Origin of the sequence: Planococcus donghaensis (assembly GCF_001687665.2) — a bacterium.
GTDB lineage: Bacteria > Bacillota > Bacilli > Bacillales_A > Planococcaceae > Planococcus > Planococcus donghaensis.
Genome location: NZ_CP016543.2, coordinates 749,202 through 979,887 on the forward strand (window position 1 = coordinate 749,202; position 230,686 = coordinate 979,887).

The 230,686-nt window shown below is 40.6% G+C and carries 199 protein-coding genes, 19 tRNA genes, 6 rRNA genes and 5 riboswitches (2 of these 229 only partly in view); of the genes, 159 read left to right on the forward strand and 65 right to left on the reverse strand.

The genetic code is table 11. The features are described 5' to 3' along the window. The 5 genes from BCM40_RS03750 to BCM40_RS03770 all read right to left on the reverse strand — a co-directional run. Positions 1–531: the start of a DUF2812 domain-containing protein gene (locus BCM40_RS03750; protein ID WP_065527085.1), read on the reverse strand. The gene continues 648 nt to the left of window position 1, outside the view; 531 of the gene's 1,179 nt are visible here — the first part of the coding sequence; the start codon lies at positions 529–531; its stop codon lies off the left edge, out of view. Further along, positions 528–857 carry a PadR family transcriptional regulator gene (locus BCM40_RS03755; RefSeq protein WP_065527084.1) on the reverse strand — a complete coding sequence of 110 codons (330 nt, stop codon included), beginning with the start codon at positions 855–857 and terminating at the stop codon, positions 528–530. The genes BCM40_RS03750 and BCM40_RS03755 overlap by 4 nt, the downstream gene beginning before the upstream one ends. A 456-nt stretch (positions 858–1,313) precedes the next feature. After that, the gene (locus tag BCM40_RS03760) at positions 1,314–2,678 is read right to left on the reverse strand and encodes a YjiH family protein (RefSeq protein WP_065527083.1); all 1,365 of its coding nucleotides are present in this window, start codon (positions 2,676–2,678) and stop codon (positions 1,314–1,316) included. After that, positions 2,675–4,006: a sigma 54-interacting transcriptional regulator gene (locus BCM40_RS03765; protein ID WP_065527082.1), complete on the reverse strand. Its 1,332-nt coding sequence runs from the start codon at positions 4,004–4,006 to the stop codon at positions 2,675–2,677. Before BCM40_RS03765 ends, BCM40_RS03760 begins: the two co-directional genes overlap by 4 nt. Before the next feature lie 315 nt (positions 4,007–4,321). Then, complete coding sequence (locus tag BCM40_RS03770; RefSeq protein WP_238323752.1) at positions 4,322–5,401, reverse strand: S-layer homology domain-containing protein; 1,080 nt, start codon at positions 5,399–5,401, stop codon at positions 4,322–4,324. 228 nt (positions 5,402–5,629) lie between these two features. Here BCM40_RS03770 and BCM40_RS03775 point away from each other — a divergent pair, with 228 nt between their 5' ends. Both BCM40_RS03775 and BCM40_RS03780 read left to right on the forward strand, forming a co-directional pair. Further along, entirely contained in the window at positions 5,630–6,589 is a 960-nt protein-coding gene (locus tag BCM40_RS03775; RefSeq protein WP_238323753.1) for an Abi family protein, read from the forward strand. Between the two features lie 33 nt (positions 6,590–6,622). Next, a complete protein-coding gene (locus BCM40_RS03780; protein WP_065527079.1) occupies positions 6,623–7,162 on the forward strand; it encodes a DUF1697 domain-containing protein in 540 nt (179 codons plus the stop codon). 37 nt (positions 7,163–7,199) lie between these two features. Here the strand turns inward: BCM40_RS03780 and mug are convergent, their stop codons facing one another. Next, on the reverse strand, positions 7,200–7,706 hold the full coding sequence (mug, locus tag BCM40_RS03785; RefSeq protein WP_065527078.1) for a G/U mismatch-specific DNA glycosylase: 507 nt from the start codon (positions 7,704–7,706) through the stop codon (positions 7,200–7,202). A gap of 15 nt (positions 7,707–7,721) precedes the next feature. Then, complete coding sequence (locus BCM40_RS03790) at positions 7,722–7,928, reverse strand: TM2 domain-containing protein (protein WP_008429331.1); 207 nt, start codon at positions 7,926–7,928, stop codon at positions 7,722–7,724. 496 nt (positions 7,929–8,424) lie between these two features. On the opposite strand from BCM40_RS03790, the gene BCM40_RS03795 reads away from it, so the two are divergent. Together BCM40_RS03795 and BCM40_RS03800 are read left to right on the forward strand one after the other, a co-directional pair. Next, positions 8,425–10,038 (forward strand): glycoside hydrolase family 13 protein, encoded by a 1,614-nt coding sequence (locus BCM40_RS03795; RefSeq protein WP_065527077.1) that lies wholly within the window; start codon positions 8,425–8,427, stop codon positions 10,036–10,038. Between the two features lie 606 nt (positions 10,039–10,644). Further along, a riboswitch (purine riboswitch) is annotated at positions 10,645–10,747 on the forward strand. 108 nt (positions 10,748–10,855) lie between these two features. Next, the gene (locus BCM40_RS03800) at positions 10,856–11,755 is read left to right on the forward strand and encodes a 5'-methylthioadenosine/S-adenosylhomocysteine nucleosidase (RefSeq protein ID WP_156851253.1); all 900 of its coding nucleotides are present in this window, start codon (positions 10,856–10,858) and stop codon (positions 11,753–11,755) included. Between the two features lie 42 nt (positions 11,756–11,797). Here the strand turns inward: BCM40_RS03800 and BCM40_RS03805 are convergent, their stop codons facing one another. Beyond that, positions 11,798–12,283, reverse strand: coding sequence for a BsuPI-related putative proteinase inhibitor (locus BCM40_RS03805; protein WP_065527076.1), 486 nt, complete (start codon positions 12,281–12,283; stop codon positions 11,798–11,800). Between the two features lie 200 nt (positions 12,284–12,483). Between BCM40_RS03805 and BCM40_RS03810 the strand changes: the two genes are divergently transcribed. Further along, the gene (locus tag BCM40_RS03810; protein ID WP_065527075.1) at positions 12,484–13,698 is read left to right on the forward strand and encodes an aminotransferase-like domain-containing protein; all 1,215 of its coding nucleotides are present in this window, start codon (positions 12,484–12,486) and stop codon (positions 13,696–13,698) included. Positions 13,699–13,953: 255 nt separating this feature from the next. Then, on the forward strand, positions 13,954–15,510 hold the full coding sequence (locus tag BCM40_RS03815) for a class I adenylate-forming enzyme family protein (RefSeq protein WP_065527074.1): 1,557 nt from the start codon (positions 13,954–13,956) through the stop codon (positions 15,508–15,510). Positions 15,511–15,573: 63 nt separating this feature from the next. Here BCM40_RS03815 and BCM40_RS03820 read toward each other — a convergent pair whose 3' ends face one another. Together BCM40_RS03820 and BCM40_RS03825 are read right to left on the reverse strand one after the other, a co-directional pair. Next, positions 15,574–16,461 (reverse strand): fructose bisphosphate aldolase, encoded by an 888-nt coding sequence (locus BCM40_RS03820; RefSeq protein WP_065527073.1) that lies wholly within the window; start codon positions 16,459–16,461, stop codon positions 15,574–15,576. 176 nt (positions 16,462–16,637) lie between these two features. Further along, the gene (locus BCM40_RS03825; RefSeq protein WP_065527072.1) at positions 16,638–18,110 is read right to left on the reverse strand and encodes a protein adenylyltransferase SelO; all 1,473 of its coding nucleotides are present in this window, start codon (positions 18,108–18,110) and stop codon (positions 16,638–16,640) included. 143 nt (positions 18,111–18,253) lie between these two features. On the opposite strand from BCM40_RS03825, the gene BCM40_RS03830 reads away from it, so the two are divergent. Both BCM40_RS03830 and BCM40_RS03835 read left to right on the forward strand, forming a co-directional pair. After that, positions 18,254–18,850, forward strand: a complete 597-nt coding sequence (locus BCM40_RS03830) for a type 1 glutamine amidotransferase family protein (protein ID WP_156851255.1) — start codon at positions 18,254–18,256, stop codon at positions 18,848–18,850. A gap of 154 nt (positions 18,851–19,004) precedes the next feature. After that, entirely contained in the window at positions 19,005–20,126 is a 1,122-nt protein-coding gene (locus BCM40_RS03835; protein WP_065527071.1) for an NADH-dependent flavin oxidoreductase, read from the forward strand. 49 nt (positions 20,127–20,175) lie between these two features. Here BCM40_RS03835 and BCM40_RS03840 read toward each other — a convergent pair whose 3' ends face one another. Both BCM40_RS03840 and BCM40_RS03845 read right to left on the reverse strand, forming a co-directional pair. After that, positions 20,176–21,087 (reverse strand): DMT family transporter, encoded by a 912-nt coding sequence (locus BCM40_RS03840; protein WP_065527070.1) that lies wholly within the window; start codon positions 21,085–21,087, stop codon positions 20,176–20,178. 130 nt (positions 21,088–21,217) lie between these two features. Continuing rightward, positions 21,218–22,105: an oxidoreductase gene (locus BCM40_RS03845; protein WP_065527069.1), complete on the reverse strand. Its 888-nt coding sequence runs from the start codon at positions 22,103–22,105 to the stop codon at positions 21,218–21,220. A 168-nt stretch (positions 22,106–22,273) separates the two neighbouring features. Between BCM40_RS03845 and BCM40_RS03850 the strand changes: the two genes are divergently transcribed. The 3 genes from BCM40_RS03850 to BCM40_RS03860 are packed head-to-tail and all read left to right on the forward strand — an operon-like array spanning position 22,274 to position 24,246. Continuing rightward, positions 22,274–22,999, forward strand: a complete 726-nt coding sequence (locus tag BCM40_RS03850; protein WP_065527068.1) for an ABC transporter ATP-binding protein — start codon at positions 22,274–22,276, stop codon at positions 22,997–22,999. Then, entirely contained in the window at positions 22,996–23,724 is a 729-nt protein-coding gene (locus BCM40_RS03855) for an ABC transporter permease (RefSeq protein WP_065527067.1), read from the forward strand. Before BCM40_RS03850 ends, BCM40_RS03855 begins: the two co-directional genes overlap by 4 nt. Before the next feature lie 48 nt (positions 23,725–23,772). Next, positions 23,773–24,246, forward strand: coding sequence for an NUDIX hydrolase (locus BCM40_RS03860; protein ID WP_065527066.1), 474 nt, complete (start codon positions 23,773–23,775; stop codon positions 24,244–24,246). Between the two features lie 64 nt (positions 24,247–24,310). Here the strand turns inward: BCM40_RS03860 and BCM40_RS03865 are convergent, their stop codons facing one another. Continuing rightward, the gene (locus BCM40_RS03865; RefSeq protein ID WP_083394470.1) at positions 24,311–25,201 is read right to left on the reverse strand and encodes an oxidoreductase; all 891 of its coding nucleotides are present in this window, start codon (positions 25,199–25,201) and stop codon (positions 24,311–24,313) included. A gap of 155 nt (positions 25,202–25,356) precedes the next feature. On the opposite strand from BCM40_RS03865, the gene BCM40_RS03870 reads away from it, so the two are divergent. Next, positions 25,357–26,106: a phosphatase PAP2 family protein gene (locus tag BCM40_RS03870; RefSeq protein ID WP_065527064.1), complete on the forward strand. Its 750-nt coding sequence runs from the start codon at positions 25,357–25,359 to the stop codon at positions 26,104–26,106. A gap of 69 nt (positions 26,107–26,175) precedes the next feature. Here BCM40_RS03870 and BCM40_RS03875 read toward each other — a convergent pair whose 3' ends face one another. Further along, on the reverse strand, positions 26,176–26,679 hold the full coding sequence (locus BCM40_RS03875) for a TlpA family protein disulfide reductase (protein WP_065527063.1): 504 nt from the start codon (positions 26,677–26,679) through the stop codon (positions 26,176–26,178). Positions 26,680–27,317: 638 nt separating this feature from the next. Continuing rightward, positions 27,318–29,147 (reverse strand): LTA synthase family protein, encoded by a 1,830-nt coding sequence (locus tag BCM40_RS03880; RefSeq protein ID WP_065527062.1) that lies wholly within the window; start codon positions 29,145–29,147, stop codon positions 27,318–27,320. Between the two features lie 207 nt (positions 29,148–29,354). On the opposite strand from BCM40_RS03880, the gene BCM40_RS03885 reads away from it, so the two are divergent. Continuing rightward, positions 29,355–29,627 (forward strand): hypothetical protein, encoded by a 273-nt coding sequence (locus BCM40_RS03885; RefSeq protein WP_065527061.1) that lies wholly within the window; start codon positions 29,355–29,357, stop codon positions 29,625–29,627. 171 nt (positions 29,628–29,798) lie between these two features. Beyond that, a complete protein-coding gene (gene nhaC / locus BCM40_RS03890) occupies positions 29,799–31,256 on the forward strand; it encodes a Na+/H+ antiporter NhaC (RefSeq protein ID WP_065527060.1) in 1,458 nt (485 codons plus the stop codon). A gap of 68 nt (positions 31,257–31,324) precedes the next feature. On the opposite strand, the gene BCM40_RS03895 is transcribed toward nhaC, so the two are convergent. Beyond that, on the reverse strand, positions 31,325–32,185 hold the full coding sequence (locus BCM40_RS03895; RefSeq protein ID WP_065527059.1) for a GNAT family N-acetyltransferase: 861 nt from the start codon (positions 32,183–32,185) through the stop codon (positions 31,325–31,327). A 283-nt stretch (positions 32,186–32,468) separates the two neighbouring features. On the opposite strand from BCM40_RS03895, the gene BCM40_RS03900 reads away from it, so the two are divergent. The 3 genes from BCM40_RS03900 to BCM40_RS03910 all read left to right on the forward strand — a co-directional run bounded on the left by BCM40_RS03900 (position 32,469) and on the right by BCM40_RS03910 (position 35,454). Then, positions 32,469–33,812 carry an aldehyde dehydrogenase family protein gene (locus BCM40_RS03900; protein ID WP_065527058.1) on the forward strand — a complete coding sequence of 448 codons (1,344 nt, stop codon included), beginning with the start codon at positions 32,469–32,471 and terminating at the stop codon, positions 33,810–33,812. 46 nt (positions 33,813–33,858) lie between these two features. Next, positions 33,859–34,299, forward strand: coding sequence for a VOC family protein (locus BCM40_RS03905; RefSeq protein ID WP_065527057.1), 441 nt, complete (start codon positions 33,859–33,861; stop codon positions 34,297–34,299). 291 nt (positions 34,300–34,590) lie between these two features. Beyond that, on the forward strand, positions 34,591–35,454 hold the full coding sequence (locus BCM40_RS03910; protein WP_065527056.1) for a YitT family protein: 864 nt from the start codon (positions 34,591–34,593) through the stop codon (positions 35,452–35,454). A gap of 33 nt (positions 35,455–35,487) precedes the next feature. Here the strand turns inward: BCM40_RS03910 and BCM40_RS03915 are convergent, their stop codons facing one another. Together BCM40_RS03915 and BCM40_RS03920 are read right to left on the reverse strand one after the other, a co-directional pair. Then, positions 35,488–36,705: an EAL domain-containing protein gene (locus BCM40_RS03915; RefSeq protein WP_065527055.1), complete on the reverse strand. Its 1,218-nt coding sequence runs from the start codon at positions 36,703–36,705 to the stop codon at positions 35,488–35,490. A 43-nt stretch (positions 36,706–36,748) separates the two neighbouring features. Next, on the reverse strand, positions 36,749–37,126 hold the full coding sequence (locus tag BCM40_RS03920) for a YidH family protein (protein ID WP_065527054.1): 378 nt from the start codon (positions 37,124–37,126) through the stop codon (positions 36,749–36,751). Positions 37,127–37,459: 333 nt separating this feature from the next. Between BCM40_RS03920 and BCM40_RS03925 the strand changes: the two genes are divergently transcribed. Next, on the forward strand, positions 37,460–38,287 hold the full coding sequence (locus BCM40_RS03925) for a glycerophosphodiester phosphodiesterase (RefSeq protein ID WP_065527744.1): 828 nt from the start codon (positions 37,460–37,462) through the stop codon (positions 38,285–38,287). Positions 38,288–38,479: 192 nt separating this feature from the next. On the opposite strand, the gene BCM40_RS03930 is transcribed toward BCM40_RS03925, so the two are convergent. The 5 genes from BCM40_RS03930 to BCM40_RS03950 all read right to left on the reverse strand — a co-directional run bounded on the left by BCM40_RS03930 (position 38,480) and on the right by BCM40_RS03950 (position 43,610). Beyond that, complete coding sequence (locus BCM40_RS03930) at positions 38,480–39,619, reverse strand: CapA family protein (protein ID WP_065527053.1); 1,140 nt, start codon at positions 39,617–39,619, stop codon at positions 38,480–38,482. Between the two features lie 330 nt (positions 39,620–39,949). Continuing rightward, on the reverse strand, positions 39,950–40,405 hold the full coding sequence (locus BCM40_RS03935) for a GtrA family protein (protein WP_065527052.1): 456 nt from the start codon (positions 40,403–40,405) through the stop codon (positions 39,950–39,952). 33 nt (positions 40,406–40,438) lie between these two features. After that, complete coding sequence (locus tag BCM40_RS03940; RefSeq protein ID WP_065527051.1) at positions 40,439–41,578, reverse strand: glycosyltransferase family 4 protein; 1,140 nt, start codon at positions 41,576–41,578, stop codon at positions 40,439–40,441. Between the two features lie 43 nt (positions 41,579–41,621). Then, positions 41,622–42,770 (reverse strand): NAD-dependent epimerase/dehydratase family protein, encoded by a 1,149-nt coding sequence (locus BCM40_RS03945; RefSeq protein ID WP_065527050.1) that lies wholly within the window; start codon positions 42,768–42,770, stop codon positions 41,622–41,624. Positions 42,771–42,872: 102 nt separating this feature from the next. Next, positions 42,873–43,610, reverse strand: coding sequence for a hypothetical protein (locus BCM40_RS03950; protein ID WP_065527049.1), 738 nt, complete (start codon positions 43,608–43,610; stop codon positions 42,873–42,875). A 165-nt stretch (positions 43,611–43,775) separates the two neighbouring features. Between BCM40_RS03950 and BCM40_RS03955 the strand changes: the two genes are divergently transcribed. Then, complete coding sequence (locus tag BCM40_RS03955) at positions 43,776–45,809, forward strand: Na+/H+ antiporter (protein WP_065527048.1); 2,034 nt, start codon at positions 43,776–43,778, stop codon at positions 45,807–45,809. An 85-nt stretch (positions 45,810–45,894) separates the two neighbouring features. On the opposite strand, the gene BCM40_RS03960 is transcribed toward BCM40_RS03955, so the two are convergent. Next, positions 45,895–46,509, reverse strand: a complete 615-nt coding sequence (locus BCM40_RS03960; RefSeq protein ID WP_238323754.1) for a hypothetical protein — start codon at positions 46,507–46,509, stop codon at positions 45,895–45,897. Positions 46,510–46,628: 119 nt separating this feature from the next. Here BCM40_RS03960 and BCM40_RS03965 point away from each other — a divergent pair, with 119 nt between their 5' ends. Further along, the gene (locus tag BCM40_RS03965; RefSeq protein WP_065527047.1) at positions 46,629–47,912 is read left to right on the forward strand and encodes an MFS transporter; all 1,284 of its coding nucleotides are present in this window, start codon (positions 46,629–46,631) and stop codon (positions 47,910–47,912) included. Between the two features lie 51 nt (positions 47,913–47,963). Here BCM40_RS03965 and BCM40_RS03970 read toward each other — a convergent pair whose 3' ends face one another. From BCM40_RS03970 to BCM40_RS04000, 7 genes are all read right to left on the reverse strand, one after another. Beyond that, on the reverse strand, positions 47,964–48,680 hold the full coding sequence (locus BCM40_RS03970) for a 3-ketoacyl-ACP reductase (protein WP_065527046.1): 717 nt from the start codon (positions 48,678–48,680) through the stop codon (positions 47,964–47,966). Positions 48,681–48,850: 170 nt separating this feature from the next. Then, entirely contained in the window at positions 48,851–49,837 is a 987-nt protein-coding gene (locus BCM40_RS03975; protein WP_065527045.1) for an ABC transporter substrate-binding protein, read from the reverse strand. A gap of 119 nt (positions 49,838–49,956) precedes the next feature. Continuing rightward, positions 49,957–50,712: an ABC transporter permease gene (locus tag BCM40_RS03980; RefSeq protein ID WP_065527044.1), complete on the reverse strand. Its 756-nt coding sequence runs from the start codon at positions 50,710–50,712 to the stop codon at positions 49,957–49,959. Continuing rightward, complete coding sequence (locus BCM40_RS03985; RefSeq protein WP_065527043.1) at positions 50,696–51,484, reverse strand: ABC transporter ATP-binding protein; 789 nt, start codon at positions 51,482–51,484, stop codon at positions 50,696–50,698. The genes BCM40_RS03980 and BCM40_RS03985 overlap by 17 nt, the downstream gene beginning before the upstream one ends. A gap of 260 nt (positions 51,485–51,744) precedes the next feature. After that, a complete protein-coding gene (cysK, locus tag BCM40_RS03990) occupies positions 51,745–52,665 on the reverse strand; it encodes a cysteine synthase A (protein WP_065527042.1) in 921 nt (306 codons plus the stop codon). Between the two features lie 424 nt (positions 52,666–53,089). Then, positions 53,090–54,814: an adenine deaminase gene (gene ade, locus BCM40_RS03995; protein WP_065527041.1), complete on the reverse strand. Its 1,725-nt coding sequence runs from the start codon at positions 54,812–54,814 to the stop codon at positions 53,090–53,092. Positions 54,815–55,064: 250 nt separating this feature from the next. Then, a complete protein-coding gene (locus BCM40_RS04000) occupies positions 55,065–55,985 on the reverse strand; it encodes a PhzF family phenazine biosynthesis protein (protein WP_065527040.1) in 921 nt (306 codons plus the stop codon). Positions 55,986–56,129: 144 nt separating this feature from the next. Between BCM40_RS04000 and BCM40_RS04005 the strand changes: the two genes are divergently transcribed. The 4 genes from BCM40_RS04005 (at position 56,130) to BCM40_RS04020 (ending at position 59,216) form a co-directional block, all read left to right on the forward strand. Further along, a complete protein-coding gene (locus tag BCM40_RS04005; protein ID WP_065527039.1) occupies positions 56,130–56,786 on the forward strand; it encodes a potassium channel family protein in 657 nt (218 codons plus the stop codon). A 136-nt stretch (positions 56,787–56,922) separates the two neighbouring features. Next, a complete protein-coding gene (locus tag BCM40_RS04010) occupies positions 56,923–57,582 on the forward strand; it encodes a reverse transcriptase-like protein (protein ID WP_065527038.1) in 660 nt (219 codons plus the stop codon). Between the two features lie 223 nt (positions 57,583–57,805). Then, on the forward strand, positions 57,806–58,606 hold the full coding sequence (locus BCM40_RS04015) for a DUF4397 domain-containing protein (protein WP_065527037.1): 801 nt from the start codon (positions 57,806–57,808) through the stop codon (positions 58,604–58,606). A gap of 22 nt (positions 58,607–58,628) precedes the next feature. Continuing rightward, positions 58,629–59,216: a class F sortase gene (locus tag BCM40_RS04020; protein ID WP_065527036.1), complete on the forward strand. Its 588-nt coding sequence runs from the start codon at positions 58,629–58,631 to the stop codon at positions 59,214–59,216. 140 nt (positions 59,217–59,356) lie between these two features. On the opposite strand, the gene BCM40_RS04025 is transcribed toward BCM40_RS04020, so the two are convergent. After that, positions 59,357–60,238, reverse strand: a complete 882-nt coding sequence (locus BCM40_RS04025; RefSeq protein ID WP_065527035.1) for a LysR family transcriptional regulator — start codon at positions 60,236–60,238, stop codon at positions 59,357–59,359. A 193-nt stretch (positions 60,239–60,431) separates the two neighbouring features. Here BCM40_RS04025 and BCM40_RS04030 point away from each other — a divergent pair, with 193 nt between their 5' ends. Together BCM40_RS04030 and BCM40_RS04035 are read left to right on the forward strand one after the other, a co-directional pair. Beyond that, on the forward strand, positions 60,432–61,751 hold the full coding sequence (locus BCM40_RS04030; RefSeq protein WP_065527034.1) for a GntP family permease: 1,320 nt from the start codon (positions 60,432–60,434) through the stop codon (positions 61,749–61,751). A 22-nt stretch (positions 61,752–61,773) separates the two neighbouring features. Then, on the forward strand, positions 61,774–62,550 hold the full coding sequence (locus tag BCM40_RS04035) for a 3-hydroxybutyrate dehydrogenase (RefSeq protein WP_065527033.1): 777 nt from the start codon (positions 61,774–61,776) through the stop codon (positions 62,548–62,550). Positions 62,551–62,606: 56 nt separating this feature from the next. On the opposite strand, the gene BCM40_RS04040 is transcribed toward BCM40_RS04035, so the two are convergent. Beyond that, positions 62,607–63,380 carry an alpha/beta fold hydrolase gene (locus tag BCM40_RS04040; protein WP_065527032.1) on the reverse strand — a complete coding sequence of 258 codons (774 nt, stop codon included), beginning with the start codon at positions 63,378–63,380 and terminating at the stop codon, positions 62,607–62,609. A 110-nt stretch (positions 63,381–63,490) separates the two neighbouring features. After that, positions 63,491–64,045: a TVP38/TMEM64 family protein gene (locus tag BCM40_RS04045; protein WP_065527031.1), complete on the reverse strand. Its 555-nt coding sequence runs from the start codon at positions 64,043–64,045 to the stop codon at positions 63,491–63,493. Positions 64,046–64,252: 207 nt separating this feature from the next. Here BCM40_RS04045 and BCM40_RS04050 point away from each other — a divergent pair, with 207 nt between their 5' ends. The 4 genes from BCM40_RS04050 (at position 64,253) to BCM40_RS04065 (ending at position 68,245) form a co-directional block, all read left to right on the forward strand. Beyond that, positions 64,253–65,185 carry a ketopantoate reductase family protein gene (locus BCM40_RS04050; protein ID WP_065527030.1) on the forward strand — a complete coding sequence of 311 codons (933 nt, stop codon included), beginning with the start codon at positions 64,253–64,255 and terminating at the stop codon, positions 65,183–65,185. A 69-nt stretch (positions 65,186–65,254) separates the two neighbouring features. Then, the gene (locus tag BCM40_RS04055) at positions 65,255–66,217 is read left to right on the forward strand and encodes a TRM11 family SAM-dependent methyltransferase (RefSeq protein WP_065527029.1); all 963 of its coding nucleotides are present in this window, start codon (positions 65,255–65,257) and stop codon (positions 66,215–66,217) included. Between the two features lie 198 nt (positions 66,218–66,415). Then, a complete protein-coding gene (locus BCM40_RS04060; protein ID WP_065527028.1) occupies positions 66,416–67,654 on the forward strand; it encodes a cysteine desulfurase-like protein in 1,239 nt (412 codons plus the stop codon). Between the two features lie 117 nt (positions 67,655–67,771). Next, on the forward strand, positions 67,772–68,245 hold the full coding sequence (locus tag BCM40_RS04065) for a HEAT repeat domain-containing protein (protein WP_008429441.1): 474 nt from the start codon (positions 67,772–67,774) through the stop codon (positions 68,243–68,245). Between the two features lie 59 nt (positions 68,246–68,304). On the opposite strand, the gene BCM40_RS04070 is transcribed toward BCM40_RS04065, so the two are convergent. Both BCM40_RS04070 and BCM40_RS04075 read right to left on the reverse strand, forming a co-directional pair. Beyond that, positions 68,305–68,889: a biotin transporter BioY gene (locus BCM40_RS04070; protein WP_065527027.1), complete on the reverse strand. Its 585-nt coding sequence runs from the start codon at positions 68,887–68,889 to the stop codon at positions 68,305–68,307. 139 nt (positions 68,890–69,028) lie between these two features. Next, positions 69,029–70,306 (reverse strand): glucose-6-phosphate isomerase, encoded by a 1,278-nt coding sequence (locus BCM40_RS04075; protein WP_065527026.1) that lies wholly within the window; start codon positions 70,304–70,306, stop codon positions 69,029–69,031. Positions 70,307–70,530: 224 nt separating this feature from the next. On the opposite strand from BCM40_RS04075, the gene BCM40_RS04080 reads away from it, so the two are divergent. The 14 genes from BCM40_RS04080 to BCM40_RS04145 all read left to right on the forward strand — a co-directional run bounded on the left by BCM40_RS04080 (position 70,531) and on the right by BCM40_RS04145 (position 90,629). Continuing rightward, entirely contained in the window at positions 70,531–72,552 is a 2,022-nt protein-coding gene (locus BCM40_RS04080; protein WP_065527025.1) for a penicillin-binding transpeptidase domain-containing protein, read from the forward strand. 139 nt (positions 72,553–72,691) lie between these two features. Continuing rightward, entirely contained in the window at positions 72,692–74,329 is a 1,638-nt protein-coding gene (locus tag BCM40_RS04085) for a glycoside hydrolase family 13 protein (RefSeq protein ID WP_083394471.1), read from the forward strand. Positions 74,330–74,474: 145 nt separating this feature from the next. Next, positions 74,475–75,512, forward strand: a complete 1,038-nt coding sequence (gene eutB, locus BCM40_RS04090; RefSeq protein ID WP_065527024.1) for a hydroxyectoine utilization dehydratase EutB — start codon at positions 74,475–74,477, stop codon at positions 75,510–75,512. Positions 75,513–75,675: 163 nt separating this feature from the next. After that, entirely contained in the window at positions 75,676–77,382 is a 1,707-nt protein-coding gene (locus tag BCM40_RS04095) for a PucR family transcriptional regulator (RefSeq protein ID WP_065527023.1), read from the forward strand. A gap of 216 nt (positions 77,383–77,598) precedes the next feature. Beyond that, positions 77,599–78,783 (forward strand): M24 family metallopeptidase, encoded by a 1,185-nt coding sequence (locus tag BCM40_RS04100; protein ID WP_065527022.1) that lies wholly within the window; start codon positions 77,599–77,601, stop codon positions 78,781–78,783. 21 nt (positions 78,784–78,804) lie between these two features. After that, the gene (locus BCM40_RS04105; protein WP_065527021.1) at positions 78,805–79,809 is read left to right on the forward strand and encodes a cyclodeaminase; all 1,005 of its coding nucleotides are present in this window, start codon (positions 78,805–78,807) and stop codon (positions 79,807–79,809) included. 13 nt (positions 79,810–79,822) lie between these two features. Continuing rightward, positions 79,823–81,022: a cystathionine gamma-synthase family protein gene (locus BCM40_RS04110; protein ID WP_008430474.1), complete on the forward strand. Its 1,200-nt coding sequence runs from the start codon at positions 79,823–79,825 to the stop codon at positions 81,020–81,022. Positions 81,023–81,047: 25 nt separating this feature from the next. Beyond that, positions 81,048–82,298, forward strand: coding sequence for a M20 metallopeptidase family protein (locus tag BCM40_RS04115; protein ID WP_065527020.1), 1,251 nt, complete (start codon positions 81,048–81,050; stop codon positions 82,296–82,298). A gap of 4 nt (positions 82,299–82,302) precedes the next feature. Continuing rightward, on the forward strand, positions 82,303–83,358 hold the full coding sequence (locus BCM40_RS04120; protein WP_065527019.1) for a homoserine dehydrogenase: 1,056 nt from the start codon (positions 82,303–82,305) through the stop codon (positions 83,356–83,358). 20 nt (positions 83,359–83,378) lie between these two features. Beyond that, positions 83,379–84,821 carry an aldehyde dehydrogenase family protein gene (locus BCM40_RS04125; protein ID WP_065527018.1) on the forward strand — a complete coding sequence of 481 codons (1,443 nt, stop codon included), beginning with the start codon at positions 83,379–83,381 and terminating at the stop codon, positions 84,819–84,821. Positions 84,822–84,855: 34 nt separating this feature from the next. Next, positions 84,856–86,475: a BCCT family transporter gene (locus tag BCM40_RS04130; RefSeq protein WP_065527017.1), complete on the forward strand. Its 1,620-nt coding sequence runs from the start codon at positions 84,856–84,858 to the stop codon at positions 86,473–86,475. A gap of 241 nt (positions 86,476–86,716) precedes the next feature. Then, positions 86,717–87,976, forward strand: coding sequence for a S8 family peptidase (locus tag BCM40_RS04135; RefSeq protein ID WP_065527016.1), 1,260 nt, complete (start codon positions 86,717–86,719; stop codon positions 87,974–87,976). Positions 87,977–88,037: 61 nt separating this feature from the next. Beyond that, positions 88,038–89,315 (forward strand): helix-turn-helix domain-containing protein, encoded by a 1,278-nt coding sequence (locus BCM40_RS04140; RefSeq protein WP_065527015.1) that lies wholly within the window; start codon positions 88,038–88,040, stop codon positions 89,313–89,315. Between the two features lie 642 nt (positions 89,316–89,957). Then, positions 89,958–90,629, forward strand: a complete 672-nt coding sequence (locus tag BCM40_RS04145; protein ID WP_065527014.1) for a GNAT family N-acetyltransferase — start codon at positions 89,958–89,960, stop codon at positions 90,627–90,629. A 50-nt stretch (positions 90,630–90,679) separates the two neighbouring features. Here BCM40_RS04145 and BCM40_RS04150 read toward each other — a convergent pair whose 3' ends face one another. Continuing rightward, positions 90,680–91,180: a GNAT family N-acetyltransferase gene (locus BCM40_RS04150; RefSeq protein WP_065527013.1), complete on the reverse strand. Its 501-nt coding sequence runs from the start codon at positions 91,178–91,180 to the stop codon at positions 90,680–90,682. Positions 91,181–91,507: 327 nt separating this feature from the next. Here BCM40_RS04150 and ilvD point away from each other — a divergent pair, with 327 nt between their 5' ends. From ilvD to BCM40_RS04370, 44 genes are all read left to right on the forward strand, one after another. Then, positions 91,508–93,196: a dihydroxy-acid dehydratase gene (ilvD, locus tag BCM40_RS04155; protein ID WP_065527012.1), complete on the forward strand. Its 1,689-nt coding sequence runs from the start codon at positions 91,508–91,510 to the stop codon at positions 93,194–93,196. Between the two features lie 90 nt (positions 93,197–93,286). Continuing rightward, a complete protein-coding gene (locus BCM40_RS04160; RefSeq protein WP_065527011.1) occupies positions 93,287–94,303 on the forward strand; it encodes a TRAP transporter substrate-binding protein in 1,017 nt (338 codons plus the stop codon). A 63-nt stretch (positions 94,304–94,366) separates the two neighbouring features. Then, positions 94,367–94,837: a TRAP transporter small permease gene (locus tag BCM40_RS04165; protein ID WP_065527010.1), complete on the forward strand. Its 471-nt coding sequence runs from the start codon at positions 94,367–94,369 to the stop codon at positions 94,835–94,837. Positions 94,838–94,839: 2 nt separating this feature from the next. Then, complete coding sequence (locus tag BCM40_RS04170; RefSeq protein WP_065527009.1) at positions 94,840–96,108, forward strand: TRAP transporter large permease; 1,269 nt, start codon at positions 94,840–94,842, stop codon at positions 96,106–96,108. Positions 96,109–96,126: 18 nt separating this feature from the next. Beyond that, complete coding sequence (locus tag BCM40_RS04175) at positions 96,127–97,200, forward strand: tartrate dehydrogenase (RefSeq protein WP_065527008.1); 1,074 nt, start codon at positions 96,127–96,129, stop codon at positions 97,198–97,200. 11 nt (positions 97,201–97,211) lie between these two features. Then, positions 97,212–97,967, forward strand: a complete 756-nt coding sequence (locus tag BCM40_RS04180; protein WP_065527007.1) for an SDR family NAD(P)-dependent oxidoreductase — start codon at positions 97,212–97,214, stop codon at positions 97,965–97,967. A 20-nt stretch (positions 97,968–97,987) separates the two neighbouring features. After that, positions 97,988–99,430: an aldehyde dehydrogenase family protein gene (locus BCM40_RS04185; protein ID WP_065527006.1), complete on the forward strand. Its 1,443-nt coding sequence runs from the start codon at positions 97,988–97,990 to the stop codon at positions 99,428–99,430. Positions 99,431–99,911: 481 nt separating this feature from the next. Next, positions 99,912–101,381, forward strand: a complete 1,470-nt coding sequence (locus tag BCM40_RS04190) for a nicotinate phosphoribosyltransferase (RefSeq protein WP_065527005.1) — start codon at positions 99,912–99,914, stop codon at positions 101,379–101,381. 11 nt (positions 101,382–101,392) lie between these two features. Beyond that, positions 101,393–102,220, forward strand: a complete 828-nt coding sequence (gene nadE, locus BCM40_RS04195) for an ammonia-dependent NAD(+) synthetase (protein WP_065527004.1) — start codon at positions 101,393–101,395, stop codon at positions 102,218–102,220. 165 nt (positions 102,221–102,385) lie between these two features. After that, the gene (locus tag BCM40_RS04200) at positions 102,386–103,336 is read left to right on the forward strand and encodes an AAA family ATPase (RefSeq protein ID WP_065527003.1); all 951 of its coding nucleotides are present in this window, start codon (positions 102,386–102,388) and stop codon (positions 103,334–103,336) included. Continuing rightward, a complete protein-coding gene (locus BCM40_RS04205; RefSeq protein WP_065527002.1) occupies positions 103,333–104,544 on the forward strand; it encodes a DUF58 domain-containing protein in 1,212 nt (403 codons plus the stop codon). Before BCM40_RS04200 ends, BCM40_RS04205 begins: the two co-directional genes overlap by 4 nt. Continuing rightward, positions 104,544–106,724, forward strand: a complete 2,181-nt coding sequence (locus BCM40_RS04210) for a DUF4129 domain-containing transglutaminase family protein (RefSeq protein ID WP_065527001.1) — start codon at positions 104,544–104,546, stop codon at positions 106,722–106,724. Before BCM40_RS04205 ends, BCM40_RS04210 begins: the two co-directional genes overlap by 1 nt. Before the next feature lie 32 nt (positions 106,725–106,756). Next, positions 106,757–106,858: riboswitch (purine riboswitch) on the forward strand. A 125-nt stretch (positions 106,859–106,983) separates the two neighbouring features. Then, positions 106,984–108,522 (forward strand): glutamine-hydrolyzing GMP synthase, encoded by a 1,539-nt coding sequence (gene guaA, locus BCM40_RS04215; RefSeq protein ID WP_065527741.1) that lies wholly within the window; start codon positions 106,984–106,986, stop codon positions 108,520–108,522. 117 nt (positions 108,523–108,639) lie between these two features. Further along, a riboswitch (purine riboswitch) is annotated at positions 108,640–108,741 on the forward strand. A gap of 117 nt (positions 108,742–108,858) precedes the next feature. After that, the gene (locus BCM40_RS04220) at positions 108,859–110,196 is read left to right on the forward strand and encodes an NCS2 family permease (RefSeq protein WP_065527000.1); all 1,338 of its coding nucleotides are present in this window, start codon (positions 108,859–108,861) and stop codon (positions 110,194–110,196) included. Positions 110,197–110,741: 545 nt separating this feature from the next. Then, positions 110,742–112,292 (forward strand): 16S ribosomal RNA (locus tag BCM40_RS04225). A gap of 205 nt (positions 112,293–112,497) precedes the next feature. Then, positions 112,498–115,430, forward strand: a 23S ribosomal RNA gene (locus BCM40_RS04230). A 75-nt stretch (positions 115,431–115,505) separates the two neighbouring features. After that, a 5S ribosomal RNA gene (rrf, locus tag BCM40_RS04235) occupies positions 115,506–115,621 on the forward strand. Together the 16S, 23S and 5S rRNA genes form the textbook arrangement of a ribosomal RNA operon. Before the next feature lie 522 nt (positions 115,622–116,143). Next, a complete protein-coding gene (locus BCM40_RS04240; protein ID WP_065527740.1) occupies positions 116,144–116,665 on the forward strand; it encodes a DUF2179 domain-containing protein in 522 nt (173 codons plus the stop codon). Next, complete coding sequence (locus BCM40_RS04245; RefSeq protein ID WP_065526999.1) at positions 116,662–116,850, forward strand: NETI motif-containing protein; 189 nt, start codon at positions 116,662–116,664, stop codon at positions 116,848–116,850. The genes BCM40_RS04240 and BCM40_RS04245 overlap by 4 nt, the downstream gene beginning before the upstream one ends. Before the next feature lie 85 nt (positions 116,851–116,935). Then, positions 116,936–117,036: riboswitch (purine riboswitch) on the forward strand. Positions 117,037–117,175: 139 nt separating this feature from the next. After that, positions 117,176–117,664, forward strand: a complete 489-nt coding sequence (gene purE, locus BCM40_RS04250; RefSeq protein ID WP_065526998.1) for a 5-(carboxyamino)imidazole ribonucleotide mutase — start codon at positions 117,176–117,178, stop codon at positions 117,662–117,664. Next, positions 117,661–118,785: a 5-(carboxyamino)imidazole ribonucleotide synthase gene (purK, locus tag BCM40_RS04255; protein WP_065526997.1), complete on the forward strand. Its 1,125-nt coding sequence runs from the start codon at positions 117,661–117,663 to the stop codon at positions 118,783–118,785. The genes purE and purK overlap by 4 nt, the downstream gene beginning before the upstream one ends. Positions 118,786–118,801: 16 nt before the next feature. Beyond that, complete coding sequence (gene purB / locus BCM40_RS04260) at positions 118,802–120,097, forward strand: adenylosuccinate lyase (RefSeq protein WP_008432195.1); 1,296 nt, start codon at positions 118,802–118,804, stop codon at positions 120,095–120,097. Positions 120,098–120,113: 16 nt separating this feature from the next. Beyond that, the gene (gene purC, locus BCM40_RS04265) at positions 120,114–120,830 is read left to right on the forward strand and encodes a phosphoribosylaminoimidazolesuccinocarboxamide synthase (RefSeq protein ID WP_065526996.1); all 717 of its coding nucleotides are present in this window, start codon (positions 120,114–120,116) and stop codon (positions 120,828–120,830) included. Then, on the forward strand, positions 120,827–121,081 hold the full coding sequence (gene purS / locus BCM40_RS04270; RefSeq protein ID WP_065526995.1) for a phosphoribosylformylglycinamidine synthase subunit PurS: 255 nt from the start codon (positions 120,827–120,829) through the stop codon (positions 121,079–121,081). Before purC ends, purS begins: the two co-directional genes overlap by 4 nt. After that, positions 121,078–121,761: a phosphoribosylformylglycinamidine synthase subunit PurQ gene (gene purQ / locus BCM40_RS04275; protein ID WP_065526994.1), complete on the forward strand. Its 684-nt coding sequence runs from the start codon at positions 121,078–121,080 to the stop codon at positions 121,759–121,761. The genes purS and purQ overlap by 4 nt, the downstream gene beginning before the upstream one ends. Continuing rightward, entirely contained in the window at positions 121,745–123,970 is a 2,226-nt protein-coding gene (gene purL, locus BCM40_RS04280) for a phosphoribosylformylglycinamidine synthase subunit PurL (protein WP_065526993.1), read from the forward strand. The genes purQ and purL overlap by 17 nt, the downstream gene beginning before the upstream one ends. Continuing rightward, entirely contained in the window at positions 123,946–125,367 is a 1,422-nt protein-coding gene (gene purF / locus BCM40_RS04285) for an amidophosphoribosyltransferase (protein ID WP_065526992.1), read from the forward strand. The genes purL and purF overlap by 25 nt, the downstream gene beginning before the upstream one ends. 12 nt (positions 125,368–125,379) lie before the next feature. Continuing rightward, the gene (gene purM, locus BCM40_RS04290) at positions 125,380–126,441 is read left to right on the forward strand and encodes a phosphoribosylformylglycinamidine cyclo-ligase (protein WP_065526991.1); all 1,062 of its coding nucleotides are present in this window, start codon (positions 125,380–125,382) and stop codon (positions 126,439–126,441) included. Continuing rightward, positions 126,431–127,003, forward strand: coding sequence for a phosphoribosylglycinamide formyltransferase (gene purN / locus BCM40_RS04295; RefSeq protein ID WP_065526990.1), 573 nt, complete (start codon positions 126,431–126,433; stop codon positions 127,001–127,003). The genes purM and purN overlap by 11 nt, the downstream gene beginning before the upstream one ends. 32 nt (positions 127,004–127,035) lie before the next feature. Continuing rightward, positions 127,036–128,571: a bifunctional phosphoribosylaminoimidazolecarboxamide formyltransferase/IMP cyclohydrolase gene (gene purH, locus BCM40_RS04300; protein ID WP_065526989.1), complete on the forward strand. Its 1,536-nt coding sequence runs from the start codon at positions 127,036–127,038 to the stop codon at positions 128,569–128,571. A gap of 16 nt (positions 128,572–128,587) precedes the next feature. Continuing rightward, a complete protein-coding gene (purD, locus tag BCM40_RS04305; RefSeq protein ID WP_065526988.1) occupies positions 128,588–129,838 on the forward strand; it encodes a phosphoribosylamine--glycine ligase in 1,251 nt (416 codons plus the stop codon). Positions 129,839–130,033: 195 nt separating this feature from the next. Continuing rightward, the gene (locus tag BCM40_RS04310) at positions 130,034–130,627 is read left to right on the forward strand and encodes a GNAT family N-acetyltransferase (protein WP_008432178.1); all 594 of its coding nucleotides are present in this window, start codon (positions 130,034–130,036) and stop codon (positions 130,625–130,627) included. A gap of 338 nt (positions 130,628–130,965) precedes the next feature. Continuing rightward, the gene (locus BCM40_RS04315) at positions 130,966–132,696 is read left to right on the forward strand and encodes an adenine deaminase C-terminal domain-containing protein (RefSeq protein WP_065526987.1); all 1,731 of its coding nucleotides are present in this window, start codon (positions 130,966–130,968) and stop codon (positions 132,694–132,696) included. A 5-nt stretch (positions 132,697–132,701) separates the two neighbouring features. Beyond that, positions 132,702–133,745 (forward strand): DUF3048 domain-containing protein, encoded by a 1,044-nt coding sequence (locus tag BCM40_RS04320; RefSeq protein WP_065526986.1) that lies wholly within the window; start codon positions 132,702–132,704, stop codon positions 133,743–133,745. 32 nt (positions 133,746–133,777) lie between these two features. Next, positions 133,778–134,098, forward strand: coding sequence for a YerC/YecD family TrpR-related protein (locus tag BCM40_RS04325; RefSeq protein WP_065526985.1), 321 nt, complete (start codon positions 133,778–133,780; stop codon positions 134,096–134,098). Positions 134,099–134,173: 75 nt separating this feature from the next. Then, positions 134,174–134,866: a heptaprenylglyceryl phosphate synthase gene (gene pcrB / locus BCM40_RS04330; protein ID WP_065526984.1), complete on the forward strand. Its 693-nt coding sequence runs from the start codon at positions 134,174–134,176 to the stop codon at positions 134,864–134,866. A gap of 40 nt (positions 134,867–134,906) precedes the next feature. Then, positions 134,907–137,120: a DNA helicase PcrA gene (gene pcrA, locus BCM40_RS04335; RefSeq protein WP_065526983.1), complete on the forward strand. Its 2,214-nt coding sequence runs from the start codon at positions 134,907–134,909 to the stop codon at positions 137,118–137,120. 15 nt (positions 137,121–137,135) lie between these two features. Then, a complete protein-coding gene (gene ligA / locus BCM40_RS04340; protein ID WP_065526982.1) occupies positions 137,136–139,142 on the forward strand; it encodes an NAD-dependent DNA ligase LigA in 2,007 nt (668 codons plus the stop codon). Between the two features lie 12 nt (positions 139,143–139,154). Continuing rightward, complete coding sequence (locus BCM40_RS04345; protein WP_065526981.1) at positions 139,155–140,285, forward strand: CamS family sex pheromone protein; 1,131 nt, start codon at positions 139,155–139,157, stop codon at positions 140,283–140,285. Positions 140,286–140,387: 102 nt separating this feature from the next. Next, positions 140,388–140,678: an Asp-tRNA(Asn)/Glu-tRNA(Gln) amidotransferase subunit GatC gene (gatC, locus tag BCM40_RS04350; RefSeq protein ID WP_008432168.1), complete on the forward strand. Its 291-nt coding sequence runs from the start codon at positions 140,388–140,390 to the stop codon at positions 140,676–140,678. Positions 140,679–140,697: 19 nt separating this feature from the next. Further along, positions 140,698–142,167 carry an Asp-tRNA(Asn)/Glu-tRNA(Gln) amidotransferase subunit GatA gene (gatA, locus tag BCM40_RS04355; RefSeq protein WP_065526980.1) on the forward strand — a complete coding sequence of 490 codons (1,470 nt, stop codon included), beginning with the start codon at positions 140,698–140,700 and terminating at the stop codon, positions 142,165–142,167. Further along, positions 142,164–143,594, forward strand: coding sequence for an Asp-tRNA(Asn)/Glu-tRNA(Gln) amidotransferase subunit GatB (gatB, locus tag BCM40_RS04360; protein ID WP_065526979.1), 1,431 nt, complete (start codon positions 142,164–142,166; stop codon positions 143,592–143,594). Before gatA ends, gatB begins: the two co-directional genes overlap by 4 nt. 867 nt (positions 143,595–144,461) lie before the next feature. Then, positions 144,462–145,031 (forward strand): thioredoxin family protein, encoded by a 570-nt coding sequence (locus BCM40_RS04365; RefSeq protein ID WP_065526978.1) that lies wholly within the window; start codon positions 144,462–144,464, stop codon positions 145,029–145,031. A gap of 85 nt (positions 145,032–145,116) precedes the next feature. After that, positions 145,117–146,031, forward strand: a complete 915-nt coding sequence (locus BCM40_RS04370) for a diacylglycerol kinase (protein WP_065526977.1) — start codon at positions 145,117–145,119, stop codon at positions 146,029–146,031. 46 nt (positions 146,032–146,077) lie between these two features. Here the strand turns inward: BCM40_RS04370 and BCM40_RS04375 are convergent, their stop codons facing one another. After that, a complete protein-coding gene (locus BCM40_RS04375; protein WP_065526976.1) occupies positions 146,078–146,506 on the reverse strand; it encodes an NUDIX hydrolase in 429 nt (142 codons plus the stop codon). Positions 146,507–146,712: 206 nt separating this feature from the next. Between BCM40_RS04375 and BCM40_RS04380 the strand changes: the two genes are divergently transcribed. The 4 genes from BCM40_RS04380 (at position 146,713) to rlmD (BCM40_RS04390) (ending at position 150,643) form a co-directional block, all read left to right on the forward strand. Then, on the forward strand, positions 146,713–148,059 hold the full coding sequence (locus BCM40_RS04380; RefSeq protein ID WP_065526975.1) for a cytochrome ubiquinol oxidase subunit I: 1,347 nt from the start codon (positions 146,713–146,715) through the stop codon (positions 148,057–148,059). Continuing rightward, on the forward strand, positions 148,056–149,084 hold the full coding sequence (locus BCM40_RS04385; protein ID WP_065526974.1) for a cytochrome d ubiquinol oxidase subunit II: 1,029 nt from the start codon (positions 148,056–148,058) through the stop codon (positions 149,082–149,084). The genes BCM40_RS04380 and BCM40_RS04385 overlap by 4 nt, the downstream gene beginning before the upstream one ends. Positions 149,085–149,098: 14 nt before the next feature. Continuing rightward, the gene (gene cydS / locus BCM40_RS16630) at positions 149,099–149,209 is read left to right on the forward strand and encodes a cytochrome bd oxidase small subunit CydS family protein (RefSeq protein WP_008431151.1); all 111 of its coding nucleotides are present in this window, start codon (positions 149,099–149,101) and stop codon (positions 149,207–149,209) included. A gap of 72 nt (positions 149,210–149,281) precedes the next feature. Then, a complete protein-coding gene (gene rlmD / locus BCM40_RS04390; RefSeq protein WP_065526973.1) occupies positions 149,282–150,643 on the forward strand; it encodes a 23S rRNA (uracil(1939)-C(5))-methyltransferase RlmD in 1,362 nt (453 codons plus the stop codon). A gap of 59 nt (positions 150,644–150,702) precedes the next feature. Here rlmD (BCM40_RS04390) and BCM40_RS04395 read toward each other — a convergent pair whose 3' ends face one another. Continuing rightward, a complete protein-coding gene (locus BCM40_RS04395; RefSeq protein ID WP_065526972.1) occupies positions 150,703–151,155 on the reverse strand; it encodes an SRPBCC family protein in 453 nt (150 codons plus the stop codon). 216 nt (positions 151,156–151,371) lie between these two features. Here BCM40_RS04395 and BCM40_RS16370 point away from each other — a divergent pair, with 216 nt between their 5' ends. Together BCM40_RS16370 and BCM40_RS04400 are read left to right on the forward strand one after the other, a co-directional pair. Further along, positions 151,372–151,536 (forward strand): Fur-regulated basic protein FbpA, encoded by a 165-nt coding sequence (locus tag BCM40_RS16370; RefSeq protein WP_008431154.1) that lies wholly within the window; start codon positions 151,372–151,374, stop codon positions 151,534–151,536. Between the two features lie 46 nt (positions 151,537–151,582). Then, positions 151,583–153,034 (forward strand): amidase family protein, encoded by a 1,452-nt coding sequence (locus BCM40_RS04400; RefSeq protein WP_065526971.1) that lies wholly within the window; start codon positions 151,583–151,585, stop codon positions 153,032–153,034. Between the two features lie 67 nt (positions 153,035–153,101). Here the strand turns inward: BCM40_RS04400 and BCM40_RS04405 are convergent, their stop codons facing one another. Beyond that, on the reverse strand, positions 153,102–153,962 hold the full coding sequence (locus BCM40_RS04405) for a TetR/AcrR family transcriptional regulator (protein ID WP_065526970.1): 861 nt from the start codon (positions 153,960–153,962) through the stop codon (positions 153,102–153,104). 167 nt (positions 153,963–154,129) lie between these two features. Here BCM40_RS04405 and BCM40_RS04410 point away from each other — a divergent pair, with 167 nt between their 5' ends. The 4 genes from BCM40_RS04410 (at position 154,130) to BCM40_RS04425 (ending at position 159,078) form a co-directional block, all read left to right on the forward strand. Further along, entirely contained in the window at positions 154,130–155,599 is a 1,470-nt protein-coding gene (locus BCM40_RS04410) for an MDR family MFS transporter (RefSeq protein ID WP_065526969.1), read from the forward strand. 171 nt (positions 155,600–155,770) lie between these two features. Next, positions 155,771–156,931 carry a DEAD/DEAH box helicase gene (locus BCM40_RS04415; RefSeq protein ID WP_065526968.1) on the forward strand — a complete coding sequence of 387 codons (1,161 nt, stop codon included), beginning with the start codon at positions 155,771–155,773 and terminating at the stop codon, positions 156,929–156,931. Further along, a complete protein-coding gene (locus BCM40_RS04420) occupies positions 156,928–158,157 on the forward strand; it encodes an aminopeptidase (protein ID WP_065526967.1) in 1,230 nt (409 codons plus the stop codon). Before BCM40_RS04415 ends, BCM40_RS04420 begins: the two co-directional genes overlap by 4 nt. Positions 158,158–158,169: 12 nt before the next feature. Beyond that, positions 158,170–159,078 (forward strand): SGNH/GDSL hydrolase family protein, encoded by a 909-nt coding sequence (locus BCM40_RS04425; protein ID WP_065526966.1) that lies wholly within the window; start codon positions 158,170–158,172, stop codon positions 159,076–159,078. A 60-nt stretch (positions 159,079–159,138) separates the two neighbouring features. Here the strand turns inward: BCM40_RS04425 and BCM40_RS16450 are convergent, their stop codons facing one another. Together BCM40_RS16450 and BCM40_RS04430 are read right to left on the reverse strand one after the other, a co-directional pair. Then, positions 159,139–159,285: a hypothetical protein gene (locus BCM40_RS16450; protein WP_169818714.1), complete on the reverse strand. Its 147-nt coding sequence runs from the start codon at positions 159,283–159,285 to the stop codon at positions 159,139–159,141. A 65-nt stretch (positions 159,286–159,350) separates the two neighbouring features. Then, the gene (locus tag BCM40_RS04430) at positions 159,351–160,424 is read right to left on the reverse strand and encodes a M20 family metallopeptidase (RefSeq protein ID WP_065526965.1); all 1,074 of its coding nucleotides are present in this window, start codon (positions 160,422–160,424) and stop codon (positions 159,351–159,353) included. Between the two features lie 145 nt (positions 160,425–160,569). After that, a riboswitch (TPP riboswitch) is annotated at positions 160,570–160,667 on the forward strand. 96 nt (positions 160,668–160,763) lie between these two features. On the opposite strand from BCM40_RS04430, the gene thiT reads away from it, so the two are divergent. Both thiT and map read left to right on the forward strand, forming a co-directional pair. Beyond that, the gene (gene thiT, locus BCM40_RS04435; protein ID WP_065526964.1) at positions 160,764–161,342 is read left to right on the forward strand and encodes an energy-coupled thiamine transporter ThiT; all 579 of its coding nucleotides are present in this window, start codon (positions 160,764–160,766) and stop codon (positions 161,340–161,342) included. Positions 161,343–161,469: 127 nt separating this feature from the next. After that, positions 161,470–162,222 carry a type I methionyl aminopeptidase gene (gene map, locus BCM40_RS04440; protein WP_065526963.1) on the forward strand — a complete coding sequence of 251 codons (753 nt, stop codon included), beginning with the start codon at positions 161,470–161,472 and terminating at the stop codon, positions 162,220–162,222. Positions 162,223–162,289: 67 nt separating this feature from the next. Here map and BCM40_RS04445 read toward each other — a convergent pair whose 3' ends face one another. Then, positions 162,290–163,018 (reverse strand): tryptophan-rich sensory protein, encoded by a 729-nt coding sequence (locus BCM40_RS04445; RefSeq protein WP_065526962.1) that lies wholly within the window; start codon positions 163,016–163,018, stop codon positions 162,290–162,292. Between the two features lie 193 nt (positions 163,019–163,211). Here BCM40_RS04445 and BCM40_RS04450 point away from each other — a divergent pair, with 193 nt between their 5' ends. The 3 genes from BCM40_RS04450 (at position 163,212) to BCM40_RS04460 (ending at position 166,129) form a co-directional block, all read left to right on the forward strand. Next, positions 163,212–165,011, forward strand: a complete 1,800-nt coding sequence (locus BCM40_RS04450) for a M3 family oligoendopeptidase (RefSeq protein ID WP_065526961.1) — start codon at positions 163,212–163,214, stop codon at positions 165,009–165,011. A gap of 1 nt (position 165,012) precedes the next feature. Further along, positions 165,013–165,561, forward strand: coding sequence for a GNAT family N-acetyltransferase (locus BCM40_RS04455; RefSeq protein WP_065526960.1), 549 nt, complete (start codon positions 165,013–165,015; stop codon positions 165,559–165,561). 85 nt (positions 165,562–165,646) lie between these two features. After that, entirely contained in the window at positions 165,647–166,129 is a 483-nt protein-coding gene (locus tag BCM40_RS04460; protein ID WP_065526959.1) for a DinB family protein, read from the forward strand. A gap of 7 nt (positions 166,130–166,136) precedes the next feature. Here BCM40_RS04460 and BCM40_RS04465 read toward each other — a convergent pair whose 3' ends face one another. The 4 genes from BCM40_RS04465 to BCM40_RS04475 all read right to left on the reverse strand — a co-directional run bounded on the left by BCM40_RS04465 (position 166,137) and on the right by BCM40_RS04475 (position 169,572). After that, a complete protein-coding gene (locus BCM40_RS04465; RefSeq protein ID WP_065526958.1) occupies positions 166,137–166,703 on the reverse strand; it encodes a beta-class carbonic anhydrase in 567 nt (188 codons plus the stop codon). A 227-nt stretch (positions 166,704–166,930) separates the two neighbouring features. Further along, the gene (gene mreBH / locus BCM40_RS04470; RefSeq protein ID WP_065526957.1) at positions 166,931–167,938 is read right to left on the reverse strand and encodes a rod-share determining protein MreBH; all 1,008 of its coding nucleotides are present in this window, start codon (positions 167,936–167,938) and stop codon (positions 166,931–166,933) included. Positions 167,939–168,113: 175 nt separating this feature from the next. Beyond that, positions 168,114–168,254 (reverse strand): hypothetical protein, encoded by a 141-nt coding sequence (locus BCM40_RS16455; RefSeq protein WP_169818715.1) that lies wholly within the window; start codon positions 168,252–168,254, stop codon positions 168,114–168,116. Positions 168,255–168,339: 85 nt separating this feature from the next. Continuing rightward, on the reverse strand, positions 168,340–169,572 hold the full coding sequence (locus tag BCM40_RS04475) for an aminopeptidase (RefSeq protein ID WP_065526956.1): 1,233 nt from the start codon (positions 169,570–169,572) through the stop codon (positions 168,340–168,342). Between the two features lie 150 nt (positions 169,573–169,722). On the opposite strand from BCM40_RS04475, the gene BCM40_RS04480 reads away from it, so the two are divergent. From BCM40_RS04480 to BCM40_RS04495, 4 genes are all read left to right on the forward strand, one after another. Next, positions 169,723–170,817 carry a carbohydrate kinase gene (locus BCM40_RS04480; RefSeq protein WP_065526955.1) on the forward strand — a complete coding sequence of 365 codons (1,095 nt, stop codon included), beginning with the start codon at positions 169,723–169,725 and terminating at the stop codon, positions 170,815–170,817. Beyond that, positions 170,814–171,725 carry a pseudouridine-5'-phosphate glycosidase gene (locus tag BCM40_RS04485; protein ID WP_065526954.1) on the forward strand — a complete coding sequence of 304 codons (912 nt, stop codon included), beginning with the start codon at positions 170,814–170,816 and terminating at the stop codon, positions 171,723–171,725. Before BCM40_RS04480 ends, BCM40_RS04485 begins: the two co-directional genes overlap by 4 nt. A 111-nt stretch (positions 171,726–171,836) precedes the next feature. Further along, on the forward strand, positions 171,837–173,144 hold the full coding sequence (locus BCM40_RS04490) for an FAD-dependent oxidoreductase (RefSeq protein ID WP_065526953.1): 1,308 nt from the start codon (positions 171,837–171,839) through the stop codon (positions 173,142–173,144). After that, on the forward strand, positions 173,141–174,127 hold the full coding sequence (locus tag BCM40_RS04495; protein ID WP_065526952.1) for a class I SAM-dependent methyltransferase: 987 nt from the start codon (positions 173,141–173,143) through the stop codon (positions 174,125–174,127). Before BCM40_RS04490 ends, BCM40_RS04495 begins: the two co-directional genes overlap by 4 nt. A gap of 79 nt (positions 174,128–174,206) precedes the next feature. Here BCM40_RS04495 and BCM40_RS04500 read toward each other — a convergent pair whose 3' ends face one another. Further along, the gene (locus tag BCM40_RS04500) at positions 174,207–174,428 is read right to left on the reverse strand and encodes a DUF1128 domain-containing protein (protein ID WP_008431183.1); all 222 of its coding nucleotides are present in this window, start codon (positions 174,426–174,428) and stop codon (positions 174,207–174,209) included. A 58-nt stretch (positions 174,429–174,486) separates the two neighbouring features. Continuing rightward, positions 174,487–175,848 carry an alanine/glycine:cation symporter family protein gene (locus tag BCM40_RS04505; RefSeq protein ID WP_065526951.1) on the reverse strand — a complete coding sequence of 454 codons (1,362 nt, stop codon included), beginning with the start codon at positions 175,846–175,848 and terminating at the stop codon, positions 174,487–174,489. A 177-nt stretch (positions 175,849–176,025) separates the two neighbouring features. On the opposite strand from BCM40_RS04505, the gene BCM40_RS04510 reads away from it, so the two are divergent. Beyond that, positions 176,026–176,487, forward strand: a complete 462-nt coding sequence (locus BCM40_RS04510) for a YtxH domain-containing protein (RefSeq protein ID WP_065526950.1) — start codon at positions 176,026–176,028, stop codon at positions 176,485–176,487. A 13-nt stretch (positions 176,488–176,500) separates the two neighbouring features. Then, positions 176,501–177,400 (forward strand): YihY/virulence factor BrkB family protein, encoded by a 900-nt coding sequence (locus BCM40_RS04515; RefSeq protein ID WP_065526949.1) that lies wholly within the window; start codon positions 176,501–176,503, stop codon positions 177,398–177,400. Between the two features lie 27 nt (positions 177,401–177,427). Here the strand turns inward: BCM40_RS04515 and BCM40_RS04520 are convergent, their stop codons facing one another. From BCM40_RS04520 to BCM40_RS04530, 3 genes are all read right to left on the reverse strand, one after another. Continuing rightward, complete coding sequence (locus BCM40_RS04520; RefSeq protein ID WP_065526948.1) at positions 177,428–179,296, reverse strand: heavy metal translocating P-type ATPase; 1,869 nt, start codon at positions 179,294–179,296, stop codon at positions 177,428–177,430. A gap of 195 nt (positions 179,297–179,491) precedes the next feature. Further along, the gene (locus tag BCM40_RS04525) at positions 179,492–179,686 is read right to left on the reverse strand and encodes an SE1561 family protein (protein WP_065526947.1); all 195 of its coding nucleotides are present in this window, start codon (positions 179,684–179,686) and stop codon (positions 179,492–179,494) included. Positions 179,687–180,020: 334 nt separating this feature from the next. After that, the gene (locus BCM40_RS04530; protein WP_065526946.1) at positions 180,021–180,401 is read right to left on the reverse strand and encodes an OsmC family protein; all 381 of its coding nucleotides are present in this window, start codon (positions 180,399–180,401) and stop codon (positions 180,021–180,023) included. Between the two features lie 77 nt (positions 180,402–180,478). Between BCM40_RS04530 and BCM40_RS04535 the strand changes: the two genes are divergently transcribed. Further along, positions 180,479–181,654: an MFS transporter gene (locus BCM40_RS04535; RefSeq protein WP_065526945.1), complete on the forward strand. Its 1,176-nt coding sequence runs from the start codon at positions 180,479–180,481 to the stop codon at positions 181,652–181,654. 98 nt (positions 181,655–181,752) lie between these two features. On the opposite strand, the gene rlmD (BCM40_RS04540) is transcribed toward BCM40_RS04535, so the two are convergent. Together rlmD (BCM40_RS04540) and BCM40_RS04545 are read right to left on the reverse strand one after the other, a co-directional pair. After that, positions 181,753–183,117: a 23S rRNA (uracil(1939)-C(5))-methyltransferase RlmD gene (gene rlmD / locus BCM40_RS04540; protein WP_065526944.1), complete on the reverse strand. Its 1,365-nt coding sequence runs from the start codon at positions 183,115–183,117 to the stop codon at positions 181,753–181,755. A 41-nt stretch (positions 183,118–183,158) separates the two neighbouring features. Continuing rightward, the gene (locus tag BCM40_RS04545) at positions 183,159–184,061 is read right to left on the reverse strand and encodes a TIGR01777 family oxidoreductase (RefSeq protein WP_065526943.1); all 903 of its coding nucleotides are present in this window, start codon (positions 184,059–184,061) and stop codon (positions 183,159–183,161) included. Between the two features lie 104 nt (positions 184,062–184,165). Here BCM40_RS04545 and recX point away from each other — a divergent pair, with 104 nt between their 5' ends. From recX to BCM40_RS04560, 3 genes are read left to right on the forward strand one after another with little or no spacing between them, the layout of a single operon-like run. Continuing rightward, entirely contained in the window at positions 184,166–184,972 is an 807-nt protein-coding gene (gene recX / locus BCM40_RS04550) for a recombination regulator RecX (protein WP_065526942.1), read from the forward strand. Then, positions 184,965–185,297 (forward strand): YfhH family protein, encoded by a 333-nt coding sequence (locus BCM40_RS04555; RefSeq protein WP_065526941.1) that lies wholly within the window; start codon positions 184,965–184,967, stop codon positions 185,295–185,297. The genes recX and BCM40_RS04555 overlap by 8 nt, the downstream gene beginning before the upstream one ends. A 4-nt stretch (positions 185,298–185,301) precedes the next feature. Then, on the forward strand, positions 185,302–185,553 hold the full coding sequence (locus tag BCM40_RS04560; protein WP_008431203.1) for a YfhJ family protein: 252 nt from the start codon (positions 185,302–185,304) through the stop codon (positions 185,551–185,553). Positions 185,554–185,616: 63 nt separating this feature from the next. On the opposite strand, the gene BCM40_RS04565 is transcribed toward BCM40_RS04560, so the two are convergent. Further along, on the reverse strand, positions 185,617–186,597 hold the full coding sequence (locus tag BCM40_RS04565; RefSeq protein ID WP_065526940.1) for a metal-dependent hydrolase: 981 nt from the start codon (positions 186,595–186,597) through the stop codon (positions 185,617–185,619). Between the two features lie 130 nt (positions 186,598–186,727). Between BCM40_RS04565 and mutY the strand changes: the two genes are divergently transcribed. The 9 genes from mutY (at position 186,728) to nikC (ending at position 196,759) form a co-directional block, all read left to right on the forward strand. After that, positions 186,728–187,792: an A/G-specific adenine glycosylase gene (gene mutY / locus BCM40_RS04570; RefSeq protein WP_083394472.1), complete on the forward strand. Its 1,065-nt coding sequence runs from the start codon at positions 186,728–186,730 to the stop codon at positions 187,790–187,792. A gap of 2 nt (positions 187,793–187,794) precedes the next feature. Further along, entirely contained in the window at positions 187,795–188,541 is a 747-nt protein-coding gene (fabL, locus tag BCM40_RS04575) for an enoyl-[acyl-carrier-protein] reductase FabL (protein WP_065526938.1), read from the forward strand. Between the two features lie 103 nt (positions 188,542–188,644). After that, positions 188,645–189,190 carry a nucleoside tri-diphosphate phosphatase gene (gene ntdP / locus BCM40_RS04580; RefSeq protein WP_008431210.1) on the forward strand — a complete coding sequence of 182 codons (546 nt, stop codon included), beginning with the start codon at positions 188,645–188,647 and terminating at the stop codon, positions 189,188–189,190. A gap of 59 nt (positions 189,191–189,249) precedes the next feature. Next, a complete protein-coding gene (locus BCM40_RS04585) occupies positions 189,250–190,995 on the forward strand; it encodes an ABC transporter ATP-binding protein (RefSeq protein ID WP_065526937.1) in 1,746 nt (581 codons plus the stop codon). Positions 190,996–191,146: 151 nt separating this feature from the next. After that, the gene (locus BCM40_RS04590; protein ID WP_065526936.1) at positions 191,147–192,166 is read left to right on the forward strand and encodes an ABC transporter ATP-binding protein; all 1,020 of its coding nucleotides are present in this window, start codon (positions 191,147–191,149) and stop codon (positions 192,164–192,166) included. Further along, positions 192,141–193,124 (forward strand): ABC transporter ATP-binding protein, encoded by a 984-nt coding sequence (locus BCM40_RS04595; protein ID WP_065526935.1) that lies wholly within the window; start codon positions 192,141–192,143, stop codon positions 193,122–193,124. The genes BCM40_RS04590 and BCM40_RS04595 overlap by 26 nt, the downstream gene beginning before the upstream one ends. Positions 193,125–193,153: 29 nt before the next feature. Then, positions 193,154–194,764 carry an ABC transporter substrate-binding protein gene (locus BCM40_RS04600; protein ID WP_065526934.1) on the forward strand — a complete coding sequence of 537 codons (1,611 nt, stop codon included), beginning with the start codon at positions 193,154–193,156 and terminating at the stop codon, positions 194,762–194,764. An 85-nt stretch (positions 194,765–194,849) separates the two neighbouring features. Next, the gene (locus BCM40_RS04605; protein WP_065526933.1) at positions 194,850–195,854 is read left to right on the forward strand and encodes an ABC transporter permease; all 1,005 of its coding nucleotides are present in this window, start codon (positions 194,850–194,852) and stop codon (positions 195,852–195,854) included. 17 nt (positions 195,855–195,871) lie between these two features. Further along, complete coding sequence (nikC, locus tag BCM40_RS04610) at positions 195,872–196,759, forward strand: nickel transporter permease (RefSeq protein WP_065526932.1); 888 nt, start codon at positions 195,872–195,874, stop codon at positions 196,757–196,759. Between the two features lie 33 nt (positions 196,760–196,792). Here the strand turns inward: nikC and BCM40_RS04615 are convergent, their stop codons facing one another. Further along, positions 196,793–197,878, reverse strand: coding sequence for an FUSC family protein (locus BCM40_RS04615; RefSeq protein ID WP_065526931.1), 1,086 nt, complete (start codon positions 197,876–197,878; stop codon positions 196,793–196,795). A 39-nt stretch (positions 197,879–197,917) separates the two neighbouring features. Continuing rightward, positions 197,918–199,204, reverse strand: coding sequence for a glutamate-1-semialdehyde 2,1-aminomutase (locus BCM40_RS04620; protein ID WP_065526930.1), 1,287 nt, complete (start codon positions 199,202–199,204; stop codon positions 197,918–197,920). Between the two features lie 123 nt (positions 199,205–199,327). Between BCM40_RS04620 and bcp the strand changes: the two genes are divergently transcribed. From bcp to perR, 4 genes are all read left to right on the forward strand, one after another. Beyond that, positions 199,328–199,804 carry a thioredoxin-dependent thiol peroxidase gene (bcp, locus tag BCM40_RS04625; RefSeq protein ID WP_065526929.1) on the forward strand — a complete coding sequence of 159 codons (477 nt, stop codon included), beginning with the start codon at positions 199,328–199,330 and terminating at the stop codon, positions 199,802–199,804. 14 nt (positions 199,805–199,818) lie between these two features. Then, a complete protein-coding gene (locus BCM40_RS04630) occupies positions 199,819–200,760 on the forward strand; it encodes a D-2-hydroxyacid dehydrogenase (protein ID WP_065526928.1) in 942 nt (313 codons plus the stop codon). Between the two features lie 2 nt (positions 200,761–200,762). Next, positions 200,763–201,314 carry a cob(I)yrinic acid a,c-diamide adenosyltransferase gene (locus BCM40_RS04635; protein WP_065526927.1) on the forward strand — a complete coding sequence of 184 codons (552 nt, stop codon included), beginning with the start codon at positions 200,763–200,765 and terminating at the stop codon, positions 201,312–201,314. 120 nt (positions 201,315–201,434) lie between these two features. Next, positions 201,435–201,878, forward strand: a complete 444-nt coding sequence (gene perR, locus BCM40_RS04640; RefSeq protein WP_065526926.1) for a peroxide-responsive transcriptional repressor PerR — start codon at positions 201,435–201,437, stop codon at positions 201,876–201,878. 45 nt (positions 201,879–201,923) lie between these two features. Here the strand turns inward: perR and BCM40_RS04645 are convergent, their stop codons facing one another. After that, on the reverse strand, positions 201,924–202,277 hold the full coding sequence (locus BCM40_RS04645) for a YgzB family protein (protein ID WP_008432143.1): 354 nt from the start codon (positions 202,275–202,277) through the stop codon (positions 201,924–201,926). A 258-nt stretch (positions 202,278–202,535) separates the two neighbouring features. On the opposite strand from BCM40_RS04645, the gene BCM40_RS04650 reads away from it, so the two are divergent. The 23 genes from BCM40_RS04650 to BCM40_RS04760 all read left to right on the forward strand — a co-directional run bounded on the left by BCM40_RS04650 (position 202,536) and on the right by BCM40_RS04760 (position 211,194). Next, positions 202,536–203,405, forward strand: coding sequence for a nucleotidyltransferase-like protein (locus BCM40_RS04650; protein WP_065526925.1), 870 nt, complete (start codon positions 202,536–202,538; stop codon positions 203,403–203,405). Positions 203,406–204,090: 685 nt separating this feature from the next. Next, a 16S ribosomal RNA gene (locus BCM40_RS04655) occupies positions 204,091–205,641 on the forward strand. Positions 205,642–205,762: 121 nt separating this feature from the next. Then, positions 205,763–205,839 (forward strand) — tRNA-Ile (locus tag BCM40_RS04660). A gap of 8 nt (positions 205,840–205,847) precedes the next feature. After that, positions 205,848–205,923, forward strand: a tRNA-Ala gene (locus tag BCM40_RS04665). Between the two features lie 120 nt (positions 205,924–206,043). Beyond that, positions 206,044–208,976, forward strand: a 23S ribosomal RNA gene (locus BCM40_RS04670). 139 nt (positions 208,977–209,115) lie between these two features. Next, positions 209,116–209,231 (forward strand): 5S ribosomal RNA (rrf, locus tag BCM40_RS04675). A gap of 11 nt (positions 209,232–209,242) precedes the next feature. Continuing rightward, positions 209,243–209,317 (forward strand) — tRNA-Asn (locus BCM40_RS04680). Between the two features lie 5 nt (positions 209,318–209,322). Then, a tRNA-Ser gene (locus BCM40_RS04685) sits at positions 209,323–209,412 on the forward strand. Between the two features lie 28 nt (positions 209,413–209,440). Continuing rightward, positions 209,441–209,515 (forward strand) — tRNA-Glu (locus BCM40_RS04690). A 7-nt stretch (positions 209,516–209,522) separates the two neighbouring features. Next, a tRNA-Val gene (locus tag BCM40_RS04695) sits at positions 209,523–209,598 on the forward strand. A 41-nt stretch (positions 209,599–209,639) separates the two neighbouring features. Then, positions 209,640–209,716, forward strand: a tRNA-Met gene (locus tag BCM40_RS04700). A gap of 3 nt (positions 209,717–209,719) precedes the next feature. Beyond that, a tRNA-Asp gene (locus tag BCM40_RS04705) sits at positions 209,720–209,795 on the forward strand. A 17-nt stretch (positions 209,796–209,812) separates the two neighbouring features. Next, positions 209,813–209,888 (forward strand) — tRNA-Phe (locus tag BCM40_RS04710). A 24-nt stretch (positions 209,889–209,912) separates the two neighbouring features. Continuing rightward, positions 209,913–209,988: transfer RNA gene (locus BCM40_RS04715), tRNA-Thr, on the forward strand. Between the two features lie 7 nt (positions 209,989–209,995). Beyond that, positions 209,996–210,079: transfer RNA gene (locus tag BCM40_RS04720), tRNA-Tyr, on the forward strand. Between the two features lie 6 nt (positions 210,080–210,085). Then, a tRNA-Trp gene (locus tag BCM40_RS04725) sits at positions 210,086–210,159 on the forward strand. Between the two features lie 20 nt (positions 210,160–210,179). Continuing rightward, positions 210,180–210,255, forward strand: a tRNA-His gene (locus BCM40_RS04730). 41 nt (positions 210,256–210,296) lie between these two features. Then, positions 210,297–210,372, forward strand: a tRNA-His gene (locus BCM40_RS04735). Positions 210,373–210,383: 11 nt separating this feature from the next. Continuing rightward, positions 210,384–210,455: transfer RNA gene (locus BCM40_RS04740), tRNA-Gln, on the forward strand. A 7-nt stretch (positions 210,456–210,462) separates the two neighbouring features. Continuing rightward, positions 210,463–210,537 (forward strand) — tRNA-Gly (locus BCM40_RS04745). 6 nt (positions 210,538–210,543) lie between these two features. Continuing rightward, positions 210,544–210,617: transfer RNA gene (locus BCM40_RS04750), tRNA-Cys, on the forward strand. Positions 210,618–210,626: 9 nt separating this feature from the next. Then, positions 210,627–210,710 (forward strand) — tRNA-Leu (locus BCM40_RS04755). Positions 210,711–211,110: 400 nt separating this feature from the next. Beyond that, a tRNA-Leu gene (locus BCM40_RS04760) sits at positions 211,111–211,194 on the forward strand. Between the two features lie 235 nt (positions 211,195–211,429). On the opposite strand, the gene BCM40_RS04765 is transcribed toward BCM40_RS04760, so the two are convergent. After that, positions 211,430–211,957, reverse strand: coding sequence for a hypothetical protein (locus BCM40_RS04765; RefSeq protein WP_065526924.1), 528 nt, complete (start codon positions 211,955–211,957; stop codon positions 211,430–211,432). A gap of 563 nt (positions 211,958–212,520) precedes the next feature. Here BCM40_RS04765 and BCM40_RS04770 point away from each other — a divergent pair. The 3 genes from BCM40_RS04770 (at position 212,521) to BCM40_RS04780 (ending at position 216,952) form a co-directional block, all read left to right on the forward strand. Beyond that, the gene (locus tag BCM40_RS04770) at positions 212,521–215,190 is read left to right on the forward strand and encodes an HAD-IC family P-type ATPase (protein ID WP_065526923.1); all 2,670 of its coding nucleotides are present in this window, start codon (positions 212,521–212,523) and stop codon (positions 215,188–215,190) included. Between the two features lie 48 nt (positions 215,191–215,238). After that, entirely contained in the window at positions 215,239–215,739 is a 501-nt protein-coding gene (locus BCM40_RS04775) for a VOC family protein (protein ID WP_065526922.1), read from the forward strand. A gap of 160 nt (positions 215,740–215,899) precedes the next feature. Continuing rightward, complete coding sequence (locus BCM40_RS04780) at positions 215,900–216,952, forward strand: C45 family autoproteolytic acyltransferase/hydrolase (protein ID WP_065526921.1); 1,053 nt, start codon at positions 215,900–215,902, stop codon at positions 216,950–216,952. A gap of 40 nt (positions 216,953–216,992) precedes the next feature. On the opposite strand, the gene BCM40_RS04785 is transcribed toward BCM40_RS04780, so the two are convergent. Then, positions 216,993–218,036 (reverse strand): C45 family autoproteolytic acyltransferase/hydrolase, encoded by a 1,044-nt coding sequence (locus BCM40_RS04785; protein WP_065526920.1) that lies wholly within the window; start codon positions 218,034–218,036, stop codon positions 216,993–216,995. A 174-nt stretch (positions 218,037–218,210) separates the two neighbouring features. Beyond that, positions 218,211–218,873: a B3/B4 domain-containing protein gene (locus tag BCM40_RS04790; protein WP_065526919.1), complete on the reverse strand. Its 663-nt coding sequence runs from the start codon at positions 218,871–218,873 to the stop codon at positions 218,211–218,213. Positions 218,874–218,937: 64 nt separating this feature from the next. Here BCM40_RS04790 and queG point away from each other — a divergent pair, with 64 nt between their 5' ends. The 3 genes from queG to BCM40_RS04805 all read left to right on the forward strand — a co-directional run bounded on the left by queG (position 218,938) and on the right by BCM40_RS04805 (position 221,178). Continuing rightward, positions 218,938–220,083, forward strand: coding sequence for a tRNA epoxyqueuosine(34) reductase QueG (queG, locus tag BCM40_RS04795; RefSeq protein WP_065526918.1), 1,146 nt, complete (start codon positions 218,938–218,940; stop codon positions 220,081–220,083). A gap of 9 nt (positions 220,084–220,092) precedes the next feature. After that, positions 220,093–220,566: a tRNA (uridine(34)/cytosine(34)/5-carboxymethylaminomethyluridine(34)-2'-O)-methyltransferase TrmL gene (gene trmL, locus BCM40_RS04800; RefSeq protein ID WP_008430675.1), complete on the forward strand. Its 474-nt coding sequence runs from the start codon at positions 220,093–220,095 to the stop codon at positions 220,564–220,566. 309 nt (positions 220,567–220,875) lie between these two features. Beyond that, positions 220,876–221,178 (forward strand): hypothetical protein, encoded by a 303-nt coding sequence (locus BCM40_RS04805; protein ID WP_008430671.1) that lies wholly within the window; start codon positions 220,876–220,878, stop codon positions 221,176–221,178. Positions 221,179–221,219: 41 nt separating this feature from the next. Here the strand turns inward: BCM40_RS04805 and BCM40_RS04810 are convergent, their stop codons facing one another. Continuing rightward, positions 221,220–222,521 (reverse strand): NCS2 family permease, encoded by a 1,302-nt coding sequence (locus BCM40_RS04810; protein ID WP_065526917.1) that lies wholly within the window; start codon positions 222,519–222,521, stop codon positions 221,220–221,222. A gap of 151 nt (positions 222,522–222,672) precedes the next feature. Between BCM40_RS04810 and BCM40_RS04815 the strand changes: the two genes are divergently transcribed. Next, complete coding sequence (locus BCM40_RS04815) at positions 222,673–223,503, forward strand: aldo/keto reductase (protein ID WP_065526916.1); 831 nt, start codon at positions 222,673–222,675, stop codon at positions 223,501–223,503. A gap of 143 nt (positions 223,504–223,646) precedes the next feature. Here BCM40_RS04815 and BCM40_RS04820 read toward each other — a convergent pair whose 3' ends face one another. The 3 genes from BCM40_RS04820 to BCM40_RS04830 are packed head-to-tail and all read right to left on the reverse strand — an operon-like array spanning position 223,647 to position 225,444. Continuing rightward, entirely contained in the window at positions 223,647–224,492 is an 846-nt protein-coding gene (locus tag BCM40_RS04820) for an RluA family pseudouridine synthase (protein ID WP_065526915.1), read from the reverse strand. Positions 224,493–224,546: 54 nt separating this feature from the next. Beyond that, positions 224,547–225,017 (reverse strand): thioredoxin family protein, encoded by a 471-nt coding sequence (locus BCM40_RS04825; protein ID WP_065526914.1) that lies wholly within the window; start codon positions 225,015–225,017, stop codon positions 224,547–224,549. Between the two features lies 1 nt (position 225,018). After that, a complete protein-coding gene (locus BCM40_RS04830) occupies positions 225,019–225,444 on the reverse strand; it encodes a disulfide oxidoreductase (RefSeq protein ID WP_065526913.1) in 426 nt (141 codons plus the stop codon). 132 nt (positions 225,445–225,576) lie between these two features. Here BCM40_RS04830 and BCM40_RS04835 point away from each other — a divergent pair, with 132 nt between their 5' ends. The 3 genes from BCM40_RS04835 to BCM40_RS04845 all read left to right on the forward strand — a co-directional run. Continuing rightward, the gene (locus tag BCM40_RS04835; RefSeq protein WP_008430664.1) at positions 225,577–227,121 is read left to right on the forward strand and encodes a carbon-nitrogen hydrolase family protein; all 1,545 of its coding nucleotides are present in this window, start codon (positions 225,577–225,579) and stop codon (positions 227,119–227,121) included. Between the two features lie 200 nt (positions 227,122–227,321). Beyond that, positions 227,322–229,022 (forward strand): phospho-sugar mutase, encoded by a 1,701-nt coding sequence (locus tag BCM40_RS04840; RefSeq protein WP_065526912.1) that lies wholly within the window; start codon positions 227,322–227,324, stop codon positions 229,020–229,022. A 1,071-nt stretch (positions 229,023–230,093) separates the two neighbouring features. Beyond that, positions 230,094–230,686, forward strand: partial view of a GAF domain-containing sensor histidine kinase gene (locus tag BCM40_RS04845; protein ID WP_238323771.1) — the 5' portion only. Its footprint extends 460 nt past the window's final position; the window shows 593 of its 1,053 coding nt (coding positions 1–593); its start codon is at positions 230,094–230,096; its stop codon lies off the right edge, out of view.

A 230,686-nucleotide genomic window follows, 5' to 3' on the forward strand; every position in this document is an offset into this window, starting at 1 on the left:
TGTTTTTGTGATTTTGACAATCGAATAAATGCCTACTACAACTAAACCAATGACTAATGCAAAAAATAAAAACGTCAAAATCCAATAAGGACTTTCTTTTACAACAACCGCTTCCCCCATGAATAGATAGGAATAAGCAAAAGAAATAGGGGCAATTAGTACAGCTAGTAAATAAAATAAAAGTCTATAAAACATATATGTGATTGTTTGATTGTGTTTGATCACGCCATCTCTAGTTGGTGAGGTTTTAATGATCTCTTTAAGTTGGCGATTCGTCGAAATTTGCCATTTTCCAGCTCGTGAAGCTACGTCCCACCCCTCTTTTTGCAAAGTGGGAGCAAGTGTAGACGATTTAAATTTGTCATGAGCAATTCGATAAATTCGCGATTCAGGATCAGCTTCCTTAAAATAAAAGCAGCATGTCCACCGATTCAGCTTTTCAAAGACATGACCATCGTTCTCCATTTGTGACAACCATTCTTCGGTTTTTTCAACATCATAGCTCCAAAAAGGTCTATACATTTTCTTCATTGAAAATCCTCCTCGAAAGTCAGTGCGTTTTGATGTAACTCTTTTAGTCTCTGTATTTCTTTCGTCATTAATTGTTTGCCAGTGTCGGTAATTTCGTATACCGTTTTTCGTTGTTCATCTGCGAATACGACAATCACACCATCTTTTTGCATTTTTGTTAAGGTGCCATATACAGTGCCTGATCCAAGGACGAGACGACCAGCTGTAAGATTTTCAACGTGTTTAATAATCCCATAACCATGGCGAGGTGTGGTTAACGACAACAAGATGTAAAAAGCAGTTTCCGTCATCGGTACATACTTTTTCAACAGTTTTTGTATATTCATTTAATGTCCCTCTTTCCTATATGTCACATCTTGACTATATCACAACGTGACATATTAGGGGTATTTTTTTTACCACTTTAAATCGAACAAGGCTTTTATTTGAAGAGGGATTAGCGTGCGATAAAAAAGTCATGTTCATAAAGATGTTACTAGCTTTAAATCTTTATCTTGATATATTTAAAATGAAAGAATATTCAGATTAATATTTTGACATTTGATCGAAAGAGAGTATGATGAAGGTAAAAGAAGGAGGAATTACTATGGAAACCACCTTTGGTTTTGTGCCTATGCTTGTCATCTCGGCCATCATGATCGTGCTCATCATGTCCTATTTCTTCTTCCATCGTTGGGCAAAATGAGTACAAACAGTAAATCCGCATGCTGGCATGCGGATTTTTTCATGAGTGAAAACGTAAAAAAATCCACATCCGGTTTAATGGATGTGGATTTTCTTATTTATACAAATAGGTGAGCAAATAACACAAGAATTGGCAATGTGATAACTGTACGCAATACAAAGATTACAGCCAGTTCCCAGAACTTCACAGGAATGTTTGAACGCAAGATCAAAATACCGATTTCAGACATATAAATAATTTGCGTCAATGATACCCCAGCTAGAACAAAGCGAGTCAATTCGCTTTCAATGCCACCGCCCAGTACGGCTGGCAAGAACATATCTGCAAAACCGACTAGGAAAGTAGGTGCTGCTTCAGCTGCTTCCGGTAATCCGAACATTGTGAGCACTGGAATTAATGGGTAAGAAATAATTTTGAAAAGTGGTGTGTATTCTGCCACGATCAAAGCAACTGTACCAAGTGCAAAAACGAGCGGGATTAGTGCCAACCAAATATCAAGAACCGTTTCGATTCCCATTTTCGCCAGTTTTTTCGGGCTTGCCGCACTGCTTGCTTTGCGACGAGCTTCGTCAAATCCCCATTGGAATAGTGACGCGTCTTCAGGAATCGTATCGTCAACTTGTTTACCAACTGGCGCATAGTAGTCATCTTTTTTACGAGACAATGGTGGAATGCGTGGCATAATAATTGCTGCCACTAAACAAGCAACTGATACGGCCACATAGAAGGGAAGGAACAAATGACCAATACCGACGACATTTGCTACAACTAAACTAAACGCAACAGAGGCAATCGAAAACGTCGTTGCAATAACAGAAGCTTCACGTCCAGAGTAGTTTCCTTCATCGTATTGTTTCATCGTAACTAAAACACCAACAGGTGCAGCACCCATCCATGATGCCATTGCATCGATAGAAGAACGACCAGGTAAAGTAAAGACAGGACGCATGAACTTATTGAGTAAAGTTCCGACAAATTCCATTAAGCCGAATTCAACAAGCAGTGGCAATAAAATTCCTGCAAACAAGAACCAAGTTAGTAGGACAGGAGCCAAATCATAAAGAACAACGCCTCCAGTATTGCGTGAAGCAATTGCTTCAGGTCCAATTTCATAAAAAGCCATGATGCCAAATGCAAAAGCTAGAATCCGGACGATTAAACCGAAAGGTCCGTTAATGAATGTAGCGCGTAAAAATGTGGAATTCTGGACAAAAGCTGGCTTTAGAGCTGTTGCGGTGATGCTCGCAATGGCTGAGAAACCAAGCAAGATAATGATAAATGCAGGAATCGCGTCACCGAACGTTGTTAACAAGAAAGATGCCAAAATGCCGACACCGATTGTTATTTGTCCGTTATAAGGAATCGGACATAAGAAGAGCAGTGCGCCAATAATGGAAGGTATTAAAAACTTCCACGTATCAATGGATTCGATCGTCTTTTTTTCGCTTTGTAACAAAGTCATATAATTTCCCCCCCGATAGGTGTGTGTGTATATTTTTTTAATTTGCGGACAACGGATGGTTGACTAATACCTAGAATATGCGCCATTTCAGTTGTTGTCCGGTAGCGCTTTTGTGCGTTCAGTACGACTTTCTTTTCAACTGACTCCAAAATATGAGGAAGTGTTTGACCATGAAGTTCAAAGCCAATGCGTTCGTCTTGATCAGGTTGATAAGCGATCGGCAGGTCATCGAGTGTGATGAGTTCAGATTCACTTTCGATAAAGCTACGTTCTAACACGTTGCCCAACTCTCGGAAATTCCCTTTCCACGGCAACTGCAATAAATGAAAATACAAATCGTCGGAAATTGATTTTTGTTGGGTGTACTTTTGATTTAGTTCTTCTACTCCGCGGCTAATGGTTTGATCTAAATCGTCGGGTCTTTCTCTTAACGGAAATAATTTAATTGAAGCCAAATGTAGGTAGTAAAACAAATCTTCACGGAAATTCCCGTCAGTAACAGCTTGTTCAAGCGATGTAGTGCTAATAGCGATTACACGTGCAGTGTGTGGTTGTTGCAAAATTTTGAGCAGGGAGATTTGTGAAGCAGGTGATAGGTGGTCAATTTCATTTAGTACGAGCGTGCCGTTAGCGGCTAGGTTCATATAGCCTTCGGCGTTTAACCCTGTAAAGCTGATTTCAAAGACTGATTCGGGAATTGCACTGCAATTGACCTCGATAAAAGCGGCATGTTGTCGACTACTTTGTGAGTGAATAAACTTTGCTAAGGCCGTTTTACCAGTGCCTGGTTCGCCGCATATGACTACAGGAACTTCGAGTTGAGCCATCTTGATGGCTGTTTGAAGTGCGCGACTAGATGAAGGACTTTCCATTACGCATCCTTCAATGTGAAGTTGTTGATTGCGAAGATGGGCAAGTTCTCCTTTAACTTTAGACATTTCCGACTCTAAATTTACTAAGTAGTCTTTCATGACCATTAACTGGGACATGTCATAAGAGTAACTAACGACAAAATCTACTTCACCGCTATCGTTGAAAAGAGGGATGCCCGTGATCAACGCTTTTTTTCCAGAGGGCGTGTTTTGTCTGATGACCACTTTTTTCTTTTGTTTCAATACGAGAGGAGTGATGGCAGGAGAAAAAATTCCTGCTGCTTCTAAGTCGTAAACAGATTTACCAAGTAAATCTTCAGCCGCCACACCGTAAGCGTCTCCACTGCACGGAGAGGCTTTAATAATGCGACCTTCTTTAGTAGTTACAATAATGTCTTCATCGTACGTTTCAATAATTTCCTCATTAGTATTGGGAAGCAGAAATAATGTATTCATTACTGACCTCCTTTATTCATTCTTGTATAGACTATACATTATTGAATAATCAAATTACAAGGTTTATTTATATTATTTTTAAATAACTTTAATAAGTAATTGGATTTAAAGCGGATGCTTAAGTGGAAAAAAAGTCGCTGAATTAAGAGAGGGTCTAATTCTTATAAGTTAATAAGTATTTTTATAAATATTAAGCTGAGTTTTGTGAATTGAAAAGAGAGAGGAGACTGCTGGTTTTATAGGGGAATAAAAATAAACTACCACCCGAAATCAGATGAGCTGATTTCGGAGTGATAGCTTATTATAAAGAGAATTTCATTCAACAGCTTTCAATTCTTTTGCGATAGTTCCGTCCAATTCTACCGATTTTACTTCTCCGTAGCCTTCAACCATATAATAAACATGTCCTTTTTCTGAAAAACTTGGGTTGGCGGGCACAGTAACTTCTACGGCATTTGTAAATGTTTGATAGGGTGTTTGAACAGTTACTTTCGTTTTTGTAATGACACGAGGAGCCGAATACTCAGTATCCGTATACCAGGATTGTCCGACTTTCACTGGATAAATCAATTCCATATATGCCTCTGAATAAGGCATGCCAAATGTATATGCTTCATGCGTTTCGAATTCCAAAGTGTCTGTTACTAATGAGCCATCCTCTTGATAGATACTCCAAACAAAACCCATTTCTAATCCGTAGCGTGTAGGCACGTAATTGTAGACATGGCGTTCTGTTCCGTATTCTGTATTGTAAATATAAGATTTAGTTTTGTCTCGTAAATAAGAATGTGAAATGGTTGCATCGTTCTTAAATTTGGCTTCCAGGCCACGTGCTAAAAATGCAGAAAACTGTCCACGGGTTACCTTTTCGGTGGGACGAAACGTTTTGTCCGGATAACCAATGGTGATATTTGCTGCTAGAATTTGTTGGATCGGTTCATAGACAGGCATATTCGGCGAGATATCTGTAAAGCTGACACCTGCACGAAACGGTACAATAAACAGACGCGACAAGATAAATGCCATTTCTGCTCTCGTAATCGTATTGTTTGGACGGTAAGTGCCGTCTGGATAACCAGTGATTAACTTTGCTGTTGCAGCGGCTGCGATATATCCACTTGCTTGATGAGAAGCGGGAACATCTGAAAAATTTGTCGCGCGCTGTTTACTATCAAATCCTTTTAAACGGCCAATCATGATAACTGCTTCTGCACGAGTAACGCCTACATCAGGGCGCATCGTGCCATCGGGGTATCCTCTCACTACATCGCGGTTAATGAGATAATTGATTTCGTCGTAAAACGGATGAGCTTTTGGTAAATCTGAAGCTGCGGCAATAGGAAATGCTAATGACAAAGTTAAGAGAAAACAGATGGTGATTAAAAAAGTTTTCAACATGCTCACTCCTTCAAGTGCGATTCACCGTCTTTAGCAACGAAGGTTGTTTTTCACTAGAGTGGCAGCAGCGACTTTTCTTTACTGCACACATACCCATTTTTTTAGGGAACTAACAAGGAAGGTTAAAGAAAGAAGCATTCAAAAATCATAACTTTTATCTAGAGATAAGTATTTATAAAAAACGCTGCTTCACTTACAGTTAGTAATAAGAAGAATTTGCAAAGGATGAGAGATGTGAAGGATTTTGTTACTCACGAGGAGCAGCTAGAAATACTCGAAAAGCGCGGTTTGAAAATAGCGGATAAAGCTGCCGCAAAACGGATTTTGTCGCGTGAGAATTATTACGCTTTGATCGATGGCTATAAAGAACCTTTTCTTGAGCATGATATAGAACTTAACCCGTACGGTTTAGAACGTTATCAAGAAGAAACCGACTTTAGTCACATCTATGCATTGCATCGTTTTGATCGAAATTTACGGATGTTAGTATTGAATGAACTGCTAAAATTCGAAAAAAACATTAAGTCAAAATTAGCTTACCGCTTTTCTGAGAAATTCAAGGAGGCTGGGAGCTTTTTAGAGCCTCATAATTACAGTGAAGACAAGCAGCATCATCATGAACGAGATCGTATCATCTCAACGCTCGCCAACTTAATCAAAAGCCATAAAAAACGTGACAAAGTGAGATATCCAGCCATTCGAGAATTTTACGATAAGCATAAAGATGTTCCCCTTTGGGTCTTGGTCAACTTTTTATCGCTTGGGCAGATTACTCATTTTTATGCTGTGATCGATGAAAAACTCCGTGAACGAATTGCCAGTGATTTTGCTGAGGAATACAGCGAACAATACGAGATGATGACTTTAAAGACGAGTGAGTTAGATGCTATTTTGCGTATCGTTTTCCCGTATCGCAATAAATCGGCGCATGAAGAAGTGCTTTATCGTTATCACCTGACACATCCAGTAGACCTAGATGCGTTAGAGACGCGATTAGAAATAGACAAAGGGAGCTTGAGTGGGGCAACGATTTTTTCTCTCCTTTCTTTAGTGAAACTGACATCGACAAAAACAGATTATGACCGATTTTCATTAGAATTAGAACGGTTGATTAAGGAACTTGAAGAAACCATTCAAAAACAGCCATTTACAAAAATTATGAAAGATGCTGGTTTTAAAAGATGACGAGAAAATCGGCTAGTCAGGAAGGTGACGTAAATGAAGTATGTGGCATTGTTGCGAGGGATCAACGTAGGTGGAAAAAACAAAGTAGAAATGAAAAAATTAAAACAAGTTTTTGAAGAAGCAGGCATGACGCAAGTTACTACGTATATCAATTCTGGAAATGTCGTTTTTGTTTCAACAATCGATTCTAAAGAAGCTGTAGCGAGTATAGTAGAAAAAGCAATTCTTAGTTATTTTGATTTGCAGATTCATGTACTGATCTATAGTTCAGCGGAGTTTCTAGAAATTGCTCAATCAGTTCCGGAGCATTGGACAAACGATCAAAACATGAAAAGCGATGTATTGTTTTTATGGCAAGATGTTGACGATGCATCGGTAGTAAATCAACTATCCATTAAACCTGACATTGACGGTGTCCTATACGTAGCTGGCGCAATTCTTTGGTCAGTTGATAAAGACCTGGTGACAAAGAGTGGGTTAAGCAAAATCGTAGGAACGGCTCTTTACCGGCGCATAACGGTCCGTAATGTAAATACGGTGAGAAAACTTGCGGCGTTATTAGAACATATATAAAAATCCCGAACTCTTTTTAAATAGAGGTCGGGATTTTTTAACGATAGTTATTCAAGCCGCTGTAAATTTCAACAATGTCATAAAATTTCATACGTACTAAACCGCTCGAGGAAGGGGCGACGTATTCGATAACACCTGGAATAACGGGTTCTTGTTGGATGCCCCATGATACGGATTTTCTTTTACTAAATTGCTGATACACACCTTTGCCCACAAAACAAACAGTTTTTGGACGATACTGCCTGATTTTTTCTTTCAACATCTCAGCACCTTTTACGTATTCGTCTTTGGAAATTTCCGCTGCTTCTTTAGTTGGGCGTGCCACGATATTTGTTAAACCAAACCCCAGCTTTAGCAGTTCACGATTTTCTTCAGGTCGGTATTTTCGTGGAGTTAATCCAGCTTCATAGAGAATTTTCCAAAACCGGTTGTTTGGATTAGCGTAATGAAAACCGGTTTCAGAAGAACGGATGCTCGGATTAAATCCAACAAACAAGATGTTCAAGTCTTTTTGCAAATGATCAGGAATCGGCTCTAGTTGCAAAGTAAAAAGCCTCCTTTAGCGTCTGCCGTGTTTTTCTTGAAAGCTTTCTTCAGATTGCAGAAGATATAAAATTCCTTCTATCAATCCGATAACTGCAGGGATCCCTGTCCAAAAGAATAGTAAGTAGAGAATACCCATCCCCGGTTTACCTAAATAAAATTTATGTGCCCCAAAGTCACCAAGGAAAATACCCAATAGCCCAGCTGCTAATTTGCTTTTCATTCTTCATCATCCTTTCGCTTCTATTCTAGTCTATTCCCTCTTTTGCAAAATTTAATGTTAAAAATCGATAATGTTTCACCGCTTCCAAAACACCCATTATTATTTAAGTATCACTAATAATTAACAATGGGAATTATTAGGGAGGGTAATTAGTCATAATTCATGCTTTTAAAAAATGAAACCGTTATCATTTATAAAACTTTAAAATATTAAGAGAATTTAGGTTTTATTGTTGTTATAGCGGTTATACTGGAAGATATTCAAACGGAAGAAGGTGGTCACATCATCTAAAGTCCATAAAATTTTCGGTTTATTGTCTTGGTAATTTTTTGCGATTTCTGCTACACTATCAACTTGAAATTAATTTTCTAAAAAAATGTTGCTGGATGTTGGAATAGATAAAAGTTGAAATAGACACTCGAAGGTTTTCGGATTTAATTTGCTGGTAAGGCGGTTTAATCGGAAGGGTGCCTGGGGTCTTTGTGAGGGATGAGTTATGAGTAGAAAATGGTGGAAAGAAGCAGTTGCCTACCAAGTGTATCCAAGAAGTTTTAAGGATTCGAATAATGATGGTGTGGGCGATATAAATGGTGTGACGAGTAAGTTGGATTATTTGAAAGATCTCGGGATTGACGTAATTTGGATTTGCCCAATGTACAAATCGCCGAATGACGATAATGGTTACGACATCAGTGATTATCAAGATATTATGAATGAGTTTGGAACAATGGAAGATTTTGATCGTTTGCTTGAAGAAGTTCATGCCCGTGGGATGAAGTTGATCATCGACTTGGTAATCAATCATACAAGTGATGAACACCCGTGGTTTATGGAGTCACGCGCTTCAAAAGACAACGACAAACGCGATTGGTATATTTGGAGCGATGAGCCAACCAATTGGGAAAGTATTTTTGGTGGTTCAGCATGGGAGTACGATCAAGAAACCAAACAATATTATTTGCATTTATTTTCTAAAAAGCAACCAGACTTAAATTGGGAAAATCCAGAAGTGCGAAAAGCGTTATACGATATGGTCAATTGGTGGCTCGATAAAGGCATCGATGGATTCCGTGTTGATGCCATTAGCCACATTAAAAAAGAGTTGAGCGATGTGGTGGACCCTGAACAAAACCTATATGTTCCCGCTTGGGAAAAAATGATGAATGTTAAAGGCATTCAGCCATTGCTTGCGGAACTACGCGACGAGACGTTTGCGAAACATGACATCATGACAGTTGGCGAAGCAAATGGCGTTCAAGCAACTGACATTGACGAGTGGATTTCAGAGGACAATGGGAAATTCAATATGGTGTTTCAGTTTGAAAGTATGAGCTTATGGGATACAGATTCGACAACTGGGATCGATGTTCCGAAGTTAAAAGAAGTATTGACCAAATGGCAAAAAGCTGTCGAAGGTCACGGCTGGAACGCGTTATTTGTTGAAAATCATGACAAACCACGTATTGTTTCTTCGTGGGGGAACGATCAACAATATTGGCGGGAAAGCGCGACCGCGATTGCCTGCATGTACTTTTTCATGCAGGGAACACCGTTTATTTATCAAGGACAAGAAATCGGTATGACCAATGCACCGTTTGATGAACTTGAGCATTACAATGATATCCAAACCCATAGCCTTTACCACTTTAATCGTTCAGAAGGCATGGAACATGATGATGTAATGACCATCATCAAAGCGCAAAGTCGTGACCACTCACGAACGCCGATGCAATGGGACGCCAGCCCGAACGCTGGGTTCTCGGATGCGGAACCGTGGATACGCACTAACCCGAATTACGAAGAAATCAATGTAGCAGCGCAACTTCGCGATCCGCATTCGATTCTGTGGTTTTACCGCAAGATGATTTGGCTACGCAAGCAACATGATGTTCTTATTTATGGTAACTATGAACTCCAAGACGTGGGGCACGAATCAATTTATGCTTATACGCGTACGAACGAAGAAAAAACAGTATTGGTTATCACCAATTTGACAGAGTATCCATGTTATTGGGATGAACCGGAATCTGCAAACTGCATATTACAAAATTACCAGCAACTTGATCCGAAACAGCTGCTTCCTTTTGAAGCACGCGTATACGAATTGTGAAAAAAAATCTCCTTGTGCTCTTGAGCACGAGGAGATTTTTTGTGTAAAACGGGCTTAATTTTGTCATTTGCAAACAAACCTCGCTATTGTGCAAACAAACCCTTAGATAGCGCAAATAAAATCTGGTATCCCGCATACAAATGTCATGATTCCGCAAATAAACCCCATCATCTTGCAAACAAACGAAAATCTTGCTTAATAAGTCCTTATGTAATCAAAAAAATCGCATCAAAAAGACAGAAAAAACCCACCTTGCCCGAGGGCAAGATGGGTTTCGATAGTTTGCGGCGTTCCAAGCCACGCTCCACAACGTGTTCCTAAAAGGAGTGCTTGTCCGTCTTATGCAAACGAGCTCATCGCGTAGTTAACAATAGAGCATTTGCTGCGATAAGTCAACTTGTGGAATTCGAGGAGTGACTAACTGTCAATAATTACTCAGAAGAAAAAGCTAGAAAAACAAATGAATTACATGAATAGGGTGAAATTCATTGAAGAAAAGATGTAATAAGAGAATTTTAGGTTTGAAAAACGAACTATTTTATATAGTATATAAATAATTGTTCGTAAATAGGTTGACCGACATTTATCGTTTTGTTATAGTTGCCAAGTGATAAACATTATATCGCTCGTATATATTCGGTAATATGGTCCGAATGTTTCTACCAGGTTCCCTTTAAAGAACCGGACTACGAGCTAGAGTTTTAATGGCTTGGCGTGTGTAGACTCTCCGACTCAATTTATGCTTTGGCTCCAAAGGTCCGACCGGTAGAAGCGGTTCCCATTGCCGAATCGAGCATACATCTAGGAGGAAATTCACATGACAAAAATGAAGACCGCTATTAGTAAGCAACTGCTAGTATCCATCATGGCCATGCTGGTATTGCTCGTATTGGCAGGATGCAGTTCTGCAACTGAGTCGAGCGAAACAGAAAAAGACAAAGAAGAAACAAAGCGCCCGATTCTTATTCAAGGTCCAATGCCGATTGAAGCTGAAAAGTTCGCGGAGCGTTTGGAAAATGTTGAAATAGAAGAATCAGGATCGACATATGAATTTTACATTGGAACAGTAGACGATTATCCTGTTATTGTTTCAAAAACAGGTAAAGGTATGGAAAACACAGCAGCTGCAACAGCAATCGCGATTGAAAAATACAATCCTGCTGCCATCATCAACCAAGGTACGTCTGGCGGACATGACCCAGCATTGAATGTGTTTGATATCGTCATCGGTGAACGCACAGTTAATATCGGTTCGATGAAAACAGGAGACCGTGCGGAAGGTGAAGGCATTGAAGCAACAGAGTGGAAGCCAATGGACGTTATGGCTTCTGAAGGAAGTGCTGGCGAAGATCCAAATGCTGAAAAAGCGCGTTATTATGATGCAGATCCTGAGCTATTAGCAGCAGCCATTCATGTAAAAGATAGCTATACACAAGGCAAAGTAGTTGAAGGAACAATCGGTTCAGCTGACGTTTGGAATAACGAAGTCGACCGCATTAATTGGTTCCATGAAAACTTTGAAACTTCTGTTGAAGAAATGGAATCAGCGTCATCTGCAATGATTTCAAAAGCATACGATGTGCCGTTTTTAGCAATTCGTATTCTGTCCAACAACAAAACAAACGACGGCGCCTATAATCCCGATACTGCTGCTGCCAATCAAGAATATGTATATGAAGTTGTAAAAGAATATATTGCTGCATTAGAAAGTAAATAAAAAAGCATTCTTACTCTTGGCATAGAGTAAGAATGCTTTTTCCTATTTCACAATATGTTCTGTTGTCACTTTGTACAGATTGCCTTGTCTTGGTGTTAACCACGCAGCCAGTTCATAAGTTCCAGGTTCAAGATCTAGTGGTGGAATTTCCAAGTCGTAACTTAATTGATCTCCGGCACTAACCGTTTCTTCACCTAAGGCTTGTGCATACGTACTAACAGAAGAGAAAAGAAAAGCAACTTCACCACTGTCGTTTGTTAAAGAAAAATCAAAACGTTGACTACTTGTGAATTCGAACGTTTGTGCTTCGTCAGATTCGTTCATTAAACTATAGCGATACGTGTTGTCATTAATTTGTTCAATCATAGGTTGCATGTCAACAACTTCCTCGCCATTTGTTTCGGTTTCTTCAGTCACAGGTGGTTCAGCGTCTTTATCAATTTCATCACTATTTTCAGTTCCACAAGCGGCTAAAAATAAGACAGCCAATAAAACCAAAACAGCTCCGAGCCAGGTTAATTTTTTCATGTGAATTCCTCCTAATGGGTTTAGAAACTAGAAACTTTCTTTCTCATAAGAACGTTAAAGTGCTTGAAAAGTTACAGTGTGCATCCTAGATTCGACTGAATATTTTAAAGACAAACTACACATTGTTAGTTTCACACTGTAGAATAAGACTTATTAGCTTTTGCATTATTCTATCAGTTGGATGAAAGGGGACAATATACATGAAAACAGATTTTCATTTCTCAAAAGAAATTGAAAGAGCTTTTAAAAACGATCCTCCTGGCCAGTGGATGTCGCCACTACCAGCAGGATGCTTGCGTCTAAGTTCGGGCTATCCCGCCCCATCACTTGTTCCTTCTGAGGAAATAAAACTTGCGGTTGCTCGGTTGCTAGATGAAGAGCAAGATTTACCGCTTCATTACATAGGCAGTCCAAGAGTTCCACAGTTAAAAAAATTCCTTCAAGAGCGAATGGCACAACGAGATGTGAAAACTACAACAAATGAGTTACTTATCACGTCTGGTGCTTGTCAGGCGATTGATTTAATCGCGCGTATTCTTTTAGATGAGGAAGCAGTCGTCGCAGTTGAATCACCAACTTATATGGAAGCGCTAGAAATTTTCCGAAACTATACGGATTATTACATGACCATTCCAATTGATGAAAATGGATTGCAAACGGATGTATTAGCTGAAATGTTAGCTGATCGCAGCGCACAAGGGTTACCAATCCCGCGTTTGCTTTATACCATTCCAACTTATCAAAACCCGACTGGGACAACCTTATCACTCGAGCGTCGACAACACGTAATGGAACTTGCTGAACAATATGATTTTTTAGTTTTAGAAGATGATGCATACGGAGAGCTCGGCTTTGAAGAGAGACCACGTCTGCTAAAAGCAATGGATACTCAAAACCGTGTAATTTATGTAGGATCGTTATCAAAAGTTGTAGCACCCGGCATGCGTATTGGCTGGGTGGTGGCAGATAAACGAATTATTGACCCGTTAAGTTGGTTTAAAAAGGACCTGGACCATCCGTTTGATCAGGCAACCATGGCCTCATTTTTGGAAGCGATTGATTTTGATGAGCACCTAACCCGCTTAACTACTACATATAAATCCAAGTGTGCAATGATGTTAGCAGCATTAGAGAAGTTTTTGCCCCCTACAGTTTCATGGTTCGTGCCAAAAGGTGGTTATTTTGTGTGGATCAAAATTCCGGACGTTGATACTTCCCAACTGTTGCAAGCGGCATTTGATACAGGAGTAGCTTTTGTTCCAGGAAAACACTTTTTCTTGAACCAGCAAAAAGGACTTGAGTACTTAAGACTGTCATTTAGTTATGCGAGTGAGGAAGAAATTGTTAAAGGTGTGGAACTGTTAGGACAAGTAGTAGGGGCGTATATTGCACCCACAACTGAAAATATAGAGTGAAAAAATGGATAGGTTGAAGCATTTTAAACCAACGAGACTCGTCAGTGTGTTGATGAGTCTCGTTGGTTTTTTTGTTTTTTCAGTATAAGAATTATATATAATAAGAATTGACTATATTTTCAGAATACTGTAAAGTTAATACTACTATTTGAGAAAATCCGGAGATTTCTAACGGGCGCTCAAGTGCTAGAAGTTTCCAAGACAGGAGGAACCGCTATAGGAGGAACGAAACGATTAGAGAAGGAGGAGCTGAATATGAATATAACAGCAGCACTGAGACAAAATGCGAAACGTTTTCCTGATAAGGTTGCGATCACTTGTGAGGGAAGAGACTATTCCTATCAAGTACTAAACGAAGAAGTAAACCGAATGGCAAATGGATTACTAGAAACAGGTTTACAAAAAGGCGATAAGGTTTCACTGTTTATGAAAAACTCGGACTATAGCGTCTTGGCTTTTTTTGCAGTGTTGAAAGCTGGCGGTGTTGCCGTACCGGTAAATTATCGGTTGAGTGCCGATGAAAGTGGCTATATTTTTGGACAATCGGAAAGTCGATTTATTTTTTGTGATGCAGAATTTGAAAGTGTTATTGCAGAAGGAAAAAGACAAGCAACTTCACTACAACAAGTGATTGTTCATCCTACACCTGAAAATAACGATTATTTGAGTTGGGAAAGTATATTGAGTGAAAGTGCATTAGAGCCATCGGTCAATGTATTAAATACGGATGATGCTGAAATTTTGTATACATCCGGAACGACGGGCAAACCAAAAGGTGCATTGTTTGATCATCAACGTCTTGTCAATGTTAGTGCGTCATTTGTTTTTGGGGTCGGAATTGATGCGGAGGACCGTATTCTACATGCAGTTCCATTGTTTCATTCGGTTCAGTTAAACTTGTATTTACTAACCGGTATCCTGCTTGGAACATCCAATGTCATTTTATCTGAATTTGATCCTGAACAGGTAGTTAAAGCGATTGAGGAATTTCAAGTGTCTGTGTTCTTTGGATTGCCGGATATGTATGAAGCTTTACTTCAAGTACCAAATGCGGAATCGGCTAATTTATCTTCTGTCACTAAATGCATGTATGGGGCAGATCCCATCGATCCAGAACTTGTTAAAAAAGCGATGGTCTTTTTCGGTCATCAGCAATTTTATAACTTGTGCTTATTGACTGAAGGGGGACCAGGAGGCGTCTTTTTACTACCAGAACAACATGAAGCGAAATTGGGGTCAGGTGGTAAACCAATGTACTTCATGGAAGTACGAGTAGTAGACGATGAATTCAAAGATGTCCAACCAGGGCTAATTGGTGAATTTATTATAAAAGGCAATACCGTGATGAAGGAATATTTCAACAAACCGCAAGAAACAGAAGACTCTTTCCGTGATGGATGGCTATTAACTGGAGATTTAGCAACAATCGATGAAGATGGATTTATCTCGCTTGTTGATCGGAAAGCAGATCGCATCATTTCCGCTGGAGAAAATATTTTTTCGATTGAAGTCGAACAAGTTACTACAAATCATCCACAAATAGCGGAAGCGGCCACTGTTGGATTGCCGGAAGAAGAGTGGGGAGAAATTGTTGGCGTCATTATTGTGCCAAAAGAAGGTGAAACTATCGAAGAAGAACAATTGATGGATTATTACTTGGAGCACCTTCCTGGATATAAAATTCCGAGGAAGTATAAAATCGTTGATTCGTTACCGAGAAACGCCTCTGGTAAAATCATGAAATACAAACTACGGGAGCTGCATATTAGTGAATTCGAATGGTTCCGAAAAGTCCCAGAGAGTCGATATTAACTTTGCCTCTCTATTAAAATAGCCCCGAAGCCAAAACAGGCTACGGGGCATTTTAATGGTTTTTTACGTAATAGAAGCTTCGTAAATGCTTTTAATCGAGTTTTCTAGCGTCGCGTTAAATTCTTCATCTGTTTGATTGGCGCTGACGCCTTCAGATAATGCACGCGAGAAACTAGCAATCAGCCCATTATTTGCGGCTAATTTTTCATTGGCATCATCGCGTTTGTAACCGCCAGAAAGGGCGACTACGCGAACAACACGAGGATGCTCAATCAGTTCTTTGAAATAATTATTTTCTGTTGGAATGGTAATTTTGATCATGACGTTTTGATCTTCATCCAATGAGTCCAAATGCTTTAGCATTTCCTCTTTAAGAATTTTTTCGCTTTGTTCTTTGTCTGTGCTGTTAATGTCCACTTCCGGTTCAAGAATGGGCACTAAACCAGCGGCAAGAATTTGTTTGCCGACTTCAAATTGTTGCTCTACGACTTTTTTAATCCCTTCAGCATTTGCTTCTTTAATAACAGAGCGCATTTTTGTACCGAAAATATTGCGTTCGTTGGCACGCTTTAATAAGTCGTCTAGGTTTGGCATTGGTTTCATCAGTTGGACGCCGTTTTCTTCATCTGCAAGTCCTTTGTCGACTTTTAAGAACGGTGCCACCCCTTTTTTCTGCCATAAATAATCAGGTGTATAGTGACCTTCTACTTTGCGATCCATTGTCTGTTCAAAAAGAATAGCGCCAATAATTGAATCGGAATTAAAAGAAGGTGCAGTCATTACACGTGTCCGCATTTCGTGGATCAAGTCATACATTTCCTCTTCGGAAGAGTACTGATCTTCCGATACGCCATAAAGTGCTAACGCTTTTGGTGTACTTCCGCCACTTTGATCAAGTGCCGCAATAAAGCCTTTTCCGTTCTTCACAAAATCCATTTGTTCCTGATTCATCATCCCAGCCCCTTAAATAAATTTTTGAAAGTCAATCGGTTCATTAAAAAATTTACTGTAAAGAAACTCTTTCACTGAATATTATAACAATATCTAGAAGAAACTACAAAAAAATTATTAATCTAACCTTAGTTAAGGTTTTCCCTGACTAAATGTGAGTAAACGTATTTTCTTCATCAAGTCCCGCAGAATGTTTGGTAAGGACCACTCATGGGCTCTGGAGGTTCCGTATAAGCCTCTTGTTCAGATGAATGAGCATACGGGTTAGCTAATACGGCAAGTAGCTTATGCAGCACGCTATAGTCTCCTCTGAATTCAGCAGCTTCTAATGCCTCTTCAACTCGGTGGTTACGAGGAATTATTGCCGGGTTATTGTCTCGCATTAATTGGTGACTTTGTTCTAAGGTCTCGTCTTGCCGGTCGAGACGTGCTTGCCAAGAGCTGTGCCAAGCTTTAAACTCGTTTGCGTTAACTAACTCGCTTTCTTCTAGCTTGTTAAATGTTAACGCACGGAATGTATTCGTATAGTCGGCCTCATACTGGTGCATTAGATTTAGCAATTCCTCTACTAACGCTGAATCTTCCTCTTCTGAATTAAAAATACCCAGTTTCTGACGCATGCCAGCAAGCCAATTGTGCTCAAATAATCCAATGTATTTACTTAGCTCAGCTTGAGCGATACTAACAGCTTCTTCAGGTGTGTCGTGAAGTAGCGGTAAGAGACTTTCACCGAATCGCGCTAAATTCCAACCAGCAATCATTGGTTGATTGCCGTATGCATAACGACCTTGGGTATCAATTGAACTGAAAACGGTCTTTGGATCAAAACTGTTCATAAATGCGCAAGGACCATAGTCAATCGTTTCGCCGCTAATGGCCATGTTGTCGGTATTCATTACGCCATGAACAAAACCAACCAATTGCCATTTAGCAATCAATGCAGCTTGACGCTGAATCACTTCACGGAAAAAAGTCAAATAGCGATTTTCGCCGTTTAGAATATGTGGGAAATGTCGTTCTATGGTGTAATCTGCCAGTGTTTTTAACTCTTCTTTTTCAGCAAAACGAGCGGCGTATTGAAACGTGCCTACGCGCAAGTGACTATCGGCAATACGTGTCATAATGGCACCTGGTAGTGGAGTCTCCCGACGCACCATTTCACCGGTTTCAACTACAGCTAAACTGCGTGTTGTCGGAATACCAAGCCCATGCATAGCTTCACTGATCAAGTATTCGCGGAGCATCGGTCTTAGCGCAGCACGACCATCGCCACCTCTCGAATAAGCTGTTCTCCCAGAACCTTTTAACTGAATATCGACGCGCTTGCCAGCAGGGGTTAGTTGCTCACCAAGCAATAATGCGCGACCATCACCAAGCATGGTGAAATTGCCAAATTGATGTCCCGCATAAGCTTGAGCAAGTGGGGTACTCCCAACGGGAACGGCATTTCCTGCAAGAATGGCAATGCCTTCTTCACTCGTTAATTGAGTGGGGTTTAAGCCGAGTTGAGCGGCCAAAGCCTTATTGAACAGAACCAGTTTCGGAGCCGGTACAGGGTTAACTGAAAACGTGCTATAAAAAATTTCAGGCAGGCGTGAATAACTATTATCGAGCTGCCATCCAATATGAGTTTGTTCTTTTTTATTCATTATAAATTCTCCTTTTTTAGTAGGATGTGTTTCTATTATACCCTCTTGTATCAGCAAACATGTATGTGCTGTTTGAGTGATTTGTGTGTGTTATAATTCAATTAATTGGAAGTTGAATTTTCGAACAATAAGGAGGGGTGGTAGTGAGTAATGAAAAAGTTCTTTTTGTATTGCTAGATGAGTATGCAGATTGGGAAGCGGCTTCATTGGCAGCTGCCTTAAACGAAGAACCTGAAGGTCAAGGACAACAATTTGACGTGAAGACCGTTTCGTTGACGAAAGATCCCATTAAATCTATTGGCGGTTTCACGGTACTCCCAGATTACGATATAAGGGATGTGCCAGAAGATTTTGCAGGGTTAATCTTAATTGGCGGAAATTCATGGAGAAAAGAAGAAAGCAAGCAAGTCATGGAATTGGTAAACAAAGCCATTGAGAAAGAAGTCGTGGTAGGGGCAATTTGTGATGCGACCGTGTTTTTAGGTAGAAATGGTTTATTTAACACCATTCCACATACTAGCAACTATTTAGAAAGCTTGAAAAAAGTGGCAGGAGAAAACTATAACAACGAAAGTGGCTATCTAGAACAGCAGGCGGTACGCAGCGGAAAAATAATTACGGCAAACGGCTCTGCATTTTTAGAGTTTGGAAAAGAAGTACTTGAGGCATTAAATTCTGCGCCTCAAAAGGAAATTGATGAATGGTACGTTTTTTTAAACAGGGCTATTATGAGTTTATGAAAACGAACCAATAAGAGAAACTTAAAAACCACTTCCGATTGTGAGATAGAGTCTACAATCGGAAGTGGTTTTTTGGTTAGCAGTTGAATTTCTCCAAAAGTTAAGCATGCTCATGCCTTTGGATGGGTAAAGAACTAAATAAGGAGGAATCGATATGACGATAACAACACAATATATATTTGAACCATTTACTTTCACATCTGGAGTAACTGTCAAAAACCGTATTTTGATGGCACCAATGACGACTTCCTCTTCAGATGCAAATGGAGACGTTACAGATGAAGAATTGCTGTATTACAAGCGACGCGCTGAGAGTGGTCTTGGGGCAGTTATTACAGCCTGCGCACATGTTGAACCGCTAGGCATCGGCTTTCCGGGACCTTTTGGTGCAGATAGTGACGAAAGAGTTGAAAGTCTGAGGCGATTGGCAACCACCATTCAAGAAGCAGGGTCTAAAGCGATTCTTCAACTTTACCATGCTGGACGTATGTCGAATGAGAAACTATTAAATGGTGAACAGCCGGTTTCGGCAAGTGCTGTTCCAGCGCTGCGTCCCAATGCAGAAACACCACGTGAAATGAGCCATGAAGAAATTGAAAGAACGGTAAAAGCATTTGGAGAAGCAACAAGACGTGCCATTCAGGCTGGTTTTGATGGAGTGGAAATTCACGGAGCTAATACGTATTTAGTTCAGCAATTTTTCTCTCCACATTCCAATACTCGTACCGATCAATGGGGCGGCGATGTCTACAAACGCATGGCATTTCCTCTCGCTGTGATTGAGTCGATTCAAGAAGCGGTAGCAGAACACGCCGATAAACCGTTTGTTGTGGGTTATCGCATTAGTCCAGAAGAGCGGGAAGAGCCGGGAATCACAATGGATGATACGCTAAAGTTTTTGACTGCCATTGCGGACCAAGGGATCGATTATGTCCATGTCTCTGTCGGTCGATTTTTTGGTGGATCTATTCGCGAAGAAGATAACCGGTCACGTGTAGAAATCATTCAACAACATATTGGCAAACGCGTTCCCGTCATCGGCGTAGGTGGATTGCAGACCTTAAGTGATGTGAAAGAAGCGTTAGAAGTTACGCCGTTAGTATCACTTGGTCACGCGTTAATTATGGATCCGGACTGGCTTTCAAAAGTTCAAAAAAGCCGTGATGAAGAAATACATCAAGCCATTTATTTAAGTAAAAAAGAACAGCTGGATATTCCTGAAAATCTTTGGAATATGGTAACTAATGCACCAGGCTGGTTTCGAGTGGAAGAGTAAAAGTGAAAAACAGCGATTCCTGAGTTTATTCTAGGAATCGCTGTTTTGATTAAATAGAAGACGCTGCTGATTTTCTTGAAAATATAGTACGTCTTTTTCCCATTATGTTGACAAGCATAACGCCGGTGATAGCAATAATGCCGCCAATAAGTGACAGTGGAGTCGGCAATTCATGCAACCACACCCAAGCAACAATAATTGCCACTGCGGGTTCTAAGTAAATGAGACTTGAAACAGAGCTAGCGTTAGCAAGTGATAACGCAGTTGCCCACGTCACATAGGCAATCGCAGCAGGGAAAATGCCGACATAGAGGGTGGCCAAATGAGCTTCTAACGTAGCACTTTGCATAGCATTTAAAAGACCAGGCGAAAAGATGAGAAATGGAATCGTACCAGCCCAAGTAAAGTAAGCAGTCAATTCGATGGCTGTATAACGAGTTAACAGCGACTTTTGAAACACGAAGAATATAGCCGATGCAAAAGCAGCGATTAATACGAGTAAAGCTCCATTTGTCAAAGTTAGAGATGTACCGGTAGAACCAAATGCAATAATCGATATGCCGATAAAACCAATAGCAAGCCCAATCCAACCTAAGCGAGTCAAACGTTCTTTCAAAATAAAAGTCGCAATTAATGCCGTGAAAATCGGCCCAGCCCCCACAAGCATACCAGCCGTTCCAGCAGAAATGGTTTCCATTCCAAACGTCACAAAAATATGATAGATACTAATCCCGATCCATCCGAGTATCAAAATGCGGACGATATCGCTTTTTTGAGGAAGACGAAATTTTGTTCGGGGCCCCAATGCATATACTAAAAAAAGAGAAGAAGCGATTAAGAAACGAATCAGTACATTTTGCCCTGCGTCATATCCGCCTTGCAGCCCAATTCGAATTGCTGCGAAAGAAGAACCCCATATTAAAACTGAAAATAAGGCTAATGAAAAAGCTTTTGCGTTCAAGAAATCTCCCCCAGTAACCAATGATTGTTCACTGATTATTTTGTCTGAAACAATAAAAACAGACAGCTCTTAGTATATTCTTTTCAAGAGGCAATGTCTCTACTGAAAACAGCATTAGGCAGTCTTTCTTTCAAGGGTTAAAATCAAAAGAAGTGTGGGTTAGTTTTTCGGATAGTTCCCATAGCCTGCAAGAGAGTTCAGAGTTTGTTGCTTTAATATGCGGAGTTCCAATAGCGGGATAACCTTTTCGTTGGAATTGTCCAAGTGGCCCAACGTATTCGCCACCTGTTAAACCGGGTTCGGTCGCAGCATAAATAGTGGCCAAGGCACCCATATGGGGGGGCTGCAGAAACAAATTAGCGATTTTTTTGAAAATCGCTGGAATTTCTCGATTGCCAAGTTTTAAAATGTTGGTAGCAGAAACTCCAGGGTGACAGGCGATACTAATCGTTTGGAAATCATGTTCTTTTAAACGTTTATCCAACTCAAGCGCAAAATACAAATTGGCTAGTTTGCTTTGATTATAAAACTTTTTGGCATGATAGCTTTTCGCGCCGTCTAGATTATCAAAGTCAATGGCTCCCCGGCTATGGGCACGGCTACTGACAGTTACAATTCGGGAGTTAGGAGTTTTTTCGAGCAAAGGTAAAAGTAACGCAGTTAGCGCAAAATGGCCAAGATGATTGCTGCCAAACTGCAATTCAAAACCATCTGCAGTTTTTCCAAAAGGCGGTGCCATAATGCCTGCATTATTAATCAATAAGTCGAGTGTATCAAATGATGTCTTCACCTGTTCTACGAATGACCGTATACTATCTAGACTTGCCAGGTCGAGGGGCATGACAATGATTCGGGCTGAGGTGTACAGTTTCTGTAATTCTTTACGTGCGGAATGCCCTTTTTCGATATTCCGTACAGCGAGAATGACTGTTGCACCTTTTGTGATAAGTCCTTTCGCCGTTTCGAAACCAAGCCCGCTATTGCCACCTGTTATAATCGCTGTTTTTCCTGTAAGCAAAAGATCACGTCCTTTATTTCCGTTTTCCCGAAAAGCAGGAATTGCTGTCTTTCATTTTATCGGTTACATACCACTTTTGGAAATCTTATTTGCTAGATAATGTGGTTATTGGACTGGTCGCATGCAAAAGTTAGCGGTAACATATACCAAAGGAGGCGGGATGAATCCATGGAGATCTCGATTAATGAGTTGACTAAAACTTTTAAAGATCGGCTAGCCGTAGATCATCTATCGCTAACAATTAGGCAAGGTGAGTTTTTTGCGCTTTTGGGGGAAAATGGAGCTGGAAAAACCACCACCATTAAATTACTCAGTTGTTTATTGAAACCAACAAGTGGTGATGCGATTATGCTAGGTGATAGCATTTCGAGAAATCCGCAAGCAGTCAAAGAAAAGTTGAATATTTCTCCGCAAGAAACAGCAATTGCACGTAACTTAACTGTCAAAGAAAATTTGGAGTTTATTGCTAAAATATATGGCAGTGATAAAGAAACAGCAGAACAAAAAGCAAATAGCCTAATGGAGAAGTTAGGAATTACGGACCGGGCACAAAGTAAAGGCAGAACTTTATCTGGAGGATTAGAACGTCGAGTGAGTATTGCTATGGCCCTAATCTCAGAGCCGCAAATTCTTTTTCTAGACGAACCAACAGTAGGACTGGATGTTCGCGCGAGATTGGATTTATGGGAAATGCTACTGGAGTTAAAAGGGCACATTACGATTATTTTAACAACACATTACTTAGAGGAAGTCGAAGCACTGGCGGACCGTATCGGTATTATGCATAAAGGGAAATTATGTGCCCTTGGAACACTAGATGAATTAAAGAGACAAACAAGGCAGAACAAATTGCAAGATGTCTTTTTGCAATTGACGGCGGAGGTCGAAAAATGAAGAAAGCATGGGTGTTTGCAGAACGCAATCGCAAAGAAATTTTACGCGATCCAATGACTTTACTTTTCGGTATAATCTTGCCATTGATCATGCTTTGGCTATTTTCATTGATGGCTGATAATATGCCTTTTGACCTTTTTCAGCTGGATCAGCTAGCACCTGCTATTATTGTTTTTAGCTTTTCGTTTATTTCCTTGTTTAGTGGCATGCTCATTGGGAGAGATAAAAGTAGCTCGTTTTTAATGAGAATTTTCGCATCACCACTGACTGCGACTGAATATTTACTCGGCTATGCTTTACCACTAGTGCCAGTCGCGCTAATTCAAATATGTGCCTGCTATATTACCGCACTTTTGTTAGGGATGCCTATGACGTTTTCTGCGATTCCTGCATTCGGTGTAGTAGCAGTCATTTCGTTTCTGTATATTGGGTTTGGGCTATTATTTGGTACTTTTTTTACCGATCGACAAGTGGGAGCCTTGTTTGCGATTTTCGTCAATCTCACATCATGGTTGAGTGGAACTTGGTTTGAATTGGATTTAATCGGAGGGAGCTTTCAAAAAATTGCTTATTACCTTCCATTTGCCCATGCGGTAGAGGCTTCAAGAGCTGCTTTTGCTGGTGATTATGCTGCTGTTTTAGTCCCCATGATTTGGGTGGTGACGTATACAGTCGCATTATTTGGAATTACTGTATGGGGGTTTAGAAAGAAGATGCGTGGATAAAACAAGCGTCCTACGGGCATTTTTAATGAAAAGAGGGGGGATGCATAAGTGGGCTATGTAGAAGAATTACGAAATATTGTGGGGCACAGGCCGCTTATATTAGTAGGTGCAGTTGTCGTCCTTGTTGACCCAAATGGGCGTTTATTGCTTGAGGAAAGGAAGTTCCCAGAAGGTTTGTGGGGACTTCCTGGGGGCTTGATGGAACTAGGCGAATCTACAGAAGATACAGCAAAACGAGAGGTTTTGGAGGAAACTGGAATTAGTGTAGAAGAGTTAAAGTTGATTAATGTGTACTCAGGGCCCAGTCAGTTTGTAGTCGCTAAAAATGGGGATGAATATTACGTCGTAACAACTGCATACTATTCGGATATGTATAGTGGTGAGTTAACGGTCGATCAAGAAGAATCTATTAGTTTTAAATTCTTTTCTCCAGAAGAGTTGCCTGACAGACTGGTTGGCAGTCACAGAAGAGTAATTAAAGAATTTCTTAAACATTACTATTCGTCAGTATTAGCCAAATAACTAAAAATCATTCAATAAATAGAAAACGGCATTTTCATTGATTTAGATGAAAATGCCGTTTTTATTAAGTGAAATTATATTCTACACCAGTAAGTTTTTCTGAAACATCCCATAGTTTTAGCGAAACGGCTTTATCACGGGCAGATGCATGAGGCGTATCAAGTGCTGGATAACCTTTACGTCGCCCTCTACCATCGGGTCCGATATACTCTCCGCCTTTAAGTTCGGAGTCGGTTGCAGCATAAACAGCAGGTAAAGCACCTAATGCAGGCGGTTGTAAAATGTTGTGCATGAGTGATTTTAAAAATTGAGGTGCATCTCGGTTACCTAGCTTAAAAATATTGGTCGCAGAAATCCCGGGATGACAAGCAATACTCAAAGTTTGTATATTGTGCTCTTTAAAGCGTGTATCCAATTCTTGTGCAAATAATAGATTGGCGAGCTTGCTTTGCCCGTAAAACTTCATCGCTTTATAACCTTTGGAACCGTCAAGATTATCAAAGTCAATGCGAGCCCCTTTATGAGCAAGGCTGCTAAGAGACACAACCCGCGAATGGGGTGTTTTTTTCAGTAAAGGCAGCAGTAACCCTGTCAAAGCAAAATGCCCGAGATGGTTACTACCAAATTGGAGTTCAAATCCATCCGTCGTTTTAGAATAAGGCGGTGCCAAAACGCCGGCATTATTGACTAGTAGGTCAAGAGAGTCATATTGCTTTTGAAAATTTTCTACAAATAAACGAACACTTGCAAGATCTGCTAAATCCAGTTTCATCACAGATACACGGGCTTCTCGGTTGTGTTGGAGAATCGAGTCCCGTGCCTGTTGACCTTTTTCTATATTACGGACAGCCATCACGATGTGTGCACCACAATCGACAAAGACTTTAGCGGCTTCTAAGCCAATGCCACTGTTAGCGCCTGTAATGATCGCAGTCTTTCCAGTTAATTGTTTCAAACGATCAGCTCCTGAGTAATGGACTTTGTACTTACTTAAAAATACCATGCTCTACGTAATGTAACAAATAGTAAAATTCAGAAAATAGTTTTCTTTACATATTTCTGTCGTAGAAGGGTAAAGAAAAACTATCAATTAAAATCGGGAGCGATAAGATGGACAAAAATGAAAAACTAGCAGGACTGGCTTTTTTGTTATTACTTGGCGGCTTAGGCCTTGCTTCACTGTTTATTGTGTTGTTTGCAGAACTAGCAGAGGAAGTCATGGACCAAGAAGTAAGTTTATTCGATGATTTTATTATCAATGGGATACAAGCAATTTCAAGTACGACTATGGATACGATTATGTTCGTTTTTACTGAAATGGGCTCTGTCTGGTTTTTAACCTTATCATCCATCATCATTTTACTTGTGTTAGGAGTAAAAATGAAAGATAAATGGGGCGTATTGTTTTTTATTATCGCCGTAGGGGGAGGCTCTCTTTTAACCTTATTGTTGAAGAATTTGTACCTCCGAGACCGGCCGAGTATTAACGAGGAAATTGATGCAATCGGTTATAGTTTTCCTAGCGGTCACTCAATGGGCTCGTTGATTTTTTATGGCTTTGTGATATACCTCGTTATTCGAACACACCAACGACCGTGGATTCAATGGACAGTGGTTACTGTATTGAGTTTACTTATTATTACAATTGGCACAAGTCGAATTTATTTGGGTGCTCATTTTCCAAGCGATGTATTGGCAGGATATATAGCGGGTCTGATTTGGTTAATGCTTAACCTTATTGCATTAGAATGGATTCAATGGCACAGCAAAAGCCCGGTGCCAGCCGTTCATGCACTTCGTCAATTGCTCGGGCCTTTGTACAAAAAACTTCTTACGAAAGTACCTTTTTTCTCTAAATAAAGTAGAAAATTGTTTAGGAAAACCGCATGTGCAAGCCAAATGGCCAAGCACATGCGGTTTTCTGTGTACTTATTGAATTTCTTCAAATGTATTTTTTATGACGTCGTTGCTAACGTGGCCCGTCTGACTTTTAACTAATGTCCCGTCAGAACCGATATAAACGGATGTGGGATAGCCGATAACGCCATACTCATCAAAAAAAGTACCACCTTCATCTAACAACACCGTAATATTTTCTGCGTTTGGAAAGCCTTCAAACCATTTTGTAAATGATTCACTGCTTTTTTCAGCATTCGAGCTAGGTGATACGATTGTCAACACAGCAAAATCGTTTTCTTCACCAGCTAACGTATTCAATTCCTCCATGCCACTTAAACAAATTGAACACCAAGAAGCCCAGAACTTCACATACACTTTCTGTCCAGCATAATCAGCAAGATTTTGCTGATTGTCTTCTAAATCCACTAACTCAAAAGACGGCGCAAGCTTTGTAGCATTTTTTTCAGTTGGAGCGCATCCACCCACTACGAATAATAAAGCTAGCAGTAAACTGATTTTTACCCACACTTTCATCGCAATCATCCTTTACTGTGAACGAGCTTAGCAAATCTTTGTACCTCTATCATATAGTGAACACACGATAAAAGACATTAGGGGAACTCGACAAACCCCTCTTCGGTAGAAGAGGGGTTTCAGCTTGTAGACAAAAGAGTTATTATGTTATTTAACGAATAAATATTCGTCTTATCCTATATACTGGATCCTTCGCTCCATGCGGACGCTTTCCGCGGACGAAGCGCTGAGCCTCCTCGTCGCAAGCTCCTGCGGGGTCTCATCACTCCGTTTTTCCGCAGGAGTCGCCGCATTGCGCTTCGGATCCTTGTGCGATTACTCGTTACTCCTCTTGAAAATAAATTCGCTGGTTACTCTCTCTAATTAGGGCAATATGCTAACAACCGTTCTGGCCACGAAGACTCCTATGGGACAGCGAAAGCTGAAGACCCCGCAGGAACGCAAGTGACGAGGAGGCTGAAGCTGAGCCCATGGAAAGCGTAGTGGCCAGAACGGTTGTGGTTATACAAAACTATACATTTTCAATAGACTTTGTCTACAGTCTGAACCCCCTCTTCGGTAGAAGAGGGGGTTGCTTATTGACCATGTCTTATTAAAGCGTATAGTAGTGTGAACTTCCAATTGGACTCGGCTTTAGTCTATTCGCTTGCTTTAATTTGTTGCCAAGCATTTTTTCGAATGATCAAATCAGATACGTGAAGTTCTTCAGTAGCCGTCTCAATAAATTCGCTACATCGTTCAATCGCTACTTCTTGGCCTGAATCAATTTCATAACAACTCCCACTTCCGGCTGGTGAAGTTAAATCAGGTTCGAAATAAAGCTCTTCGTATCGAAACGCACCGTCGCGAAATACCGTCAAATTACTGCTTTCATCTAGTAAAGACTCTCCCAACATGTGGGATGGAGTAATCCCAACGATATCAAGAATCGTCGGTGCAATATCAATTTGTCCGCCTACACGATCAACTGTTCCAGCCTCTTTTGAATTAGGAAGTTTGATAAAGAGCGGGACTTGACGATCAAGTTCGAATAATGCCATTTCTGTTTCGGCATTCAGTTCTTGTGCCATTTCACTTTCTTCTTGAGTAAGTCCGCTGTCATGATCGCCATAAAAAACGATTAAAGAATCGTCCCACATCTCTTTTTGTTTTAATTGGTCGATTATAGTACCGACAGCGCCATCTACATAATGAACGGTTTCATAATACCCTTTTAACAAGGGATCTTCATAACCGGTCAAATTCAGTTCTTCGAAATTATCAGGAATGGTATACGGTGTATGGCTTGATAAGGCCACCATAAATGCAAAGTAAGGTTCTTTTAATTGTTCCGCAAGCTCTACAGAAGTAGTTAAGAAATCTTCATCGTTTACAGCCATCCCAATATCTTGTGCGTCAGGAAAATCCGGGCGGCTAAAAAATTGATTAAAGCCAATATTTTTGTATACTTCGTCCCGGTTCCAGAAATCTTTTTTAAATGCATGCATAGCGGCTGTATCGTAGCCTGCATTTTTTAGTAGTTCTGGTAACGCATCAAATTCATTTTCTGCAGCGTAACGTGTATAAACAGATCCTGACTTTAATGAATAAAGCGAAGTCAACGTAATGAATTCTGCGTCCGAAGTACGACCTTCATGCGTTTGGTGATAAAACGAAGGAAAAAATAACGCTTCTTTTCTTAAGGCATTTAAATGAGGTGTTAGTTCTTGTCCGTTAACTTGATGATCAATTACAGAAGTTTGAAACGATTCTAATTGGACTACAATGATATTCGGTTTTTCTGAGTCAGATACAGTTGAGGGTGTATCGGGTACAACTTTACGAATTCGTTGTTCTTCTTCTTTAGTTAACGTGCTCTCATCGAAGAGAAAAGAGCCGATACCTTGAGCAAAATCTAATCCGTGATACCCCCAAAATCCAAGCTGGTAATATTCACGCATATTCGAAATCGACTCCCCAACAAGCCACTCTTCTTCATTGCTGTAACTCATGACTAACGGGATTACAACCAATGCAAGTCCTACTACAAATCCAGTACCCGCATAAATTCGTTTAGTTTTTTTAGTCACCACGTCTTCTTTCTTACGAGTAGCAAAAAGGAATAACGAGAAGAAAAGCAAATCGGCAAAAAAGAGGAAGTCTTTCGCTTCAATTAATGTTAAGAATCCACCACCAACATCACTCATTTGCGTAATATCGGCAATGAGTACGATAGATAGTAAATCAGTGAAATAACGATAATACCATAAGTCAGAAACTAGTAAGGTACTATGCAAAAACAGCAACACAAGCAAAATCCAGTTTCGCTTTTTTCTAGTTAATAATAAAGTCCAGCTAGATAAGACCACTATAGAAGCGAGATTAAGAACAAAAAAACTAAATGAAAACTGAGTACCAGCATACAGGCTGAATAAGAATATTTTTGAAATGGATAGGATTAAGTAAATCCAATACTCCAGAAACTTCATTAGGCACCTCCGAATAAAATTTTTCTGTCTTATAAAATAAAACAAAGTTGTACTTCTTAATTACCACTCGAGAGAAGTGTAGAAACATCGAGTGAAAGAGAGAAGTACACGTTTGGTCGTTTAAACAGAAGACAGAAAAGGGTATTTACTAGTAGAGAAGAGATAAGAGTAAGTTTTGAGGAGTAATGTTAGAAAGGAGAATTAGCTATGAAGTTATCAAAAAAGAAATCAACTGCTAATATAGTAGAAAATACCGGATGCAAATATCCAGTTTTATCTGTTGGACAAAAGTTCACAGTAGATTATGGTAAACAGAAATCGCTATATGGGAAATGGCAAGTGATAGAAAATGACAAAGCACCGTTCTATTTATGTAGTCGGATTTTAGAAAATGGCCAAGTTTCTAAACGAAGATCGGCGGATCACCGCCGGCAATTTTTTGAAGCGGAAATTTATTATGCATTGACTAAAAAAGAGTGAAAAAAATAAGAGGAAAGTAAAACCACTGCTTAGTTACAAAAAAAGCAGTGGTTTTTAGTAAGAATAAATAAGTTATAGTAAAAAAGAGACAGTTTTTTAAAAATAAATAGATTATTTTGAATTTTGATGTAATATAAAAGTATTACATAAGAGAGCTTGGTGATACATAGGATGAAATCGAAACAACAAGACATTGAAGTACCATTTGGATTAGCACTTATTCCATTAGTCGTCATGATTGCCGTTATGGCACTCACCATTATTGTGTTCGAAGGAAGTCCGCACTTACCTTTAGCCATAGGAGCCATCGTTGCTGGAGTTATTGCTTGGCGAATGGGGTATAAATGGGAAACAATCGAAGAAGGAGCTTATAAAGGAATCCGTCTTGCGCTTCCTGCAATCGTTATTATAATCGTCGTGGGTATGATTATTGCTTCTTGGATTGGCGGCGGTATTATAGCAACCATGATTTTTTATGGTTTACAAATCATTACGCCTTCTTTATTTTTACTAACCATCTGCATTATTTGTGCAATTGTTTCTCTCGCAATCGGGAGTTCTTGGTCGACAATGGGCACAATTGGTGTTGCGGGAATGGGAATCGGAATGAGCATGGGAATTCCAGCTGCGATGGTAGCAGGAGCCGTTATATCAGGATCTTATTTTGGTGATAAAATGTCACCCTTATCAGATACGACAAATTTAGCATCGGGTATTACCAATACCAATTTATTTGAACATATTAAGCATATGATGTATACGACTGTACCAGGACTAGTGATTGCTTTAGTCGTTTACTTTTTCTTAGGTCGCCAATTTGTTGGATCAACAATTGATGAAGGAAATATCCAAGCGATTTTGTCCTCATTAGATAGCAACTTCTTAATTTCACCTTGGTTATTATTAGTACCTGCAATGATTATCGTTTTAGTGGCTTTGAAAGTGCCAGCTTTACCATCATTATTAATTGGAGTCTTTTTAGGTTTTATCTGTCAGGTTTTTGTACAAGGCGGAGATATTGGACCTGCATTTAATGCCCTTCACGATGGCTATGCCATTACATCTGGCAATGAAATGGTCGATGATTTGTTTAACCGTGGGGGCATAACTTCCATGATGTTTACCGTTTCTTTGACTATTTTCGCAATGGTTTTTGGGGGGATATTAGAGCACACGGGTATGTTAAGAGCGATTGTTAACCAGATTTTGAAAGTGGCCAAATCAGCAGGAAGTTTAATCGCTGCGACAATTGCATCTGCTTTTTTCACAAATGTGACTGCTTCAGAGCAATACATTTCTATACTAGTGCCGGGAAGAATGTATGCAAGAGCATACCAAGATAAAGAACTGCATTCGAAGAATCTTTCACGGGCTCTAGAAGATGGAGGCACGTTAACATCACCGTTTATCCCGTGGAATACATGTGGTGTGTTTATCTTGGCGACTCTAGCTGTGCATCCATTTGCGTATGCTCCTTATGCAGTATTAAATTACACAGTTCCGGTTATTGGCATTGTTATGGGGCTGATTGGTTACAAAGTTCAATTTCTAACAAAAGACGAAGTTGAAGAATTAAAAGTAAAAGAACAGAGAGTAGCTCGTGAAAATGAGTTGACCGAAGGCGTATAAGTTTCCCTGTTCTCATCCCAATAAAAAACGAGGCACGTCTTTTGAAATTTCAAAGACGTGCCTCGTTTTTAGATTTTTTTTGATTTTCCATATAAAAGCCAAGGCGAAGGCAAATCAAACGGATGATTTTTTGGTAAGGACTGTTTTTGTGAAGGCGTTAAGTCCATCCAGACTAAAGGAGTTGCTTTTAATTGTGTGCTTAATTGATGCTGTGCCGTAGTGATGGTTTCCCAAAAACCTGGCTGTTCGAAAAAGTCGTTCCAAGGGTAAATAACATGTAAATAATGGTTTCGTTTGTAATCTTGCTTTGTAATTAACACGCGGTCTTTCGAGCGGTTTTCAAAAAAGGACCATCGTGCAAGGTCTGTTTCGATAAACAGGCTTTCCGAAGCAGGAAACATGTAATAGCATTCGTAAGGAAAAACTTCACTCGTTTGTAAATAAAGTTGGTCAACCCATATTTTCTTTATAGCGAGATCAGTTACTTCCGTCCAATTCTCTCCACCAGTCTTTAGTTGAGAAATATCAGTTGCAGTCGCGCTATATAACGTAGAAGTTTCTTTAAGTCCCAATTTATCCATAACGCGTCGAGCCGATACATTATTCTGCTGCGTATTTGCACCAACCCACTGAATGGTTGGGAATGTTGAAGCTTGTTCCATAATATAAGTCATCAATTGGGTAGAAAGGTTATTTCCACGGTAACGCAAATCACTACGCATTCTGCCGAGCATGGCATATTGTTCTGCAAAAATCGTGTAACCTCCGATGCTTGCAAGCTGTTCATCCAAGAACAACCCGTACATACGACTAGAGCCGCTAGATATTCTTTCATATATATTAAGAACGTAATCGTCTGTAATGCCTGTATCCATTTTTTCTATATAATGAAGATCGCCTAGTTGTAATTGGCGAATCGTCTGCTTCATAAAAAACACTCCTTGTTCATGGTGAAATAACTATAAGTATTATAATATAAGAAAAGCAAATAGGGCACGCTAAATATGAATAGATTAAATAAAATAAAGCTTTTCTACGTAACGAGAGGACAGACTTTTTATACTTAGTAGTCAAAATCGCATAAGTCGACTTTTAGTTTTTTGAATATTGACAATTCTTTATAAAAGCCTACTATGTTAAGTAACAGCATAAAACGTATTAGTGATTTTAAAACGGTATTAAAATTGCCTTTTAAAAGGAGGAGAGACCGAGATGAGTAAAATGAAAAATTATCATTTCGGCTCAATAATCGAGGGGAAAGAACTAGAAAAAGGTGAGCGTCCCGAAGTTGAAATCCGCAATCCATATAATGCTGAAGTAATTGGAAAGGTTTTTTACGCTACTCCACAAGATGTGGAGAACGCAGTTACTAGTGCACATCGTATTTATTTAAAAACAATGAGGAAGATGCCAACACATAAACGTGCTGAAATTTTGCGGAAAACAGCTGACTTACTGGAAAGTGAAAAAGACCAATTTGCACACCTGTTAACTGTAGAAAGTGGAAAACCAATCAAAGCGAGTCGCCTAGAAGTAGCTTATGCGGCTCAAGTATTGCGTTTTGCTTCACAAGCTACCAAGTCAATTTACGAAGAACCGATGTCATTAAATCACGTGGTTGGAAAAAGGCATTTAGGAATAGTTAAAAGAGTATCGCTAGGCGTCATCGCAATCAGTTTGCCTATTAATTATCCGTTCACTTTGTTGTTATATAAAATGGCTCCCGCAATTGCGGCAGGTAACACCATTGTCTTGAATCCTACTGCGACCGCCGCCTATTCAACGGGCCTACTTTATCGGTTGTTTGAAAAAGCAGGTATGCCAAGAGGAGCTATCAATATTGTTACCGGACCCCAACAAAGTTTAATAGAAAATTTGAGGAATCACCCGAAAGTGAAGCGTTTGATTTGCACTAAAAGCAGTGCTGCCACTTGGAAAGAAAAAGACAACAACGTAAAGAACAAAATTTTGCTAGATTTCAAAACGAAGAATCCTACAATTGTCTTTGATAAAGCTGATTTGGATTTTGCGATCACCACCATTGTGACGGAAGGGTTACTGTATACAGATCGGTCAATTATGTCTGCTCAGCATGTCTTCGTGCAAAAAGGAGTGTATGAAAAATTTATAGAAGCGCTCATGAAAAAAGTACAAACCCTTAAAGTTGGAGATCCTCTAGATGACACAGTAGACATTGGTCCTATGGCGACTTTAACAGCTGCAGAAAAAGCAGAAACGTGGGTTAAAAAGATGGTTGAAAGAGGGGTGACGGTATTGATTGGCGGCAGTCGAAACCATACCATGATGGAACCTACGATTATTAGTGGGGTCAAAGCAGACAAGTCAGTAGGTCATGTGATTTCCCATGCCCCCATTATTAGTATTATGCCTTTTTACAAAAAAGAAGAAGTAATGGCTTATATGAACGACGCCGGGGCTGTTTTACATTCAGGTGTATTTACTAGAAATAACAAAGGAGCAACTCGAAAAGAAGAAGTCAATCTCGCTATTGAAGAAATGACAGCGGTAAAACTGATTGGCCATAACTTGTTATGAGATTTTGAGACTACTTTTAAAATCTATTTGTAAAAGGAGAATAATTATGATTAAAAAACTGTTTCCTTATTTGAACTTTGATGGGAATGGAAGAGAAGCGGCATATTTTTACACTGAAGTGTTAGGCGGCGAGTTAGTAAGCCTAATGACGTTTGGTGATGCAAATGAAGAAGATGTGGAGGGTATGCCGGATGAAGCTAAAAACTTAGTGATGAATGCTCAAATTGATTTGAAAAACGGAGATATGTTAATGATTTCAGATGTAGTACCTAGCCTCGGAATGTCAGAATTTAAACAAGGGAACAATATATCTGTTACCTTGTTTTTAGATGATATCGAAGAAGCTCGAGCTGTTTTCAATAAATTGGCTGAAGGCGGAAACATTGTCATGAAATTGCAGGAAACTTTTTGGACGCCCTTGTATGGCAGTTTGACCGATAAGTTTGGAATCGACTGGCAAATTTCAGTTGAACCCAAAACAAATTAAAACGGCCGGTCAAATGGAAAAGCTAGTACTGGTAAGATTCTTTTAAGCTGAATTTCAAACAGTCTAAGAACATAAGAAGAAAGACTTGCATTCTGGTCTCTAAAGCACCTATAATGTAAAACATTGATTCACTATAAAAAGAACAATTTATTCACTTTTTCTTAGTTTTTATTGAAGAGAAAAATTACATGATGATAAATAGTCTAAAGGTGACGTGCAGCTGCACGCCCTTTTTTTGTGGGATGAACAAAATAGTTTGGCTGGGGCTTGCCTCAGGATTGGAGTTTGGTTATGAATAAATGGATGAGATTGTTAATTATTTTTATTTCCTCAATCGTTCTTGGTGTTGCGTTTAATATGTTTTTACTGCCACATGAAATATTAGCAGGTGGGGTCACAGGGATTGCCATGATGCTCGGTTTGATCACCCCTTTAAATGCGGGACTGTGGATGATTATCTTAAATATCCCGATTTTGGTTGTTGGATGGATGAAGCTTGGCAAAAACTTTATCGCCAATAGCTTGTTTTCAGTTGTTGTGACATCGATCTCTATGTTGTATATTCCCGTTGTTCAAATAACAGAAGATGCTCTACTTTCGACTGTATTTGGTGGCGTTATTGCCGGAGCTTCTATGGGTGTTATTATTCGTTATTATAGTTCAACAGGTGGATTTGACGTTATTGGTTTGTTGTTATCGATGAAGCGAGACATTCCTTTAGGCGCACTTGTATTTGTTCTTAATAGTGCAGTTGTTTTTGTTTCTGGATTTGTGTTCTCGTGGGAACTAGCGATGTATACGATGGCTTCGATTTACATTTCTGGACTGGTTATTGACCGTGTCCATACACGTCACATCAAACTCAGCTTGATGGTTGTCACAAGTCAAGGAGACGTGGTTAAAAAAGAGTTGCTTGATAATTTATATAGAGGCATTACTGTAGTAGACGGTGAAGGTGCTTATTCATCTGCTAAAGTAAAAGTTCTTTATAGTGTGATTGGCCGTCATGAGTTAGCATTCGTCCGTCCACTCATTAAAAACATTGATCCCAATGCATTTGTTAGCATTAGCGAGACAATGGAAGTTATGGGGAATTTCCGGAAAGACGATAATTTTATGAAAAATCCAATGTTAAAAAGCTCTTCAGTTTCCTAAACTGAAGAGCTTTTTTTCAACGAGATGAACCTATTATTGAAACAGTAAGTAATCAGCTTCTAAAATGAAATCGTTGCTAATGTCGATAAACAAATAGCAATCGTCAGATAACGGAAAGCTGAATGTCCGAATCATTTTAGTTGTTTCGATATCAGAATATACGTCGGATAAAATGCCTTTATGCAAGGTTTTCATTTGCATTGTGTTTTCTAGAAAATAAGGGCGGAATGCCCAGTGGGAGCCAATATGATCTGATTCAAAAACCCATTGACCTTGTCGCTTTTGAAAGTTAGAAGACACTTGCCGACCATCACTATTGCATATATACACTCGGAAGCTTTCTTTATCAAATGATTCTGCTATAGCTTCGATAAACTGATCCGCTGCGTTGGAACCATGCCATTTCGATAGGAGTTTCTTCACTTTTTCTTCTAAGCTGACTGTAAATACGTGACGTTGTTGAATCAACGATTTTTCTCGTTGCACAAAGGTGGTGATTTTTTCGTCAACAGCGCATGTGTCAAAGTTCTCGACTGGAAGTTCAAAAGCAGGTTTTGCCAAATAAAAACCTTGGTAATAATGGCCGCCATTTTTCCATGCGAAGTATAATTGGTAACCATCTTCAATATTTTCATAAGAAAGTTTTGCGCCAATTCGCCGAGCTAATACGGTTAGTGTTTGAACAACGTCTTGAAATGCCTCAGGATTAGCATTACGAACAAGACTTGTATCTACTTTTAATATATGGGGACGAAGTTGACGGATTCTATCAATATTAGAGCTTTTGGCTCCTGCATGATCTACCGCAATTTGAATGCCGTAGGTTTTGTAATACATTAGTAAATGATGAAGTGTATCAAAATCCTCATCAAAATCATGTTCGGTAATTTCTAATACTATGCGGTTCATCGAGAATCCTTTTTTTTCAAATGCTTGTAGCGTTTCTAAAAAATCTTCCCCGCTATTGATCAATAATTGTTGGGCATTTCGATTGATAAACAATAGTCTATCGTTATTTGAATCGAGCATTTGATGAATCGCGAGCTCTAATAGATGCTGATCGACTACCACTTTGTATTCATCGGGTACGTCGGTATCGTGAAAAAAATCACCTAAACTAATCCACTCGTTTTCAAAATAGAAACGCCCTAAAACTTCATAACCAATTACGGTATGTTTAACCGCACTAACGATGGGTTGATAAGCAGGCTTTACATCAGATAAATTTTCAAGAATGTCTAGCGGGTCCATAGTAATTGCTCCTTTACTGCAAATCTATCGTCTATATAAAAAATTACATAATCATGAAAAAGTAAACAACGACCATCATAATCATGATCGCCAGCATAGAGGAAATCAAAGTGATATGCATATTCGACGGTGTGAATGTTTCATTTATAAGTTGTTGACGCTTTTTTTTGTAATTTTGAGTTGCTGAAAAAATAACAACGAGACCGAAAATACAGGCGAAAATTCCAAGTGCAATCGTGAAAGTATCTACAAAAGAATTACGCGTGACACCCATCGTAAAGTGCAAACTAGTCGCCAGAAAACCAACGCCAACGATTGAAATAACAGTTCGAATCCACGCTAAGTATGTACGTTCATTAGCAAGATGCTGTTGTGTATAAGTTAACTGGTTTTTTTCTTTTTTATAAGACTGACGGGACATTCCATTCTCTCCTTACCGTAATTATCGACTTTTAAAATCTTTAACGAGTTGGATTCGAGAAAAATCATGTGGTTCTAGTATAAATGAATCGACAATAAAAAGGAATTTAGAAAGATGTGCAGAAAGGCTAGGTTAATGCATAAACGTTTGCAATTGTATTGAAGAAAGATCGTGTAAAAGATTTATTAAGTTCTTGTCAATTTCACCAATTACTAAGTTTCAAAGGATATAGTTAAGGGGAAATTTAACTTAGCTTTGAAAAGGGGGTTGAACTAGTTGGGAAAAAAACCGTTTAGTTTATTGGTTTTACTGATTATCAGTCTAGTTGTTTCAATGAATTCAAAAGTGGCATGGGGAAAATCGAGAGAAGTAGAAGTTAACCCCAATCGGTTTTTGAATATTGCTCATCGTGGAGCATCGGGGCATGCGCCTGAACACACAATGTTTGCGTATCAATTGGGCAAAGAAATGCACGGTGATTACATCGAAGTGGATTTGCAAATGACAAAAGATGGTGTGTTGATTGCGATGCATGATGAAAAAGTGGATCGAACGACTAACGGATCAGGTTACGTAAAAGACATGACACTTGCTGACATCAAAAAATTAGATGCGGGTTCGTGGTTTAACGCAGCTTACCCTGAAAAATCCCAGTCGCAATACGAAGGAGTAAAAGTGCCAACTCTCGAAGAAGTGATTGAAACTTTCGGAAAAAACTCTCGCTATTACATTGAAACAAAAGCACCAGAGGTTTACCCAGGGATGGAAAAGGAATTAGTAAGGGTTTTAAAAAAGCATAAGTTGAATGGTCAAAATACACAATCTAGTAAAGTAATCGTACAGTCTTTTAGCCAGGAAAGCTTACTCGAAATGAATAGCCTTGCTCCAGAAATTCCTTTAGTTCAACTGATTTCGTACTCGAAACCAGCATTGATTTCAGATGCAGAACTAACGATTATCAAAGAATATGCGATTGGTGTAGGCATGAACCATAAGAGAATAGATAGAGCTTATGTAGAGCAAGTACGACATCATGGCTTATTAATCCACCCATATACCGTTAACAAGCGTGCGGATATGGAACGCTTAATGGAGTGGGGTGTAACGGGGATGTTCACCAATTATCCAGATGTTTTAGAAGCTGTATTGAAAAATAAGTAAGAGTAGACATATGTTCGAATTTTAAAAAATTAATAAATTTAATAAAATCGTCAAGACAATTGTAAGAATGATTGAAATAAGTAAGCTGCCGATACAAGAGATTCGCATATGGATTCCACCTTTTTTATGATAGTATCAATTACCCTACACGCTAAACAAATAAAACGCCCAAAGCAATTTGCTTTGGGCGTTTTATTCGATAAATTCAAGATCTTTGATCCAAGTAGATAAGTGGACTTTAGTAGCATCATTTAAATTTTCATCAATATTTTTTAATAAATCCATTTCGTAATTTTTCTCATTAGAGCTTTTAACAAAAGTGGTTGTAAAAGCAGGGTTTTCTAAAGTGATGGAACTTGAATTTGCTGTTACCTTTTTGACGATATCCAGATGCAAAATCGCACCAATTTGGCGATCTAGTCCGTCTTGACCCGATAAAAAATTGCCAAGTGAGTAGATAACAAAAGCTCTTCGACCGTCTGCTGTGTCTATCCATTCGGGTGGCTGTAGCACGTGAGGGTGGTGACCCAAAATGATATCGGCACCATTAGTAGCAGAAAAATGAGCCAATTCGATCTGCTCAGCATTTGGCATACTTTGATATTCTTGTCCAAAATGCAGGCTTAAAACGACGATATCAGATACTTCTCTGGCACGTTTTATATCTTGTTGGATGACTAAAGGATCAATTCGGTTAACCAAGTAATCCATTCCGCCAGGGGTAGGAATTCCGTTTGTTCCATACGTATAGGCCAAGAAAGAAAAAGTGATATTGTTTCGTGTCACTAATGTCACTTTCGCTCGCTCTTCGTCCGATAAAGCAGAGCCCGTATGCACCATTCCAATTTGATCCCAGTAACGAATGGCATTTTCGATAGCCGGGAGCCCTCGATCTAGGGTATGGTTATTTGCCAGTGTGACAACATCTACGCCAGAATTTTTCAAAGCAGCGCCTATCTCATAAGGGCTATTAAAGGCAGGGTAAGTCGATAGTCCAATTTCGCTGCCGCCAACTATACTCTCAGAATTGGCGATGGTGAGATCAGCTTGTTGGAGATAAGGTGTTACTTTTTCAAGCATTGGATTAAAGTCAAAGCGGTTCTCACTTTTAGCATCTAAGTATACTCGTTCATGAATGAGTATATCTCCAATAGCAGATAGCGAAGCAGCGTATTCTAAGTTCAGCTCTGAAGGGCTAGTAGCAACTGGGAAATTTCGGTCTTTAAAAACAGTTGGCTTGCTTTCGTCGGCGTTAGTAGAGGCTGAACATCCAATCAGAAGGAAGGTTGCAGCAATTACTAATAGAAAAAAAGAGACTTTGCTGAAGTTCACTTTTCTCACTCCATAAATTTAGTAAGATCTTGAGCACTTCCTATATGTAAAAGTCGCTTTGGTTTCATGCATCCACTTGAACGGAACTAAAAGATACAGAATCCATGGGCGGAGTTTCTATTTTACGGCAATTGGAATAAGAGTTGGTCATCAGTTGGATCTTCCTCTATAGATTACTACTTTTAACAAGGTTTAACTAGATAGGAAAGCGGAAAAAAGAATTATATTTCTTATCATAAGAAAGGCGGAGGAGGAGGTTGTGAGTTTGAATGTCAACTTATTCTCAAATTTAAAAAACCCATCTCTTGAAAGGATGAGTTTTGATGAGAGTTATGGTTCTTTGTGTCGTTGTTGTTTGTCTTTAAAAACAAAGTATTTAATCATGAAAAAACTAGCTACAAAAGATGCAAACATCGCAAGTCCTTTTGAAAAGTTTAAACGAATCCAACTAGGCATATCAATAAATTGAAGCAATAGATTAAATGCTAAAAAAACGCCGTTATTGATCAGTAAGCTAAAGAGGCCTTGCAGGACAAAGAAGAATATTTGCTTTCGATTGCCTCTAGCAGAGCGGCGGAAAGTAATTCTAGAATTCCAAAAGTAACTATTACTGATCGCTAAACAATAGGCAATTGTATTAAATAACGTTAATATTCCGCTGTGATCAGTAGGATATAACAGCAATAACAAGTTGAGTGAGCCAATATCGACAGCTGCATTGGAAATGCCAATAATGGTGAATTGCAGTGTCTGGATAGGTGCCTTGTGTTTGCGGCTGTTCTCCATTTCAACACCCTATTCCGCGAAACTTTAGTATTCTCAATCCATCGCCTGATAAGAATCTACTGTTTTGGCTTCTGCCACTTGTTTGTATAAATCACGAATTTGTTCTGCCACAGCAGTCCATCCGAGATCTGCTACGTCAAGTAAAGCTTGTTGCGCGAGCTGTTGACGAAAATTTTTGTCTTCAAGTTGAAGAATGGTTTGTTTAAAACTTTCTGGATTTTTCGAGTCGTAGAGTAAGCCGTTTTTGCGATCTGTCACTTGTTCTTTTGTTGGGCCACTCTCAGCAGCAACTACCGGCAATCCTGAAGCCATTGCTTCCATAATCACTAATCCTAATGTTTCTGTCGTGGAAGGGAAGACAAATACATCTGCAGAAGCAAAAGCTGAAGCCAATTCATTGCCATGGAGAAACCCAGTAAACACAGTGTGAGTATCTTGAAAATAAATTTCGAGTTCTTTTCTATGAGGACCATCACCGACGATGGCCAAACAAAACTGATCTGAAATTAGTAAAACGTCTCGAATTTTTTCAATTTCTTTTTCTGCAGCTAGTCGTCCAACATAAATCAGCAAAATTTTATGGTCTTGCCCATTAGTTAAACGACAGCGCATCTCTGCCGTAGCTTGTTTCGGATGAAATGTCTCAGTGTCAACGCCACGTTTCCAAACATGCAATCGCTCAAACCCCTTTTCTTCCAATTCATTTAATACAGTTCGAGACGTGCATAAATTTAAGTCGGCAGCATTGTGCATTTTTTTCATAAACCACCACATAATCCAATCTAGTTTTCCGAGATTATAATAGGCCATGTATTGAGGAATATTCGTGTGATAAGACGCAACCATAGGAATCGCTAACTTTTTAGCATACGTAACACCTGAATAGCCGACCACAGCAGGATTAACGACATGTACGACATCCGGATCAAATTCCATCATGTATTTTTTAACGCGACGATTTGGAAAAGCGAACTTTTTTGAACGATAAAAAGGGAATGCGAATGCGGGAATTCCTTTTACTGGAGCTCCATCAAATTCCTTTACCCCTAAATCAGGTGCGATAATTTGGATTTCGTGACCGTCTCTATGCAACCAACGAATGCAAGCTGTTAATCTCGTAACAATGCCATCTGTTGAAGGTAGGAAAGTTTCAGTAACAATTAGGATTTTCATAGAAACAGCTCCTTTCTATGAACAAGAACTTAGCAACCGTCATTTACTTCCACTTAACGGTTGGCAAGACATTATTTTTGATAACGCGATCTTTGTGAACTAGGACTGTTTTTAATATTTCTCGAATAACCTCTTCAGTCAGTAAATGAGGTTTTAACCCCAAATCCAATAAATTTGTGTTAACCGCTTCATAAAAATGTTCTTCTTTTTCAATACGTGGATTTTCCAGATGGCTAATACCTACAGTTAATCCTTCTGCTGCTGCGACCTTTTGTACCATTTGTGCCAATTCCATTACGGAAAAATCCTCTGTAAATTGGTTAAATACACGAAATTCACCAGGTTCAGCTGGGTTCTCCGCAGCAATTTCAATACAGCGCACTGTATCTTCGATATTTAAAAATCCGCGTGTTTGCCCGCCTGTGCCATATACAGTCAGGTCATGCTCTGTCGCCGCTTGAATAATGAATCGATTTAAAGCGGTGCCAAAAACCGAGTCATAGTCAAGACGATTTGTCAGAATGGGGTCTAATCTGGTTTCTTTTGTAGAAAGTCCGTAGACGATTCCTTGGTTTAAATCCGTTGCTCGTATTCCCCACACTCTACAGGCGAACATAATGTTATGACTATCATGCACTTTAGATAGATGGTAATAAGAACCCGGTTGTTTAGGAAAGGGTAAACGATCTTTTCGACCTTTATGTTCGATTTCTATATATCCTTCTTCAATGGGAATATTGGGAGTTCCATATTCACCCATGGTTCCGAGTTTGATCAAATGACAGTCTGGAACAATGTCTTTTATGCCATACAGCACATTGAGCGTACCGACGACATTGTTTACTTGGGTGAATACAGCATGTTCGCGATCAATCATAGAGTAGGGGGCAGATCGCTGTTCAGCAAAATGAACAAAGGCTTCGGGTTGTTCTTGTTCTAGCACCCTTTTTAAAAACTCGAAATCCTGTAAATCGCCCTCGTATGTACGCATCACTTGGCCAGTCAGTTCTTGCCATTTGTTTATGCGCTCTTCAAGAGATGCAATGGGCGTAAGCGAATTGGAAGCCAGTTCTTCATCCATTTTTCTTCTGACCATATTATCGATGATGGAAACATCATGTCCTTGTTGAGATAAATGCAAAGCAGTTGGCCAGCCACAAAATCCATCTCCTCCAGCAACAATAATCTTCATCAAAATACCCCCGTTCTTTTTTCTGAATATTGTATATATATCTTTTGTACCACTTTGCTAATCGATATAAACCTGAAGCCTGAGAGAGCTCAAACAACGAATTTAAAGAATAAATTGAAGTAATACGGTGATAAAGACAATACCAGCGATAAAAGAGGGATAGCTACTATTTTTTTCTGCCGGCAATTCATCATTTAAAATATTTAAGATAATGCCTCCTGTTAGAAAGGCAGAGAAAAAGGCGATGTTCAAATCGGTAGTATCTGTTAAATGATAAAGTAACCAACCGATTAATACAGAAACAGCCAATACCCAACGGCCAATATTGGTATACAAATCTTCGTGTGTTAAATGCAATACGCGATTGTTGGCTACAAAATGAAATGAAAAAACCACAAAATAAATAATGTAATCGGGAATTTTATCTCCGCTCAAATCAACGAGTAAATAACCAATCAGTATGTTATACAAAGCAAATCCAAAAATTTCAAGAGCAAAAACATATGTGCTTGGTTGGGAGATGTTTTCTTCTCTTTCATTTTTGGCTCTTGATTTTTCATTTAATTGATTAATTCCATAGAAAAAAGCGATACCTGCAAGTGTCAATAAATAGGTGGAATACTCTAATTTCTCAATCCATGAAGGCAATTGGGCTATTTCAGCTACTTTCTGGTAATGTGTTAGCTCCGGAACTAAATGAAGAAAGACGTAAGCAATAGACCCTCCAGAAACAAACGACATCAATCTATCCTTTGGCTTTCGATCTAAAAATTTTATATAGTTCGTAAAAATATGAACAAACATAAATGCGATAATAATTGCCAAACTAAAATAAAACAAGAGCCACACCCCCTTCTACCAATTAGAAAGTGTATACCCTAATTTTTATTGCGCATTCGTCATGCTAAAAAAATCTTTAAACATTCATTGGATAGCGAGCGTAGTCTATGCTGGATTATGGGTATACATAAATAATTCATCTTTAAAGCAGAATGGAGATCCACTATGGACTTATTGCTAACAATTTTCTTATTGTTGATTTGTTTATTGATTTCAAATGTCGTCAGTCATTATACATCCTATATTCCAACTGCTTTAATCCAAGTAGCGTTAGGTGTAATTTTGGTTCTTCTATATGAAGACATTACATTTGATATTGATACCGAATGGTTTTTATTGCTATTTATCGCACCGCTATTGTTTAACGACGGCAGTCGTTTTCCAAGAGAAGAGCTATGGCGGATGAAAGGGCCTATTTTAGGCAACGCAATCATACTTGTGCTACTGACAACCGTAGTTGGTGGCTACTTTATCCATTGGTTAATAGAAGAAATACCGCTAGCAGCTGCATTTGCATTAGCAGCGATTTTGTCTCCGACAGACCCAGTAGCGGTTAATGGCATTGCCCAGCGAATTCGGATTCCTCAAACCGTATTGAGCCTTGTTAGAGGGGAGTCGCTAATCAATGATGCCTCAGGACTTGTTGCTTTCAACTATGCAGTGGCTGCTGTCGTCACGGGATACTTTTCATTGTCGGAAGCTGTCTTCGATTTTTCGTATAAATTTTTAATAGGTGGAATTTTAGGACTAACGCTAGCTTTACTGGTTATTAGCATTCGTTTAGTTTTACGCAAGCAAGGTATTAATGATGTTACTTTTCATACCTTATTGCAAATTATGACTCCCTTTATAATTTTCATCGTAACAGAAGAAATTTTACACGCATCGGGAGTTATTGCAGTAGTGGTCGCGGGCATTGTCCATTCCTTGGTAAGAGAACAAACAGAAACTTTGATCGCTGAAGAACAAGTATTAACTGAAAATATTTGGACGATTATTTTATTTATTTTAAATGGTGTGGTTTTCTTGCTATTAGGTTTGAGTATCCCGACTTCGATGAGTGGTGTGCTCGAAAATCCTAATATATCCTTATGGTTGCTTTTACTTTATGTATTAGCAGTTGGAATAATGATTCTTGGGATTCGTTTTGTTTGGGCTTATTTATTTTCTTTATATGAATATCATTTAGGGAAAATGAAACAAGTAACTAAACCAAGTTTTAAACTAACCTTGTATATCAGCTTAACGGGCGTACGGGGAACCGTTACGATGGTTGGGGTATTGTCTTTACCATTTTTAATGGACAACGGAGAGGCATTTCCAAACCGGGCGCTCCTCTTGTTTTTAGCAGCGGGAACAATTCTTTTCACGTTAATTGTTGCGACGATTGTTTTGCCACTCCTTAGTAAAGGACAAATAACAGAGAGTGGAAGCATGGAGAAAATGGATTTGAACGAAGCGCAACGTCGTATTTTATTGGCATCGATTCGAAAGATAAAAGCTGAAATTACTGAAGAAAACGAAGCTGCCGCTTATGAGTTAATCGAGGAATATGAATTGCAGTTTCGCCATATTCAAACGGATGAAAAGACAAAAGCTCAAGCGACTAAAAAATATTTGCGGAAAATACGCGAACTTCGTTTAAAAGCTTTAAAAATTGAACGGAAATATGTGGAAAAACAATACCGCAATAAAAAGATGAAAGAAGAAGTATATGATGCCTTTGAAAAGTCATTAAATCGACGAGAAGAAGTGGTCGCTGATAATGCGCGTTCGACCATGCTTTATTTGCAAGGCAAGCTTATCCGAGCATGGAGGCGCTTTAGAGGTCAAAACTCTCGCGAAGAAGAAACGCGACTGGTCGAATTCCAAGAAGGTCGTCAACTTCAATTAGAAGCGTTACAAGTTGCACTTTCTGGACTAGAAGAAATTGCTAAAAAGTATGAGCCAAAAGAAATTATCGACTCTGTCATCTCAGATTACAAACAAATGACCAGTCGTTTAAAAAAACCGGAAGCTTTATATGATGAAAAGTACGAATTGCAAAAAGAAGAGTTACGCGTAATTGTGATGGACATGGGCCGCTCGGTCATCTATAAAATGTATGTAGCAGGAGAAATTACGCGGGAGCAAGCAAAAGAATTGAGACGCTATATTCATAATGTTGAAAGTGTCACGCTTTATGAGACTAATGAGTAAAAGTGTAAATGGAAAATATGGAGGCTTTTAAAAACCAGCGCAGATGTTCTGCGCTGGTTTTGTTTTTAATCGCGGGTCCTCGTCCTCACTCATTTAAGAGAGAATGTTCAACATAATCGTAAACGAGGTCAGGTAAAACAGACGGTTCGAGATTTTCCCAAACAATTTGATCCCGTGTGGCTTGATCAATAGTGAAAGACATAACGCTTTTATCTTCTATATTTTTTTGTTCATTTAAAACGGGATAAATCCATGAAAGCGATATGTTATGGAGCTGATTGATTTCTGAAGCACTTTCTAGAACTTTGATGGCATTTTCCCACATCAGTTGTTTTGTGGAAATCATAGTAAACCCTTTATCCGCGTTTAAAGAAAGTTCAACATCCCATCCGCCCGAAGTTTTGGAAACGACTATGCTAGATACACGAGTTTTATCCATATTACTGATTGCGCCGACGCTCTCATTGACGATAATGTTGAGTTCATTTTTCAAATTTTTAGCTTCTTGCGATTCTGGTGTTAATAGCCAACCGCCGATTGCAATGAAAATAACAGCTATTGCGACAGACCAAAATGATAGTAAAATTTTTTTGTGTGCGATAGCTATGATTAGTATCACTCCTTTTCGTCTATCTTTGTTATTAGTATAAAGTATATAGGATTTTAGTTTTTCTAAAAGAGGATACTGAGTTTTTGTCATTGGGTCTATCTAGCAGAAAGAAAAACGTTATACTGGAAAAAGAGTCGGGATTATTTGCTTGTTGAAGGATTTTAATTGGTCCATGTGTTGAATGGAAATCTCGAATAATGGGGGAGCTTATGAAGCGAAATGCAAGACAAGAAGCAATGGTGAAAAGTTATGCTGATTCACCTGAAAAATTTAAACGTTTGTATCGTCGAACTTTATGGATTGTCGCATTGGCTCAGATTTTTGCTGGGGTTGGGTTAACAGCTGGCGTAACAGTCGCTGCGCTTCTTGCTTCAGATATGCTTGGAACAGATCGGTATGCTGGGGTACCAGTGGTTTTTTTCACGATAGGTTCCGCAGGTGCGGCACTTATCATTGGCAGACTATCTCAACGTTTTAGTCGGCGGGTAGGTTTAGCATCAGGATTTCTAGCAGGTGCAATTGGTGCGCTAGGCGTTGTTGTTGCTGCGTTATCAACTAATATCTTTTTACTATTTCTATCTTTAGTGATTTACGGGGCAGGAATGGCTACAAATTTACAAGCGCGCTATGCAGGTACAGACTTAGCTACAGTGAAGCAACGTGGTACTGCGATTAGCGTAGCACTGGTATCACTAACCTTAGGTGCGTTTGCGGGACCTAATTTAGTTGGCGTAATGGGCACTTTTGCGGAAGCTATTAATATTCCATCTTTAGCGGGTCCGTTTATTTTAGCTGCTGTCGCATTTGGGATAGCTGGACTCGTTATTTTAATCTTATTAAGACCAGATCCATTGCAAGTTTCTAAAGCTTTAGCAGTACATGTACAGACGGTCGAAGAAAGTTCAGAAGTGGTGAAAAAAGACGACCCTGCTATCGATAGAAAAGGCGTTATCCTAGGTGCCACTGTAATGGTATTAACCCAGTTAATTATGGTAGCCATTATGACCATGACACCGATTCATATGGGGCATTATGGTCACGACCTTGGAGATATCGGATTAGTTATCAGCATACATGTAGTTGCTATGTATTTACCTTCAATTGTCACAGGAATACTTGTGGATAAGCTAGGTCGAATTTTCATGACCGTAGCAGCCGGAATTACATTTATGGCGGCAGGTTTAGTTGCTGCATTTGGACCGAGTGAATCGATTATCGGCTTGATGTTCGCGCTCGGTTTACTTGGTCTCGGCTGGAATTTCGGGTTTATTAGCGGTACCACATTAGTCGTGGATTCAACCGATCCTACAATGCGCGCAAAAACACAAGGAACGGTCGATGTATTAATCGCTTTAGCTGGCGCTACAGGCGGGGGACTCTCGGGCATGATCATGGCGCAATCTAGTTTTGCTGCTATGTCATTAGGCGGCGGCATTCTAGCACTTGCCTTGATTCCAGCTGTTTTATGGTCGACTAAAAAGCCGCTTACTTAGGTAAATAAAAAAGTGCGCAGTTCAATATTGAACTGCGCACTTTTTAGGTTACTACGGGTTTGTTGACCAAAGTCCAGCTGATTTCACTAAAACACGTGGATGAAGTTTTAACTGAGCCACCATCATTTCAGCTAAATCTTCTGGCTGCATTACTTTGTCCGGATTGCCATCTGTTAAGTTTTCACCAATCGCTAAGTCAGTTGCAACAGTACTTGGGGTTAAAGCACTAACTCGGATATTGTGTTTTCTTACTTCGAGCATTAACGATTCTGTTAATCCCATTAATCCGAATTTTGAAGCGCTATATGCACTTGTTACCGGTGCACCTTTTTGGCCAGCTGTTGAAGAGATATTAATAATATCACCTGATTGGCGCTCAATCATTTGCGGCAATACAGCGCGTGTTACGTAATAAACACCCATCAAGTTGGTATCGATAATGGCTTTGAATTCTTCGGGTGATAAATCAAGGAAGTTGCCGAATTTACCAATACCTGCATTATTGATCAATATATCAATCGAACCAAGTTCAGACAAAACATGTTCGACTGCGGCATTTACCGAATTTTGGTCTGCAACATCAGCTACTGCAAAAACAGTTTTCACACCATATTGCTCAAGTTCAGCTACTACTTTTTCCAAGTTTTCAGCAGTACGTCCAACAAGTCCAACGTTTATGCCTTCTGCTGCAAAAGCGATAGCTGTAGAACGACCAATTCCTCTACCAGCACCTGTAATTAATGCGTTTTTACCTGTTAAGTTTTGCATATAAATAGCTCCTTTTTTCGTAAATTGATTTCCTTCATTAGTGTAGCAAAGTATTGATAGAAATTCTAAATAGAGAACTCGAGAATCACTTATCTTCGGCCTACGTTTTTCTTCATAGGAAAACTTTCGACAAAAAAACAGCAGAATAATTTCTGCTGTTAAAGTCATCGCTATTCGAGAAATTGCGTATCAGTTAATAGTGCGAAATCAGGTTGCTCTTTTAGGAATTTTAAATCGAAAGAGGAATCTCCGAATGCTTGGATTTCTTCAGAAGCAAGAGCCGTATCGAAAATCATGTTCTCCCAAGCGCCATCTATTATGGAAGCTTCCAATTTTTGTCCAGTGATGTCATCGATTGTGGCAATGGTTATTTCTTTAGCTTGGTCCGGGTTTTCAGCGATAAATTCAGTAGCTTCTTTATGAGCATTGACAATCCCTTGAACCATTTCCGGGTTTTCTTTAATCAATTCACTAGAAGTTACCAAGACAGAAGCAGGCAATGTCGTACCGAATGAAATTTCATCTGGTTCGATAATAACTTTTGCGCCAGTATTTTGTTTTAGTACAGATGCCCAAGGTTCAGGAGCAACTGCAACGTCCACTTTTTCAGTAGCAAATAAAGCTTCGTATTGAGCCGGATTGCCTGTTTGATGCAACATTTCTCCACCGATGCGGTTTGAAGTAATGCCTTGTTCTTTCATGAATGTTTCGAATTGCACATCATGAGTGCACCCGACACGAGGCGTGATAAATGTCTTGCCAGCGAAATCATCAACAGAATCGATGCCGCTACCATTTCTAGCCATGACTACGGTCCCGCCTGAAGCACCACCAGCAATCATCGTTACATCTGCACCGTTTGTATAATTGTTCATTGCCGGACCTGGTCCAACAAGACCAGCATCAATATCACCAGTTTTTAAGGCAGTCATAAAATCCGCACCATCAGCAAACGTAACATAATCGACAGTTGTGCCATCTGCCAAGTTTTTTTCATACAATTTCTGGTCTTTGGCAATCATAGCAGGTACATGATCTAGGTTTGGAAAATAACCGATAGTCACGGATGATGAATCTTCGCTCGCATCTGGTGAACCACAAGCCGTCAAAGTGCCTGCTAGTGTAAGGGGTACAATAAGTGAGATAAATCGTTTCATAAGATAGATTCCTCCTGTAATTTAAATGTAGTGTAAGTAGTTAATCCATATAATTCAAACCCGAATCTTGAAGGGGAGTACAGAAGTAAAAGGATTTATAGTGTTGTTATTGATAAATTTTATGTTTCCAATCCCCAGCGCTTAAGAACATTCTTTTCAATTCGTTGGAATATCATCAAGTCAACAACCGCCCCAACGACTCCTATAATGATCATCACTCCGATAACCAATGACATATTACCAAAATCAGAAGCGTATCGTAATGTATAGCCGAGACCGGGACCAGAGCTAAGCAGTTCCCCAGCCATCAAGGCTCGCCAAGCAAACGCCCATGCTAAACGTGCACCTGTCACAAAATAGGGAACAGAGGCAGGAATAATTACTTTGATGAATAAATCCAAGCCGTTCGATCCCATGGTACGAGCAGCTTTGATAAATAAAGGATCAACATTTTTGATGCCTGTTCTGACATTCAAGATCATAACGAAAGTTCCACCCAGAATGACAACGAAAATGATAGAGCCTTCACCAAGTCCAAACCACATCATGGCTAAAGGAAGCCAGACAATGCTGGGTACACTTTGCAAAGCAAGTACTAAGGTGCCAAGTGTTTCATCTGCGGTATTAGAGCGTGCCAGTAAAATACCGATACTTGTTCCGATTAAAATAGCGGCAACCAAACCAATAAGCAATCTACGAAAGCTAGCCATCAAGTCATAGACTAGTGTCATATCCGAAAATCCAGCCATTAAAGAATCATAGACGCTGAAAGGAGAAGGAAGTATGGTTTCGTGCCAGAGTTCAAAGCGGGACCCTAGCTCCCAAAAGACAATAAGTACGGCGAAGAAGATTAGTCGTTTAACTGTCGGCTTCATATGACTGCTCCTCTTCGATGACTTTGTCAATTTCTGTTTTCAATAAAGCCATAATTTGTTCTTCTAATGCACCGATTTGTTGTCGATGTTGTTCACGGGGCCTAGGGATATCAACTGTAATATCAGTCAATATTGTTCCGGGTCTCGTACCCATCACAATAATTCGATCAGACAGTTTGATCGACTCTGAAATACTGTGAGTTACAAATACAATGGTTTTTTGGGTATCTATCCAAATTTCCTCCAGCTGTCTGTGCAGGCGACTTCTCGTTTGTTCATCTAGTGCACCGAACGGCTCGTCCATCAATAAAACAGCAGGATCCATTGCTAGGGACCTTGCAATTGATACACGCTGTTGCATGCCACCGGATAGTTCATGAGGATAATGAGTAGGGTAATTACTGAGTTGCACCATTTTCAAAAAGTGTTGTGCACGCTTCAATCCTTCACTTTTAGATAATTCTTTGCGTAATGGAAACATGACATTTTCAGCAACGTTCATCCAAGGAAACAGGGCAGCTTGCTGAAATACCATTCCTCTATCTTTTCCTGGTTTCACAACTTTTTTCCCATTTACGATAATTTCTCCTGATGTTGAGCTAGTGAGTCCGGCAATCATTGATAAAAAAGTGGATTTTCCACAGCCAGAAGGGCCTAGAATAGAAATAAACTGTCCTTTTGGAATCGAGAGGTTGATATCATTTAAGACAGTAATGGGTTTGTTATTTTTATCAAAATAAACTTTGTTGATATTCTTTGCTTCAATAAACATCGTCAATCACCTATGTAAAACCTACCTTTCCTATCGGATATTATATTAAAGTATAGTAAAGTGGTAGGTATTGTCAACATTATAATGAAAATATTTCGATAACAAACATAAAAAGTATGCGGGCAACTGGATAGAAATACTTTATCCACAAAAAAACAAGCAGATCCGAAATTTCCGGTCTGCCTGTATTAGTGGTGAAAATTATATAAGCTGAAGTTAAAAACTAGCTGTTGTAAATTTGTAATGTATATAGATAGAGTCTATTCTTCGAAAAGATTCATGCTCAAATAACGTTCTCCCGTATCAGGAGCGATGCACAAAACTTTTTTGCCGCTGCCAAGACGTTTTGCAAGTTCGATTGCTGCATAAATGGTGGCACCTGCAGACGGTCCGACAAAAATACCTTCTTCACGAGCAACTCGTTTGAAGATTTCAATCGCATCTTCATCTTGAATCGCCATAATTTCATCGTATATTTTCGTATTTAGGATATTTGGTATAAATCCAGGGCTCGTTCCTACTAATTTGTGTTTACCAGGCTTCCCACCAGACAACACAGGCGATCCTTTTGGTTCTACAACTGCGATATAAAGCTCCGGCAAATGTTCTTTTAACGTTTCACCGGTGCCTGTAATGGTACCGCCAGTTCCAGCTGATGCTACAAATGCATCTAATTGGCCGTTCATTTGCTCTAAAATTTCTAGCGCAGTTGTTGTTCGGTGAATATCTGGATTGGCTTTGTTTTCGAATTGTTGTGGGATGAAACTGTTTGGGATTTCCTTCTGTAACTCAAGTGCTTTGCTAATTGCGCCAGGCATTTTTGCATCACTTGGCGTTAAAACGACTTCAGAACCAAATGCTTTCAATAAGTTGATTCGCTCTTTTGTTGCGTTATCTGGTAACACTAGAATAGAGCGGTATCCTTTTGCAGCAGCAACCATAGCGAGACCAATTCCCGTATTGCCACTCGTTGGTTCGATGATGGTAGCCCCTTCTTTGAGCAAGCCATCTTCTTCAGCCATCTTAATCATATTATATGCAGCACGGTCTTTAACACTTTTAGAAGGATTAAACATTTCGAGTTTTACATAAACATCGGCAGCCCCTTCTGGAACAATGCGATTCAATTTGACAACGGGTGTGTCACCAATCAATTCAGTAATATTATTATATGGTTTCATGGAGAAAACAACCTTTCTTAAGTAGCGGTATTTGTCATCTGCTTGTTTGTATGTTCTTTTTAACTAGTCCGTCAGTGAATGTATTCTAATGGACGGGCTGGAGTCTAAACTTTATTGTACTAGTATAGCGCATATTTGTTAATCATATTGGTTTTGTCGGCTTAAAATAGATGAGCTTAAAATGATATAAATTCCTGTAGTTGTCATGACGGTGAGGCTTGAACAACGATTAAATGACCCGGAATTATGTATCATTACTCCTATATGGACTGCTTTAATGCTCAATAAGCTTGGCCAAAAAATGTGGCTATATAAGATGGTTCGCTAAACGAGTGGGGAGAGATCCAACTTGTCCACTTGGAACCGAAAAAGAAAAACCGCAATGCCTCAAATGAACTGACCCAAAAGGCATTGCGGTTTTTTATTACTCTTTAACAGCTACTTGAATATGTTGGAAAGTTGCAACGTCAAACAAACCGCAGTCGGTTAATTTTAAATGAGGAATCACAGGTAAAGATAAAAAAGACAATGTTAAAAAGGCATTAAAATGAGTAGGTGCTCCTATTTGCAAAAGACTATCATCAAGAACTTTTAGTTGTTCGTAAACTGTTTCAAATGGTTCTTCTGACATTAATCCGGCAATTGCTAAAGATACACTTGTTAATAGTTCTCCATCTTGAACAACGACCAGTCCACCGTTAATTTGTTGCACAGCTTCAACTGCAGCTTTAATGTCTCTGTCCGTTGTGCCAACAGCGATAATATTATGTGAATCGTGTGCAACTGTAGTGGCAATCGCTCCATTTTTTAAACCAAGCCCTTGAACAATGCCTAAACCAATATTACCAGTAGCCCGGTGACGTTCAACTACAGCCATTTTTAAAAGATCTTTGTCTGTATTTGAAACAAAGACCCCACCCAGTTGTGGCACTTCTAAAACTAAATGCTCGGTGATGAGATTATTCGGATTAATGCCGATCACATGAGCTTTTGTACTGTCTCCCATAGGAATCTGGAAGCTAGCAAGAGACAATTCTGCAATACGAACAGTATCCTGAACGGCTAGTGAGTCACTTTTACTTTTCGAGGGGCCAACATACTTGCCGTTTTGTGCTGCTGCTTGACCGCCCTTATAAACCGCTGAAATGGTGAATTCATCGAGGCTATCAAGCAACAGAAAGTCGGCATCATAACCTGGCGCAATGGCGCCTTTTTGTCGCAACCCAAAGCATTGCGCCGCATTAAAGCTAGCCATGGAAATAGCGGTAATCGGTGCAATGCCTTGTTTAATAGCTGTTCGAACATTAAAGTCGATACTGCCTTCTTCTATTAAATCATCTAAATGTTTGTCGTCTGTACAGAACAAACAACGATGAGCATTTTGTTCAGTTACACCTTCAAGTAAAGTCTCCAAATTTTTAGCGACAGAACCTTCACGAAGCATGACGTACATGCCGCGCTCAAGGCGTATAAGCATTTCTTCTTTTGTTACGCACTCGTGATCAGTTAAGATTCCTGCAGTGCCGTAAACATTAATGTCAAGTGCAGTGAGACCTGCAGCATGCCCATCAATTTGCTCGCTCAGCAGCAACTTATCAAGCATTGCTTCATCTGCCCGCATAACGGCTGGGAAGTCCATCACTTCTGCTAATCCCAGAACATGATCGCGTTGTAAAAAAGGTGCTAAATCTTCAGCTGTTAGTCGGGCCCCTGCATTTTCAAAAGAAGTAGAAGGGACACATGACGGCAACATAAACTTAATATCGAGTAGGGTTGTTTCCGCATCTTTCAACATAAATTCGAGACCTGCTGTTCCGCTAACATTGGCAATTTCATGTGGGTCTGTAACAACGGTCGTTACCCCATGAGGCAAGACAACTTGTGAAAATTGTTGCGGTGTGACCATAGACGACTCGATATGAACATGAGCATCAATCAAGCCCGGAGCAATATATTTTCCAGATGCATCAATTTCTTCGTAGCCTTCATAATGACCAATGCCAACAATCATACCATCACTGATTGCTACATCCCCTGTAGTTAAGGTTTTTGTAAAAACATTGACGATTGAAGCGTTGCGTATTATCAAATCGGCTTTTCTTTTTTTATTGGCAGCATCGATTCGATTTTTTAGCTGAGTTTTATTCATATGGCTAGGACTCCTTTAGGATAAATTTAAAGTGTTTAATTTGGACAAACTGGAGATACGACTTTATTTAAGAACTAAGCTTTGGCTTATTCTACAGGAGATGGATAATTTGCTCTAGTATAATTGAGGAATTATGAAATAAGAAGTAAACTGTGGCAAATAGGGGTGTGAAGAAAACTTAACAAAAATAACCACTAGCAGCTTTAAAGAGCGAAAGCAAAGTTGCTAGTGGCATATAAATTCATACTATTTATGGAACATAAAGCTCTCCTTGCCCGACAACAATTGCGGTGCCTCCAATTTTAACTTCTTCAAATTGTTGGTTGTTTTTGTGAATCATAATATCGATGAAACTAGGTCTTCCCATTTCAAAACCTTGTTCGCTCCTTATTACATAATTGCCATCGGCTTTTTCATCAATTGCCCCATGTTCTACTAAAAATGCTCCTAAAGGGCCGCTAGCAGCGCCGGTTGCTGGATCTTCAGAAATACCCATGGCAGGAGCAAACATGCGACAATGAACAGTAGAGTCGTCGTATTCGGTTTCTGTTGTAAAGGCGAATATGTGCTGGCGATCGAGATTGCGACTAAAGTGGCGCTCCCAGACATCCGTTCTAAAATTGATTTCTCTCATCGCAGCAATTGAGCGGAGGGGAACAAATAAGAATGGCAATCCAGAAGAAACAGTTTGTATTGGGAGATGGGGATCCAATTCTCCCTTTGCCAATGATAGTAAATCTGCAACCAAAGCCTGTCTGGTTAATATTTCACCGAAAACAGGAATCGGTTGAATCATTTCAACTTTGGTAATTTTTTCTTTGTTTAAAGAAACGGCTACAGAGATGTCTCCATGCTCTTCTTCAAAAACCCACTTATTAACCCCATCTTGGGTAGGTAGCATTTTCAAATAAGCCATCACAAAAGCTGTGCCAATTGTAGGATGACCTGCAATTGGTAATTCGACTTGAGGCGTGAAAATCCGGAGATTGATTTGATTTTGTGGCTTGGTAGGCGGGCAAATAAACGCAGTTTCTGATAAGTTTAACTCGTTAGCAATCTGTTGCATGGTTTTTGTCGTTAATCCAGAACCATCATGAAAAACTGCGAGTTGGTTACCGCCAAAAGATTGCGTCGTAAAAACATCAACTAACGTATATTTTAACGTCTTCATCTTAATCCTCCTTTATCTGAAAATTTAGTTTTCTTAGTTTCTTTGTATCAGTTAGCCCGTTAAAAGTCCACTACCTTCCATTGCAATCAATCTAATATGAGAATAAAGTAGGGATAGAAAATCAAATTGAAAAGAGGGAAGCATGTGAAAAAACAAATTGTGGTCATTGGGTTAGGACGTTTTGGTAGCAGTGTTTGTAAGGAACTGCATAGCCTAGGTCACGAAATTATGGCTATCGATGCAAATCCAGATAAAGTCGACGCTTTGAGAGACTATGCTTCTTTTACAGTGAATGCGGATGCGACAGATGAAAATCAGTTGAAATCTTTAGGTGTCCGAAATTTTGAACATGCCATCGTAGCTATCGGAGATGATCTTCAGGCAAGTGTGTTGTGTACATTAATGTTAAAAGAGCTTGGCCTACCTAAAGTATGGGTAAAAGCACGCGACCTTCAACATGAAAAAATCCTTCATAAAGTAGGAGCGGATCGTGTGATTCAACCAGAAAAAGAAATGGGCATTCGCGTTGCCCATCATGTAGACTCTGATAAAATCGTCGATTATATCGATTTATCGCATGACTACAGCATTATCGAGTTGGTTGTTTCTGGCAAAATGGCAAATAAAACATTGATCGACATGAATATTCGAAAAGAATTTAATTGTGTTGTCTTAGCCATCAAAAAGCAGGAAGAAGTTAATATTGCCCCTGCTATTGATGATATGGTTGTTCAAGATGATGTGTTAATCGTAATGGGCCATAAAGATGACTTGAAACGATTAGAAGAAAAAAGCTTATAGAAGAAGGTCAGTCAACTCTTGAGTTGACTGACCTTCTTGGTTGGAGCTATCGTTTAGCTAAATTAATAATCGGGAATAATAGAAAAAAGAACGTTCTGAAGAGACTGATGTTTTGTAAGAGATGGGGGGACTATAGATGAAGTTCCGAATCGAATGGACGTATAGAGTTCCTAAAGGAAAAGAAGTTGTGTTCTTTTCAGATGAAATGCCAGTAGAAGTAGCTATCGAAATTGCTGAAGACTTAGAGCGCACAGGGAGAGTCAAAAAACTTCGCTTTGAAGACCAATTTGATAGCAGTTGGACATTAAAAGAGGTAAAAGCATATTTGAAAGAGATTGAAACAGAACCTCATCATTTGAGTGTTTATTTTGATGGTGGTTATGAGCGTACTTCAGGAGATGCAGGGTTGGGATGTGTGGTCTACTATAAGCAGAATGGGAAACTATTCCGTCGTAGAACAAATACAAAGTTAGACGGACTGATTTCAAACAATGAGGCGGAATATGCCGCCCTCTACTTTTGCCTACAAGAGCTAGAAGTTATGGAAGTACGTCGACAACTAGTTACTTTTATCGGTGACTCACGAATTGTTATAAATGGAATGGAAGGCGAGTGGCCATTAGAGGAAGATAAGTTAGGTTCATGGGTAAAGCGAATAAGAGAAAAAATGAATAGTATGGGTATTCAAGATGAATATCAGTTAACACCCCGCAAATCAAATGCAGAGGCCGATAAATTAGCGACCCAAGCGTTAAAGGGAATATCAATTGCTTCAACGAGTGAAATACTCGATTAAAATGAATTTATATATGCAAGGTTAATCAGGCGGAAACAAGTATTCCGTCTGATTTTTATATATAGAATAATTGTTAAATTCCTGTTTTTATATACGCTTTTTTAGTACTTATTAATCAAATTCACAATAATCTGATATTTTACTTGCTTAGAGATAAGAAATAGGTTATAAATAGATTATTCAATAGTTATGCAAAAACTATACAAGTGAAGGAGAGGAAGAAATGAAGAAAATCTGGTTTTCATTCTCTGTCGCAATGGTCCTTGTATTTTCCCTACTAGCTTCTGGAGTTTTGGCTGATGGACATACCGCTAAAGTAAGAGTATTACATGCTTCGCCTGATGCTCCTGCTGTCGATGTTTATGTCAATGGAGACTTAACACTTGAAAATGTCCCTTTTAAAGCAGACTCAGGTTATATGGATGTGCCTGCCGGAACACATGATGTAGAAGTTTTTGCAAATGGAACAGAATATGCTGCAGGTGAAGGTGTACTGCAGGCAGATCTTGCTGTAGAAGCTGGAAAAGCTTATACAGTTGCTGCAGCAAACTCATTAGATTCAATTGAATTTGTAGTTGCCGAAGATTCAATGGAAGTAACAGACGGAAAAGCAAAAGTTCGTGTCGGACATTTATCTCCGGATGCACCAGCCGTTGATGTTGGCGTAATTGATGGAGACGCATTGTTTAGTGGAGCGGAATTCCCAGGAATCACAGACTATGCAGAGCTAGATCCAGGAACATATGATTTAGAAATACGTTTACCAGATGGCACGCAAGTCTTGCCATTAGAAAACACTGAACTAGCTGCTAATACAGTTTATAGTGTATTTGCGGTAAACACAGTCGACTCGTTAGAAATCATTGCGCTTGTCGATTACGAAGCTGCGGAATCACCAGATGGTATGCCGACTACTGGTCTTGGCACTCCTAGTCAATCTCAAGCAATCTGGTTATTGCTAGGGGGAGCAGTAGTTCTTATCGGAGTTAGTAGTCTAGTGTGGAGAAAACGATTTCAACAGTAACCTATGGTTTTTCCTTTCAATCTTGTTGTTAGCAGGCTGTCATCAATCAGTCGATAAAGTAAGTGTTCGGTCAGAAGACGTGGGATTTGCACGAGATGAGCCTGTCTCAATTCGAGTCCCACAAACAGTACCGGCGGAAAATCCCATTAATGGATTGAAACGAACAGGCATTAAACCGAGCTTGTTAAAGATCCCAGCGATTGATGTGGAAGCGCAAGTTCAACATCTTGGTGTTACAGAAAACGGTGAAATGGCAGTTCCGAATAACATTGAAGACGTTAGTTGGTTTTCACCAGGATATGAACCAGGAGCAAATGGCCGTTCAGTTATAGCTGGTCACGTAGATGGTGTTGACGGCCCAGCTATTTTCTGGGATCTTGCAAAGCTCCAACCGGGTGACGACGTGGTCATACAAGGAGCAGAAAAAACATTGACTTTCAAAATCCACACGATGGAATCTGTTCCTCTCGACTTGGCAGATGTAACCGAAATATTCGGCTATACATCCTCTCCAGAACTAGTACTGATTACGTGCTCTGGAACATATGACTTTGACAGGGGGACACGGGAAGAACGGTTAATTGTTTATGCAAGCTTAATAGAAGAGTAATAGAAAAAACGTTGCAATGTGCCTACAAGCACATTGCAACGTTTTTTCTTATTCAAGAGAATCGTCATTGGTCTACCTGAAGAGCTCAGAGAAGTTTAAAAAGGGAAAAAGAGCTTTCCAAAGAAGCTACTTTCTGTCCGTCATACTTTCGGTAGTTTCTCTACTAAAGAAATGAATTCACGTGAAACATATGGCACGTATCGATTTTTGGCCATAATTATTCCTAGTCTCCATGGAAAGGTATGGGTCAACGAAATCATTTTAAACGGCCCATCTTTCACACGGTCACAAATCAATTTCGGCATCAAGGTAACGCCTAAGTTTTTTTCCACCATCCCAACGATAAAATCCCATTGCGAACTTTCATAAGCAATTTTCGGCGTGAACCCTTCACTTATACAAAATTCGATCGTTCGGCTGTTTAATGTAAATTCTTTGCTAAGAAGCAAGAACGGATCGTTTTTAAACTCGATCAAGTCTATTGTGTCATGATGTGAAAGAGGGTGTGATTCGTGAACCAGTAATTTGATTTCTTGATCGACAAACGGCACTACATCAAATTTCTCTTTATCAACAGGAAGCATTACAAAGCCTAAGTCAACATCACCATCATACACTTTTCGTTCCACAGTTTTGGCACCGTCTTCTGCTAATACGATAGAGACTTCTGGATAAGCGCGTTGAAATTCAGCGATGATCGTTGGAAAAAACAAGGTACTAATGACCGGTGGAAGTCCAATTTTTATTTTGCCCTTTTTTAAATTCATCACGTCATATAGAGACATCGATAAATCATCCACACTATGGATAATTTTTTGTGCCTGTTCATAAACAACTGCCCCCGCATCGGTGAGTCCGATTTGGCGAGAAGACCGATCAAACAATACGACTTCCATTTCTTCTTCCAAATTCCTCACCATTTTGCTTAAGGTCGGTTGTGTCACGTGAAGTGCAAGTGCAGCTTTTGTAAAACTTTTGTGTTTCGCTACTGCAACAAAATAAGTTAATTGTCGGATATCCATACAGCCCTCTTTTCTTCCTATAACTAATTGTTATAGAACTCATAGTTATTATTCATTTTACCTATTCTTTTCGTGGTTGTACAATAATGAAAGCAAACAGGACTAAATATTTAGAAAATTGGACGGCTCTTTTTTAGAAAATAAGTAAGCGTTTTCAAAGGATTGCTGTTACAAGAAAAAAGGGGGATTTTAGATGTTGAGTATGATTGGAATGGTTGGAGGACTTGTTCTCTTAATCGTTTTTACAATGAGAGGCATGAACTTATTAATCGCGGGTCCAATATCTGCATTATTTGTAGCACTTTTCAGTGGTCTGCCATTATTTCCACAATTAGTTGGAGAAGGCGAAGCGAACTTATTAACAAATTATATGACAAGTTTTTCTGGATTTATAACTGCATGGTTCCCGATGTTCTTACTTGGAGCAATTTTTGGGAAAGTAATGGAAGATAGTGGGGCGGCGGATAGCGTCTCGAGATGGTTAGTTGGAAAGTTTGGTTTGTCGAAAGCTGTACTTGCGATTGTTATCGCCTGTGCGGTATTAACTTACGGCGGAGTTAGCTTGTTCGTTGTAGCATTCTCAGTTTTCCCGATGGCACTTAGCTTGTTCAAACAAGCCGATTTGCCGCGTCGCTTTATCCCAGCTGCTTTAGCGTTAGGATCAGTAACATTTACGATGACATCTGCTGGTTCACCTGAAATCCAAAACTGGATTCCGATTGAATACTTGCAAACTAGTCCGTATGCAGGATGGGAAGTAAGTATTTTTGTAGCTGTCTTTATGGCTGTATTTGGTTACTGGTGGTTAAAACGCATGATTCAAAAAGCCGTTAACAAAGGCGAACGTTTTGAAGCACGTTCAACAGATCCGGTTATAGAAGATCGTAAACTTCCAAACCCAATCATGGGCTTAATCCCGTTAGTTGTTGTTCTTGGAATTTCGTTTGTTTTCCATGATTCATTGAAAACATCTGCGTTGATCATCGCCTTATTAGGCGGGGTTCTTACAACGTATTTCTTAAACCGTCAATACTTCTCGAATTTGGGTAAAGCTTTATCTGATGGAACAATTGGTGCTTTAATCGCAATCGGTAACACGGCTGCTGTAGTTGGCTTTGGTGGCGTTGCAAAATCCGTACCAGCATTCCAAGTAGCTGTAGATGCAATGACTAGCATTCCGGGTAGCCCATTAATCGGTGGCGCTATCGCTGTCAGCGTTATTGCAGGATTAACTGGTTCGGCTTCAGGTGGACAAGTTATTGCCTTGCCACTTCTAGCGCCCCATTATATCGACATGGGCGTTAACACAGAAGCGCTTCACCGTACAATTGCCATTTCTTCAGGGGCATTGGATTCATTGCCACATAATGGTTATGTCGTAACGACAATTCGTGGAATTTGTGGAGAAACACATAAAGCTGCCTATGGTGCTGTCGGTGCTGTAACCGTCATTGTTCCTTTACTTGGGCTAGCAATCGCCATCATCCTATTTTCTTTAGGACTTGGAATTTAACAAAAGCGTTGGAGGGAATACAATGGTAGACAATAAAGTCGTTTTAATAACAGGAGCTGCTAGCGGAATTGGTTATGAAATTAGTAGTGATTTTGCAAAAGCAGGAGCGAAAATTGTGTTATCAGACATTAATGAAGAAGCTGTCGTAAAAGCTGCTGAAACATTAAAGTCACAAGGGTTAGATTGCATTGGCATTAAATGTGATGTAACTAACGAAGAAGAAATAAAAAACGTCATTGAACAAACAGTTGCTCATTATGGTTCGCTTGACGTACTCATCAACAATGCGGGGATGCAATACATTTCACCGATTGAAGAGTTTCCGACAGAGAAATACGAGCTATTGATACGTATTATGTTAGTAGCACCGTTTATCGCGAGCAAACATGCATTTCCGATTATGAAAAAACAAGGATCCGGACGAATTATCAATATGGCGTCAATCAATGGACTTGTCGGATTTGCTGGAAAAGCTGCATACAATAGTGCAAAACATGGTGTGATTGGTTTAACAAAAGTGGCTGCATTAGAAGGCGCTGAACATGGCATTACTGTTAATGCGATGTGCCCTGGTTACGTGGATACGCCACTCGTTCGAAACCAAATGAATGATTTGGCAAAAACACGTAATGTACCACTTGAAAAAGTATTTGAAGAAGTGCTTTATCCGTTAATTCCTCAAAAACGTTTATTGGCTGTAAAAGAAATCTCGGATTATACAATGTTTTTAGCAAGTGATAAAGCTGCAGGTGTTACTGGCCAAGCCGTCGTTTTAGATGGTGGTTACACCGCTCAATAAAAACAAACCCGTCTAGCGTATGCGCTAGACGGGTTTGTTTTTATCATTTTATAAAACTAATCAAGAAAATTTTCTGTCACACCAAGAAATAGTCGATCTTGTTCGACATTGGGAGCATGACCAGAACGTTTAAATTCCATAAATGTTGCACCTGGAATGGCGACTGCGGTTTCGCGTCCTTTTTCAGGAGGATTCAAGCTATCATGCTTTCCACTAATCACTAATGTCTCTGCTGTAATGTTAGACAGCTGTGGGCGGAAGTCGAATTCTTTGATAGCGTCTCCAGCGATTCCTTGCTCTTTATTTGTGAGTAAACGACTGTTTTGTGCCGTTTTTTTATTCCATTCTTTCACTTTTTCTTGGTCATGATAAATATAACGAGTCGCTTTACTGATTTTCTCAGGGATGCTCAAGCCATCAAACTTTTCAGGGTATCGATTAAAGAGTTCAGTTAATGATGCCTGTTCGCTATGAGATTTGGTGGCAACTAAAAGGAGCTTGTTTACTTTTTGTGGTGCTTGTATAGCAATGCCTTGTGCGATATAACTGCCCATTGAAACACCAATCACATCAACAGTAGTTAAATTTAGATGGTCAATAAGCGCAAGTGCATCTTCTATATGGTCCTGTAATGTATATTGTTCTAAGCGACTTGAGTTGCCATGACCTCTAGCGTCTATAGCAATCACACGGCGAGTTTGTTTAAAGAAATCCATTTCGCGATAAAACATCGCAGAATTACTAGTTAATGCGTGAAGCAAAAGAAGCGGTTGCCCTTCTCCGTTATCTTCATAAAATAATTCTACATCATTGCGTGTAAATACAGGCATAGTCATTCTCCTTTACAAATAAGCTCTTTTAATAGGTATACCCTAAGCTTAAGTGAAAATAGCTTTTAGGCAAAATTAAAAGCACAACCAAAAGTTGTGCGTCCTAAATTTTATAAATTAGAGTCGGGGCGAGAGTTTTGCCATTTCTCGATAAAGCTGAATACGACGACGAGCAATATAAACATGCTTAATGTGAGATACCAAGGGAATTGGGAAATAGCACGGCCAAATGCTGTATAAATAATTGCCGGAGCAATCAAACCCAATGCAGAAATAATCATGTATTCTTTTAGTGATTTCGTCATTTCGATTAAATACAACGATAGTAAATGGAAGTGCACAAAAGGCATTATGCGCAAAATCATCACCTGAGGAACCGACAATGTACGGTCTGGAAATATTTTGTCTTTTAATCGTGCCATTCTTTTTTGAAACTTCGGAAATTTATTCACTAATATGTAGGATATCCAACTCATTAATGTTAAACCAATAAACGATAAAAACGCGCCTTCAAAAAATCCGAAAAGATATCCGCCAGCAATGCAAACAGCAATCACTGGTATGAACAACAAAGGGCGTACCAAATGCAATAAAACAAAAAGAAAGGGTGCTAACCAGCCAACGTTGTTCATAAATACTTCGAGGGATTGATCGAATTGCTCCATACGATCCCAACCTCTCTATATATGCTTACTAATAAGGAAGGATAAGCTAAAAAGAGTGGAAAAGCAAGAAATTTTTCTATGTGGTATATTCAGTCGAGAAGAGTCCGATAAGTTTATTTCTTCTCCAAAATATTCATTGTATAAAATTCTCAATCAAATAATTAGTAAGGCTAGAATGAGTTCAAGTTAATTGGAAAGAGGGGTTTTATGAAAATACTAATTGTCGGTGCAGGTGCCATGGGAAGTTTATTTGCAGGGCGTTTAAAAACACAAACGTCGGAAGTCTTTCTATATAATAGAAAAAATCCACACATAGACAAGATCAATCAATGTGGATTGACCATTATTGAGCAGGATAACAAAAAAACTGTGATTCCATTAACGGTAGTACAAGAAGTTTCTAAAGACTATGATCTTGTATTGGTTATGTTAAAAACTCACGCAACTAGGACCGTATTAACTCAATTAAAAGATTCTTTTTCTTCACAAACCTTGATTGTAACAATGCAAAATGGGCTTGGGAATTTAGAAATACTTGAGGAGATCTTTCCAAACAATTCTGCAGTCGCGGGAACGATGGGCAGCGGAGCTAGTGTAGAAAGCGATGGAAAGATTCTTCACCGCGGCTTTGGTACAAATTTTGTTGGTCAGCCTACTGACAAAAGAGCACAAGAAAAATTGGTGGAATTTGTTGAACTGTTAAATCAATCTGGATTGGAAACCAAATTAGCGGATGATGTTCAAACCGTTATCTGGAATAAATTATTCGTTAACCTTGCATATAATTCATTAACGGCTCTGACTCGCTTACGGAATGGCGATATTTTAAATACAGAAGATGGTCAACATTTATTGAGAAGCATTGTAACAGAAGCGATAAAAATCGCTGAAGCAGAAGGTGTCCATGTTGATCCAGAAACAATAATCGCTAAGTGCATCAAAATGGGGAAAGAACAGTTTCCTGCCAACAAGTCATCAATGCTAATGGATGTTTTGAATAAACGCAAAACCGAAATTGACGCCATTAATGGCGCTGTAGCGCACCTTGGAAAAAAGCACGGAATCTCAACGCCATATAATGACATGATTACCGGGATCATCAAAGTCATCGAAGCAAATTATAGTAAGCAAGTCGACTAACAGAGAGTTAAATCTGCTATACTTATTGGATATTGTCTTGATTGATGGGGCAAATAAGGACGGGATGAATTGAATCGATTAACTGCAACAGGTGACTATATTTATACATATGCTTATACAAATGATGAAAAAGCATTGTGCCAAATGGAAATGCGCTCTTTTTTTGGTAACGATACGAACGAGAAAATTATAAAAAGCAGAGTTGAAATTGACGCAAGTCGCAGTCCGTTTATGAAAGAGCGAATTGAAGTGTTGATTGAAGGCGAGACCTTGCAAGACATCATCGAACAAGCTGCTGAAGTGGATATGGCTGATACTACGTTCAAAGTTATTTTTCTAAAAATCAATGGGTTGGCTGAAGAAGACTATGTTGGTTATTCAGGCAAACGCGATGTGGAACGACAAATCGGTTTAGCGATAACCGGAGAAGCAGATGTTCATCATCCAGGCGTTATATTTGGGTTAATGCCTTTTGCAGGACGTTGGTATATGGGGCGATATACACAAAGTGAACCAATTTGGTTTCATCATATGAAAAAGCCCCGTGAATATTCAACGGCACTTAGTACACGTGTAGCACGTGCGGTCGCAAATATTGCGGTGCCAAATCCAATGGGTGTAAAAGCCGTTGATCCGTGCTGTGGTATTGGTACTGTATTAGTCGAAGCTCTATCTATGGGCATTGATATTGTCGGCCGTGACATTAATCCGCTCGTTGTTGAAGGATCACGTGAGAACATTGCGCATTTTGGGTTAACTGGACGAGTGGAAATGGGATCAATCGCAGAAGTTGAAATGGCTTACGATGTGGCCATTATCGATATGCCTTATAATTTGTACACCCATGCTACACCAGCAGATCAATTGGGGATTTTAAAAGCGGCATATCCGATGACTGAAAAGTTATTGGTCGTCACGATCGAGACAATGGACCACATGATTGAAGAAGCTGGATTTGTCATCACAGATCGTTGCATCGCTAAAAAAGGATTGTTCTTACGTGAAATAGTCATCTGTCAAAAAGCTGTTTAAACGTCGCCTTGAGCGGCGTTTTTTTGTTTGAAATGGGGTTTGGCAAGTATTTGGTGTGAATTGGACAGTATTTCGGATAAATCGGACAGTATTTTAGCCGATTCGGACAGTATTTTCAAAATCTCTAAATAATGAAGGAGATTCCATCAAAAAATTGAATACGGTAACAGTACCCTACTCAAAAAGGAGCTGCAAACGATGAAATTTACTGAAACGACATTTCCAATTACACAAGTTCGGGAGCAATTTCCAGCTTTAACTAGAACATATAAAGACAAGACAGTCGCATACTTTGATGGACCAGGAGGGTCGCAAGTTGTAGGTACAGCGATAGAAGCTATTGCAGACTACATGAGAAGAGGTGGTGCAAATCTTCACGGCGCTTTCCCATCTAGTTGGGAGACGGAAGAAGTCATTTCAGAAGCTAGATTATCCGTCGCTGATTTTTTAAACGTCCAACCGAATGAAGTGGCATTCGGTGCCAACATGACTACATTAACAATTGCCATCGCCAATGCACTTGGGAAGAAATTTGAGCCAGGTGATGAAATTGTCGTGACAGAAATGGACCACCGTGCCAATGTAGATCCGTGGATTATGATGGCAGAAGACCGTGGCTTGAAAATACGCTGGGTGAAAGTAGATACAAAAACAAAAACATTGGATGTAACGGAACTAGATCAACAGATCAATGAAAATACAAAAATCGTCGCTGTTGGTATGGCATCTAACGCAATCGGCACAATTGTCGATTTGAAACCATTCGCAGAACGAGCAAAAAAAGTGGGTGCGCTACTTGTAGCTGATGCTGTTCACGCTGCAGCGCATGTGCTACTAGATCGTGACCAAATGCAAATTGATATTTTATTGTGCTCTGCTTACAAATTTTTTGGTCCACATATCGGCATCGCCGCAATTAAAGAAGGAATTTTTAAAGAGTTGGAACCTTACAAATTGACCACTTCACCAAGCTATTATCCGGACAAGTTGGAAACCGGCACGCAAAATCATGAAGGCATTGCAGGAATTCTTCCGGCAGTTGAATTTTTTGCGCAATTTGGCGAAGGGGAAACGAGAAGAGAACGCATTGTGAGCGGTATCAAACAAATTGAAAAACATGAAAATTACTTAGCGAATCGGCTTCGTGACGGATTGTCAGCAGTTGATGGAGTAACCGTTACACAAGCTGCTGTAAATGTTCCGAAAACACCAACGATCGCTTTTCGAGTAAACGGAATCGAACCAGGACAGATTTGCCAGAAGCTTGCGGAAGAACATAGCATATTTGTAGCGGCTGGACATTTCTATGCTTCAACACTAGGTGATGTGTTGGGCGTTAACGACAGTGGCGGCTGGGTTCGCGCAGGTCTTGCACCTTATAGTACAGAAGAAGAAGTCGACCGGTTGCTTAATGCAATAAAATCACTTGTAGTATGAATAATCGACTTTTTTCCTTTTGCCCGAGTTGATGTTATACTAAAAGGAACTTGTTCCGCCAACGGAGAGCATCACGTTATTTCCCGCAAAGGGACATAAACAAAGGAGAATGAAATTTTGACACAAACGAACAGTAACTCTGATAACAAACCGACGAACTTACCACCAAATTACGACGAATTGAAAAAAGCTGCAAACCGACAGGCTAACTGGAAAGAGCGTTTAGCTGCGGTTGAAGAGCTTGGGAAATGGAAAAGCGAACCGACAATTGATCTTTTGACGCATCGCATGAACCACGATTCGGTTTATCAAGTGCAAGAAGCTGCCTATAAACAACTTAAAAACTTTGGCGAAAATGTTCACATGCCAGAGCGTAAAAAATATGATTTGATCAAGGACACTTCTAAAGTACTTGTGCGCATCAAAAAAAGTTTGCCAGCTGGGCACACTTACGAAGACTTTAAAGAAAAACTACAAAAAATGCGTAGCGATATTTACGATACGTACAAAGGCGACAAAGGCGAAGATTTCGAAAGCTGGTTGGAAGAACAGTGGAAAGCTGCTCCTTTTAAGCAACCACGTCGTAGATAATTCGAGTTTTTAACTCAGTCACTAAAAATCCCGAATGCCACTAAGGCATTCGGGATTTTTTATAGGTATTTTTGAATGATGGGTTTTAGACGGTAACCAAACAAACCAGCAAGAACGGCTAAGATCAAGTCTTTTGGAAGCGGTACAGCCATCCACGCCCAAGCCATTTTATACGTAAAGCCTTCAGGTGCTGCAAACCACAATTTGTAAGCTGCATACATCCAGTTTGTCCCGAACAAGTAATTGACAGTCATACCAACAAGTGCTGCAATAACAAATCCTTTTTTAGTCGACCATTTTTCAGCAATAAGTCCGGCTAAATAAGCGGTAAAAACATAAGACACAATAAATCCGAAGGTTGGACTTAGCAATGTATCCATACCACCAGAGAATTTTGCGAAAACAGGAACGCCTGCAAGACCAATAAATGCGTAAACAATCATAGCTATGGCGCCTTTACGGCTACCAAGTAGCAGACCTGCTAATATAGCAAAAAACGTTTGGAGAGTGATAGGTACTCCTCCCACCACTAAATACGAAGCGATGTTGGCACCAATTGCCATCAAAGCAGCAAATAAAGCGATGTGTACTAATTTCAATGTGCGAGAGTGATTTGCCGATCTGGTAGTAGTCGTTGTTGTCATTCTATTTCCCCCTATTGTTCTCTATAAAATAAGTATAAGGAGAGAAAATATTTAAGTCAACTTAAATTTTATTTAGGTTAACACAAAGAACGAGAAGAAAAAAGCTGACCTTTTGCCAAGGTCAGCTTTTTTAATAAAGTTAAAATCCAGGTTTGTTTAACAACTTGAAGACATTGTTTTTGTAATCTTCAACGCCGGGTTGGTCAAATGGGTTGATGTCTAACATATAAGCGCTGTATGCACATGAAAGCATGTAGAAATACAGCAAATGACCTAATTGGAATTCATCGATTTTTGGAATCGTCAAGCTTAGTTGAGGAACACCGCCATCTAAGTGAGCACTTGATGTGCCTTTGTAAGCAACATGGTTAAATTCTTGTAACGAAAGTCCAGCCAAATAATTAAGTTCATCGCCATCGTTTTCAGCTTCAAAAACTGTTAAATCTTCGTTTGCTTCTTGGACCAATAAGAACGTTTCAAACAAATTGCGTTTGCCGTCTTGAATATATTGACCCATTGAATGCAAGTCTGTTGTGAACGAAACAGATGCTGGGAAAATCCCTTTGCCTTCTTTTCCTTCACTTTCGCCAAACAATTGCTTCCACCATTCTTGAACAAATGATAGTTTTGGTTCGAAAATTGCCATAACTTCCGTTGTATAACCTTCTACATACAATTGATGGCGAATAGCTGCATATTGAACAGCGGTATTTTCATCAAAATCTGTATTGTTATAAAGTTTTTCAGCATCTGTAGCACCTGCCAGTAAATCGCTAATCGAATAACCAGCGGCTGCAATTGGGACCAATCCAACTGCTGTAAATACTGAGTAACGTCCACCCACATCTTCAGGAACAACAAAACGCTCGTAGCCATTTTCTTCAGCTAATGTAAGTAAAGCGCCTTTTTCAGCGTCAGTTGTTACGATAATTCGTTCAGCGGCTTCTTGACCATAACGTTTTTCCATATAGTCTTTTAAGAAACGGAAAGCGAGTGCGGGTTCTGTTGTCTTACCAGATTTTGAAATAACATTGACCATAACGCGTTTTCCATCAAGGTGAGCAAGCAATTGTTTTAAGTACTCTCCACTCACTTGATGACCTGCGAAAACAACTTCTAATCCAGAATCTTTTTTGAAATACGGATCAAGTGCAGATAACACAGCTTTAGCGCCTAAATAAGAGCCGCCAATACCAATAACGACCAATACATCTGCCTTGTCACGGATTTGCGTTGCTGTTTTTTCAACTTTCTCGATAAATGCTGAATCGAGCGTGCTTGGCCAATCCAACCAGCCGAGAAAATCTGAACCTTTGCCTTTTTTACTGTAAAGATCTTCGTGTATTTTCTTTAATTGTGCTCTTTTTTCGAGCGTTAAAACAGAACCAATTGATTGCGAGAATGTAATTTCAACCATAGTTACCCTCCTGTCGTTTAGTATTCAGTTTACCATATAAAAACTGGTAATTGCGTATATTTTGCGAGAGAAACCTATAGAGAGAGTCAACTTTAGCAATAATATCGAAGCAAAATTAACCACCACTTGTCTATATGACAAATAGTTTTTTGGGGAAAAGGGATTACTCTTTCAACTTTTAGCTTTTTGTTGGTAAAATAAAGAAAACAATGGGGGGTAATGTGTTGGTTAAAAAAATAACAATTATTCTAGCTTTGGTTTTCGTGGTCGTATTGGCAGGTTGTCAACCAAGTCCAACGCCTGAAGATCGGCTTAAAGCATACATAGATCACTGGAACAACGGGGAATTTTCGGAAATGTATAGCGATTATTTAAATAAAGGAACAAAAGAAGCCTATGAACCAGAAGATTTTGTTGAGCGCCAACAAAAATTTTACGAAGACTTAGCGATTCAAAATGTCGAAGTGAGCTACACAGAGCCGGCAGAAGATATAGAATGGGATCCTGAAAATCCAGCTGATTTTCCGGTTCAAATACAAATGGACACACTCGCAGGACCAGTGGCGTTTGAGAAAACAATGACTTTACTATTTGAATCACAAGATGATATAGAAGACTGGTTTGTTGAATGGGATCCATCTTTTATATTTGAACAATTGGAAAAAGGCGATGAAGTTCGCGTATCAACAACTACTGCAGAACGTGGTGAAATTTATGATCGAAACCAGAAGCCGATAGCTATTAACGGAACAGGCTACAACATTGGTGTAGTACCTGAAAGCTTCACCGATAAAGACAATAAAGAAGAACTTGCAGATGTTCTTGGGGTATCGGTTGATTTTATTGATGAAAAAATGAAGCAAAGTTGGGTTCAAGAGGATCAATTTGTACCGATTTCTAAAGCCGCTAAAAATGATGAGGAATTACTGGAGAAAGTAAAAGCGATACCAGGTGCGACTTATCAAGAAACTGCTATGCGCGAGTACCCTTATGAAGAAGCACTTGGACATTTAAGCGGTTATATTGGTCCAATTACTGCTGAAAAGCTAGAAGAACTTAAAGATCAAGGGTATAAGTCGACCGATTTTATCGGCCGAAGAGGACTTGAGTTAACATTAGAAGAACGTCTACATGGTCAGAATGGCATAAAGCTGTTTATCCAGAAACAAGGTGACAATGGAGAACAAATCACAATTACTGAAACACCTGCCGAAAATGGCGAAACAGTTGTGTTAACAATCGATGCAGAACTGCAAAAATCTACTTATGACGCGATGGATGGCGAAGCAGGAACAAGTGCTGCAGTCGATCCGAAAACAGGAGAAACATTCGTATTAGTTAGTTCACCAGCCTATAATCCAAACGAATACATGTTGGGAATTAGCGAAGAGCGTTTTGCCGAACTAAGCGAAGACCCACTCAATCCATTATTTAATCGCTTTGGAGCAGCCTATGCTCCGGGATCAACGATCAAGCCAGTCACAGCAGCAATTGGATTAGAAGCTGGGACGTTAAATCCAACAGAAGGTCTCCAAATTGATGGAGAGACATGGCAAAAAGACAGTTCGTGGGGAGATTACCGCGTTAGCCGGCTACATCCAGAAGCACCAAACCCAATAGATTTGAATAAAGCCTTGGTTTATTCAGACAATATTTATTTTGCGCAGCAAGCCCTTAAGATGGGCAATGAAACAGTTGTTTCAGGATTAAAAAACTTTGGTTTTGGAGAAGCTATTCCATTTGCTTTAGAGCTGCAATCTTCACAAATTTCCAATGAAGGGACGATTGGATCTGAAGGGCAGTTGGCAGACTCTTCTTTTGGACAAGGACAGATGCTGACCAATATTCTTCATTTGGCCACAATGTATGAGCCATTCATAACGGATGGCACAATGTACAAGCCATTATTGTTTGTCGATGAAGAAAAAAGCCAAGTTTGGAAAGAAGGATTGCTAAGTGCAGAAAACGCAAAAGTTTTACGTGAAGGAATGCGCAACGTTGTCGTAGATGGTTATGCGCAGTCAGCCAACAGCAAGAACGTTAAAATTGCTGGGAAAACCGGCACAGCTGAATTGAAAGGGAAAATAGATGAAGAAGGACAAGAAAATGGCTTTTTTGTCGCTTATGATTCAGAAAGTCCAGATTTTATTTTAGCAATGATGATTGAATCGATCGAAGACAATGGCGGCAGCGATTACGTCGCTGGATTTGCGGCCAAAGTGTTTGAAGAGTATAAAGCTCGATAAAAAGTTAAGAAAACCATCCGCAAATTTTTTTTGCGGGTGGTTTTTTGTTGCAGGAATTTCCTAAGAAATATGGAATAAGAACAGTAATAAACAAAAAGTTTGTCCGATACTAGTGAATTTCGTTAAAAGGAAGAAGGCGATGGATTTGAAAGAAACCTGGTGGAAAGAAGCAGTGGTTTATCAAATTTACCCAAGAAGTTTTAATGATTCAAACGATGACGGCATTGGCGACTTAAACGGCATAACTGAGAAACTAGATTATTTGGATGAACTTGGCGTGACAATTATCTGGGTTTGTCCAATGTATAAATCACCGAATATCGATAACGGCTATGATGTTAGTGATTATCAAGAAATCATGGAAGAAATGGGCACGATGGCGGATTTTGATCGACTTTTAGAAGAATTGCATAAAAGAGGCATGAGGCTGATCATTGATCTTGTCTTGAATCATACGAGTGACCAACATCCTTGGTTTTTGGAATCCAAGTCTTCTAAAGACAACCCAAAACGGGACTGGTATGTTTGGCGTGACCACCAAACGAATTGGGAAAGTATTTTTGGTGGGCCAGCCTGGACATTTGATCCAAAAACCCAACAATATTATTTGCACATCTACACCAAAAATCAAGTCGATTTAAATTGGGAAAACAAAGAGATGCGAGAATCCATCTACGAAATGATTCGGTGGTGGATAGCTAAAGGTGTGGACGGTTTTCGAGTGGATGCCATTAACCACTTAAAGAAAGATTACAGTGATATGCCGAATCCGCAAAATTTGCCTTATGTTCCTGCATGGGAAAAATTTACGGAAGTGGAAGGGTTACAAGACATGTTGACGGAGCTAAGAGATCAAGTGTTTAAGGATAGCGATATAGTTACCATTGGGGAAGCTAATAGTGTGAAATCACATAATATGGAAAAGTGGATTAGTGAACATGATGGAAAATTCAATATGATCTTTCACTTAGAAGCGCATAAACCGGTGGATACTAACAATGTAGAAAATGATTTGGATGTCGAAGATTTAAAAGAAGTTTTAAATCGTTGGCAACAAGCGACACATGGCATTGCTTGGAATTCACTTTACATTGAAAACCATGATCGACCAAGAACAGTCTCCATTTGGGGGAATGATCAAAAATATTGGTATGAAAGCGCAACGGCATTAGGGTGTATGTATTTCTTCATGCAAGGAACTCCTTTTATATACCAAGGTCAAGAAATTGGAATGACAAATGCACCTTTTGATGATATTGACATGTATCACGATATTGAAACCAAAAATATCTATCGTTATAAATGCAAACAAGGTGTACCACACGACGAAGTAATGCATGTGATCAAAAAAATTAGTCGTGACCATGCTCGCACACCCATGCAGTGGAACAACCAGGACTTTGCTGGGTTTTCCAAAGCTACACCATGGCTTGGAGTAAACCCGAACTATCAATGGCTAAATGTCGAAGCTCAAAAAAACGATCCGAATTCGATTTGGTCATTTTACAAAAAAATGATTCACTTGCGGCATAACTGGAAAGTGTTGGTTTATGGAACCACCGAACTGACCGACTCGGGGTGTCCCTATGTATATGCCTATATACGCGAAGATCAATATACAAAAATGCTCATTGCTTCGAATTTAAGTGAAAAAACGTGTGAGTGGAATAGCCCCTATGACGCTGAACTGTTTCTGAGTAATTACGAAAAGCGAGCAAAAGGTATATTGCAACCATATGAAACTTGTGTGTATTTCCTCAAAAAAGAAATTTATTAACGCGAATCAGCCACAAAACCATTCTTAATGACTGGTTTTGTGGCTGATTTTTTTATCGATAATTGTTTGACGATAAAATGTATGAAAACAAAAGTGAATTACCTACTATTTTGACCAATAGATATCCTCAACAGCGAAGGATAAGATGGGACTAATTACTAAAGAGAAAGGAGCATGTAACTTGAGCAAAAAAGTGGAGATAAAAGAAGTTGAAAAAGCACAAAATCGAATAGCTTCTTTAGTGAACAAAACACCATTAATCGAGTCTTTCGTTCTATCAGAAAAAATGGGGCGACCTGTATATTTGAAACTAGAAAATACGCATGATATTGGGGCTTTTAAAATAAGAGGAGCAGCCAATAAAATATTAAGTTTAAGTACAGAAGAAAAGTCGAGAGGTGTTACTACATATTCCACTGGAAACCACGGATTGGCAGTCGCATTTGTCGCAAAAAAATTAGGGATTCAAGCTGTCGTATGTATCTCAAGTCGTGTACCAAAAGCAAAGGTAGATTCATTGAAAAGATTAGGCGCGAAAATAGAGGTGGTAGGGAGAAGTCAAGATGCTGCAGGAGTAAGGTGCTACGAACTTGCAAAAGAAAAAGGCTATACCGTAATTGAACCCTTTGACGATCCATTCATCATTGCAGGACAAGGAACGATTGGTTTAGAACTGTTAGAAGATCTACCGGATTTAAAAGATGTAGTGGTGCCATTATCTGGAGGCGGATTGCTTTCAGGAATTGGCTTAGCTTTAAAATCCAATCGTTCCGATATACGAATTACAGGGGTTTCAATGGAGCAATCTGCTGTCATGTATGAAAGCATAAAGGCGGGGAAACCAGTTGAAATGGAAGAAAGTGAAACATTAGCGGACAGCCTGCTTGGAGGAATAGGACTCGACAACCACTATACATTTAAAATGATTCAAAGTTACATGGATCAAACGGTATTAATCCCAGAAGAAGAGATTGGATACGCAATGGCTTATATGATGGACAAGCAACGAATTATTATGGAAGGAGCAGCAGCGACTGGAATTGCTGCGGTGTTGGGGAATACGATTCCTCACCAAGATGGAGCGTTAGCTGTAATTGTCACCGGCCAAAATGTGGATATGTCTATTTTGTTGCAGGTAATAGAAAACTACACACCCAAAAAAGCAGAGGTTGATTTTGCATAGACCAGAGTGTTTAGTGATCTGGCTTTTCATCAGAAAGAAAATTGAGTATACAGATAATTGTTCCCCTCTATTTTTTGCGGTGCTATAATCAGAACTAATCATATCACTAATGTTTTGTTTTGCTTGTGGCAATGGAATTTGTTTAAACGTAAAGGAGGATACAATGCAATCATCGGTAGAAAGTGTTTTAAACTATGAAATTTTAGAAAATGCACGCCTGTTAACTGCAAAAGATTCTGTCGCTGATCGCCCTGTTCAGTGGATATCTGTAATGGAGATGCCAGTCGAGAACTTTGTCCGTCAAAATGAAGTTATTTTGACGACAGCCATTGGATGCCACAACGACGTCGAGAAGTTTAAAGGATTTGTTCAAGATATTATTGACTCCAATGCTTCGGCATTAATGATTGCCACTGGTCGACATGTGTTTGATATTCCGGTAGAAGTCATTGAATTAGCAGAACAACACAATTTCGTTATGATTGAACTGCCGTGGGAAGTGAGATTTTCGGCTATTATCGAAGAAGTAATGAAAAACATTAATGATAAACAACACAAAGATCGTGAGAAGTCAGAGAAAGCACAGCAAGAATTGTTAAAAATGATTCTTGGTGATACGGATTTGAATCGTATCTCAAAATACATTCAACGACAACTTGGTTACCAGCTGTTGATCACTGATCGAAATGGATTTATACAAACTGAAAGCGGACATACTCAAGAATTTATTGAGAAATGGAAAAATGCAGTGATTCGAGAAACTTTTCCGATTTGCAAAAAAGTGAACTTGCTTAACAATGATCCGATGTTACAGAAGTTTAGCATGGCAAACTTGGATGACCACATTATTTTGCAGATTCCGGTTTTGCAAATTTCAGAAGACCCTCAAGGATATATTTTTGTGGTACTTCCAAATGACCTGCAAATTGGTTCTTATTTAACACCTTTTCGTGTAGCGGTTCTTGAACATGCGGCTACAACCATCTCGTTGTGGCTTTCGCGGAAAAATGCCATTGAAGAAACAAAGTTAAGTTTGAGAAGTGATTTTGTTCAAGAAGTAGCTACAGGAGAATTTGTTTCTGCGGAGCAAGCACTTTCAAGAGCCAAACTATTGGGTTATGACTTAGACTTACCCTATTTATGTCTCGTTGGATTTCCTGAAAATTTTAAGGAACTATTTGAAAAGCGGAAACAAGAAAATGTCTCTATCACGCAATGGACAGAAAGTATGATCCGGTATATTGAAGAAGAAATTTACTTTGCTGCCCAGTCGTTGAAGAGAGAAGTAATGATGACTTATCAAGGACATCAATTGCTGATTTATCTAGAAAAGCCAGCTGAAGCAGAATATGATAATGTTGTTAATTTTTTAGATTTGATCGAACGTCGATTAAAAAACCTGTTGCCGGAAGTCTCGATCTCATGGGGAATTGGGGATTTCAATAAAGGTTTTCAAGGATTAGCCGAAAGTTTTCAACAGGCTAATCTTGCCGTAGATATTGGACGGCGAAAAAAGGGCAAAGGGCAACGTACTTTCTACAGAGATACGCGCATTGATCGCGTGTTGTTAACGCTGGCGCAAAATGAAGAAATGAAAAAAGTGATTATGACGACAATCGAACCTCTTGTCGAATATGATAAACAACGAAATATGGATTTGATTGGTACATTAAAATGCTATAATCAGAACCACGGAAATGTCAGTCAAGCAGCAAGAGCGTTAAATTTACATCGTCAATCTTTGCTTTACCGACTAAGAAAAATCGAATCATTAACAGGACATTCTTTGATCGATCCTGATGATTTATTTTTGTTGGATTTAAGTATTAAAACATGGGAAATTGGCGTTGTAGAACATACAAATAAGTAAACCATCAACCGCACTTTCAGTAGAAAGCGCGGTTGATGGTTTTTTTTATGCGTCATTAAAGACGGAATAATTAGAAATTTTGACTACAATCTAGATTAATTTTCATACATTATGACAGATGATAGTTAAACCGAAGAGTCGCTATACTACATTTACGGATATCATATTCCGAAAATTTAAAAAGTAAACGATCTTACTAAGGAGGGGATAGTTCCTATGTTAGTTGGAACTGCAGAGTATCAAACAAGAATTCGGAAGACAAAAGAACGGATGGCAACGAAAGGGATAGAAGTGTTGCTTATTACAGATCCGGCAAATATGAACTACCTCTCCGGATATGATGGCTGGTCGTTTTATGTCCATCAAATGCTAATTGTTATTGACGACGAAGATCAGCCAATCTGGGTAGGACGCACAATGGATGCGAATGCCGCAAAAATTACCACGTGGCTATATCACGATAACATCATTTCATATCCCGATACGTATGTTCAATCAGAGACAAAGCATCCAATGGATTTTGTAGCCGATATTTTAAAGCAAATTGGACAAGATAAACGTCGTATAGGAGTCGAAATGGAAAATTACTATTTCACTGCAAAATGCTTTGAACAATTGAAAACAGGTTTGCCAAATGCAACTTTTCAAGATGCGACTTTATTAGTGAATTGGGTGCGTATCGTCAAGTCTGATCAAGAAATCGAATACATGAAAAAAGCAGCTGTACTCGCTGAATTGGCGATGAATGCTGGAATCGAAATGATTAATGAAGGCGTAAGGGAATGTGATGTCGCAGCAAAAATTCTTTATGCGCAAGTAACCGGAACAGAGGAATTTGGTGGAGATTATCCGGCCATTATGCCATTGATGCCGTCAGGAGAAAAGACTTCAACTCCTCATTTAACTTGGACCGATGCTCGCTATAAAAATAACGAATCAGTCATTTTGGAGTTGGCTGGTTGTTACAAACGGTATCATTCGCCGTTAGCACGAACAATTCATATTGGAAATCCAAGCGAGGAATTGAAAAAACTTGCGCAAGTAACAGTAGAAGGAATTGAGGAATGTCTTGCTATGATCAAACCCGGAATTGCTTTGGAAGAAGTTTGCGAAACTTGGACCAAGTCAATTGCTAAATACGGCTATACGAAAGAATCACGAATTGGGTACTCAATGGGCTTAAACTATCCGCCTGACTGGGGTGAACATACAGCCAGTATTCGTAAAGGTGATAAAACCATTTTACAGCCGAACATGACTTTCCATATGATTCCCGGTATGTGGTATGACAAATCTGGTTTTGAAGTAAGTGAATCTTTTCGAATAACTGAAAATGGGTGCGAAACTTTCGCTAATTTGCCTAGAGGGCTTTATGTCAAAAACGAAGCATTAATTAGATAGGAATTCGGGAGTGATGCAAAATTGATTATTTTTACAGAGCAAGAGTTGAGACAGCAAATCATTTTGAATCACGATACGCTGTCTGTCATCGAAGATTGCTTTACGAAACTGGCACAGCAACAAGTGGTAATGCCGCCTATTATGCGTCTAGATATTCATGACTTTAACGGTGAAGTAGATGTGAAAACGGCGTATATAAAAGAAAAAGAAATGTTTGCCATTAAAGTTTCATCTGGTTATTTTGATAACCCAAAACAAGGCTTACCAAGTGGCAGTGGATTTATGATGTTGATGGATACAAAAACGGGCATCCCGCAAGCTCTATTTCTAGATAATGGGTACTTAACCGAAGTTCGAACTGCAGCAGCAGGTGCCATTGCTGCAAATTATTCTTCCCCAAAAACGGTCGAGACAGTCGGCATTATTGGCTCTGGAAGCCAAGCACGGTTTCAGTTGACTGCTTTAACGTTGGTCCGAGATTTTAAAAAAGTACTGGTCTATTCAAGGTCATCCAAATCTGCTAGTCAATTTGCAGAAGAAATGGGCTCAGCACTTAACCTAACAGTTCAAGTTGCAGAAAGTGTTGAAGAAGTAGTTAAAGAGAGTCAGTTGGTTGTGACAACAACACCAGCAACTGAACCATTCGTAAAAGCAGAATGGTTACATTCCGGTTTGCATATTACGGCGATGGGTTCAGATGCTGAGCATAAGCAAGAACTAGAAGCAGAAGTTTTAGCTTCTGCAGATAAAGTAATTTGTGATACGACAGCACAATGCATGCGTCTCGGTGAACTGCATCATGCTTTGGCCAGTGGAATATTCACAGATTCTTCTAATGTAATAGAACTGGGGCAATTAACTTCTAAAGAAAAAAAGGGTCGAGATCATGACGACCAAATTACAGTTTGTGATTTAACGGGTACGGGAGCACAAGACACAGCAATAGCATTGTTTGCTTATCAAGAACTAACCAAGCACTCAAAAGGTGTGGAAATTAATAGCCAACACCAACTACAAAAAAACTAAGAGGAGTGGTCGTATGACACAAAAAGATATTCAGATGGGAACAAAAGCAGTATGGGCAGGAGAAAAAGAATATTTGGTACACGGAGCAACTCAAGTACCTGTTGTATTGAGCGTAGCTTATACGTATGACGACATGGACGAATGGTATGACGTAGCAATCGGAAAGAAAAAAGGTCACATTTATGGACGCAACACAAATCCAACCGTACAGGCATTTGAAGATAAAGTGAAAATACTAGAAGGTGGAGAAGCTGCAACAAGCTTTTCTACAGGGATGGCTGCAATTAGCAACACACTAGCAACATTTTTACTGCCGGGTGATCGCATTGTCTCGGTAAAAGACACGTACGGTGGGACCAACAAAATTTTTACTGAATTTCTTCCACGACAAAATATTGAAGTGGCTTTAGCGGAAACTGGTAACCACGAGTCGATTGAAGCTGAAGTGGCAAAAGGTTGCAAAATCCTTTACTTAGAAACACCAACAAATCCGACAGTCAAAATTACGGATATTGAGCGAATGGCGAAAGCCGGACATGAAGTGGGTGCAATTGTCATTATTGACAATACATTTGGCACACCGATTAACCAAAATCCTCTGGAGTTGGGCGTCGATTTGGTCATTCATAGCGCAACCAAGTTTCTTGGAGGACATGCGGATGCACTAGGAGGCGTATTGGTCGGTTCTCATGAACTTGTTGAGCAAGTTTATCATTACCGCGAAATCAACGGAGCGACAATGGATCCAATGGCAGCTTACTTGACTTTACGTGGGATGAAGACACTTCACATTCGTGTGCGTGAGCAATGCAAAAACGCAATGGCACTTGCAAAATACTTACAAACAAAAGAATTGGTCGAAGATGTATTTTACCCAGGACTTGAAACACATCCAAACCATGACATTGCAAAAAAACAAATGAAAGATTTTGGCGGCATGCTCAGCTTTGCAGTAAAAGGCGGCGTGGATACGGTAAGAGATCTTCTTCCGAAATTGCAATATGCACATCGTGCAGCAAATCTTGGGGCCGTAGAAACTACGGTTGGTCCTGCGCGGACAACAAGTCACGTGGAATGTACGCCTGAAGAACGTGCAGCAATGGGCATTCCTGAAGGCTTGATCCGAGTTTCTTGCGGAATCGAAAATATTGAAGACATCATTGCCGACTTCGAACAAGCGTTCAAACATGTTGAAAGTGCTGTGAAAATTTAATTATACGATCCGAGGTGCAAAAAGAATGGTGGGACATCCCCTGATTGTTGAACGAGCCAACGCGATAGCAGACCAACTAATCGAATGGCGACGTAAGTTTCATCAGTTTCCTGAACTTAGTTTTCAAGAGTTCGAGACTAGTCGGTATATTGCAGACCATTTACAGAAAATAGATGGGATGAACATTGAAGTTGGTTTAGGACTAGAAACAAGTGTCGTCGGGACATTGACTTCAGGTGAAGGCCCGACGATTGCCATTCGAGCAGACATTGATGCACTGCCAATAGACGAACTAAATAATTGTGATTATCGCTCACAAAACCTAGGTGTTATGCACGCTTGTGGACATGATGCACATGCAGCAATTTTGTTGGGAGTGGCAGAAATTTTAGCAGAACAATTTAAAGAAACGGATATTCAAGGAACTGTGAAATTTATTTTTCAACCAGCAGAAGAAAGTATAGATGCAGAAGGAATGTCCGGGTCTCCATATCTTTTACAGGCTGGAGTATATGAAGGTGTAGATGCGGCGATTGCGCTACATATGTGCCCGTGGCTACCGGTTGGAGAAGTGCAAATTAACGATGGGTGTAGCATGGCAAATGTCGATGTTTTCCAAGCAGAAATTTATGGAACTGGCGGCCATGGCGCGTATCCGGAACTTGGAACCGATCCGACTTGGATGTTAGGTCCAGTATTACAAGCATTGCACGGAATTGTTTCCAGAAAAGTTCCTGCATTGGAAGCGGCCGTAATTAGCATCGGTCAAATTCATGCCGGGACAGCAAGCAACATTATTCCAACTGAAGTGAAAATTGAAGGAACCATTCGCAGTTATTCTTCTGAAATTCGTGACTTGCTATCTAACGAAATACAAAAAGCATTTTCAGTTGTGAATCGTTTAGATGGCGAGTATGCGTTAGATATTCAACGAGGAGAGCCAGCATTAGTGAATCATTCAGGCATTAATGCCATATTTCTTAAAACAATTTCCGGAATCTACCCTGACCTTGGCATCACAAAAAAACCATTTGGTATGGGGGGAGAAGATTTTGGGTACGTTACGCAAATACTGCCTGGTTCGATGTTCTTTTTAGGATGTGCTGTTGCAGATGGGGTGCAACGAGATCTTCATACACCAATTTTTGATATCGATGAAAAGTGTCTGCCAATAGGTGCTGCCATTTTAGCTCAAACAGCACTTAACCTTTTAGGTGGAGCGATTTCTTTAGAAAGCGTTCCGAAAAAGCAAGTAACACAAAAAAATGAGGTGTGAAATCATGGTTCATAAATTAGCATTTATCGGATTTGGGGTAGTGGGACAAGGATTAGCTGAGATTCTGCACCATAAAAAAGAAGCATTAAAACGCGACGAAAATTTTGAAGCACAAATTGTAGCGATTTCTGATTTTATGAAAGGCTCTATTTACCAGCCAGATGGTCTTGATATTGAGTTGGTTTTAAAAACCTTGAAAGAAACAGGCAACCTAGAAGATTATCCTAAAACCACAGGGTTGATCAAAGGCTGGGATAGTATAACAACCATTTGCGAATCCAATGCAGATACGATTATTGAAGTATCTTATACGGATGTGAAAACAGGTCAACCGGCAATCAATCATTGCAAAACTGCATTTGAACATGGCAAAAACGTAGTGATGACGAACAAAGGACCTGTCGCTTTAGCGTATAAAGAGCTCTCGGAAATTGCTGAGCAACACGGCGTATCTTGGGGATTTGAAGGCACTGTGATGAGCGGGACCCCAGCACTTCGTATGCCCATCTCAACACTTGCTGGAAATGACATTACTGAAATACGAGGGATTTTGAACGGGACAACAAATTATATTTTGACAAAAATGGAGAACGAAGGGGTTACATATGAAGAAGCGTTAGCAGAAGCTCAAGCTTTAGGTTATGCAGAAGCAGATCCTACAAGTGATGTAGAAGGTTATGATGCACGTTACAAAATCGTTATTCTTTCGAATTATGTAATGAAGGCCCCGTTGACCGTGGAAGAAGTTTCGTGCACAGGAATTTCGAGTATTACAGCTCAAGATATTGAAAAAGCGAAAAAAGAAAGTAAGCGCTGGAAGCTTATTGCCACAGCACGAAAACAACAAACAGGAGTCGTCGCTTGGATTGCTTTAGAAAAAGTAGATTTAGACGATCCGTTAGCAGCGATTAGTGGTGCGACAAATGCTATTACTTATGAGACAGATTTACTGGGGGCGGTAACCTTAAGTGGAGCAGGGGCTGGAAAAGTAGAAACGGGCTTCTCGTTATTGATTGATTTAATAACGATTGCTCGCCAAAAGCAAACAGTAAAACTATAACGAGAGGAGGCGGTAAACTGATGACTACTCATCTTAAAGGTCAAAAAATGTTTATTGCAGGGGAATGGGTAAGCAGTGAGCAAACGATTGAAGTGCGTAATCCACAAGATAATACCATCATCGATTTAGTTCCTGCAGCTTCGGTTGAAGATATGCTGAATTGTTTAGAACAAGCAAAACATGGAGCGGAAATTGCAGCCGCAATGCCGGTTCATCAACGGATAAAAGTAATCAATGGTGCTGCAGATTATATAGAAGAACATCATAAAAAATATGCTCAAACCATCGCAATGGAAAGCAGCAAAACCATTCGTGAAGCAACTAAAGAAGTAGGCCGTGCGATTCAAACATTGCGTATTAGTGCAGAAGAAGCAAGACGAATCAACGGAGAAACCATTCCTTTTGATCAATCACCAGGAAGTGAAAGTCGAATCGGTTATTTCTACCGTTTTCCAATTGGTGTTATCGCAGCAATTACACCGTTCAACGATCCACTCAATTTAGTAGCACATAAAATTGGCCCAGCAATTGCTTCGGGAAATGCCATTGTCGTCAAACCAGCGACGGTTACGCCGCTTAGTGCACTGCTCTTGGCAGAAGCTTTTTCGTTTGCCGGCTTGCCAGCAAAAGTCTTGTCTGTTATTACAGGTCATGGCAGGGAAATCGGAGATGCACTTGTCACACATCCAGCCGTTCGAATGGTTACTTTCACAGGTGGACTTGAAGCGGGTGAACAAATAGTAAGCAAAGCTGGATTAAAGAAAATCAGTATGGAACTGGGTTCTAATTCCCCGGTCATCGTATTGGGGGATGCGGACATCGAGGATGCCGTGGAATCTTGTGTTTCAGGAGCTTTTTGGGCGGCAGGACAAAATTGCTTAGGCGTTCAGCGAATTTATATTGAAAAAAGTATTTTCCAATCTTTCCAAAGTCAATTTGTCGAGCAGACAAATGGGTATATTGTCGGCGATAAACAATCTGAGCTTACTGATATGGGCCCTCTAATCTCTGAAAAAGAAGCGATTCGTGTGGAAAAGTTAGTCGACGAAGCAGTGGGAAAAGGGGCAGTCATTTTAACCGGTGGAAAACGTAACGGAGCTTATTATTTGCCGACGGTGCTAACGGATGTTCCATCAACTTGCAAACTGGCCGAAGAAGAAATTTTTGGTCCCGTTGTTTTACTTTATTCAGTAGCGAATCTTGATGAAGCAATTGCGTTGTCGAATAGCGTCAACTATGGGTTGCAGGCAGGAATTTTCACGAAAAATATCGATATGGCCTATAAAGCGATTGCCAAACTGGATGTCGGGGGCGTAATGGTTAATGACAGCAGTGATTATCGTATTGATGCCATGCCATTTGGTGGAGTTAAAAACTCTGGATTAGGGCGTGAAGGGATTAAGTTTTCGATACAAGAAATGACAGAAACAAAAGTGGTTTGTTTTAAACTGCCCGGCCAATAAAAAAATCATCGACAAAGGTGAAGGGGGAAAATTTATGACAAAGAAAAACTTAGAACGTGCTTCTTTTAACAATCCCATCTTTAAAATATCAGCTACCATTGTCACATTATTTGCTTTGTGGGGAATGTTGTCCCCGCAAAGTATGACGAAAAATGCAGCTGCTGTCGCAAACTACATTGGCAATTCATTTGGTTGGTTTTATATGAGTTCAGTCGCTTTCTTCGTAGCATTTTGTTTATTTCTTGCTTTCAGTAAATACGGGAAAATAAAACTCGGACAAGAAAACGAGAAACCGGAATTTTCTTTTTTTGCATGGATCAGCATGTTATTCGCTGCTGGGTTTGGAGCAGGAATTGTTTTCTGGGGTGTAGCAGAACCGATGACTCATTTTGCGAATCCTCCTACAGGTAATATTGAACCTCAATCTGCCGAAGCCGCTCGAGTTGCCATGAATTACTCTTTCTTTAATTGGGGATTGCATCAATGGGCAATTTTCACGCTCGTCGGTTTGGCTCTTGCTTACTTTCAATTCCGCAAAAAAAGCAAACTGCTAATCAGTGAAACACTTGATGGAGTTTCTAAGAAAAAAATGAACAAAACCTTAAAAAGATCGATCAACATTTTAGCGGTAGTTGCCACAGTAACTGGTGTTGCGACATCTTTAGGGATGGGTGTACTGCAAATAAATGCCGGACTTAGCCATGTGTTTTCTTTGCCTAATACGGGTAGGATGCAAATTGGGATCATCGGGCTAATGTTTGTGTTATTTACCTTATCTGCCATTACTGGTGTTAACAAAGGGATTAAAATCTTAAGTAACCTCAATATGGTGTTAGTTGTTGGGTTTATGTTGTTCTTTTTGTTTAATGGTCCTACTGTTTTCATCCTTGAAACTTTTGTTCTTGGAATCGGTGATTACTTAACGAACTTTGTTGGAATGAGCTTTCAAATGTCTCCATATTCAGGAGAAACATGGGTAAAAGAATGGACAGTATTTTATTGGGCATGGGTAATTACATGGTCTCCATTTGTTGGGTCGTTTGTTGCACGCATATCAAGAGGAAGAACCATTCGTCAATTTGTGTCAGGTGTCATGATTGTTCCTCCTTTAATCGCTTTTGTGTGGATGTCCATTTTTGGCGGGACAGGGATTTACATGGACTTGTTCCAAAATACGGCGCTTTCTACCGCTGTGTCTGAAAACGTTGCTACTGCTATTTTCGTTTTCTTAGAACAGTTCCCACTTTACGGTTTGCTATCTGCATTAATGTTAGCACTCATCATGATTTTCTTAGTTACATCTGCCGATTCTACGGTTTATGTACTGGGAATTATGACTTCTGATGGCAATGAAAATCCATCGAACGTAGTAAAAGGCATATGGGCAGTATTGATTGCAGTCATTACAGGAGTATTAATTGTTAGTAGTGGATTGCAAGGGCTTCAATCAGTAGCATTAATAGCGGCCTTGCCATTTACGGTTATTATGTTGCTAATTAGTGTGTCATTAATGAAATCATTATCTCAAGAAAAATTTGAAGTCCAAAATGAAGAACAAGCAGTAGAATTACAACCGGCTCAAACTTCATTAAAGACATCTACAAAAGAAGGAGAGCGATTGAAAAATCCTAAAGAAAGCTCCGTCGAAATTTGACGGAGCTTTTTTTTGTACTCAACTTACATGGAGAGGAAGAGTAGGTATATATAGTTAGGTAAATAGATTCATATACCATGTTTAGGTTTAATCCATAAGAAAATTTCCCAATTACGAAAACCGGCAACTTCTGCTAACTTTAAATGTGTGGCAGCGTCCTTGAGTTGGACAAATGTGAAAGCACGGGACGCCGTGGCTAGAGCAAGTTGCCATAAAACATATTGGAAAAGGGGATTGAACGATGAAGAAATCGGCAAAATTCATTACAACAGCAATGTTGACAGCTACTATGCTAATACCGGCAATGGGCGTCAGCGCAAACGGGGATTCCGTTGAAAAAGCGAATGGCAATGAGAAGTTTCGTGTATTGGTAGACTCAGCAAATCAAAAAGAATTAAAAAATGCTAAAAACCAATACGGTGTTCATTGGGATTTTGAAGACGAAGGATTCACCACCAATATGAACGAAAAGCAATTTGAAGCGCTCCAAAAAAACAAAAACATAACAGTCGAAAAAGTTCCGGAATATAGCATAGATAAAACTTCAGCTGAGCCACTAGCTCAATACTCGACGATGGCTGCTTCTCAATCAACGCCATGGGGGATCAAGGCCATCTACAACAATTCAAATCTTACACAAACTTCTGGTGGATCCGGCATTAACGTTGCGGTCCTCGATACAGGAGCCAATGTAAATCATGCGGATTTAGCAAACAATGTAGAACAATGTAAAGACTTTACACTAACTAGCAGCATTGAAAATGGCACGTGTACAGATCGTCATGGTCACGGAACGCACGTTGCCGGTTCGGCATTAGCAAATGGTGACGGAGGCTTGTACGGAGTAGCTCCACAAGCGGACCTTTGGGCTTACAAAGTATTAGGGGACGATGGGTCAGGTTCTTCTGATGATATTGCAACAGCAATCCGCCACGTTGCAGATCAAGCGAGCGCATTAAATACAAAAGTCGTTCTCAATATGTCATTGGGTTCTCCTACAGAAAGTAGCTTAATCACAAGCGCTGTGGACTACGCTTATAACAAAGGTGTATTAGTAATCGCGGCAGCAGGTAACACAGGTCCTTTCCAAGGCACTATCGGCTTCCCAGGTGCTTTGAAAAATGCAGTTGCAGTGGCAGCACTTGAAAATGTGATTCAAAACGGTACACACCGTGTAGCTGACTTTTCTTCCCGTGGCTATAGTTTTTACGATGGTGATTATTCTATTGGTAAATACGATGTTGAAATTTCAGCACCAGGTGCAGCAGTTTATTCTTCGTGGTATACAGGTGGCTATGCAACACTTAGCGGAACATCAATGGCTTCACCACATGCAGCCGGGCTTGCTGCTAAAGTTTGGGCAACAAATCCAAGTGCAACAAATGTACAAGTCAGAACAGATTTGCAAAATCGTGCAAAATCATATGATATTCTTTCAGGATATGGTGCAGGGTATGGCGATGATTATGCATCAGGTTTCGGTTTCGCACGCGTTCAATAACAACAGACATTACAGCTAGTACAAGCGGCAACCCTGTCAGAAATGTCAGGGTTGTTTTTTTATGATATATTTTATTTATTCTGTTAAAAAGGGTGAAATTATGAATGTCGGTTCAATCATCAAGTATTATCGGACAAAAAACGGTCTGACGCAGTCACAATTGGCGGAAGGCATTTGTTCAATTTCACATTTAAGCAAAACCGAATCGAATGCTTACAGTCCTCACGAATCAACCATTAAAGCTTTATTGTTAAAGATGGGGGTTCAATTAAACAAAGAGATGGAAAAGCATAAACAACTTGAGCGGACGATTGGGAAGTTCATCGACTGTTCTCTTCATTACGATTTAGAAACGATGAGAAAAATTTACAAGCAATTAGAACGAGAAAATGATTATATCCAATCAACCGATTTGGTCAATCAATACGAACTTTATAAATTCCGATTTTATATTTATGATCATAATCTGAACAAAGCAGAACAACAAAAAAAATTATTAGAACGGATGAAAGCTTCGTTTTTAGCTCCGGAACATTGGGTTCATCAATTTTTTCAATCACTGTACTTTGCGATGATAGGTAACAACATCAAATCTTTTGAATTTCTAAACAAAATGGATATAGGAATTCAAAGCATTCCCCAGAAGTTTGAAGGGGAGTTTTATTATCAAAAGGCGCGAATGTTGGTACTTGCAGATCGTTACGAACTATCGGCCCATTTTGCGGAGTTGGCAGTTCAATCGTTTCAACTTCATCACAATTACATTCGGTTACTTCACGCGCAAATGCTTTTAGCTATCAACTACACCCGCAGAAACTTGCTAGTTCAGGCAGAAAGTCTCTATGAAGTATTAATTCGCAACACCCATTTAACCAATCAAACAGCGTTACATAAACAAACGCTTTATAATTACACAGAATTACTAAGAACAAAAAACGCACATGAAGAAGCTTTAGAGATTCTTCAGTCTTTAAAAGAAAACATAGAACAAAACACGTATTTCTATAAAGCAGTCTTAACGAGTTTATTAGAATCGATGATGGAAACAGGGCATGATCCCTCTCAACACATTGAAGAGCTAAAAGCGATTAGTAACAAGCCAGAAGATAAATTTTTTCATATTTATGCCAGTTATTTTGAGAAAAGGAATTTTTCCCAACCAGACCTTATGGCCTATTGTGAAGATATAATGTTCCAATTTTTCAGAAAGAATGGTTATATAAAAGAAACAAGAAATGTTGCCGCAGAACTTGCGCGTCATTACAGCAAGTTGCAAAAATGGGAAAAAGCTTATTTTTATCAATCTTTCTTAAATGAGAATGGCGGTGAATTGAATTGAAAAATAAGAAATTACTAGCTTTATCTATGATGTGCACGGGCTTATTATCTGCCGTTGTACTTGGTGGTCCAAACGTTTTACCTCCACTTTAATAAAGCGAAAAAAGCTGCTTACTTGTGTAAGCAGCTTTTCAGCTTGTAGACAAAAGAATTATTATGTTAGTTAACGAATGTATTATTCATCTCATCCTATATACTGGATCCTTCGCTCCATGCGGACGCTTTCCGCGGACGAAGCGCTGAGCCTCCTCGTCGCAAGCTCCTGCGGGGTCTCATCACTCCGTTTTTCCGCAGGAGTCGCCGCATTGCGCTTCGGATCCTTGTGTGATTACTCATTAATCCTCTTGAAAACAAATTCGCTGGTTACTCTCTCTAATTAGAGCTATATGCTAACAACCGTTCTGGCCACGAAGACTCCTATGGGACAGCGAAAGCTGAAGACCCCGCAGGAACGCAAGTGACGAGGAGGCTGAAGCTGAGCCCATGGAAAGCGTAGTGGCCAGAACGGTTGTGGTTATACACAACTATACATTTTCAATAGACTTTGTCTACAGTCTGAGCGAAAAAAGCTGCTTACTTGTGTAAGCAGCTTTTTTCGTTATCGACTATCACGTATGATTGAGAAAAAGAGAGGGAGTGACATATGTATAAGAAAAAACAATATGTTTTTAGTGACCATAAGCCCATCTTAGTGGAAATCCGTCATTATAAAAAATCAGACTTTCCGGCATTGATAGCAATTCAGCAAGAGAGTTTTCCTCCTCCATTTCCATCAGAACTTTGGTGGAATGAGGAGCAGCTAACAAATCACATAAAGTTGTATCCTGAAGGTGCTGTATGTATTGAAGTTGAGGGGGAAATGGCGGGTTCGATTACAGCGTTGCTGACAGATTTTAATCCAGCGTCCCCGGCACATACTTGGCAAGAGGCGACAGACAATGGGTATATTCGCAATCACAATCCAGAGGGTAAAACTTTGTATATTGTCGACATCTGTATTCGACCTAAATACCGCTCGTTAAAATTGGGGCAGTTATTAATGCAAGCGATGTATGAACGCGTCGTATGCGACGACTTAGACCGAGTACTTGGTGGAGGAAGGATGCCTAAATTCCATAATTTTTCGGATAAGTTGACTGCAGAACAATACGCAGAGCAAGTGGTAGAAGGTAAAATCAAAGACCCCGTCATCTCCTTTTTACTTCGCTGCGGGAGAACGCCAGTGTGCGTGGTGGAAAATTATTTAGAAGATGAAGAGTCTGAAGGTCATGCCTTATTAATGGAGTGGAAAAATCCTTTTCAAAACGATCATTAATATAGTGCTAAAAAAACAAGTCGCACCTGTGAGTGCGACTTGTTTTTTATTTATATATCAAAACGAAAAGCTTTAATCGTAATGTCGTCATTTAACGGTTTGAAGTCGAGCGAAGAAATATGTTTAAACCCCATTTTTTCATACAAGTCGATGGCGTTCTTCATATAACACCCCGTTTGTAACTTAATTGATTGTTGTTTGCGGATTTTGGAAATGTCGATGCAATGTTCAACAAGTGCTTTGCCGACTCCACGTGAACGGAACTCAGGTGTCACAGCTAACAAACGAATTTCAGGAGATGTAAGTATTTCTGAGTCTGCCGCATATGTATTGGGGTTAGCATGGTACAGTGCCACACTCCCTACAATGTCCCAACCAATTTCGGCTACAAATACTTCTACACCAGGCTGTAAGTTATGGGCAGAAACCAAACTGGATTTCAGTCGATCCCAATGAGTTGGTGATAGCTCTTCTTTAAAAGTTTTGTAGGCGATAAAACGCTGTTCTTTTAGTAAATGAACTTCATACCTCTTAGCTTCCCGAATCAACAAATTTTCAGCCCCTTTAATTCAAATTGCTAATGTTTGTAAAATAGTATAGGAAAAATGCTGAAATAGAAGAGAATACAAGTCCAGCCATTCCTCAAGTATGTAAAGAGACAATTGTTGAGTAACTCAATTTAAATGTTATTCTAGACAAGCTAATTATAAAGAAATATATTGCATATATCAATAGTCATAATTGATATGATAGAATGTAAACGCATACATATGTAAATTATTTGACGATTAAAAAAATAATGAAATATTATTCTTTTATTCGTTGAATTCTGATAAATGTGCTCTATAATAAATAGAAAAGAAAGGATAGGATAAATTATGAAAAAAGATTTGCGTATTAATAGTAAAGTTTTTAGTGAAGGAGCAATGAGAGCTCCTAACAGAGCAATGCTCCGTTCAGTAGGCGTGACAGATGAAGATTTTAAAAAACCAATGATTGGTGTCGCTAGCACATGGAGTGAAGTGACCCCTTGTAATATACATATTGATGACTTAGCGATTAGTGCCAAAAAAGGGGCTAGAGCAGCTGGAGGCGTCCCATTTATCTTTAATACAATTACTGTGTCTGACGGAATTTCAATGGGAACAGCAGGCATGAAATATTCACTTTCAAGCCGCGATGTGATTGCAGATTCAATTGAAACAGTGGTAGGAGCAGAAAGTTTGGATGGTTTAGTCGCAATTGGTGGTTGTGATAAAAATATCCCAGGTTGCTTAATCGCTATTGCCAATTCTGAAGTTCCCGCTGTTTTTGTTTACGGAGGAACAATCGCACCAGGTCGTCACAATAACAGAGATATTGACATTGTTTCTGTATTTGAAGGTGTAGGTCAGCATAATAACGGTGACATGGACGATAGTACATTGCGCAATATCGAGTGCGGGGCATGTCCAGGTGCTGGTTCATGTGGCGGAATGTATACAGCAAATACAATGGCATCTGCTGCTGAAGCGATGGGAATGAGTTTGCCAGGAAGTTCTTCAAATCCAGCGGTATCAGCTGAAAAACTAGCAGATTGCGAAAAAGCAGGAGCAGCTGTACATAATTTACTGGAATTAGATATTTATCCAAAAGACATTATGACAAAAGAAGCATTTGAAAATGCGATTACGGTCGTAATGGCATTGGGTGGATCGACAAATGCCATTCTACATTTATTGGCGATTGCTCACGCTGCAGAAGTGGACTTAACGATCGACGACTTTAACCGCTTGCAAAAAACAGTGCCACATTTGGCTGATTTAAAACCAAGTGGCAAATACGTTATGCAAGATTTACACCGAGTTGGTGGGGTTCAAGCGGTTATGAAAATGTTGCTAGAAGCAGGTTATCTGCATGGGGACTGTATGACGGTTACAGGTAAAACAGTGGCAGAAAACCTAAACGAAGCTCCGGCCTTGCAAGAAGGCCAACAAGTTATTATGCCTTTTGATAATCCGAAACGTAAAGATGGACCACTGATTGTCTTAAAAGGAAACTTATCTCCAAACGGCGCAGTAGCAAAAGTATCCGGTGTGAAAGTCAAACGTCATACAGGTCCAGCTCGCGTTTACAACAATGAAAAAGAAGCAACAGATGCTGTTATGGCTAACGAAATTAACGAAGGCGATGTGTTAGTTATTCGTTATGTAGGGCCAAAAGGTGGTCCAGGGATGCCAGAAATGTTATCGGTTTCTGCAATTCTTGTTGGGAAAGGGATGGATGCTTCGGTTGCATTGCTGACAGACGGACGTTTTTCTGGCGGAACTCACGGTTTAGTAGTAGGCCATATCGCACCAGAAGCTCAAGTTGGCGGACCGATTGCGTTGCTTGAAGAAGGAGATATCGTGACGATCGATTCGGATCTGCAAGAAATTTCAATGGATGTATCGGAAGAGGAGTTAGAAGAACGCCGTAAACGTTGGGTGGCTCCGCCACTTTATAAAAAAGGCGTGCTTGGTAAATATGCGCATAATGTTTCGTGTTCATCAAAAGGAGCCGTTACGGATTACTTGAATCGTTCATAAATGGGATCGACGAAGACAGACTTTGGCAGTCAGGTGACTTTTAGTAAAATGAAAGTCATCTGAAATGTTGAGGCACATTAAAAGGGGGAAATGACATTGGTAAATAAAAAGTTCGGGTTTGTTTCAATTATGGTGGCAAGTGCATTGGCATTAACAGCTTGCGGAAGTTCTGATAGTGAATCATCAGGAGGAGACTCGGATGAAAAGTTTGTGCTTCAAGCAGGACATTCATTACCTGACGATCACCCATACCATTTAGCCTTACAAGAAATGGCAGATGCTGTCGATGAACGAACAGATGGACAAGTAACAATTGAAATTTTTGCGAACAGTGAAATTGGCGCTGAGCGTGAATTGACAGAAGGGATGGGACTTGGCACTGTCGATTTAGTTGTCTCTTCAACTGCTCCAGTGACGAACTTTGTACCAGAATTGGGCGTTTTGGATGTTCCATTCTTATTCCAAGACCGTGAATCTGCTGTAGAAGTTTTAGAAGGTGATATTGGAGATGAGTTATTCGCTAAGATGGAAGAAAACGGCATCATCGGCTTGTCTTGGGGAGAGAATGGCTATCGTCATATTACCAATGCGATCCGCCCAATCGAAACACCTGAAGATTTAAAAGGCTTGAAAATCAGAACGCAAGAAAACGAAATTCATTTAGCTGCTTTTGAAGCATTAGGTGCGCAACCAACACCAATGGCTTGGACTGAAGCCATTACTGCTTTGCAACAAGGTGTAGTAGATGCACAGGAAAACCCAGCGATTGTTGCTGACCAATTTAGTTTATATGATGCAAATCAAAAATATATGAGTTTAACTGGCCATGTTTATTCTGTAGCTATTTATATGTTGAGCCAAAAAACATATGATGAATTGCCGGAGGAATTACGCGATATCGTTGTAGAAGAAGGTCAAAAAGCAGGTGCAAAAGAACGTGAGTTAATCGTTGAAATGGAGAAAGAATCTCTTCAAACATTAAAAGATCAAGGAATGGAAATTATTGAAGATATCGATACTGCTCCTTTCCAAGAAGCGGTTCTTCCTGTTTATGACACAATCGAGCACCAGGACCTATTAAACGAAATTTTAGACGCACAGAAATAAAATAATACGTTAATTCAAAAAAGAGAGAATCCATTCTCTCTTTTTTATATCGGGGGCAACAACATGAATAAATGGATCGGCTATATGAATTTAGGCATTAAGCATGTATTAAACCTTATTATGGCATTGCTGGTTACCGTAGTATTTCTTCAAGTGATTTTCCGGTTTGTTTTGAATTCACCATTAGCTTGGACAGAAGAGTTGGCGAGGTATAGTTTAATTTGGCTAACATTTTTAGGAGCTGCTTATGCGATGTCTTCAAAAGCCCATATCGGAATGGAGTTTTTTGTGAAATTATTTGCAGTTCCTGTCCGCAAAGTGCTTTATAGCATTGCGACATTTGCAAGTCTACTTTTTTTCTTGTTAATGGTAGTAGAAGGATATGATCTTGCAATGCAAGGGATGTCTCAAACTTCTCCCGTTTTACGAATTCCGATGGGCGTCATTTACATGGTAATTCCCGTGAGTGGGGCAATTTTAATTATTAATATGGCCTCGCAATTTTCCAAAGACTTTAAAAGCGGGGGTGTCTAAAGATGGCATTGGTATTGTTTCTTTTATTAATGGCTTTATTTTTAATTAATGTCCCGATTGCTGTTGGCCTTGGGCTTGCTTCAACGCTCGTTTTCTTTATCGATGGCAATGTGTCATTGATCGTTATAATTCAGCGAATGTTCAATTCGGTAGACTCGTTTCCCCTTATGGCGATTCCTTTTTTCATCTTGGCAGGCAAGCTAATGGAAAGTGGTGGGATTTCCCGCCGACTCATTCATTTAGCAAATGTTATTTTTGGACGTGTTAAAGGTGGACTCGGAATTGTATCAATTGTTGCCTGTGCTTTTTTTGCAGCAATTTCAGGTTCTGCAGCCGCAACAACAGCTGCGGTAGGTGCACTAATGATTCCCGCTATGGTTAACAAAGGCTACGATAAAAGTTTTGCGACAGCTATTCAAGCTGCTGGTGGAACCATCGGAATTATGATCCCACCTAGCGTTCCTCTCGTGCTTTACGGAGTGGCAGCAGGCGTTTCAGTCAGTGAATTGTTTATCGCAGGCATTGTTCCAGGATTGTTTGTTATGGTTTCGCTTATTTTACTTGTTTACTTGATTTCCTTAAAAGAAGGTTACGGGGGTGGCGAAAAGTTTGGTTTGAAAGATTTCTTTAAAGCGTTTCTCGACGCATTCCTTGCTTTAATGATGCCAGTAATTATTTTAGGAGGAATTTATGGTGGGATTTTCACACCAACAGAAGCTGCGGTTGTTGCAGTGGTATACGGATTGTTCGTCGGGATTTTCGTTTACCGCGAAATCAAGTTGACCGATTTAGCTAGAATTTTCTCTTCTTCTGTAATTGTCACTTCGGTAATTATGTTTATTATTGCCGGTGCTTCGGTGTTTGGTTATTATTTAACGCGTCAGCGAATTCCTGCCGAACTGACAGAATTAATGCTTAGTGTGACAGATAATTGGATTATTGCTTTGTTGATATTAAACTTGTTATTGCTAATTTGTGGTGTCTTTCTTGAAACTTCAGCAGCCATCATTATTTTAACGCCGATTCTTGTACCAATTGCCAATGCACTTGGAATTGATTTGGTGCATTTCGGGATTATTATGATTGTCAACTTAGGAATTGGGTTTATCACTCCTCCAGTTGGCGTCAATTTATTTGTTGCAGCAAATATTGCTGGAACCAAATTTGAAAGTTTGTTAAAAGCGATTGTGCCATTTATTTTGGTAATGATTGTCGATGTTTTGATCATTTCGTTTATTCCAGCAATCACGTTGTTCCTTATTGGTGACTAAACTATTGGAGGAGAATTTATGAGAGCATATAAAATAGCAGTACTACCTGGAGATGGAATAGGTCCCGACGTTACGAAAGAAGCAGTCAAGGTTTTGGAAGCGCTAAAGAAGCAAGATCCAACATTCGACATTGCGTTTGAACAATTTGAATGGGGCAGCGAATATTATTTAGCCAACGGACATATTATGCCTGAGGATGGCTTGGATCAATTGAAAAATTTTGATGCCATTTTATTTGGAGCTGTAGGCGATAAACGTGTACCCGATGAAATAACCATTTGGGAACTGATTATGCCAATTCGTAAAAACTTTCAACAATACGTCAATATGCGACCAATCAAACGATTGGCTGGGATTGAGTCTCCATTAAAAAACGAGCAACCAATTGATTTTATGGTATTCCGTGAAAATGCAGAAGGCGAGTATTCAAATATCGGTGGTCGCCTGTACCAGCAACATTCGCAAGAAATGGCGATTCAAAATACAGTGATTACAAAACAAGGTGTCGAACGAATTGCCAAATACGCATTTGAGTATGCGCAAAAAAACAACAAATCAAAAGTGACGAGTGCCACAAAATCCAATGCGATTATTCATTCGATGAAGCTATGGGACGAAGTTGTTGAATTGGTCGCAAAAGATTACGGAGATATTGAACTAGAAAGTAATTTCATCGATGCTTTGGCTGCCTATTTCGTTTTGCGTCCAGAATCGTTTGAAGTCGTAATCGCTTCTAATTTATTCGGAGATATTTTAACGGATCTAGGAGCCGCATTAGTAGGTGGGTTAGGCGTTTCACCATCAGGAAATATCAACCCCGAAGGCAATTTCCCTTCTATGTTTGAAGCGATTCATGGTTCAGCGCCGGACATTGCAGGAAAAGGAATTGCTAACCCAATCGCTCAAATTTGGTCAGCTGCATTAATGTTGAATCATTTAGGTCGTGAAGATCTTTCGACTGCTATTGTGGAGGCGATCGAACAAGTAATTCAAGACGGAAAAGTATTGACGCCAGATTTAGGCGGTACTTCCACGACACAAGAAGTAGGTTCAGCTATTGCTGAGAAAGTCCTGATGTTAGTGAAAAACTAGGAGGGAAATTAATGGCGGTAGACAATAAAGTAGCGATTGTGACAGGTGCAAGCGGCGGAATGGGTAAAGAGGTTGTTGAGCGATTTTTGAAACAAGGATCGAAAGTTGCGGCTATCGATCTTCATGTGGATGGTCTACAGGAGTTAGAAGCGCAATACCCAGAGCAATTACTCGTTCTGCAAGGCAATTTAACAGAAGAACAAAGTGTAGCAGCGGCTATTCAGAAAACGGCAGACAAGTTTGGTCGCATTGATGTATTAGCAAATGTTGCTGGAATTGCACAAGCAGCAACAGATATTGAAAATGTGACACTCAAAGACTGGGAGCGTATTATGGCGATCAACTCAACAGCTGTATTTTTAACGTCTCGTGCAGTAGTTCCACATATGAAGAAACAAAATTGTGGGTCGATTATCAATATTGCTTCTGTTTCTGTTGACCGCCCACGACCGGGATTAAATGCGTACGTGGCGTCAAAAGGAGCAACGATTTCATTGACGAAAGCTTTAGCCATTGAATTAGCTCCTTACAATATACGAGTAAATGCGATAAATCCAGGTCCTGCGGATACCAAAATGTTAGGTGAATTTACCGCATCTGGTGTTGATGAAGGGGAAACGAAAGAAAATATATTCCGTAAAAGTGTGCCATTAGGTGAACTGATTACACCAGATGCAATTGCTAACTGTGTCTTATACCTCAGCTCAGACTTAGCAAAAATGATGACAGGTAGCATTGTAAATGTTGATGGAGGACGCGGAATTTAATTGGGGAGTGAACCGAATCAGTGAAAAAACAGCAAATGTATATTAATGGAGAATGGATAAATAGCATCGGCAACGAAAAACTTGAAACCAAAAATCCAGCAACCGGAGAGGTATTGGCAGAAGTTCCAAGAGGGAAAAAAGAGGACGTTGATGCTGCAGTTCAATCGGCCCGCAGAACATTTGAGTCAGAAGAATGGCAGTCTTTTCCGCCGATTGAACGAGGGAGAATCTTACATAAAGTAGCCGTAGCACTACGGGAAGATGCAGAAGAAATTGCATTGTTAGAAACCCTTGATACCGGAAAACCGTTGACGCAAGCCCGTAAAGATGTGGAAGCATCGGCCTTGTACTTTGAATATTACGCGGGAATGGCTGATAAAATATTTGGCGAAACGATACCTGTTCAACCAGGAATTCTCGATTACACGTTGCGTGAACCAGTTGGCGTAACAGCTCATATTGTGCCTTGGAATTATCCGTTGCAAATTATCTCACGTTCAACAGCAGCGGCAATTGCGACAGGGAATACAGTTGTTGCAAAACCTGCAGAAGATACACCTCTAACGGCAATTAAATTAGCAGAGATATTTGATGCGACCCACTTGCCAAAAGGTGTCTTTAACTTGGTGACGGGTTATGGTTTTGAAGCGGGTGCTGCAATCTCTGAACATCCAGATGTTGATCATATTACTTTTACAGGTTCGGTTCAAACAGGTTCTGCTGTTATGATGGGTGCTGCGAAAAACGTTAAGCCGGTAACGCTTGAGCTTGGTGGAAAGTCACCCAACATCGTCTTTGAAGATTGTGATCAAGAAGAAGCGGTTGAGTGGGTGGTGCGTTCGATTATTCAAAATGCCGGACAAACGTGTTCGGCAGGATCTCGCTTATTGGTGCAGCAGTCTATTAAAGAAGAATTTCTAAAAAAAGTTGTTGTAAAAATGGAAGAGATCCAAATTGGTAAAGGTATAGATGATTTGGATTTGGGGCCGATTTTAAATGAAAAACAATTTTCGCGCATTCTTGAATTCATGAACGTTGCCCGAAACGAAGGAGCAAAATTTCTAACAGGTGGCGAACGTCAAGAAACAGCAGGGCTCGAAAACGGCTACTTTTTCAAACCGACTGTTATTGACGGACTTGCCCCAGATAGTTACGTGTCTCAAGAAGAAATCTTTGCGCCAGTTGTTGCGGCATTTGCATTTGAAACCGAGCAACAAGCGATTGAATTGGCTAATGGTACAGAGTATGGGTTAGTGGCAGGTATTTGGACAAAAGACGGGGCTCGTGCACATCGAGTGGCTAGTAAAATTCGTGCCGGTCAAATTTTCATTAATAACTATGGTGCCGGTGGTGGTGTGCAAATGCCATTTGGTGGATTTAAGAAAAGTGGCTTTGGACGTGAAAAAGGTCTTGAAGCATTGCGTAATTATACAGCTTTAAAAAACGTTGCGTTAAAATACTAACGTTAAAAAATTGGAAAAGGGATGCCCTCGATTTGAGGACATCCCTTTGTTTGTTTAAGGTAACTATAATTTGTTTTGACTCAATTTTTCAACCCATATTACTGGGGAATCATTTCCATTGAAAGTATTACTTTCAGTACCGCGGTCATTGTTCCACTGGGTGCTTTCTAACCTAAGCAACGTAAACCCTACCTTCTTTTACGTCCTTGCGATCCTTAAATCGCGCCAGTGTGAATAAGTATTCTCAAAAACATTATCGTAGAATGCCAGATTATCAAAATTTACCAGTTACCTTTGTGTTAACTAATCAATCATCTCACGTTCTCTTCTAAAAGTCAACCTTTAAAGTTGAGAGGGAAATAGAGGCTTTTATAAAGAGAGGAGACAGCCAGTACAGGTTGAAATTGTCTTTTATTTTGGTCTTACCAATATTGGTGTATAATTAGTGGCATTACTGATAGTGGAAGAAGGAGACTCTTTTATGGATAAGCATTATGCGGATGACAGTTTGGCACTACATACAGATTTATATCAAATCAATATGTCGGAGGCTTATTGGGCAGATGGGATGCACGAACGGAAAGCGATTTTTGAGTTGTTTTTCCGTAAACTACCTTTTGGCAATGGTTATGCTTTGTTTGCGGGGTTAGAACGCATTTTAGACTACTTGAGAAACTTCAAATTTACGGACAGTGATTTAGCTTATCTTCAAGAAGAACTTGGCTATAAGCAAGATTTCATTGATTACTTACGAACGGTTCGGTTTACAGGTGATGTTTACTCAGTAGCAGAAGGTGAGCTTGTTTTTCAAAATGAAGCGTTAATCCGTGTCGAAGCTCCGCTTGTCGAAGCCCAATTGATCGAAACTGCACTTTTAAACATTGTAAATTATCAAACCTTAATCGCGACTAAAGCTAGTCGGATCAAGCAAATTGTTAAAGACGAACGCGTCATGGAATTCGGGACAAGACGTGCTCAAGAAATGGATGCGGCCATTTGGGGGTCGCGCGCAGCTTATATTGGAGGACTTGAAGCCACAAGCAATGCACGTGCTGGCAAAAAATTTGGAATTCCTGTAGCAGGAACGCACGCACATTCAATGGTTCAAGCTTATAAAAATGAATACGATGCATTTCATGCTTATGCAAAACGCCATAAAAACTGTGTCTTTTTGGTTGATACATACGATACATTAAAATCCGGAGTGCCGATTGCGATTCAAGTTGCCAAAGAACTAGGCGACAAAATCAATTTCCAAGGCATTCGTCTAGATAGTGGAGATATTGCCTTCTTATCTAAAGAAGCACGAAAAATGTTGGATGCTGCAGGTTTCAAAGATGTGGAAATCGTCGTTTCCAACGATTTGGACGAATACACAATTTTAAACTTAAAAGCTCAAGGAGCCCGAGTAGATGCATGGGGTATTGGAACAAAATTAATTACGGCTTACGATCAACCGGCATTAGGAGCGGTTTATAAATTGGTAGCTATCGAAAATGAAAAAGGTGAATTAGAAGATACCATTAAAATTTCGGGAAATGCTGAAAAAGTTACGACTCCCGGGCTAAAAAATGTTTATCGTATTATAGATAAGGAAAATGGAAAGTCAGAAGGCGATTATATTGCAATGCACGATGAAGACCCTGCTTCACAAGAACGTTTAAAAATGTTTCACCCAGTTCATACCTTCGTATCGAAATTTGTTACGAATTTTGAAGCCGTAAATATTCATCGTAAAGTAGTTGAACAAGGTCAAATTATTTATAAAAACCCGAGTGTTCAAGAAATGCAGAGTTATGCGATTCAAAATATGGAGTTATTGTGGGAGGAATACAAACGCTCACTAAACCCAGAAGAATACCCAGTAGATTTAAGTCAAAAATGCTGGGATAATAAAATGCGCAACATCCAAGAAGTACGAGATGCCATTCACGAGTTTACTGGAGAATAAGGAGGATTTTAATGTCTACTCTACAACAGCAAATTATTGAAGAACTGAAAGTGCAGCCTACTATTGAACCCAAAAAAGAAATTGAACGAACAATCCAGTTTTTAAAAGATTACTTGAAACGCCATACGTTTCTTAAAGGGTATGTCCTTGGAATTTCAGGTGGTCAAGATTCGACATTGCTTGGCAAGTTAACGCAGATGGCAATTGATCAATTAAATGAAGAGTCGGGAAGTAATGAATATGCATTTTATGCAGTTCGCTTACCTTACGGTGTTCAACTTGATGAGCATGATGCTAAAGATGCAATAGACTTTATCCAACCAACTAAACTTTATACGGTAAATATTAAAGGTGCGGTTGATGCTAGTGAGCAAGCATTAAAAGAAGCGGGCATCGAATTAACCGATTTTGCAAAAGGTAACGAAAAAGCGCGTGAACGGATGAAAGCTCAATACTCGATTGCAGCCATGCATAGTGCGGCTGTGCTGGGAACCGATCATGCGGCAGAAGCTATTACCGGTTTTTATACCAAATTCGGTGATGGCGCAGCTGATTTGACGCCATTATTCCGTTTAAACAAGCGTCAAGGAAAAGCGATGCTACAAGAACTTGGGAGTCCGGAGCATCTCTACTTGAAAGTTCCAACTGCAGATTTAGAAGAAGACAAGCCAGCGCTTCCTGATGAAGTGGCATTAGGAGTCACTTATAAGTTAATCGATGACTATTTAGAAGGTAAGAAAATACCGGCAGATGCACAAGAAAAGCTAGAAGGCCATTATTTAAGAACGCAGCATAAGCGTCATTTACCTATTACGGTATTTGATGATTTTTGGAAATAGATCTTTAAAAAGCAGGAAATCTTAGTAGATTCCTGCTTTTTTATTTTGGGAATTGACTGGAAGAAATTTCATGTAGAGTTGAGTTATGAGCGGCTTTTCGTTATGATTACGATAAGATTGTGATAATTCAAAACATTTTCTGCAGTACATTGGAGGAACTTATAGATGAATGCAAAAGAACGGTTGGAAAAAGTAATCAACAATATTGAAAAAGTCATTATTGGCAAACGTGATATTGCAGAGCTTAGTATAGTTGCAATGTTATCTCACGGTCATGTATTGCTAGAGGATGTGCCAGGTGTTGGGAAAACGATGTTGGTTCGAGCTTTAGCAAAGTCAGTAGGAGCAGACTTTAAGCGCATTCAATTTACACCTGACTTATTGCCATCAGATGTTATTGGTGTTTCGATTTATAACCCGAAAGATATGGAGTTCCATTTTCGCCCTGGGCCAATTATGGGGAATATTATTTTAGCAGATGAAATTAACCGAACCTCTCCCAAAACACAATCTTCTCTTTTAGAAGCGATGGAAGAAGCGTCGGTTACGATTGATGGGGTAACTATGCAAATTCCAAAACCGTTTTTTGTCATGGCTACACAAAATCCAATTGAATATGAAGGAACATACCCTTTGCCTGAAGCACAACTTGATCGTTTTTTATTGAAGATTAAAATGGGATACCCTACTCCGAAAGAAGAAATGGAAGTTTTGAACCGTGCACAAGTTGCTGCGCCGATTGAAGAATTGACTTCTGTAATATCGCTAGAAGAGTTATTAAAATTACAAGATCAAGTGAGAATGATAAGAGTAGATGAAACGATTCGAAGTTATATTGTGGACTTGGCTCGACAAACTCGTCAAGATGCTTATGTTTATTTAGGAGTCAGTCCGCGAGGGTCGATTGCATTGATGAAGGCTTCACAAGCATATGCTCTATTAAAAGGGCGTGATTATGTAACGCCAGATGATGTTCAATATTTAGCGAAATTTGTTTTCGGTCATCGCATTATGTTGCGCTCAGAGGCTCGTTACGATGGCATAACGGTTGAAGAAATTACAGAACGCATCTTAGCGAAAACCCATGTACCTGTTCAAAGGTTTGTTGGTAAATGAACCAATTGAAAAATAACACCGCTTTATGGGGGCGCATCCTAATCGTGCTTTTTCTTCTGTTTTTAACTTTTTCTTTTGCCATGTTTCAAGGAGGATTTGTTAGTTGGTTTATTTTTTATATGTCTTTACCGTTTATCGGGTATTCCGTGCTATTAGCGTTGTATCCATTACAGAAAATTAAAGTCTCCCGAGAAATTCATACAGCTCAAGTTCGTAAAGGTGGAGACTTTTCCGCGACTGTCACCGTTTATCGGGAAAATCCTTTTCCACTCCTTTACACCGTATTAAGTGAACAAACTCATTCACCGTCTTTAAATAAAATTATCGTAAATCAACCTCCTAAAATGATTGTGCCAGGGTTTCGAAAATCTTATTCTTGGACGTATACACTCGAGAACATGCCTCGAGGAGAACATGTGTTAGAAGGCGTTCGCTTAGAAATTTCGGATTTTTTTGGGTGGGTAAAAAAAACTCGGTTATTGCCAATTCAACAAACAATTTTGGTTTATCCAAATACAGTGGAAATTGCTTATCGCCCCATAGAATCACGCTACGATCATGGCTCAATGGCTGCTCCTTTTACTTTAGTGAAAGATACGACAATGGCAAGTGGCGTACGTGATTACCAGCCCGGTGACCGAGTGTCATGGATTCATTGGAAATCTTATGCACGTACACAAACATTGCGCACGAAAGAATTTGAAGATCGTCAGTCTCAAGACCTTTTTTTACTAGACGATCGAAGAGCATCAGAGAAATTTGAATTACAAGTAGAGTTAGTCGCTTCTATATTGAGGTCGGTTGTACACGCGAACTCAAGCTTAGCTTATTTATCCATTGGTCAAAAACGCAATTATTTTCCGGTCGTTCAAACAGAAGAGCATTTGCAACGGCTGATGTATCATTTAGCGAAAGTGCAAAGTGACTTGGATAAACCGGTAGATCAAGCGGTTGGACGCGAACTTCAACAAATGAATACTTCGAGTTTATTGTATGTAACGAGTTGTCTTTCAGTAGAGATGGTTCACTCTATTCAAAGGAACGCTAAAAATTTAAGTAATTGCATGTGTTTAGTGGTAGTGAGTAAGGGTGAAACCTTACGCGAAGAAGATGAACAAGTGCATCAATTTGCCCGCTCAAAAGGATTTGTTGTGAAACGTGTGAGTCCTGAAAACTTTGCAACGGTGTTTACGGAGGTGAGCCGGTAATGACTTCTATTAGAAAAAATAAATTTTTCATGGCCATCTTATATATATTAGTTTTCTTTATGTTAGCCGAATGGTTAACGCCAGTTATAGTATTGACCGAAACGGGTCATCAAACCTTGTTTTTGATTTTTATCGCAGGTGGATTATTGATGGCATTTCTGAGAGTTCCTTGGTGGTTTTCGGGACCTATAAAAATTTTGTATATGTTATGGTTTATTGTTTATGTCTATACTGGCAATGTATTTTTTACAGGCGAAGCCATACAATTTCTCCAATCTAACATTCGTATGAATCTTTCAGCTTTGTTTAGCCAAAACTGGGAACAAACAACTGACGTTTTCCGAACCATTTTGTTTTTTGTATTGTTGTGGATGGCCATTTATTTGATTCACTACTGGGTGAGTTTCAGGTCCAGCATTTTTTTGTTCTATATATTGACTGTGGTGTTTATCGCTGTATTAGATACCTTTAGTCCATATTCTGGAGAAACTGCAATTGTACGAATCATGATTATCGGTCTTTTGCTAGCGGGTCTTTTGTATTTGGTTCGGTGGATGGAAAGTCACCAAATTTCAGAGCATGCTGATAAAGTAGCTTTGTTCGCAGTCCCTCTCGTTTTAGGAATCGCCGTTTCGACGGCGTTTGCATTGTATTTACCAAAAGCAGATCCGATTTGGCCGGATCCAGTGCCGTTTTTAACTTCTTTTTCTGGACAAGGAGGTCTTGGGAGCGGCAATGTCGGTAGAATTGGATACGGCGTCGACGACTCACGTTTAGGTGGTTCATTTATTGGAGATGATACGCCAGTCTTCCGAGCAGAAGTATCAGAAGGTCAATATTGGAAAGTTGAATCGAAAGATACTTATACCACAAAAGGTTGGGAACTGACAGAAAATGTAGGGGAGTCGTTTATCTATTCAAACGACGAACCAGTAGATACTGAATTTGATGCAGGGGAAGAAGAGTTAGAATCGGTAGCTGTATCAATGGAGCAGAAATTCCCATTTGTTTTATACCCATATGGGACTGAGTCATTTTCGATGGAAGCATCACCAAGTTATCAATATACTACAGCGGATCAGCGTTTTGAAACTTATCAAAATGGAGAAGGGCTAATACCCGAAGAGTATGAAGTCTCTTTTGCTGAACCTAGCTATAGTTTGAAAAATTTGCGTGAAACAAGAGAAGAGGATTTAGCAGAGCTGCCTATTGAGTTTGATCGCTATGTACAATTGCCGGCTGAGCTCCCTGAAAGAGTTCGCGACTTAGCGATTGAAATTACTGCTAACAGTGAATCGTTATATGATCAAGCATTAGCTATAGAGAGCTATTTTAAAACATCTGGATTTACTTATAGTCAAACAGATATTCCAGTTCCTGAAGCAGATCAAGATTATGTGGATCAGTTTCTATTTGATACAAAAAGAGGGTATTGTGATAATTTTTCAACCTCTATGGTTGTGTTGTTACGGTCGCTTGATATACCCGCTCGGTGGGTGAAAGGTTTTAATGAAGGTGAACAAATAGATGCGCAAGGTGAGACGGATATTTATGAAATCACCAATAATAATGCGCATTCTTGGGTAGAAGCTTATATGCCAGGCGTGGGATGGATGTTATTTGAACCAACGATTGGTTTTACAGGTTCATCATCTATTGATTTTGATTTGGAACTAGATCCAACGGACCCGGAACAACCCGATCCTCAGGAGCGTCCAGAGACACAAGAACCTGAAAATGCAGAAGATGAAGAAGTTGTGGTCTCTTCACAAAATGCTTTTTGGAATCGTCTTACAGATTTCATTTCAACTAACCGTTGGAAACTGATTTGGACAATTGTTGCATTGGGTGTTGTAGGAGCTATTCTTTTCAAAATTCGTCACAGGTGGATGCCTAAATTTCTTATTTCTTATTACCGGATGCGTGGGCAAGAACCGGTTCAATTTGAAAAAGCCTACTTAAGATTATTGAAACAACTCGAATTATACGGCATCCATCGGAAGTCAGGCCAAACCTTAAAATCATATGCAGCTTACATTGATTCATTTTTTGGGACACGAGAAATGTCTGAATTGACCGCCGCGTATGAACGGATGATTTATGGGGGAGATGTTGAATCCGTTGACTGGCATGAGTTAAAGGAAAGTTGGGAAAATTTAATCAATCGGACAAGCGGTTGATTTTACAACCTTTAAAATGTACAATTGATTAAATTATAAATTACAGGTGCCCTCATATATGTCCGATAATATGGATCGGATGTCTCTACCAAGTCCCCGGAAATGACTTGACTATGAAGGTGGATGACGCACGCTTTTTGACGTGTGCATTCGCCTTTTTGATGTAGAGCAGAAGAACGCGAGGTCCATTTTTCGCGTTCTTTTGTTATTTTGAGACCTGAATCGAATAGAAGAGGTGAAGGTTTTGCCAGTTAGTCCTATGTTGAAAGAACAGAAAAAAATCGTCGTTTTGGATTTCGGAAGTCAATACAATCAGTTGATTACTCGCCGCATCCGTGAAATTGGGGTTTATAGCGAGCTTCACCCGCACACAATCACTGCTGAAGAAATCAAAGAGATGAACGCTACGGGAATTATTTTCTCTGGTGGTCCAAATTCTGTTTATGATGAAAATGCATTTTCAATTGATGATGCCATTTTTGAAATGGGCTTGCCGATTTTAGGGATTTGCTACGGTATGCAATTAATGGCTCTCCATTTAGAAGGAAAAGTAGAAAAAGCACAAAACCGTGAGTACGGCAAAGCGGAATTAAAGCTGACGAAAGAAAGCAAAATTTTTAAAGACCTTCCGGAAGAACAAATCGTATGGATGAGCCACGGTGATTTAGTTACAGCTGCGCCTCCAGGGTTTGATGTGATCGGAACAAGTGCAAGCTGTCCGATTGCTTCAATGGCCGATGAAAACCGCGGATTCTACGGCGTTCAATTCCATCCAGAAGTACGTCATTCGATTTATGGCAATGATTTATTGCGCAAATTTGTTTATGACGTTTGTGGAATGCAAGACGACTGGTCGATGGAAAATTACATTGAATTAGAAATCGAAAAAATCCGTGAAGAAGTTGGTGACAAAAAAGTACTTTGCGCACTTAGTGGTGGAGTAGATTCTTCAGTCGTTGCTGTCTTGATCCATAAAGCAATTGGTGATCAATTAACATGCATGTTTGTAGATCACGGTCTTCTTCGTAAAGGAGAGGCAGAAAGCGTGATGAAAACTTTTGCTGACGGATTCAACATGAACGTTATCAAAATCGATGCACGCGATCGTTTCATGAGTAAACTTGAAGGTGTTACTGATCCAGAGAAAAAACGTAAAATTATCGGGAACGAATTTATCTATGTATTCGATGATGAAGCTTCGAAACTTGAGGGTATGGACTTTCTTGCACAAGGAACGCTGTACACTGACATTATCGAAAGTGGAACAACAACTGCCCAAACGATTAAATCCCACCATAATGTTGGGGGATTACCGGATGACATGCAGTTTAAATTGATCGAACCGTTAAATACGTTATTCAAAGATGAAGTACGTGTTCTTGGTACTGAGCTTGGTATGCCAGAAGAAATCGTTTGGCGTCAGCCGTTCCCAGGTCCAGGACTAGGTATTCGCATTATGGGAGCCGTAACTGAAGAGAAACTTAAAATTGTTCGTGAGTCTGACTGGATTTTACGCGATGAAATCAAAAAAGCAGGCCTCGACCGCGACATCTGGCAATACTTCACTGTGTTACCGGATTTGCGCAGTGTCGGAGTAATGGGAGATGCTCGTACTTACGATTACGCAATCGGTATTCGTGCAGTAACGTCAATTGACGGCATGACTTCTGATTGGGCTCGCATTCCTTGGGAAGTTTTAGAGAAAATCAGTGTTCGTTTAGTCAATGAAGTAGATCACATTAACCGTGTACTTTATGATATTACAAGCAAGCCACCAGCAACAATCGAGTGGGAATAAAGATAGCATGCCGACTAATTTAGTCGGCATTTTTATTTTTCACGAACTTTTTTGTGTTATGTATTAAAAATGTTCGTGTTTGGTATTGTTAATTCGTTTTATACATGATATATTACGATAGAAATTAAATAAGCTTGTCGTATAATGTCGGGGATATGGCCCGAAAGTTTCTACCGAGTTACCGTAAATAACTCGACTACGATTTTAATCCTGTTCACTATTGAGCGGGATGCCTTTCATTTTTTATATGAAGGGATAAATCGAACGCATACGGCAATCTGCTGTGTGCGTTTTTCTTTTGTAGGATTTATACGCAGGCAAGTCGGAGGAATCAGCATGAAAAAGTATTTTCAGTTTGAAGAACTAGGAACGAATTACCGCCGTGAATTTATTGGCGGTTTAACAACGTTTCTTGCGATGGCATATATTCTTGTCGTCAACCCGTTAACTTTAACGTTACAGTCAGTACCCGATCTTCCAGATTCAATGCGGATGGATTATGGAGCCGTATTTATGGCTACAGCATTAGCTGCTGCAATCGGTTGTTTAATAATGGGGATTCTCGCGAAATATCCAATTGCGCTTGCTCCAGGTATGGGCTTAAACGCATTTTTTGCTTACACGGTTATTTTAACTTACGGGATTCCTTGGCAAACTGCATTAACAGGCGTTTTATTTTCAGGACTTATTTTTATTCTTCTTACGTTAACAGGTCTTCGTGAACTAATCATCAACTCGATTCCTGCTGAATTAAAATATGCAGTAGGAGCAGGGATTGGCTTATTCATTACGTTCATCGGATTGCAAAATGCAAATATCATTGTAGACAACCCAGCTACTTTAGTTGGACTAGGAGATCTTTCAAACAGTTCAGCGTTGTTAGCAATCTTTGGGTTAATCGTAACTGTAATCTTTATGGCTCGCGGTATCCAAGGTGGAATTTTCTTTGGGATTTTAATCGCAGCAGTAGTTGGAATGATCTTTGGTGTTGTGAACTGGCCTAGTGCAATTATCGACTTGAATGTTCCAAGCATGGCTCCAACTTTCGGTGTAGCGCTTGAACCAATCTTCAACGATTTTGGGTCATTGATAAATATTCAGTTTCTTGTTGTGGTGTTAACTTTCTTATTCGTTGATTTCTTCGACACTGCTGGAACTTTAGTGGCTGTGGCCAATCAAGCAGGCTTGATGAAAGACAATAAACTTCCAAGAGCAGGCAAAGCATTACTAGCAGATTCTATTGCGACAGTTAGCGGAGCAATCTTCGGAACATCAACAACTACTTCTTATATTGAATCATCTGCAGGAGTTGCAGCGGGTGCACGATCTGGCTTTGCAGCTGTAGTAACAGGTATGCTGTTCCTCATCTCAATTTTCTTTTATCCAGTCCTTGAAGTAATCACTAGCGCCGTGACAGCTCCGGCTTTAATCATCGTAGGTGTCTTGATGGTTTCAGCGCTCGGGAAAATAGATTGGACAAAATTTGAAGTCGCAGTTCCTGCTTTCCTAACGATGATCGCTATGCCACTTGGCTATAGTATCGCAACAGGTATTGCCATTGGATTTATCTTCTATCCAATTACAATGCTTGTTGCAGGAAAGGGGAAACAGATTCATCCGATTATGTATGGATTGTTTGTCATCTTCGTTCTTTACTTTATTTTCTTAGCGTAAGATAGGAAGTCCGCCAATTTACTTGGCGGACTTTTTTCTTTGAGCTAGCAAAAAATGAAAACTGTATCTTATAGAAGAAACTCGAATAGTACCATAAGCAAATGCAGTGGTTGAAAAGAAGTTGTACTTTATAAAATAGAGGAGTGAGAAAGGAACCATGACTTTAATATTGAGAAATTTCAATTCCTAAACAACATAGGAAAGGTTAGAAATATAAGGGGAACTCTTCAATGTAAAGGGTAAACTTCCTTACTTATTTGTAACGTAATTGTAATCTGAATAGTTAGATAAATCTGTTATAATAAGTTTACGAAAAAAATTCATTAAAGTGTTGACTCTATAATATGAGCGTGGTATATTAATTGAGTCGCCAATGAGCGCGACAAACTGAACCTTGAAAACTGAACAGCAAAACGTCAACAAACAGCAACGGCCGCGCAAAACGGCCCGCGCAAAACTTACTGATCAGCAGTATGCAGATCAAAGCGAATCGTGCGTCTTCGGACGGCGATACGCCAGCAGTATTGAGCAATCAACACTACTCTATAATGGAGAGTTTGATCCTGGCTCAGGACGAACGCTGGCGGCGTGCCTAATACATGCAAGTCGAGCGGAACCAGAGGAGCTTGCTCCTTCTGGTTTAGCGGCGGACGGGTGAGTAACACGTGGGCAACCTGCCCTGCAGATCGGGATAACTCCGGGAAACCGGTGCTAATACCGAATAGTTTGCGGCCTCTCCTGAGGCTGCACGGAAAGACGGTTTCGGCTGTCACTGCAGGATGGGCCCGCGGCGCATTAGCTAGTTGGTGGGGTAATGGCCTACCAAGGCGACGATGCGTAGCCGACCTGAGAGGGTGATCGGCCACACTGGGACTGAGACACGGCCCAGACTCCTACGGGAGGCAGCAGTAGGGAATCTTCCGCAATGGACGAAAGTCTGACGGAGCAACGCCGCGTGAGTGACGAAGGTTTTCGGATCGTAAAACTCTGTTGTGAGGGAAGAATAAGTACCAATTAACTACTGGTACCTTGACGGTACCTCACCAGAAAGCCACGGCTAACTACGTGCCAGCAGCCGCGGTAATACGTAGGTGGCAAGCGTTGTCCGGAATTATTGGGCGTAAAGCGCGCGCAGGCGGTCCTTTAAGTCTGATGTGAAAGCCCACGGCTCAACCGTGGAGGGTCATTGGAAACTGGAGGACTTGAGTGCAGAAGAGGAAAGTGGAATTCCATGTGTAGCGGTGAAATGCGTAGAGATGTGGAGGAACACCAGTGGCGAAGGCGACTTTCTGGTCTGTAACTGACGCTGAGGCGCGAAAGCGTGGGGAGCAAACAGGATTAGATACCCTGGTAGTCCACGCCGTAAACGATGAGTGCTAAGTGTTAGGGGGTTTCCGCCCCTTAGTGCTGCAGCTAACGCATTAAGCACTCCGCCTGGGGAGTACGGCCGCAAGGCTGAAACTCAAAGGAATTGACGGGGGCCCGCACAAGCGGTGGAGCATGTGGTTTAATTCGAAGCAACGCGAAGAACCTTACCAGGTCTTGACATCCCACTGCCCGGTGTAGAGATACGCTTTTCCCTTCGGGGACAGTGGTGACAGGTGGTGCATGGTTGTCGTCAGCTCGTGTCGTGAGATGTTGGGTTAAGTCCCGCAACGAGCGCAACCCTTGATCTTAGTTGCCAGCATTTAGTTGGGCACTCTAAGGTGACTGCCGGTGACAAACCGGAGGAAGGTGGGGATGACGTCAAATCATCATGCCCCTTATGACCTGGGCTACACACGTGCTACAATGGACGGTACAAAGGGTTGCCAACCCGCGAGGGGGAGCCAATCCCATAAAACCGTTCTCAGTTCGGATTGTAGGCTGCAACTCGCCTGCATGAAGCCGGAATCGCTAGTAATCGTGGATCAGCATGCCACGGTGAATACGTTCCCGGGCCTTGTACACACCGCCCGTCACACCACGAGAGTTTGTAACACCCGAAGTCGGTGAGGTAACCCTTGTGGAGCCAGCCGCCGAAGGTGGGACAGATGATTGGGGTGAAGTCGTAACAAGGTAGCCGTATCGGAAGGTGCGGCTGGATCACCTCCTTTCTAAGGATAAATTCGGAACCGGGCGCCTAGCGCTCCGGGGTTGACGTTTTGCGTTCAGTTTTGAAGGTTCACCTTCAGGCGGCAACGCCTTTTTTTGTGACTTTCAACAACTTGTTCTTTGAAAACTGGATAAAACGACATTGAAACATAATGCAAGAAATTCAAGTACGCGTGACTTTTAGTCACAACTTTTTAATTAACCATTGGTTAAGTTAGAAAGGGCGCACGGTGGATGCCTTGGCACTAGGAGCCGAAGAAGGACGGCACTAACACCGATATGCTTCGGGGAGCTGTAAGTGAGCTGTGATCCGGAGATTTCCGAATGGGGGAACCCACTACTTTTAATCGAGTAGTATCCATGTGTGAATCTATAGCACATGAGAAGGCAGACCCAGGGAACTGAAACATCTAAGTACCTGGAGGAAGAGAAAGCAAATGCGATTCCCTGAGTAGCGGCGAGCGAAACGGGATCAGCCCAAACCAAGAGGCTTGCCTCTTGGGGTTGTAGGACACTCTATACGGAGTTACAAAAGGTAGGATTAGGCGAAGCGACCTGGAACGGTCCGCCGCAGTGGGTAACAGCCCCGTAGCCGAAAACCTTGCCCCTCCAGAGTGGATCCTGAGTACGGCGGAACACGTGAAATTCCGTCGGAATCTGGGAGGACCATCTCCCAAGGCTAAATACTTCCTAGTGACCGATAGTGAACCAGTACCGTGAGGGAAAGGTGAAAAGCACCCCGGAAGGGGAGTGAAATAGATCCTGAAACCGTGTGCCTACAAGTAGTCAAAGCCCGTTAATGGGTGATGGCGTGCCTTTTGTAGAATGAACCGGCGAGTTACGATTGCATGCAAGGTTAAGCTGAGAAGGCGGAGCCGCAGCGAAAGCGAGTCTGAATAGGGCGACAGAGTATGCAGTTGTAGACCCGAAACCAGGTGATCTACCCATGTCCAGGGTGAAGGTAAGGTAACACTTACTGGAGGCCCGAACCCACGCACGTTGAAAAGTGCGGGGATGAGGTGTGGGTAGCGGAGAAATTCCAATCGAACCTGGAGATAGCTGGTTCTCTCCGAAATAGCTTTAGGGCTAGCCTCAAGATAGAGAATCCTGGAGGTAGAGCACTGTTTGGACTAGGGGCCCATCCCGGGTTACCGAATTCAGACAAACTCCGAATGCCAGTGATTTATGCTTGGGAGTCAGACTGCGAGTGATAAGATCCGTAGTCAAGAGGGAAACAGCCCAGACCACCAGCTAAGGTCCCCAAATATCCGTTAAGTGGAAAAGGATGTGGCGTTGCTTAGACAACCAGGATGTTGGCTTAGAAGCAGCCATCATTTAAAGAGTGCGTAATAGCTCACTGGTCGAGTGACACTGCGCCGAAAATGTACCGGGGCTAAACGGATTACCGAAGCTGTGGATGGATCTCGTAAGAGATCCGTGGTAGGAGAGCGTTCTAAGGGCGTTGAAGTCAGACCGGAAGGACTGGTGGAGCGCTTAGAAGTGAGAATGCCGGTATGAGTAACGAAAGACGGGTGAGAATCCCGTCCACCGAATGCCTAAGGTTTCCTGAGGAAGGCTCGTCCGCTCAGGGTTAGTCGGGACCTAAGTCGAGGCCGATAGGCGTAGACGATGGACAACAGGTTGATATTCCTGTACCACCTCCCCGCCGTTTGAGCAATGGGGGGACGCAGAAGGATAAGGTGAGCGTGCCGTTGGTTGTGCACGTCCAAGCAGTGAGGCGTGGAATGAGGCAAATCCCATTCCTGATACGTTGAGCTGTGATGGCAAGAGACTGAGTCTCAGAGTCCCTGATTTCACACTGCCAAGAAAAGCCTCTAGCGAGGCGGGAGGTGCCCGTACCGCAAACCGACACAGGTAGGCGAGAAGAGAATTCTAAGGTGAGCGAGTGAACTCTCGTTAAGGAACTCGGCAAAATGACCCCGTAACTTCGGGAGAAGGGGTGCTCTGGTAGGGTGTATAGCCCGAGAGAGCCGCAGTGAATAGGCCCAGGCGACTGTTTAGCAAAAACACAGGTCTCTGCAAAACCGTAAGGTGACGTATAGGGGCTGACGCCTGCCCGGTGCTGGAAGGTTAAGAGGAGTGCTTAGCGCAAGCGAAGGTGCGAATTGAAGCCCCAGTAAACGGCGGCCGTAACTATAACGGTCCTAAGGTAGCGAAATTCCTTGTCGGGTAAGTTCCGACCCGCACGAAAGGCGTAACGATCTGGGCACTGTCTCAACGAGAGACTCGGTGAAATTATAGTACCTGTGAAGATGCAGGTTACCCGCGACAGGACGGAAAGACCCCGTGGAGCTTTACTGTAGCCTGATATTGAATTTTGGTGCAACTTGTACAGGATAGGTAGGAGCCTTAGAGCCCGGAGCGCCAGCTTCGGAGGAGGCGTCGGTGGGATACTACCCTGGTTGTATTGAAATTCTAACCCACAAGCCTGATCGGCTTGGGAGACAGTGTCAGGCGGGCAGTTTGACTGGGGCGGTCGCCTCCTAAAGAGTAACGGAGGCGCCCAAAGGTTCCCTCAGAATGGTTGGAAATCATTCGCAGAGTGTAAAGGCAGAAGGGAGCTTGACTGCGAGACGTACATGTCGAGCAGGGTCGAAAGACGGGCTTAGTGATCCGGTGGTTCCGCATGGAAGGGCCATCGCTCAACGGATAAAAGCTACCCCGGGGATAACAGGCTTATCTCCCCCAAGAGTCCACATCGACGGGGAGGTTTGGCACCTCGATGTCGGCTCATCGCATCCTGGGGCTGTAGTCGGTCCCAAGGGTTGGGCTGTTCGCCCATTAAAGCGGTACGCGAGCTGGGTTCAGAACGTCGTGAGACAGTTCGGTCCCTATCCGTCGCGGGCGCAGGAAATTTGAGAGGAGCTGTCCTTAGTACGAGAGGACCGGGATGGACACACCGCTGGTGTACCAGTTGTTCTGCCAAGGGCATCGCTGGGTAGCTATGTGTGGCCGGGATAAGTGCTGAAAGCATCTAAGCACGAAGCCCCCCTCAAGATGAGATTTCCCATTGCGCAAGCAAGTAAGATCCCTCAAAGACGATGAGGTAGATAGGTTCGAGGTGGAAGCGTGGCGACATGTGCAGCTGACGAATACTAATCGATCGAGGACTTAACCAAAACCATGTACACGAAAACTTGCCCGTTTCAATGTCGTTTATCCAGTTTTGAGTGAACAAGCACTCAACCAAATAGTCCAGTGATGATGGCAAAGAGGCCACACCCGTTCCCATCCCGAACACGGCAGTTAAGCTCTTTTGCGCCGATGGTAGTTGGGGGTTTCCCCCTGTGAGAGTAGGACGTCGCTGGGCCATAAAAAGAAAGTCGTTACCGATTCCGGTAACGGCTTTTTTTGTGTTTATTTGAATATTGTTGAGCAATACTCGAACCAATAGTTGAAAAGTCCACAAAAATAGAAGGCGTGGAAAGAATTTTAAAATATGTTTTGGTTAAATAATCTCACATAGTTAGTTAACAGACTGAACTTTCACACAGCAAAAGCTAACTACTGGTCTACCAAAAAACTGTTAAAATTGAGTAGCTAGTGGAAGAGGTAATGAAATATCTATAAAACTTAAATAGCTCCTTTTAGCATAAATAGAAAGAATGGTATTTTGATTGTTTCTAATCGTGAGCAGGAATCTACCGTGTGCACATAATCAAAAAGTAGTTGTTCTATTGCTAGTTGAAACAAGATTTTAAGTAAAACCTATATATACTAAGGCTTTCTTGGACTTTTCTCTCTTGCATTCTTAGTGATTTTCCCCTAGTATGAAAATTAATTCTTAATAGATATTGAAGAGGTGTAGAAATTGGATGTAAACCCGTGGGTTATGGTAATAATAATTTTTTCGATCAATATCGTATATGTAACTTTTTTTACGATACGGATGATCATGACCCTAAAAGGGTACCGTTACTTGGCGGCTGGGGTCAGTATGATCGAAGTCGTTATCTATATAGTAGGACTTGGATTGGTTCTTGATAACCTTGATCAGCTTCAAAATTTAATTGCTTATGCATTAGGTTACGGATCTGGTGTTGTCATTGGTTCGAAAATTGAAGAAAAAATGGCGCTTGGCTATATTACGGTCAATGTGATCACGAGTGAAGCTGGGGAATACCTTCCTAAAATGCTTCGCGAAAAAGGCTATGGTGTGACAGATTGGAATGCGAACGGCCGTGATGGCGGACGGCAGTCAATGCAGATTTTAACACCGCGCAAAATGGAGTTAAAACTGTACAAAGCTATTCAAGAAATTGATCCGAAAGCTTTTATCATTGCCTATGAAGCAAAAACCATTCATGGTGGGTTCTGGGTGAAAACAGTGAAAAGGGGCAATTTGTATAAATGAGTAAAAATACAGTATGGTTTGAAGTTGAAGAACACGAAACGATTACAGAATGTCTAGATAGAATGAAAGCTGAAGGCTATGCCGTAGTAGGCAGAAGAGAAGAACCTTTATTTAAAGAGGTGGATGGACAACCTGTACCTATAAGGCAAATCGTCCAGTTTAAAGGAGATAAACTAAAGGAATAACAAAATATCCCTTTTAAAAGCGAACAATTAAATAATTGTATAACTTAATGTTCGACTTTATCATTGACGTAGTTTCGTCTGCTTGTTATGATAAATGAGGATACCCCATATATGCAGAAGAATTGGCTTCTGCGTCTCTACCAGGACACCGTAAATGTCCGGACTATGCGGGAAAGCAACTTATTGGTCGTAAAGCGAAGGATGTGCTTTTTTATGCCATCATTTAAAATTTCGTATTATTTACAGTCCTTAAGTAAACTGCTTTTCACGTAATGTGAGCAGTTTATTTAAGGGCTTTTTATTTTTTAAAGGGAGAGTGTAATCAATGAATCCGCGAATTGGCGTCATTATGGGAAGTACGAGTGATTGGGAAACGATGAAGCATGCGTGTGACATATTAGATGAACTAGGGATAGCTTATGAGAAGAAAGTAGTTTCAGCTCATCGTACACCGGATTTAATGTTCACTTATGCAGAAGAAGCGCGCGAACGTGGATTGCATGTGATTATTGCCGGAGCAGGCGGAGCCGCACACTTGCCAGGAATGGTAGCAGCAAAGACCACTTTGCCGGTAATTGGCGTTCCTGTTCAGTCTAAAGCGTTAAATGGCTTGGATTCCTTATTATCAATCGTCCAGATGCCTGGGGGCGTTCCAGTGGCGACTGTGGCTATTGGCAAAGCTGGAGCTGTAAATGCGGGGTTATTAGCAGCTCAAATTTTGGGAACAGTAGATGAACATGTCGCACAAGCCTTACAAGACAGAAGAAATTGTACAACAGCGGCAGTATTAGAGAGTTCGGAGGACTTAATATGACAAATACGATTTTGCCGGGTCAAACAATTGGCATTATTGGCGGTGGTCAATTAGGACGTATGATGGCTCTTGCAGCGAAAGAAGCTGGCTTCAAAATTGCAGTTCTCGATCCAGCTATGGATTCGCCAACAGGTCAAGTAGCCGATATACAAATTGTTGCACCATTTGATGATCAGCATGCTTTAGAAGAATTAGCTGAAGCGAGTGATGTGATCACATATGAGTTTGAAAATATAGATGTTGAAGGACTTTCAAAACTAGCTGAAATTGCGTATGTGCCACAAGGTTCTGAACTGATTCGTGTAACTCAAAATCGGGTTTTTGAAAAACAAGCTATTTCTGAAGCAGGTGTGGTGGTTGCCGATTATATTACGGCTTCTTCTTTTGGAGAGTTAAAAGAAAAAAGTAGTAAATTGTCCTTTCCATTCGTTGTTAAAACAGCGCGCGGGGGATACGACGGCAAAGGGCAACAAACTGTTTCTTCTATAGAAGAGCTTCCTTTAGCAGAAGGGCTGTTCGCAAACGGCGAATGTGTGGCTGAAGCTTTCGTAGAATTCACAAAAGAAATTTCGGTTATTATTCAACGTAACGTATACGGAGAAACAGCTATCTTACCGATTGGTGAAAATATTCATAAAGATCATATTTTGCATGAAACGATTGTACCGGCAAGAATCGATAAAAAGACAATCGACGAAGCAAAAAGAGCGGCTGAGCAAATTGCAGCTCACCTCGATATGGTAGGCACATTAGCAGTTGAAATGTTCGTCTTAGAAGACGGTGGGATTATCGTCAATGAATTGGCGCCACGTCCTCATAATTCTGGGCATTATTCGATTGAAGCGACAAACATCTCTCAGTTTCATCAACATATCCGTGCAATTTGTGGGTGGCCACTAAGACAGCCGATTTTATGGTCTCAAGCGGTAATGGTTAACGTTTTAGGAGAACATGTAGCTCCACTTACTTCGAAAATCGCACAATTTCCAAATTGGTCGATTCATTTATACGGAAAAGACGAAGCGAAGCAGAAACGGAAGATGGGACATGTTACGATATTAACGGAAGACTTAGAGGCAACTTTGAGTGAAATAGATGCATCTGGCATTTGGCCAGAATAATTGGAGGAACATAAAAATGATCGCACGTTACACAAGACCCGAAATGGGCGCAATTTGGACAGAAGAAAACAAATACAATGCATGGCTAGAAGTTGAAATTTTAGCATGTGAAGCTTGGGCTGAAATCGGAGATATTCCGAAAGAAGATGTAGCAAAAATTCGTAAAGGCGCATCTTTCTCAGTTGATCGTATTTTAGAAATTGAAGAAGAAACACGCCACGATGTAGTTGCTTTTACACGAGCGGTATCTGAAACACTTGGTGAAGAACGCAAATGGGTTCATTACGGTTTAACTTCAACGGATGTTGTGGATACGGCTTTATCTTACTTGTTAAAACAAGCAAACGAAATCATCCGTAAAGACTTAACAAACTTTATCGAAATTCTTGCAAATAAAGCAAAAGAACATAAAATGACGGTCATGATGGGTCGTACGCACGGTGTGCATGCAGAACCAACGACTTTCGGTTTGAAACTTGCATTATGGCACGAAGAAATGAAACGCAACTTAGAACGTTTCGAAGCAGCAGCAGCTTCTATTGAAACAGGCAAAATGTCTGGTGCAGTTGGAACGTACGCTAATATTGATCCGTTTGTTGAAGCATATGTGTGCAAAGAGTTAGGTCTTGCAGCTTCCCCAATTTCAACACAAACATTGCAACGTGACCGTCATGCGCAGTATTTAAGCGTTTTAGCATTGATCGGTTCGTCTATCGAGAAATTCGCCACAGAAATTCGTGGATTGCAAAAATCAGAAACACGTGAAGTAGAAGAATTTTTTGCGAAAGGTCAAAAAGGTTCTTCTGCTATGCCTCATAAACGCAACCCAATCGGTTCCGAAAACATGACAGGTCTTGCGCGTTTAATCCGTGGTTACATGCTAACAGCTTATGAGAACGTCTCTTTATGGCATGAACGCGACATTTCGCATTCATCAGCAGAGCGCGTCATTTTACCGGATGCAACGATTGCACTTAATTATATGTTAAATCGTTTCGGTAATATCGTGAAAAACTTAACGGTATTCCCTGAAAACATGAAACGCAATATGGATTCAACGTTAGGTTTAATTTATTCACAACGTGTGTTGCTTGCCTTGATCGATAAAGGAATGGCTCGTGAAGCAGCTTATGATACGGTTCAGCCATGTGCGATGGAAGCTTGGGAAAACCAAACACATTTCCGCAAAATTGTGGAAGCAAATGACACGATTACAGCTAAACTTTCTAAAGAAGAATTGGATGATTGCTTTGATTACAATCACCATTTACAACAAGTAGACATGATTTTCAACCGACTTGGACTAAACTAAACGGGGGCTTCTGAAAATGGAAAAAGGTCAGCTATTGTACGAAGGAAAAGCAAAACGCTTATATGCAACGGACGAACAGGAAATTTTGTGGGTGGAATATAAAGATTCAGCAACGGCTTTCAACGGTGAGAAAAAAGAAGAAATTACCGGAAAAGGCATTTTGAACAATAAAATCACGTCACTGATTTTCACGAAATTGCAGGAAGCAGGCATTGCGTCTCATTTCGTTAAGCAATTGTCTGATCACGAACAATTGGTGCAAAGTGTAAGCATCATTCCATTGGAAGTTGTGGTCCGGAACATCACAGCGGGCAGCATGGCCAAACGCCTTGGCATTGAAGAAGGCGTGGCCATTAGCCGCCCGGTTGTGGAGTTCTATTTGAAAGATGATGAATTAGGCGATCCGTTAATTACAGATGATCATGTTGATATGCTAAAGCTGGCAACTGCAGAAGAAGTGGCAGTGCTCAAGCAAAAGGCACGTGAAATTAATGAAGTGTTAATTGGCTTTTTTAAAGAAATTGGCGTAGATCTTGTTGATTTTAAAATTGAATTTGGCCGTGATAAAAATGGTCAAATTTTATTGGCAGATGAAATTTCGCCGGACACTTGCCGGCTTTGGGATATGGAAACAAAACAAAAGCTTGATAAAGACGTATTCCGCCGCAATCTTGGGAATTTGACAGAAGCGTACGAACTCATTTTAACTCGTCTAGGAGGACAACACTCATGAAAAAAGTAAAAGTATACGTAACATTACGTGAAAGTGTATTGGACCCACAAGGTTCTGCAGTTATGGGCTCTCTTCATAAAATGGGCTATGGTGAAGTGGCAGATGTACGAATTGGCAAATACCTAGAATTGGTTATTGAAGACAGCGAACGAGATGTAGATGCGTTAGTTAACGAATTGTGTCATCGACTATTAGCAAATACTGTAATTGAAGATTATCGTTATGAAATTGAGGAGGTTGTCTCGCAATGAAATTCGCAGTAATTGTTTTCCCAGGTTCGAATTGTGATTTGGATATGTATCATGCGGTCAAGGATGAACTAGGTGAAGAAGCAGAATACGTATGGCATGACTCAAAAGACTTGAGCAGCTATGACGGGATTTTACTTCCAGGCGGATTTTCATATGGCGATTACTTGCGTTGCGGCGCAATCGCTCAATTCTCTGGAGTCATGGACGAAGTAAGAAAAGCAGCTGAAGCAGGAAAACCGGTTCTTGGAATCTGTAACGGTTTCCAAATCTTAACGGAAGCAGGTTTGTTGCCAGGCGTGCTTTTACGAAACAAAAACTTAAAGTTCATGTGCCGTACAGTTGGATTGAAAGTAGAAAACAACAACACCTTGTTCACCAATGAATACAAACAAGGCGAAGAAATCCAAATTCCAATCGCTCATGGAGAAGGTAATTATTATTGTGATGATGCGACATACGATCACCTCAAAGAAAACAACCAAATCGTCTTTACGTATGCAGATGATTTTAACGGCAGTCGAAACAACATTGCAGGAATCATTAACGAACGCGGAAACGTGCTAGGCATGATGCCGCATCCTGAACGTGCAGTATCAGAGTTAATCGGCGGCAAAGATGGCTTGGCCTTATTTAGATCAATCGTTAAACAGTGGAGGGAATCACATGTCAGTCATGCTTGAACCAAATGCTGCTCAAATAAAAGAACAAAAAGTATATCAACAAATGGGCTTATCGGACGCGGAATTTGAAATGGTTGAAAAGATTTTAGGGAGATTGCCAAACTATACGGAAACGGGCTTGTTTTCGGTCATGTGGTCTGAGCACTGTTCATATAAAAACTCGAAACCCGTTCTTGCGAAGTTCCCAACTAAAGGTGAACGTGTTCTTCAAGGTCCTGGTGAAGGTGCAGGGATTGTAGACATTGGTGACGGACAAGCAGTCGTTTTCAAAATGGAGTCGCATAACCACCCATCAGCAATCGAACCATATCAAGGAGCGGCTACTGGAGTTGGTGGAATTATTCGTGACGTCTTTTCAATGGGCGCACGTCCAATTGCCTTGTTGAACTCATTGCGTTTCGGTGAATTAACAACACCACGCGTGAAATACTTGTTTGAAGAAGTTGTTGCGGGAATTGCTGGATACGGAAACTGTATTGGGATTCCAACAGTGGGTGGAGAAATTCAATTTGACGATTGTTATGACGGCAACCCGTTAGTTAACGCAATGTGTGTCGGATTGATCAATCATGAAGATATTCAAAAAGGGATTGCAAAAGGGACAGGTAACCCGGTAATGTACGTTGGTGCTAAAACAGGACGCGATGGCATTCATGGAGCTACCTTTGCTTCTGAAGAATTAACAGATGGCTCTGATAAAAACCGTCCTGCCGTTCAAGTAGGGGATCCATTTATGGAAAAACTGCTACTTGAAGCTTGTTTAGAGTTGATCAAGTCAGATGCATTGATCGGTATTCAAGATATGGGTGCTGCTGGACTGACTTCTTCTTCAGCCGAAATGGCTTCTAAAGCAGGTTCTGGGATTGAAATGGACCTGGATCACATTCCACAACGTGAAACAGGTATGACAGCTTACGAGATGATGCTTTCTGAATCTCAAGAACGTATGCTAATCGTCGTTAAAGCTGGTCGTGAGCCTGAAATCGTTGAGTTGTTCGAAAAGTACGGACTTGATGCAGTAACAGTCGGCACGGTAACAGACGATTCGACATTACGCTTAAAACATAAAGGTGAAATTGTTGCCGAAGTACCAGTTGATGCACTTGCAGAAGACGCGCCGGTTTACCAAAAGCCTTCAGCTGTTCCAACTTATTTTACAGAGTTCCAACAAATGGACAACGTAGAACCACAAGTAACGGATTTTAATGAAACCTTAACTGCGTTATTAAAACAACCGACTATCGCTTCTAAAGAATGGGTTTATGATCAATACGATCATCAAGTACGTACAAGCACAGTAGTAAGCCCAGGATCGGACGCTGCAATTGTTCGTGTTCGTGGCACGAACAAAGGTCTAGCCATGACGACTGACTGCAACTCTCGCTATATTTACTTAGATCCAGAAGCGGGCGGTAAAATTGCGGTAGCAGAAGCAGCACGTAATGTTGTGGTATCAGGTGCAAAACCACTTGCTATTACAGATTGCTTAAACTTCGGTAACCCGGAAAAACCAGAAATTTTCTGGCAGTTAGAAAAAGCAGCGGACGGAATGTCTGAAGCATGTACGATGTTAGATTCACCAGTCATTGGCGGAAACGTCTCGTTATACAACGAAACAAACGGTACAGCTATTTACCCAACACCAACAATCGGAATGGTCGGTCTTGTAGAAGATCTTGCACATGTTACAACACAAGATGTTAAGCAACAAGGCGACGTTGTTTACTTGGTCGGTGAAAGTTTTACAGAGTTTGGCGGAAGTGAATTGCAGAAGATGGTCGAAGGACGTATTTTTGGTAAAGCACCAGCGATCGATCTAACAGTTGAAGCAAAACGCCAAAAAGAAATTTTATCAGCGATTCAGCAAGGACTTGTTGCATCCGCACATGACGTTGCTGAAGGTGGCGTTGCCGTCGCATTAGCTGAAAAAACATTCGGTAACGGATTAGGCATGGAAGTTACCTTGTCTGGATCTGCAACAACTGCGTTGTTTAGCGAATCACAATCACGCTTTGTGATAACAGTTAGCCCAGAAAACGCAGAGCAATTCGAAAAAGTCGTAACAGATGCTAAGAAAGTCGGCCAAGTCACGGGAGACAAATTTGTAATCAACGGTGAAGACGGTACGACTTGGATTAACGAATCCGTCGCAACGCTTCGCTCAGCTTGGAAAGGAGCTATCCCATGCTTGCTGAAATCAGAAGCTTAAATGAAGAATGTGGTGTCTTTGGAATATGGGGACATCCGAATGCGACGCAATTGACGTATTACGGATTGCACGCTTTGCAACACCGTGGTCAAGAAGGTGCGGGAATTGTTTCAACTAATGGAGAAGGTCTTCTTCCATTAAAAGGTGAGGGCATGGTCAGTGAAGTCTTTACACCAGAAAAAATAGAAAAAATAGCCGGGCATGCAGCAATCGGGCATGTGCGCTATGCAACGACAGGAGGCAGCGGCATTGAAAATGTCCAGCCCTTGCTCTTTAATTCCACTACCGGTAGTTTGGCAATTTCGCATAACGGCAATTTGGTTAATGCCACTCAGTTGAAAGGCCATCTTGAACGTCAAGGCAGTATTTTTCAAACTACTTCCGATACGGAAGTGCTGGCTCATTTAATTAAACGAAGTGGTTATGCGACGTTTGAAGAAAAAGCGAAAAATGCATTGTCTTTGTTAAAAGGTGCTTTTGCTTGTGTGATTTTGACAGAAGAAGCGATGTATGTTGCATTAGATCCGAATGGTTTACGTCCCTTATCTCTTGGGAAACTAGGAGATGCTTGGGTAACGGCATCTGAAACATGTGCATTTGATATTGTGGGAGCGGAATTTGTGCGTCCAGTTGAGCCAGGTGAATTTTTAATCATCACCAAAGATGGCATGCGTGCAGAACGTTTTGCCTATCCAGAAGAGCGTTCAATTTGTACGATGGAATATGTCTACTTTTCTCGTCCGGATTCAGACATCGATGGCATTAACGTCCATACAGCACGAAAACGTCTTGGCGTTCAATTAGCAAAAGAAGTTCAAATTGATGCGGACGTAGTCACAGGTGTTCCGGATTCGAGTATTTCAGCTGCCATTGGTTATTCAGAACAAAGTGGGATTCCGTATGAATTGGGCTTGATTAAAAACCGTTATGTTGGACGTACGTTTATCCAACCCTCACAAGATTTACGTGAACAAGGGGTGAAGATGAAACTCTCGCCAGTACGCCAAGTGGTGAATGGTAAACGAGTCATCATGGTCGATGATTCGATTGTTCGTGGTACAACTTCACGACGTATTGTTAACTTGCTAAAAGAAGCGGGTGCGACAGAAGTGCACGTGGTCATCAGTTCACCTCCTATTAAAAATCCATGCTTTTATGGCATTGATATTAGTACAGCAGGCGAGTTAATCGCTGCCAACAATTCGGTCGAAGAAATGCGTGAAATTATTGGTGCAGATTCGTTAACATTTTTATCGGTTGACGGAATGGTTCAAAATATTGGACGTACAGATCCTGGATCAAAATGTGGGCATTGTTTAGCTTGCTTTACAGGTGAATACCCAACGAATATTTACCCAGATACCGTATTGCCGCATGAAAAAGAAAAAGTGAAATAAGGGGGAACCGGTGTGTCAAAAGCATATGAAAAAGCAGGCGTTAATATCGAAGCTGGCTATGAAGCAGTAAACCGTATGAAATCCCATGTAGAGCGAACAGCGCGTAAAGGAATGCTCGGTGCGTTTGGTGGATTTGGCGGGATGTTCGATTTGTCTGAGCTGAATTTGAAAGAACCGGTTCTTGTTTCCGGAACAGACGGTGTGGGCACAAAATTAAAGCTCGCGTTTATGGCAGACCGTCACGATACAATCGGCATTGATTGCGTTGCGATGTGTGTGAATGACATCGTTGCTCAAGGTGCAGAACCTTTATTTTTCTTAGATTATATTGCAGTCGGCAAGGCAGTTCCTGAGAAAATTGAACAAATCGTTAAAGGTGTAGCCGATGGCTGTGTCCAAGCTGGAGCTGCACTGATTGGCGGAGAAACGGCTGAAATGCCAGGTCTTTATGAAGAAGATGAATACGATATTGCTGGATTTGCAGTTGGAGCAGCGGAGAAATCTAAAATTGTTACGGGCGAGAAAATCGAAGCTGGAGACGTATTAATCGGTCTTGCTTCTAGCGGCATTCATTCGAACGGTTATTCACTTGTGCGTCAAATTGTATTTGAGCAAAATCAATTCACGCTAGATCAACAAGTTGAAGGTTATGAAGCGCTTGGATCTATTGGAGATGCGTTGTTAACTCCTACAAAAATTTATGCAAAAGCAGTAGCTGCAATTGGTAAGGAAACCGAAATCCATGGCATGGCCCATGTGACAGGTGGCGGATTTATCGAGAACATTCCACGGATGATGCCAGAAGGTTTAGGCGCGGAAATTTCGCTAGGCAGCTGGCCAGTGCTTGATATTTTCAAGTTACTAAAAGAAAAAGGCGAGCTAGCAGATCGTGACTTATACTCAGTGTTCAATATGGGCATTGGTTTTGTTGTAGCTGTAGCACCTGAAGATGCTGAAAAAGTGTTAGAAACCGCCAAAGCAAACGGTGAGCAAGCTTTCCAAATTGGTCGCGTATCAAGTACTGAAGGCGTTCAATTTCAAGGCCAACAGGACGGCACATTGGATGAAAACTAATACAAAAATTGCTGTGTTTGCATCTGGCAATGGCTCTAATTTTCAAGCCATTGTCGATGCGATTGCGGCTAATAAATTAGCAGCTGAAATCATGCTTGTTGTAGCTGACAAGCCTAAAGCATTTGTATTAGAACGAGCGAAAAAATCAGGCGTAGCCTCATTTTCTTTCGTGCCTTCTGAGTATGAGTCGAAAGAACTTTATGAAGAAATGTTAAAAGAAAAACTACAAAAGCTTGGTGTAGAGTGGATTGTTCTCGCAGGTTATATGCGTTTAATTGGTCCAGTATTACTCAGAGCTTATGAAAATCGTATTGTTAATATCCATCCTTCTGTTTTGCCAGCTTTTCCAGGTAAAGATGCAATTGGACAAACACTTGCAGCAGGTGCAGAAAATGCAGGCGTCACAGTGCATTATGTAGACGCAGGAATGGATACAGGCAGCATTATTGCACAACAATCGTTTCCGGTATTAGGTCGTGGACGCGAAGAAGTCGAGCATCAGATCCATCAGATTGAACATGAATTATATCCTGCAACATTGCAGCAATTATTCGACCGATAAACGATCGGTCTTAATCTTTAGGAGGACTATCTGTGAAAAAAAGAGCATTACTCAGCGTATCGGATAAATCAGGGATATTAGAATTTGCACAGGAATTGGAAAAGATGGGCTATGAATTGTTATCGACAGGCGGCACCAAAAAATTTCTTGAAGAAAACGGCGTAGCCATAACGGCAGTAGACGAAGTAACAAAATTTCCAGAAATTTTAGGTGGACGTGTAAAAACTTTGCATCCGCTTGTACACGGTGGATTGTTAGCCAAACATGATGATGCAGAACACCAAAGTCAAATGGCTGAAAACGGCATTTCGCCGATTGATATTGTCTGCGTTAATTTGTACCCGTTCCGTGAAACTATTGCAAAACCAGATGTTACGGTAGAGGATGCAATTGAAAATATCGACATTGGTGGACCGACGATGTTGCGTTCTGCGGCGAAAAATCATGCATATGTCACGGTTATCGTGGATGCAGCTGATTATGCTGGAGTATTGATTGAATTACAAAATGAACTGTCTACAACACCTGAAACGAGACGTCGTTTAGCAGCAAAAGTTTTCCGCCATACAGCGGCTTATGATTCGTATATCTCAAACTATTTGACAGATTTGACTGGAGAAGAGTATCCAGACCAACTAACGCTTACTTACGAATTGTCTCAAACACTTCGTTATGGAGAAAATCCTCATCAAAAAGCTGCGTTTTATCGTAGCCCGCTTGGTTCGAACTTCTCGATTGCCAATGCACACCAAGTGCACGGCAAAGAATTGTCTTATAACAATATTCAAGACGCCAATGCTGCTCTTCAAATGATTAAAGAATTCAAAATGCCGGCAGCAGTTGCAGTGAAACATATGAATCCATGTGGTGTTGGTACAGGCGAAACAATCGCAGATGCCTTTGGTAAAGCTTACGAAGCGGATTCAACGTCAATTTTTGGTGGGATTGTTGCTTTAAATCGTGAAGTTGATGCTGAGACAGCGAAACAACTAGCCACGATTTTCTTAGAAATTATTATTGCACCATCATTTTCTGATGAAGCAATTGAATTGTTGACCCAAAAGAAAAACATCCGTTTGTTGACGATTCCGTTCGATAGCAAAGTTCGTGATAAATGGAACACAGTAACAGTAGAAGGTGGCTTGTTGATTCAACAGCCAGACGTTTTTGGCTATGATGATGCAGATATCCAAGTAGCAACTGAACGTCAACCTACTGAAGCAGAGCTTGAGGCATTAAAGCTTGGGTGGAATGTGGTAAAACATGTTAAATCTAACGCCATTGTAGTCTGTAACTCGGAGATGACCTTGGGTATCGGTGCGGGGCAAATGAACCGTGTTGGTTCTGCTAAAATTGCGTTAGACCAAGCAGGCAGTGCTGCAGAAGGTGCAGTCATGGCATCAGATGCGTTCTTCCCGATGAATGATACAGTAGAAGCAGCTGCAAAAGCCGGCATTAAAGCAATTATTCAACCAGGTGGTTCGAAAAAGGACCAAGATTCGATCGATAAAGCGAACGAATACGGAATTGCTATGGTCTTTACCGGCATCCGTCATTTCAAACATTAATCGGGGTGAAACAATTATGAAGGTTTTAGTCATTGGAAGAGGTGGGCGAGAACACGCTATCGTCCGTCAATTCTCAAAATCAGCTTCAGTCACTAAAGTTTATGTAGCTCCAGGCAATGACGGAATGCGTAAAGATGCTGAAGTAGTTGCAATTGATGAAATGGATTTTGCAAGTCTTGCAGAATTTGCAAAAGAGCAACAAATCGATTTTAGCTTTGTCGGACCAGAGCAGCCACTATCAGCAGGAATTGTTGATTTTTTTGAAGCTAAAGGATTGCGCATTTTTGGGCCATCTAAAGCAGCGGCACAAATTGAAGGCAGTAAAGCCTTTGCCAAAGAACTGATGAAAAAATACAGTATCCCAACTGCGGGCTATGAGACATTTACAGAAACAGCACCAGCTATTGAGTTTATTCGTCAGCATGGTGCGCCGATTGTTATCAAAGCCGATGGACTTGCAGCTGGAAAAGGTGTTGTTGTGGCAATGACGGAAGAGGAAGCTGTTGCTGCGGTTAATGACATGTTGGAAGGTCAAAAGTTCGGAGACTCTGGCTCAAAAGTAGTTATTGAAGAGTTTTTAGACGGTGAAGAATTTTCGTTTATGTCTTTCGTTCACAGCGACCAGATTTATCCGATGGTTATTTCACAAGACCATAAGCGGGCATACGATGGAGACCGTGGACCGAATACAGGGGGCATGGGAGCTTATTCGCCTGTACCGCAAATTTCACAAGCGATTGTCGATCAAACTTATGCCGAAATTGTACAACCTGCAGTCCAGGCGATGGCAGCTGAAGAAACGCCGTTTAATGGCATACTTTATACAGGTGTTATTTTAACGAGTAAAGGTCCAAAAGTGATTGAGTTTAATGCGCGTTTTGGAGATCCAGAAACGCAAGTTGTTTTACCGCGCATGAAGTCAGATTTCGGGCTATTTATGGATACTCTTTTAAAAGGTCAGCCGGCTGAACTAGAGTGGGATGACCAAGCTGTACTTGGTGTTGTTGTTGCAGCTGATAATTATCCAGAGACCGTTGAAAAAGGCGCACGTTTGCCTGAGCTAACTAAGCTTATGGGTGTAGAAGTTACTCATGCTGGCACAAAGCAAACTGGTGATGATTATGTAGGGAATGGTGGTCGTGTATTATTAGTTTCTGCAAGTGGACCTTCTATCAAAGCGGCTCAAGGAAAGGTTTATGAACAATTAAACAGCTTATCGTGGGACGGTTTCTTCTATCGCTCCGACATCGGATGGCGTGCAAAATAATTTTATATGTGATATACTCATTAATGACACAAATTCGACAAGAAGATGTGTCATTTTTGTTTTGGCCTGTCCTATAGGTAAAACAAAACATGAGGATTGATTACAACCCACGGTTACCTCTATTTAAACTCCAGAATGTAAACCCATTATGACCTCAGAAAAAAATGTGAAATGAAAATTGAAAGGGGATTAATTATGAATTGGTATGAAAAACTAAATCAGTATTTTCCAGTTGAAGAAATGAAGTCAAAAGAGCATATGGATACGTTGCTAAAAGAAAAAGGAAGCGTTTACTATAAAGACGAGGGTCCTTACCATGTGTTAATGTATGCAGAATTCCCTCATTTTACATTTGTTGATTATTTATTTGTTTCTAAAGAATCACGCGGCATGGGTCTTGGAAGAAAGACTTTGCAAATGTTAAAAGATAAAAACAAACCGATTATCCTTGAAGTTGAACCGGTAAATTACGAAGACACAGATACGGAAAAACGCTTACGTTTTTATGCTCGTGAAGGGTTTGAACACGCATCTTCAATCGGTTACTGCCGTCGTTCACTTGCGACAGGTGAAGAAAACTCGATGGAAATTTTGTACTGGACGCCAAGTGGTGAATCAGAAGAGCAAATTTTTGAAGGTATGAAAAAAATGTATGAAGATATTCATACGTATAAAGACGAGCAATTTTACGGGGAATCGTATGATTCGGTATCTGACGTATTAACTTTCCAAGAAGAAGAAAAGAAAGACGTCTTAAAACCATTCAGTGATCCTGTTAATAATGACTGATTGACCCAACCCACGCATTCGCGTGGGTTTTTAGCTAAGTAAAAAAATAAGTTTACTGCTCCAGGCGGACGCGTTCCACGGGCACGGCTTCTGCCGATTTCCTCGCTTTGCTCAGTCGAGTGGCTCCAGCTCGTGCTGCTCCCGTTGGAGTCGCCGCCTTCCGCTGTAATCTTATATAGCTAAGGATTATAAGAATTTTTTTAACCCACGCTATTGCGTGGGTTTTTTGTGTCTTAATAAATTAGAATGTTCTTATTTTTAGGGTGAAAACCTATGTTCAGATGCATAATTATGCTAGGATATTAAGTATCGAACTAGTAGAAAGCAGGTGCCGGCAAATGGTTAATCCGTTATGGAAAAATACAGAGATTCGAAATCAGCTGAAAATCATCACTAAAGAAATTGCGCCGGATCTCGTTTTGACAAATGCAACATATCTTCATGGAATTTTTAAAAAATGGGTAACAGGGAACATATGGATATCAAGTGATCGTATCGTATACGCTGGCAAAGAAATGCCGAAAATTGATGCTGCTACGGAAGTGGCTGATATGACGGGTAAATACATTGTTCCGGGATATATAGAACCTCATGTTCACCCTACTCAATTGTACAATCCTCAAAGTTTTGCAGATTATGCGGCTCAAGGTGGAACAACCATGTTCTTATCTGATAATTTAACGTTTTTTATGGCACTTGAAAATAAGAAAGCGTTTTCATTGTTGGATCAATTAAGAGAATTGCCTTTTAGCTATTATTGGTGGACCCGATTTGATTCACAGACAGAGTTGAACAATGAAGATCAATTGTTCACATCAACTTCAGTGGGGGAATGGTTAGATCGTCAAGACGTGTTGCTCGGCGGTGAATTAACAGGTTGGCCGAAATTGCTCGCAGGCGATGATCAAATGCTGTATTGGATTCAAAAAGCGAAAATGGGCTTGAAAAAAATTGAGGGACATTTTCCGGGAGCTTCAGAAAAAACGCTCGCTCGTATGCGACTGCTTGGAGCAGATGGCGATCACGAATCCATGACGGTAGACGAAGTGGAAATGCGACTTCTTCATGGTTACGGCGTAACTCTTCGCCATTCTTCGATTCGTCCGGATTTGCCGAATTTGTTAAAGGGAATTGTTGAACGCGAGTTGAATGTATTTGACAAGCTGATGATGACAACAGACGGTTCGACACCAGCATTCCATTTAGATGGTGTAATGGATTGGTGCATTCAAATTGCACTTGATGCAGGTGTGCCTCCGATAGATGCGTACATGATGGCCTCTTATAACGTCGCTCGTTATTATAATGTAACAAGTTTGCATGGGTTAATCGCGACAGGACGTTATGCGAATTTGAATATCCTCGATGAAATTGAGAATCCGGTGCCTTCAGGTGTGATTTCAAAAGGTGTTTGGTTGAAAAAAGACGGCAAAAAAGTCCGTTCATTGCCGAATATCGATTGGTCGATTTTGCCGGATTTGGATATAGAATTTGAATTGACAGATGATGATTTCCAATTTTCAATGCCTTTTGGAATTGAAATGGTCAATGATGTTATTACCAAGCCTTATACTGTCAGTGTGGATACGCATGATGCCAACTTATCAAAATCACATGACGAAAGCTTTTTAATGCTTATCGATAAGAATGGTAAGTGGCGTGTGAATACCTTGATTAAAGGGTTTGCGCCGGGTCTGGAGGGCTTCGCGTCTTCTTATACTAGCACAGGCGACATTATTCTTATCGGAAAAAACCGTGAAGATATGTGGCTAGCCTTTAATGAGATGAAACGGTTAAAAGGTGGAATCATCCTAACTGAGAATGGTGAAATTGTTCAATCCTTGCCACTTCCTTATGGAGGCGTGATGTCTGATTTGCCAATGGAGCAATTGATTGAACAAGAACAGGCATTGAAGAAAGCCTTGAAAGAGCGAGGTTATAAGCATGGAGATGCTGTTTACACAATGCTGTTTTTACAGGCGACTCACTTGCCATATGTTCGCGTTACTCAAAAAGGCATCTACGATGTTAAAAATAAAAAGATACTATTTCCATCCTTTATGAGGTAACGGGTATGAAAAAATGGCTGTTCATCTTTATTTCACTCTTCGTTTTGCTAGCTATTGCCGGGGGATTTTGGTTGATGAAAAAAGAAGACGCTACTTCACCACCGACTCCACCCACACCTGAGCAGCCGGTAGTGGAAAAAGCTTTACCAACGACACCTTTTACAGGTGAATTGATGGATTTAACACCCACAGGTCGACCTGTCATGGCAGTTGTAAATAACCACCCTGATGCTCGACCGCAAACGGGGTTAGCCAAAGCAGATATCGTTTTTGAAATGGTTGCAGAATTTAATATCACACGATTTGTTGCGCTCTATCAAAGCGAGTACCCGAACAAAGTAGGACCAATCCGGAGTGCTCGTGATTATTTTGTTGAGCTTGCTATGGCTTACGATGCTTTCTTTGTAGCTCATGGGTATAGTCCGGATGCTCGGGAAATGCTTGAATCGGGCATTATCGATCATGTCAATGGCATGCAATATGATGGCACTTTGTTTCAACGCTCGACCGATCGCGTAGCACCCCATAATTCATACATCACCATGGAAAATATCACAAAGGCCATGAATAATGCACAGACTTCCACAGAGTACACAGGACAATCACCTTATTATTTCTATGACTCAACGGAAAATGATAAACTGAAAGAACAGGCTCTTTCGATTAGGGTAGAATACGGAACAAATAAGCTGTTTTATAGTGACTTCTTATATGATAGTGAATCGCAGTTGTACAGCCGATCGGTTAACGGCATAGTGATGACCGATAAAGAAACCCTAGAAACTATAAAAGTCTCAAATGTTTTAGTTTTTGAAGCACACCATGAGACAATCGATTCTAAAGGGCGCCAGTCCATTGATTTATCTAGTGGCGGAGAAGCTCTGTTATTTCAAGCGGGTGGAGTTCGTGAAGTCAAATGGAATTCGGTTAATGGAATGTTAGTTCCGTTTTTGGATGGGGAAGTGGTAAAATTGATGCCAGGGAAAACTTGGATTCATATTGTTCCTACCGATCCAGGAATCGAGCAATCTGTTAGCTATACGCCATGAGGATTGTAGCAATGAAAGGATGAGGAAGCTGCATGCAAGTAGATAAAATTAGAGGCCATCAAACAGATCAGTTAATCAAAGCAGTTTTGGCCTTAAAAGATAAGGAAGAAGCTTATCGTTTCTTTGATGATTTATGCACAATTAGTGAAATTCAGTCAATGTCTCAGCGACTCGAAGTCGCACATATGCTTCGCATGAAAAAAACGTACGAAAAAATAAAGAATGAGACAGGGGCTAGTACGGCTACTATTTCTCGCGTGCGTCGTTGCTTAAATTATGGCAATGATGCTTATGATGGCATGTTAGAACGTCTTTATCCAGATGAAAAACCTTTTGAACTTCCAAAAGACTGAACAGAGAACCGACTCTGTTCGGTTTTTTTGTTATACTAAATAGATGATAACTGAGATAAAGTTGGGTGAAAAAAGATGGATTTCAAATCATGGCAACATGTCTTTAAATTAGATCCAGCAAAAGAAATCACAGATGGCCATTTGGAACGAATTTGCAAATCCGGGACTGATGCCATCTTGATTGGCGGCAGTGATAATGTCACACTCGACAATGTCCTCCATTTAGCAGAACGTGTGCAGCGTTATCAACTGCCGATGGTGTTAGAAGTTTCTACAATCGACTCGGTAGCTCCAGGATTTGACTATTATTTTATCCCGACCGTTTTAAACAGTGACAATCCATTGTGGGTTAAAGGACTTCATCATCAAGCAATTCGTGAGTATGGAGAGTTTTTGGATTGGGATGAACTAATTCCGGAAGGGTATTGTATTTTAAATGCCGAGTGCAAAGCCGCAAAACTAACAGATGCTCAAACCGATTTGACGGCAGAAGATGTGCTAGCTTATGCGCGTTTAGCAGAACATTTTTTCCGGTTACCCATTTTTTATATGGAGTATAGTGGCATATTCGGAAATATGGAGCTTGTTGAAAAAGTAAAAGGCGTCCTTACCAAAACCCACTTGTTTTATGGTGGAGGGATCGACTCAGCTGATACAGCTAAAAAAGCATTTGCTTTTGCAGATACTATCGTCGTTGGCAATATTATTTATGAAAATATCGACAAAGCGATTGAAACCGTAGAGGCAGTTGCGGAAACGGCTGGTTAATCGTTATACTAATAAGAACGAATGTTCGAGGTGGTGCACAATGGAATTGATATCAAAAAACTTATTAAACGGGATGAACCCGGAACAAGCAGAAGCAGTCAAAACGACTGAAGGACCGCTACTTATTATGGCAGGTGCAGGATCAGGGAAAACGCGTGTGCTGACACACCGTATAGCTTATTTGGTGCTGGAAAAACAAGTTTACCCATCCAATATTTTAGCCATTACGTTTACCAATAAAGCCGCACGTGAAATGCGTAACCGGATTGACGGATTATTAGGGCACGGAACCGGGCAGCGTATGTGGGCATCTACATTTCACTCAATGTGTGTGCGTATTTTAAGACGGGATATTGACAAATTAGGCATGTCGAAAAACTTCTCGATTTTGGATACAACCGATCAATTAACGGTTATTAAAAATGTCTTAAAACAACAAAACTTGGATCCAAAAAAATACGAACCAAGAACAATGTTAAATGCCATCTCCTCGTCTAAAAACGAATGCATTGATGCCGCTCAATTTGCAGCAGATATGAACCAATTTAACCCATACGAGAAAACAGTCTCGGACGTTTATACAGCTTATGAGAACCGTTTGAAGAAAAACCAGTCACTGGATTTTGATGATTTGATTATGACCACGTTGAATTTATTTAACACGGTTCCTGAAGTACTAGAGTATTATCAAAACAAATTTCACTACATTCACGTAGATGAATATCAAGATACGAATAATGCACAATATCAATTGGTTCAGAAATTGGCGAGCAAGTTTAAAAATATTTGCGTAGTTGGTGATTCAGATCAGTCGATTTATCGCTGGCGTGGGGCGGATATTACAAATATCCTATCGTTCGAGAAAGATTATCCAAATGCGAAAGTCATCATGCTCGAGCAAAATTATCGTTCGACAAAACGTATATTACAAGCAGCGAACGATGTAATTCAGAAAAACACGAGTCGTTATCCAAAAGAATTGCGTACGGAAAACGATGAAGGTACAGCCATTACTTTGCATAAAGCAGGAGATGAACGTCAAGAAGCACAGTTTGTGGTTCAAACCATTCAAAAGCTAATGGATGAAGAAAACTACAAAACGTCTGATTTTGCGATTCTTTACCGGACAAATGCACAGTCACGAATTATGGAGGAAATGTTCGTTAAATCGAATATGTCTTACACCATTGTCGGTGGAACAAAATTCTATGACCGTAAAGAAATAAAAGACTTGTTAGCGTATTTACGTTTGATTGCCAATAATGACGATGATTTATCGTTAGCTCGTGTCATTAACGAACCAAAGCGTGGAATTGGCGCAACATCTTTCGAGAAAATGGCACGTTTTGCGATTGAACAAGATCGGACAATTATGGATGCGTTACAAGAAGCTGATTTTATGGGATTAACGCCAAAAACCGCACAAACAGCTTTAGAGTTCCAAAAAATGATTAATAGTTTTACGCAAATGCAGGAATATTTGTCTGTTACTGAATTGGTTGAAGAAGTACTGAAAAAGTCAGGTTATCGTCAAATGTTGCAAAACGATAAAACCATTGAGGGCGAAAGCCGTTTAGAAAACTTAGATGAATTCTTATCAGTCACAAAAGCTTTTGAAAAACAAAGCGATGATAAATCGTTAGTGGCATTCTTAACCGATTTGGCATTGATTTCAGATATTGATTCCTTAGATGACGAAGAAGATGCAGATGGCCCAATTATTTTAATGACGATGCACGCAGCAAAAGGATTAGAATTTCCTGTTGTCTTTATTATTGGGTTAGAAGAAAACGTCTTTCCGCATTCACGGTCAAACAATGACGATGAGGAATTGGAAGAAGAGCGCAGACTCGCTTATGTTGGAATTACGCGAGCAGAACAGCGGCTGTATTTAACACATGCGTCTTCTCGTACATTGTTCGGGAAAAGTAATTTTAATATGCCTTCTCGGTTTATTTCGGAGATATCAGAAGATCTGATTGAACAAACACGCGCTCATCATCGTGCTGGGGCTACTACCAGTTATCGACAAGTACCAAAACGTCCAGCCGTAACACGTCCTAGCTATAATCAGTCAGGCAGTGAGAAATTAGGTTGGAAAACGGGCGACAAAGCAACGCATAAAAAGTGGGGTACTGGAACGGTCGTTAGTGTTAAAGGCGAAGGCGAACAAACGGAACTCGATATTGCGTTCCCAAGCCCTGTCGGCATTAAACGCTTATTGGCTAAATTTGCGCCGATTGAAAAAGAATGATCGGGAGGAAACTAGATGGATCGCTTAAAAGCGGAACAACGTGTAGATGAATTAAACGAAATGCTGAGGAACTATGGTCATGCGTATTATGTACTCGATAAACCGGCTGTTCCAGATGCAATATACGATCAATTGCTCAATGAATTAATCGACTTAGAAACACTTTACCCTGATTTGGTGTTTCCAGATTCACCTACTCAACGTGTAGGAGGAGCACCACTTTCAACAGTTGATAAAGTTACCCATGAACGTCCTATGCTCAGTTTGTCCAATGTTTTTAGTGAAGAAGATTTACGCGAATTTGATAAACGTGTGCGGAGCGGTGCGGGTGACAAAGTTGACTATGTTTGTGAATTGAAAATTGATGGACTTGCCGTATCACTTCTATATGAGAATGGTAAATTCGTCAAAGGTGCAACGCGTGGTGATGGTCGTGTTGGAGAAGACATTACGGTCAATTTGCGAACTATCCGTGCAATTCCATTAAAACTAAAAGATGCAGTCACGCTTGAAGTTCGAGGCGAAGTGTTTATGCCAAAAAAATCATTTCATGCCTTAAATGAGCAGCGCAGCGAGCAAGGTGAAGAACTGTTCGCTAATCCGCGCAATGCAGCAGCAGGGTCTCTTCGTCAATTAGATCCAAAAATTGCTGCAAGCCGTAATTTAGATGTTTTTATTTATGGAATTGGTGGCGACGGTGAGACTTATCGTTTAGCCGAACACGATGAATCGCTGGAGTATCTTGCAAAACTTGGCTTTAAAACAAACCAAGAACGCCAAGTTTGTACAACGGTTGAAGAAGTGTTGGCGTATATTGAAAAATGGACTGAAAAACGCAACGACTTGCCATATGAAATCGACGGCATCGTTATTAAAGTCAATCAGTTTTTGTACCAACAAGAACTTGGGTTTACAGCGAAAAGCCCTAAATGGGCAACAGCTTATAAGTTCCCAGCAGAAGAAGTAATGACGACAGTCCGCGATATTGAATTGAGTGTTGGACGAACCGGAGTGGTGACACCAACTGCGATATTAGATCCTGTGTCGGTTGCAGGAACTACCGTGCAACGAGCTTCCTTACACAATGAAGACTTGATCAAAGAAAAAGATATTCGAATCGGTGACAAAGTCATTATTCGAAAAGCGGGAGATATTATTCCGGAAGTCGTTTCGGTTATTCTTGACCAACGAACTGGAGAAGAACTGCCTTTTGAAATGCCGACTCATTGCCCTGCTTGTGAAAGCGAGTTGGTTCGAATTGAAGGAGAAGTGGCTCTTCGTTGTGTGAATCCGCAATGTCCTGCACAAATTACAGAAGGTCTCATTCACTTTGTGTCACGCAATGCCATGAATATTGATGGGCTTGGTGAAAAGGTAATTGAGCAATTGTACAGAGAAGGTTTGGTTCACGATATTTCGGATATCTACAAGCTGACAAAAGAGCAATTGTTAGAGTTAGATCGCATGGCTGACAAGTCTGCTTCAAATTTAGTAGCGGCGATTGATGCATCTAGAACTAATTCAATGGAGAAATTGTTATTTGGTTTAGGTATTCGCCATGTGGGAGAAAGAGGCGCACGAATTTTATCTGAGCATTTTGGGACACTTGAACAGCTAATTGATGCGACAAAAGAAGAATTGATCGAAATACATGAAATCGGCGACAAAATGGCGGATTCCATCGTTATGTATTTTGATAATGAAGAAGTTCGTGCATTAGTGGAACGTTTACGCGAAGCAAACGTCAATTTATCGTATACGGGTACGCGCGTACGCGTAGAAGAAGGCGCGAATGCCTTTGCTGGCAAGAAAATTGTTTTAACAGGTAAGCTCGAACAAATGACTCGTCAAGAAGCGAGTGCTCAAATCGAGGCGCTTGGTGGCAAACTAACAGGTAGTGTCAGCAAGAAAACCGATTTGCTTATTGCTGGTGAAGAAGCAGGCTCTAAACTCGATAAAGCACGTGAGCTCAAAGTGGAAATTTGGGACGAACAACGTCTCGTTGAGGAATTGAATAAATAAGGGGATTTTAACATGAAACGCATATGGTGGATTCCAATCAGTTTGCTGCTGTTATCGGGATGTGTTCCTTCGAAAACAGATGAGAAAACAGAAGTGATAAATGAAAAAGAAGAAGTAGAAACGGCAATCATCCCGAGCATGCAGTTGGATGATCAGTTTTACCGTACGCTTTTGCCCTATAAAGCAAGCGCCACAAGAGGGAAAATCGTTAATCGTTTAAACTCTCGATACGATATTGCTGAAACGGAAAATGGCTTGTTGCGCTTGTCGCAAAAACAATTTTCGCCGGACGATTATTATTTTCAAGAAGGTCAAAAAATCACGGATGAAGATGTCACTTCATGGTTACGACGTAAGAGTGAAGACAATCCAGCCGGACTAAATCTTTCAGATGAACGAACTGCAGAACAAAAAAAAGCAGGAGAACGTCCTCCAGCTGAAGTATTGGCACATGTCATAGAACAAAATTATTTAGTGAAAACCAATGAAGATACAATCCGACTTGGGGGCATCTCTATCGGTCTTGCGCTGAATTCATCTTACTCTGGTAGTGAAAACGGCATTTCCTATGAAGAAGAAATACCGCAAGCGCAACTAGAAAAAGAAGGCAAACGCATGGCAGATGAAATCGTTAAACGGTTGCGTGAAAAAGAAGGCTTAGCAGATGTGCCGATAGTGGTAGGACTTTTTAAACAAAATGCAGGTAGCTCGATGATTCCTGGCACTTATTTTTCATCAGGCGCTGCACCAGGTGGGAAAAATGCTGTAGCTAGCTGGAATCAGGTAAATGAAGATTATGTACTGTTCCCCACTTCCGGTAAAGATGAAGGCTATCGAGATATTGATACAGCATTCCGTAATTTCAAACAAGATGTTGAGATTTATTTTTCTAATTACACCAGTGTTATCGGCACCGGCTTTTATCAAGAAAATGAATTAAAAGAGTTGAAGGTTGAAATACCGATTCAATTTTACGGCGTATCAGAAGTGATTGGTTTTACCCAATATGTGACAGGTCTTGTTATAGATCATTTTCCTGAAAATGTATTAATAGAAGTGAGCGTCACTTCAACTAACGGTCCTGAAGCCTTAATTTTGAAAAAAGCAGGCGAAACAGAACCTTTTGTTCACATTTATGAATAATCTCCACTGAAAATAGGGATAGCCATGTGGCTGTCCCTATTCATTTTTTTAGAAAAATGGTATGATATAGCGTATGTTTACTGAATCCGGAGGTGTAAAGAAATGGCGAAAATGACGAAAGAAGAAGTAATTGAAGTCGCACATTTGGCGAGACTCGCAATTACTGATGAAGAAGCAGAACATTTTGCAGATCAATTAGAAGCAATTACGAATGCAATGGAATTGCTAAATGAATTGGATACGGAAAATGTTGAACCAACAACGCACGTATTGCAAATGGTCAATGTATTGCGCGAAGATAAATCTGTCCCTGGATTAGATCGTGACTTGGTTATGAAAAACGTAAAAGAACATGAAGGCGGACAAGTAAAAGTCCCTACAATTTTAGAATAGTCGGAAGGAGGAACTAAACATGTCATTTGTAGAAAAAACAGCTGCACAATTGCAAGAAATGATACATACAAAAGAAACGACAATTGCCGAAATGACTGAAAAAGCATTCGAACGCATTGAAGCGCTTGAGCCAAAAGTCGATGCATTTCTTGCATTGAACAAAGAACGTGCAACACAACTTGCAAAAGAAATGGATCAAGTGCCTTTTGCTGAGCGTGGACCATTATTTGGTTTACCAATTGGGGTAAAAGACAATATCGTAACAGAAGGACTTGAAACGACAGCTTCTAGTCGTATTTTAGAAGGATTTAATCCGATCTATAATGCAACAGTTGTGGATAAGTTAAGAGAAGCCGGGATGGTAACAGTCGGTAAATTGAATATGGATGAATTTGCAATGGGTTCTTCTAACGAAAACTCGTATTACAAAAAAACAAAAAATCCATGGAATCTTGAAACTGTTCCAGGCGGTTCTTCAGGTGGATCTGCTGCTGCAGTTGCAGCGGGAGAAGTACCATTTTCATTAGGATCAGATACGGGTGGTTCGATTCGCCAGCCAGCCGCTTTTTGTGGGGTTGTGGGGATGAAGCCAACTTACGGACGAGTTTCTCGTTTTGGGTTAATCGCTTATGCTTCTTCTTTAGATCAAATTGGTCCGATCACAAGAACCGTAAACGACAATGCTTTGTTGTTAAATGCGATTGCAGGTTATGACGACAAAGATTCAACGTCTGCAAATGTAGAAGTGCCAGATTTCACATCGGCATTGACGGGTGATATTACAGGTCTTCGCATTGGTGTTCCAAAAGAATACTTTGCCGAAGGTGTTGGCGAAGCAGCTAAAGAAGCTGTACTTGATGCATTAAAAGTGCTTGAAGAACGAGGCGCAATTTGTGAAGAAATTTCACTTCCTCATTCAAAATATGCATTATCAACTTATTACATTCTTGCTTCTTCTGAAGCTTCATCTAACCTTTCGCGTTTTGATGGCATTCGTTATGGCTACCGTACAGAAAAAGCAGGGAGTCTTCTTGAGTTTTACATGAATACGCGTTCTGAAGGATTTGGCGATGAAGTAAAACGCCGCATCATGCTAGGAACGTATGCACTAAGCTCAGGATATTACGATGCTTACTATAAAAAAGCACAAAAAGTTCGTACGTTGATCAAAAAAGATTTTGATGATGCATTTGAAAAATACGATGTCATTGTTGGCCCAACAACGCCAACACCAGCCTTTAAAATTGGTGAAATTATTGACGATCCATTAACAATGTATGCAAATGATATTTTAACTATTCCTGTAAACTTAGCGGGGGTACCAGCTATTTCAATTCCTTGTGGATTTGAAAACGGTCTACCATTAGGCTTGCAAATTATCGGAAAACATTTCGACGAAGAAACTGTTTATCGTGTTGCGGATGTATACGAAAAAGCAACAGATTTCCATAAAAAAACTCCTCAAACATGGGAGGGAGCAGCACAATGAACTTTGAAACGATCATTGGACTTGAAGTCCACGTTGAACTAAAAACTGAATCTAAAATGTTTTCTCCAGCACCGGCTCACTTTGGTGCGGAACCGAATACCAATACAAACGTCATTGACCTTGGCTACCCAGGCGTTTTACCTGTAGTCAATAAAACAGCTGTAGATTGGGCAATGAGAGCGGCGCTTGCATTAAACTGTGAAATTACGCGTCACACGAAATTTGACCGCAAAAACTACTTCTATCCGGATAACCCGAAAGCTTACCAAATTTCACAATTTGATCAGCCTATCGGTGAACATGGTTGGATTGAAATCGAAGTAAAAGGCGAGAAAAAACGTATCGGCATCACGCGTCTTCATATGGAAGAAGATGCAGGGAAATTGACGCATACAGGCAATGGCCATTCATTGGTTGACTTTAACCGCCAAGGAACGCCACTAATCGAAATCGTTTCTGAGCCAGATATCCGTACAGCTGATGAAGCTTACGCTTACCTTGAAAAAATTAAAGCAATTATCCAATACACGGGTGTTTCAGATGTTCGGATGGAAGAAGGATCGTTGCGTTGTGACGCGAACATTTCACTTCGTCCGTTTGGTCAAGAGCAATTTGGAACAAAAACCGAGTTGAAAAACTTAAACTCGTTCAACTTTGTTCGTAAGGGGATCGAGCACGAACAAGTTCGTCAAGAACAAGTGTTATTGTCAGGTGGCATCATCGAGCAAGAAACACGTCGTTACGACGAATCAACAGGTAAAACGTTGTTGATGCGTATTAAAGAAGGATCGGATGATTACCGTTACTTCCCAGAGCCAGATTTAGTTGATATTGTAATCGATGATGCTTGGCTTGAGCGCGTTCGCTCTGAAATTCCAGAATTGCCAGATGCAAGAAAAGCTCGTTACGTTTCAGAACTTGGCTTGTCTTCTTATGATGCGATGGTTCTGACATTAGCAAAACCGATCTCGGATTTCTTTGAAGCAACTGTAACGGCTGGTGCTGATGCGAAACTTGCTTCTAACTGGTTGATGGGCGAAGTTTCAGCTTACCTAAATGCTGAACAAAAAGAACTTTCAGATACAGCATTAACTCCTGAAGGTTTGGCAGGCATGATCAAATTGATTTCTGATGGTACGATTTCGTCTAAAATTGCGAAGAAAGTCTTTAAAGAATTGATTGAAAAAGGCGGCGACGCGAACGATATCGTTAAAGCTAAAGGACTTGTTCAGATCTCTGATGAAAACACATTGCGTGAATTCGTGACAGCAGCTCTGGATAATAATCCGCAATCGATCGAAGACTTTAAAAACGGTAAAGACCGCGCAATTGGTTTCCTAGTTGGGCAAATTATGAAACAAACAAAAGGGCAGGCAAACCCGCCATTGCTTAATAAAATTCTTCTTGAAGAAATTGCAAAACGATAATATCTAGTTGAATGATGTAAAAGGATGGTCCGCTATGGGCCATCTTTTTTGATGAGTTCTTGTAGAAGTTGATGTGAAAAGTCGCACCGACCGCTTTGGGCATAGCTCCCGCAAGAAGCCAGGGAAGAGCGCCTGTCTTCTTGCTTCGCTTAGCCCGCGTGCGCGGCGGTGCTGGTGAGTGGTTGGAGGTAGCGTCTTCGTATCCATTTAGATAGAGGACATAGTTATGTAGAATGAGCTTCTGTGGAAGTAGGTGTGAAAAGTCGCACCGACCGCTTTGGGCATAGCTCCCGCAAGAAGTCAGGGAAGAGCGCCTGTCTTCTTGCTTCGATTAGCCCACATGCGCGGCGGTTCTGGTGAGTGGTTGGAGGTAGCGTCTTCGTATCATTTAGATAGAGGACATAGTTATGTAGAATGAGCTTCTGTGGAAGTAGGTGTGAAAAGTCGCACCGGCCGCTTTGGGCATAGCTCCCGCAAGAAGCCAGGGAAAAGCGCCTGTCTTCTTGCTTCGCTTAGCCCGCGTGCGCGGCGGTGCTGGTGAGTGGATGTAATAATGTCGAATAGTTTTAGTTAATTGAGTTTATTAGTTAATTAATGGAACTAAGTTAGAGTGTACTTCGTCTTTTAAGTGGACGTTTAGTGCTATTTTTTGTCGATATAGATTTTGTCGAGAGGCCGTTTCTGCATCTCAGCCTTGAACACTTTGCTACATAACAGTAAACTGGTAGTAAAGACAAATTTAGGCCAATAGAATGTGCTTTAGGAATCAGTAGCTGTACCTATACAACTAATTTTAAGTGGTGAGTTTTCTGCTTTTTAGTGGGAAATTAGCTTAGTGGAAAAGTAGGGAAAGGGAGGCGTGATGAGATGATGACGGAGCAGCAATACTTTGAAAATGGTATTAGTTTGGAAAGCTATATGGCTCAAATGGAGTCGAATCAACATAAATCTTATAGCATCTATGAAAAGTTTGAGCTACCGAAAGATCCAGAATTCCTGGCTTTACTAAAAGATAAAAAGCCACATGTATTAGTGATTACTGAAGACTGGAACGGCGATGCGATGATGAACAATGCAATTTTACGAAAAATTGCAGATGCAGCTGATTTAGAAGTTCATTGCATATCTCGTGATGATAATTTGGAATTAATGGATCGTTACTTAACAAACGGGGAACGATCAATTCCGAAATACATTGTGCTGTCTGAAGCTGGAGAGGTTCTTGGTGAGTGGGGACCAAGGGCTCCAAAAGTTCAGGAGTTTGTGGACAAGAAGAAATCAGTTCTTCCAGAAAAAGAAGATCCGCAATACAAACTGCATATGAAAACAGTAACCGGTGAAATATTAGATGGGTTTGTTTACAATGATGATTTTTGGCATGTGGTATATGAAGAGTTTCGTCAAGTATTCCAAACAGCTTTAACTTCAAGTAAATGACAAAGTCATTAGGGAATTTATAAGTAGTTAATTTCAGAAATGCGTTATGTTCATTTTTACAGAAAGTCCAGAAAGGCTGAATCCTATGAAACGTGCACGTATTATTTACAATCCTACTTCTGGTCGCGAGTTATTCCGCAAGCATCTGCCGGAAGTTTTGGAGAAAATGGAGAAAGCGGGATATGAAACTTCCTGCCACGCAACTACTTCTGAGGGCGATGCTATTCAAGCAGCTGCTCATGCCGTAGAGCGCGAGTTTGATTTAGTAATAGCTGTTGGTGGAGATGGAACGTTAAATGAAGTTGTTTCAGGAATTGCTAAGTTCGAGAATCGTCCAAAAGTCGGTTTAATTCCAATGGGAACAACCAATGATTTTGCCCGTGCGGTTCATATACCACGAGACATTACAAAAGCTGTAGATATTATTTTGAAAGGAGATTCCATTCCTGTAGATATCGGTTTGATGAATGACGATCGGTATTTTATCAATATTGCAGGAGGCGGGAGACTCACAGAGTTAACATATGAAGTACCGAGTAAACTAAAAACAGTTCTTGGTCAAATGGCTTATTACTTAAAAGGGATTGAGATGTTGCCGTCAATCCGGTCTTCGCGTGTACGCATAGAGTACGATGATCAAGTTTTTGATGATAGTGCGATGATGTTTTTAATCGGCTTGACAAACTCAGTTGGCGGGTTTGAAAAACTAGCGCCAGACGCCAGCATTAACGATGGGAAGTTTACATTGTTGATTTTAAAAGAGCTGAATATGGCCGAATTTATTCGTGTTGCATCTTTAGCGTTACGTGGTGAGCATTTGTCAGACCCTCATGTGATTTATGCTAAGGCAAGTACGATTAAAGTGACAACTGAAGAGCGGGTGCTATTGAATTTAGACGGAGAGTACGGGGGCGTGCTACCGGCTACATTCAAAAACTTAGCGAGTCATATTGAAATGTATGTTCCAATTGATTCGTTAAATGAAAAAGATCGGAAATAAAAAAGTTGGAAACCGAAAAAATTTGGTTTCCAACTTTTTTGTTTGGTTAAAGTAACTCGATAGCTTTATCTTGTTCTGCAGCAAGTCGGGGTAAATCATTAAGTGACTCCCAGCGGAACAGTAATGTCATTCCATTGTCGCGGCCATGACTTTTGATGACATGTTCAAATTGTTCAACGGGTTCACCCGTGTATTCAAATTGAAAGATATTCCGTTCATACGCTTTATCCTGATGTTCAGGATAGTATGTGTACTTATGAATTTTGCCGACAAAGTCAAGTACATCACGTGGTAATCCTGTTTCTTCTTTTACTTCTCTATATAACGCATCGATTAACAGTTCCCCGTCTTCAATGGTTCCACCTGGTACTTGTAGGCCAACTTCTGGTTCTCCTTTGTATTCGAATACAAGCAACTCGCGATTTTCTTCATCGCCTCTTGTGATATAAGCAAATACTTTCCGTTTCGTTCTCATGATGCATCACCCTTTTTCCTTTAATGTATATATACAGAATACTAAAAATTGAGAAAAATTTCAATTCTTTTCGTTTTCTGTTTGTCACAGCTCGTTCAAAGTTTGCTCTGAAAGTAAGGCTTGGGAAGCGTTTTGAAAAGTCGGTTTGATGTACAATAGGACTATAGAAACTATGAATCTAGTATTTATAAAAGGAGACGAGTAGAGTGGAATTTCAAGATCCAGCTTTTCTGAGTCGTATTCTAACGCTTTTAACTTTATCGTTCCATATCCTTTACGCAACGATAGGCGTAGGGGTCCCGCTGATGATCATGATTGCTCAATGGGTAGGGATTAAGAAACAAGATGAACATTATATTTTGATGGCCCGTCGCTGGGCAAGAGGATTTGTTATTACGGTCGCAGTAGGAGTTGTAACCGGAACCGCGATTGGTTTGCAGTTATCGCTGTTATGGCCGAATTTCATGCAATTGGCAGGGAACGTTATTGCATTGCCGTTGTTTATGGAAGTTTTTGCATTTTTCTTTGAAGCAATTTTTCTGGGTATTTATCTATACACATGGGACCGTTTTGAAGATCAGCGCAAGCATTTCTTATTCCTTATTCCGGTCGCACTTGGTGCAGCAGCATCATCGGTATTTATCACCATCGTCAATGCTTTTATGAACCAACCACAAGGGTTTGAAATACTAAATGGTGAAATGGTTAATATCAGTCCTTTACTGGCGATGTTTAGTCCAGCTGTCCCTACAAAAGTAGCGCATGTAATGTCCACGGCGTTTATGACTAGTGCTTTTGTGTTGGCGTCTATTGCAGCAGTTCGACTATTGCGAGGCTCAACCCATATTTATCATAAAAAAGCATTGTTCTTAACGATGAAATTAGGACTTGTATTCGCTATTGCAACTGCCTTAATTGGTGACTTTTCTGGTAAGTATTTGGCTGAATATCAGCCGGAAAAGTTGGCAGCTGCAGAATGGCATTTTGAAACAGAAGAAGAGGCAGGTTTAATTCTTTTTGGGATTCTAGATGGTGAAGAAGCTAAATACGCAATCAAGATTCCTTATGCGTTAAGTATTCTTGCCCACAGCAATCCATTTACAGAAGTGATAGGGCTTAATGAATTTCCAGAAGACGAAAGGCCACCGCTGTGGATTCATTACCTGTTCGATACGATGGTGATGATTGGCATGTGGTTAGCGTTCTTCTCTTTTGTGTATGTTGTAGCTGTATGGCGCAAGTGGACGTTTATTCGCGCAAAATGGTTCCAGTGGCTACTTATTGCCGGAGGACCCTTAGCGCTTATCGCTATAGAAGCAGGATGGTGGTTTACAGAAGTCGGACGCCAGCCTTGGGTGTTAAGAGGATACATGACAGTTGATCAAGCAGCGACCACAAGTGGTCAAGTAGATTTAATGATTATCTTGTTTGCAGGTTTGTATCTAATTTTAGGGATTGGTACTGCTGTTGTTTTGACGAGAATGTATAAACGTAATCCAGTGGAAAAAGAATTAGCAGAACGAGAAAATGGCAAAGGCGGTGACAAGAAATGACTTTAGAAATTATCGGAATTTCTGTATTGTGGTTGTTTCTCTTTCTGTATGTCATAGTAGCGTCAATTGATTTTGGCGCTGGTTTCTTTAATGCCTATAGTTCTTTTGTTGGAAAGCAACATATTTTAACAGGTATAATCCAGCGATATTTGTCGCCGGTCTGGGAAGTAACCAATGTATTTTTTGTGTTCTTTTTTGTTGGGGTCATCGGATTTTTTCCGCAAACCGCTTTTTACTACGGGACAACTTTGTTAGTGCCGGCGAGTATCGCGTTAATTTTGTTGGCGATTCGTGGTTCTTATTACGCGTTTGCAACTTACGGAGCTAAAATTGATCACCGAGGCTATATTTTCATGTATGGCTTGTCTGGCTTATTGCTACCGGCTGCATTATCACCTGTACTAGCCATGTCAGAAGGCGGCTTTATTAAACTCAATGACGGACAGCCTTACTTGGATTATTGGGCATTATTTACGAGTCCCTTGATGTGGAGTATCGTCGTCTTGAGTTTAACGGCAGTGCTTTATATTTCAGCGGTGTTCTTAACCTGGTATTCTGCAAAAGCTGGCGATGTTAAAGCTACCGATTTAATGCGTAAATACGCGCTTGTTTGGGCAGCGCCGGCAATGATTACGGCAACTGGAATTATATACGAATTGCGTGGTCATAACCCGGAACATTATGTGCGTATTCTTGATTTGTGGTGGGTGTTCGCGGTCTCGTTCTTACTGTTTGTCGGAACGGTTTACCTCATTTGGAAAAAGCGTCATTACGGTTGGGCTTTCATTTTGTTGGTCGGGCAATTCTTTACGGCCTTCTTCGCATATGGAGCTTCACATTATCCATACTTGCTGTATCCGTATTTGACAATTTACGATAGCTTTACAAATGAAGCTATGGCAATCGCATTAATTATTGCTTTTATTGCAGGGCTATTCTTGTTATTGCCATCACTCTATTTATTGTTCCGTCTGTTCTTGTTCGATAAAGATTATGTCGAAGGTAAATCGGATTACCACGCATAAAGGAGGCACTATTCATGCAAGATTTCATGATATTTTACGCACCTTTTCTGGTGTTAATAGGAGCTATCGTTTTTGGATTTTGGTTTTCACTAAAAGACGGTCCCGTTACAAAAGACCGGGAGTAATGACGCGTGCAGGCTTTTGCCTGCCGCGTTTTTTTGTTGTATGATAGGTAAATGTGAAATGGAGTGAGCGTTTTGAAACCAGTAAATAAAAATGACCGAATTTCGGTTCATGTAGAAGATTTGACGCACGACGGAGCGGGTGTCGCAAAAGTTGACGGCTATCCATTATTTGTACCAGGCGCATTGCCTGGAGAAGATGTTGTGGTTCATGTGTTAAAAACGTTAAAATCATATGGCTTTGCAAAGCTTATTGAAATACAACAAGCTTCACCTTTTCGTGTTACAGCTCCTTGTCCTGTATTTGATACATGTGGAGGCTGTCAGATTCAACACTTGTCTTACGAAGGGCAAATGACTTTTAAACAGAAATTGGTACGCGATGCGATTACCCGTATTGGTAAATTACCAGACGTACCGGTGCATCCGGTGAAAGGAATGGAAGATCCATGGCGTTACCGCAATAAATCGCAAATTCCTTTTGGCATGCAAGACGGCAAAGTGGTTGCTGGATTTTACCAGCCACGTTCGCATGATATTGCAGACACCAATACGTGTTTAATCCAAACCCCTGAAGCAGACGCGATTATGGTCGCGTTGAAAAAGAATTTGATCGACATGGGCATTGAACCTTATGAAGAAGCGACACATCGTGGCATGCTGCGTCATGTGGTGGTTCGTAAGGCAAGAGCAACCGGAGAAATTATGGTCGTGTTAGTGACGAAGAAAAAGAAATTCCCACAAGCGCAACGTGCGATTGAGTTGATCCAGGCTACTGTTCCAGAAGTGACATCGATTGTCCAAAACATAAATTCTGAAAAGACTAATGTTATTTTCGGTGATGAAACATTAACGCTATGGGGCAAAGATGTGATTGAAGATCGAATTGGGGATGTTCGTTTCGAAATTTCAGCACGGTCGTTTTATCAGATTAACCCTGTACAAACAGAAGTGCTTTATGGCCAAGCGCTAGCATATGCTCAATTAACAGGTGAAGAAACTGTCATCGATGCGTATTGTGGCATTGGAACCATTTCGTTATTCCTTGCGCAACGAGCGAAATTTGTTATGGGTGTTGAAATTGTGCCGCAAGCAATTGAAGATGCTAAACGCAACGCTGAGTTAAATGGCTTAACAAATACATTGTTTGAAGCAGGACCTGCTGAACAAGTGATTCCGCGTTGGTATAAAGAAGGAAAGAAAGCAGATGTATTAGTTGTCGATCCACCACGTAAAGGGTGTGATGAGCAGTTGTTGCACACCATATTAAAACAACGCCCAACACGCGTTGTGTATGTATCCTGCAACCCAGCAACACTCGCACGGGATTTGCGTATACTTGAAGATGGTGGCTATCGTACGAAAGAAGTACAACCTGTTGATATGTTCCCGCAGTCTACACATTGTGAAGCTGTGGCATGGTTAGAATTAGTTTAATCGCATAGTGAAAAAAAGTTGTCTACTCCAAGTAGACAACTTTTTTATTTAATAGAGTGTTACTTCGCTTCGCAATAACTTTTTATATCTTGAAGGTCTACTTCGAGTGCTTTTTTCATTGATTTTTTCATAAAAATACTGAAGATCCCACTCAAGATTTTAGCTGTTAAACTTACAGAGTGTCCTTCAAAAGACATTTCAAGAGTCACGGTGTTGTTACTTTTTTCAGTGATATTTAATCGAGACACATAAATGGCACCGTGACTTTCAGCTCGTGTTTGATAATAATGATACTTTTCACTATGCGTAATCCACATGATTTCTTGAGCTTCTTTCCCAAGCATTTTGCGAGTTTCTTTCCACTTTAATCCAACAAGGTCACCTTCAGCTGGTTGCAGAATTTCAATGTGAATAATTCCACTGATAACATTAGCTGAGTTTTCAATATCAGTAATAACGCTCCAAACTTTTTCTTTTGTGCTGTTAATGTCTATTTGAGTCGAAACTTTCATGTATAAGCCCCCTTATGTTTTAATAGGAAATTCTTCTTATAGAAAATTGTATCCTACTTAGAGTTGTATAGCTATGTGGCATTTGCATATTGTCTCTATAAAAGGTGTATGGAGATTAACATTGATAAAAAAATTATAGAGTTTAAGTTTTATTGAGGTTTTAAAAGAATTAATAAGAGGGTAAAGATAATAGAATACTTTTAGAAGGAGAGAACGATGAACATGGAACAAATACCCGAGTCAAAATTCACTGATAAACGTGAAACTATCATCCAAGGGTTGGTCGACCAAAATGTATTTAAGATCAATGGCAGACAATTATATGAAACTTCACTTTATGAATTAATGAAAACTTATACAGAAACAAACCAAGCCGGCTAATCCCGGCTTTTTTCGATGTCTAGGCTATAAATAAGGAGGAATATGTATGCATGATAAAAAATTGGAGAACTATCGCGCGACACGATTAGATGAAATGACCATTTCCGAAATGCAGCAAGAAATGAACAGTGGCAACCTCACTTCTGAAGAATTGGTTTTGATGTACAAAGAAACAATTTCGGTGCGAAACAAAGACACCAACGCCATTCTTGAAATAAACCCAGATGCGTTACAAATTGCACAAGCGCTCGATTATGAACGCCAACAATCAGGGCCACGCTCAATGCTTCACGGTATACCAATCTTACTTAAAGACAATATAGATACTGCGGACAAAATGCACACGAGTGCAGGTTCATTAGCACTTGAAAATCATTATGCATTACGTGATGCTAAAATCGTAGAAAAGTTACGTCAAGCAGGTGCAGTTATTCTTGGTAAAACCAACATGACTGAGTGGGCAAATTTCATGTCGGAGAACATGACCAATGGCTATAGCTCACGTGGTGGACAAGTGAAAAATCCATACGGTGAATTTGATGTTGGAGGATCTAGTTCAGGTTCTGCCGCAGCAATCGCCTCAAATTTAGCTGCCGCAGCTATTGGCACAGAAACTTCTGGCTCTATTATTAATCCTGCTGCTCAAAATAGCTTAGTAGGCATCAAACCTACAGTAGGTTTAACAAGCAGAACCGGTATTATTCCCATATCTCATACACAAGACGTTCCAGGACCTATAGCGCGGACAGTCGCAGATGCCGTAGTACTCTTAGAAGGAATTATTGGCGTAGATTCAGAAGATGCGATTACAACATTAGCCAAGCCATTCGAAAATTATGACTGGAACCAACACTTGAAAGAGGAAGGGTTGAAAGGGGTAAAACTGGGTGTAGCAAGAAGCTTGTTTAAAGAAATTACAGCTGAACAAGCTGAACTATTTGAAAAAGCATTAACGACATTGCGTGATTGTGGAGCAGAAATTATTGACGACATTGACTTAGGTGTTCATCAAGAAGACTTAGGATTTGCAGTGCTGTTACATGAGTTTAAAGTTGATCTTAATGCTTACTTGCAAGAATCCAACCCCAATCAGCCAATGCGTTCATTAGCAGATGTTATAGCTTTTAATCGTATAAATCCGAAAGATACGTTAAAATTCGGTCAAAATTTGCTTGAACAAGCCAATGAATTGTCAGGTACGTTAACGGAGCGAGAATACGTAGAAGCTCTCGAGCGTAATCGTTTTCTAGCCGCGGAGCGGGGGATGAAGAAAACGTTGGAAGAGATCGGCGTTGACGCACTCGTGTTGCCACAAGAATATGGCTGCAATATCGGTGCAGCGGCTGGATTCCCTTCAATTACGGTGCCGTATGGTTTTGGTCCAATTACAGGCAAACCTTTCGGTATCACATTTTCAGGTCAAGCATTCACAGAACCTACACTAATTGAATATGCTTATGCATTTGAACAAAAAGTAAAAGGACGCCGTAAACCATAAAACGATCTGAGTGATGTGTCTCCAAACCTAAAAAACGAAGCCAATAAACTGGCTTCGTTTTTTTGGGTTATTTCATAGTTGCGACGTGTTTCCACAATTGTTCAACCAATAGGGAAAGTTCAGATTCAATCATTTTGTCATTTGCTAATGTAGTTAAGACACTTTCAATCAACGGTTTTCTCGGATTTTCTGCGACAATTTCAGTTGATAAAAACAAAACCAATTGTTGTGTACTTGGGTAATGTTTTAGCTTTTCGGTATAAGCTTCAAATCTGGTAGAAAGTTCTTTAAGGCCGATGGGGTCACCCAATGTGGAAGACGGCAATTTTAACTCTCCAAGAAAATTATCTTTTGCTGCGATTTGAAGGGTAATGGTTGCTTGCAGCCGACGAATAACAAACGCAGCTAAGTTTTCAGCGGGTAAATCGTCTGTAGAAGAAAGGCGCCATAAGTGAATCAGTTGATGAACATAACCGTGAACAAAAGCTGCATTTTCTAAAGCGTAGGGAATGGCTTCTTTGCCGAAAACATCAATAATTCGTGAAGAGAGCCATTCCATTTCCAAGGTATATTGTTTCACAGAAAAAGCTTTAAGCTCGGGATCTTGTGAATAGAAAATACTTTCGTATAAAGCGAAGAGATTTTTTTCGAGGTTAAGTTTAATACGGATATGCAATTGTTGGGCTAAAACTTCCGGATCATTTGGAGGCAATCCAACAGCAGCCACTAAACGTTGTTGACGAATTTCACTCCCGATCGAGTCCATAATCGCCATCAAGCATTCGGATTTAGAGCTGAAGTAATTGTAAAAAGTTCCTTTAGAGACTCCAGCCTCATCAAGTATGTCTTGAATAGAAGTAGGGTTGTAGCCTGTATTGATGAAAAGTTCATAAGCTGCAGTTAATATTTTTTGTTTTTTAGGATTCATATACATCACCTTTATACTGATAGTTTATTTTATATTAACTTTAAAATATTGATAAATCAATGTTTTGTGATACATCAATCGTGTAGCTTGATAAAAATGTACAGTCGGTATAAAATAATCAAATGACGAAATAGAAAATGCGTATCATATACGGAGGACCGAAGAACATGACAGAACAAAAAAAACCACCATATGGCATTATAGCCATTTTGTTTACAGGAGCATTTGTAGCAATTTTTAATCAGACGTTGTTGAATATTGCCCTCCCAGAAATAATGCTCGATTTAAACATCGAAGCCTCAACGGCGCAATGGCTTGTGACCGGCTATATGTTGGTCAACGGAATTTTAATACCAGCGAGTGCTTTTTTTATACAACGATATTCTAACCGATCGATTTTCATCGTGGCGATGTCTTTATTTGCGTTAGGGACTTTATTGGCGGCAATTGCGCCTGTCTTCAGCGTCTTGCTAGTCGGCAGAATGATTCAAGCATCAGGTGCTGCATTAATGATGCCATTGTTGATGAACGTCATGTTAGCTGCATTTTCTGTTGAAAAACGTGGATCTGCAATGGGTGTGTTTGGTTTAGTCATGGTCGTGGCCCCTGCGATTGGACCTACACTTTCCGGTTTTATCGTAGAGCATTATTCATGGCGGGTACTTTTCTGGATCGTTTTACCGGTTGCGTTGATTCCCCTTTTGTTAGGTATTTTCAAATTGAAAAACTTAACATTCCAAGACAGAAACATCTCGCTTGATAAAGCTTCGCTTGTCCTTTCGAGTTTAGGATTCGGTGGTGTGTTATATGGGTTTAGTTCGGCCGGTACATTAGGCTGGGATAGCACAACTGTACTTGTATCAATTTTAATCGGTGTCTTATCACTCCTTGTATTTGGTCTTCGCCAATTAAAATTGGATGAACCATTACTAGAAATTCGAATCTATAAATACCCAATGTTCGCCTTGTCCTCTGCAATTTCAATTGCTTTATCCATGTCGATGTTCTCGGCAATGATTTTAATGCCAATTTATATTCAGACGATTAAAGGGATTTCGCCGATAAACTCTGGACTCTTAATGTTACCCGGAGCATTGATTATGGGTTTTATGTCTCCAATCACAGGGCGATTATTTGATCGGTTCGGCGCAAAAGTACTAGCGATTCCGGGACTGGCTATAGTAGTTATCACGACATATATGTTTAGCCAGTTAAGTCTAGAAACGAGTTATGTAAGTATTATGCTGATTTATACATTGCGGATGTTTGGAATCTCACTGGTTATGATGCCCGTTATGACAAATGGCTTAAACACGTTGCCGATTAAAGCTTATCCTCACGGCACAGCGATTAATAACACGTTACAGCAAGTAGCTGGGGCTGTAGGGTCTGCATTTTTAATAACAATCATGAACACGCGAACATCAGCTACAGCACAAAACTTAGTGGCAAACGGAATAGCACCTGAAACTATTAAAAATTTAGCGATGCTTGATGGCATCAATTTTTCATTTTTTGTTTCAACATTTATTGCGCTAGTTTCTTTAGTTCTTGCGTTCTTTATTAAAAAACCAGTTAGGCCAGTAACAGAAACAGAAAAAGAAATTGTTTATAGCAGAAGAGAAGTAACAGAATAAAGGAGAAAACCAGTCTAAATTCAGGCTGGTTTTTTTATATTCGTCGAAAATTTTCTAGAACTAAGTCGCGGTGAAACGGAAGTAAATGTTTCACTTGATTGTGGTTCGAAAAAGACGGTGAAACCGCAAATATGGTACACTTAAAGCATTGAAAAAAAGGTGGAATCGTAAATGACTTTTATAAAAGAACTAAGTCCAATATGGCAAGAAAAATGGGAAAAGGCTGGATTTGAAGCGGCAATGCCGATTCAAGATCAGATGATTCCAGAGATGTTAGCTGGCAATGATATCGTAGCAGAATCTCCAACTGGTTCAGGCAAGACGTTGGCATATGTTTTGCCGATTCTTGAACGCGTCAACCCTGAAAAACCAGCAATCCAAGCGATGATTGTGGCCCCATCACAAGAGTTGTCGATGCAAATCGTCAATGTTTTACGTGAATGGACAGAAGGCACAGCTGTAACTGTGACACAATTGATTGGCGGAGCAAACATGCAACGTCAATTAGAAAAGCTAAAGAAAAAGCCAACAATTGTCGTGGGTACACCGGGACGTTTGAATGAATTGGTCAAAACGAAGAAACTCAAAATGCACGAAATTCGCATGTTGGTATTGGATGAAGGCGACCAGTTAATGGCGCGTGAGCATCGGAACATCATGAAAGATTTGATCGAAAAAACGCAACACGATCGTCAATTGGTTCTTGTATCTGCGACAATTACAGAAGAAATTGAACTCGTTGCAGAACGTTTAATGCAACATCCGACACGTCTTAAAGTTACGGCAGAAGATTTGCCGATGTTTGGGAAAGTGACGCACTCGTTTATCAAAGTAGATGAGCGTGATAAAACAGAATTGTTGCGTAGCATTTCGCATATTCCAGGCATGAAAGCTTTGGCGTTTGTTAACAACTTAGATCAATTGCTAATGAAAGAAAATAAGTTAAAATTCCGTGATGCTAAAATCGTCACATTGCATTCTGAAATGAAAAAAGATGAACGCAAAAAAGCATTAGATGCTTTTCGAAAAGGAGAAGTAGCTGTATTAATCGCGACAGAAGTAGCAGCACGTGGATTAGATATTGACTCAGTTACGCATGTTGTCCATGTAGACGTCCCGCAAACAATTGAGCAATACTTGCATCGTTCAGGAAGAACAGGAAGAGCAGGAGCAGACGGGGAAGTATTGACTTTGTTGGCATACGCGGATGAACGTCACTATAAAAAATTTACAAAAGAATTACCCTCGAAACCTGTTCAAAAAGTAATTCATGGTGGAAAGTTAATTGAAGGTTCAAGTAAAACCATTGCCACAAAGGGGAATAAACGATGAATTTTCAGGAGAAACTTGAACAATACGCTGAGTTAACAGTCTATGTAGGGTTAAATGTTCAAAAAGGACAGTTTGTTGTTATAAACACTACAACAGACACACTTGAGTTTACACGCCTTGTTGTCAAAAAAGCATACGAAGCTGGTGCAAAACGTGTACAAGTTAATTACGAAGATCCTGTATTGACGCGCACGCATTTTGAATTAGCACCAGAAGATGCCTTTAAAGAATTTCCCCAATGGTCTGTTGTTCAACGCGATGAAGTAATTAATACGGGTGGCTGTTTCTTATGGATTGACGCCGAAGACCCAGATTTACTAACTGGAATACCGACAAAACGTTTAGCAGATTGGCAAAAAACGGCTGGCAAAGCATTAGAACGTTATCGTCAAGCAGTCGGTACGGATAAAGTAGCTTGGTCGATTATGGCGATTCCATCACCAAAATGGGCGCAGAAAGTGTTTCCTGAATTGCCTGCTGATCAACAAATGGAATCATTATGGCAAGCGATTTTTAAAACAGTAAGAATCGGTGAAGGCAATGCAGTGGAAGCGTGGAAAAATCATATTGCTTTCTTAGAAAAGCGTGCTACCCAATTAAACGATAAGCGCTTTGTAAAATTACAGTATAGCGCTCCCGGCACAAATTTGACGATTGAACTTCCGGACAAGCATATTTGGATGTCTGGTGCGTCAAAAACACCTCAAGGAACTCCATTTATCGCCAATATGCCAACAGAAGAAGTGTACACAGTTCCATTGAAAAATGGTGTAGATGGGACTGTTCGTAATACAAAGCCTTTAGTGTATCAAGGCAATGTGATTGATAACTTTACACTGACTTTCAAAAAAGGGAAAATTGTTGATGCTCAGGCGGAAATAGGACAAGAACTGCTTAATGAGATGATTAGCGCAGATGAAGGAGCGGCTTATTTAGGTGAAGTAGCCCTAGTACCTCATCATTCTCCGATTTCGGATTCGAATATTTTATTTTATAATACCTTGTTTGATGAAAATGCATCAAATCATTTAGCGATTGGTGATTCTTACCCAACATGCTACGAAGGTGCACGTGAGTTAGAGCGCAATCAGTTAGCAGCACTAGGTTTGAATACGTCACTTGTTCATGAAGACTTTATGATTGGCAGTGACAGTATGGATATAGATGGTATTATGGCGGACGGTTCAAAAGAGCCTATTTTCCGTAATGGAAACTGGGCATTTTAAGAGGTGATAGCAATGAAGAAGTACTGGATTTCAGCAGTAGCTGGACTGCTTCTTTTCAGTGGAACAGCTCAGGCACAGTCAAAGCCCGAACTTCCTAAGGATTATGTCGCGATTGGTGATTCTTTAGCGGCAGGTCAAACACCAGAGAGGCAAATTGATGCTGGATATGCAGATTTGATCGCGCAAGAACTATCGCGCAATCATCCAGTAGACTTTTCAAAAGAATTGGCGTTTCCCGGTTTCACGACGGCTGATGTGCTAGATAGTATTCAAACAGATGACGCGAAGAAAGTACTCGAATCAGCTGACCTTATTACTATATCAGCCGGAGCGAATGACATTTTACGCCTTGTACAAAATGATCCGAAACAAGGGGCATTAAGTTTTCAACAACGTCAAGTAGATTTTGCTCTCAATGAGGCAAGAAAAAATATGGAAACTATCTTAACTGAGCTTTCTGAGAAAACGCCGAACGCAGAGGTTTTTGTTATGGGTTATTATTTTGCGTATCCACACGTTCGTGACAATCAGAAAAAAGGAACAGGCAAACAGCTGGATCGGTTAAATGAAATTCTGGAACGAACAGCTGAAAAAGCAGGAGCTGTATTCATCTCCGTAGATGAGCCATTTGGTGAAAATGCTATAAGCCAAATTCCAAATCCTGCTGATGTCCATCCAAATACAGTAGGCTATCAGACAATGGCAAATGCGTTTTTTGATGAATACGAAGAGGCATGGAACGTAGAAGACGATGAATTGCCAGTACCGAATCCATTATCTTTTGAAGAAATTATGGAAATACAGGACGAAGAAAATTCAGAGAGTCCAGTAGATCGCGATGCCAAAGAAACAGTAGAACGACCATCAGATCGCAGTCAAACCAATTATTTGGCATTGAGAGAAATGCTCCCCTATAGTTGAAGACTCTCTTAGAAGGATAATAGAAAAAGGGCTGGCATAAATATGCCAGCCCTTTTTCTATTAACGTTTTTTCCCTCGTGTAGAAGATTGTTCTCTAGTGGTTTGTTCATTTTTGCCTTGTTTTCTTTTGTTCAATACTTTTCGAATAATTGGGTATGCAATTGGTCCGTATTTAATAGCGGATTTTAATAATCTTCCTAATGCCATTTAAATCTCTCCATTCATGAGGATAGTAATTTACTTTTCCCTAAGTTTACAAAAAACAAACATCCTTATTTAGAGTGAGCAAGGGCAACTAATATGTCCTTGAATGCATGAACACTTGAAATCAATACGTATTCAGCATTGCCATGCCAATCATCACCACTAGGTCCGAACTCGATAGCACCTTCTCCGCCTTGTACCGCTGCATAATATTGTGTATCTGCAGCCCCGTGTTGACCAAATAAAATTGGTTTTTGCCCAGTAGTAGTTAAAATCACGTTTTGTAAGTTTTGTATATATGGATTTTCTTTTGTAGTAGTTAAAGCAGGAGCAGTTTCTTCTTTTTTACAGTCCATTTCGATATCCAAAGTTTTAGCTAAGTCGACCAACTGTCGGATAATCTCTTCTTTTTTCTGGCCGGGCATATAGCGGATATCATATGACATTTCGCAAATATCGGGTACTACGTTATAACGATCTCCCGCTTTAATAATCGGCAAGTTAACAGAAGGCTTTTCGTAGTATTCGGTCGATTCTTTTTGAAAGGGTAAATCAGCAACTGCCATATGAAACTTCATGGCAGATTCAATGGCATTGATGCCTTCCCATGGACGACTACCATGAGCGGGCTTTCCTTTGAATGTCATATCCAATTGTAAAACGCCTTTCGATTGTAAACCTACTTTCAACCCAGTAGGTTCACCACAAATAACGAAATCGCCGGTGTAACCTTGCTCGACTAGCCATTTGGATGTATTGCGTCCGCCAGTTTCTTCATCGGTTACAATATGTAATTGAACACTTCGTGCCAATTTGGAACGATCAAGGTCTACAAAAGCTTGCATCATTGCTGCAACTCCTGCTTTCATATCCGCAGCACCTCGTCCGTAAAGGCGATCTTGTTCTACTATCGGATTAAATTGTTCTTCATGTCCTGGCACTACGTCAACATGACCATTCCAAACAATGGTTTCAGCTCCTTTTCCTTTAGCAGAAGTAAGCATCTTATATCCGTTATTATCATGTACAGTAACAGCCTCACCTTTTTCTTTTAACCATTCTGCGCAAAAAAGAAGTGCTTCATTAGCTCCTTCTTTGGAATCGCTTTGAATTTTAATCAAATCCTTTAATAGTTCGATCATTTTTTGGCAAGCCCAATATACGGCTGCCTCCACCACCTTTCGACTATCATTACTAGTCTCTACTTTACCCTATGAGTGTGTGATAAAACAGCCTTGCAATAAACAGGAGGCTTGTGTACAATACAGGTGAAAGTTAAATATTTGTATACACCACAAGGGGAGCTTTAGCTGAGAGTGAACATCTGTTCTTACCCTTTGAACCTGTAAGTTAACACTTGCGCAGGGATGTGGATAGAAACCGGTCCTTACAACGACGCCTGGCTCTGTCCTAGCGTCGTTTTTATAATGGTTTTATTCGCGGCCCTTCTGGTGATGTGCACAACACATAAGGAGGAAGTCATGAGAAATAAAAAAGTTTTGTTAATGATGGAAATTGCAATTTTTGCAGCTCTTGGATTTGTTTTAGACTTTATATCATTCCGGATGCCACAAGGCGGTTCAGTTAGTTTAGTCATGATTCCAATCGTCTTAATCGCTTTTAGAAGAGGTGTTGGTGCGGGCGTTTTAACTGGCTTGTTAGTCGGCTTGTTACAAATTGTTTCTGGCTTTATCTCTGTAACCCCTTTGTCATTCGGCTTTGTCGTTATGCAAGTGATATTGGATTATCTATTAGCATATGCTGTGGTCGGATTCGCGGGTGTGATGCGCGCAAAATATTTGCAGCATGCGGAAGCGAAGCAAACTGGAAAAATGCTAATCGCAATTGTCTCAGGCGTGCTTATTGCATCGGTATTGCGTTATTTCGTGCATGTCGTCACCGGTATTTTGTTCTTCGGTATGTTTGCTGAAGGCAATGTAGTAATTTACTCTGCTGTGTACAATGCTACGTATATGATCCCTGTATTTTTACTCGCTGCTTTTGTTTGTTCAGCGCTTTTCGCAGCTGCTCCAAAATTGGTGAATGCTGAAGCTCAATAATGTAAAGGCTGTCTTCGGACAGTCTTTTTTCTATGAATCGCTAGAAGAGATTCAAACAGGACGGGAGCCTCTGTATAAATTTTGTGGTATAATTTTTGAATAGAAAAGCTTGAAAGAAGGGTATTTAATGATTGCAACTACTGAAAAAGATATTGAAATGTTAAAAAAAGCTGGCCAAATGGTAGCTGAAATTCGTGAAGCGATGAAAGCGGCAACGAAAGCCGGCGTTACAACAAAAGAAATTGATGAATTGGGTGGCAAATTATTTGAAGAACTTGGGGGCGTATCTGGGCCAAAATCAGAATACGACTTCCCAGGGTACACATGCATTAGTGTTAATGAAGAAGTAGCTCACGGCATTCCAGGCAACCGTGTAATCCAAGATGGAGATATTGTGAATATTGATGTTTCGGGTTCATACGAGGGCTATTTCTCTGATACAGGAATATCGTTTGTAGTAGGAGAAGGACATGCAGAAAAAGAAAAAATTTGTGCAGCTGCAGCTTCTGCTTTTGATCGCGCAATGACAAAAGTTAAAGCGGGCGCTAAACTAAACCAAATCGGTAAAGCAGTTGAGCGCGAAGCAAAAGAACAAGGTTTGTTTGTTATCAAAAACTTGACGGGACATGGCATTGGTAAATCGCTTCATGAGGCGCCTCAGCACATTTTAAATTATTACGATGCATGGGAAACAACGATATTAAAAGAGGGCATGGTGCTAGCAGTAGAGCCTTTTATCTCACAAAAGTCTGAACACATCATTGAATCAGGTGATGGTTGGACATTTATCACACCAGATCAATCATTAGTAGCACAAATTGAGCATACGGTTCTTGTGACAAAAGGTGAGCCGATTTTGCTAACGAAGTTGAACAACTAATCGTATTTATTTTTTCAATTTTAAAAACCTGCAGACAATCTCGTGAAATCGAGATGTCTACAGGTTTTTAATTTATTGGGTTTCTTTTTTTAATAAGCAAAATACCTGTCAGTATTACGCCACTTAAGAATAGAGAGGCAGTAGTTACAAGCATTTCTCCAGTTCCGTGTTTGATCGCAATTCCGATAAAGGCCCAAATAAAAACAGCGGCATAAGGAATGTCCATATGATGAAAACGGATGTGCAAAGCAAGTGCAGTGGCAACGGTCAACATAATCACAGTCCACAATTGATCACTCAGTCCCCATCCATTCCAATTATAATAAGTTAGAACGAAACTGATATTGGCAATAGTTGCTACACTGATCCAACCCATATTAATCGAAATGGGTAAGCGCTCAGTAAATGATTTTTCTGAATTTGCATATTGCAAGTAAAGGATGATTAAGGCAATTAGGTAGCCAAGCATGGCAACGATTGATGTGGCGAAAAACTCATAATGCCATAATAGCAGCCAACTAATATTGAACACGCAACTTAATATGAACATCAATGCCAACGTGTAAGAAGGGGTCTGTCCTTTTCGTAAGCGGACCCAAAAAGCAATAATCCAGACAGCTAGCAAAAGGTATATAATGCTCCAAATTGAAAATACGTAACCGGCAGGTGTGAACAGAACCAATAGTCGATTAGACACTTCACCTGTTGTTTGGCCATTTAATGGCAAGGTGTTTGCTAAAGTATTCATCACAATTACAGCAATAAATGCAATTGTCATCAGTAAAACACGGATCATACGAAATCCCTCCCTTACTTTAGTATACCTGCCATAGTTTCAATCAACAATTAACCTTTTCCAAATAAATCCCTAAAAATGTCGATAAGGTGAAGTGTTGAAGATTTGAAGGGAATAATATTCCAGTATCCGAATAAAAAATGATATACTAATAAGTGTTTTTAGAAAATTTAGTTTACCAGGGGGCATTACTATGACAGTGAAATATCCGGAAACATGGGATTTGGATACGCTGTTTTCAGGCGGCAGCGAATCTCAAGAATTGCGGTTACATATGAACCAAGCAGTAACAATGCTTACGGAATTTGAAAAACTTGTTCAAAAATTTAAAGGGCCAACTGGAAAAGAAGATGCTGAAAATGTATACGATTTGTTAGAAAAAATGAGTGAAGTAATGAGGCACTTAAGCCAGTCAGGGGCTTTTATTGGCTGTTTAATGGCACAAAATACACAAGATAAAAAAGCGGGGATTTTAGAAAGTGAAGCAGCTTCACTTTCGGCTCGTTTCCAAAATTCTTTTCAGAAAATCCAACAAGATTTAACAAAGACAGAAGACGCGGTATGGAATGAGCTATTGAATGAAGATCTTTTACGTAAATTCACATTTATCTTGAATGAATGGCGGGAAGAAGCAAAACAATTACTTTCAGAAAAAGAAGAAAGTATGATTACAGCTTTAAGTACGGATGGGTATCATGGGTGGAGCCAATTATACGATATGCTCGTAGGCGAAATTAAGGTCACAGTAACGGTTGATGGAGAAACGAAATTATTATCCGTAGGACAAGCAAACAACTTAAGTTCTCATAAAGATTCGGCTGTACGCAAAGAATCGTATGAAAAGCTAGAAGAAGCTTGGACCGAAAAGGAAGAGTTTTTTGCAAAAACGCTAAATTCAATTGGAGGATTCCGCCTCGAAATTTACAAAAAACGTGGATGGGAAAATGTATTGCAAGAGCCGTTGCATATTAATCGCATGAAACAAGAAACATTAGATGCAATGTGGGGAGCAATTAGTAAAAACAAACAACCTTTTGTTGATTATTTAACCAAAAAAGCAGAATTACTAGGCAAAGATGGATTGGATTGGTATGACGTAGATGCACCGGTAACAGAAAGTACACAGCAATTCTCTTATCAAGAAGGAGCAGAATTTATCTTAAAGCAATTCGGTAAATTTGGTCCTGAATTAGAGTATTTTGCAAAACAAGCGTTTGAAAAAGGATGGATTGAAGCTGAAAATCGTCCGAACAAACGACCGGGTGGATTTTGTACAGGTTTGCCATTAAGTGAAGAGTCTCGTATTTTTATGACATATAGCGGCTCCATGTCGAATGTGGCAACACTCGCACACGAATTAGGACATGCATTCCATTCTTATGCATTGCGACCTGTTCATTCATTAAATCGGTCCTACGCAATGAACGTAGCAGAAACTGCTTCTACGTTTGCTGAAATGATTGTTGCAGATGCGGCAGTGAAAAATGCACAGTCTAAAGAAGAAAAAATCGCTTTACTAGAAGATAAAGTTCAACGAAGCGTCGCATTTTTCATGAATATTCATTCCCGTTTCCTTTTTGAAACACGATTTTATGAAGAACGTAAAAAAGGGGTCGTTCCTGCAGCTCGTCTAAATGAATTAATGGAACAAGCTCAACAAGAAGGATTTGCTGGGGGCTTGTCTTCAACGCATCCGCATTTCTGGGCATCTAAACTTCATTTTTATATTACGCAAGTACCATTTTATAATTTCCCGTATACGTTCGGATACTTATTCTCTTTGAGTGTATACGCAAAAGCTTTAGAAGCAGGAAGTAGCTTTGAAGAAAAGTATATGGCTTTGCTTCGTGATACAGCAGTAATGTCTGCAGAAGATTTGGCGATGAAACATTTGGGGGAAGATATTACACAACAGGCGTTTTGGGAAAAAGGAATCGCTTTGTGTATCCAAGATGCCAAAGAATTCATTTCACTGACATCTGCTGAGGCTTAATATGAACTTGCTTTTTGAAGGACAGACTTGTTATTTGCGGAGCTTAACAGTTGAAGATGCTGAAGAAATGGTGCACTTGCTCTTGCGAAATCGGGGGTATTGGTCTGTTTACGAACCAAGCCACCGTGATAGCTATTTTACACCAGCCGTTCAACGGGAAAAAATTCGAGAGTCAATTTATCAAGCGAGAGAAAACCGGGAATACAGTGTAGGAATTTTTGAACATAAGACAAACAAATTAATCGGTCATATATCTGTTTATAGCGTCAAACGGATGCCTTTTTTAAGCGCCTTAGTTGGTTACTCGATTGATGAAAAATATGTAGGTAAAGGAATTGCTACGGAAGCAGTAAAGTTAATGACTATCTTTGGTTTCGAACAATTGCGCCTTCACCGAATCGAAGCATATGTCTCTCCTGATAATGTTGGGTCGATTCGAGTGTTAGAAAAAACTGGATTTCGTCAGGAAGGCTTACTAAAGCAATTTCTTTATATCAATGGCGAATGGAAAGATCATTACTATTATGCCTTGATCGAGCAAGAGTTTTGAAAGGGTAAGGCCACCTATAAAAAATGGTGGAATGAGCTGCATCGTTGGTTTGAATCGTGAATACCAAGAGAAGAAGGTGCGAAGAATGGATAAAGATAAATTATTCTCTTATCATAAATGGGCAGCTATCGCTTGTTTGCAACACGTCCAAAATGTAGGCGAAGAATTTTACAGTAAAGAAGGAGCAAACTCTTTTGCTTCTATTCAAGAAACAACTGAGCATGTCTTAGGCGTGGAAAAACTATGGCTACTCCGAATGTCGGGCGTCACGAACCCAACGTTCGAACATTTTGATGTTGAAACAACAGCAAAAGCAATTGAAGCGTATGTGTTGTTGCATGAAGAAATGGAAAGGTTTTTCTCATCCCGCACGGATCAGCAGTGGGAAGAGACACTTCATTACCGGAATATGCGCGGAGATAAATTTTCTACGACAAGAGAAGAAATGTTGTTCACTTTTGTTAACCATGCAAGCTATCATAGAGGACAGGTTACATCTTTGCTTCGACAATTTGGCAAAGAAGGAATCGCACTCGATTATATTTATTTCCAAAAAGAAAACCGCTGAGAATTTCTCAGCGGTTTTCATTGCCATTTACAACAATATCTAATTTACCTGTTGTTGGGTCAATAACTAGCCCATGCACAGGAACATTTTTGTCTAACAATGGATGATGGCGCACCATATTAACACTATGCGCAACACTTTCCGTTACTTCATCAAAGCCGCGAAGCCAACCTTCTAAGTCTACTCCAGAATATTCCATCATCTCAATGGTCTTTTCGTCAATTCCTCGTAATTTCATCTTTTCAAGAATTTCATTAGGTTTAATTGCGGACATCCCACAGTCGTGGTGTCCAATAATGTAAATTTCATCTGCATTTAATTCGTACACCGCGACAATTAGGCTACGCATGATGCCACCAAAAGGATGATTAATGACAGCTCCAGCACTTTTAACAATTTTTACATCACCATTTTTAAAATTCATTGCTTTTGGCAACATTTCAACAAGTCGCGTATCCATACAAGTTAAAATAACAACTTTCTTATCCGGAAATTTAGTAGTCATGTATTCCTCATACTTTTTTTCTTTCACGAACTCTTCGTTGTACTCTAAAATTTGGTCTAGTAAAGCCATTAATCTTCCCCCTTATCGAATGATACTCTTTTATTTTAATCTAAACTTCTGAGAAATACGAATCGAAACAGAGAAATTTTTAGAAATCAGGAATATAGTCATCTTTCAATTATGTAGATTGTTTACAGTTTGTTTTAGGTAAGGGGAGAAGAGAGAAACATCGATGAGTAAAGGAAAAGAGACTAAAGCAATCCCATGAACTTGGGTTTGCTTTAGTCTCGATGTGTTTACCGTGACATCTTTTCTAATTGCTTGATCATGCCAAGTGATAATCCAGTTCCAATAGCCACAGATTCTAATGGCTGAGGTGCGATGTGAACTGGTACTGAAATTTCTTTTGACAGCCATTCTTGCAAACCTTTTAGTAAGGCACCGCCACCGGAAATCACTACTCCTTGGTCCACCATGTCCCCAGACAACTCAGCTGGACAATTTTCCAGCGTGGCACGAATGCACTCAAGAATGGCAGATAACGATTCTTTCAGCGCGTCTTGTGTTTCAAGTGAACTTAAAGTAATTGTTTTAGGTAGGCCCGTCATAATGTCACGTCCACGTATGTCCATCTTTTCGACTTCATGTGAAATCGGTGCATAACCAATTTCTTTTTTGATATTTTCGGCGGTGCGTTCACCGATTAAAACATTGTATTGTTTTCGAACATAATGAATAATGTCTTCATCCATGCGATCGCCAGCTACTTTAACCGTGTTTGATGACACGACTCCACCAAAAGAGATGATGCCGACTTCTGTCGTACCACCACCGATATCAACAATAACACTTGCAACAGGTTCACTAATTGGCAAATTTGCGCCGATTGCAGCTGCAACCGTTTCTTCAATCAAGTGAACGCTTTTAGCGCCGCTTTTTTTGACTGCATCGTGAATTTCACGACGTTCAACTTTAGTGGCTCCGGATGGTGTACAAACCATAACGGTAGGTTTCCGAAAAGCACTCCCAAGTTCTTTCAAGGCTCTTTGCATAACAATGGTCAATAATTCTCTTGTTACATCGAAGTCTGCGATTACGCCATCTTTTAACGGACGAACAATAAGGATGGAATCTGGAGCTTTTCCAAGCATTGCTTTTGCTTCATTGCCAATAGCTAAAACTGCACGTGTCTTTGCATCTAGGGCAACCATCGAAGGTTCATTTATAATAATGCCTTTTTCTTTTGTATAAACTAATATATTTGCAGTTCCTAAATCAATACCAATAGCTGTTGCAGAAAACATTCACGACTACCTCCTATAAATAAAAACCTAAACTTGTTAGAATTTTATCACTACTCACCAACAAACGAAAGAGTCCAAGGAACCTAAAGTAGGTCTAAGGATAATGCCTATTGCAGGAAATCAACTAATAAAAAATATAAAAACCGACTTCAATAAAGAAGCCGGTTTTTATCGCTTAGTATTTTTTTTCAGGAATCGGATCTACATGCTCAGAATCGTGCGTGTGAAGCTCTTTCCCAAGAAAGTGAAGAAGCGTAAAGAAAAAGATGAAAATGACGACCATAAAGCCGAGAACGACAGTGATGTCATAAAACATAATGATAACTCCTCTCTAAACTGTAATTATCAATATTAAGTATACCTGATTTTGAAGGAAAAAATAAGTGTCGAATTATCGATACTTAAAAAGCCCAGTTGCCTCCACGGAAAATCGGTTCACGCGAACCATCTTCTAAAATTCCATCAATATCCATTTCAGAAGAACCTATCATGAAGTCCACATGTGTGATGCTTTGGTTCAAGCCATTTTCCAATAATTCTTCTTGTGACATTGTTTTCCCACCTTCGAGGCAAAATGCATATGCACTACCAATGGCGAAGTGATTCGAAGCATTTTCATCGAACAGCGTATTATAGAATAATATATTCGAATCCGAAATCGGCGAATGATGGGGAACTAGTGCCACTTCTCCTAGGAAGTGTGAACCTTCATCGGTAGCAATTAGTTGTTTCAGTACATCTTCACCTTGTGCAGCTGTAGCATCGACAATTTTCCCGTCTTTAAATGTTATTTTAAAGTCGTCAATAATATTTCCCCCATAGCTTAAAGGCTTCGTACTCGAAACATAGCCATTTACCCCTGTTTTATACGGCACGGTGAACACTTCTTCAGTTGGCATATTGGCCATAAAAGTATCGCCTTTTTCGTTAACCGATCCAGCTCCACACCACAAATGACCTTTTGGAAGTGCAACTTCTAAATCAGTTTTAGGTGAGGTGTAATGTAGTTTCGCATACTTTTTATCGTTCAAGTAATGAACTTTTGTATGCAATAAGCGGTTATGTTCTGCCCATGCCTCGATGGGTTGATCCAAGTCTGCACGAACAGCTTTGAAAATGGCATCCCATAACGCGTCAACTTGCTGCTCTTTTGACAATTCAGGAAATACTTTCGCTGCCCAATCGGAGGAAGGGGCTGCAAGAACTACCCAACTAATTTTGTCAGATTGCACATATTGACGATACTTGCTCAATGCCTGTCCCGTCGCTTTTTGTGAATCGGCAATCCGTTTTGAATCGATTCCAGCTAATAAATCTGGACTTTGAGACACGACACTGATAAAAGCAGCCCCTTGCTCTGCTAATTGTTCACGCTCTTGAACTTTCCAAGAAGGAAATTGTGAAAACGAATCTTCTGGTGCTAATTCAAAGCGTAAACGTGTAATAGCATCATCAGACCAATCGACGTGCACTTGTTTGGCACCGGTTTCATAAGCTTTTTGTGCAAGCAGTCGAACAAAAGGCGCAGAGTCGATAGAAGCAGCGATATAAAGTTGTTGACCAGGTTGAATATTTACTCCCACTTTTATAGCTAGTTCAGCATAGCGGGCTAATTTCTCATTAAAAGACGTCAAATAAATCTCTCCTCTCATCTCTTCTATAGTAGCAATTTTCAGTCACAGCCTGCAACGATTTATAACATACTAGCTAATTAAATATTTCTCTTGTTTTATTTATTACAAAAGTTTATAATTAAACAAAAGTTTAAAACAGGGGGTGTTGAAATGAATCAGAAAGAAATGGAAGTTTTAGAATTGATCCGCCGAAATCCGTACCTGTCCCAACAAGAAATGGCGGAAAAGTTAAACATGTCTAGACCTTCGCTAGCCAATTTCATCTCGAGCCTAATGAGACAAGGTAAAATTTTAGGACGCGCCTATGTATTACCAGAAGAAAAAACAGTCATTTGTATTGGGGGGGCGAATGTTGATAGGAAATTCCTAATGCAGCAGCCTGCACAGATGGGCACTTCAAACCCAGCATCTGTTTCTGGCAGTGTTGGGGGAGTTGCGAGAAATGTTGCTGAAAATTTGGGACGATTAGGCAATTCGGTAAAGTTATTGTCCATTGTTGGAAATGATCCAGAGTGGGAGTTAATCGAAGCAGCATCAAGTTCGTTTATGTCTACAGAACTTACCAAAGCGGTCGAAGGCCTTTCAACTGGAACCTACACAGCGATTTTAGAACCTGATGGTGAAATGATATTAGCAATGGCAGATATGAAAATATATGATTTTATGACACCAAGCTATCTTTCGAAAAATGAAAGTGCTTTACTGTCTGCAACCTTTCTTATAATGGATTTAAACTGTCCACGTGACACGGTAGAATATGTACGAAAACTTGCTTTAGCTAACAGCATTTCATTGGCGGTTATTCCGGTATCGGCTCCAAAGATGAATCATTTGAGTGATGATTTATCTGGGGTTAGTTGGCTAATTTTAAATCGCGATGAAGCAAGTAAATATTTGCACATATCCATAGAGTCAACCGAAGAGTGGTATCAGGCCGCTCAACAAATTGTAGATCGAGGAGCAGAGTCAGTGGTGATTACAGGTGGAAAAGACGGCGCTATAGCTGGAAATTCCACAGGTACTAAACACTATTCTTCAATACCAGTCGAACATGTAGCCGACGTGACAGGTGCTGGGGATGCATTTTCAAGTGCAATCGTCCATAGCATATTAGGTAACCAAGATTTAGACGGAGCGATTCGTGCGGGGATGGTAAATGCGGCAAAAACGTTAGAAAGCAACATGACTGTCCGTAATGAATTAACAGCGATACAACTACAAAAAGAACTGGAGGAAATACAATGAACACAATGATTTCGTATTCAACAGAAGTACAACAGGCACTAGAGGGCAAAAAACCAATCGTAGCGCTCGAGTCAACTATTATTTCACATGGTATGCCTTATCCACAAAACGTCGAAACAGCTCGTATCGTCGAGCAAATTATCCGTGATAACGGTGCAGTTCCAGCAACTATCGCAATAATGGACGGCAAAATTAAAATCGGTTTGTCTGAAGAAGAATTAGAATTACTTGGGAACACGCCAGGTGTTTCTAAAGTTTCGAGAAGAGACATCGGTCAAATAATCGCAACAAATCAAATTGGAGCAACAACTGTAGCAGCAACGATGATCTGCGCAGAACTTGCGGGCATTCGTGTTTTTGCTACGGGTGGTATTGGTGGAGTACACAGAGGTGCAGAAACAACGATGGACATTTCAGCAGATTTGGAAGAACTCTCTCAGACGGGAGTGGCTGTTGTATGTGCAGGAGCAAAATCAATTTTGGATATTGGGTTAACAATGGAATACCTTGAAACAAAAGGTGTTCCCGTTATCGGCTACCAAACTGATGTAATGCCAGCATTCTACACGCGTTCTAGTAATTTTGAGTTAACGTTCCGTACAGACAACGCAGATGAGTTGGCAAAAGTACTAAAAGCAAAATGGGATTTAGGCATTGATGGCGGAGCAGTTATCGCAAATCCAATTCCAGCAGAGCATGCGCTAGAAGAATCGTTCATTAACGACATTATTGCACAGGCAATGGCTGAGGCAACTGACAATGGCATTTCTGGGAAAGAAGTTACGCCTTTCCTGTTAGGTAAAGTAAAAGAATTAACAGAAGGCAAAAGTTTAGTGGCCAATATTGAGTTAGTGAAGCATAATGCAAAAGTTGGAGCAGAACTCGCCGTAGCTTATAACAAACTTTAAGAAGAATTTGTGAAAAGAAGTCCATTCGTGGGCTTCTTTTTTTGTTGGAAAGCGATTAGTGGTTTTTAATGTCTTAAATTTAGGGTAAAGAGATGCAAGGGGTTGAGGTGAATGAAAACAGATGTATTCATTGGCGGAGGCGGAATTGGTGGATTGACGCTTGCTTTGAAATTGGCACAACGAGGCACCCAAGTAATTCTTGCCGAGCGAATGGCTGTAAAGGCACCCACCTATAAAGGGGAGCTATTACAACCAAAAAGCATGCAGATCTTTGATGAACTTGGAATTTATGAGCAAATATGTGATCGGTCAAACGAAATTAAAGTATTAGATATGCTTGAACTTTCTAGCTCTTTGCAAGTAAAAGACCAATCATTCATGGATTACAACGTCTTACCCGGTAAATACAATGCAGCGTATATGATGCATCACGAAGAGTTAAAAGCGGTTATATTAAATGCTGCATGTAAATATAATAATTTTCACTATTTAAAAGGGACTGCCTGTAAAGGGTACGGAGATAAAACAGCTATCCTCCAAAAAGGAACAGAGAAATTTGAAGTGGAAGCCAAATTCTTTTTTGGCGCAGAAGGGCGTTCATCGGTTACCCGAAAAGCGATGGAGGTAGAAGTAAAACAAACCACGTACAATCATCACTTTTTAACAGTTACTTTTCCGCGAGCGAAGGATTTTACAGATGGCAAAATTATTTCTACATATAATCGGTTTTTAGGTCTTTTTCCGCTACCAGATGATCAAGTTCGCAGTGTGTATTTGATCCCTCCAGGCGATTACAAACAGTTAAAAGAAAAGCCAATTAGTCATTTTCATAAACTTTATACAGACTTAGCACCTGTCGTAGATGGTTATGTTCAACAATTAAGCGATTGGAAAAAAATTCAATTGATGATTCCTGTCATGTATCATGCAAATTCTTATGTTAAAGGCAATAAAGCAATTATTGGAGACGCCTGCCACGCTGTTCATCCAATGGCAGGAGAAGGGATGAACATGGCAATACAAGACGCCGATATTTTAGGGGAATTAACAGCAGACATGTTCGAACAGAAAAAAATTCATCCAAGCAATTTAAAATGGTATGAACATGTTCGTTATAAACGCGCTGATCATGTGATTCAATTGAGTCATTTAGCAGCTCTAGCCTATTCGTTTCCATTTAAACCGGTGAGCTATATACGCCAGCGAACATTTGAACGTATGGAAGAAGATCCCATTCTCCACTTTAAGCAAATGTTGAATGTGTCGGGTCTTGGCATGTGGAAAGAAAATGTTCGTGATCGATTTATACAAGGTGGCATTATGCCTGTACGTATGAAGGATTTGCCGAAAGATCGAAAAGAATTAAAGTACTATACACCGGAAGATGATTATCCATGGAAAACGGAGGGACTCATATGATCGACGTGATGAAAATGTTTAAAGCAAGAATGTATATGAAGCGCAACCAGCCTTTTTTGTATAGTTGGCATGCTTATGTTGGGTATGAATTAGATTTATTTAAAGCATTCGAGCGCCCAGTAACAAAATGGGATGTTGCAGATGCTCTTCAACTGGATGAAGATTTATTAAATCAGTGGGTCAGTGTAGGTGTCTCAATTGGTCATTTAAAAGAAGCTGGAAGAGATCGTTATAAAACGTGGAATGCTTGGAAGTTGCCAAAACCAAAAGGCAATAATTCGTCTGGTGTGCTCTTAAAAGAAATGATGGAATTGCATATTCCAACACTTTTAAGTTATCCCGACATGATGCGTAAGCAGGAACGTCTTCATTTTGATGAAGAAAAGCACGCACCAACTGTGGCTGAGACAAGTCGTTTGCTAGAAGTATTAGCGTTGCCGAAAATGACAAGAAGGTTAAAAGAAAAGCACATGGATACAGTATTAGATATTGGTTGTGGTGAAGGAGGCTATATTAAAAAATTAGCTGAACGCTTTCCAAATACGCATTTTACTGGCATAGAAATAAGTCCAGCAGTAGCAGAAGTGGCGAAGAGTCTGACGGAAGAAAACAACAACATATCGATTGAAAACGCAGATCTTTGGGAATACAAACCCGACGAACAACAAGGGATGGTTATGATGAACAACGTCATTCACTATATCGACCTCGACAAACGCCAAGATCTATTTAAAGAATTAGCCAGCTGGGTTAAAGAAAAAGGAATTTTATCAGTGGTGACACCAATTGCAGGCGATAGTGATAGCCCGCCATTTGCCAATGTCTTTAATAGCTTTTTCTCATCTTTCGACAATTTATACCGTTTACCAGAACGAGAAGAGTTGGTCGAATGGGGAGAGCAAGCAGGTCTCAAATTACTAAGCATCCAAACCGTCATAAAAGAAGGAGGCTGGTATATTGTGCAATATGAAAAGAAAAGCTGAAGAAGCCGTTAAGGTTCGACAGGTATAAGGAAAAATAAAAAACAACCTTGAAGGATATTCGCCTTCAAGGTTGTTTTTATTACTTGCGTAATGAACCAAGTTCAGTTGCAATAGCTTGCATTTCACTTGTACTAAACTTGTCGCGTGTTGCGACCATTTGGTATAAGTCATGTAAATCTTCATATTGAGAAGCGTTGAAATGTTCAGCTTTCATTGCATCAACATTGACCATACGCAATTTTGCTTTTATTTCTTCGATCATGAAGCTGACATTTTCTGGAGAAGGTGTAGATAAGTCCATGATAAGTTCCTGCCTTTCAGGTGGGTATACTTTATCATTTCATTATTCAAATGCAATGTCAATTGCCAGCTTGTTTTGCTTCTTTTTCTTCTTTGATTTTTGCAATAATGCGTTTCGTTTCTAGAACAATGACACCTGACAAACCGAGAAGTCCGATTAAGTTAGGGAATGCCATTAATCCATTCATAACGTCAGAGAAAGTCCAGACAACATCAAGTGAAACAGTTGCACCAACGAATACCATTAAGACAAATGCTACGCGGTAAACAATCAGCAATGCTGGATTCTTAAATAAGTATTGGAAACATTTCTCTCCGTAATATGACCAACCAATAATCGTAGAAGATGCAAAGAAGATTAAACCGATAGCTACGATAATCGGACCTGCGCCTCCTAGAAATTGTTCGAAAGCAGCCGTTGTTAATGCGGCGCCTTCAAGAGTTTCATCTTTATAAAGACCTGACATAACAATCGTCACACCTGTGATTGAACAAATAATGATTGTATCAAAAAGTACTTGTGTCATTGACACTAATGCCTGACGTCCAGGTAAATCTGTGATAGCAGCAGCTGCAGCGATCGGAGCCGATCCAAGTCCAGCTTCGTTGGAGAATACGCCTCGTGCGACACCATAGCGAATAGCAGCACCAATAGCACCACCGACTGCAGCTTCACCTGTAAATGCAGCACTGAAAATTGTACCAAGAGCAGCTGGAATCAATTCCATGTTCAGAATCATAATAATGATACCTGCGATTATATAAAATAATGCCATGAAAGGAACAAAGAAAGAGGTAACACGTCCGATACTCTTAATCCCGCCAAGTAAAACTAGAGCAGTGAATATTGTTAAAATGATTCCTGTAATCCATGTTGGAACGCTAAATGTATCACGAACAACCGATGCAACGGAGTTTGATTGTGTTCCGTTCCCGATACCAAAAGCAGCAATGGCTCCGAAAATAGCAAATAATACTGCTAACCATTTTTGTTTTAATCCGTGTTCAAGGTAATACATAGGTCCGCCAGCCATTTGGCCTCTGGCGTCTACTACACGATACTTAACAGCAAGAATGGCTTCACCGTATTTAGTCGCCATCCCGAAGAATGCAGAAAACCACATCCAGAAAATAGCACCTGGTCCACCAAGAATAACAGCGGTCGCAACACCGACAATATTACCGGTACCAACTGTGGCAGCCATTGCAGTAGAAAGTGCTTGGAAATGACTAATATCTCCTTTAGAAGTTGTGTCAGTATTTTTAGTGAAAACCAATTTTAATGCATAAGGCAATAAACGAAGCTGCAGGACACCTAAACGAACGGTTAAGAAAATTCCTGTTCCTACTAATAAAATTAATAAAGGTGGTCCCCATACAAATCCGCTAATCGTACCCAATAATTCTTCAAATTGTGCCATTATTATTCCCCCTTATATCGCTCCTCTTCTATCTATAAAACCTCCTGTAAACATAATATTCCGAAACTTCTTAGAGATAGTCAAGCTATTTTTACAAAAAAAGCGTTTAGGTCCCTAATGATTAGGGAAAATTCCTAACAGATGTGAAATTATTTATACTACTGGGAGGAATTTAGGATGAGCCAAAACAAATTGATGACAGGATTATTAGTAGGAGCAGCAGTGGGAGTTATTGTCTCGCTATTTGACCGCAATACAAGAAACGATGTTATTGAAAAATCTAGAAAAGCGTCTGACAATGCAAAATACTATGCTTCAAATAGAGATGAATTAGTGCAAGCTTTCCAGCAGCAAGCTGAGAGAGCTCAAAACTTATATTCTCGTATTTCTGAAGATGCTTCTTATGTAGGAAGTAAAGTAAATGAATTAAAAGAAATGTCTCCACAAGTAAAAGAAATGGCGCTTGAAACAAAAGAGGCGTTCTTAGATACAAAAGAAGCGGTTATCGAAACAAAAGAAGATGTCGTGTCAGCAGTGAAAGAAGACAATCCATCTCCAACTACTTCGTTAGGAGATAACAATACAACCGATTCAAACAGTCAACCCAGCGGGAAAACCAATTCAGAAAATCGGTTATAGGAAGTTTGTACCGATGAAGCCCGCAGATCAGCAACCTACTGACAGCGAAAAACGTGCCTTTTCGAACACTTATGATGTAACAAAAGGTAGCGGGTTTTTAAAAGAATTGTTTCAACGGATTAAAGACGTCGACGTGCCAGGGCTTGGAGCACAGTTGGCGTTTTTTTTCCTCTTATCGATATTTCCTTTATTAATTTTCTTAGTTACATTATTGCCCTATTTGGCCTTGTCGCGTGGCGAAATTTTTAACTTTTTAGAAGAAGTTGTGCCTGGAACGGTCTACGTTCTCATTGAAAGTACAGTGGTAGAAGTTTTAACTACACAAAATACAGGGTTACTATCTTTTGGTATTTTAGCAACCATATGGTCGGCGAGTCTAGGTATGAACGCGCTGATAAAATCGCTGAATCTCTCCTATAAAGTTGCAGAAAATCGTCCGATTCTTTTGGCTAGAGCAATGTCGATTATCTTAACGGTTTTGTTGATTTTCATTTTAATCGTAGCGCTAGCTTTGCCGATTTTTGGCGAACAACTTGGAAGGTTGATTTTTTCATTTTTAGGCTTGGAAGAAAGCTTTTTAGTCGTTTGGAATTCTGTCCGCTTTACCATTCCGGCTATCGTCATTTTTGTTGCGTGTGCCATTATTTATTGGTTGGCTCCAAATGTGAGGCTTAATATTTTAAGTGTGCTAGCTGGAGCTGCTTTTGCGGCAACAGGGTGGTTGCTGACATCTTACTTATTTTCCATTTATGTTAAAAATTTCGGAAGTTTCTCTGCAACGTATGGCAGTATTGGAGCTATTATTGTGTTGATGCTTTGGTTGTATGTCTCTGCAATGATCTTAGTGATTGGTGGCCAGATTAATGCCGTGATGAAAGAAAGACGGCATTTGTTAAAGAAGAAAACGACGTGAATGGTTAACCATTCACGTCGTTTTTTGTTATACACTGCGATTAAGCATGCGCAAGCCGTTTAAAATGACTAAAATCGTACTGCCTTCGTGACCAATAACACCGAGCGGTAGTGTAATCGTTTGGAAAAAGTTTGAGATGATTAAAATTATGATAACAGCAACTGAAAAAAAGATGTTTTGTTTAACGATACGTTGCATTTTCTTAGAAAGGCGAATTGCGTAGGCAATACGAGATAAATCATTTTTCATCAAGATGACATCTGCCGTTTCCAACGCAATATCTGTTCCTTCACCCATGGCGATCCCAGTAGTCGCAGTTGCAAGAGCAGGAGCATCGTTTATGCCGTCGCCTGTCATCGCCACAAATTCGTATTTTTTTACAAGTTTTTTCAGTTCATCGACCTTATCAGCTGGTAAGCATTCTGCAATATAGTCGTCAACTCCTGTTTCTTTTGCAATGACACCTGCAGTTTTGCGATTGTCGCCCGTCAGCATAATGCAATAGATGCCTGCTTTTTTTAGTTCATCGATTGTTGCCTTAGTATTGTTACGAACTGTATCTTTCAATGCCATAGCGGCGAGTATGCCTTTACTGTCACGAACAAAGGTCACCGTTTTCCCTTGGTTCGCTAGTTTTTCCAATAAACCATCTTCAAAAGCCGCAGCGAGGGATTCTCCAACAAACTTTGGTTTTCCAACTAGAAACTCTTCGTTGTTAATAGTGGATTTTAAGCCGTTGCCAGGAACATCTTCTATCATTAAGTTAGGCAAAGGAACAATTCCTTCAGAAACTATAAAATCATGAATAGCTTTTGCTAAAGGATGATTTGACTGCGACTCAATTCCAGCAATTCTGGCCATTGCTAACTGTGAATCGGCTCCTGGACGAATAACAAAATCAGTCACTTCGGGTTTGCCTCTAGTCAATGTGCCTGTTTTATCAAGGGCAATAGCTTGAACCATGCTTAGATTTTCTAAATGGATCCCGCCTTTAAAAATGATGCCGTTTTTTGCACCGTTGGATATGGCAGCAAGTGTCGCAGGCATGATTGAAGCAACAAGGGCGCAAGGAGAGGCTACTACGAGCAAGACGATTGCACGGTAAAAGGTTGTATTCCAATCCCAACCAACTAGATAATGGGGCAGGAATAACATTAAGACAAAAACGAAGATGACGACTTTTACATAACGCCCTTCAAACCGTTCGATAAATTGCTGAGAAGGGGATTTTTCACTTTGTGCAGATTGCACCAAGTCAATGATTTTTTGAAATAAGGTTTCAGTGCTAGGCTTAGTCATTTCCATCGTAATGGTACCAGACAAATTAACCGTACCTGCAAAAAGCTCGTCTTCCTTGTATTTAGAAACAGGGAGAGCCTCACCACTTATTGCTGATTCGTCCACTGCCGTTTGCCCTTTTTGAAGGACACCGTCTACAGGAACGCGTTCTCCTGGCTTTACCACAATAGAGTCTCCAGTACTCAGTTCATTTAAAGAAACGAGAACTGTTTGATTGTCTCTGACTAACCAGGCTGTTTCGGGTTGAATTTTCATTAAAGACGTAATTTCTTTTTTGCTTTTGTTGATCGTATACGTTTCTAATGCACCGCTCAGAGAAAATATAAAGATTAAGATTGCGCCTTCGGTCCAATATCCAATGATCGAAGAGCCAACTGCCGCTAAAATCATTAAAATTTCAACATTTAATTGTTTATCTTCAAGGGTTTTAAGTATGCCATATTTGGCTTTGGCATAGCCTCCAATTCCGAAGGCGAGTATATAAATAATAGCGGAGAGAGTAGCGTTTTGCTGTAGTTCGAGTGTGAAGGCAATGACGATTAATATACCGGATATTATAGAGGCAATCAATTCAATATGCATTTTAACAAATGACATGAGTAGCACCTCACTTTCTAGAATCCAATTTAATCAATCCACATAGACGAATAAATATTAAGGAGCTTGAGAAAGGAGAAATTTAAAACCTATTTACTCTTTAGTTTATCACAGAGCTTCCAAACAAAAGGAGAATGAGGCTTATGTGAAAAGTCAAAAAAAAAAATCCGCTCTCAAAGAAAGCGGATTTACAGATTATTGGTCTTCAGAAGGGCGACTTTGAAATTGTTTCATTTTGTCGTCTAGATCATCAACCATCGCGATCAAGCGATCAATGTCTTCTAGTTCTGTGTTTTCAGGTTCAATCGTATCTAATACTTCTAAAAACATACTTAAGCGTTGTTTCATATAAGAAACTTGCTGTTCTTTATTCGTAATGGATTTTCCCATGTGATACACCTCGTTTCGCAAGTTAATCGTAACGGAAAACGAAAAATATTTCAATAAACTATGGGTATAACGAATTATTTTACTAGTTTTTATATTTTGAATATTTACTTAATAGATTGTGTGTGTTAAGTTAAGGTTAATCAAAAGAGAGGGGAGGCCGAAGGAAATCAGCGAAACCACATCACAGCATCAGGAAATTCGAAGGAGGCGGTTCGCACATTTCATCGGTACTTTAACCGAGAATGACTTTATGAAAGATAACCTAACCGTATATAAAACGTAAAAGGCTCATCCACCATCTGATAACAGATAGGGAATGAGCCTTTTATGATGATTAACGAATTTCGTAGGTTTCAACAACTTCAATTGAATCGTGAACAGATTGAACCATTGAGCAGTTTTTACGCGTCAATTCTAAAATACGCGGCATTTTCTCGTCTTTAATATCACCTGTAATAATAAAGTGCAAATGTACTTTTTCTACTCGACCAGCGACTTCGTCATTGCGGACAACTTCTTTTACTTCGATTTGAATATCCTCAAAAGACATTCTCATTTTATCAAATACTTTTCTCATCACTCCACCACTACAAATCGCCAATGAAGATACTAATAATTGATAAGGTCTAAAGCCGTATTCTTCATTACTGGAGATTTGAAGGTCTCCAAAAGGCAAATGCCCTGTAAATCCATTTTCATTCATTGAAAAATTCATCTTATAACGCCTCCCTATGATAGAATTGTATCTGAAATCTTCGTAAATACAAAAGAACAAGCTCATAAGGAGGCACCATGAAATCATATTTACAAAGTGCCCGTGGACGATTTTGGATTTTGGTTATTATCGTCTCAATTTCTGGCTTTTCACAAGGCATGTTATTACCATTGATCGCTGTTATTTTTGAACAAGATGGTGTTTCTTCTGCGTTAAATGGGCTAAGTGCCACCGGTTTATATGTGGGGACGCTGTTGATTGCGCCTTTTATGGAACCGCAACTACGCAAGTTTGGCTATAAACCGCTCATTTTAGTTGGCGGGGGTTTGGTCATCCTGTCTCTTTTTCTTTTTACGTTATGGAAATCGGTATTGTTTTGGTTTTTGTTGCGGACATTGATTGGAGTTGGAGATCAAGCTCTTCATTTTTCGACACAAACATGGATTACAAGTACATCACCTCAGCACCGATTAGGTCGTAATATTGCAATCTACGGTATGTCTTTTAGCATTGGATTCGGAGCAGGGCCTTTATTTGTACCCATGGTAGAAGTATTTGAAGCTTTGCCCTTTATCGTATCTGGAATTCTATGTTTGGTGGCTTGGTCTTTGGTTTTTTTAGTGAAAAATGATTTCCCTGAAGTTACTGGCAGCGCCATGACAGCACGTGGAACAATTGGTCGTTTTAAAGCAGCCCTTTTAATCGCATGGGTCGCATTTTTACCGCCACTGGGCTATGGGTTTTTAGAAGCTTCTCTTAATGCAATTTATCCAGTCTATGCATTACGACAATCAATTGAAGTTGGTATGGTTTCAATTATGTTGGCCGCTTTTTCAGCAGGTGCTATAGCCACGCAGTTACCGTTAGGAAATTTGAGTGATCTCATTGGTCGGAAAAAAGTCTTGCTAATCGCGCTAGCTGGTGGTGCAGTGGTTTTTGTAGCAGCTAGTTTTTATGAAACAAATGTATGGGTAACTGTAGGGTGTTTTGCCATAGCAGGTATGTTTGTGGGCTCTACATTTTCGCTTGGTATTTCGTACATGGCAGACTTGATGCCAAAAGAATTATTGCCGACAGGGAACTTGCTATGTGGAATTGCATTTAGTATTGGAAGTTTAGCAGGACCTACAATGGGTGGGCTGTTTATTCAATACGCAGGAGGATTAAGTTTCTTATTACTTATCGCGAGTATATTAGTGGTAATTGCCATACCTATCGCATTAAAAAAACCAAATAAAACAAGTAATGTTTAACAAAAGAATGTGGCCTTTCTTTTCGTAAAGTGACTAAAGCGATGTGTTCTCAAAAAAACTGTAGCCAACTCGATTAATTCGAGTTGGCTACAGTTTTGTTATTTCAGTACTAGTTTTGTAACGGATTCTACTTGCGCAGTTTGCGGGAACATATCAACGGGTTGAATATATTCAATTCGATAAATTTTTGTTAATTGTTGCAAGTCTTTTGCCAAAGTAGAAGGGTTACAAGACGTATAAACAAAACGTTTTGGTTTCACTTTCAAGATGGTTTGCAAAAGTGAATCTGCTAGACCTGTACGCGGCGGATCAACTGTTAACACATCTGGAACAAAACCTTCGTTGCTCCACAGCTCTAACCATTTTTCAGCGGTACCTGTTACGTATTTCGCAGTGTATCCTTGCGCTTTCGCATTTGCTTTTGCATCGACAACACTTTCATGTAAAACGTCCATGCCACGAATTTCTTTCGCACTATCAGCTAACCAAAGACCAATTGTTCCGACACCACAATACGCATCAACGACGGTTTCTTTACCCGTCAACTGAGCAGCGCGTTTGATTTCATCATACAACTTAACGGTTTGAGTCGGATTGAGTTGGAAAAAGGCACGTGCCGATAAATCGAATGCTAATTCGCCAAGTTCTTCATGAATGGTATCTTTACCGAATAATGTGATGCTCTCATCACCAAATACAAGAGACGTTTTTTCTTTATTGATGTTTTGGACGATTGATACTAAGTTAGTATCAATTTTCTTCAAGCGCTCTAGCAACAATTCTTTTTGTGGAATTTTCGATCGTGTTGTGACTAGAACAAGTTGAATCTCTCCAGTATTAACTCCCGTGCGCACGACGATTGTACGGATAATTCCTTTCATCGTCTTGCCATCATATATCGGCATTTTCAATTCTTCTAAGATGCGCTTTACAGCATTGGTTATAACTGTTGTATCTGGGTGTTGAACAATACATTCATCAATATCTAAAAGTTGATGAGAGCCTTCAGCAAACAATCCAGCGATTACTTTCGAGCCTTTTAAGCGTGTTTGAAATTGGCTTTTGTTGCGGTAACGCCAAGGATCTTCCATGCCAATTGTTTCTTCGACTTTAACCTTTGTTCCTTTTAGGTAGCGTTCTAATGCTTGTACGACCAAGTCACGTTTTTCAACAAGCTGTTGACTATACGTCATATGCTGCAACTGACAGCCACCACAAGCTTCATAAATAGGACAAGGTGGGGTTTGGCGATGAGGTGAAGCTGTGCGAATCTTAATAATGCGTGCTTGAGCGAAATTTCGTTTGACCACCGTGACTTGCGCAGTTACTTCTTCTCCTGGCAAAGCCCCAGGTACGAACACAACATTACGTTTAAAGTAGCCGATGCCTTCTCCGTTGATCCCGAGTCGTTTAATCGTCATCGGAATTTTTTGACCTTCTTCAATAATAGGTTTATCGTTCATGGATCTCACATCCTTCAGTTAATCATCTCCCCATTATAGTCTTATTTATAGATATCAGCCAGTGCTGATCGCAAATTCGGGAACTTGAATTGGAAACCATGTTTTTCAAGAACGGTCGGCAGCACTTTTTGTCCTTTTAGAACAAGCTGGCTTTTGTCTCCCAATACAGCTTTCATGGCAATGGATGGAACTGGAATCCAATGAGGGCGCCCAAGAGCATGACCAATTTCTTTCCCAAACTCTTTCATTTGTTTCGGATGCGGCGCAGTCACATTAAAAGCCCCGCTTAATTGATCGTTATCAAGTGCAAAAACTATTGCGCGTGCCACATCTTTAATGTGAATCCAGGATAACCATTGTTTACCGGATCCAACAGTGCCACCAGCGAACAATTTATAAGGCAAAGCCATTAATGGCAAAGCCCCTCCATTTTTTCCAAGAATGATACCAAAACGTCCACAAGCTACGCGTACACCTACTTTCTCAGCGCGATGAGCTAAAATCTCCCAATCGCGAACCGTTTGGGCTAAGAAATCAGAACCAAGGTCAGCTGAAGCTTCTGTATAGGTAACGGTCTGAGAAGGTGGATAAATACCTACAGCACTGGCATTTACTAAAACTTTTGGCTTTTGCTGAAGTTTGTAAATAATACGCAGTAGTTCGTTTGTGGCATCCATTCGACTGGAATAAATCAGTTTTTTTTGTTCTTCGCTCCATCGACCATCATTTATAGAAGCCCCAGCTAAATTGATAAAAGCATCAACACCTTCTAAGTGCTCTTCAGGTTTGGCATCATTAGTTAACCATTTTACATATGTAACCTTTTGATCAGATGAGTCTTTTGCTTTTCTTGTCAAAATATACACTTCATCGCCTCTAGCGATTAGTAAACGGATCAATTCTTTGCCTACAAATCCAGTACCACCAGTAATTGCAATTTTCATTTCCATCGCCTCCTGTTTCTTACTAGCATACCCTTTTAGGGGTCATGCTATGCCATTGTTTGACTGAAAGGTGTATAATATAACAAGAAGAGAGGTGCCAGTAAATGCCGATTATTTCGAAAATCACACAGGGAAAGAAAAACCCTGAAAGGTATAACATCTTCTTTGAAGATAAATATGCTTTTAGCGTGGATGAGGCGGTGCTTATCCGGTATCAGCTCACAAAAGGAAAAGAGCTGGATCAATGGACCATTGAAGAAGTCAACTTCGAAGATGAAGTCCGAAAAGCTTATAACAAAGCGCTCTACTATCTTGGGTTCCGTATGAGAAGTGAAGGCGAAGTGCGTCAAAAACTAAAAGAAAAAGAATACGGAGATGCCGTAATAGATGAAGCCATTAAAAAGTTGTATTCCCATAACTTTTTGGATGACCAGCAATTTTCAGAAGCGCTAATGCGCACACAAATTAAATCCGGTAAAAAAGGTCCGCGCGCCATCCAACAAGATATGCAAAAGAGAGGAATTGACAAACAGATGCAAAAAGATGTTTTGGATTCCTATTCAGAAGAAGAGCAATTAGAAGTTGCTAAAGGGCTCGCAGAGAAAATTGCTAACAAAGAAAAGATGAAAACACCTAGTCAAATTCATCAGAAAATTAGTGATACCTTGATGAGAAAAGGATATAACTATGCCTTAATCAAATTAGCCATCGATGATTTAGACCTTGAGAAAGATGAAGATCAATGGATAGAAATAGTAGCTGAACAAGGGGACAAATTATGGCGTAAGCATAGTTCGAAATTGACGGGTTATGATTTAAAGTCAAAAGTAAAACAAGGACTTTATCAAAAAGGTTTTCCGAGTGAAGTAATCAACGATTATTTAGACAAAAAGGAGCTTGAAGATGACTGAACAAAAGCCTTATAGTGACATGACAGAGCACGAACTTCACAGTGAAATTGCTCGCTTAAGAGAAAAAGCAAGAAAAGCGGAACAACTGGGAATCATTAATGAATTTGCGGTACTCGAGCGAAAAGCAACAATGGCTGCAGCCTATTTATTAGACCCAGCTGATTTTAAACCAGGGGAAGTTTACCGCATTGAAGGAGACCCCAATGTTTATTTTCAAATCGATTATTTGAAAGGTCGATTTGCTTGGGGTTATCGTATGGGTGGAGAAAAACATACGGAAGCGTTGCCGATTTCGATGCTGCGCCCGTTGAAAGAAGGGAAATAAACCAATGAAAGAAATTATTGAGCAACTAACAATCGAATTGCTAGAAAAAAATCCGAATCTTTCTGAAGAAAAAGCTCGTACGTGGATTGAACTGTTAGCATCTGACTTTGAATCTTCTTATGCAAAAGCAGGGTATGATTATCAAGGGACGGCAGTAGTTGAAAAAGTTATGCGTCAATGGATCGATAGCTACGGTGACAAAATTCATGAATTTGCTGGAACCAACCCTAAGTACGCGCATTTATTAAAAGACTAATAAAAAAGCAAATGACTGTGAGAAACTAAAAAAAGAAAACGCGCACCCTGGGGTGTGCGTTTTCTAATTGTGACTAAAGTCTAGTTTTTTTCTCAATTTGTCTTCACTGAAAATCCAACCGGTATAAGAATTGATGATGTTGCAATCTTTGTCTAAATGGGCAACGGCAACAAACGGGTAATAATCGTTGCTCCGGTACCGTAAATCAATTAGTCGTACTTCATATATTTCACCGTATTCATTGATTTCCCAACGGTATAATGGGGAAAAAGAAATAAATGCGGCAATATTTTTATCTTTCATAGCCGCTTGCATCAAGTTGTTTTCGGGCATTTCTTTTTTCATAAACTTATCGTAAATGTTAATCGTCCGTCCGTACGCCCGTCCAACAAAATGATGACGATCCGTATCAGCTGCAATACGCCAGTGGAAAAAGCGCATTGTCGGGGCAACAAAAACGTTCGTAGCACCTGGAATGGTATTTAGGACGGCATGTTTAATGGCTGCTTGTAAGGCAAATCGTGCAATGTAATAAAAGAACAGAGCAATGTATAACATACTTATAGTCCAAACAGGATTTGCACCAAATGCCCAAATGATTAAAGCCAGTACATGAGCTCCGAAAATGATAGGATCAAATGTATTGATGACGCCTAGGGCAATCCACCGGTCGGAGAATGGCCGGAGTGCTTGAGTGCCATAAGAATTGAAGATGTCGACAAAGACATGCAGAAAAACAGCTAAAAATGACCAAAGCCACAGATGAAGTAAATTAGCTTCTGGGAAAAAGAAGTATAGCCCCCCTGCAATTAACAATGGCCACATTAAGACAGCTGGAACCGAATGGGTCGCACCTCTATGATGTCGAATATAAACAGCGTTATCTCGTAATTTTAATACGGTATCAATATCTGGTGCTAACGATCCGATGATGACACCGGAAACAACAGCAGTCATGGTAGCGGGGTTACTGACGACGGCAGGATCTGCCATTGCGAGGCCGCCAAGGGAAATACCCATGACAATGTGAGTACCTGTATCCATTGTCTCATCCCCCTCTCTATAGAAGTTATATTTATGGAGAACATAATATTTTTGGTAAAATAAACGTATTCCTCATTTTAATATACCCGAAATGGGACGGAGATAATCAAGTTGAACGGAGGTTGCAACCATTACACTTAAAAAAACACAATTTCAAAACGATCTAATCAATTGGTTTGCAGCAGAGAAACGCGATTTGCCTTGGAGACGTACAGCCGATCCTTATCAAATTTGGATTTCAGAAATTATGTTGCAGCAAACCCGAGTCGATACAGTTATTCCTTATTATAAGCGATTTGTCGAAAAATTCCCCACATTGAATGACTTAGCAGAAGCTGACGAGCAAATACTCCTAAAGCAGTGGGAAGGGCTCGGTTACTATTCTCGTGCGCGAAATTTACAAGCTGGCGTAAAAGAAGTGGCTGAGAATTATGGAGGAATCGTACCGAACAACCGAAAAGAAATTTCTTCATTAAAAGGGGTAGGTCCTTATACAGCTGGTGCCGTATTAAGTATCGCTTACGGTATTCCGGAACATGCAGTTGATGGCAATGTTATGCGTGTGTTATCGCGAATTCTTATGATAGAAGAAGACATTGCCAAACCGAAAACACGCAAAGTTTTTGAAGAGGCAGTAACCGAGATCATCAGCCACGAAGACCCATCTTCATTTAACCAAGGACTGATGGAATTGGGTGCGTTAATTTGTACGCCGACTTCTCCAAAATGTTTGTTGTGCCCTGTACGCGAACATTGCGCAGCCTTTCATGAAGGCAAACAACACGAATTGCCGATTAAAACAAAAGCTAAAAAAACAAAATCATTGCAGTACGCGATGGTGGCCATACGCAATAACGACCGACTGCTAATGGAACAGCGACCGAGTACCGGCCTTCTTGCGAATATGTGGCAATTCCCAATGCTAGAAACGACAGTAGATGTGTTGCCTTTAGAAATTGAAGAGCAGTTGTCGGAAAGGTTTAAAGGCATTGTCGACAATGCTGAAAAAATTACTTCTTTCAAACATGTCTTTTCTCATTTAACATGGAACGTGGATGGCTTTATAGCCGAAAGTAAAAATATTGATGTTCCTGCCCATATGAAATGGGTGACAGCAGAAGAATTAGATTTATTGCCGATAGCAGGACCTGTTCAAAAAATGAAAACAGCTTTACAACAAAGAGGAGATGTTTGATAATGGCGGAACAAAAAGTAGCATTAGTAACAGGAAGTAGTAAAGGACTTGGAAAAGCGCTTGCAATTGCGCTTGCAGAGCAAGGATATGATATTGTCGTCAATTACGCACGCAGTAAAACAGCCGCGCTTGATACCGTAAAAGAAATCGAAGCAAGAGGTCAAAAAGCACTATTAGTCCGTGCGAACGTAGGCGATGTTGAAAAACTACGCGGCATGTTTGAGACGATTAAAGAAGAATTTGGACGTTTAGATGTTTTTGTTTCAAATGCAGCATCAGGTGTATTGCGGCCAATTATGGAATTAGAAGAATCTCACTGGGACTGGACGATGAATATCAATGCAAAAGCAATGCTTTTTGGAGCGCAAGAAGCTGCGAAACTGATGGACAAAGGCGGCAAAATCATCGGTATTAGTTCATTAGGTTCAATTCGTTATTTGGAAAATTATACTACAATCGGTGTTTCAAAAGCCGCAGTAGAATCGATTACCCGTTATTTAGCGGTAGAAATGGCCCCGCTTGGAATTGCGGTTAATACAGTATCTGGCGGAGCGCTTGACACCGATGCATTAAAGCATTTTCCAAACCGTGACGATTTACTAGAAGACGCTCGCGTTAATACGCCGGCAGGGCGGATGGTTGAAGTAGATGACATGGTAAAAGCAGCGATGTTCTTGATTTCTTCTGACTCCGATATGATTCGTGGTCAGACGATTATTGTAGACGGGGGACGTTCAGTCGTTATGTAATCCTTTGGTCCTTATGCCTTATTACTGTATGTTTTCAGAATTGATTGATATAATACGGAAATAGCAGATAAATAAAGGCTTAGACAAAAAGGTGGGGTAGTACATGGCGATTCCTGCGGAGGGTGAAACAATCCAAATCCACAGTTACAAACACAACGGTCGCATCCACCGTGTCTGGCAGGAAACAACCGTACTGAAAGGTACGAATAATATTGTAATTGGTGCAAATGAACGGACGCTAGTGACAGAATCCGATGGAAGAACTTGGTTAACGCGTGAACCTTCAATTTGTTATTTTCACGCAGAGCATTGGTTTAACATCATCTGTATGCTCCGAGAAGACGGTGTTTATTATTATTGCAATGTTAGTTCTCCATTCGTTTATAATAATGGCTCGTTGAAATACATCGATTATGACTTGGACGTAAAAGTGTTTCCAGACATGTCGTACACGTTATTGGATGAAGACGAATATGAAGACCACAAACGGCAAATGGGTTATCCCGAAGTGATTGATCAAATACTTCACCGAAATGTAGAAAAACTGATCGGCTGGATTAAACAGCGCAAAGGACCATTTGCTCAAGACTTTATCGAAGTATGGACGAATCGTTATGAATTTCATAGGTTAAACCGGATTCGTGATTAAAATGAAAACCTGTTGCTTGCCGACAGGTTTTTCGTTTTGTAAAGAATGGAGTGGAAAGTTTGAATAGTATGAAACGCTATATGCAGTTTGTCAGACCGTATTATTGGCAAATTGCGCTGACGATTGTCATTGGTGTATTTAAATTCGCGATACCGTTATTTATACCCTTGCTTATCAAAATTGTTATTGACGATATTATAGGAGCAGATGCTCTGTCTAATGCAGAAAAGTTACGGCAGTTGTATTTATGGCTTGGCGGAACGGCAATTGTCTTTTTCTTATTGAGACCGCCAATTGAATATTTCCGTCAGTATTATGCACAATATGTCAGCAATAAAATTCTGTACGATATTCGTGGTTATTTGTATGGTCATTTGCAGCGTTTGAGTTTGCGTTATTATGCAAATACGCGAGCAGGAGAAATTATTTCACGGATGATTAATGATGTGGAACAAACAAAAAACTTTGTGATGATTGGCTTAATGAATGTCTGGTTAGACATTGCGACAATTATTATTGCTATTATCATCATGTTAACGATGGATGTTTCATTAACCATAGTGGCGTTACTAGCGTTTCCGTTTTATGCGTTCAGCGTAAAATATTTCTTTGGTCGTTTACGTGATTTGACACGTGCACGTTCACAAGCGTTGGCAAATGTTCAAAGTTATTTGCACGAACGAGTACAAGGCATGAGCATTATAAAAAGCTTTGCGTTAGAAAAGCACGAACAGAAAATCTTTAACGAGACGAACGATCAATTTTTAGAAAAGGCAATTGACCATACAAAATGGAACGCTAAAGCATTTGCTGTAGTCAATACCATAACGGATGTGGCTCCGTTAATGGTGATTGGCTATGCTGGTTACCAAGTGATTCAAGGGAATTTAACACTTGGGACGATGGTTGCGTTTATCGCATATATTGAGCGCCTTTACAGTCCGCTTCGCCGTTTAGTCAATTCTTCAACAACGTTGGTTCAATCGTTAGCTTCGATGGATCGTGTTTTTGAATTAATAGATGAAGATTACGATGTAACAGATAAAGAAAAAGCGCATGATTTAAGCGTTGTTGATGGCAAATTAGAATTTCGCGATGTTTCTTTCCATTACAATGATGGTGGAACTGAAGTGCTGTCGAATTTGAATTTCACCGTAAAGCCAGGAGAGACTGTTGCTTTTGTTGGAATGAGTGGTGGCGGAAAATCGACCATCGTCTCTTTGATTCCACGATTTTATGATGTGACAAGTGGTGCTATTTATATGGATGACCATGATTTGCGCGATGTGACTACTCATACATTACGTGATCAAATTGGTTTAGTATTGCAAGATTCGATTCTTTTCAGTGACTCAGTGAAAGCCAATATTCTCATGGGGAAACCGGGAGCAACAGATGAAGAAGTGATTGAGGCCGCACAAGCTGCAAACGCCGACGAATTTATTTCACAGTTACCTGATGGTTATGAAACAAAAGTTGGCGAACGTGGAGTGAAATTATCGGGAGGACAAAAACAACGTGTGGCAATTGCACGCGTGTTCTTAAAAAATCCACCAATTCTTATTTTAGACGAAGCTACTTCAGCACTTGATCTTGAAAGCGAAGCGTTAATACAAGATTCGTTAGAGCGATTAGCGCATGATCGGACCACTTTAGTCGTGGCGCATCGTCTTTCAACTATCACTCATGCAGACCAAATTCTTGTAATTGACCGCGGCAAACTGGCTGAAAGAGGGACGCATAATGAGCTGATGAAGCAACAAGGTGTGTACTATAACTTATTCCAAGTACAGCATTTCAATTAAACTAGTTAAGAGCCTCCAAAATTTGGAGGCTCTTTTTCTATAGCTAGAGCTTCCTGTTAATACTAAGAAGGTATTGCATTAATAATAATATTACGTATAATTGAAAGAAGGAGAATGTTCTGAATCATTTTTGTGCAAAAGGGGGAGCATCATGACTGAGCGTAAAACCATCTTAGACGTTAAAGGTTTACAAACATCCTTTTTCACAGACGATGGAGAGATACCAGCAGTAGATAATGTAAATTTTCACATACGTGAAGGTGAAGTGCTTGGCATTGTGGGAGAATCGGGATGCGGGAAAAGTGTAACTTCACTGTCAATAATGGGGCTTGTTCCAAGTCCTCCTGGAAAAATTACAGGTGGAGAGATTTTATTTCAGGATAAAGATTTAACAAAATTATCCGAGAAAAAAATGCGCGAAATTAGAGGGAACGATATTGCGATGATTTTCCAGGAGCCGATGACGTCATTAAATCCGCTATTTACAATCGGCAATCAGCTTCGAGAAGCCATAAAGATTCACAAAAAAGACTGGTCGAAAGAACAAGTTCAAGAACGCGCAATTGAAATGATGAAATTAGTTGGCTTGCCAAGACCAGAGGGCTTGATGAAAGAATATCCTCATCAGCTATCAGGCGGAATGCGCCAACGTGTCATGATTGCGATGGCTTTGTTGTGTGACCCGAAAGTATTAATTGCGGATGAACCAACAACGGCACTTGATGTAACTATTCAGTCTCAAATTTTAAAACTAATAAAAAATCTAAATGAACGTTTAAATACAGCCGTGTTATTGATCACGCATGACCTCGGAGTAGTAGCTGAAACTTGTGAACGAGTTGTCGTTATGTACTCAGGGAAAGTCGTTGAAGAAGGCCCGGTTCATACGATTTTCAATGACCCGCAACATCCTTATACAAAAGGATTGCTTGAGTCAGTTCCAGATATGCGCTTTAAAAAAGAACGCCTTTACTCGATTCCTGGAAACGTTCCCAAACCGGGATCGATTAAAACAGGATGCAAGTTTGCGGCACGTTGTGAATTCGCTTTTGATCGCTGTCTGACGGAAAGTCCGGAGCTGTACCAAACGGCGGAAGACCATCAAACGCGCTGTTTCCTATTTGATCCGAAGGAGGTACAGTCGCATGACAGAACCGTTATTGAAAGTTGAAGGGCTAAAAAAGTATTTTCCGATTAAGTCAGGAATTTTAGGCAAAGTAAGCAATCATGTAAAAGCAGTAGACGACGTATCCTTCACCGTTCAAGAAGGCGAAACGCTAGGAATTGTTGGGGAATCGGGTTGTGGGAAATCGACAACGGGACGTATGTTAATGCGTCTTTTAGAACCAACTGAAGGTGTCGTGACTTTTGACGGCCAAGAATTAACAAGTTTATCGAATAACGATATGCGTAAAGCTCGCCGCGATATTCAAATGGTTTTTCAAGATCCTTACGCATCACTAAACCCACGACATACAATTGAGAAAATTTTAATGGAACCGCTGAATGTTCATAATATAGGCGATCCAAAAGAACGTAAAAAGAAAGTGCACGAGTTTTTGGAGATTGTTGGATTAAGCAGTTATCATGCAAAACGCTATCCCCACCAATTTAGTGGAGGTCAAAGACAGCGTATTGGTATTGCGCGTGCCTTAATGACAAATCCGAAACTAATTATTGCAGATGAACCCGTTTCAGCCCTCGATGTGTCAATTCAAGCTCAAGTATTGAATTTGATGCAAGATTTACAAAAAGAGTTGAAACTCACTTATATATTCATTGCTCATGATCTAGGGGTGGTTCGCCATATAAGCGACCGTGTGGGCGTGATGTACCTTGGACAAATGGCAGAACTTGCTAACACAGAGGATTTATATGAAAAACCACTTCATCCGTATACGCAAGCCTTATTGGCTGCAGTACCGGTACCGGACCCAGATTTTGTCCGAGAAGAAGTGATTATCACGGGAGATGTTCCAAGCCCGGCAAATCCACCAAGCGGTTGCAGGTTCCATACTCGCTGTCCATTTAAAATGGATATTTGTTCAGAAGTTGTACCAGTTTTTGCAGAAGTTGAAGAAGGTCATTCTGTAGCCTGTCATCTTTACGAAGAGTCCAGGCCGCAATGATAATAAATAGAAAAAATGGAGGGGTTAATTTGGGGAAGAAAAAGTTCTTAACATGGTCATTATTATTGCTTTTACTTGTATCAACAGCACTTTTTGGCTGTAGTTCTGACAACGGTTCAGAAGAAGGCGGTAGTGAAGGAGGATCCACTGAAGAGAAGACATTGATCTTCGGACGTGGAGGCGATTCTGTTTCTCTTGATCCAATCGCAGTTACAGACGGTGAATCATTTAAAGTAACAAAAAACATTTTTGATACGTTAGTAAACTTTGGTGAACAAGATACAGAAATCGAACCTGGATTGGCGTCTGAATGGACTCCTTCTGAAGACGGATTAACGTATACGTTCAAATTGCAAGAAGGTGTTAAGTTCCACGATGGCACTGATTTTAATGCAGAGGCTGTAGTGAAAAACTTTGAGCGCTGGGCAGCTGGAGACGGCGAGAAATTTCCTTATTACGGTTCTATGTTCGGTGGTTACGGTGATGATGAAGGTCATGTGATCGAATCTGTTGAAGCGACAGGCGATTACGAAGTTGTCTTTACATTAAAACGTCCACAAGCACCATTCCTTAAAAACTTGGCAATGAGCCCATTCGCGATTGCTTCACCAACTGCAGTTGAAGAAGCTGGTGACTCTTTCGGAGATAATCCAGTTGGAACAGGTCCATTTAAATTTGTTGAATGGAAACGTAACGATACGATTACAATTGAGAAGTTTGATGATTACTGGGTGGAAGGCGAGCCTAAATTGGATCAAGTCGTATTCCGCGCAATTCCAGATAACTCAGCACGTTTAAATGCTTTATTATCAGGAGAAATTGATTTGGCAGACGGAATTACACCATCTGATGCTGGAACAATTGAAGGTGATGATAATCTTCAATTGTTTGAACGTCCATCTATGAACGTTGGTTACCTTGGAATGACTGTAACACGTGAACCATTTGATGATCCTAAAGTTCGTCAAGCGGTAAACCATGCAATCGATAAACAAGCGATTGTAGATGCATTCTTCGAAGGTCGCGCAGAAGTAGCGAAAAACCCAATTCCGCCAGTAATTAGCGGATATAACGATAGTGTTGAAGATTATGAATATAGCCCAGAAAAAGCAAAAGAATTATTAGCTGAAGCTGGTCTAGCTGATGGCTTCGATATGGAACTTTACGCAATGCCAGTTCCACGTCCATATATGCCAGATGGTCAAAAAGTAGCAGAAGCAATTCAAAAGAACTTGGCTGATGTTGGCATTAACGCTGAGATCGTATCATTTGAATGGGCAACGTATTTAGAAAAAGCTGCAAACGGAGAAGCTGATGCATTCCTACTTGGATGGACTGGCGATAACGGTGATGCAGATAACTTCCTATATGCTTTGCTTGACCAAGATAATGTCGGGACAAACAACTACACGTACTATGAAAATCAAGAATTGCACGATGTTCTTATCAAAGCACAATCAGAAGTTGATGAAGATGCAAGAAACGAATTATACATGCAAGCTCAAGAAATCATCCATGATGACGCTCCTTGGGTACCACTTGCTCACTCTACACCGCTATTAGCTGGTGGGAAAAACGTAATGAATTTCAAAGCACATCCAACAGGTTCTGACAAATTGGCTTCAGTAGATTTGGAGTAGGCAATTCAGGGGAGGGAGTCGGGATGATTTCCTCCCCCTTTTTTTTACTGTTATACATATTGCAAGAGATGGAGAGGTGAAGAAGATGCTTCACTATATTGGAAGAAGACTTTTACAGCTAATCCCAGTTTTACTCGGTATGACATTTATCGTCTTTATGATAATCCGTGCAATTCCTGGTGATCCTGCTCAAGTTATTCTAGGTCAGCAAGCATCCGAAGAAGCAATAAAAGCATTACGAACAAATTTAGGGTTAGACAATCCATGGTATATTCAGTACTTTGACTACCTTAAAGGATTGGTTACTGGCGATTTAGGAGAATCACTTCGTACACGTACTCCTGTAGTAGATGAAGTATGGCCATATTTGGCAGCTACGATTGAACTTTCTTTATTTGCTATTATTATTGCGGTTGTAATCGGAATCAATGCGGGTATCATTTCAGCGTGGTTCCAAAATTCTTGGTTTGACTACTTGGCGATGATTATTGCATTGATTGGGGTATCAATGCCAATCTTCTGGCTTGGGTTAATGAATCAGTGGATTTTCTCTATTGAACTTGGTATTTTACCGACTACTGGTCGAGAAAATGTTCGAGATCCTGTCGATGTCATCACTGGATTTTATGTACTGGATACATTAATGGCAGGAGATTTTAATCAATTATCTACTGTGCTTAAACACCTCGTTTTACCAGGAACTGCTTTAGCGACAATTCCAATGGCGATTATTGCTAGAATGACACGTTCGAGTATGTTAGAAGTTATGCGTTCTGATTTTGTTCGAACAGCTCGCTCAAAGGGTTTATCGATGTTTTGGGTTGTGTACAAACATGCACTTAAAAATGCAATCATTCCAGTGTTGACGATTATCGGGCTTCAGATGGGACTTCTACTTGGGGGCGCGATTTTGACAGAAACCATTTTCGGATGGCCAGGAATCGGACGTTATATATATGAAGCGATTGGTTTCCGTGATTATCCGGTTATTCAGTCAGGTATTCTAATTGTGGCGTTTATCTTTGTTATGATCAATTTAATTGTCGATTTGTTATATGGCTTAGTTGATCCGCGCATCAAATATGACTAGGAAGGAGGAGACGTATTATGGCTGAAACAGTAAACAACCAAGAAAAAGAAGAAATGCAGAAAGTCGCTGGCCCTTGGAAAGAGGCTTGGCGAGGTTTCCGCAAAAGTAAAGTAGCGGTTGTTGGTATGGGGATTGTTATTTTCTTTATCTTATTAGCAATTTTCGGACCGCTGATTACGTTACAAGGCATCAATGAACAAAATCTGTCTCAACGGCTTATGCCTCCTTCTTCCACTCATTGGATGGGTACAGATGATTTTGGTCGAGATATTTTATCACGAGTGGTATATGGCGCTCGAATTTCATTGTGGGTTGGCTTTTTAGCAGTTATTGGATCCGTGATTGTAGGAAGTATTTTTGGGATATTAGCAGGTTATTACGGTCGTTGGGTAGATACGATTATTTCGCGTATCTTCGATATTATGCTAGCATTCCCAAGTATTTTACTTGCAATTGCAGTTGTATCGGTTTTAGGACCTTCTTTACGTAATGCGCTAATTGCGATTGCCATCATCAACGTACCAAACTTTGGACGTTTGATTCGGTCGAAAGTATTGAGTATAAAAGAAGATGAGTACATCATGTCAGCAAAAGCAATTGGCATGAAAGATAACCGAATTTTAATTTCGCATATCTTACCGAATTCCATGGCGCCAGTAATTGTTCAAGGAACATTGGCAATTGCCACAGCGATTATTGAGGCAGCAGCTCTTGGATTTTTAGGTTTAGGTGCGCAGGCTCCATCACCAGAATGGGGCAAAATGTTAGCAGATTCGCGTTCGTATTTAACCAACGCACCTTGGACTATGATTTTCCCGGGGGTAGCTATTATGTTAACCGTACTAGGCTTTAACTTAATGGGTGACGGTTTACGTGATGCGCTAGATCCACGAATGAAATCATAAAAAAAGTGTGAGGCAATTTGCCTCACACTTTTTTTATATGGCGTTTTCAAGACCTGTATCTACTTCTTCTGAATGATAATTCAAATAAGCGATAATGAGTAAGTCTAGATGTTCCAGCTGTTCTTCATAATCTAAAATGGCTGATAACACATGCATTAAATGATAGACCGAAAATTCGCCTTCATTTTCTTCGTGTGCTAAATTAATTTCTTTTACAAAAATTGTCATAACTTCATTGCGTCTCATAACGGCATCTGTTCCAGAACCTTCACTGTGTTCGGGGCGCAATTTACCGACATACTTCATGTAAAGTTGTTCGTGATAACTCGCCAAACTTTCTAAGCGTTCTTGTATCATCATATGAAAGTGCTCAGGAAGTTCCATTAACTCATTTTCAAAACGGTTTAGCCGTTTTAAAACTTCTAAGCTTTTTTTTGATGTAGCAATCATTTGACGGTACAAGACTAATTTTCGTGCTTTTGCGTATTGTTGTTTTTTTGTATAGCTGCGTTCTTCCTTATAAAACGAATACCATTGATCCACTTTTATTAATTTCTCAGTTAATTTATCGATATCTTCTTTTACAGAGGCGTGATCTGATGCGTGACGAATCGAAACTCGAATCCAGCGAATCACTTCTTCGCTAACCGAATGAATGGAAGTAAACAACCGCGTTTCGTATTTAGGTGGCAAAAAAATCAAATTTACGATAAAGGCGGATATAATTCCAAGCATCACAGTGGAAATTCTGAGTGATGCAAAAGTTAAGAAATTCGTAGAATGAGAGTCCATAATGATGATAATCGTTACTAATGTTAGCGGGACGGTATTTTCTAACTTCAACTTTAGCATGACGACAATGGCTAATATGGCTGCTATCCCAATGGTTAAATAATTGCTGCCGAGCGTTAGTACAAAAATAATGGCTATTGCGGCACCGATTAAATTTCCATAAATTTGGTCGAGTAATGTTAAGTAAGATCGGTAAATAGATGGTTGGATAGCGAAAATCGCTGATACCCCTGCGAAAACAGGAGAAGGTAAATCCAATAAGTTGGCCAAATATAATGCCATAGAAATGGCCACGCCAGTTTTAAAAATACGTGCACCTAATTTCATATACTTAGGGACTCCTTCCTCAAAAACAATTTACGTTCATTATAACTGTTTAAATGCTTCGCGTACGGCTTCTATAGAAAAATCTATATCTTCTTCTGTGTGTTCAGTAGTCAAAAACCAAGCTTCGTATTTTGATGGAGCTAAGTTGATTCCTTGAGCGAGCATCAACTTGAAGAAACGCCCAAAAATTTCACCATCAGACTTTTCTGCTTGCTCGTAGTTTTCTACTGTGATATCAGTGAAGTAAATCGTCAATGCACCTTTTAAGCGATTCACAGTAATCGTAATACCGAATTCTTCAGCAGCTGCAAGTATTCCTTTTTCTAGTTTTTCTCCGAGTTTGTCCATTTTGTCGTAGACACCGTCTTGGCGAAGAACTTCTAAACAAGCGATTCCAGCTTGTATCGAAGCAGGATTCCCTGCCATTGTACCGGCTTGATAAGCAGGACCTAATGGAGCCACTGTTTCCATAATTTCTTTTTTACCACCATAAGCACCAATGGGTAAACCGCCACCAATGATTTTTCCAAGTGCCGTCAAGTCTGGTGTTAACCCGAGCATGTCTTGAGCACCGCCGTAGTGGAAGCGGAAAGCAGTGATCACTTCATCATAGACAATTAACGCTCCTTTTTCATGAGCGATGCGATGAACTTCTTTTAAATAACCTTCTTTTGGTTCCACAATACCGAAGTTGCCGACAATCGGTTCAACGAGAAGACAAGCAATTTCTTCGCCCCAACGATCCATCGCTTCTGAAAATGCTTCTAGATCATTGAAAGGAACCGTGATCACTTCTTCGGCGATGGATTTTGGAACACCTGCAGAGTCCGGCGTACCGAGTGTTGCAGGTCCGGATCCTGCAGCCACAAGAACTAAATCAGAATGTCCGTGATAACACCCTGCAAATTTCATAATTTTTGTGCGGCCTGTGTAAGCGCGTGATACCCGAATGGTTGTCATAACCGCTTCGGTTCCACTATTTACAAAGCGAACTCGATCCATTTTCGGCATCGCTTCTTTCAACATTTTAGCGAAAGTAATCTCATGACGTGTGGGTGTTCCATAAAGTAAGCCTGTTTCTGCTGCATGTGTAATCGCCTTTGTAATATGTGGATGGGCATGACCTGTAATAATTGGTCCATAAGCCGCTAAATAGTCTATGTATTTATTGCCATCAACGTCCCAAAAATAAGCGCCTTTGCCACGCTCCATGGCGATGGGTGAACCGCCACCAACTGCTTTGAATGATCTTGATGGACTGTTTACACCACCTACGATGTGTTGTAATGCTTCTTGATGAAGCGCTTCTGATGTTGAATGATTCATTGAATGATTGCCTCCTATGATTAAACTCTTCTTTATTGTAGACAACCTTGTTGGGAAACGCCAAAGAAATTGAAACTATGCTCAGTGTTCGGTACGATAGAAGGAAGAAAAGGAGTGGGTAAAATGGCAGTAGTCGAAGGTATGCAGGCACCAGAATTTTCATTGAAAAACGAAGCTGGAGAAACTGTTTCATTAAAAGAGTTTGCTGGCGATAAATATGTGGTTCTTTATTTTTATCCGAAAGATATGACTCCAGGTTGTACGACACAAGCATGCGATTTCCGTGATGCGCAAGCGGATTTTTCGGCACTCGATGCCGTAATTTTAGGGGTAAGTGCAGATTCAGAAGACCGTCACAATAAGTTTATTGAAAAGCATGGACTCCCATTTTCGCTTTTAGTAGATGAAGACCATCAAATGTCTGAAGATTACGGCGTGTGGGTAGAGAAGAATATGTACGGGAAAAAGTTTATGGGCATAGAGCGTTCAACGTTTCTGATCGATCCATCAGGAACTATTGTCAAAGCGTGGCGAAAAGTCAAAGTTCCGAACCATATTCAAGACGTATTGGAAACATTAAAAGCAATGGGGAACCAATAAGAAGGGAGACGTTTATGGAAATATTATTTACGTTTGTTCCACGACAAGATCAACAGCAACGTATGAAAAATGAATTCCCTGAAGTCGATTTCTATTTCCTTTACCGCGATAAAACAAGATTGTCATCTGCCGATATCATTGTGACTTATGGGGAAGATTTGACCGCAGAAGATATTGAAGTGGCTGAAAAGGTAAAGTGGATTATGGTGGCTAGTGCAGGGATTGAAAAACTACCGCATCAAGCGATTGAAGCGAGAGGTATTACTGTCTCGAATGTTAAGGGAATTCATAAAACGCCCATGGCTGAATCAGCTTTAGCTCATTTACTGGCTTTAAAGCGCGCGTTACCAGTCATTTATCAAAATCAACGCAACCAACAATGGGAACGAAAAATACGTTCTTCCGAGTTAAATGGCACGACTGCTTTGATTCTGGGACCAGGAGCAATTGGAGCAGAAATCGGTCGATTACTACAGGCGTTTGGTGTCCATACAATTGGTTGTAACCGCTCTGGGGCAGAGGCATCAAATATGGATGAAATGGTTTCTTTCGAAAAGATATTAGAAAAACTTCCGGAAGCAGACTATGTTATCTCGGTTTTGCCAAGTACAGATGAAACCAAACACCTTTTAAAAGAAGAGCATTTCCAAATAATGAAAAACAGTGCTATTTTTATGAATTTCGGTAGAGGTGATTTAGTCGCAGAAAGCATTCTATTAAATGCTTTGCAAGAAAACGAAATCGCATTTGCTGTTTTAGATGTATTCGAACAAGAGCCGCTTCCTGTTGATCATCCTTATTGGTCGATGGATAATGTAGTTGTCTCACCACATATCTCTAGTAAATCAGGAAAGTATGTAGATCGGGCACTAGATATTTTTATCCCAAATTTAAAAAAATGGCTTATTGATCAATCTGTTCCAACCAATTTAGTTGATATGGAAAAGGGGTATTAAACATGAAGATTTACACAAAAACTGGAGACAAAGGAACAACTTCACTTGTTTACGGAACTCGAGTAGCTAAAAATGATCCATTAGTAGATGCTTACGGAACTTGTGATGAAGCAAATACATTAATCGGTTTAGCAGTCGGACACTTAAACGCAGAGTTTTTCGATGAAAAAGAAGAGCTTTTGAAAGTCTTTCATGAAATCCAGACCACGTTATTCCATGTGGGAGCAGAACTTGCTACACCAAAAGGCAAAGAAGTCAAATGGAAACTTGCGGAAGAAGATATTACTAAGCTTGAACAGTGGATCGATCAATACGATGATGCCGTTCCGACGCTAAGCAATTTCATTTTACCTGGTGGACATCCTTCTGGAGCAACGTTTCATGTAGCAAGAACTGTAGTAAGAAGAGCTGAGCGTACTGTGCTATCTATCGGGGAGGATGTTTCTCCAAATGTGTTGGCCTATTTGAATCGGTTATCGGATTTCTTGTTTGTTGCAGCACGCCTCGTTAATCAGCGACTTGGAAGAGTAGAAAGAGGCTTACACGAAAAATAATCTAAAAATGCGTGACAAATGGCGGTAGTATAGTGATTTCTTGACACCAAACACTTTTATTAGGTACACTGTTTATAACAATTACAATGTAAGAATCTATATGAAGTGAGGTGCACGGCGATGTCTGAAGTACAATTAAAAGACGCGCTTGATGCTTTGAAGTCAACAGGTGTAAGAATCACGCCCCAACGTCACGCGATTTTGGAGTATATGATTCATTCAACAAACCACCCGACAGCGGATGACATTTATCGCGCGCTCGAAAAAACGTTTCCTAATATGAGTGTTGCAACTGTTTATAATAATTTACGTGTGTTTAGAAAAGCAGGATTGGTAAAAGAGTTAACATACGGAGATTCTTCAAGCCGTTTCGACTTTGTTACACACGATCATTATCATATTATCTGTAATGATTGCGGGAAAATAGTTGATTTCCATTATCCAGGACTCGACGAAGTTGAACATTTAGCTTCGCACGTAACGGGATTCCAAGTGGATTATCATCGCCTTGAAATTTACGGAACATGTCAAAGCTGCTTAGCTAAAACGGCAACTGCCCAATAAAATAGTTAAAACAAAAAACATCCAGCGATTTTTCGCTGGATGTTTTTATTGTTGTGAACTTTTTTTATTGTAGTCTTGATCAAATTCTTTACCCTCAAGAGAACGATCCATTGTTAAAGGTTCGTTGCAATGCATACAGATATCTACACGACCCAACATTTTTGTATGCTTTCCACAATTCGGACATTCTACAGGTACGGTTTTCATAGACAGTAAACCGATCCAAGCATACACACCTGTACTCCCGATAATTGCGAGTACACCAAGCAACATTAAAATGACCATCACAATCGGTTGGTTTCTAAAATATATGCCAACATACATAATGACAATGCCGATAAAGATCAAAGCTAACGCAAACGTTCGAATGCGATTGATTTTATTTTTATAAGGTTTCATGACTTATTTCCTCCTTGCATCCATCATACTATATCATAAATGTTCTTAAAAAGTGATATCGGTTTTGAAATGAAGGAATCCACAGTAAATATGTCGAAATAGAGAAAAGCAGAAGTATATCTGTTTAGCTTTGATGATTTAGAAATAGAGAACGGGTGAGCCCGACAATAGGGAAATGAAAACAAGCTGGAGTTTACGACTAGCCATTCGTCCACTATTTAAGAAAGAATGGTATAGAGACAGCAAGGAGTGAGAATGATGGAACAAATACTACGTCCTATTTATCAAGAGCGTGCCAGTCAGGAAAGTACTCTTGGCGTAATCCTAGTTGAGAAAAGAGAGAAAGTCAGCCAGATTACGGATACGTTTGATTCGATATTGTTGATTATTACGAAAGAAAACGAAACACCGGTTTTCACAAAACATTATACGTATTTAGATAAAAAAGCCGCGATGCACATCGTTACCGAAAAGCAATTACATAAATGGTTATTGCTTGGCACAAATCGGAAATTAGTCGATTGGCTTTTTTATGGTCGCGTAATTTATGATCGTAACGAATTTATGGAAAAACTAAAGACTGAGCTTAAAGATTATCCTTTCTATGGTCGGAAAATTAAAATGGGTATGGAGTTCGCTAAACTAATTCGACGCTATATGGAAGGGAAATCGTTTTTTGAAGAAAAGAACTATATGGATGCCTATCATCATATGGTAGAATCACTCCATCATTTAGCAAGGTTAGCTGTGCTTGAAAATGGATTGCCTCCAGAAGTGACGGTTTGGTCTCAAGTCAAACAAATGGAACCAGCCATTTACAAATTATATGAAGAGCTAATATCAAGTGATGAACCCATTGACAAGCGGTTGGAATTATTATTCCTGGCAAGTGAATTCTATATTCATTCACGAACGAAAGATGGAGCTCTTCATATAAGAGAAGTAATGGAAAAACAGAGCAGTTGGACTATCCAAGAATTACATGAGCAAGAAGAGCTGAAAAATTATTCTGCAGATCTAGAAGTTTTCATTGAATTTCTAGTAGAAAAAGATCTTATTTCTATAAATGGCGTTACTACGAAGAGTGAAGGTGTCTTTCACCGATACTATTATGTGAAAACTAAATAGATTTATCTAAAGAAGCATTAGTTATAAAGAGGGCTAGTAATCGTAAAGCATTGGAATATCTGTTCAATCAAAAAGAGAATTGCCGAAAACATATAGCGAATAAGTTAACGAGAGCATCAAATGACTTTTCTATAAGTGGAGCCTAGGTGCTCCTCGGCTCTTCCTTTTCTAAAGTGGACAAAGAAGTACTGTTGCTATAAGTCGATTGTTAAGACTTGTAGCAACAGTTTATTTCATAAGAAAATGTAGGGAAAGTCTTAGAAGGATAATGATTTAAAAGCTTGTTAATTAAGCGAGGAAAGTTTTTTTGAACTTTTTTGCTTTAATCGTTGACATCTGTGAGGGGTGTGTATTATGATAATACATGTCGCTAAGGGAAATTAAGTTTTTCACAATAATAAATAGCTTGACTCTTTCATCGAACGATGTTAACTTAGAGAAGTTGCTTTTACAGAACACAAACTGAACCTTGAAAACTGAACAGCAAAACGTCAACGAAAGACGTCACGAGCACCTCGGTGCGAGAACGGCTTTTGCGAAGGTTGCCTTTGGCAATCAGAGCAAAGTTGTTTTTTATCTCAGTGTTCGTGACGAAAAATTACTGATCAGCATTATGCAGATCAAAGCGAATCGTGCGTCTTCGGACGGCGATACGCCAGCAGTATTGAGCAATCAACACTACTCTATAATGGAGAGTTTGATCCTGGCTCAGGACGAACGCTGGCGGCGTGCCTAATACATGCAAGTCGAGCGGAACCAGAGGAGCTTGCTCCTTCTGGTTTAGCGGCGGACGGGTGAGTAACACGTGGGCAACCTGCCCTGCAGATCGGGATAACTCCGGGAAACCGGTGCTAATACCGAATAGTTTGCGGCCTCTCCTGAGGCTGCACGGAAAGACGGTTTCGGCTGTCACTGCAGGATGGGCCCGCGGCGCATTAGCTAGTTGGTGGGGTAATGGCCTACCAAGGCGACGATGCGTAGCCGACCTGAGAGGGTGATCGGCCACACTGGGACTGAGACACGGCCCAGACTCCTACGGGAGGCAGCAGTAGGGAATCTTCCGCAATGGACGAAAGTCTGACGGAGCAACGCCGCGTGAGTGACGAAGGTTTTCGGATCGTAAAACTCTGTTGTGAGGGAAGAACAAGTACCAACTAACTACTGGTACCTTGACGGTACCTCACCAGAAAGCCACGGCTAACTACGTGCCAGCAGCCGCGGTAATACGTAGGTGGCAAGCGTTGTCCGGAATTATTGGGCGTAAAGCGCGCGCAGGCGGTCCTTTAAGTCTGATGTGAAAGCCCACGGCTCAACCGTGGAGGGTCGTTGGAAACTGGAGGACTTGAGTGCAGAAGAGGAAAGTGGAATTCCATGTGTAGCGGTGAAATGCGTAGAGATGTGGAGGAACACCAGTGGCGAAGGCGACTTTCTGGTCTGTAACTGACGCTGAGGCGCGAAAGCGTGGGGAGCAAACAGGATTAGATACCCTGGTAGTCCACGCCGTAAACGATGAGTGCTAAGTGTTAGGGGGTTTCCGCCCCTTAGTGCTGCAGCTAACGCATTAAGCACTCCGCCTGGGGAGTACGGCCGCAAGGCTGAAACTCAAAGGAATTGACGGGGGCCCGCACAAGCGGTGGAGCATGTGGTTTAATTCGAAGCAACGCGAAGAACCTTACCAGGTCTTGACATCCCACTGCCCGGTGTAGAGATACGCTTTTCCCTTCGGGGACAGTGGTGACAGGTGGTGCATGGTTGTCGTCAGCTCGTGTCGTGAGATGTTGGGTTAAGTCCCGCAACGAGCGCAACCCTTGATCTTAGTTGCCAGCATTTAGTTGGGCACTCTAAGGTGACTGCCGGTGACAAACCGGAGGAAGGTGGGGATGACGTCAAATCATCATGCCCCTTATGACCTGGGCTACACACGTGCTACAATGGACGGTACAAAGGGTTGCCAACCCGCGAGGGGGAGCCAATCCCATAAAACCGTTCTCAGTTCGGATTGTAGGCTGCAACTCGCCTGCATGAAGCCGGAATCGCTAGTAATCGTGGATCAGCATGCCACGGTGAATACGTTCCCGGGCCTTGTACACACCGCCCGTCACACCACGAGAGTTTGTAACACCCGAAGTCGGTGAGGTAACCCTTGTGGAGCCAGCCGCCGAAGGTGGGACAGATGATTGGGGTGAAGTCGTAACAAGGTAGCCGTATCGGAAGGTGCGGCTGGATCACCTCCTTTCTAAGGATAAATTCGGAACCGGGATTTTCTCGGCGTTGACGTTTTGCGTTCAGTTTTGAAGGTTCATCTTCAATGGCAACATTGAATCGATCTTCTATCAGTAAGACAATTATACTCAAGAGGGCCTATAGCTCAGCTGGTTAGAGCGCACGCCTGATAAGCGTGAGGTCGATGGTTCGAGTCCATTTAGGCCCACCATTCTTCTTGGGGCCTTAGCTCAGCTGGGAGAGCGCCTGCCTTGCACGCAGGAGGTCAGCGGTTCGATCCCGCTAGGCTCCACCAATCATTTTGTACGCAGAAATGATGAACTTGTTCTTTGAAAACTGGATAAAACGACATTGAAACAAATGCAAGAAATTCAAGTACGCGTGACTTTTAGTCACAACTTTTAAATTAACCATTGGTTAAGTTAGAAAGGGCGCACGGTGGATGCCTTGGCACTAGGAGCCGAAGAAGGACGGCACTAACACCGATATGCTTCGGGGAGCTGTAAGTGAGCTGTGATCCGGAGATTTCCGAATGGGGGAACCCACTACTTTTAATCGAGTAGTATCCATGTGTGAATCTATAGCACATGAGAAGGCAGACCCAGGGAACTGAAACATCTAAGTACCTGGAGGAAGAGAAAGCAAATGCGATTCCCTGAGTAGCGGCGAGCGAAACGGGATCAGCCCAAACCAAGAGGCTTGCCTCTTGGGGTTGTAGGACACTCTATACGGAGTTACAAAAGGTAGGATTAGGCGAAGCGACCTGGAACGGTCCGCCGCAGTGGGTAACAGCCCCGTAGCCGAAAACCTTGCCCCTCCAGAGTGGATCCTGAGTACGGCGGAACACGTGAAATTCCGTCGGAATCTGGGAGGACCATCTCCCAAGGCTAAATACTTCCTAGTGACCGATAGTGAACCAGTACCGTGAGGGAAAGGTGAAAAGCACCCCGGAAGGGGAGTGAAATAGATCCTGAAACCGTGTGCCTACAAGTAGTCAAAGCCCGTTAATGGGTGATGGCGTGCCTTTTGTAGAATGAACCGGCGAGTTACGATTGCATGCAAGGTTAAGCTGAGAAGGCGGAGCCGCAGCGAAAGCGAGTCTGAATAGGGCGACAGAGTATGCAGTTGTAGACCCGAAACCAGGTGATCTACCCATGTCCAGGGTGAAGGTAAGGTAACACTTACTGGAGGCCCGAACCCACGCACGTTGAAAAGTGCGGGGATGAGGTGTGGGTAGCGGAGAAATTCCAATCGAACCTGGAGATAGCTGGTTCTCTCCGAAATAGCTTTAGGGCTAGCCTCAAGATTGAGAATCCTGGAGGTAGAGCACTGTTTGGACTAGGGGCCCATCCCGGGTTACCGAATTCAGACAAACTCCGAATGCCAGTGATTTATGCTTGGGAGTCAGACTGCGAGTGATAAGATCCGTAGTCAAGAGGGAAACAGCCCAGACCACCAGCTAAGGTCCCCAAATATCCGTTAAGTGGAAAAGGATGTGGCGTTGCTTAGACAACCAGGATGTTGGCTTAGAAGCAGCCATCATTTAAAGAGTGCGTAATAGCTCACTGGTCGAGTGACACTGCGCCGAAAATGTACCGGGGCTAAACGGATTACCGAAGCTGTGGATGGATCTCGTAAGAGATCCGTGGTAGGAGAGCGTTCTAAGGGCGTTGAAGTCAGACCGGAAGGACTGGTGGAGCGCTTAGAAGTGAGAATGCCGGTATGAGTAACGAAAGACGGGTGAGAATCCCGTCCACCGAATGCCTAAGGTTTCCTGAGGAAGGCTCGTCCGCTCAGGGTTAGTCGGGACCTAAGTCGAGGCCGATAGGCGTAGACGATGGACAACAGGTTGATATTCCTGTACCACCTCCCCGCCGTTTGAGCAATGGGGGGACGCAGAAGGATAAGGTGAGCGTGCCGTTGGTTGTGCACGTCCAAGCAGTGAGGCGTGGAATGAGGCAAATCCCATTCCTGATACGTTGAGCTGTGATGGCAAGAGACTGAGTCTCAGAGTCCCTGATTTCACACTGCCAAGAAAAGCCTCTAGCGAGGCGGGAGGTGCCCGTACCGCAAACCGACACAGGTAGGCGAGAAGAGAATTCTAAGGTGAGCGAGTGAACTCTCGTTAAGGAACTCGGCAAAATGACCCCGTAACTTCGGGAGAAGGGGTGCTCTGGTAGGGTGTATAGCCCGAGAGAGCCGCAGTGAATAGGCCCAGGCGACTGTTTAGCAAAAACACAGGTCTCTGCAAAACCGTAAGGTGACGTATAGGGGCTGACGCCTGCCCGGTGCTGGAAGGTTAAGAGGAGTGCTTAGCGCAAGCGAAGGTGCGAATTGAAGCCCCAGTAAACGGCGGCCGTAACTATAACGGTCCTAAGGTAGCGAAATTCCTTGTCGGGTAAGTTCCGACCCGCACGAAAGGCGTAACGATCTGGGCACTGTCTCAACGAGAGACTCGGTGAAATTATAGTACCTGTGAAGATGCAGGTTACCCGCGACAGGACGGAAAGACCCCGTGGAGCTTTACTGTAGCCTGATATTGAATTTTGGTGCAACTTGTACAGGATAGGTAGGAGCCTTAGAGCCCGGAGCGCCAGCTTCGGAGGAGGCGTCGGTGGGATACTACCCTGGTTGTATTGAAATTCTAACCCACAAGCCTGATCGGCTTGGGAGACAGTGTCAGGCGGGCAGTTTGACTGGGGCGGTCGCCTCCTAAAGAGTAACGGAGGCGCCCAAAGGTTCCCTCAGAATGGTTGGAAATCATTCGCAGAGTGTAAAGGCAGAAGGGAGCTTGACTGCGAGACGTACATGTCGAGCAGGGTCGAAAGACGGGCTTAGTGATCCGGTGGTTCCGCATGGAAGGGCCATCGCTCAACGGATAAAAGCTACCCCGGGGATAACAGGCTTATCTCCCCCAAGAGTCCACATCGACGGGGAGGTTTGGCACCTCGATGTCGGCTCATCGCATCCTGGGGCTGTAGTCGGTCCCAAGGGTTGGGCTGTTCGCCCATTAAAGCGGTACGCGAGCTGGGTTCAGAACGTCGTGAGACAGTTCGGTCCCTATCCGTCGCGGGCGCAGGAAATTTGAGAGGAGCTGTCCTTAGTACGAGAGGACCGGGATGGACACACCGCTGGTGTACCAGTTGTTCTGCCAAGGGCATCGCTGGGTAGCTATGTGTGGCCGGGATAAGTGCTGAAAGCATCTAAGCACGAAGCCCCCCTCAAGATGAGATTTCCCATTGCGCAAGCAAGTAAGATCCCTCAAAGACGATGAGGTAGATAGGTTCGAGGTGGAAGCGTGGCGACATGTGCAGCTGACGAATACTAATCGATCGAGGACTTAACCAAAACCATGTACACGAAGACTTGCCTGTTCCAATGTCGTTTATCCAGTTTTGAAAGAATAAGAAAAAAGTTTTTGAAAAAAAGCTTGAAAAAACCGGCGATATACTGGTATAATAAATCTTGTCTTTCAAAATAAATTCAGTCTGGTAATGATGGCAAAGAGGCCACACCCGTTCCCATCCCGAACACGGTAGTTAAGCTCTTTTGCGCCGATGGTAGTTGGGGGTTTCCCCCTGTGAGAGTAGGACGTTGCCAGGCTGATCAATTATTCCGAAGTAGCTCAGTGGTAGAGCACCGCACTGTTAATGCGATGGTCGTAGGTTCGAGTCCTACCTTCGGAGCCAATTATGGAGAGCTGTCCGAGTGGCCGAAGGAGCATGATTGGAAATCATGTAGGCGGGCAACCGTCTCAAGGGTTCGAATCCCTTGCTCTCCGCCAGAAGATCGTTTTCAACAATTTATAGAATGGCCCCTTGGTCAAGCGGTTAAGACACCGCCCTTTCACGGCGGTAACACGGGTTCGAATCCCGTAGGGGTCACCAATTTCATGGAGGATTAGCTCAGCTGGGAGAGCATCTGCCTTACAAGCAGAGGGTCGGCGGTTCGATCCCGTCATCCTCCACCATTTCCTACATATTAAGTGTGAAATGAAAAAAATAGTATTATCGCGGGGTGGAGCAGTTCGGTAGCTCGTTGGGCTCATAACCCAAAGGTCGCAGGTTCAAATCCTGCCCCCGCAACCAAATGGTCCCGTGGTGTAGCGGTTAACATGCCTGCCTGTCACGCAGGAGATCGCCGGTTCGATCCCGGTCGGGACCGCCATTTTCACTTAACAAAGTGGGTCAGTAGCTCAGTCGGTAGAGCATTAGATTGAAGCTCTAAGTGTCGGCGGTTCGATTCCGTCCTGACCCACCATTTTTTTAGAAATACAATCTCCATGCCGGAGTAGCTCAGTTGGTAGAGCAACTGACTTGTAATCAGTAGGTCGAGGGTTCGACTCCTTTCTCCGGCACCATTTTTTAGGTGGGGTAGCGAAGTGGCTAAACGCGGCGGACTGTAAATCCGCTCCTTCGGGTTCGGCAGTTCGAATCTGCCCCCCACCACCAGTTTTTAGGGGCATAGTTTAACGGTAGAACAGAGGTCTCCAAAACCTCCGATGTGGGTTCGATTCCTACTGCCCCTGCCAATTTTAAAATTTATATGATGGCGGTCGTGGCGAAGTGGTTAACGCACCGGATTGTGATTCCGGCACTCGGGGGTTCAATTCCCCTCGTCCGCCCCATGTTTTAATTTAACTAAGTGAACTTATAAAATAGTAAAGTGGCGGTCGTGGCGAAGTGGTTAACGCACCGGATTGTGATTCCGGCACTCGGGGGTTCAATTCCCCTCGTCCGCCCCATCTTTTATTAATGGGGTATAGCCAAGCGGTAAGGCAACGGGTTTTGATCCCGTCATGCCCTGGTTCGAATCCAGGTACCCCAGCTTTATTGCGGAAGTAGTTCAGTGGTAGAACGCCACCTTGCCAAGGTGGAGGTCGCGAGTTCGAACCTCGTCTTCCGCTCCATTATTTGGCGGCATAGCCAAGTGGTAAGGCATGGGTCTGCAACACCCTTATCACCGGTTCGAGTCCGGTTGCCGCCTCCATAATGATTTGCCGGCGTGGCGGAATTGGCAGACGCGCGGGACTCAAAATCCCGTTCCTTCACGGGAGTGTCGGTTCGACCCCGACCGCCGGTATCATGAAAGAACCTGCCTGTTCTTTCCAAAACCCCTTAACTGTGAATATTCGCAGTTAAGGGGTTTTTTGTTGTATCCCTATCTAATTAATAATCGTTCTCTAAAAAACTATTTATGAACCTCAATGAACAAAAGAGGAAGTAGTTCCAAAGTGAATAAGGTAGAGTAGGCGAAAGGAAGAAGGAAACAGCAATTTAGTAAAGCTCATTAATATGTATAGTTTAGCGGGGAACAGTTACAAGAGGATGATCCTTTAAACCAGACTAATAGAAATTTTGTCATTCTTGTCTATTCCGCTTTTTCCTTAAACTTTAACGTATAAAATTAGTTATACTTTTAGAAAGTATTGGCGCGAAAAGTATGATGTGCTATAATAATTCTTGTCCGCTAAACAATACTTGCCGGCGTGGCGGAATTGGCAGACGCGCGGGACTCAAAATCCCGTTCCTTCACCGGAGTGTCGGTTCGACCCCGACCGCCGGTATACCGCAAGTAAAGAGCAAAAGCCCTGACTTAATCGTCAGGGCTTTTTTCTTGTAATGGTTTATATTAATAAATGCAACTAAACTAGTAATTATATAACCAATGTGTTCTTCCTGCAGAAAGTATTATCTTTTCATCTTACTTATGTATTGTATAAAGATTACTAGTCGAAAAAATTCATAAAAAGCCGGTGTAGAAAGATACCTTCTACACCGGCTTAACGATCAAAGTCTGACTTACTCAGCGTATTTGCAACTTACACGTGTATTTTCTGGTTTAAATATTCCATCTAGATTTGTTTTAAACAACCAAACATGTAAATCGTAATGCTGACCTGCCGAACCATCATGGTTATCCATTGGTCCTTGGAATTTTTGGTCGAATAGAACCGGTGTTTTATCAGTTAATTCTGCAGGTACGTACCATTCAGCTGCTACCAATTTATAGTGACCATTTTTTAGTGGTTCATAAACCAAAATTTCTGGTTTTTTAATGCGCAGCTTGTCATCATCCATACGGCTAGGTTTGACTAAGTGAATTCCCATATTAGGTACACATGCTCCGGGAACTAAGCCGACAAATCCTTCATCAAGTGCAACTTCGATGTTCCGATACTTTTTAACTGCTTTTTTGCTTATTGCCAACTGTTTTTCAATGCTGTACTTGTGATGTCCTTTGTCGTGGTCATGTGGATGCGCACTCACACTAGACAGGGCAGACAGACTGAGAAAAGCGACCATGATCATGGTAAAGATTTTCTTCATTTCAGCTCCTCCTTATTATATTTTTGACCTATGTATTAACAATTTGGTTTTTACAGCACCTATTATACACCTTCTCCTAATAAATACAATAGAAAAAACTGAATAATTAATTTTTTTAGAAATAAAATGACTTATTACCTATTTAGCAGTTCGTTTAGTGGCTTAAAAGAAATAAAGATCGCATCAAAGTTATTGACTTCATATGGTCTTTCATTAGATTAGTTTAAATAATGTCTTAGAATTAAGCTATGGTTTCCGCAATAATTGCAGCACCAAGAAACGTTCCAAATAAAACAAGCATGTCAGATACACGTGCATACGCTAAAATGGGCGGCGTGATTGTCAATTTGGTTTGAAAATATCGATGTAAGCGATACTAAGCAATTGGAAAGAAGGGAGACGGTGTAATACTTATTACGACGGCTATTCCAGGAAGCACAGTTTATGAGAGTCTGTCATAACCAATCCGATTGCCTATTAACATAATTCACAAATAGGTACTATGATAGACTGAATAGTAACTTAATTTATTGTCATTTTGTTAGTTGAAATGAGGGACAATGATGCAAGCCAAAAATTGGTGCGGAATAGATGCAGTTGAATTGCTGAAAATTTTCGATACAGATGTAGAAGTTGGCTTAAGCGAAGAAATAGCAAAAAAGCGTCATGAGGAATATGGAGCGAATGAGCTGCCAGAACCTAAACAAGAGTCTAAGTTTTTTAAGTTTTTCAAGCATTTTAATGATGTATTAATTTATGTATTACTTGTAGCAGCAGTTATCACTTTGTTTTTAGGGCATGGGATCGATACGGCTGTCATTTTGATGGTGGTAGTCATCAATGCAATTATTGGATATATCCAGCAATCCAAAGCGGAAAAGGCGTTGGAAGGTATTCGGAAAATGTTGTCTTTAAAAGCAACCGTAATTCGAAGTTCGGTAAGAAGAGAAGTACTCTCATCCGACCTGGTACCTGGAGATATTATAGTAATTTCAGCGGGGGAAAAGAATTCTGCTGATATTCGGATTTTAGAAGCAGTCAACTTAAAAGTAGAAGAGTCTTCATTAACGGGGGAATCGGTAGCAGTAGAGAAAAGTTCAGCAGTACTACCAAACGATACAGTGTTAGCTGACCGGCTCAATATGGTGTTTGCTGGGACAACAATAGCCTCAGGTTCAGGCATAGGAATGGTTGTTGCCATTGGCTCGAATACAGAGTTGGGGAAGATAAGTTCGTCAATAGAGGATGTCGATCGTCTACAGACACCATTGTTAAAGCAAACTGCAGCTTTTGGTAAAGTCATATCGTCAACCATTGTCATTAGCTCTGTTGCCATATTTACGATTGGTTACTTGTTTCATGATTATGCAACAGCTGATTTGTTATTGGCTATTATTGGTTTAGCGGTAGCGGCGATTCCTGAAGGTTTACCAGCTGTACTATCGATTATTTTGGCAATCGGAGTACAGCGTATGGCAGCAAAAAATGCCATTGTCCGAAATTTACCTTCCGTTGAAACTCTTGGAGCGGTTTCGGTAATTTGCTCGGATAAAACCGGCACTTTGACAAAAAACGAAATGACCGTCACTTCGGTGATGTTAAAAGATAAAGAATTAGCTGTAACAGGAACTGGCTATTCACCAAATGGCTCGATTTTTGATGGTCAGAACCTCGTACAACTTGCGGATTATCCAAATCTTAAAGAGCTTTTAACAGCTGTTAAAACGGTTAATGAAGCTAATTTGAGATGTGATGAAAAAGGAGATTGGATTATCAGTGGAGATGCTACTGAAGGTTGCCTACTCACACTAGCTGAAAAAATGAAGGAAACGACTCAACGATTGCCCATCCTATCCAAAATTCCTTTTGATTCAAATTATAAATACATGGCAGCTTTAGTAGAAAACGAGCAAAGTAAATGGATTTATGTAAAAGGTGCCCCTGAAAGCTTATTGAAAATGACCGGGTTGACAGCTTCTACTGTAGAAGGAGATTATTGGCATGAAAAGATGTTTCAACATGCCAATAAAGGAGAGCGGTTGATCGCTGTTGCTGCAAAACAAGTCGATGTCACTACTTGTTTTATTAATCATAGCGACATGGAATCAGGATTTAGGTTAGTTGGTCTAGTAGGGATTATTGATCCTCCTAGAGAAGAAGTCATAGGCGCGAGTCAACAATGTCGCAAGGCAGGGATTGTTGTGAAAATGATTACGGGGGATCATAAAGATACAGCAGTTGCTATAGGTGTCCAAATGGGAATTGGCGATGGAAAACGTGTACTTGAAGGAAAAGATTTGGATCGAATGGATGACAAAGAGCTAGCCCAGGCAGCGGTGAATTATGACGTCTTTGCACGAACTAGTCCGAACAATAAGCTTCAGTTGGTTAAAGCATTACAAGCCGAGCAGCATATTTGTGCCATGACCGGAGATGGGGTCAACGATGCGCCAGCATTAAAACGCGCGGATATCGGTGTAGCAATGGGGATAAAAGGTACAGAAGTAGCTAAAGAAGCGGCTGGAATGGTTTTGGTGGACGATAACTTTAGCACAATTGTAAATGCAGTAAAAGAAGGCAGACGTGTTTATGATAATTTAAAAAAGACCATTCTGTTTATTTTGCCCACAAATGTGTCGGAAGGTGCTTTGATTTTTGTAAGTATTTTGTTTGGAACCAGCATGCCATTAACCACAGTGCAAATCCTATGGGTCAATATGATTTCCGCCGTTACCATTTCATTAGCCATTGCTTTTGAAAAGTTAGAGCCGGGTGCGATGGAGCGGCCACCACGAAAGCCGAATGCCAAATTGTTGAGTCCGTATTACATTTTTCAAATCTTCTTTGTTTCACTGGTGATTTGTGGGGGAATTCTATTCATGAATATGTTTTTAACCGATCAGCAAATAAATCCATCTATCGTGAGTACTATGACGTTACAAGCATTGGTAATTGCTCAGTTAATGTATTTATTCAATTGTCGCAGTGAGACCGAATTTGCATTAAATCGGAATTTTTTTTCGAATAAAATTGCATTTATCGTCTCTATCATTTTAATCGGTGTGCAGCTTTTGGTGACCTATATGCCATTTATGAATCTCATACTTGGAACCGTGCCTTTACAAGCAAAGGATTGGGTATGGCCATTGGTAATTGGTGTTCTAGTATTTACTATTGTGGAGTTTGAAAAATGGATTGTTCGTCACGCTGGAAGGTTTAGGAAGGTCCGTTAAGCTATGATACATAGCCATTGCCTTTTTTAAGGAAAGAAGGGACGTAATATGGACCGTATTATTCAAAAAATAACGACGAATTTATGGTTTGATATGAATGCTGAAGAAGCGGTAGATTTTTACACGTCGGTTTTCAATAACTCGCAAATCGGACGAGTAACCTATTATAGTGGTGTAGGTAGCGAAAAACATAGTTTCAATGCTGGAAAAGTTATGACGATTGAATTCCAAATTGAAGGTCAGGATTTTATAGCATTAAACGGAAGTCCTGCTTTTCAATATACTGAAGCAATTTCGTTCATCATCAATTGCGAATCTCAAGAAGAAGTAGATTATTATTGGGGAAAACTTGCCCAAGGCAGTGATGAAAAAAAAAAGCAAATGTGTGGTTGGTTAACAGATCGTTTTGGAATTACATGGCAAGTGATTCCAGTCGAACTAAACCAAATGCTGTTTACTGGCGAAGCAAAAAAAGTAGAACGGTTAACAAATGCGTTACTGAAAATGAAGAAGTTAGATTTAAATGAATTGCGTAGGGCATATGAATAATAATAGAGTGCAGTGGCTGTTCCTGCCTTATGAATATCATAAGGCAGGATTTTTTACATTAAGAGTTTTTAAGTTTTTCAAATCAGAGCTTTTGAACTTGAGGTACGAAATGTGTAAGCTTTAACATATTCAGTAATTTTGTATCATAAAGGAGAATTTGATGAAAGACATACATAGCAATATTTTAGAATTTAGAGGTAGCCATTATGATTTTGGGGTTAGGCAAGGAGAGCTACTAAAAGATAGTGTGATTTTGGATAATCGGAGAAAGCAGTGGAAAGTGAAAAGACCTAGATTTGAAATAAATGTGCAAGAAACAAGGGAGGCTTATCAACGATTTGCTCCAGGTATCTGGGATGAATTGATGGGATTACAGGAAAGTCTTGGATTGCCAATAGAAGAAGTGCTACGAGACTTTGGCGGCTACCGAATTGACGCCATGCCTTCAGGTTGCTCAATTGTGACAGGAACGGATTTCATGGTTCGGAACTATGACTTTCATCCACAAACATATGAAGGACGTTTTAGTTTGTTCCAGCCGACTGATAGCGGGTATGCAATCATCGGACCAACATCGCGCATTATCGGTCGGATGGATGGGATGAATGAAAAAGGGTTAGCGATGGGCTATAATTTTACACACCGAAAAAAGCCGGGCGACGGGTTTGTGTGTTATTTGATTGGTCGAATCATCCTTGAAACATGCGCTACAATTCACGAAGCAGTAGAATTATTGAACAAAATTCCTCACAGAGGTTCATTTAGTTATATTGTGACCGATACCAGTGGTGAAACACGTATTATTGAAGCCAGTCCACGCTCAGTGGATGTTCGCATCAGTAATGTTTGCACCAACCATTTTGAGATTCAATCACATGAAAATCGGAATTATTTAAAGGATTCGTTTGAGCGTTTAAATGCGATTCAAAATCAAGAAAGTCAAACCCATAATGCTTTAGAAGCTTTCCGGTTGTTCAACGATACAGACAAAGGGGTATTTTCAACTCTTTATAAAAGCTGGGCTGGAACGATTCATACCTCTGCTTATTTACCAAAAGAAAAAAAGATGTGGTTTGCACTTGGTGGAAATCAGCAACCGGTCGTTTTTGATTTTGACAGTTGGCTACAAGGAGAGTGCTTAGCTATTCAAACAGTGTATGGAGCGGTAGATACCGATATTGGTTTTGCACATGTCGATAAACAATTTGTATAAAGTAAAAACAAGAGTCAGCATCGAGCTGGCTCTTGTTTTTTTAAAGTTCTGCCATATGAACAAATGGCAAATGTGTATCTATTTTTCCGTTGATCCGTTTAGCATATAAGCGCTCACCTTGTAGCCATTTATCGAAATCTAGCATTAGTGGTAGGCGATCTGGACCAATAGCAAATCCAACTTTTAAGCTCTGTTGGAAGTAAGAAGCGGTATGAAGAGTGCCTGAAGCTGTGCTATATTTTTTTGAGAAAACGCCTTTATCAGAGTCATTTAGTAGACGAAAAGCATTGTACGCATCTATTTTGTTATGTTGTTGCAACATCATTTGTTCTCTTCGACGAGAGTCATCGGTTTGGTAGCGGTTTTCTTCTACTAATAACTCGAAATGATTGGTGGAAACAGCAGATTCGCGAACAACAACAGAACGTGGTGATGCTTCGACTACTACTGACTTCCCAGTACGGTCTAATAGTACGTAACTAAAAGAGCGACGGTGAGGCAGTTCTTCAAGTAATGCTACTGCATCATCAATGGTCGCACAGTTTTCCAAGATCAGACGACCAATCATATTGCAGATAAAACCGTCTTCTGAGTTGCGTCGATTAATAAAATTATAGCCCATGACTAATCCTTTTTCGTTCATCCCATCGGTGCGTCCCGTAATTTGCATGGTCGGCCCGATTGTTGCGAATCCCCCATCAGTTGGTTGGTATAAAGCAAGTCGACCTTCGTACCCTTGAGGTGAACTATCGTAATTGCGAACCATAAAATCAGTCTCTGTATAAATCGAGCAGCCGCTTCGTGTGTATTCCAAATAGTAGCCGCCGAATTCACGAATTGCCTCATGAATCGACCAATCTAGGGCGTCGGCCAGGCCGTTAATCTCTTCCCACACTCGCGGAGCCAACGTTAATAATATGTTTTTAGCGCGTTGCTCGTCAATAATCAAATGGTGACTGGAAGCCTTTCGTTGCTTTTGGCGGTTAGGAAGTATCAACGATTCCTTCAACAACTCTCCTTGCATATGGCCAAAATCATAATGGCTTCCACGAAACTGAATTATATCACTGTGCACTCGTTTCATGTAAGCATCCCTCTTTTACATTTCAATGTAAGAAGAGTTTACTGCAATCGTGCATGAATGGAAAAGAATATGCCTAAGAGAACAAACAGTGAAGATTACACATAAGAGCTGATAAAGAACGAAACAAAAAAAGCTGACGCACAAAATTAAAACATCAGCATTCTTATCAATTTACTACACTACATAAATCTCAGCGTCCCCGCCATTAATAGTTGTAAACATATTAGAAGCAGCTGTGAGAAGTTGCAAAGCTGTGTCTTTTGCCATTGATGGTCGTAGATAGAAGATATGTACTGCATTTTTTGTTTGTTCCGTAACAGCCGTCCGCTTAGAATCTACATAAGGACTGCCAAACGCACCTTGAGCGTCTTTGGACACAAGAATGCCCGTTAAGGTGTTAATGCGGTTATTCAAGCCTTCATAGCGGTCTGTGCTAGTCCCGACCGCAATTTCGATATCACCTTCAACTTTATCAGCATCATATAAACCAAGCGGGATCTCGTATTGCAATGACAAAAAGCTATTCATGTCGACAGCTGAATTAATGGCAGCCAAGTAATTTTGCTTTTTGATGCGGCGATATAATGCTTCTGCTGAGGGGCGATACCGGCTAGGATCTGCACCTAGCGCCTTCCAAATAAGTTGCCATTCGAGCAGCCCTGGAAAGTCTGTAATTTCTTTGTCTTCCAACTCGAAGTATAATTGCTCTTGGAAAAGCTGAAGACGGCCTTTTAACATTTGAGGTGAATCGGAAACGGTGATATTGTTATAGTGAATGACACCAATTTTAAAGTCACTTAGTGTTTCGTTTATTTGAGGATCGATTGTCAGTTTCATTGCAATCTTCCTTTCATTAGGAGTTTTTATTATCGTATCATAGAATTGAGTGAGGGGTTACGACATGAATCTTGATCAATTTCAAAAAGAGCTTGTTGCGTATGCCTCGGACATCGGAATTGATAAAATCGGCTTTGCTTCGGCAGAACCTTTTTATAGCTTGAAGCATCAATTGATTCGTCAGCAACAATTGAATTATCAGTCTGGATTTGAAGAGTCTGACGTAGAAAAGCGCACGCGACCTGAATTATTGTTGAACGAAGCGGTTAGCATTATTTCCATCGCTATTGCGTATCCATCACGAATGACAGATGCCCCACAAGGCGTTAAAGGTGCCCGCCGAGGAATTTTTTCCCGATCTTCTTGGGGAAAAGACTATCATGCGGCACTTAGGGAACGTTTAACACTGTTAGAAGCATTTATCACATCGCGTTTTCCAGAAGCACGAATGCGGTCCATGGTGGATACCGGTGAGCTATCTGACCGTGCAGTAGCAGAACGCGCTGGAATTGGCTGGAGTGCCAAAAACACCAATATTATTACACCAGAATTTGGTTCGTATGTTTATCTTGGTGAAATGATTACCAATATTCCGTTTCGGTTTGATGAGCCAATAGAAGACCAGTGCGGTGATTGTCGTTTATGTATTGATAGTTGTCCGACAGGTGCTATAGTTGAAGGTGGCCAATTAAACGCTCAGCGCTGTATTTCGTTTTTAACACAAACAAAAGGATTTTTACCAGATGAGTTTCGTGGCAAAATCGGCAATCGGTTGTATGGCTGCGATACATGTCAGACAGTATGTCCAAAAAATAAGCGCAAAGCCAATCAAATTCATGCAGAATTCGAACCAGATCCGGAAATAGCCAAACCGCTACTGTTGCCATTATTAACGATTTCCAATAGGGAATTCAAGGATAAGTTTGGTTATGTGTCCGGATCGTGGCGAGGCAAAAAGCCAATTCAACGAAACGCCATATTGGCGTTAGCACATTTTAAAGAAACGGCTGCTGTGCCTGTGTTGATTGGGTTGCTTAAAAGTGACGAGCGACCAGTTATTCGAGGAACTGCAGCATGGGCGATTGGTAAGATTGGAACAGCAGCAGGTTTAGCTGCTTTGCAGCAAGCAGAAGCGAGTGAAAAAGAAGAAGAAGTGCAAGAAGAAATTCAAAAAGGATTGGCATTTTTTGCTGAAAGATCGAAAGGATAAGTGAAAGATTTGGCTATTCATATTGTATTGTACCAACCGCTGATTCCAGCAAATACAGGAAATATCGCGCGTTCATGCGCAGGGACAGGTGTGAAATTACACTTAATACGTCCGCTAGGCTTTTCGACAGACGATAAAATGCTAAAACGTGCCGGACTTGATTATTGGGAGCATGTTGATATTCATTATTACGATGGATTGCAAGAATTGTTTGACCGATACAAAAATGGAGCATTTTACTATATTACGAAGTTTGGGGCAAAGACACATACTTCTTACGATTATTCTGACAGAGAAAAAGATCATTTCTTTGTTTTTGGACAAGAAACAAAAGGATTGCCAAAAGAATTGATCGAGCAAAATCCGGATTTTTGCTTACGCATTCCGATGAATGACAATATCCGTTCGCTCAATTTATCAAATACAGCCTCAATTTTAATGTATGAAGCGTTACGCCAACAAGATTATCCAGGGCTAGAATAAAAAAAGGACAGCGGATTCCGCTGTCCTTTTACACTATTCTCTTTCGTTTGTTCCAGGCTTGTCATCGTATCCAGCAGTGAAAATAGCTACTAAGAACGAAACACAAATACCTAAAATAAGGATTAAGTTCATAATAATGACCTCCTTGAAATGTGCATCTTTGTTTAGTATAGCTTACAAGCGGGAAAAATGAAATATACAACATGGGTTGAAATGTGGATAATTTCTGACGGTCTGCAAAAAATGAAACCTTTTCCGCATTCAATCGTATAAAGAAGACAAGAACAGTTACAGAAGGGATGAATTTATATGAAAATGAAAATTTCTGTCGCATTGCTTTGGTTTACAGGACTTGCTGAAGCATTTCTAGCGATTCCATTAATAGGCGGTGGCTTTGTCATCAGCACAGGCTACTCAGCTCTTGGCATTATGTTTGTGCTTCATGCGATTACATTGTTCTTTTGTTTCCGTGAATTTTCTCCAAAAGCGGGTTCAATTCTCGGAATCATTACAAGTACGATTGCTTGGATTCCAGGCGTAGGCTGGGTATTCCATTTGATTACAGCAGTTGTTTTATTACTGTCAGCAACATTTACAAGAAATCGAGTATAACTAAAAAAACCGCCAATTGGCGGTTTTTTTATGTCTATTCATCAATGGGGTGCGATTAATAGTTGAATCGTAAACAAAATAGCAAAGATATACAAAATCGGATGCACAGCTTTCCATTTTCCTTTGAAAACTTTCATTAATGGATAAGAGATAAACCCGAAAGCAATACCTGTCGCAATACTAGAGGTTAAAGGCATAGCAAGGACAATCAAAAAGGCAGGAAAAGCTTCGTCGAATTTTTCCCATTCAATTTGTTTAACAGAGCCAATCATTAAACTTCCAACGATAATTAAGGCAGGTGCTGTGATGGCTGCGACACTTGATAAAGAACCAACTAATGGCCCAAAAAAGGCTGCAACGATAAATAAGATAGCGACCGTTAAACTTGTTAATCCGGTGCGTCCTCCAGCTGCGACACCTGCAGAAGATTCTACATAAGCAGAAGTCGGGCTTGTCCCAACCATTGCCCCTGCTGTAGCTGCGATTGAATCAGCTAACAACGCTTGGCGCATTCTCGGCATTTTGTTGTCTCTCATAAGTCCGGCTTGCTTAGCAACACCAATCATGGTCCCGGTGGTATCAAATAAAGTAACCAGCAAGAATGAAAAGACAACACCATATAAGCCGAATTCAATAACTAATTGAAGCGCCTCTAAAGGGTTCCAAATAAGGATTCCTTCCGGTAACGAAGGAAGTTTCATCAGTCCTGCATTAAATTTCAATTGATCTGTGAAAAACGCAACAATTCCTGTGATGATCATGCCGTAAAATATGCCGCCATGAATATTTAAAGACATAAAGATGACGGTGATTAATAAGCCAAGTAGTGTTAATGCTACGGATGGAGACGTTAAATCACCTAATCCGACTAAATTGGCATCATTAGCTACAATCAATCCACTCAGTCTCATCCCGATAAAAGCGATAAATAAACCAATTCCCGCTGTGATTGCATGTTTTAAGTTTTCAGGAATGGCGTGAATCAATACTTTTCTCAAAGAAGTTAATGACAGTAAAACAAAAATAAGACCTGCGACAAACACCGCTGCAAAAGCAGTTACATAGTCAATGGCACCGTCTGAACCGAGGACCATCGAAGTGAAATAAGCATTCAAGCCCATGCCTGGTGCGATAGCGATCGGGTAATTAGCAGCTAACGCCATCCATAAAGTTCCGATTACAGCGGCGATAATGGTAGCCAGAAATACTTGGTTAAACGGTACACCTGCTGCTCCTAAAATAACGGGGTTAACAATCACGATATAAGCCATTGTTAAGAAAGTCGTCATACCGGCAGTGATTTCCGTATTTATCGTAGTATTATTTTCTTTTAAATGAAACATTTCAAGCTCCTCCTAAAACACGAACAATTTTAAACAACATGATATATATTATTCGTTTTATTGAGATAGTGCAAGAGCTGGAATCAAAATCCTAAAAGTCGAATTAATCTAATATTATTTGTACAATAGAAAGAAGAAAGGATGATGATAGATGGACTTAACGATCAACTCAACAAAAAAATTACATAATGGAGTAGAAATGCCGCGTTTTGGTCTTGGCGTTTATAAAATGACCGATAAAGAAGCGGCAGTCGAAGCAATGATCACAGCTATTAGAGAAGGCTATAAAGCGATTGATACGGCGACTATTTACGATAACGAAGCAGAAGTAGGAGAAGCGGTTCGAAATTCTGGCGTAAAGCGCGAAGAGTTATTTATCACGTCTAAAGTATGGAATACCGATCAAGGTTATGATGAAACATTGCGTGCATTCGAAGCATCGCTAAAGCGTTTAGACTTTGATTATTTAGATTTGTATTTAACGCATTGGGCCATTGAAGGAACATACGTGGATACGTATCGCGCGATTCAACGTCTTTACGATGAAAAACTAGTTCGTTCGATTGGTGTTTCGAATCATCATGAACATCATCTAGAGAAAATTTTAGCTACTGCTAATACAAAACCAATGGTCAATCAAATTGAATTACATCCACAACTAACGCAAGTGCCGTTACGAAATTATTGTGAGACGAATGACATTGCCGTAACTTCGTGGTCGCCACTCGCTAGAGGTCGTCTTTTAGAAGATCCGGTGTTATTGGAAATTGCAAAACAACACAATAAATCAATTGCACAAGTGATTATTCGCTGGCATTTGCAAAGTGACTTGATTGTTATTCCAAAATCAGTAAAGCCTTCACGCATTCAAGAAAATGCGCACGTATTTGATTTTTCATTATCTCAAGAAGAAATGAAGATGATTGATGAGCTGAACCAAGAATGGCGGAGCGGAACAAACCCAGATGACATTACGGTTTAAAAATTTCTGTAGTGTAAGGTAACCTATAAAAGGCTGATTTCCATTGCAGCGGACGCTTTCCCGCGGGAGTCGCCGCTTCCATTTCAATCAGCCAGTCTATTAAAAAAAGCTATCCCGAAATGTCATTTCGGGATAGCTTTTCATTATCTTGCAGTATCTTCAACCACTACTTTTTCATTAGTAAAAGGGTGGATAAATGACATACGGAATGCATGTAAATGATAAGCACCATCTTGTGTCGGCGGGCCATCGTATAATGTATCTCCAACAATCGGATGACCGATATGAGAAAGGTGAGTACGGATTTGGTGCGTGCGTCCTGTTTCTAGTGTTAAATGAAGCAAAGATTTGCCTTCCATTAATTTTAACACGCGGTAATGCGTCACAGCACTTTGACCTGTTTGTGAAACCATGCGACGCGTTGGATGATGGCGATCGCGACCAATTGCAAAATCAATTGTGCCAGACTTATTATGAACTTTGCCTTTAACGACAGCTTCATAATCACGCACCAATTGTTTTTGTTCTAACATGCGGTCTAAGACGTTTTTAGCGACAGGGTGTTTAGCAACCATCAATAAGCCAGAAGTTCCTTGATCTAAGCGGTGAACGTGCTCGCCATATGATCCACCGTTGCGGATAATGTGACCAAGAATAGCATTGATAAATGTATCTGTTTGCCCAACTTCGTTTGGATGTGTCGCCATGCCTTTTGGTTTGCGAGCCACAATAAAGTGATCGTCTTCAAAAAGGACAGGTAACTCAACATCGTGTTTTGGCTCGTAAGGTGAGTCTGCAGGAGGCAAGTCAAAGTGCAAGACAAATCCTTTTGGTAATGGTTCTTTCCAAACTACTTCTTGGAATTTATCATTTTTTACGCTTTTGGCCATGCGCATTTGGTGAACAACTTTTTTGCCAAGGCCCCATTCAGTTCTTAGTAATTCTTCTACAGTCATACCTTCGTCTTTAATTTCGTAACTCCACGTCATACAGTTTCCTCCATAAAAAAGGATCATGCGCAAGGCACATGATCCTTTTGTCAGTTATTTTTTAACTACATCATTGAAAAATAGTTCAATATTTTCTTTCGGCTGTGCGCCGACCCAACGCGAAACTTCTTTACCGTCTTCATAATGAACTAAAGTTGGTGTTGCTTCAATCTGGTATGGTGCAGCTTCTTCTTCATACTCTAACAGATTATACTGCAACACGTCTACATCCATATCTTCCGCAACTGGCATTAAGACAGGAGTAGTTTCTTTGCAGTAGCCACATAATGGGCTGTAAAAATAAACTGTAGTTGGCTCACCGCTAGCAATTTGCTTTTCTAAATCGGCAGGCAAGATGAGGTTCTGATAATTCTCATCATCTAATTGGTCAATGGTTGCTTGGTTTAAATCCTCTGTATCATAAGGGTTGTTCGCCAATTTAGAGTCATTTGCTTGGTTGGTTAATAAAATAATCCCTACGAAAACAACAACGACGATTCCTGCGATGATTAATAATTTTTTCATTTTACTTTTCCTCCTTAAGGGTCTTCAATAAAACAATGCTCATTCCAGCAATTAAAATAAATGCGGTCAATGCTAAAAAAGGAATGGTGATAAAGCCAAAGAGATTGATATATTCTCCGGTACATGGAACGAGTCCACATGAAGGTGCACTATCCGCTAAAAAATCAAGCTTTTGCAAGCTGTAGTGGTATATGGAGAATCCACCACCAATAATTGATAAAACCAATGCAGTCGTTGCAATTCGAACATTTTTCTGGACAAAAGCGACGCCGAGAACAATAACAAGTGGATACATAAATATGCGTTGAATCCAGCAAAGTTCGCACGGAGCATAGCCGCGAATTTCAGAAAAATAAAGTGAACCTGCCGTAGCAATAAGCGCGACAATCCACATGGACAGCAAAATATTTTCCTGGCGTTTAGTCATTTTGTGGCCCCTCTTTTCAAAAATTGTTTCCATAGAATTATAATTGTAATCAGGAGACATGTAAAATAATATCAACCTGAGCGACTATCCGATATAATAAAGTATGAAACTTTTGTGAAGGAGAGCTGTGCTGTGTCAGAACAATTCGATTTATCCCATTTTGAAAAAAGCATGATCATTCGTGAAATGACTTATGCCGATATAAATCCCATCTTGGAAATGCAGCGTTTATGCTTTCCCGGTATGGATCCATGGAAAGAAGAACAATTAAGAAGCCATTTAGGCGTATTTCCACAAGGCCAGCTTGTAGCTGAACTAGATGGCACAGTGATTGGTTCATGTTCAAGTTTACTGATTAACTTTGACGAATACGATGACCGCCACACGTGGGATGATGTAACAGATGCTGGTTACATAACCAATCATAATCCCGATGGTTACAATATGTATGGAATTGAAGTCATGGTACATCCAGAATACCGCCGGATGAAAGTCGGACAACGTTTATACGAAGCCCGTAAAGAGCTAGCGCGCGAGTTAAACTTAAAGTCGATTATTATCGGAGGACGTATTCCAAACTACCATAAATATTCGGATGAAATGTCCCCCCGTGAGTATGTAGATTCTGTTTCGCGTCATAAAGTGTATGATCCTGTTTTAACATTCCAGTTAATGAACAATTTCCAATTGATGCGCATTAACCCGAACTACTTACAAGATGATGTAGCGTCAGGCAAATACGCAACGTTAATGGAATGGAATAACGTGGACTATAAACCGATTTCTAAACGGCATTTTAAAACAAGTTTACCGGTTCGTATTTGTGTTGTGCAATATTTGATGCGTGCCATTACATCATTCGATGACTTGGCTAACCAAGTTGAATATTTTGTAGACGTGGCCTCAGATGCGCATTCAGATTTTGTGGTATTCCCTGAAATTTTCACAACCCAATTGATGTCGTTCTTAAACGAGCCATCGCCAAGTCAAGCTGTTCGTAAACTAACAGAGTATACACCACAATATATCGAATTGTTTACAGACTTAGCAGTCCGCTACAACATCAATATTATTGGCGGTTCTCATTTCGTCAAAGAAGAAGACGACGAAATTTACAACATTGCTTATTTGTTCCGCCGTGACGGGTCGATTGACAAGCAATACAAAATTCACATCACACCAAATGAACGCAAATGGTGGGGGATTTCCGCAGGAGATTCTGTTCGCGTATTCGATACAGATTGCGGGAAAATCGCTATCCAAATTTGTTACGATATCGAATTCCCAGAACTCGCGCGCATTGCGACAGATATGGGTGCCAATATTATTTTCACACCGTTCTGTACAGAAGATCGTCAAGGTTATCTACGTGTTCGCTATTGTGCACAAGCCCGTGCAGTGGAAAACCAAATTTACACGGTTATCTCTGGTACAGTCGGGAACTTGCCACAAACTGAAAATATGGATATCCAGTATGCGCAGTCCGGTATTTTTGCGCCATCCGATTTCGAATTTGCACGTGATGGCATTGTCGGAGAAACCAATCCAAACCTTGAAATGGTCTTGATTGGAGATGTCGATTTAGAAATTTTACGTCGTCAACGTCAAAACGGTACGGTTAAGCAATTAAAAGACCGTCGTCATGATGTTTATCGTGTCGAATACAAAAAAGATTAAAGACAACCGCTTCCAAAAATGGGAGCGGTTTTTCTTTGCGGTATTTGGTAAACTAATGTTTATCTATAAAAAATGCTTTTATCCCTAATTTCCATTGCTTTGTGCACTTTTGTGAAGGAAAGCGCATGTGTCTTGTAGAATGTTATTAATAGGTGAAGGTTAAAAGTAAAACTATTATCAATTTGAATGGAGGAATACATATGTCATGGAAAGAACGCATTCAACGTTGGTTGGACCATACAGCACTTGATGAAGAAACGCGTCAATCTCTGAATGTTTTAAAAGAGGATGAAAAATCAGCAGAAGATGCCTTTTATCAGGATTTAGTTTTCGGAACAGGAGGCATGCGCGGCGAGATTGGCCCCGGTACAAACCGGATGAACGTTTATACGGTTCGAAAAGCGTCGCAAGGAATTGCTGACTACATAAAAGAAAATGGAGAGTTAGCGATGTCTCGCGGCATGGTCATTGCTTATGACAGTCGCCGGATGTCTCCAGAGTTTGCCGAAGAAGCAGCACGTACATTTGCAGCAAACGGCATTCATACGTATTTATACAGTGGCCCAAGAACGACGCCGCAATTGTCATTTAGTGTTCGTTATTTAAATGCGTTTATGGGAATTGTCATTACGGCAAGTCACAATCCACCAGAATACAATGGCTATAAAGTATATGGGGAAGATGGCGCCCAATTAAATCTTGAAGATGCGGATCGCGTAATTGATTATGTTGGTCGTGTTGAAGATGAATTGGCTATTGAAAACAATCAGTTTGATAACTCGTTACTCGTTCGAATTGATGAAAAAATGGATGAAGCTTATCTTAGCAATGCACTAACAGTACAAGAGCATTCCGCAAGCCCAATCCAAGCAGTCTTTACGCCGCTTCACGGAGCCTCTGGGGCAACGGTTAAGCGTCTACTCGACAAAGCAGGATATGATCAAATTACGTACGTTACTGAACAAATGCAACCAGACGGAGAATTCCCGACAGTTACTTCTCCGAACCCGGAAGAAGGATCTGCATTCGAACTAGCAAAAGAGTACGGTAAAAAATCAGGTGCTGACTTGTTAATTGCTGTCGACCCAGATGGAGACCGTGTCGGAATTGCTGTTTGGAGTGGTAGCCATTATGAATTATTAAGTGGCAACCAAACTGGCGCTATTTTAATCGAGTATTTATTGAGTCAAAAACAACAAAAAGGGACGCTTCCAGAAAACGGCCGCATTTTCAAAACCATCGTTACGTCTGAATTTGGTCGCGTTGTCGCAGAATCTTACGGTGTAAGTTCGGAAGATGTGTTAACCGGCTTTAAATTTATCGGAGAAAAATTAAAGCATAACGATGAGAACCCAAAATTTGAGTTTTTATTCGGCTATGAAGAAAGTTATGGTTACTTGATCCGTGATTTCGCACGTGACAAAGACGCTGTTCAATCGGTATTACTACTTGTTGAAGCCGCAGCTTTTTACAAAAAGCAAGGCAAAAATCTGCATGACGTCTTGATCGAATTGTATAATAAATTTGGGTGGTACCGTGAATCGCTTGTGTCGATTACGAAAAAAGGCATCGATGGAGCACGTGAAATTGCGGCATTGCTCGAAAACTTACGCAAACAGCCAGTAGAAGCAATCGCTGGAATTCCAGTCGTTTCTATAGAAGATTATGATACACAAAACCGCAGCTTTGTTTCATTAGGCACGAACGAAAAAATCGACTTGCCTCAATCCAACGTCATCAAGTATTTCTTAGAAGATGGTTCATGGGTTTGTGTGCGACCAAGTGGTACAGAACCAAAAGTGAAGTATTACTTCGGTATTACTGCCGAAACGCAGCAAGAAAGCGATGAAAAAATGGAGTTGCTAAAAGAATCATTTGTTGAAGAAGTAAATAACCGCTAAAGAGCAAAGCCCCCTCATAAAGGGGGAGTCAGCTTGTAGACGAAAGAATTATTATGTTAGTTAACGAATGAATATTCATCTTATCCTATATACCGGATCCTTCGCTCCATGCGGACGCTTTCCGCGGACGAAGCGCTGAGCCTCCTCGTCGCAAGCTCCTGCGGGGTCTCATCACTCCGTTTTTCCGCAGGAAAGTCAGTGACCAAAGGGACTTCGGGCAGTGGCTTTGCGACGAAGCTAGCGCAGCGATGCAGGAGCATATCTTTGCCCTTCGCCGCATTGCACTTCGGATCCTTGTGTGATTAATCATTAATCCTCTTGAAAATAAATTCGCTAGTTACTCTCTCTAATTAGGGCAATATGCTAACAACCGTTCTGGCCACGAAGACTCCTATGGGACAGCGAAAGCTGAAGACCCCGCAGGAATAGCATTGGCCGAAGCCTGCGAGGACAAGCTTTTGCGACGAAGCTAGCGCAGCGATGCAGGAGCATGGGTTTTCAGTGACGAGGAGGCTGAAGCTGAGCCCATGGAAAGCGCAGTGGCCAGAACGGTTGTGGTTATACACAACTATACATTTTCAATAGACTTTGTCTACAGTCTGAAGCCCCCTCATAAAGGGGGCTTTTGTTTTCTTCGTTACATAGATATCTGTGTAGCTTATGCCCGTCGAATATACATGGCTGCTTGCGCTTTTCTTTGTCCAGGCTCCAGCGCCCAGCTCTTTGGGTCATAAGCCATCCCAGCTGTGTGGCAAAGTGCGCCACTTCGCTGGTTTGTCTTATGCCCGGCAGAGCTACACAGGCGCTACTACTTTTCTTTGTCCAGGCTCCAGCAGCCAGATTCTAGGGTCATAAGCCACTCTGGCTGTGTGGCAAAGAACGCCACTTCGCCAGTGCGTCTTATGCCCATCGAATCTACATGGCTGCTTGCGCTTTTCTAGGACAAAAGTACGAGTGAGCTTTATTATGGGAACGTGTATGGTTAAATTAGGTTGAGTGAGGTGAGCTGTAGTGGAAGAACCTTCAAATGTAACGCTATTAAAAGAAATTGCTGAATTGCTAAATGAAGAAATGGATATGTCCCGTATGCTTGATGGGGCCATACGGAAATTATTGAGCGGTTCTACTTTTGAAACCGCATGGATATTCTTCATTAACGAAAAAGGCAAACATCAATTGGTAGCTCATGCAAATTTGCCGACAGCGTTGGAAGATAATGATTGTCGACATTTGCAAAAAGGTGGCTGCTGGTGTGTCAAACGTTATCACGATGGCGATCTTGAAAAGGCGTCGAATATTATCGCCTGCCAACGAATCGAAAATGCCATGCCCGAAAACTCACGTCAACAAGGGAATATCACGCATCATGCAACGGTCCCGTTGCAATCTGGGGAAGAAAAATTCGGCCTGTTGAATATTGCTGCGCCGGACACTGTCGGTTTTTCAAAAGATGAACTGGCTTTGTTAGAGTCGGTCGCTTTTCAAATCGGTTCGGCGATCAAGCGGATTGGGTTAACCAAACAAGAGCAGGAGTTAGCACTTGTTAAAGAGCGGAACCGTTTAGCGAGAGACCTTCATGATTCGGTCAACCAGTTGCTTTTTTCCGTAACTTTGACTGCGCGTGGTGGAGTTGAGATGTCCGATGACGTCGAAGTTCAAAGTAC

Excerpts from the sequence above, each read along its gene's own strand:
- queG (WP_065526918.1), top strand. The coding sequence starts at position 218,938 with ATGAATCTTGATCAATTTCAAAAAGAGCTTGTTGCGTATGCCTCGGAC.
- purN (WP_065526990.1), top strand. The coding sequence starts at position 126,431 with ATGAAAACTAATACAAAAATTGCTGTGTTTGCATCTGGCAATGGCTCT.
- BCM40_RS04045 (WP_065527031.1), bottom strand. The coding sequence starts at position 64,045 with ATGGAGCAATTCGATCAATCCCTCGAAGTATTTATGAACAACGTTGGC.
- BCM40_RS04125 (WP_065527018.1), top strand. The coding sequence starts at position 83,379 with ATGACTACTCATCTTAAAGGTCAAAAAATGTTTATTGCAGGGGAATGG.
- cysK (WP_065527042.1), bottom strand. The coding sequence starts at position 52,665 with ATGAAACCATATAATAATATTACTGAATTGATTGGTGACACACCCGTT.
- perR (WP_065526926.1), top strand. The coding sequence starts at position 201,435 with ATGTCTGAAGTACAATTAAAAGACGCGCTTGATGCTTTGAAGTCAACA.
- BCM40_RS04110 (WP_008430474.1), top strand. The coding sequence starts at position 79,823 with ATGACACAAAAAGATATTCAGATGGGAACAAAAGCAGTATGGGCAGGA.
- mreBH (WP_065526957.1), bottom strand. The coding sequence starts at position 167,938 with ATGTTTTCTGCAACAGCTATTGGTATTGATTTAGGAACTGCAAATATA.
- BCM40_RS04145 (WP_065527014.1), top strand. The coding sequence starts at position 89,958 with ATGTATAAGAAAAAACAATATGTTTTTAGTGACCATAAGCCCATCTTA.
- BCM40_RS03800 (WP_156851253.1), top strand. The coding sequence starts at position 10,856 with ATGACAAAAATGAAGACCGCTATTAGTAAGCAACTGCTAGTATCCATC.
- BCM40_RS04050 (WP_065527030.1), top strand. The coding sequence starts at position 64,253 with ATGAAAATACTAATTGTCGGTGCAGGTGCCATGGGAAGTTTATTTGCA.
- BCM40_RS04825 (WP_065526914.1), bottom strand. The coding sequence starts at position 225,017 with ATGAAAAAATTATTAATCATCGCAGGAATCGTCGTTGTTGTTTTCGTA.
- BCM40_RS03975 (WP_065527045.1), bottom strand. The coding sequence starts at position 49,837 with ATGAAACGATTTATCTCACTTATTGTACCCCTTACACTAGCAGGCACT.
- BCM40_RS03935 (WP_065527052.1), bottom strand. The coding sequence starts at position 40,405 with ATGGAGAACAGCCGCAAACACAAGGCACCTATCCAGACACTGCAATTC.
- BCM40_RS04505 (WP_065526951.1), bottom strand. The coding sequence starts at position 175,848 with ATGGCACAATTTGAAGAATTATTGGGTACGATTAGCGGATTTGTATGG.
- BCM40_RS03795 (WP_065527077.1), top strand. The coding sequence starts at position 8,425 with ATGAGTAGAAAATGGTGGAAAGAAGCAGTTGCCTACCAAGTGTATCCA.
- BCM40_RS04565 (WP_065526940.1), bottom strand. The coding sequence starts at position 186,597 with ATGGATACAGGTACTCACATTGTCATGGGTATTTCCCTTGGCGGCCTC.
- BCM40_RS04385 (WP_065526974.1), top strand. The coding sequence starts at position 148,056 with ATGACTTTAGAAATTATCGGAATTTCTGTATTGTGGTTGTTTCTCTTT.
- BCM40_RS04035 (WP_065527033.1), top strand. The coding sequence starts at position 61,774 with ATGGTAGACAATAAAGTCGTTTTAATAACAGGAGCTGCTAGCGGAATT.
- BCM40_RS03760 (WP_065527083.1), bottom strand. The coding sequence starts at position 2,678 with ATGACTTTGTTACAAAGCGAAAAAAAGACGATCGAATCCATTGATACG.
- BCM40_RS04775 (WP_065526922.1), top strand. The coding sequence starts at position 215,239 with ATGGACCGTATTATTCAAAAAATAACGACGAATTTATGGTTTGATATG.
- BCM40_RS04650 (WP_065526925.1), top strand. The coding sequence starts at position 202,536 with ATGGAACAAATACTACGTCCTATTTATCAAGAGCGTGCCAGTCAGGAA.
- BCM40_RS03915 (WP_065527055.1), bottom strand. The coding sequence starts at position 36,705 with ATGGACCCGCTAGACATTCTTGAAAATTTATCTGATGTAAAGCCTGCT.
- purK (WP_065526997.1), top strand. The coding sequence starts at position 117,661 with ATGACAAATACGATTTTGCCGGGTCAAACAATTGGCATTATTGGCGGT.
- BCM40_RS04315 (WP_065526987.1), top strand. The coding sequence starts at position 130,966 with ATGGTTAATCCGTTATGGAAAAATACAGAGATTCGAAATCAGCTGAAA.
- BCM40_RS04010 (WP_065527038.1), top strand. The coding sequence starts at position 56,923 with ATGAAGTTCCGAATCGAATGGACGTATAGAGTTCCTAAAGGAAAAGAA.
- fabL (WP_065526938.1), top strand. The coding sequence starts at position 187,795 with ATGGCGGAACAAAAAGTAGCATTAGTAACAGGAAGTAGTAAAGGACTT.
- BCM40_RS04630 (WP_065526928.1), top strand. The coding sequence starts at position 199,819 with ATGGAAATATTATTTACGTTTGTTCCACGACAAGATCAACAGCAACGT.
- BCM40_RS04485 (WP_065526954.1), top strand. The coding sequence starts at position 170,814 with ATGAACACAATGATTTCGTATTCAACAGAAGTACAACAGGCACTAGAG.
- cydS (WP_008431151.1), top strand. The coding sequence starts at position 149,099 with ATGCAAGATTTCATGATATTTTACGCACCTTTTCTGGTGTTAATAGGA.
- BCM40_RS03875 (WP_065527063.1), bottom strand. The coding sequence starts at position 26,679 with ATGAAAGTGTGGGTAAAAATCAGTTTACTGCTAGCTTTATTATTCGTA.
- BCM40_RS04530 (WP_065526946.1), bottom strand. The coding sequence starts at position 180,401 with ATGAATTTTTCAATGAATGAAAATGGATTTACAGGGCATTTGCCTTTT.
- BCM40_RS04555 (WP_065526941.1), top strand. The coding sequence starts at position 184,965 with ATGACTGAACAAAAGCCTTATAGTGACATGACAGAGCACGAACTTCAC.
- BCM40_RS04135 (WP_065527016.1), top strand. The coding sequence starts at position 86,717 with ATGAAGAAATCGGCAAAATTCATTACAACAGCAATGTTGACAGCTACT.
- BCM40_RS16370 (WP_008431154.1), top strand. The coding sequence starts at position 151,372 with ATGAACATGGAACAAATACCCGAGTCAAAATTCACTGATAAACGTGAA.
- BCM40_RS03855 (WP_065527067.1), top strand. The coding sequence starts at position 22,996 with ATGAAGAAAGCATGGGTGTTTGCAGAACGCAATCGCAAAGAAATTTTA.
- ilvD (WP_065527012.1), top strand. The coding sequence starts at position 91,508 with ATGAAAAAAGATTTGCGTATTAATAGTAAAGTTTTTAGTGAAGGAGCA.
- BCM40_RS04790 (WP_065526919.1), bottom strand. The coding sequence starts at position 218,873 with ATGAAACTGACAATCGATCCTCAAATAAACGAAACACTAAGTGACTTT.
- purD (WP_065526988.1), top strand. The coding sequence starts at position 128,588 with ATGAAGGTTTTAGTCATTGGAAGAGGTGGGCGAGAACACGCTATCGTC.
- BCM40_RS04075 (WP_065527026.1), bottom strand. The coding sequence starts at position 70,306 with ATGGTTGAAATTACATTCTCGCAATCAATTGGTTCTGTTTTAACGCTC.
- gatA (WP_065526980.1), top strand. The coding sequence starts at position 140,698 with ATGTCATTTGTAGAAAAAACAGCTGCACAATTGCAAGAAATGATACAT.
- BCM40_RS03850 (WP_065527068.1), top strand. The coding sequence starts at position 22,274 with ATGGAGATCTCGATTAATGAGTTGACTAAAACTTTTAAAGATCGGCTA.
- BCM40_RS04140 (WP_065527015.1), top strand. The coding sequence starts at position 88,038 with ATGATATATTTTATTTATTCTGTTAAAAAGGGTGAAATTATGAATGTC.
- BCM40_RS04025 (WP_065527035.1), bottom strand. The coding sequence starts at position 60,238 with ATGGATATCCGACAATTAACTTATTTTGTTGCAGTAGCGAAACACAAA.
- BCM40_RS03825 (WP_065527072.1), bottom strand. The coding sequence starts at position 18,110 with ATGAATAAAAAAGAACAAACTCATATTGGATGGCAGCTCGATAATAGT.
- BCM40_RS03945 (WP_065527050.1), bottom strand. The coding sequence starts at position 42,770 with ATGAAGATTATTGTTGCTGGAGGAGATGGATTTTGTGGCTGGCCAACT.
- BCM40_RS03910 (WP_065527056.1), top strand. The coding sequence starts at position 34,591 with ATGAATAAATGGATGAGATTGTTAATTATTTTTATTTCCTCAATCGTT.
- BCM40_RS03815 (WP_065527074.1), top strand. The coding sequence starts at position 13,954 with ATGAATATAACAGCAGCACTGAGACAAAATGCGAAACGTTTTCCTGAT.
- BCM40_RS03955 (WP_065527048.1), top strand. The coding sequence starts at position 43,776 with ATGGACTTATTGCTAACAATTTTCTTATTGTTGATTTGTTTATTGATT.
- BCM40_RS04400 (WP_065526971.1), top strand. The coding sequence starts at position 151,583 with ATGCATGATAAAAAATTGGAGAACTATCGCGCGACACGATTAGATGAA.
- BCM40_RS04165 (WP_065527010.1), top strand. The coding sequence starts at position 94,367 with ATGAATAAATGGATCGGCTATATGAATTTAGGCATTAAGCATGTATTA.
- BCM40_RS04200 (WP_065527003.1), top strand. The coding sequence starts at position 102,386 with ATGAATGCAAAAGAACGGTTGGAAAAAGTAATCAACAATATTGAAAAA.
- BCM40_RS04495 (WP_065526952.1), top strand. The coding sequence starts at position 173,141 with ATGATCGACGTGATGAAAATGTTTAAAGCAAGAATGTATATGAAGCGC.
- BCM40_RS04605 (WP_065526933.1), top strand. The coding sequence starts at position 194,850 with ATGCTTCACTATATTGGAAGAAGACTTTTACAGCTAATCCCAGTTTTA.
- bcp (WP_065526929.1), top strand. The coding sequence starts at position 199,328 with ATGGCAGTAGTCGAAGGTATGCAGGCACCAGAATTTTCATTGAAAAAC.
- nikC (WP_065526932.1), top strand. The coding sequence starts at position 195,872 with ATGGCTGAAACAGTAAACAACCAAGAAAAAGAAGAAATGCAGAAAGTC.
- guaA (WP_065527741.1), top strand. The coding sequence starts at position 106,984 with ATGTTGAAAGAACAGAAAAAAATCGTCGTTTTGGATTTCGGAAGTCAA.
- BCM40_RS03980 (WP_065527044.1), bottom strand. The coding sequence starts at position 50,712 with ATGAAGCCGACAGTTAAACGACTAATCTTCTTCGCCGTACTTATTGTC.
- nadE (WP_065527004.1), top strand. The coding sequence starts at position 101,393 with ATGTCTACTCTACAACAGCAAATTATTGAAGAACTGAAAGTGCAGCCT.
- purC (WP_065526996.1), top strand. The coding sequence starts at position 120,114 with ATGGAAAAAGGTCAGCTATTGTACGAAGGAAAAGCAAAACGCTTATAT.
- BCM40_RS03885 (WP_065527061.1), top strand. The coding sequence starts at position 29,355 with ATGAAGTTATCAAAAAAGAAATCAACTGCTAATATAGTAGAAAATACC.
- BCM40_RS04420 (WP_065526967.1), top strand. The coding sequence starts at position 156,928 with ATGAATTTTCAGGAGAAACTTGAACAATACGCTGAGTTAACAGTCTAT.
- ntdP (WP_008431210.1), top strand. The coding sequence starts at position 188,645 with ATGGCGATTCCTGCGGAGGGTGAAACAATCCAAATCCACAGTTACAAA.
- BCM40_RS04635 (WP_065526927.1), top strand. The coding sequence starts at position 200,763 with ATGAAGATTTACACAAAAACTGGAGACAAAGGAACAACTTCACTTGTT.
- BCM40_RS04395 (WP_065526972.1), bottom strand. The coding sequence starts at position 151,155 with ATGAAAGTTTCGACTCAAATAGACATTAACAGCACAAAAGAAAAAGTT.
- pcrA (WP_065526983.1), top strand. The coding sequence starts at position 134,907 with ATGGAATTGATATCAAAAAACTTATTAAACGGGATGAACCCGGAACAA.
- BCM40_RS04410 (WP_065526969.1), top strand. The coding sequence starts at position 154,130 with ATGACAGAACAAAAAAAACCACCATATGGCATTATAGCCATTTTGTTT.
- BCM40_RS04805 (WP_008430671.1), top strand. The coding sequence starts at position 220,876 with ATGAAAATGAAAATTTCTGTCGCATTGCTTTGGTTTACAGGACTTGCT.
- BCM40_RS04310 (WP_008432178.1), top strand. The coding sequence starts at position 130,034 with ATGAATTGGTATGAAAAACTAAATCAGTATTTTCCAGTTGAAGAAATG.
- BCM40_RS04000 (WP_065527040.1), bottom strand. The coding sequence starts at position 55,985 with ATGAAGACGTTAAAATATACGTTAGTTGATGTTTTTACGACGCAATCT.
- BCM40_RS03810 (WP_065527075.1), top strand. The coding sequence starts at position 12,484 with ATGAAAACAGATTTTCATTTCTCAAAAGAAATTGAAAGAGCTTTTAAA.
- BCM40_RS03905 (WP_065527057.1), top strand. The coding sequence starts at position 33,859 with ATGATTAAAAAACTGTTTCCTTATTTGAACTTTGATGGGAATGGAAGA.
- purF (WP_065526992.1), top strand. The coding sequence starts at position 123,946 with ATGCTTGCTGAAATCAGAAGCTTAAATGAAGAATGTGGTGTCTTTGGA.
- BCM40_RS04520 (WP_065526948.1), bottom strand. The coding sequence starts at position 179,296 with ATGTCATTTGTTAAAATGCATATTGAATTGATTGCCTCTATAATATCC.
- thiT (WP_065526964.1), top strand. The coding sequence starts at position 160,764 with ATGAGAAATAAAAAAGTTTTGTTAATGATGGAAATTGCAATTTTTGCA.
- BCM40_RS03765 (WP_065527082.1), bottom strand. The coding sequence starts at position 4,006 with ATGAATACATTATTTCTGCTTCCCAATACTAATGAGGAAATTATTGAA.
- BCM40_RS04320 (WP_065526986.1), top strand. The coding sequence starts at position 132,702 with ATGAAAAAATGGCTGTTCATCTTTATTTCACTCTTCGTTTTGCTAGCT.
- map (WP_065526963.1), top strand. The coding sequence starts at position 161,470 with ATGATTGCAACTACTGAAAAAGATATTGAAATGTTAAAAAAAGCTGGC.
- BCM40_RS04370 (WP_065526977.1), top strand. The coding sequence starts at position 145,117 with ATGAAACGTGCACGTATTATTTACAATCCTACTTCTGGTCGCGAGTTA.
- BCM40_RS04175 (WP_065527008.1), top strand. The coding sequence starts at position 96,127 with ATGAGAGCATATAAAATAGCAGTACTACCTGGAGATGGAATAGGTCCC.
- BCM40_RS04545 (WP_065526943.1), bottom strand. The coding sequence starts at position 184,061 with ATGAAAATTGCAATTACTGGTGGTACTGGATTTGTAGGCAAAGAATTG.
- BCM40_RS04115 (WP_065527020.1), top strand. The coding sequence starts at position 81,048 with ATGGTGGGACATCCCCTGATTGTTGAACGAGCCAACGCGATAGCAGAC.
- BCM40_RS04345 (WP_065526981.1), top strand. The coding sequence starts at position 139,155 with ATGAAACGCATATGGTGGATTCCAATCAGTTTGCTGCTGTTATCGGGA.
- rlmD (WP_065526944.1), bottom strand. The coding sequence starts at position 183,117 with ATGAACGATAAACCTATTATTGAAGAAGGTCAAAAAATTCCGATGACG.
- BCM40_RS04645 (WP_008432143.1), bottom strand. The coding sequence starts at position 202,277 with ATGAAACCTTATAAAAATAAAATCAATCGCATTCGAACGTTTGCGTTA.
- purB (WP_008432195.1), top strand. The coding sequence starts at position 118,802 with ATGATCGCACGTTACACAAGACCCGAAATGGGCGCAATTTGGACAGAA.
- BCM40_RS16455 (WP_169818715.1), bottom strand. The coding sequence starts at position 168,254 with ATGTTTTATGACATCACTGTCGTTCTCGGCTTTATGGTCGTCATTTTC.
- BCM40_RS04480 (WP_065526955.1), top strand. The coding sequence starts at position 169,723 with ATGAATCAGAAAGAAATGGAAGTTTTAGAATTGATCCGCCGAAATCCG.
- BCM40_RS04015 (WP_065527037.1), top strand. The coding sequence starts at position 57,806 with ATGAAGAAAATCTGGTTTTCATTCTCTGTCGCAATGGTCCTTGTATTT.
- BCM40_RS04535 (WP_065526945.1), top strand. The coding sequence starts at position 180,479 with ATGAAATCATATTTACAAAGTGCCCGTGGACGATTTTGGATTTTGGTT.
- BCM40_RS04780 (WP_065526921.1), top strand. The coding sequence starts at position 215,900 with ATGAAAGACATACATAGCAATATTTTAGAATTTAGAGGTAGCCATTAT.
- BCM40_RS04245 (WP_065526999.1), top strand. The coding sequence starts at position 116,662 with ATGAGTAAAAATACAGTATGGTTTGAAGTTGAAGAACACGAAACGATT.
- BCM40_RS04510 (WP_065526950.1), top strand. The coding sequence starts at position 176,026 with ATGAGCCAAAACAAATTGATGACAGGATTATTAGTAGGAGCAGCAGTG.
- BCM40_RS04100 (WP_065527022.1), top strand. The coding sequence starts at position 77,599 with ATGTTAGTTGGAACTGCAGAGTATCAAACAAGAATTCGGAAGACAAAA.
- gatB (WP_065526979.1), top strand. The coding sequence starts at position 142,164 with ATGAACTTTGAAACGATCATTGGACTTGAAGTCCACGTTGAACTAAAA.
- BCM40_RS04765 (WP_065526924.1), bottom strand. The coding sequence starts at position 211,957 with ATGAAGAAAATCTTTACCATGATCATGGTCGCTTTTCTCAGTCTGTCT.
- BCM40_RS04130 (WP_065527017.1), top strand. The coding sequence starts at position 84,856 with ATGACAAAGAAAAACTTAGAACGTGCTTCTTTTAACAATCCCATCTTT.
- gatC (WP_008432168.1), top strand. The coding sequence starts at position 140,388 with ATGGCGAAAATGACGAAAGAAGAAGTAATTGAAGTCGCACATTTGGCG.
- BCM40_RS04205 (WP_065527002.1), top strand. The coding sequence starts at position 103,333 with ATGAACCAATTGAAAAATAACACCGCTTTATGGGGGCGCATCCTAATC.
- BCM40_RS04785 (WP_065526920.1), bottom strand. The coding sequence starts at position 218,036 with ATGAAACGAGTGCACAGTGATATAATTCAGTTTCGTGGAAGCCATTAT.
- BCM40_RS04830 (WP_065526913.1), bottom strand. The coding sequence starts at position 225,444 with ATGACTAAACGCCAGGAAAATATTTTGCTGTCCATGTGGATTGTCGCG.
- ligA (WP_065526982.1), top strand. The coding sequence starts at position 137,136 with ATGGATCGCTTAAAAGCGGAACAACGTGTAGATGAATTAAACGAAATG.
- BCM40_RS04240 (WP_065527740.1), top strand. The coding sequence starts at position 116,144 with ATGGTAATAATAATTTTTTCGATCAATATCGTATATGTAACTTTTTTT.
- BCM40_RS04500 (WP_008431183.1), bottom strand. The coding sequence starts at position 174,428 with ATGGACTTATCTACACCTTCTCCAGAAAATGTCAGCTTCATGATCGAA.
- BCM40_RS03780 (WP_065527079.1), top strand. The coding sequence starts at position 6,623 with ATGAAGTATGTGGCATTGTTGCGAGGGATCAACGTAGGTGGAAAAAAC.
- purE (WP_065526998.1), top strand. The coding sequence starts at position 117,176 with ATGAATCCGCGAATTGGCGTCATTATGGGAAGTACGAGTGATTGGGAA.
- BCM40_RS04525 (WP_065526947.1), bottom strand. The coding sequence starts at position 179,686 with ATGGGAAAATCCATTACGAATAAAGAACAGCAAGTTTCTTATATGAAA.
- BCM40_RS03895 (WP_065527059.1), bottom strand. The coding sequence starts at position 32,185 with ATGAAGCAGACGATTCGCCAATTACAACTAGGCGATCTTCATTATATA.
- BCM40_RS03755 (WP_065527084.1), bottom strand. The coding sequence starts at position 857 with ATGAATATACAAAAACTGTTGAAAAAGTATGTACCGATGACGGAAACT.
- BCM40_RS03900 (WP_065527058.1), top strand. The coding sequence starts at position 32,469 with ATGAGTAAAATGAAAAATTATCATTTCGGCTCAATAATCGAGGGGAAA.
- BCM40_RS04365 (WP_065526978.1), top strand. The coding sequence starts at position 144,462 with ATGATGACGGAGCAGCAATACTTTGAAAATGGTATTAGTTTGGAAAGC.
- BCM40_RS04430 (WP_065526965.1), bottom strand. The coding sequence starts at position 160,424 with ATGATCGAACTATTAAAGGATTTGATTAAAATTCAAAGCGATTCCAAA.
- purS (WP_065526995.1), top strand. The coding sequence starts at position 120,827 with ATGAAAAAAGTAAAAGTATACGTAACATTACGTGAAAGTGTATTGGAC.
- BCM40_RS04375 (WP_065526976.1), bottom strand. The coding sequence starts at position 146,506 with ATGAGAACGAAACGGAAAGTATTTGCTTATATCACAAGAGGCGATGAA.
- eutB (WP_065527024.1), top strand. The coding sequence starts at position 74,475 with ATGGGACTAATTACTAAAGAGAAAGGAGCATGTAACTTGAGCAAAAAA.
- BCM40_RS04455 (WP_065526960.1), top strand. The coding sequence starts at position 165,013 with ATGAACTTGCTTTTTGAAGGACAGACTTGTTATTTGCGGAGCTTAACA.
- BCM40_RS04445 (WP_065526962.1), bottom strand. The coding sequence starts at position 163,018 with ATGATCCGTGTTTTACTGATGACAATTGCATTTATTGCTGTAATTGTG.
- BCM40_RS03970 (WP_065527046.1), bottom strand. The coding sequence starts at position 48,680 with ATGCAAAACTTAACAGGTAAAAACGCATTAATTACAGGTGCTGGTAGA.
- BCM40_RS03835 (WP_065527071.1), top strand. The coding sequence starts at position 19,005 with ATGACGATAACAACACAATATATATTTGAACCATTTACTTTCACATCT.
- BCM40_RS03880 (WP_065527062.1), bottom strand. The coding sequence starts at position 29,147 with ATGAAGTTTCTGGAGTATTGGATTTACTTAATCCTATCCATTTCAAAA.
- BCM40_RS04615 (WP_065526931.1), bottom strand. The coding sequence starts at position 197,878 with ATGAAATTAGGTGCACGTATTTTTAAAACTGGCGTGGCCATTTCTATG.
- BCM40_RS03870 (WP_065527064.1), top strand. The coding sequence starts at position 25,357 with ATGGACAAAAATGAAAAACTAGCAGGACTGGCTTTTTTGTTATTACTT.
- BCM40_RS04810 (WP_065526917.1), bottom strand. The coding sequence starts at position 222,521 with ATGTTTCATTTAAAAGAAAATAATACTACGATAAATACGGAAATCACT.
- BCM40_RS04070 (WP_065527027.1), bottom strand. The coding sequence starts at position 68,889 with ATGACAACAACGACTACTACCAGATCGGCAAATCACTCTCGCACATTG.
- BCM40_RS04490 (WP_065526953.1), top strand. The coding sequence starts at position 171,837 with ATGAAAACAGATGTATTCATTGGCGGAGGCGGAATTGGTGGATTGACG.
- BCM40_RS04425 (WP_065526966.1), top strand. The coding sequence starts at position 158,170 with ATGAAGAAGTACTGGATTTCAGCAGTAGCTGGACTGCTTCTTTTCAGT.
- BCM40_RS04190 (WP_065527005.1), top strand. The coding sequence starts at position 99,912 with ATGGATAAGCATTATGCGGATGACAGTTTGGCACTACATACAGATTTA.
- BCM40_RS04405 (WP_065526970.1), bottom strand. The coding sequence starts at position 153,962 with ATGAATCCTAAAAAACAAAAAATATTAACTGCAGCTTATGAACTTTTC.
- BCM40_RS04595 (WP_065526935.1), top strand. The coding sequence starts at position 192,141 with ATGACAGAACCGTTATTGAAAGTTGAAGGGCTAAAAAAGTATTTTCCG.
- BCM40_RS04210 (WP_065527001.1), top strand. The coding sequence starts at position 104,544 with ATGACTTCTATTAGAAAAAATAAATTTTTCATGGCCATCTTATATATA.
- BCM40_RS03820 (WP_065527073.1), bottom strand. The coding sequence starts at position 16,461 with ATGAATCAGGAACAAATGGATTTTGTGAAGAACGGAAAAGGCTTTATT.
- BCM40_RS04620 (WP_065526930.1), bottom strand. The coding sequence starts at position 199,204 with ATGAATCATTCAACATCAGAAGCGCTTCATCAAGAAGCATTACAACAC.
- BCM40_RS04465 (WP_065526958.1), bottom strand. The coding sequence starts at position 166,703 with ATGGCTTTACTAGACCAAATTTTAGAGTACAACGAAGAGTTCGTGAAA.
- recX (WP_065526942.1), top strand. The coding sequence starts at position 184,166 with ATGCCGATTATTTCGAAAATCACACAGGGAAAGAAAAACCCTGAAAGG.
- BCM40_RS03985 (WP_065527043.1), bottom strand. The coding sequence starts at position 51,484 with ATGTTTATTGAAGCAAAGAATATCAACAAAGTTTATTTTGATAAAAAT.
- BCM40_RS04820 (WP_065526915.1), bottom strand. The coding sequence starts at position 224,492 with ATGACGTGGAGTTACGAAATTAAAGACGAAGGTATGACTGTAGAAGAA.
- BCM40_RS03940 (WP_065527051.1), bottom strand. The coding sequence starts at position 41,578 with ATGAAAATCCTAATTGTTACTGAAACTTTCCTACCTTCAACAGATGGC.
- BCM40_RS04160 (WP_065527011.1), top strand. The coding sequence starts at position 93,287 with ATGACATTGGTAAATAAAAAGTTCGGGTTTGTTTCAATTATGGTGGCA.
- purL (WP_065526993.1), top strand. The coding sequence starts at position 121,745 with ATGTCAGTCATGCTTGAACCAAATGCTGCTCAAATAAAAGAACAAAAA.
- BCM40_RS04325 (WP_065526985.1), top strand. The coding sequence starts at position 133,778 with ATGCAAGTAGATAAAATTAGAGGCCATCAAACAGATCAGTTAATCAAA.
- BCM40_RS04560 (WP_008431203.1), top strand. The coding sequence starts at position 185,302 with ATGAAAGAAATTATTGAGCAACTAACAATCGAATTGCTAGAAAAAAAT.
- BCM40_RS16450 (WP_169818714.1), bottom strand. The coding sequence starts at position 159,285 with ATGGCATTAGGAAGATTATTAAAATCCGCTATTAAATACGGACCAATT.
- BCM40_RS04180 (WP_065527007.1), top strand. The coding sequence starts at position 97,212 with ATGGCGGTAGACAATAAAGTAGCGATTGTGACAGGTGCAAGCGGCGGA.
- BCM40_RS04030 (WP_065527034.1), top strand. The coding sequence starts at position 60,432 with ATGTTGAGTATGATTGGAATGGTTGGAGGACTTGTTCTCTTAATCGTT.
- BCM40_RS03805 (WP_065527076.1), bottom strand. The coding sequence starts at position 12,283 with ATGAAAAAATTAACCTGGCTCGGAGCTGTTTTGGTTTTATTGGCTGTC.
- BCM40_RS03775 (WP_238323753.1), top strand. The coding sequence starts at position 5,630 with ATGAGAGATGTGAAGGATTTTGTTACTCACGAGGAGCAGCTAGAAATA.
- BCM40_RS04815 (WP_065526916.1), top strand. The coding sequence starts at position 222,673 with ATGGACTTAACGATCAACTCAACAAAAAAATTACATAATGGAGTAGAA.
- BCM40_RS04515 (WP_065526949.1), top strand. The coding sequence starts at position 176,501 with ATGAAGCCCGCAGATCAGCAACCTACTGACAGCGAAAAACGTGCCTTT.
- BCM40_RS04120 (WP_065527019.1), top strand. The coding sequence starts at position 82,303 with ATGGTTCATAAATTAGCATTTATCGGATTTGGGGTAGTGGGACAAGGA.
- BCM40_RS04450 (WP_065526961.1), top strand. The coding sequence starts at position 163,212 with ATGACAGTGAAATATCCGGAAACATGGGATTTGGATACGCTGTTTTCA.
- BCM40_RS04770 (WP_065526923.1), top strand. The coding sequence starts at position 212,521 with ATGCAAGCCAAAAATTGGTGCGGAATAGATGCAGTTGAATTGCTGAAA.
- ade (WP_065527041.1), bottom strand. The coding sequence starts at position 54,814 with ATGAATAAAACTCAGCTAAAAAATCGAATCGATGCTGCCAATAAAAAA.
- nhaC (WP_065527060.1), top strand. The coding sequence starts at position 29,799 with ATGAAATCGAAACAACAAGACATTGAAGTACCATTTGGATTAGCACTT.
- BCM40_RS04095 (WP_065527023.1), top strand. The coding sequence starts at position 75,676 with ATGCAATCATCGGTAGAAAGTGTTTTAAACTATGAAATTTTAGAAAAT.
- BCM40_RS04590 (WP_065526936.1), top strand. The coding sequence starts at position 191,147 with ATGACTGAGCGTAAAACCATCTTAGACGTTAAAGGTTTACAAACATCC.
- BCM40_RS04415 (WP_065526968.1), top strand. The coding sequence starts at position 155,771 with ATGACTTTTATAAAAGAACTAAGTCCAATATGGCAAGAAAAATGGGAA.
- BCM40_RS04840 (WP_065526912.1), top strand. The coding sequence starts at position 227,322 with ATGTCATGGAAAGAACGCATTCAACGTTGGTTGGACCATACAGCACTT.
- BCM40_RS04220 (WP_065527000.1), top strand. The coding sequence starts at position 108,859 with ATGAAAAAGTATTTTCAGTTTGAAGAACTAGGAACGAATTACCGCCGT.
- BCM40_RS04040 (WP_065527032.1), bottom strand. The coding sequence starts at position 63,380 with ATGCCTGTATTTACACGCAATGATGTAGAATTATTTTATGAAGATAAC.
- BCM40_RS04170 (WP_065527009.1), top strand. The coding sequence starts at position 94,840 with ATGGCATTGGTATTGTTTCTTTTATTAATGGCTTTATTTTTAATTAAT.
- BCM40_RS03965 (WP_065527047.1), top strand. The coding sequence starts at position 46,629 with ATGAAGCGAAATGCAAGACAAGAAGCAATGGTGAAAAGTTATGCTGAT.
- purQ (WP_065526994.1), top strand. The coding sequence starts at position 121,078 with ATGAAATTCGCAGTAATTGTTTTCCCAGGTTCGAATTGTGATTTGGAT.
- BCM40_RS04460 (WP_065526959.1), top strand. The coding sequence starts at position 165,647 with ATGGATAAAGATAAATTATTCTCTTATCATAAATGGGCAGCTATCGCT.
- BCM40_RS03960 (WP_238323754.1), bottom strand. The coding sequence starts at position 46,509 with ATGACAAAAACTCAGTATCCTCTTTTAGAAAAACTAAAATCCTATATA.
- BCM40_RS04085 (WP_083394471.1), top strand. The coding sequence starts at position 72,692 with ATGGATTTGAAAGAAACCTGGTGGAAAGAAGCAGTGGTTTATCAAATT.
- BCM40_RS04060 (WP_065527028.1), top strand. The coding sequence starts at position 66,416 with ATGAAATTTACTGAAACGACATTTCCAATTACACAAGTTCGGGAGCAA.
- pcrB (WP_065526984.1), top strand. The coding sequence starts at position 134,174 with ATGGATTTCAAATCATGGCAACATGTCTTTAAATTAGATCCAGCAAAA.
- BCM40_RS03790 (WP_008429331.1), bottom strand. The coding sequence starts at position 7,928 with ATGAAAAGCAAATTAGCAGCTGGGCTATTGGGTATTTTCCTTGGTGAC.
- BCM40_RS03920 (WP_065527054.1), bottom strand. The coding sequence starts at position 37,126 with ATGTCCCGTCAGTCTTATAAAAAAGAAAAAAACCAGTTAACTTATACA.
- BCM40_RS03925 (WP_065527744.1), top strand. The coding sequence starts at position 37,460 with ATGAATTCAAAAGTGGCATGGGGAAAATCGAGAGAAGTAGAAGTTAAC.